At 34.5% G+C, this 207251-nt stretch carries 200 protein-coding genes, 5 pseudogenes and 2 riboswitches; of the genes and pseudogenes, 147 read left to right on the top strand and 58 right to left on the bottom strand.

The window, feature by feature from the left end; genetic code table 11:
• The first annotated feature begins 149 nt into the window (after window positions 1-149).
• The 4 genes from hflX (at window position 150) to glnA (BCI01S_RS12650) (ending at window position 4594) form a co-directional block, all read left to right on the top strand.
• Complete coding sequence (gene hflX, locus BCI01S_RS12665) at window positions 150-1424, top strand: GTPase HflX (RefSeq protein WP_235844496.1); 1275 nt, start codon at window positions 150-152, stop codon at window positions 1422-1424.
• Window positions 1425-2693: a methionine gamma-lyase family protein gene (locus BCI01S_RS12660; protein ID WP_061798993.1), complete on the top strand. Its 1269-nt coding sequence runs from the start codon at window positions 1425-1427 to the stop codon at window positions 2691-2693.
• A gap of 110 nt (window positions 2694-2803) precedes the next feature.
• Entirely contained in the window at window positions 2804-3223 is a 420-nt protein-coding gene (locus BCI01S_RS12655) for a MerR family transcriptional regulator (RefSeq protein WP_016204997.1), read from the top strand.
• A gap of 33 nt (window positions 3224-3256) precedes the next feature.
• On the top strand, window positions 3257-4594 hold the full coding sequence (glnA, locus tag BCI01S_RS12650) for a type I glutamate--ammonia ligase (RefSeq protein ID WP_047944753.1): 1338 nt from the start codon (window positions 3257-3259) through the stop codon (window positions 4592-4594).
• Window positions 4595-4698: 104 nt separating this feature from the next.
• Here the strand turns inward: glnA (BCI01S_RS12650) and BCI01S_RS12645 are convergent, their stop codons facing one another.
• Window positions 4699-4923 carry a tyrosine-type recombinase/integrase gene (locus tag BCI01S_RS12645; RefSeq protein WP_061798991.1) on the bottom strand — a complete coding sequence of 75 codons (225 nt, stop codon included), beginning with the start codon at window positions 4921-4923 and terminating at the stop codon, window positions 4699-4701.
• A gap of 531 nt (window positions 4924-5454) precedes the next feature.
• Here BCI01S_RS12645 and BCI01S_RS12635 point away from each other — a divergent pair.
• Entirely contained in the window at window positions 5455-6426 is a 972-nt protein-coding gene (locus tag BCI01S_RS12635) for a coiled-coil domain-containing protein (protein ID WP_061798987.1), read from the top strand.
• A 433-nt stretch (window positions 6427-6859) separates the two neighbouring features.
• Here BCI01S_RS12635 and BCI01S_RS12630 read toward each other — a convergent pair whose 3' ends face one another.
• Window positions 6860-7402 carry a ferritin family protein gene (locus BCI01S_RS12630; protein WP_156485425.1) on the bottom strand — a complete coding sequence of 181 codons (543 nt, stop codon included), beginning with the start codon at window positions 7400-7402 and terminating at the stop codon, window positions 6860-6862.
• Window positions 7403-8620: 1218 nt separating this feature from the next.
• Between BCI01S_RS12630 and BCI01S_RS25265 the strand changes: the two genes are divergently transcribed.
• Together BCI01S_RS25265 and BCI01S_RS12625 are read left to right on the top strand one after the other, a co-directional pair.
• Window positions 8621-8776 (top strand): hypothetical protein, encoded by a 156-nt coding sequence (locus tag BCI01S_RS25265; RefSeq protein WP_156485424.1) that lies wholly within the window; start codon window positions 8621-8623, stop codon window positions 8774-8776.
• 473 nt (window positions 8777-9249) lie between these two features.
• Window positions 9250-9861: an undecaprenyl-diphosphatase gene (locus BCI01S_RS12625; RefSeq protein ID WP_061799002.1), complete on the top strand. Its 612-nt coding sequence runs from the start codon at window positions 9250-9252 to the stop codon at window positions 9859-9861.
• A 154-nt stretch (window positions 9862-10015) separates the two neighbouring features.
• Here the strand turns inward: BCI01S_RS12625 and BCI01S_RS12620 are convergent, their stop codons facing one another.
• Window positions 10016-10546 carry a GNAT family N-acetyltransferase gene (locus BCI01S_RS12620; protein WP_061798986.1) on the bottom strand — a complete coding sequence of 177 codons (531 nt, stop codon included), beginning with the start codon at window positions 10544-10546 and terminating at the stop codon, window positions 10016-10018.
• Between the two features lie 572 nt (window positions 10547-11118).
• A pseudogene (gene sda, locus BCI01S_RS26355) lies at window positions 11119-11220 on the bottom strand (sporulation histidine kinase inhibitor Sda); the annotation flags it as partial.
• A gap of 302 nt (window positions 11221-11522) precedes the next feature.
• Here sda and BCI01S_RS25260 point away from each other — a divergent pair.
• Window positions 11523-11660 carry a hypothetical protein gene (locus tag BCI01S_RS25260; RefSeq protein ID WP_156485423.1) on the top strand — a complete coding sequence of 46 codons (138 nt, stop codon included), beginning with the start codon at window positions 11523-11525 and terminating at the stop codon, window positions 11658-11660.
• Window positions 11661-11749: 89 nt separating this feature from the next.
• Here the strand turns inward: BCI01S_RS25260 and BCI01S_RS12615 are convergent, their stop codons facing one another.
• On the bottom strand, window positions 11750-12340 hold the full coding sequence (locus BCI01S_RS12615; RefSeq protein ID WP_047944834.1) for a hypothetical protein: 591 nt from the start codon (window positions 12338-12340) through the stop codon (window positions 11750-11752).
• Window positions 12341-12680: 340 nt separating this feature from the next.
• Here BCI01S_RS12615 and BCI01S_RS12610 point away from each other — a divergent pair, with 340 nt between their 5' ends.
• The 3 genes from BCI01S_RS12610 to BCI01S_RS12600 all read left to right on the top strand — a co-directional run bounded on the left by BCI01S_RS12610 (window position 12681) and on the right by BCI01S_RS12600 (window position 14188).
• A complete protein-coding gene (locus BCI01S_RS12610; protein ID WP_061798983.1) occupies window positions 12681-12938 on the top strand; it encodes a hypothetical protein in 258 nt (85 codons plus the stop codon).
• Window positions 12939-13252: 314 nt separating this feature from the next.
• Complete coding sequence (locus tag BCI01S_RS12605) at window positions 13253-13474, top strand: WYL domain-containing protein (RefSeq protein ID WP_047944832.1); 222 nt, start codon at window positions 13253-13255, stop codon at window positions 13472-13474.
• Window positions 13475-13876: 402 nt separating this feature from the next.
• Window positions 13877-14188: a CotD family spore coat protein gene (locus BCI01S_RS12600; protein ID WP_047944831.1), complete on the top strand. Its 312-nt coding sequence runs from the start codon at window positions 13877-13879 to the stop codon at window positions 14186-14188.
• A 118-nt stretch (window positions 14189-14306) separates the two neighbouring features.
• On the opposite strand, the gene BCI01S_RS12595 is transcribed toward BCI01S_RS12600, so the two are convergent.
• The 3 genes from BCI01S_RS12595 to BCI01S_RS25630 form a co-directional block, all read right to left on the bottom strand.
• A complete protein-coding gene (locus BCI01S_RS12595) occupies window positions 14307-14417 on the bottom strand; it encodes a YjcZ family sporulation protein (protein WP_061798981.1) in 111 nt (36 codons plus the stop codon).
• A 279-nt stretch (window positions 14418-14696) separates the two neighbouring features.
• Window positions 14697-14798, bottom strand: a complete 102-nt coding sequence (locus tag BCI01S_RS24770; RefSeq protein ID WP_141231624.1) for a YjcZ family sporulation protein — start codon at window positions 14796-14798, stop codon at window positions 14697-14699.
• A 199-nt stretch (window positions 14799-14997) separates the two neighbouring features.
• Window positions 14998-15156, bottom strand: a complete 159-nt coding sequence (locus BCI01S_RS25630; RefSeq protein ID WP_167555731.1) for a hypothetical protein — start codon at window positions 15154-15156, stop codon at window positions 14998-15000.
• A 311-nt stretch (window positions 15157-15467) separates the two neighbouring features.
• On the opposite strand from BCI01S_RS25630, the gene BCI01S_RS12590 reads away from it, so the two are divergent.
• The 6 genes from BCI01S_RS12590 (at window position 15468) to BCI01S_RS12565 (ending at window position 21697) form a co-directional block, all read left to right on the top strand.
• On the top strand, window positions 15468-16049 hold the full coding sequence (locus tag BCI01S_RS12590; RefSeq protein ID WP_061798980.1) for an LOG family protein: 582 nt from the start codon (window positions 15468-15470) through the stop codon (window positions 16047-16049).
• 42 nt (window positions 16050-16091) lie between these two features.
• A complete protein-coding gene (locus tag BCI01S_RS12585; RefSeq protein ID WP_061798978.1) occupies window positions 16092-16934 on the top strand; it encodes a GNAT family N-acetyltransferase in 843 nt (280 codons plus the stop codon).
• A 40-nt stretch (window positions 16935-16974) separates the two neighbouring features.
• Entirely contained in the window at window positions 16975-17499 is a 525-nt protein-coding gene (locus BCI01S_RS12580) for a YfiT family bacillithiol transferase (protein ID WP_061798976.1), read from the top strand.
• 580 nt (window positions 17500-18079) lie between these two features.
• Window positions 18080-20407, top strand: a complete 2328-nt coding sequence (locus BCI01S_RS12575; protein WP_061798974.1) for a xanthine dehydrogenase family protein molybdopterin-binding subunit — start codon at window positions 18080-18082, stop codon at window positions 20405-20407.
• Window positions 20397-21221 carry an FAD binding domain-containing protein gene (locus BCI01S_RS12570; protein WP_061798972.1) on the top strand — a complete coding sequence of 275 codons (825 nt, stop codon included), beginning with the start codon at window positions 20397-20399 and terminating at the stop codon, window positions 21219-21221. The genes BCI01S_RS12575 and BCI01S_RS12570 overlap by 11 nt, the downstream gene beginning before the upstream one ends.
• Window positions 21221-21697 carry a (2Fe-2S)-binding protein gene (locus tag BCI01S_RS12565; protein WP_047944824.1) on the top strand — a complete coding sequence of 159 codons (477 nt, stop codon included), beginning with the start codon at window positions 21221-21223 and terminating at the stop codon, window positions 21695-21697. The genes BCI01S_RS12570 and BCI01S_RS12565 overlap by 1 nt, the downstream gene beginning before the upstream one ends.
• A 50-nt stretch (window positions 21698-21747) precedes the next feature.
• On the opposite strand, the gene BCI01S_RS24765 is transcribed toward BCI01S_RS12565, so the two are convergent.
• Window positions 21748-21897, bottom strand: a complete 150-nt coding sequence (locus BCI01S_RS24765; RefSeq protein ID WP_082138457.1) for a DUF4021 domain-containing protein — start codon at window positions 21895-21897, stop codon at window positions 21748-21750.
• 76 nt (window positions 21898-21973) lie between these two features.
• Window positions 21974-22537, bottom strand: coding sequence for a CBO0543 family protein (locus BCI01S_RS12560; protein WP_047944823.1), 564 nt, complete (start codon window positions 22535-22537; stop codon window positions 21974-21976).
• Window positions 22538-22682: 145 nt separating this feature from the next.
• On the opposite strand from BCI01S_RS12560, the gene BCI01S_RS26215 reads away from it, so the two are divergent.
• Both BCI01S_RS26215 and BCI01S_RS12555 read left to right on the top strand, forming a co-directional pair.
• The gene (locus BCI01S_RS26215) at window positions 22683-22811 is read left to right on the top strand and encodes a hypothetical protein (RefSeq protein ID WP_268874835.1); all 129 of its coding nucleotides are present in this window, start codon (window positions 22683-22685) and stop codon (window positions 22809-22811) included.
• Between the two features lie 153 nt (window positions 22812-22964).
• Complete coding sequence (locus BCI01S_RS12555; RefSeq protein ID WP_047944822.1) at window positions 22965-23435, top strand: YbaK/EbsC family protein; 471 nt, start codon at window positions 22965-22967, stop codon at window positions 23433-23435.
• A gap of 225 nt (window positions 23436-23660) precedes the next feature.
• Here BCI01S_RS12555 and lexA read toward each other — a convergent pair whose 3' ends face one another.
• Window positions 23661-24281: a transcriptional repressor LexA gene (lexA, locus tag BCI01S_RS12550; protein WP_047944821.1), complete on the bottom strand. Its 621-nt coding sequence runs from the start codon at window positions 24279-24281 to the stop codon at window positions 23661-23663.
• Between the two features lie 156 nt (window positions 24282-24437).
• On the opposite strand from lexA, the gene yneA reads away from it, so the two are divergent.
• The 7 genes from yneA (at window position 24438) to BCI01S_RS12510 (ending at window position 30423) form a co-directional block, all read left to right on the top strand.
• Window positions 24438-24749 carry a cell division suppressor protein YneA gene (gene yneA / locus BCI01S_RS12545; RefSeq protein WP_047944820.1) on the top strand — a complete coding sequence of 104 codons (312 nt, stop codon included), beginning with the start codon at window positions 24438-24440 and terminating at the stop codon, window positions 24747-24749.
• Between the two features lie 22 nt (window positions 24750-24771).
• Complete coding sequence (locus BCI01S_RS12540) at window positions 24772-25434, top strand: YneB family resolvase-like protein (RefSeq protein ID WP_047944819.1); 663 nt, start codon at window positions 24772-24774, stop codon at window positions 25432-25434.
• A 205-nt stretch (window positions 25435-25639) separates the two neighbouring features.
• The gene (locus BCI01S_RS12535) at window positions 25640-25873 is read left to right on the top strand and encodes a DUF896 domain-containing protein (RefSeq protein ID WP_047944818.1); all 234 of its coding nucleotides are present in this window, start codon (window positions 25640-25642) and stop codon (window positions 25871-25873) included.
• A gap of 185 nt (window positions 25874-26058) precedes the next feature.
• Window positions 26059-28065, top strand: a complete 2007-nt coding sequence (tkt, locus tag BCI01S_RS12530; protein WP_047944817.1) for a transketolase — start codon at window positions 26059-26061, stop codon at window positions 28063-28065.
• Between the two features lie 184 nt (window positions 28066-28249).
• A complete protein-coding gene (gene sirA / locus BCI01S_RS12525; RefSeq protein WP_047944816.1) occupies window positions 28250-28690 on the top strand; it encodes a sporulation inhibitor of replication protein SirA in 441 nt (146 codons plus the stop codon).
• Between the two features lie 86 nt (window positions 28691-28776).
• The gene (locus BCI01S_RS12520; protein WP_016205025.1) at window positions 28777-28995 is read left to right on the top strand and encodes a YneF family protein; all 219 of its coding nucleotides are present in this window, start codon (window positions 28777-28779) and stop codon (window positions 28993-28995) included.
• Window positions 28996-29302: 307 nt separating this feature from the next.
• A protein-coding gene (locus BCI01S_RS12510) for an IS3 family transposase (RefSeq protein WP_235844494.1) occupies window positions 29303-30423 on the top strand; the annotation gives its coding sequence in 2 pieces (ribosomal slippage) (window positions 29303-29564 and window positions 29564-30423; 1122 coding nt in all).
• Window positions 30424-30571: 148 nt separating this feature from the next.
• Here the strand turns inward: BCI01S_RS12510 and BCI01S_RS12505 are convergent.
• A complete protein-coding gene (locus BCI01S_RS12505) occupies window positions 30572-31558 on the bottom strand; it encodes a hypothetical protein (protein WP_047943475.1) in 987 nt (328 codons plus the stop codon).
• A 112-nt stretch (window positions 31559-31670) separates the two neighbouring features.
• Between BCI01S_RS12505 and BCI01S_RS12500 the strand changes: the two genes are divergently transcribed.
• Entirely contained in the window at window positions 31671-31982 is a 312-nt protein-coding gene (locus BCI01S_RS12500) for a hypothetical protein (protein ID WP_047943476.1), read from the top strand.
• 429 nt (window positions 31983-32411) lie between these two features.
• Window positions 32412-32633, top strand: coding sequence for a hypothetical protein (locus tag BCI01S_RS12495; protein WP_053215739.1), 222 nt, complete (start codon window positions 32412-32414; stop codon window positions 32631-32633).
• A gap of 696 nt (window positions 32634-33329) precedes the next feature.
• Here the strand turns inward: BCI01S_RS12495 and BCI01S_RS12490 are convergent.
• A pseudogene (locus BCI01S_RS12490) lies at window positions 33330-33787 on the bottom strand (GNAT family N-acetyltransferase).
• Between the two features lie 521 nt (window positions 33788-34308).
• On the opposite strand from BCI01S_RS12490, the gene BCI01S_RS12485 reads away from it, so the two are divergent.
• Entirely contained in the window at window positions 34309-36063 is a 1755-nt protein-coding gene (locus BCI01S_RS12485) for an ABC transporter ATP-binding protein (protein WP_047943477.1), read from the top strand.
• Entirely contained in the window at window positions 36056-37867 is a 1812-nt protein-coding gene (locus tag BCI01S_RS12480) for an ABC transporter ATP-binding protein (RefSeq protein ID WP_061798967.1), read from the top strand. The genes BCI01S_RS12485 and BCI01S_RS12480 overlap by 8 nt, the downstream gene beginning before the upstream one ends.
• A gap of 86 nt (window positions 37868-37953) precedes the next feature.
• Here BCI01S_RS12480 and BCI01S_RS12475 read toward each other — a convergent pair whose 3' ends face one another.
• Window positions 37954-38154: an aspartyl-phosphate phosphatase Spo0E family protein gene (locus tag BCI01S_RS12475; RefSeq protein ID WP_047943479.1), complete on the bottom strand. Its 201-nt coding sequence runs from the start codon at window positions 38152-38154 to the stop codon at window positions 37954-37956.
• Window positions 38155-38324: 170 nt separating this feature from the next.
• On the opposite strand from BCI01S_RS12475, the gene BCI01S_RS12470 reads away from it, so the two are divergent.
• The 3 genes from BCI01S_RS12470 (at window position 38325) to BCI01S_RS12460 (ending at window position 40215) form a co-directional block, all read left to right on the top strand.
• Window positions 38325-39029, top strand: coding sequence for a cytochrome c biogenesis CcdA family protein (locus BCI01S_RS12470; RefSeq protein ID WP_047943480.1), 705 nt, complete (start codon window positions 38325-38327; stop codon window positions 39027-39029).
• A gap of 203 nt (window positions 39030-39232) precedes the next feature.
• On the top strand, window positions 39233-39592 hold the full coding sequence (locus BCI01S_RS12465) for a response regulator (RefSeq protein WP_047943481.1): 360 nt from the start codon (window positions 39233-39235) through the stop codon (window positions 39590-39592).
• A gap of 149 nt (window positions 39593-39741) precedes the next feature.
• Window positions 39742-40215, top strand: coding sequence for a CcdC family protein (locus BCI01S_RS12460; RefSeq protein ID WP_047943482.1), 474 nt, complete (start codon window positions 39742-39744; stop codon window positions 40213-40215).
• Window positions 40216-40426: 211 nt separating this feature from the next.
• Here BCI01S_RS12460 and BCI01S_RS12455 read toward each other — a convergent pair whose 3' ends face one another.
• Window positions 40427-40966 (bottom strand): histidine phosphatase family protein, encoded by a 540-nt coding sequence (locus tag BCI01S_RS12455; RefSeq protein WP_061798965.1) that lies wholly within the window; start codon window positions 40964-40966, stop codon window positions 40427-40429.
• A gap of 182 nt (window positions 40967-41148) precedes the next feature.
• On the bottom strand, window positions 41149-41412 hold the full coding sequence (locus BCI01S_RS12450; protein ID WP_047943484.1) for a phage holin family protein: 264 nt from the start codon (window positions 41410-41412) through the stop codon (window positions 41149-41151).
• Window positions 41413-41582: 170 nt separating this feature from the next.
• Between BCI01S_RS12450 and BCI01S_RS12445 the strand changes: the two genes are divergently transcribed.
• The 7 genes from BCI01S_RS12445 (at window position 41583) to BCI01S_RS12415 (ending at window position 47840) form a co-directional block, all read left to right on the top strand.
• Window positions 41583-41810 (top strand): DUF1659 domain-containing protein, encoded by a 228-nt coding sequence (locus BCI01S_RS12445; protein ID WP_047943485.1) that lies wholly within the window; start codon window positions 41583-41585, stop codon window positions 41808-41810.
• 42 nt (window positions 41811-41852) lie between these two features.
• Complete coding sequence (locus BCI01S_RS12440) at window positions 41853-42068, top strand: DUF2922 domain-containing protein (protein ID WP_047943486.1); 216 nt, start codon at window positions 41853-41855, stop codon at window positions 42066-42068.
• Between the two features lie 93 nt (window positions 42069-42161).
• Complete coding sequence (locus BCI01S_RS12435; RefSeq protein WP_047943487.1) at window positions 42162-42299, top strand: YvrJ family protein; 138 nt, start codon at window positions 42162-42164, stop codon at window positions 42297-42299.
• A 230-nt stretch (window positions 42300-42529) separates the two neighbouring features.
• Window positions 42530-42730, top strand: coding sequence for a cold-shock protein (locus BCI01S_RS12430; protein WP_031537602.1), 201 nt, complete (start codon window positions 42530-42532; stop codon window positions 42728-42730).
• Window positions 42731-42961: 231 nt separating this feature from the next.
• Window positions 42962-44107: an exonuclease SbcCD subunit D gene (locus BCI01S_RS12425; protein ID WP_047943488.1), complete on the top strand. Its 1146-nt coding sequence runs from the start codon at window positions 42962-42964 to the stop codon at window positions 44105-44107.
• The gene (locus BCI01S_RS12420; protein ID WP_061798963.1) at window positions 44104-47244 is read left to right on the top strand and encodes an AAA family ATPase; all 3141 of its coding nucleotides are present in this window, start codon (window positions 44104-44106) and stop codon (window positions 47242-47244) included. Before BCI01S_RS12425 ends, BCI01S_RS12420 begins: the two co-directional genes overlap by 4 nt.
• Before the next feature lie 56 nt (window positions 47245-47300).
• Entirely contained in the window at window positions 47301-47840 is a 540-nt protein-coding gene (locus tag BCI01S_RS12415; RefSeq protein ID WP_061798962.1) for a M15 family metallopeptidase, read from the top strand.
• Between the two features lie 154 nt (window positions 47841-47994).
• On the opposite strand, the gene BCI01S_RS12410 is transcribed toward BCI01S_RS12415, so the two are convergent.
• The gene (locus BCI01S_RS12410) at window positions 47995-49041 is read right to left on the bottom strand and encodes a M42 family metallopeptidase (protein WP_061798960.1); all 1047 of its coding nucleotides are present in this window, start codon (window positions 49039-49041) and stop codon (window positions 47995-47997) included.
• 480 nt (window positions 49042-49521) lie between these two features.
• Between BCI01S_RS12410 and ltaS the strand changes: the two genes are divergently transcribed.
• Window positions 49522-51483: a lipoteichoic acid synthase gene (ltaS, locus tag BCI01S_RS12405; protein WP_047943492.1), complete on the top strand. Its 1962-nt coding sequence runs from the start codon at window positions 49522-49524 to the stop codon at window positions 51481-51483.
• Between the two features lie 463 nt (window positions 51484-51946).
• Window positions 51947-54265, top strand: coding sequence for an RNA polymerase recycling motor HelD (gene helD, locus BCI01S_RS12400; RefSeq protein ID WP_061798958.1), 2319 nt, complete (start codon window positions 51947-51949; stop codon window positions 54263-54265).
• Between the two features lie 114 nt (window positions 54266-54379).
• Here the strand turns inward: helD and BCI01S_RS12395 are convergent, their stop codons facing one another.
• Window positions 54380-55759: a dipeptidase gene (locus BCI01S_RS12395; RefSeq protein WP_061798955.1), complete on the bottom strand. Its 1380-nt coding sequence runs from the start codon at window positions 55757-55759 to the stop codon at window positions 54380-54382.
• A 162-nt stretch (window positions 55760-55921) separates the two neighbouring features.
• On the opposite strand from BCI01S_RS12395, the gene BCI01S_RS12390 reads away from it, so the two are divergent.
• On the top strand, window positions 55922-59275 hold the full coding sequence (locus BCI01S_RS12390; RefSeq protein WP_061798950.1) for an SCO7613 C-terminal domain-containing membrane protein: 3354 nt from the start codon (window positions 55922-55924) through the stop codon (window positions 59273-59275).
• 116 nt (window positions 59276-59391) lie between these two features.
• Here the strand turns inward: BCI01S_RS12390 and srtD are convergent, their stop codons facing one another.
• Both srtD and BCI01S_RS12380 read right to left on the bottom strand, forming a co-directional pair.
• Window positions 59392-59976 (bottom strand): class D sortase, LPxTATN-specific, encoded by a 585-nt coding sequence (gene srtD / locus BCI01S_RS12385; RefSeq protein WP_061798946.1) that lies wholly within the window; start codon window positions 59974-59976, stop codon window positions 59392-59394.
• Complete coding sequence (locus BCI01S_RS12380; protein ID WP_061798942.1) at window positions 59966-60907, bottom strand: processed acidic surface protein; 942 nt, start codon at window positions 60905-60907, stop codon at window positions 59966-59968. Before BCI01S_RS12380 ends, srtD begins: the two co-directional genes overlap by 11 nt.
• A gap of 166 nt (window positions 60908-61073) precedes the next feature.
• On the opposite strand from BCI01S_RS12380, the gene BCI01S_RS26210 reads away from it, so the two are divergent.
• Window positions 61074-61208, top strand: coding sequence for a hypothetical protein (locus BCI01S_RS26210; protein WP_268874833.1), 135 nt, complete (start codon window positions 61074-61076; stop codon window positions 61206-61208).
• Between the two features lie 49 nt (window positions 61209-61257).
• Here BCI01S_RS26210 and BCI01S_RS12375 read toward each other — a convergent pair whose 3' ends face one another.
• Window positions 61258-61704 (bottom strand): GNAT family N-acetyltransferase, encoded by a 447-nt coding sequence (locus tag BCI01S_RS12375; protein WP_061798937.1) that lies wholly within the window; start codon window positions 61702-61704, stop codon window positions 61258-61260.
• 156 nt (window positions 61705-61860) lie between these two features.
• Here BCI01S_RS12375 and pdxR point away from each other — a divergent pair, with 156 nt between their 5' ends.
• Window positions 61861-63255: a MocR-like pyridoxine biosynthesis transcription factor PdxR gene (gene pdxR / locus BCI01S_RS12370; protein WP_061798936.1), complete on the top strand. Its 1395-nt coding sequence runs from the start codon at window positions 61861-61863 to the stop codon at window positions 63253-63255.
• Between the two features lie 13 nt (window positions 63256-63268).
• Window positions 63269-63901, top strand: a complete 633-nt coding sequence (locus tag BCI01S_RS12365) for a hypothetical protein (RefSeq protein ID WP_061798933.1) — start codon at window positions 63269-63271, stop codon at window positions 63899-63901.
• Here the strand turns inward: BCI01S_RS12365 and BCI01S_RS12360 are convergent.
• The gene (locus BCI01S_RS12360) at window positions 63896-64279 is read right to left on the bottom strand and encodes an Hsp20 family protein (protein WP_047943500.1); all 384 of its coding nucleotides are present in this window, start codon (window positions 64277-64279) and stop codon (window positions 63896-63898) included. The genes BCI01S_RS12365 and BCI01S_RS12360 overlap by 6 nt on opposite strands.
• 107 nt (window positions 64280-64386) lie before the next feature.
• Window positions 64387-65145, bottom strand: a complete 759-nt coding sequence (locus BCI01S_RS12355) for a TraR/DksA C4-type zinc finger protein (RefSeq protein ID WP_061798931.1) — start codon at window positions 65143-65145, stop codon at window positions 64387-64389.
• Between the two features lie 209 nt (window positions 65146-65354).
• Here BCI01S_RS12355 and BCI01S_RS12350 point away from each other — a divergent pair, with 209 nt between their 5' ends.
• The 11 genes from BCI01S_RS12350 (at window position 65355) to BCI01S_RS12300 (ending at window position 74798) form a co-directional block, all read left to right on the top strand.
• Complete coding sequence (locus tag BCI01S_RS12350; RefSeq protein WP_047943502.1) at window positions 65355-65621, top strand: hypothetical protein; 267 nt, start codon at window positions 65355-65357, stop codon at window positions 65619-65621.
• On the top strand, window positions 65618-65986 hold the full coding sequence (locus BCI01S_RS12345; protein WP_047943503.1) for a spore coat protein: 369 nt from the start codon (window positions 65618-65620) through the stop codon (window positions 65984-65986). The genes BCI01S_RS12350 and BCI01S_RS12345 overlap by 4 nt, the downstream gene beginning before the upstream one ends.
• An 18-nt stretch (window positions 65987-66004) precedes the next feature.
• Window positions 66005-67141 carry a zinc-dependent alcohol dehydrogenase gene (locus tag BCI01S_RS12340; protein WP_047943504.1) on the top strand — a complete coding sequence of 379 codons (1137 nt, stop codon included), beginning with the start codon at window positions 66005-66007 and terminating at the stop codon, window positions 67139-67141.
• Between the two features lie 18 nt (window positions 67142-67159).
• The gene (locus BCI01S_RS12335; protein ID WP_047943505.1) at window positions 67160-67381 is read left to right on the top strand and encodes a hypothetical protein; all 222 of its coding nucleotides are present in this window, start codon (window positions 67160-67162) and stop codon (window positions 67379-67381) included.
• Window positions 67378-67677, top strand: coding sequence for a spore coat protein (locus BCI01S_RS12330; protein ID WP_047943506.1), 300 nt, complete (start codon window positions 67378-67380; stop codon window positions 67675-67677). Before BCI01S_RS12335 ends, BCI01S_RS12330 begins: the two co-directional genes overlap by 4 nt.
• 339 nt (window positions 67678-68016) lie before the next feature.
• A complete protein-coding gene (locus BCI01S_RS12325) occupies window positions 68017-69042 on the top strand; it encodes a LacI family DNA-binding transcriptional regulator (RefSeq protein WP_061798929.1) in 1026 nt (341 codons plus the stop codon).
• 247 nt (window positions 69043-69289) lie between these two features.
• Window positions 69290-70555 (top strand): ABC transporter substrate-binding protein, encoded by a 1266-nt coding sequence (locus BCI01S_RS12320; protein ID WP_061798927.1) that lies wholly within the window; start codon window positions 69290-69292, stop codon window positions 70553-70555.
• A gap of 164 nt (window positions 70556-70719) precedes the next feature.
• Window positions 70720-71559 carry a carbohydrate ABC transporter permease gene (locus BCI01S_RS12315; protein WP_235844497.1) on the top strand — a complete coding sequence of 280 codons (840 nt, stop codon included), beginning with the start codon at window positions 70720-70722 and terminating at the stop codon, window positions 71557-71559.
• On the top strand, window positions 71559-72389 hold the full coding sequence (locus BCI01S_RS12310; protein WP_061798926.1) for a carbohydrate ABC transporter permease: 831 nt from the start codon (window positions 71559-71561) through the stop codon (window positions 72387-72389). Before BCI01S_RS12315 ends, BCI01S_RS12310 begins: the two co-directional genes overlap by 1 nt.
• A gap of 30 nt (window positions 72390-72419) precedes the next feature.
• Window positions 72420-73748: an alpha-glucosidase/alpha-galactosidase gene (locus tag BCI01S_RS12305; protein WP_061798924.1), complete on the top strand. Its 1329-nt coding sequence runs from the start codon at window positions 72420-72422 to the stop codon at window positions 73746-73748.
• Between the two features lie 519 nt (window positions 73749-74267).
• Window positions 74268-74798 carry a hypothetical protein gene (locus tag BCI01S_RS12300; protein WP_061798921.1) on the top strand — a complete coding sequence of 177 codons (531 nt, stop codon included), beginning with the start codon at window positions 74268-74270 and terminating at the stop codon, window positions 74796-74798.
• A 430-nt stretch (window positions 74799-75228) separates the two neighbouring features.
• Here BCI01S_RS12300 and BCI01S_RS12295 read toward each other — a convergent pair whose 3' ends face one another.
• On the bottom strand, window positions 75229-75372 hold the full coding sequence (locus tag BCI01S_RS12295) for a small acid-soluble spore protein P (protein ID WP_082138385.1): 144 nt from the start codon (window positions 75370-75372) through the stop codon (window positions 75229-75231).
• Between the two features lie 155 nt (window positions 75373-75527).
• Between BCI01S_RS12295 and BCI01S_RS12290 the strand changes: the two genes are divergently transcribed.
• From BCI01S_RS12290 to BCI01S_RS12275, 4 genes are all read left to right on the top strand, one after another.
• Window positions 75528-75785, top strand: a complete 258-nt coding sequence (locus BCI01S_RS12290) for a hypothetical protein (protein WP_061798919.1) — start codon at window positions 75528-75530, stop codon at window positions 75783-75785.
• A 220-nt stretch (window positions 75786-76005) separates the two neighbouring features.
• The gene (gene acnA / locus BCI01S_RS12285) at window positions 76006-78711 is read left to right on the top strand and encodes an aconitate hydratase AcnA (protein ID WP_061798917.1); all 2706 of its coding nucleotides are present in this window, start codon (window positions 76006-76008) and stop codon (window positions 78709-78711) included.
• 176 nt (window positions 78712-78887) lie between these two features.
• Complete coding sequence (locus BCI01S_RS12280; protein ID WP_061798914.1) at window positions 78888-79436, top strand: GNAT family N-acetyltransferase; 549 nt, start codon at window positions 78888-78890, stop codon at window positions 79434-79436.
• Between the two features lie 82 nt (window positions 79437-79518).
• Entirely contained in the window at window positions 79519-79908 is a 390-nt protein-coding gene (locus BCI01S_RS12275; protein ID WP_061798913.1) for a rhodanese-like domain-containing protein, read from the top strand.
• Between the two features lie 68 nt (window positions 79909-79976).
• On the opposite strand, the gene BCI01S_RS12270 is transcribed toward BCI01S_RS12275, so the two are convergent.
• Together BCI01S_RS12270 and BCI01S_RS12265 are read right to left on the bottom strand one after the other, a co-directional pair.
• Entirely contained in the window at window positions 79977-80960 is a 984-nt protein-coding gene (locus BCI01S_RS12270; RefSeq protein WP_061798912.1) for a D-2-hydroxyacid dehydrogenase, read from the bottom strand.
• Window positions 80960-82180 (bottom strand): aminotransferase-like domain-containing protein, encoded by a 1221-nt coding sequence (locus BCI01S_RS12265; RefSeq protein WP_061798911.1) that lies wholly within the window; start codon window positions 82178-82180, stop codon window positions 80960-80962. Before BCI01S_RS12265 ends, BCI01S_RS12270 begins: the two co-directional genes overlap by 1 nt.
• A gap of 422 nt (window positions 82181-82602) precedes the next feature.
• Between BCI01S_RS12265 and glnA (BCI01S_RS12260) the strand changes: the two genes are divergently transcribed.
• Window positions 82603-83937 (top strand): type I glutamate--ammonia ligase, encoded by a 1335-nt coding sequence (gene glnA / locus BCI01S_RS12260; protein WP_061798910.1) that lies wholly within the window; start codon window positions 82603-82605, stop codon window positions 83935-83937.
• A 237-nt stretch (window positions 83938-84174) separates the two neighbouring features.
• Window positions 84175-85107, top strand: a complete 933-nt coding sequence (locus BCI01S_RS12255) for a manganese-dependent inorganic pyrophosphatase (protein ID WP_061798909.1) — start codon at window positions 84175-84177, stop codon at window positions 85105-85107.
• Window positions 85108-85593: 486 nt separating this feature from the next.
• On the opposite strand, the gene BCI01S_RS25940 is transcribed toward BCI01S_RS12255, so the two are convergent.
• The gene (locus BCI01S_RS25940) at window positions 85594-85833 is read right to left on the bottom strand and encodes a hypothetical protein (protein ID WP_235844493.1); all 240 of its coding nucleotides are present in this window, start codon (window positions 85831-85833) and stop codon (window positions 85594-85596) included.
• A gap of 15 nt (window positions 85834-85848) precedes the next feature.
• Complete coding sequence (locus tag BCI01S_RS25935) at window positions 85849-85986, bottom strand: hypothetical protein (protein ID WP_235844492.1); 138 nt, start codon at window positions 85984-85986, stop codon at window positions 85849-85851.
• A gap of 467 nt (window positions 85987-86453) precedes the next feature.
• On the opposite strand from BCI01S_RS25935, the gene BCI01S_RS12245 reads away from it, so the two are divergent.
• The 7 genes from BCI01S_RS12245 (at window position 86454) to BCI01S_RS12215 (ending at window position 94359) form a co-directional block, all read left to right on the top strand.
• Window positions 86454-86951, top strand: coding sequence for a redoxin domain-containing protein (locus BCI01S_RS12245; protein WP_053215744.1), 498 nt, complete (start codon window positions 86454-86456; stop codon window positions 86949-86951).
• 217 nt (window positions 86952-87168) lie between these two features.
• On the top strand, window positions 87169-87300 hold the full coding sequence (locus BCI01S_RS12240; RefSeq protein WP_031540139.1) for an FbpB family small basic protein: 132 nt from the start codon (window positions 87169-87171) through the stop codon (window positions 87298-87300).
• A gap of 64 nt (window positions 87301-87364) precedes the next feature.
• Window positions 87365-87508 carry an acid-soluble spore protein N gene (locus BCI01S_RS12235; protein WP_016205356.1) on the top strand — a complete coding sequence of 48 codons (144 nt, stop codon included), beginning with the start codon at window positions 87365-87367 and terminating at the stop codon, window positions 87506-87508.
• A 238-nt stretch (window positions 87509-87746) separates the two neighbouring features.
• A complete protein-coding gene (locus BCI01S_RS12230) occupies window positions 87747-90086 on the top strand; it encodes an AAA family ATPase (protein WP_061798908.1) in 2340 nt (779 codons plus the stop codon).
• A gap of 812 nt (window positions 90087-90898) precedes the next feature.
• On the top strand, window positions 90899-92980 hold the full coding sequence (locus BCI01S_RS12225; RefSeq protein WP_061798907.1) for a TerD family protein: 2082 nt from the start codon (window positions 90899-90901) through the stop codon (window positions 92978-92980).
• 629 nt (window positions 92981-93609) lie between these two features.
• Complete coding sequence (locus BCI01S_RS12220) at window positions 93610-94044, top strand: acyl-CoA thioesterase (protein WP_268874837.1); 435 nt, start codon at window positions 93610-93612, stop codon at window positions 94042-94044.
• A gap of 24 nt (window positions 94045-94068) precedes the next feature.
• Entirely contained in the window at window positions 94069-94359 is a 291-nt protein-coding gene (locus BCI01S_RS12215; protein ID WP_047943517.1) for a hypothetical protein, read from the top strand.
• Between the two features lie 123 nt (window positions 94360-94482).
• On the opposite strand, the gene BCI01S_RS12210 is transcribed toward BCI01S_RS12215, so the two are convergent.
• From BCI01S_RS12210 to plsY, 4 genes are all read right to left on the bottom strand, one after another.
• Window positions 94483-94773: a HesB/YadR/YfhF family protein gene (locus BCI01S_RS12210; protein WP_047943542.1), complete on the bottom strand. Its 291-nt coding sequence runs from the start codon at window positions 94771-94773 to the stop codon at window positions 94483-94485.
• Between the two features lie 153 nt (window positions 94774-94926).
• On the bottom strand, window positions 94927-96075 hold the full coding sequence (locus tag BCI01S_RS12205) for a CapA family protein (protein WP_047943518.1): 1149 nt from the start codon (window positions 96073-96075) through the stop codon (window positions 94927-94929).
• Between the two features lie 138 nt (window positions 96076-96213).
• Entirely contained in the window at window positions 96214-97038 is an 825-nt protein-coding gene (locus tag BCI01S_RS12200; RefSeq protein WP_061798905.1) for a sensor histidine kinase, read from the bottom strand.
• Window positions 97039-97147: 109 nt separating this feature from the next.
• Complete coding sequence (gene plsY / locus BCI01S_RS12195) at window positions 97148-97750, bottom strand: glycerol-3-phosphate 1-O-acyltransferase PlsY (RefSeq protein ID WP_047943520.1); 603 nt, start codon at window positions 97748-97750, stop codon at window positions 97148-97150.
• A gap of 164 nt (window positions 97751-97914) precedes the next feature.
• On the opposite strand from plsY, the gene BCI01S_RS12190 reads away from it, so the two are divergent.
• The 3 genes from BCI01S_RS12190 (at window position 97915) to BCI01S_RS12180 (ending at window position 101661) form a co-directional block, all read left to right on the top strand.
• Window positions 97915-99342, top strand: coding sequence for a phospholipase D-like domain-containing protein (locus BCI01S_RS12190; RefSeq protein ID WP_061798904.1), 1428 nt, complete (start codon window positions 97915-97917; stop codon window positions 99340-99342).
• A 61-nt stretch (window positions 99343-99403) separates the two neighbouring features.
• The gene (locus BCI01S_RS12185) at window positions 99404-100411 is read left to right on the top strand and encodes a DUF3231 family protein (RefSeq protein WP_061798902.1); all 1008 of its coding nucleotides are present in this window, start codon (window positions 99404-99406) and stop codon (window positions 100409-100411) included.
• 155 nt (window positions 100412-100566) lie between these two features.
• The gene (locus BCI01S_RS12180; protein WP_061798997.1) at window positions 100567-101661 is read left to right on the top strand and encodes an acyl-CoA dehydrogenase family protein; all 1095 of its coding nucleotides are present in this window, start codon (window positions 100567-100569) and stop codon (window positions 101659-101661) included.
• Between the two features lie 235 nt (window positions 101662-101896).
• Here the strand turns inward: BCI01S_RS12180 and BCI01S_RS25255 are convergent, their stop codons facing one another.
• Window positions 101897-102058 (bottom strand): hypothetical protein, encoded by a 162-nt coding sequence (locus tag BCI01S_RS25255; RefSeq protein WP_156485421.1) that lies wholly within the window; start codon window positions 102056-102058, stop codon window positions 101897-101899.
• A gap of 285 nt (window positions 102059-102343) precedes the next feature.
• Between BCI01S_RS25255 and BCI01S_RS12175 the strand changes: the two genes are divergently transcribed.
• From BCI01S_RS12175 to BCI01S_RS12145, 7 genes are all read left to right on the top strand, one after another.
• On the top strand, window positions 102344-103213 hold the full coding sequence (locus BCI01S_RS12175) for a carbon-nitrogen hydrolase family protein (RefSeq protein WP_047943523.1): 870 nt from the start codon (window positions 102344-102346) through the stop codon (window positions 103211-103213).
• A gap of 7 nt (window positions 103214-103220) precedes the next feature.
• Complete coding sequence (locus tag BCI01S_RS12170) at window positions 103221-103889, top strand: GNAT family N-acetyltransferase (protein ID WP_061798900.1); 669 nt, start codon at window positions 103221-103223, stop codon at window positions 103887-103889.
• Window positions 103890-104466: 577 nt separating this feature from the next.
• Window positions 104467-105360, top strand: a complete 894-nt coding sequence (locus tag BCI01S_RS12165) for a DUF2268 domain-containing putative Zn-dependent protease (RefSeq protein ID WP_061798898.1) — start codon at window positions 104467-104469, stop codon at window positions 105358-105360.
• A 907-nt stretch (window positions 105361-106267) separates the two neighbouring features.
• Complete coding sequence (locus tag BCI01S_RS12160; RefSeq protein ID WP_061798896.1) at window positions 106268-106687, top strand: MarR family winged helix-turn-helix transcriptional regulator; 420 nt, start codon at window positions 106268-106270, stop codon at window positions 106685-106687.
• 27 nt (window positions 106688-106714) lie between these two features.
• Window positions 106715-108334, top strand: coding sequence for an MDR family MFS transporter (locus BCI01S_RS12155; protein ID WP_047943526.1), 1620 nt, complete (start codon window positions 106715-106717; stop codon window positions 108332-108334).
• Between the two features lie 177 nt (window positions 108335-108511).
• Complete coding sequence (locus tag BCI01S_RS12150) at window positions 108512-109219, top strand: SGNH/GDSL hydrolase family protein (RefSeq protein ID WP_061798894.1); 708 nt, start codon at window positions 108512-108514, stop codon at window positions 109217-109219.
• 132 nt (window positions 109220-109351) lie between these two features.
• Window positions 109352-109915: a hypothetical protein gene (locus BCI01S_RS12145; protein WP_047943528.1), complete on the top strand. Its 564-nt coding sequence runs from the start codon at window positions 109352-109354 to the stop codon at window positions 109913-109915.
• A gap of 231 nt (window positions 109916-110146) precedes the next feature.
• Here BCI01S_RS12145 and BCI01S_RS12140 read toward each other — a convergent pair whose 3' ends face one another.
• The 6 genes from BCI01S_RS12140 to BCI01S_RS12115 all read right to left on the bottom strand — a co-directional run bounded on the left by BCI01S_RS12140 (window position 110147) and on the right by BCI01S_RS12115 (window position 119284).
• Entirely contained in the window at window positions 110147-110932 is a 786-nt protein-coding gene (locus tag BCI01S_RS12140; RefSeq protein WP_061798892.1) for a GNAT family N-acetyltransferase, read from the bottom strand.
• A 212-nt stretch (window positions 110933-111144) separates the two neighbouring features.
• On the bottom strand, window positions 111145-114603 hold the full coding sequence (gene metH / locus BCI01S_RS12135) for a methionine synthase (protein ID WP_061798890.1): 3459 nt from the start codon (window positions 114601-114603) through the stop codon (window positions 111145-111147).
• Window positions 114581-116452 carry a bifunctional homocysteine S-methyltransferase/methylenetetrahydrofolate reductase gene (locus BCI01S_RS12130; protein WP_047943531.1) on the bottom strand — a complete coding sequence of 624 codons (1872 nt, stop codon included), beginning with the start codon at window positions 116450-116452 and terminating at the stop codon, window positions 114581-114583. Before BCI01S_RS12130 ends, metH begins: the two co-directional genes overlap by 23 nt.
• A 13-nt stretch (window positions 116453-116465) precedes the next feature.
• Window positions 116466-117635, bottom strand: coding sequence for a cystathionine beta-lyase (metC, locus tag BCI01S_RS12125; RefSeq protein WP_061798888.1), 1170 nt, complete (start codon window positions 117633-117635; stop codon window positions 116466-116468).
• On the bottom strand, window positions 117632-118753 hold the full coding sequence (locus BCI01S_RS12120; RefSeq protein WP_061798886.1) for a methionine biosynthesis PLP-dependent protein: 1122 nt from the start codon (window positions 118751-118753) through the stop codon (window positions 117632-117634). Before BCI01S_RS12120 ends, metC begins: the two co-directional genes overlap by 4 nt.
• 132 nt (window positions 118754-118885) lie before the next feature.
• A riboswitch (SAM riboswitch) is annotated at window positions 118886-118996 on the bottom strand.
• A 105-nt stretch (window positions 118997-119101) separates the two neighbouring features.
• Window positions 119102-119284, bottom strand: coding sequence for an H-type small acid-soluble spore protein (locus tag BCI01S_RS12115; protein WP_061798884.1), 183 nt, complete (start codon window positions 119282-119284; stop codon window positions 119102-119104).
• A 367-nt stretch (window positions 119285-119651) separates the two neighbouring features.
• On the opposite strand from BCI01S_RS12115, the gene BCI01S_RS26205 reads away from it, so the two are divergent.
• The 9 genes from BCI01S_RS26205 to crcB all read left to right on the top strand — a co-directional run bounded on the left by BCI01S_RS26205 (window position 119652) and on the right by crcB (window position 128497).
• Window positions 119652-119774, top strand: coding sequence for a hypothetical protein (locus BCI01S_RS26205; protein WP_268874830.1), 123 nt, complete (start codon window positions 119652-119654; stop codon window positions 119772-119774).
• A 160-nt stretch (window positions 119775-119934) separates the two neighbouring features.
• Window positions 119935-120618, top strand: coding sequence for a response regulator transcription factor (locus BCI01S_RS12110; protein ID WP_061798882.1), 684 nt, complete (start codon window positions 119935-119937; stop codon window positions 120616-120618).
• A complete protein-coding gene (locus BCI01S_RS12105; RefSeq protein ID WP_061798880.1) occupies window positions 120615-122006 on the top strand; it encodes a HAMP domain-containing sensor histidine kinase in 1392 nt (463 codons plus the stop codon). Before BCI01S_RS12110 ends, BCI01S_RS12105 begins: the two co-directional genes overlap by 4 nt.
• Before the next feature lie 415 nt (window positions 122007-122421).
• A complete protein-coding gene (locus BCI01S_RS12100; protein WP_061798878.1) occupies window positions 122422-125244 on the top strand; it encodes a 2-oxoglutarate dehydrogenase E1 component in 2823 nt (940 codons plus the stop codon).
• A 19-nt stretch (window positions 125245-125263) separates the two neighbouring features.
• On the top strand, window positions 125264-126514 hold the full coding sequence (gene odhB, locus BCI01S_RS12095; RefSeq protein WP_061798876.1) for a 2-oxoglutarate dehydrogenase complex dihydrolipoyllysine-residue succinyltransferase: 1251 nt from the start codon (window positions 125264-125266) through the stop codon (window positions 126512-126514).
• 615 nt (window positions 126515-127129) lie between these two features.
• A complete protein-coding gene (locus BCI01S_RS12090) occupies window positions 127130-127330 on the top strand; it encodes a hypothetical protein (protein WP_047943397.1) in 201 nt (66 codons plus the stop codon).
• 69 nt (window positions 127331-127399) lie between these two features.
• Window positions 127400-127603 carry a DUF6501 family protein gene (locus BCI01S_RS12085; protein WP_047943398.1) on the top strand — a complete coding sequence of 68 codons (204 nt, stop codon included), beginning with the start codon at window positions 127400-127402 and terminating at the stop codon, window positions 127601-127603.
• Between the two features lie 158 nt (window positions 127604-127761).
• Window positions 127762-128142 carry a fluoride efflux transporter FluC gene (locus BCI01S_RS12080; RefSeq protein WP_061798874.1) on the top strand — a complete coding sequence of 127 codons (381 nt, stop codon included), beginning with the start codon at window positions 127762-127764 and terminating at the stop codon, window positions 128140-128142.
• Entirely contained in the window at window positions 128135-128497 is a 363-nt protein-coding gene (gene crcB, locus BCI01S_RS12075; RefSeq protein ID WP_061798872.1) for a fluoride efflux transporter CrcB, read from the top strand. The genes BCI01S_RS12080 and crcB overlap by 8 nt, the downstream gene beginning before the upstream one ends.
• Before the next feature lie 80 nt (window positions 128498-128577).
• Here crcB and yidC read toward each other — a convergent pair whose 3' ends face one another.
• Complete coding sequence (gene yidC / locus BCI01S_RS12070) at window positions 128578-129366, bottom strand: membrane protein insertase YidC (protein WP_061798870.1); 789 nt, start codon at window positions 129364-129366, stop codon at window positions 128578-128580.
• Between the two features lie 29 nt (window positions 129367-129395).
• Window positions 129396-129692, bottom strand: coding sequence for a hypothetical protein (locus tag BCI01S_RS12065; protein ID WP_061798868.1), 297 nt, complete (start codon window positions 129690-129692; stop codon window positions 129396-129398).
• A gap of 305 nt (window positions 129693-129997) precedes the next feature.
• On the opposite strand from BCI01S_RS12065, the gene BCI01S_RS12060 reads away from it, so the two are divergent.
• The 4 genes from BCI01S_RS12060 (at window position 129998) to BCI01S_RS12045 (ending at window position 133229) form a co-directional block, all read left to right on the top strand.
• Window positions 129998-130537, top strand: a complete 540-nt coding sequence (locus tag BCI01S_RS12060; protein ID WP_047943402.1) for a cysteine hydrolase family protein — start codon at window positions 129998-130000, stop codon at window positions 130535-130537.
• A 27-nt stretch (window positions 130538-130564) separates the two neighbouring features.
• Window positions 130565-132025: a nicotinate phosphoribosyltransferase gene (locus BCI01S_RS12055; protein WP_061798866.1), complete on the top strand. Its 1461-nt coding sequence runs from the start codon at window positions 130565-130567 to the stop codon at window positions 132023-132025.
• Window positions 132026-132037: 12 nt separating this feature from the next.
• Window positions 132038-132862, top strand: coding sequence for an NAD(+) synthase (gene nadE, locus BCI01S_RS12050; protein WP_061798864.1), 825 nt, complete (start codon window positions 132038-132040; stop codon window positions 132860-132862).
• A gap of 184 nt (window positions 132863-133046) precedes the next feature.
• Entirely contained in the window at window positions 133047-133229 is a 183-nt protein-coding gene (locus BCI01S_RS12045) for a hypothetical protein (protein ID WP_061798863.1), read from the top strand.
• 74 nt (window positions 133230-133303) lie between these two features.
• Here BCI01S_RS12045 and pflA read toward each other — a convergent pair whose 3' ends face one another.
• Together pflA and pflB are read right to left on the bottom strand one after the other, a co-directional pair.
• Entirely contained in the window at window positions 133304-134035 is a 732-nt protein-coding gene (gene pflA, locus BCI01S_RS12040; protein ID WP_047943406.1) for a pyruvate formate-lyase-activating protein, read from the bottom strand.
• Window positions 134036-134135: 100 nt separating this feature from the next.
• Window positions 134136-136379 (bottom strand): formate C-acetyltransferase, encoded by a 2244-nt coding sequence (gene pflB / locus BCI01S_RS12035; protein ID WP_047943407.1) that lies wholly within the window; start codon window positions 136377-136379, stop codon window positions 134136-134138.
• 483 nt (window positions 136380-136862) lie between these two features.
• Here pflB and BCI01S_RS12030 point away from each other — a divergent pair, with 483 nt between their 5' ends.
• Together BCI01S_RS12030 and BCI01S_RS12025 are read left to right on the top strand one after the other, a co-directional pair.
• Complete coding sequence (locus tag BCI01S_RS12030; RefSeq protein WP_053215737.1) at window positions 136863-137816, top strand: lysylphosphatidylglycerol synthase domain-containing protein; 954 nt, start codon at window positions 136863-136865, stop codon at window positions 137814-137816.
• Window positions 137817-137974: 158 nt separating this feature from the next.
• Entirely contained in the window at window positions 137975-139126 is a 1152-nt protein-coding gene (locus tag BCI01S_RS12025; protein WP_047943408.1) for a D-alanyl-D-alanine carboxypeptidase family protein, read from the top strand.
• Between the two features lie 24 nt (window positions 139127-139150).
• On the opposite strand, the gene BCI01S_RS12020 is transcribed toward BCI01S_RS12025, so the two are convergent.
• On the bottom strand, window positions 139151-140770 hold the full coding sequence (locus BCI01S_RS12020; protein ID WP_061798861.1) for an ABC-F family ATP-binding cassette domain-containing protein: 1620 nt from the start codon (window positions 140768-140770) through the stop codon (window positions 139151-139153).
• Window positions 140771-141205: 435 nt separating this feature from the next.
• Between BCI01S_RS12020 and BCI01S_RS26200 the strand changes: the two genes are divergently transcribed.
• Together BCI01S_RS26200 and BCI01S_RS12015 are read left to right on the top strand one after the other, a co-directional pair.
• A complete protein-coding gene (locus BCI01S_RS26200) occupies window positions 141206-141340 on the top strand; it encodes a hypothetical protein (protein ID WP_268874828.1) in 135 nt (44 codons plus the stop codon).
• Between the two features lie 168 nt (window positions 141341-141508).
• Entirely contained in the window at window positions 141509-142336 is an 828-nt protein-coding gene (locus tag BCI01S_RS12015; RefSeq protein ID WP_047943410.1) for a formate/nitrite transporter family protein, read from the top strand.
• A 56-nt stretch (window positions 142337-142392) separates the two neighbouring features.
• Here BCI01S_RS12015 and BCI01S_RS12010 read toward each other — a convergent pair whose 3' ends face one another.
• A complete protein-coding gene (locus tag BCI01S_RS12010) occupies window positions 142393-143121 on the bottom strand; it encodes a ZIP family metal transporter (protein ID WP_061798858.1) in 729 nt (242 codons plus the stop codon).
• Between the two features lie 271 nt (window positions 143122-143392).
• Here BCI01S_RS12010 and BCI01S_RS12005 point away from each other — a divergent pair, with 271 nt between their 5' ends.
• The 4 genes from BCI01S_RS12005 to recQ all read left to right on the top strand — a co-directional run bounded on the left by BCI01S_RS12005 (window position 143393) and on the right by recQ (window position 146526).
• On the top strand, window positions 143393-143683 hold the full coding sequence (locus BCI01S_RS12005) for a hypothetical protein (RefSeq protein WP_047943412.1): 291 nt from the start codon (window positions 143393-143395) through the stop codon (window positions 143681-143683).
• Between the two features lie 139 nt (window positions 143684-143822).
• A complete protein-coding gene (locus tag BCI01S_RS24760) occupies window positions 143823-143924 on the top strand; it encodes a YjcZ family sporulation protein (RefSeq protein ID WP_082138378.1) in 102 nt (33 codons plus the stop codon).
• A gap of 37 nt (window positions 143925-143961) precedes the next feature.
• Window positions 143962-144123, top strand: coding sequence for a YjcZ family sporulation protein (locus tag BCI01S_RS26450; protein WP_082138379.1), 162 nt, complete (start codon window positions 143962-143964; stop codon window positions 144121-144123).
• A gap of 246 nt (window positions 144124-144369) precedes the next feature.
• Complete coding sequence (gene recQ / locus BCI01S_RS12000) at window positions 144370-146526, top strand: DNA helicase RecQ (RefSeq protein WP_061798856.1); 2157 nt, start codon at window positions 144370-144372, stop codon at window positions 146524-146526.
• A 57-nt stretch (window positions 146527-146583) separates the two neighbouring features.
• On the opposite strand, the gene BCI01S_RS11995 is transcribed toward recQ, so the two are convergent.
• On the bottom strand, window positions 146584-147762 hold the full coding sequence (locus BCI01S_RS11995) for an alanyl-tRNA editing protein (RefSeq protein WP_047943414.1): 1179 nt from the start codon (window positions 147760-147762) through the stop codon (window positions 146584-146586).
• A gap of 169 nt (window positions 147763-147931) precedes the next feature.
• Between BCI01S_RS11995 and BCI01S_RS11990 the strand changes: the two genes are divergently transcribed.
• From BCI01S_RS11990 to BCI01S_RS11980, 3 genes are all read left to right on the top strand, one after another.
• Window positions 147932-148186: a cold-inducible protein YdjO-related protein gene (locus BCI01S_RS11990; RefSeq protein WP_235844491.1), complete on the top strand. Its 255-nt coding sequence runs from the start codon at window positions 147932-147934 to the stop codon at window positions 148184-148186.
• 267 nt (window positions 148187-148453) lie between these two features.
• Complete coding sequence (locus BCI01S_RS11985; RefSeq protein ID WP_235844490.1) at window positions 148454-150586, top strand: PAS domain S-box protein; 2133 nt, start codon at window positions 148454-148456, stop codon at window positions 150584-150586.
• A 182-nt stretch (window positions 150587-150768) separates the two neighbouring features.
• A complete protein-coding gene (locus tag BCI01S_RS11980; RefSeq protein WP_061798853.1) occupies window positions 150769-151500 on the top strand; it encodes a 3D domain-containing protein in 732 nt (243 codons plus the stop codon).
• A 120-nt stretch (window positions 151501-151620) separates the two neighbouring features.
• On the opposite strand, the gene BCI01S_RS11975 is transcribed toward BCI01S_RS11980, so the two are convergent.
• Both BCI01S_RS11975 and BCI01S_RS11970 read right to left on the bottom strand, forming a co-directional pair.
• The gene (locus BCI01S_RS11975) at window positions 151621-152364 is read right to left on the bottom strand and encodes a hypothetical protein (RefSeq protein ID WP_061798852.1); all 744 of its coding nucleotides are present in this window, start codon (window positions 152362-152364) and stop codon (window positions 151621-151623) included.
• Window positions 152365-152508: 144 nt separating this feature from the next.
• Complete coding sequence (locus tag BCI01S_RS11970) at window positions 152509-152745, bottom strand: helix-turn-helix domain-containing protein (RefSeq protein ID WP_047943419.1); 237 nt, start codon at window positions 152743-152745, stop codon at window positions 152509-152511.
• Window positions 152746-153080: 335 nt separating this feature from the next.
• On the opposite strand from BCI01S_RS11970, the gene BCI01S_RS11965 reads away from it, so the two are divergent.
• The 11 genes from BCI01S_RS11965 (at window position 153081) to BCI01S_RS11915 (ending at window position 164657) form a co-directional block, all read left to right on the top strand.
• Window positions 153081-154061, top strand: coding sequence for an XdhC family protein (locus tag BCI01S_RS11965; RefSeq protein ID WP_047943420.1), 981 nt, complete (start codon window positions 153081-153083; stop codon window positions 154059-154061).
• Window positions 154058-154669: a nucleotidyltransferase family protein gene (locus BCI01S_RS11960; protein ID WP_047943421.1), complete on the top strand. Its 612-nt coding sequence runs from the start codon at window positions 154058-154060 to the stop codon at window positions 154667-154669. The genes BCI01S_RS11965 and BCI01S_RS11960 overlap by 4 nt, the downstream gene beginning before the upstream one ends.
• A gap of 1 nt (window position 154670) precedes the next feature.
• Window positions 154671-155528 (top strand): FAD binding domain-containing protein, encoded by an 858-nt coding sequence (locus BCI01S_RS11955; RefSeq protein WP_047943422.1) that lies wholly within the window; start codon window positions 154671-154673, stop codon window positions 155526-155528.
• Window positions 155529-155552: 24 nt separating this feature from the next.
• Entirely contained in the window at window positions 155553-157838 is a 2286-nt protein-coding gene (pucD, locus tag BCI01S_RS11950; protein ID WP_047943423.1) for a xanthine dehydrogenase subunit D, read from the top strand.
• 10 nt (window positions 157839-157848) lie between these two features.
• Window positions 157849-158364: a (2Fe-2S)-binding protein gene (locus BCI01S_RS11945; RefSeq protein WP_047943424.1), complete on the top strand. Its 516-nt coding sequence runs from the start codon at window positions 157849-157851 to the stop codon at window positions 158362-158364.
• Complete coding sequence (uraD, locus tag BCI01S_RS11940) at window positions 158342-158860, top strand: 2-oxo-4-hydroxy-4-carboxy-5-ureidoimidazoline decarboxylase (RefSeq protein WP_047943425.1); 519 nt, start codon at window positions 158342-158344, stop codon at window positions 158858-158860. The genes BCI01S_RS11945 and uraD overlap by 23 nt, the downstream gene beginning before the upstream one ends.
• A gap of 3 nt (window positions 158861-158863) precedes the next feature.
• Window positions 158864-159205 (top strand): hydroxyisourate hydrolase, encoded by a 342-nt coding sequence (gene uraH, locus BCI01S_RS11935; protein WP_061798850.1) that lies wholly within the window; start codon window positions 158864-158866, stop codon window positions 159203-159205.
• A gap of 4 nt (window positions 159206-159209) precedes the next feature.
• Entirely contained in the window at window positions 159210-160526 is a 1317-nt protein-coding gene (locus BCI01S_RS11930) for an allantoinase (RefSeq protein ID WP_047943427.1), read from the top strand.
• A gap of 568 nt (window positions 160527-161094) precedes the next feature.
• Entirely contained in the window at window positions 161095-162276 is a 1182-nt protein-coding gene (gene purT / locus BCI01S_RS11925; protein WP_061798848.1) for a formate-dependent phosphoribosylglycinamide formyltransferase, read from the top strand.
• Between the two features lie 53 nt (window positions 162277-162329).
• Complete coding sequence (locus tag BCI01S_RS11920) at window positions 162330-163592, top strand: L-lactate MFS transporter (protein ID WP_047943429.1); 1263 nt, start codon at window positions 162330-162332, stop codon at window positions 163590-163592.
• Between the two features lie 153 nt (window positions 163593-163745).
• On the top strand, window positions 163746-164657 hold the full coding sequence (locus BCI01S_RS11915; RefSeq protein WP_047943430.1) for an AEC family transporter: 912 nt from the start codon (window positions 163746-163748) through the stop codon (window positions 164655-164657).
• Between the two features lie 57 nt (window positions 164658-164714).
• On the opposite strand, the gene BCI01S_RS11910 is transcribed toward BCI01S_RS11915, so the two are convergent.
• Complete coding sequence (locus BCI01S_RS11910; RefSeq protein ID WP_061798844.1) at window positions 164715-165866, bottom strand: CAP domain-containing protein; 1152 nt, start codon at window positions 165864-165866, stop codon at window positions 164715-164717.
• A gap of 287 nt (window positions 165867-166153) precedes the next feature.
• Here BCI01S_RS11910 and BCI01S_RS26195 point away from each other — a divergent pair, with 287 nt between their 5' ends.
• The 3 genes from BCI01S_RS26195 (at window position 166154) to BCI01S_RS11900 (ending at window position 167799) form a co-directional block, all read left to right on the top strand.
• Window positions 166154-166285 (top strand): hypothetical protein, encoded by a 132-nt coding sequence (locus BCI01S_RS26195; protein ID WP_268874827.1) that lies wholly within the window; start codon window positions 166154-166156, stop codon window positions 166283-166285.
• Window positions 166286-166452: 167 nt separating this feature from the next.
• Window positions 166453-167526: a branched-chain amino acid aminotransferase gene (locus BCI01S_RS11905; protein ID WP_061798841.1), complete on the top strand. Its 1074-nt coding sequence runs from the start codon at window positions 166453-166455 to the stop codon at window positions 167524-167526.
• Window positions 167527-167559: 33 nt separating this feature from the next.
• Window positions 167560-167799, top strand: a complete 240-nt coding sequence (locus BCI01S_RS11900; RefSeq protein WP_047943433.1) for a hypothetical protein — start codon at window positions 167560-167562, stop codon at window positions 167797-167799.
• 107 nt (window positions 167800-167906) lie between these two features.
• Here the strand turns inward: BCI01S_RS11900 and BCI01S_RS11895 are convergent, their stop codons facing one another.
• Window positions 167907-168734: a Cof-type HAD-IIB family hydrolase gene (locus tag BCI01S_RS11895; protein WP_061798839.1), complete on the bottom strand. Its 828-nt coding sequence runs from the start codon at window positions 168732-168734 to the stop codon at window positions 167907-167909.
• A gap of 266 nt (window positions 168735-169000) precedes the next feature.
• On the opposite strand from BCI01S_RS11895, the gene BCI01S_RS11890 reads away from it, so the two are divergent.
• Both BCI01S_RS11890 and pepF read left to right on the top strand, forming a co-directional pair.
• The gene (locus tag BCI01S_RS11890) at window positions 169001-169204 is read left to right on the top strand and encodes an IDEAL domain-containing protein (protein ID WP_047943435.1); all 204 of its coding nucleotides are present in this window, start codon (window positions 169001-169003) and stop codon (window positions 169202-169204) included.
• 599 nt (window positions 169205-169803) lie between these two features.
• Complete coding sequence (pepF, locus tag BCI01S_RS11885; protein WP_061798836.1) at window positions 169804-171594, top strand: oligoendopeptidase F; 1791 nt, start codon at window positions 169804-169806, stop codon at window positions 171592-171594.
• A gap of 64 nt (window positions 171595-171658) precedes the next feature.
• Here the strand turns inward: pepF and gltC are convergent, their stop codons facing one another.
• Window positions 171659-172561, bottom strand: a complete 903-nt coding sequence (gene gltC / locus BCI01S_RS11880; protein WP_047943437.1) for a glutamate biosynthesis transcriptional regulator GltC — start codon at window positions 172559-172561, stop codon at window positions 171659-171661.
• A 139-nt stretch (window positions 172562-172700) separates the two neighbouring features.
• Here gltC and gltB point away from each other — a divergent pair, with 139 nt between their 5' ends.
• The 8 genes from gltB to BCI01S_RS11840 all read left to right on the top strand — a co-directional run bounded on the left by gltB (window position 172701) and on the right by BCI01S_RS11840 (window position 184911).
• Complete coding sequence (gene gltB / locus BCI01S_RS11875; protein ID WP_061798834.1) at window positions 172701-177254, top strand: glutamate synthase large subunit; 4554 nt, start codon at window positions 172701-172703, stop codon at window positions 177252-177254.
• A 15-nt stretch (window positions 177255-177269) separates the two neighbouring features.
• Entirely contained in the window at window positions 177270-178763 is a 1494-nt protein-coding gene (gene gltD, locus BCI01S_RS11870) for a glutamate synthase small subunit (protein ID WP_061798832.1), read from the top strand.
• Between the two features lie 340 nt (window positions 178764-179103).
• A complete protein-coding gene (locus BCI01S_RS11865; RefSeq protein WP_047943440.1) occupies window positions 179104-179649 on the top strand; it encodes an HD domain-containing protein in 546 nt (181 codons plus the stop codon).
• An 88-nt stretch (window positions 179650-179737) separates the two neighbouring features.
• Complete coding sequence (locus tag BCI01S_RS11860) at window positions 179738-181924, top strand: AAA domain-containing protein (RefSeq protein ID WP_061798828.1); 2187 nt, start codon at window positions 179738-179740, stop codon at window positions 181922-181924.
• Window positions 181925-182049: 125 nt separating this feature from the next.
• Window positions 182050-182709 carry a peptidylprolyl isomerase gene (locus tag BCI01S_RS11855; RefSeq protein WP_061798825.1) on the top strand — a complete coding sequence of 220 codons (660 nt, stop codon included), beginning with the start codon at window positions 182050-182052 and terminating at the stop codon, window positions 182707-182709.
• Window positions 182710-182792: 83 nt separating this feature from the next.
• Window positions 182793-183230, top strand: a complete 438-nt coding sequence (locus BCI01S_RS11850) for a peptidylprolyl isomerase (protein ID WP_047943443.1) — start codon at window positions 182793-182795, stop codon at window positions 183228-183230.
• Between the two features lie 60 nt (window positions 183231-183290).
• The gene (locus BCI01S_RS11845; RefSeq protein ID WP_061798823.1) at window positions 183291-184034 is read left to right on the top strand and encodes an SDR family NAD(P)-dependent oxidoreductase; all 744 of its coding nucleotides are present in this window, start codon (window positions 183291-183293) and stop codon (window positions 184032-184034) included.
• A 103-nt stretch (window positions 184035-184137) separates the two neighbouring features.
• Window positions 184138-184911, top strand: a complete 774-nt coding sequence (locus BCI01S_RS11840) for a TerC family protein (protein WP_047943445.1) — start codon at window positions 184138-184140, stop codon at window positions 184909-184911.
• Window positions 184912-184957: 46 nt separating this feature from the next.
• Here BCI01S_RS11840 and BCI01S_RS11835 read toward each other — a convergent pair whose 3' ends face one another.
• On the bottom strand, window positions 184958-185476 hold the full coding sequence (locus tag BCI01S_RS11835) for a ribonuclease H-like YkuK family protein (protein ID WP_047943471.1): 519 nt from the start codon (window positions 185474-185476) through the stop codon (window positions 184958-184960).
• 258 nt (window positions 185477-185734) lie between these two features.
• On the opposite strand from BCI01S_RS11835, the gene BCI01S_RS11830 reads away from it, so the two are divergent.
• From BCI01S_RS11830 to lepB, 3 genes are all read left to right on the top strand, one after another.
• Window positions 185735-186634: a DUF4349 domain-containing protein gene (locus BCI01S_RS11830; RefSeq protein WP_047943446.1), complete on the top strand. Its 900-nt coding sequence runs from the start codon at window positions 185735-185737 to the stop codon at window positions 186632-186634.
• Between the two features lie 100 nt (window positions 186635-186734).
• A complete protein-coding gene (locus tag BCI01S_RS11825; protein WP_047943447.1) occupies window positions 186735-187259 on the top strand; it encodes a GNAT family N-acetyltransferase in 525 nt (174 codons plus the stop codon).
• Between the two features lie 41 nt (window positions 187260-187300).
• Window positions 187301-187825, top strand: a complete 525-nt coding sequence (lepB, locus tag BCI01S_RS11820; protein WP_047943448.1) for a signal peptidase I — start codon at window positions 187301-187303, stop codon at window positions 187823-187825.
• A 60-nt stretch (window positions 187826-187885) separates the two neighbouring features.
• On the opposite strand, the gene BCI01S_RS11815 is transcribed toward lepB, so the two are convergent.
• Entirely contained in the window at window positions 187886-188113 is a 228-nt protein-coding gene (locus BCI01S_RS11815; RefSeq protein ID WP_235844489.1) for a DUF2533 family protein, read from the bottom strand.
• A gap of 167 nt (window positions 188114-188280) precedes the next feature.
• On the opposite strand from BCI01S_RS11815, the gene BCI01S_RS11810 reads away from it, so the two are divergent.
• From BCI01S_RS11810 to chrA, 6 genes are all read left to right on the top strand, one after another.
• A complete protein-coding gene (locus tag BCI01S_RS11810; protein WP_047943449.1) occupies window positions 188281-188652 on the top strand; it encodes a GntR family transcriptional regulator in 372 nt (123 codons plus the stop codon).
• Between the two features lie 5 nt (window positions 188653-188657).
• Window positions 188658-189533 carry an ABC transporter ATP-binding protein gene (locus BCI01S_RS11805; protein WP_047943450.1) on the top strand — a complete coding sequence of 292 codons (876 nt, stop codon included), beginning with the start codon at window positions 188658-188660 and terminating at the stop codon, window positions 189531-189533.
• Window positions 189517-190170 (top strand): ABC-2 transporter permease, encoded by a 654-nt coding sequence (locus BCI01S_RS11800; RefSeq protein ID WP_047943451.1) that lies wholly within the window; start codon window positions 189517-189519, stop codon window positions 190168-190170. Before BCI01S_RS11805 ends, BCI01S_RS11800 begins: the two co-directional genes overlap by 17 nt.
• Before the next feature lie 208 nt (window positions 190171-190378).
• Entirely contained in the window at window positions 190379-191332 is a 954-nt protein-coding gene (locus BCI01S_RS11795) for a tyrosine-type recombinase/integrase (protein WP_047943452.1), read from the top strand.
• Window positions 191333-191513: 181 nt separating this feature from the next.
• Window positions 191514-191957: an SRPBCC family protein gene (locus tag BCI01S_RS11790; protein ID WP_061798821.1), complete on the top strand. Its 444-nt coding sequence runs from the start codon at window positions 191514-191516 to the stop codon at window positions 191955-191957.
• 156 nt (window positions 191958-192113) lie between these two features.
• Complete coding sequence (gene chrA, locus BCI01S_RS11785) at window positions 192114-193316, top strand: chromate efflux transporter (RefSeq protein WP_061798819.1); 1203 nt, start codon at window positions 192114-192116, stop codon at window positions 193314-193316.
• Window positions 193317-193373: 57 nt separating this feature from the next.
• On the opposite strand, the gene ribH is transcribed toward chrA, so the two are convergent.
• The 3 genes and pseudogenes from ribH to ribE form a co-directional block, all read right to left on the bottom strand.
• Window positions 193374-193847, bottom strand: a complete 474-nt coding sequence (gene ribH, locus BCI01S_RS11780; RefSeq protein WP_061798816.1) for a 6,7-dimethyl-8-ribityllumazine synthase — start codon at window positions 193845-193847, stop codon at window positions 193374-193376.
• A 30-nt stretch (window positions 193848-193877) separates the two neighbouring features.
• Window positions 193878-194468, bottom strand: a pseudogene (gene ribB, locus BCI01S_RS11775) (3,4-dihydroxy-2-butanone-4-phosphate synthase); the annotation flags it as partial.
• A gap of 31 nt (window positions 194469-194499) precedes the next feature.
• Window positions 194500-195153: a riboflavin synthase gene (ribE, locus tag BCI01S_RS11770; RefSeq protein ID WP_061798814.1), complete on the bottom strand. Its 654-nt coding sequence runs from the start codon at window positions 195151-195153 to the stop codon at window positions 194500-194502.
• A 412-nt stretch (window positions 195154-195565) separates the two neighbouring features.
• Window positions 195566-195722, bottom strand: a riboswitch (FMN riboswitch).
• A gap of 178 nt (window positions 195723-195900) precedes the next feature.
• Here ribE and BCI01S_RS11765 point away from each other — a divergent pair.
• The 8 genes from BCI01S_RS11765 (at window position 195901) to BCI01S_RS11730 (ending at window position 204152) form a co-directional block, all read left to right on the top strand.
• Window positions 195901-196665, top strand: a complete 765-nt coding sequence (locus BCI01S_RS11765) for an MBL fold metallo-hydrolase (RefSeq protein WP_061798812.1) — start codon at window positions 195901-195903, stop codon at window positions 196663-196665.
• 220 nt (window positions 196666-196885) lie between these two features.
• Window positions 196886-197641 (top strand): exodeoxyribonuclease III, encoded by a 756-nt coding sequence (locus tag BCI01S_RS11760; protein WP_061798807.1) that lies wholly within the window; start codon window positions 196886-196888, stop codon window positions 197639-197641.
• 146 nt (window positions 197642-197787) lie between these two features.
• Entirely contained in the window at window positions 197788-198768 is a 981-nt protein-coding gene (locus BCI01S_RS11755) for a ring-cleaving dioxygenase (protein WP_061798805.1), read from the top strand.
• A 102-nt stretch (window positions 198769-198870) separates the two neighbouring features.
• Window positions 198871-199671 (top strand): Cof-type HAD-IIB family hydrolase, encoded by an 801-nt coding sequence (locus BCI01S_RS11750; protein WP_047943460.1) that lies wholly within the window; start codon window positions 198871-198873, stop codon window positions 199669-199671.
• A gap of 97 nt (window positions 199672-199768) precedes the next feature.
• Window positions 199769-200827 carry an undecaprenyldiphospho-muramoylpentapeptide beta-N-acetylglucosaminyltransferase gene (gene murG / locus BCI01S_RS11745; protein ID WP_061798803.1) on the top strand — a complete coding sequence of 353 codons (1059 nt, stop codon included), beginning with the start codon at window positions 199769-199771 and terminating at the stop codon, window positions 200825-200827.
• Between the two features lie 156 nt (window positions 200828-200983).
• Window positions 200984-202321: a DEAD/DEAH box helicase gene (locus BCI01S_RS11740; protein ID WP_061798801.1), complete on the top strand. Its 1338-nt coding sequence runs from the start codon at window positions 200984-200986 to the stop codon at window positions 202319-202321.
• Between the two features lie 150 nt (window positions 202322-202471).
• Window positions 202472-203062, top strand: coding sequence for a hypothetical protein (locus BCI01S_RS11735; protein WP_061798799.1), 591 nt, complete (start codon window positions 202472-202474; stop codon window positions 203060-203062).
• 67 nt (window positions 203063-203129) lie between these two features.
• On the top strand, window positions 203130-204152 hold the full coding sequence (locus BCI01S_RS11730) for an STAS domain-containing protein (RefSeq protein WP_053215738.1): 1023 nt from the start codon (window positions 203130-203132) through the stop codon (window positions 204150-204152).
• Window positions 204153-204524: 372 nt separating this feature from the next.
• Here the strand turns inward: BCI01S_RS11730 and BCI01S_RS11725 are convergent, their stop codons facing one another.
• Both BCI01S_RS11725 and BCI01S_RS26350 read right to left on the bottom strand, forming a co-directional pair.
• Complete coding sequence (locus BCI01S_RS11725; RefSeq protein WP_309325199.1) at window positions 204525-205658, bottom strand: serine hydrolase; 1134 nt, start codon at window positions 205656-205658, stop codon at window positions 204525-204527.
• 113 nt (window positions 205659-205771) lie between these two features.
• Window positions 205772-206007: pseudogene (locus tag BCI01S_RS26350) on the bottom strand (DUF4158 domain-containing protein); the annotation flags it as partial.
• Between the two features lie 157 nt (window positions 206008-206164).
• Here BCI01S_RS26350 and BCI01S_RS25925 point away from each other — a divergent pair.
• Both BCI01S_RS25925 and BCI01S_RS11715 read left to right on the top strand, forming a co-directional pair.
• Window positions 206165-206721, top strand: a pseudogene (locus tag BCI01S_RS25925) (recombinase family protein); the annotation flags it as partial.
• 140 nt (window positions 206722-206861) lie between these two features.
• Window positions 206862-207251: response regulator (locus BCI01S_RS11715; protein WP_156485420.1), on the top strand; the 390-nt coding region annotated here is incomplete at its 3' end.

Raw genomic sequence — 207251 nt, 5'->3', positions numbered from 1 at the left:
TTCTCGTAGAATAGCCTTTTTTCTGTGTTTTTTCAAAAAGGCATTTTTACTAAGACATCTTTTGGGTAACCTTATAAGGAGCAAATAGAAGAAACGCAGTTTGTTTGCTATAATAGATAAAGTTCGACATGGAAAGAAGGTTTACATACTTGAAAGAAACTAAAATAGAAAAAGAAAAAGTAATCCTGGTCGGCTGCGAGACACAAAATGACGCTGCCAGATTTGCATATTCGATGGAAGAACTTGCGAATTTAACGAAAACAGCAAACGGAGAAGTTGTCGCAACGCTGACGCAAATGCGAGAACGAATTCATCCTTCTACATATATTGGCAAAGGAAAAGTAGAAGAGCTAGAAATGCTTGCAGAGGAGTTAGAAGCAGACTTAATCATTTTTAATGATGAATTATCGCCAAGTCAGGTGCGCAATGTATCTAAAAATTTGGACGCTAGAATTATTGATCGCACACAACTAATTTTAGATATTTTCGCATCCCGAGCAAGATCGAAAGAAGGAAAGCTTCAAGTAGAGCTTGCTCAATTACAATACTTATTGCCGCGTTTGGGCGGACAAGGTCTGCAATTATCGAGACTAGGAGCGGGGATTGGGACAAGAGGTCCTGGTGAAACAAAGCTTGAGTCAGATAGAAGGCACATTAGACGGAGAATTGACGATATTAAAACGCAATTAAGCGTGATTGTCGAGCATCGCGATCGCTATCGGGAGAGAAGAAAGAAAAACCGAGCATTCCAAATTGCTTTAGTTGGATATACAAATGCCGGGAAATCGACACTATTTAATCGCCTTTCGGAAGCAGATTCATTTGAAGAAGATATTTTGTTTGCAACTTTAGATCCAATGACACGCAAAATTATACTGCCAAGCGGATTTTCAGCACTGATTACGGATACAGTAGGATTTATTCAAGATTTGCCAACAACATTAGTTGCTGCTTTCCGTTCTACTTTAGAAGAGGTACGAGAAGCAGATTTATTGCTTCACGTTGTGGATAGCTCTAATGAGGAATATTATCAGCATGAGGAAACCGTACATAAATTACTTGAAGATTTGGAAATACCCGCAATTCCGCATTTAACGGTCTATAATAAAAAAGATTTAGTGCATCCAAAATTTGTCCCTACATCCAAAACAGAAAGTATTTTAATCAGTGCTTTTAATAAAGAAGATCGGGAACAGCTGAAGCAGACAATTGAACAAATGATGATGGAAAACATGGAATATTATGAAACAACGGTTGAAAGTAATAATGGGAAATTATTGTCGCAGCTAAAAAATGAAACAGTCCTGCGCAGCTTAATTTTTGATGAAGAAACGCAAAACTATTTGTGTAAAGGGTATGCGTTTAAAGAACATGCTATTTTAAACTATAAAAGGTCGATAGAAAAAGAGGAATGGGAGAAATAAATGTATACGCAGTTAACATATGGAACACAGCTAGAATCATTAGTAATGGAAGTGGAACAACAAATAAAGGAAGTACATCAATCAATCGATAAAAGAATTGATTCCAATCAATTTCGTGTCTTAGCAAGCTTTCAAAATCACAAGGTAAGTGAATCACATTTTATTCCGTCCACTGGGTATGGATATGATGATATTGGCCGCGATACATTGGAAAGTATTTATGCAGAAGTGTTTGGCGGGGAAGCTGGTTTAGTGAGACCGCAAATTATTTCAGGAACACATGCTATCAGTACAGCGCTATTTGGAATCCTTCGACCAGGCGATGAGCTTCTATATATTACAGGGAAACCGTATGACACATTAGAAGAAATTGTTGGGTTAAGAGGGGAAGGGACAGGGTCACTGCGTGAGTTTAATATCGACTACAACAGTGTTGATTTACTTCCAGATGGACAGCCAGATTATGAAAAAATCGCTGCGTCTATTCATGCAAATACGAAAATGATTGGTATACAGCGTTCAAAGGGCTATGCAACGAGACCTTCCTTTGCCATTGAAGAAATTGAAAAGATGATTGCTTTTGTTAAAGAAATAAAAAGTGATGTGGTTGTATTTGTTGATAATTGCTACGGGGAATTTGTGGAAGATATGGAGCCGTGCCATGTCGGCGCTGATTTAATGGCAGGTTCTTTAATCAAAAACCCTGGTGGGGGAATTGCTAAAACAGGTGGTTACATTGTCGGAAAAGAGGAATTCGTAAAAGCTTGTTCTTATCGCATGACATCTCCAGGTATTGGTGCAGAGGCAGGAGCTTCTCTTTACAGTTTACAAGAAATGTATCAAGGTTTCTTTCTTGCCCCACATGTTGTTGGGCAAAGCTTAAAAGGAGCAATTTTCACAGCAGCTATGCTGGAGAAATTGGGGATGAATTCTTCGCCCAGCTGGAATGCCAAAAGAACAGACCTTATTCAATCTGTTCAATTTGATGATAAAGACAAAATGATTGCTTTTTGCCAAGCGATTCAATATGCTTCGCCGATAAACTCCCACGTAACGGCATATCCTAATTACATGCCAGGATATGAAGATGATGTCATCATGGCAGCTGGGACTTTTATTCAAGGTGCAAGTATTGAATTAACGGCAGATGGACCTATCCGGCCTCCATATGTTGCTTACGTTCAAGGGGGATTAACATACTCGCATGTTAAAATTGCTATATGTATTGCCATTAATCGATTATTAGAACAAAAACTGATTACTATTTGAGTATAACAATCCGTTACATCGGTTGGGAAGAAATTGTAACATTAGTTGACATCTTTTTTCCCCAATCATATAATGAAGGGGATTAAATCATTTTAAAGGAGCCGAATGCCATGTCTGGTAGTCAAATTCGTCGATCGATGCCTCTTTTTCCAATAAGTATTGTCATGCAATTAACAGAGCTATCCGCTCGACAAATTCGTTACTATGAAGAACACGAATTAGTGGCTCCAGCAAGATCGGATGGCAATAGAAGACTTTTTTCATTATCGGATATTGATAAGTTATTGGAGATTAAAGATCTAATTGATCAAGGAGTAAACCTTGCTGGAATTAAACAAATATTCTCTGTTCAAGAAAAACAAGTGCTGACAGATGAAGTAAAGAAAGAAGCAGAAAAAGCACGCAGAGAATTATCGGATGAGGATTTGCGTAAATTATTGCGCAAAGAATTATTAAATGCAGGTCGCTTTAATGATACTCATCGTCCCTCTATGAGACAAGGAGACATGTCTCGTTATTTTCAAAAATAGATAAGAAGAAAAGTAGGGAGTGGAGGAATAGTCGTGGCTAAAAATTACACTAAAGAAGATATCAAAAGGTTTGCAAGTGAAAGTAATGTGAAATTTATCCGTTTACAGTTCACGGATATCCTAGGAACAATCAAAAACGTGGAAATTCCAATTAGTCAGTTAGATAAGGCTTTGGATAATAAAATGATGTTTGATGGTTCTTCTATCGAAGGTTTTGTACGTATTGAAGAATCCGATATGTACCTATATCCTGATCTAAACACTTGGGTTGTATTCCCATGGACTGCAGAAAAAGGAAAAGTGGCACGTTTGATTTGTGATATTTATAATCCAGATGGAACACCATTTGAAGGAGATCCTCGTAATAATCTTAGAAGAGTCTTGAAAGAGATGGAAGAGCTGGGATTCACTGATTTCAATCTTGGGCCTGAGCCGGAATTTTTCTTATTCAAATTGGATGAAAAAGGCGCACCTTCTTTAGAACTTAATGATAATGGTGGTTACTTCGATTTAGCACCAACAGACTTAGGCGAAAACTGTCGTCGTGATATCGTGTTAGAATTGGAAGAGATGGGCTTTGAAATTGAAGCATCTCACCATGAAGTAGCACCAGGACAGCATGAAATTGACTTTAAATACGCGGATGCAATTACAGCTTGTGATCAAATTCAAACATTTAAATTAGTTGTTAAAACCATTGCTCGTAAGCATGGTCTTCATGCGACATTTATGCCAAAACCATTATTTGGTGTGAATGGTTCAGGTATGCACTGCAACCTTTCACTATTCAAAAATGGCGAAAATGTTTTCTATGATCCAAAAGGTGAATTAGAATTAAGCGAAACAGCATTGCAATTTATCGCTGGTATTGGTAAACATGCTACTAGCTTTACCGCCATTACTAACCCGACTGTAAACTCATATAAGCGTCTAGTGCCTGGTTACGAAGCACCTTGCTATGTTGCATGGTCTGCTAGAAACCGTTCTCCACTAATGCGTATTCCAGCTTCACGTGGCTTAAGCACTCGTGTAGAAGTACGTAGTGTAGATCCAGCTGCTAACCCATACTTAGCAATGGCAGCTTTATTAAAAGCAGGTTTAGACGGAATCGAAAACCAAATGACTCCTCCTGCTCCAGTAGATCGAAATATCTACATTATGAGCAAAGAAGAAAGAATTGCGGAAGGCATTGTTGATTTACCATCAACATTAGCGCAAGCATTAGATGAGCTAAAGCAAAATGAAACAATGATTGACGCTCTAGGAGAGCATATCTTTGATCATTTTGTAGAAGCAAAAGAGATTGAATGGGATATGTTCCGTGTCCAAGTGCACCCATGGGAGCGCGACCAGTATATGGAAATGTATTAATTAGTAAAAGTCATTTATCTTAAAGGTTTAAGCTAAATTATTTCATGGGTGGAAATGGTTAGTTATTGGTCAGAATAACGAACATCCATAAAACGCCCATGAAATTAAATTTTTCCGAGTACATTATTTATATGATTTTCAAACTTGGATAAAGAATTTTCTTCAATATTTTTAGTTATATGTGAATAGGTATCTACAGTGACTTGGTAGTTTTTATGACCAAGTCTTTTTTGTACATATTCTATAGTTGCCCCAGCTTCTAATAATAAAACTGCATGAGGATCCCTAAGGGCATGAATCGCTATTTGAGGTAACTCGGCTCTTCTCAATATGCTTTCAAGATAATATCACCAAGCTGCATTGTGATGGAAAATGAATCATTACCCAAAAAATAGCGTAGCGTAAATTCATAATTTTTCTGATACTTATAAATTATGTAAAGATGTTTTGCTTTAGGTGAAAAATAATTAGTTTCTATCACGAAGTCCTTTGAGACAAAGAAGTCTGCATTCAATTGCTCTCGAATATTTTTTATAAAAACCTCACTAAATTGTAAATATGACATAAGTATTCTTAACCATCCTTTTATGTAAGATAGTGATAAATACGAAAGATGAAAAAATGTTTCAATAAAATTAAAAAAATACAAACAATTATTTTCTATTAAGTTTAAATTGTTTGCATTTATACATATTAAATTTATATCATTAAGAAAATATTCAAAGAGAAGCGTTCCTCATTAGGGGGTTTTTTTAGCTTGCTAGGATATGTATTTTTATAGAAAAATATGGTTGATTTTATAGAATGGATATAATATAATACTTTAGTCATAGGTATATATACATAAAGGGGGAGAATTAGTGAAAAACAGAAAAGTATTAATGTTTCTAATGGCATTTGTACTCACATTGGGTACATTTGTTACATTTAGTAGCACTGTAGATGCAGCTTCAAAGTCATCATTAGAAAAGCAAGTTAAAGATTTAAAAGCGGAAAATAGCAAGTTGAAAAAACAAGTCTCTTCAAAAGACAAAGAAATAAAGGATTTAAAATCAAAAGTTTCCAGCAGGGATAAAGAAATAAAAAAACAAAAGGGTAATGTAGCTTCTAAGGATAAAGAAATAAAAAGGTTAAAATCAACTATATCAAGTAAAGATAAAGAAATAAAAAGCCAAAAAGATAAGGTAGCATCTCGTGATAAAGAAATTAAAAGCCTAAAGGCTAAAGTAATTCAACCTCTTGACGCTAAGTTAAGTTATCTTGGTAATACCAAAAGCGGTAATACAACAATATCAAGTAAATCGGTTCCTGTCTTAGTTAACTACAATGGTGTACCTTACGCTCCTGTTCAACTATTAGGTTCAATGTATAATGTTGGTACTTCTTATAATAGTAAAGTGAAAACTTGGTACTTAGGTGAAGGTACAAATGGAGTTTATATGTCTGATGTTTTTGAGGAACCATATCATCAAACTGGTAGCTCATATACCAATGAAGATTGGGCTTTAAAAACAGGAGGGAATAAATATTCCAAAGGTTATGCATTCTATGTTGCAAACGATAACGAGAGCAACGTATATGACTTTAACCTTCAAGGGAAGTACTCATCTATCTCTGGTATGCTAGGTTTACAAGATGGTGGTCAAATTCCTGGCCATATTGCATTTTATGGTGATGGTAAATTAATCAAAGAGTATAACTTTAATGCGGGTGACTTACCAATTAATATGTCTATATCCGTTAAAGGTGTTAAAAAGCTTGAAATTAAAACAGATAGTAAGGCAGTTTGGTATGACAATTATTTTGTTTTGGCTAATATGAAACTAAAATAAAAATATAAAAGCGTTCCTAATTGAACTGTCCCCATTTTATAGACAGTTTAAAAAAGTGCTAAGCAGCAATTAGATGGTCCCGGTATTGTACTGGGGTCATTTTATTTAATCCCCATGGATAACGATAATGGTTATATTCCACGATTATTCTATCTACTTCACTTTTAACATCTTTTATATTATCTATTATGAGATAAAAAGGAAAGCGTAAAACTTCTGTATTTATATGAACTTTTACCCACTATTATGAGATAGTATATGTTCCGTGTCCAAGTGCCCCCATGGGAGCGCGACCAGTATCTGGAAATGTATTAATGATAAAAGCCTTGGTATTTTTATACCAAGGCTTTTTAGATGGAATAGACGAAATTTTATTAAGACGGAAAATTAAAAGGATAGTTTGCCAATCCAATAAAAAAGCTAGGTGATTATCCTAGCTTACGCGTTTATTTAAAAAATAAAGAAACCAAACTGCATGATTTTGTTCATCATGGGCTGCTCTGATAAATGCTTCTTTAATTTTTAGATTATCAGTTTTGGAGGCAGTCTCTAAGTAAAAATCAACGGTCTCTTGTTCATCTTTAAATGCAAAGTCTATTCCAGCGTTAAACTGTTTTGGGCAATTTCCTATCATTTTGGGTTGATGGTTCTTCCCCGTCAATTGTGTATATAAATTCGAAAAAGTTCTGAAGTGTCGCATTTCATCATTTCTAATTTCCGTGATTCTTTCCTTGATTTCTTTTGATGGTGCTAGGTTAATCAGATGCTGGTAACAAGAAATGGCAGAATACTCACCATCAATTGCCTTCTCAATGAATGAATAAGAATTATTTCTAGAATGAGCGTGAAAAGGCGTAGTAAAACCTGGTACACCTGGAACATAAGATCCTAGAAATTGTGGATAAGGATAAGTAGTTGAATGATAAGGGGGATATTTCAAATTGATAACTCCGTGGGAATAGTGAACATGACACATATTATTCTGGCAATGCAAAGGCTGATTCCAAGGACCAGCTTGAAAAAATGTAGTGCCGTGATATATTGGACCGTCAAGCCCTGTAATAACTTCAGAAGACATAGTTTACCTCCTTTTACTTTTAGATATCTTATGTTAATTTGTTCCAGAAAATGTTTGTCTAAAATGAAAATGGGTTTTGTCAGACAGAAGCAGAACAAAAAGAGGCTATTTATGAGATTAATAAGCATCAATGTATTAATTTATTAGAAAATAAAGAATTAGCAAGCAACCTTTCGTTAGGGCTTTTGCTTGTTAGTTTACTACCTTAACTTGTCTTACTGTCCATTTATAAGTATTATTAGTAAGGTCGGAGAAAGGTAGAATTTGTTTAGGAACACATCCTTCTTTGTGAGATAAAGAAGAAGTGAAATAGATTCAGTTAGGAAATTCAGTATCCTCTTATCCATATAATATTTCTTTATTTTTCCTATATCTAATAATTTGAATGATGATGCTGATTTGTAAAGGAAGTAGCAGCAAATACTACAAGCCAAGATTCTACTTTCAGCAAAAACATTAATATTAGAAAAAAGGCAAGGGAAACAGTGCAGTTGAAAAATGTTCGCAAGGAAAAGGAAGTGTAAGAGCATGAAAAAACAATCAAGTTAAATGGATAGCTTATTTTACCCTATATATAAGACATTCAAGTTGTGTTAAGAAAATTGATTTCGTTTTTGGATCAATTATTTCTATGAGCCCATTTTCATCAAAATCTGAAAAGCAAAAGTGAATTCTACCATTGTATATTACCTTTTGGCGGAACGTTATTATTTTATTCAACAAATCATCCTTTGTTTTTTATTTCAAAAAAAATAAATTCATGTCCTTAATTAAATAATTGATATATGAAATTTAGTTTTAATGATAGCTTTACCCTAACATAAAAAAAGATTAGAGTATACAAAGACAGCTACTTTCCCAGTATTACATAAGATAACCAAATGTGGTGGCAAAGAAAAATGTGAAATGCATATATAATTGTTTTATACAAGAAATCGTATCAATTCCCCACTACCTTGTTAATCGTAACATACTGCAGCTTCCCCATTAATTGCGAGCACCTTTTAGAATCAACCTTAAAAAATAGGTAAGAAGATTTATGTCGAAAAATGACGAAATATATAGATTGTCCATTAATTTCTTTTCTTTAATAATGAAAGGGAGGGAGGTGCAAAGATGGAGTTAAAAACTACTGGAAGAAATAAGTACGATATGATTATGGAGTTACTAGCCTTACATGTGAAACAGGCAGATTTTTTTGGAGATGATATAAGGCCAGAAGAAATTGAAGAATTATTTAAAAAATATTCAGAAATAGTAAATAGGATTTAAAGTATAAAAAGCATCCAGTGGATGCTTTTTACATGCAAAGAAACTCCAAAGAGGATTTTATACCACTTTCTACATTATTGCAGTTCCTCCATGTGGATTTAGGTACAATTTCAGTCATCAATAAAAATATGTAGCTTTTCTGTTTGTCTTCTCATGAGACAGATCACCTTGGTGTCCATATGCTTATATTCGATCCTTTATGACTTGATATTTTTATAATCAAGTCTTTTTTATTATATGTAATACTTGCTGTGTTTCATTCAAAGGAGGAAAAAGATCAAGCTGCAGCTGAAAAATAACGTCCTTTGTTTACTCTCTTTTGAATAATTCAGTATAAATCAAACATAATTGTCACACTTAAATTACAGTACTGTTCGTTTATAAGGCACAATGTTATCTAATTTGAAGGAGAAAATTTATATATTACCTTAAATTAAAGTCATAGTATATCAAAAGAGAGGATTATGGTAGATATGATTTTTTCAGAGGTTAATATTCATTTATTTAGGTACATTAATGATTTAGGAAAGCAATACACTTTTTTGAATATACCAATGATATTCATTGCCGAGTATATGGTGTATTGCTTAGCTATTGTAACTTTGATGCTTTGGTTCAATAGCAAGAAGAAAAATAGGATGATGGTATTTTGCGCCATGGTTAGTTTCATATTTGCAGAAATTGGAGGGAAAATAGCTGGAATACTACATTCAAATTATCAACCTTTTGAAGAGTTATTACATGTAAATAAATTGATTGAAAAGGCTGTGGATAATTCTTTTCCAAGCGATCATACAATTTTATTTTTTTCCATTTGTCTATCCTTTTATTTATTTAAAAGAGGGCTTTGGTTGATATGGGTTATGCTTGCTTTTATTGTCGGGGTATCGCGTATATGGGTAGGCGTTCATTATCCAATGGATGTTTTGGTAGGGGCAATCATTGCGGCAATGTCATCCATTTTAGTTTATGTGACTTTACCGAAATTAAAGTTGACTAATCAATTTTTAGCCTATTATGAGGATTTGGAACAATGGCTTAATAGGAAATTTTCTTCAAAAAATAAAAGTTCAAGGGATATATAACGGTTGTTACAGTAATAATATGGGAAGAAAATAAAGTAAGCCTCTTTTTAGGGGCCATTGCTTATTGGCTAAAAGAAGTTTGAAAGCAGAAGAAACATAAATGATCCTTCAAAAGCTGAGCATGATATATCACTCTGCTTTTGAAGGAATTTGATTAATCTGTAGCTAAAAGTGAATACAACCTAAGATCAATAAAACGATTCTTAGCCTTTTCCGCTTTTCTTAAAGTTCCTTCGTAAGTGAAAGATAATTTTTCTATAAGTTTGATTGAATTAATATTATCAGGTTCAATTTTAGCTTCTATTCTATTTAGGTGTAAATCAGTAAAAGCAGATTGAATTAAACATGAAATTGCTTCTTTGGCATATCCTTGTCCCCAATAGAGTTTGCTTAATTCGTATCCTATTTCCGCTTTCTCATTCTCAAAATCAATAAAATTAAAGCCGCAAGAGCCGATAATTTGGTTTGATTCCAGCTCAATGGTGGCGTAGCGAATGGCTTTATCTTCCTTTGATAGCTCATCTAAGAAAAAAATCATTTCTTTAGCTTGACTTTCCTCTGTGAAACTGTCGATATTCATAAATTTTGTCACTTCAGGATCCGACCAAATCGGAAATAAACTAGTTGAATCTGAGGCTCTCATTTTTCTTAATAATAGTCTTGTAGTGTGTAATTCTGTAATCAATATTTTTCCCTCCATTTTATAAAGTTTAGTTTGGGGTTATATATTGATATCTGTGCATAATTCAGTCCCTTCATATGAATCTTTTTTTATTATAACAAGACTGTTATGAGAAAGAAATAAAAGTATAAAAACTATATTTATTGAAAAAAGTACATTGGTATTTGGAAAAGGATAAGAGGTTAATGAGGGTGGAGGCTGATAGGATTAACAGCTGAATATGTTAACATTTGATGAATGGTAATACTGCTAATGAAAGAGAAAAAAGAGCTTGGACAAAAGCGGAAGAGGGCTACGGTTCCAAAGTATTTTCATGGTAGCGTTGTGTATTAAGCCAGCGGATGATTTCAACGCACTTTCTCTTTTGTATGGTTGGAATCCTTGTGCCAGTCTCAAGGGATAGCCCCTTATTTGCCGTTATATCCCTCCTTTTTATTATTATCACATTATTCTGTTATTTTATCCGATATTTGCTTCATTTTATTAAATACACAAATCTTTACAAATTAAGATTGGAGAGAAAGGAAGATAATAAAAAATGATACTTCTTATTAAAGTAAGTACCATTCATCTTTTTAAAGTTTAGTGAGGTCTTTTTTTGTGATTTCATTTTTTAATATTTTTACAAATTCATTTGATAATTTAAGTTTTACAGCAGAATAGTATGCGGTAAATAAGTTATCCTTACTTCATTTTCTTAACGATTCCATCCTTGCAATCTCCTTTAATTGGTAATTTTCGTATATTCATCCGAATTAGAGCAATATAAACTAATTATAAGGGAAATCAAGAAACTACATTTAAGTAAAGGCGGTTCTGCTGATTTCTTTATAAAGTTGTCTTTTTTATGGTTTACTTTATAGAAAAATTATTAATAGCACAATCATTTGTCTCACCGTTTCATACTATATAGGGAAAGGACAAGCAATTAAAATAATTGATTGCTTGGAGGTATTTTTTTAATAAAGGGGTGAAATTTATGCCATTTACAATTTTCGGTGTTGATTTAACTGTTACTATTTTAAATATTCCTTTTAATGCAGAATATAGTATCACTATTGGTAAACACCACAAAGAAAAACATCACCATCATCATCATGATGCTGTAAAAGCATAATAGTTTAAGGAGACTATTAATATGGTCTGTGTATAGTCTCTTTGTCTACCAAGAAGAGTACAAAGGGAAGTAATCACAAGAGCAGCGGATTAGTCCGCTGCTTCATTTGGTACTAAATTTAAAAAACGGGCAAATGCAAGGAGCGTATATTGTCGTTTACTATACATATCATCTATTAGTTTGCAGAAGTTTTTATAAGCGAATTCTTCTTTTGCTTTTTTCTGTTTTTCTCCAAGACTTTGCAATGATTTACTAAGCTTTTCCGCTTCTATACGGTATGCCTTTTCCTTCTGTTCATATTCCTCGATTTTTGCTTTGATATTTTCTGGGATATAGCCTTCTGGAATAAGGAGTGAAACCAGTGCTTTTATTTTTGGTATTTCCAGTTGATTGGCTAAATAGGTACGGTGATTCCCGTCTGAAGCAACTGTATATTTCCCATTCGGAAGCCTATATAAATGTAAATCGGCAGGACATTCATCATGCCAGCCCTTTTGTTCCAGTGAATTTCGAAGATCTTTAATTTTATCGCTGTTCTTTACTTGGTTAACGGGTGTAGAAAGTCCGATAATGTCATTTGGAGATACAGATATGACACCATAATCAACCGTAACATAAGGTTTATAAGGTTTCACTACTTGATCAAAGAGCATCCATCGTTTTCTAAATAATTTAATCAATGGAAACACCTCCTAATTAAAGCTATTTTAACTAGAGGTAGTCTCATGACAATAAAATCATAATAATTATTTCCGGATCTAGACAAACCTCTAAATATTAGAAATAGGCGTTTATTATTCCATTATAAAAGGGAGTAAGTATCAAAAATTTGTTTAGTACAATGGTATAATAAATTAGATAGATAATAAGTAAATAAGAGGAAATTAGAAATTATATAATTAGTTTTGTAAACGGTATCACAGGAAAGAGAAACGGCTATTCTTTTCTTTGTTAGAAAACCTTGTTCTCATGAAAACAAGTAATAAATCGTATTATCTATCATATAGTACGAGTGTAATCATGGAAAAAGAGGAGGTGCTTTTTACATATATGAGTGGATTAGTGTTTTTTCAATTAGCTGCTGCATTATTAGCAGCAGTAATATTTTCATTTTTACCTATCTTAATCTTTTTAATAGTTGTCCTATTTTCAAAACTGAAAGGGGTTACTTTGTCTGGGAAGTTTGCAAATAGCTATTTGTTAATCAGCACACTTTTTTGTTTAATTATTTTGTTCTCATTTAGTATTCCGACAGTCTTACATTATATTGGAAAATAAGCTATATTTTATGGAATAAGCGTTCGATGTAAATTAACTTCTTAAGAAAGAAGGGTAAATTCTTTGGGAGTTTATTAATAAATATTAAGCGCCTTCATTTTGAAAAATATAAAAAACATACAACATGATTTTGCTTTATCTTATTCTTTGTTATGTGGAAAGTTGGTTGTCTTCATTAAAATGAGTTTCTAACAGTAAAGATAATACAATGTTCGCTGGAAGAGTAAAAAGTTTTTTAATAAGAACATTCGTTCGTGAATAACTTGATTAAGAACAAATGTTCTTGTATAATAAGAAAGAAGGAGGAGTTAACGATGGTAAAGCAATTAGAAAAAGCGCGGAAAGAAAAAAGACCAATTGAGATTATCTATGTGAAAAAGGATAATGCTGTCTCCCAGCGTACGATTCTGGTGTATGGAGTCACAGACACATACATAAAGGCCTATTGTCTAAAAAAGAAGCAGCCACGCATTTTCAAGTTGGATTCCATCTTAGCAGCCTCCTTTGTTAAAAAGACATATCCATTGTATGCTTAGAAGCTTTCTCTTGAGGAGATTGCTTTTTATTTTATGAACTAGATAAAAATGAATTTTGGGCATGGATGTAGGAGCCAGTAAAGATATTTCAGCTTTGTATCGTTCTGTCTATAAAAATGGGTATCTATTATATTAGATTGTGAAACTATAAGCTTTTGCTCTAATTAGTGAATCAGTAGCTTTGTTTGCTAATATTATAAAATGCTCCGATTTCTATGTGTTTGGCTTTATTAAAAATATTCATATTTACTATACATATTATCCGCGTTTCTAGTAATAGACTTTATTCTTAGTAGTTCTGCATATTTTGACAAAGAATAGTATAAAAGCTCGAACAAGCATTGTTTCCTTCCATAGTATATATTGTAAGTGAAATTCAATAATTGAAAGGAGTGATAGAGAATGGGTCGTCATAATAATAATGTTGGTGGTTCAGCTCATAACAAACATTGCAATAAATGTTCTAATCGTGTTTCCCCAGTAGAAGATATCATCCATCCAACTAAAACGGTTGTACGTACAACAACAAATAAACGCAGAATCCGTAATATTCATCCAACAGAAATCATCAATGTAAATAGAACGGTAGTCCGTAATGAAAACTTTTTCCCTGTAACAGAAAGACAAGTAAACGAAACAGTAGTACAAGATTTTGATTGTGGATCTGATATCAATAACTCAAATAATTGCAGACCAAGAAGAAGATTCTTCTAATGGTAAGGAGAAAAGGGCACCTGTTGAAAATAGGTGCTCTTTTTGTATATAGAGGGTTTGTATTTCAAAAAGAAGGACATAGAAAAAGAAAGCACAAAGCGTGCTTTCTTTTTACGGATTAATAACTTCCTAAAAAGGAAGCTCCAACGATAATTAACAAGATGAACAAGACAACTATTAAAGCGAAGTTACTTCCGTAACCGCTGCCACCGCCGTAATATTCTGACATTTATGCCACCTCCTTCTACTAGTTACAATATATATTATGTAAGCATGTATAAGAGTGAATGGACAAGAATCACATAGGAAAAACAAAAGGCATTTTCATTAAAGAACTTGCACTGATAAATAATAGAATAGATATTCTCCATAAAAGCAAAAAAGCCTCAAGAAGAGGCTAACATTATGTGGTTATGGAAGGCTGTGTTAGTCATATATTGCTTAATTGAAGAAAAAGGCCATATCCATGCACACATATACCAATTCTTGAGCCTTTTCGCAATCTTTATTAATAACCGCCTACATAAGATGCACCGATGATAATTAATAAAATAAATAATACGACGATTAAAGCAAAGTTTCTTCCAGATCCGCCTCCATATTCAGACATATCAGTCACCTCCATCTATAGATTTACTATATGATATGAAAGTAACCGACTATGGTGTGGACAAGTTCATTAAGAAACGTTAAATATGTAAAATGATCAATAACCCTAAAAAGGGATTTATCTAGGGGGAGATAACTAGATAGCGCTTACTATTATATCTAAATATAAAACTGTTCTAATTTCATCAAAAAAAATTAAACTATTGTGTGCAGACATCTTCTAACTTTGTAAGCTGTGAATTATGTACAAGTTCAACTTTAAAAACATTATAAATATCCCTAATTTCCCAATAACCTGTATCATAGCAAAATAAAACTTTGAACACTCTGCCTTTATACAAAACCTTCCCTTCTGCCATTATAAACCTCCTTGATATTAGGTATACTTATATATGGTTTCTTTTCCACTTACCCAATTTTGAAAGCAAATAAACTTATTTTTTCATTTTTTTTTTTAAAAAACTAGGTTTCTGTTTATTCTGTGCTATGAATCTAAGTAAAATCATAAAAATATATTAGGAAATTAGTAAAAATAAGACTTCTTTTAAGCCGATAATCCAGTTAGAATAATAGGAAGGAGAAAAATTTTCCATTTTCAACATTCTTATCAATTAGTTGAACTAAGGTAGTGAATAGAAAATTGCACGATTCTCAAAATGGAGGGATCATGATGAAAAGAATTGCTGTGTTCTGTGGTTCAAGTACAGGTGCTTCTCCAATATATATGGAAGAAGCAATTGCGTTAGGGAAGGAATTAGCAAGAAGAAAATTAGAACTTGTATATGGTGGATCATGCGTAGGTTTAATGGGAGCCATTGCAGACAGTGTGGTGGAATCAGGAGGAAAAGTAATTGGTGTGCTTCCAGACTTTTTGCAAGAAAAAGAGATAGCACATCCAGCTTTAAGTGAGTTGATTATTGTTAAGTCCATGCATGAACGAAAAGCGAAAATGACAGAGCTTGCAGATGGCTTTATTACTCTTCCAGGCGGGGCAGGAACAATGGAAGAATTTTTTGAGATATTTACTTGGGCTCAGCTTGGATTACATAAAAAACCTTTAGGGATTTTGAATATTAATCATTATTACGATCCACTTGTGGGATTAATTAATCATATGGCGGATGCGGAATTTTTGCAAGAGCAATACCGTTCTATAGCGATAGTTGATGTTAATCCAAAACAATTACTTGATCAATTCACTACATACACCCCGCCAGCCATTAAAACGTTCATTGAAGTAAGTCAGTCGTAATTTTTTATCCCTTAAAATATTCATGATAGGAGTAGAACAGCTATGTATCTAGTACAGAAGTTTTATGATTTAGAAGATTTCAAGAAAGTGATGATTCCACATTTAGAAAAAGACGAAGCAGTAAATGGGTTGCCTCTTGGAATTTTAATGAATGCTAATCAGGATATGAAGCCAACTGTAATGGCCGGCTTATATGATAATGAACAACCTATTCTTATGTTATTGCAGACACATCCAAAACAAATCATAGTCGCTGTGTTTGAAAGGATTTCGCCTAATGATTTACCACTTATCAGCAAGTTGATTCATGAAAGCATCACCGAAATTCCAGGGTTAATTGGAGATAAAGCAATTGTAGAAGAAATAGCGATGCATATTGCCTCTTTGCGCAGCTTAAAAGTTGTCCTTGGGATGGATCAACGTATTTATCAATTGAAGGAATTAAAGAAAAAGGCAGATCAAACTGGTATTTTTAGATGGGCGGATAAAAGTGATCAGGCCATCATCCAGCAATGGGTTTACGATTTCGCAGTTTCGGTCAATCAGCCGCTGGAAATCGACCAAGCTGCTAAACGGGCAGAAGAACTAATTGAAAGCAACCGGCTTGCTTTCTGGGAAGTAGATAATCAGGTGGTCAGCATGGCTAATGCAAGCAGACCGACGAAAAATAATATAACGATAAATTTTGTTTATACACCAAAGGAATTCCGAAAAAGAGGGTATGCATCAAATTGTGTTGCAGAGCTTACACAACGATTATTATCCTCTGGGTTTTCCTCTACGAGTCTCTATACGGATATAACAAATCCTACGTCCAATAAGATTTACATGGAAATTGGATATGAGCCAAAGATAGATTCTATCTTACTATTTTTGGAGAAATAAGCTGTTCCAAAATTAAAACGTCGATGAGGAGGAATAAAATATGGATGAAAAATATCCAATTGGCTTATTTGAATGGCAAGATGAAATTACCGAAGAAGTCTTACAACAGTGGCTTGCAGAATTGGAGGAGTATCCTGATAAACTTGCAAAAGCAGTTGTGTCTTTAAAGGAGGAGCAGTTAGATACTCCATATCGAGATGGCGGCTGGACAATTCGTCAAGTGGTGCACCATGTAGCAGATAGCCATATGAATGCATATATCAGAACAAAGTTAACTATAACAGAAAAAGAGCCAACGATTAAACCGTATGAAGAAGCACAATGGGCAGAGCTCTCCGATTCTGCACTACCTATTTCTATCTCGCTCCAATTACTTTCTTCCCTTCATGAAAGATGGACATATTTACTCCGAGCCATTCTTTCTACAGAAGACAGGAAAAAAGAATTTTTTCATCCTGAAAATGGAAAGCAGTCGATTGAATTATTAGTGGGAACGTACGCCTGGCATGGTCGTCACCATCTTGCTCACATTATCAATTTATGTAAAAAGATGGGGTGGGATTAAGAAGATAGTAGGAAAGCTTACACTCTGTAAACAAGGGATTCTTTGAATCTGAATAGTTTTCCGAAAAGGACGAATTTAATTTCATTTATCTGCTTAAATAGATTTTGCAAAGATAATGGCGATGTGAATCGCAGCCGGAATACAGAAGGATCGTGTCAGCCACGATTGGTTTATGCTTGCAGGCTCTTACGTCTTGTTGGGCAATTTTTTTATGTGTATTCCGGTTACTTTGTTTATTCTTACATTTATGGTGAAATTTTCTTACAGAATAAAAAAGTACTCAATTATATTGTTTGAACCACTTAACTATTATATAGTAGCCATCTCCTCATTAACCATTACTAAATTTATAGACTGTTCTCTATTTGTTTATTTTCTTCAGTAGACAAGAGGGATGGTTAACGGATTTTCCTCAACCCTTCATAAAAATTTCCTGTTTTTTGCTTACACCATCTATATTTTGAAAATAAAATCATATACATATAGAGATTTGTATATAATTGACCGTGTTTTTTATGTTTGAATGATCTCATAAAATCTATTCTAGAATAATATCGGGGAAAAGAAGAGGAGGGGCACTGTGACGTATATTGGAAAAAGTGTTTTTCGAAAAGAATCCCTCGAAAAAGTAACAGGGAGAGCAAGGTATACCGCTGATTACCTAGCGAGTGATGCTTTACATGTGAAAATGGTGAAAAGCTCGTATGCTCATGCAAATATTCGCTCTATTGAAATAGAGAAAGCACAAAGGCTAGATGGCGTACGAGCGATTATTCTCGGAGATAATCTTCCTTTAATTGGGGAGGAAGTAATTGATCGACCTGCCCTTGCATTCAATAAAGTACGTTATTACGGGGAAGTCATTGCGCTAGTTGTAGCGGAAAATATTTCTATTGCCAAAAAAGCAGCACAGCTTATCCACATTGAATACGACCCTCTTCCAGTGGTAAATTCTCCGTTACAGGGTTTAGAAGAAAACGCGCCACTTGTTCATGAAAATTTGCTTGATTATACAAAAGACGAAGGAATATACCCGGTAGAAGGAACGAATATTATCAATCATACTAAAATCAGAAAAGGGGATATTCAGGCTGGTCTGCAGGAAGGGGAAGTCAAAATAGAATCTCATTTTTCCATTCCTTTATCAGATCATGCCGCAATGGAGACAAGGGCCGCTCTCTGTGAAATTTTGGAAAGCGGGATTGTCCGAATTGTAACCAGCTCTCAAGCCCCTTATATGGTGAAAAAGATTATCAGCAGGGATTTCAAGGTGGAAACAGGAAAGGTCGTTGTAGAAACTCCCTTTGTTGGTGGTGGCTATGGTGGCAAAGCATCTGTACAGCTTGAAATATTTGCTTTTATTGCATCAAGAGCAGTCGGCGGGCGAAAAGTACGTCTATTTAATACAAGAGAAGAAGATTTTGCAGTTTCACCAGTACATATCGGTCTAGAAGCAACCATACAACTCGCTTGTACAGAGGACGGAAAACTAACCGCTGCAAAACTGAAATATGTATTTGATGGGGGAGCGTATGCTGATAAATCACCACACCTTAGTACAGCTGGGGCAGTTGATTGTACAGGACCTTATAACATAGAGAATGTTTGGTGTGATGCTTTATGTGTATATACCAATCATCCTTATCCTGCTCCTTATAGAGGCTTCAGTCATGGAGAGGTACATTTTGCTTTTGAAAGAGCAATGGATATGCTGGCAAAAAAAGTGAGGATGGATCCTCTTCGGTTTCGCAGAATAAATGCAATCCGCCCTGGTGATACCACACCAACACAAGTGTTATTAACAAGCAGTAAAGTTGGAAATATTGAAAAATGCATTGATCGATTACATGAATTAATGGATTGGGAAAAAGGACAATTAGAAGAAATTTCCCCTAATAAAGTACGTGCAAAAGGAATCGCATGCACCTGGAAAAATTCAACTATTGGTCCTAGCGTCAGTTCAGGTGTTATTCTTACCTTTAATTCCGATGGGAGCATCAATCTTATGTCCGGATTAGTGGAAATAGGTACGGGAACAAAAACGGTCTTGGCACAAATTTTAGCAGAGAAGATGAAAATGAAGGTGGAGAGAATTCATGTAAGAATGACCGTAGATACACAAACAGAACCAGAACATTGGAAGACAGTAGCAAGCAGAGGTACGTTAATGGCCGGCAGAGCAGTAATGGCTGCAGCAGATGATGCTATTCGCCAACTGAAAAAAATGGGCGCAATTGTATTAAGGGCTTCAGAAGATGACATAGAGGTTGCTAATGAAACAGTATATCTACGAGATAATCCCCAAAAATTAGTGCCGTTTAAAGATATAGTATATGGATACACCTATCCAGATGGCAATTCTATAGGTGGGCAAATTATTGCAAATGGAAGCTATTCACTTACTGGATTAACGAATTTAGACCCTGAAACTGGTGCAGGGAATCCTGGTCCTGAATGGGCGGTCGCAGCACAAGGTGTCGTAATAGAGATAGACACAAAAACATTTCGCTACAAAATTCTTAAAGCGATAACCGTTATGGATATAGGCGAAGTATTGAACTACAAAGGAGCGCTGGGACAAATAAAAGGAGCAATGAGTATGGGGATTGCATGGGCAGGAAGGGAGGCATTTTACTTTGATAAGAATGGCAGGCTTCTTAATCTGCAATTACGAACCTATCGACCACTAAGGTTTGGCGAACATCCCAATTATGAGGTAGCAATCATTAAAACTCCTCATTTAGAAGGGCCCTTTGGAGCAAGAGGGGCAGGAGAACATGGTTTGATTGGTATTCCTGCAGCAATAGCAAATGCGCTTTCCAAAGCAGTTAATCATGAATTGACCCGGTTGCCTTTGACTCCAGAATCCATCTGGCGACAGACAAAGGAGGGAGCACATGGGTTTTGAATTTTGGAAGACTTCAACTATCGATCAAGCATTAGCGCAATTTGCCAAAACCAAGATGGAAAATCGACAACCTGCTTATTACGCTGGTGGTACAGAAATCCTTACATTACAAAGAATTCAACAGTTAAGTATTGATGTAGCCATTGATATTAAAGATATTCCAGCTTGCCTTGTTCATCAGCTGAAAGAAGACTATCTTGTTTATGGTTCCTGTCTCACTCTAACTGAAATAGAGGATCAAAATCATTTTCCATTATTAACAGATATCTGCAAAGAAATTGCCGATCATACAGCGAGAAATAAGATAACAGTCGGGGGGAATATTTGCGGTGCTATTTTTTATCGAGAGGCTGTTTTACCGTTCCTTTTGACAGACAGCATTCTAGTGCTTGCTGGCAAAAATGGATTGAGAACAGAATATATTCATGATGTTTTTCATGAGCAATTACAGCTTAAAAATGGAGAATTATTTGTGCAGGCATTTATTGAAAAAAGGTACATATCTCGTGAGTATATTGCCATTAAAGTGAGACAGCAATGGGAAACCGGTTATCCGTTAATTACAATTGCTGCTTTAGAAATAGATGGTGAAATTCGAATGGCCTTTAGTGGCTTATGCCCATATCCGTTCCGTTCCATTACATTAGAAAACATAATGAATAATCGAATGCTTAGTCGGCAAGAACGTATCGATCAAATCGTAAATCATCTGCCTGCTCCCATTTTAAATGATGTGGAAGGATCAGAGGAGTACCGTATATTTGTTCTTACAGATCTTTTAGAAAAAGTAATAGCACGACTGGAGGTAGATTGATGGGAGAGAAAGAACCTAATTTGCAGACGATGAAGCTGCGTGTCAACAGGCAAAATCATTTAGTAGTCATTCCTCCAAATAAAACTTTGCTAGCTGTATTAAGGGAAGATCTATTTTTAACTGGATCTAAGCCTGGCTGTTTCAATGGAGATTGTGGAGCTTGTACTATTATGGTCGATCAAATGGCGATGAAATCGTGTTTAATGCTTGCAATGGAAGCAGTCGGAAAGGAAGTAGTAACAATCGAAGGGTTAGAGAATAGTCCTCTTCAGCAAACATTTATCGAGGAATTTGCTTTCCAATGCGGGTATTGTACATCAGGTTTTATTATGAACGGCCATGCACTGCTACTAAATGAAAAAAATCCTAATAAAGAAAAAATAAAAGAATGGCTAGAATCGAATATATGTCGCTGTACAAGTTATGAAGAAATTGAAACTGCAATGTTAAAAGCGATAGAAAGAAAGAAAACATAAGTTTAAATACCCCTGTAGTCCTAATATGTATGCTGCAGGGGCATTTTTACTTATTGTTTTAATTGAGTATTCGAGTTATGACGCACGTCTTCTTCTTTTGTTTCCGCCATACCATATAAACCATTCATTTCTTGTTCATCTTCATCTAGACCTAATCGATCTTGCAGGTTTGTATCTTTTCCATTAGGATCTTTCATCATTGTTCACTCCTTTTTCGGTTATTACTTTTGTTAGTTTGCGAAAAAATGAAAATTATATGTGATGAAAAAGAAAAGGCTAATTAGGAAGTGTCTTCTTTATTTTTTCAAAAATACTTTTCAAGATAAATCCAAGTATGATAAAACCAATAAAGGATCTTGTATGGGACCAATGTTCTCCTAATTCAAACATTTTTCGCAGTATAAATAATGGTTCAATAATATAAGAAAATAGAATCGACCAACCTAAAGTTGCTAACATAAAGTGTTTCCAATTACTAAAATATTGATAGACAATCATAGCTGATATCGGAATGATGACCAAATTAGCAGGAATTAGAGGGGTGATAATGGGGATAATTTTGTCTGGATAGCTCCATAGCATAAACTCAGTACCAATAACATCAAGGAGCATGCAAAAAGTGGCACACACCATTCCATAAGAAAAAATTTCAAAAAAACGATTTTTATCCACGAGTTTCCACCAAATAAAATAAGGAATAATGGTTGCGAGAAATAGAATCCACCAGTTCGGCGATAAAAAGTCATGCTGCAACCAATGATCGATGGAAAGGTGGGTTAATTTTTCTTTTTCTTGTTCGATTTCAATATTGCTGGGATAGTGTAAGATAAAACTAAACATGTATGTCACCACTTTTTATCCTTGATTTAAAGTAGAATTTTATAAAATTAGTATGAGTATAGGAAAAATTTTTATTAGTATTATTTTTGTATACATAAATTTACCAATAAAGAGGATATTAATAGCTATAAAGGTGGGGTAAGACGTGAAAAAAAAGTGGAAAAAATACAAAGTCTATATTATTGGGTTATTTTATATCCTCTTTATTAATGCGCTAATTGCAGCAAGCTATATTATTGGGTTTAAGGAATTAAAAAAACTAATTACTTTCTAATCCATTTATATTATATTGTGGCCACACAATATAAAAAGTGTCCTTTGTTAGTTAGAGGACTCTTTTTTATTTTATAAGGGTGACAGTATTTGAGCTGAGAACAGTTAAGTGATATATTTATAATATTAAGAAAATTTTAAGGGGTGGCCATCATTGTCGTTAGAAAATGTACAAGCATATTTAAGTAAATGGAATAGAGAGAAAGATATACGAATATTTACAACATCTAGTGCAACTGTTTTAGAGGCTGCTGAAACATTAGGGGTAGAACCACAAAGAATTGCAAAAACATTGTCATTTCGTAAGGACAATAATGCGATATTAATTGTTGCAGCAGGTGATGCCAAAATTGATAATAAAAAATTTAAACAAGCTTTTTCGGAAAAACCAAGGATGCTCTCACCAGAAGAAGTTTTAGAAAAAACTGGTCATGCTGTAGGCGGTGTTTGTCCTTTTGGTTTAACGGAAGATTTACCTGTCTATTTGGATGAATCATTGAAGCGATTTAGTACGGTCTTTCCAGCTTGCGGCAGCAGCAATTCAGCTATTGAATTAACCAATGAAGAACTTTATATCTACGGAAATGCAGTGGAGTGGGTGGATGTATGTAAAGATTGGGAGTGATAGAACAAAAATAAATTATTTGAACATAAAGTAGGGATAATAGATGCAAATTTCTTTTATTTATTAGCTAAAAGGATAATCGCGCAATATAATCACAATAACATGTTTTAGAATTTTAATATGAGAAGGATTTAGTAGCTTTTAAGGGAATTACATAGTTAAAGAAGGCTTACCACATAGTGATAAACCTTCTCTATTTCCAGTCTTCCATTCTACTTTTAAATATTATTGAATATGACGATATACACCAATTACTTTTCCAAGAATGCTTACATTTCGCAGGATAATCGGTTCCATTGTGCTATTCTCTGGCTGAAGGCGAATAAAATCGCGTTCTTTAAAGAATCTTTTAACAGTAGCTTCATCTTCCTCTGTCATTGCCACTACTATATCTCCGTTATTAGCTGAATGCTGCTGCCTTACAATTACATAATCACCATCTAAGATTCCAGCCTCAATCATACTTTCTCCCATAACTTCGAGCATGAATATTTGTTCGTCACTAGGTGCTAATCTTTCAGGCAGTGGAAAATATTCTTCTACATTTTCAATTGCTGTAATAGGCATACCCGCTGTTACTTTTCCGACCACAGGCACATTAATAATATTATATTTTGGTATATTGCTTTCTTCAAGATCCAAAATCTCAATCGCTCTAGGTTTCGTTGGATCTCGACGAATTAATCCTTTACTTTCTAATCTTGCCAAGTGGCCATGAACCGTAGAGCTCGATGCAAGACCAACAGCTTCTGCAATCTCACGTACAGAAGGGGGATATCCTTTTAGCTTTACTTCTTCTTTTATGTATTCTAGTATGTCTAATTGCCTCTTTGAAAGCTTCTGCATTATATGCACCTCGTTATTTTATTCTTGTCATAATTATAGCATGTTTAAGAATAGGATACAAACATAAGTTCTATTTTATTGTTGACAGGAAACGTTTGTTCGTATTAAACTAGATTCATAAACGAACATACATTCTAAAAAAAGGTGGAATTATAGATGTCTAAATTGTGGGAAAAATATTCATATACTATTATTCTTTTAATTTGTGGTTTTATAGCGTGTATTATAATTGTAATTAATACGGGTGAAGCAGATTCTAGCAAATATGTATCCGTTACTGTGAAAAATGGGGAAACTCTCTGGGAAATATCTAATGAATATGCAGGCTCTTATAATATGTCAAAAAAACAATTTATTAAATGGGTAGAACAACAAAACAATATCTCTGCAAATAGTATTTCGGCAGGAAAAGAAATACTCATCCCAGTACGTGAAGAGGATCATCAACTAATGTTGGCATCAGAATAATAGAAAAGGACTAATAATAGTAATGAATAAGGAAAAGAATGCGATTATCTATTGTCGAGTAAGTACAGATAAAGAAGAACAGACTACTTCTCTTGAGCGACAGGAAGAGGAATTATTACAATTGGCAAGTAAAATGGGCTTTGAAGTGAAAGAAATAATCTCCGAAAGAGCAAGTGGATACGATTTAGATAGAGAAGGATTATTGGACCTTTTATCGCGGATAAAGGAAAAGGATATTTCGTCTATTCTTATACAAGATGAGACAAGATTAGGCAGGGGAAATGCTAGAATAGCGATTTTACATTGTATATTAAAGGAAAATATTAAAGTTTATAGTGTTTCCTCTTCTGGAGAACTTACACTTTCTGAAGCAGATGAAATGGTATTAAAAATTGTAAGTATTGTAGAAGAATATCAGCGAAAGATACATAATTTAAAAATAAAAAGAGGAATGAAAAGAGCTGTAGAAAATGGATATCGCCCAGATAGAAACTTAAAAAACTTAGGAGATCATTCAGGAAGGCAGAAGATAGATGTTCCTATTGAAGAAGTGGTGAAATTAAAGCAAAATGGGTTAACTTTTGCAGAAATAACTTCTACATTAAAAGGATTAGGCTATAGCTTTTCTAAAGCTACTATTCATAGGAGATATCAAGACTATATAGAGCAAAGAAAAGAAAAGTAATGCAGAAATCTTCATGTCAGTCTTTTCAATAGGAAACTGCTTTTATTTATGTTATAATGGATTTCATCAAGCCAGTTACAAGTAAACTGGGCTTTTTTATTTTATTACAGCTTAAATTAAAACACACAGTTAGTGCGTTATTGACTATGGTAAGACAAGTTATCTTATCACACAATCATGAAAAATTTAATAAAAGGAGTATAATATGTATCCTAAAAATAAACTTGATCGTATAAATGAACTTGCAAAAAAGAAAAAGGAAACAGGCTTAACGCTTGAAGAAGCAAAAGAACAAACAAAATTACGCGCAGATTATTTAAAAAATTTTCGTTCAACTATGGTAAATACAATTGAAAATGTAAAAATTCTTGATCCAAATGGAACGGATGTAACACCTCAAAAGATTAAAGATATTCAAAATAAAAAGAAATTACACTAATTTTTCCCTTTAACTCTAGCCTTAACATTTATATGTTAAGGTTTTTTTATGTTTTCTAAAGGAATTTATGGGTAAAATACAAAATAAATGTCGAAATTATATAGTGGTGCTTCTTTCTAGTGTACATATATAGAAAAAGAATCATATTGGCTACTAAAATCAAGAAAATGAGAGGATGTTGAACATTGAATACAAAATTAGATCATTTATCTATTGCTTCAATTAGAACACTTTCTATTGACACAATCGAAAAAGCTAAATCAGGCCATCCAGGAATGCCGATGGGTGCAGCACCGATGGCTTATACTTTATGGACATCTTTTATGAATCATAACCCTAAAAATCCAGAGTGGTTTAATCGAGACCGCTTTGTTTTATCTGCAGGACATGGCTCTGCTTTACTATATAGCTTATTACATTTATCAGGCTATGATTTATCCCTTGATGATTTAAAGGGGTTTAGACAGTGGGGAAGCAAAACACCAGGACATCCAGAGTATGGACATACCGCAGGAGTGGATGCTACAACTGGACCCTTAGGACAAGGAATTGCGATGGCCGTTGGTATGGCACTTGCAGAAAAACATTTGGCAGGTGTATATAATAAAAATAATTATCCAATTGTCGATCACTTTACATACAGTATTTGTGGTGATGGGGACTTAATGGAAGGAGTATCTGCAGAAGCGGCTTCTCTAGCTGGACATTTACAGTTAGGGAAATTAGTTGTGCTATATGATTCCAACGATATTTCTTTAGATGGTGATTTGGACAAATCGTTTTCCGAAAGTGTAGAACAGCGATTTAAAGCGTATGGATGGCAATATATTCGTGTCGATGATGGTAATGATACTGACCAAATTGCAAAAGCAATAGAAGAAGCAAAGAAAGATCAATCAAAACCTACATTAATTGAAGTGAAAACGATTATTGGTTTTGGTGCACCAAATAAAGCTGGAAAATCATTAGTTCATGGAGCTCCACTTGGTGCTGAGGAGTTAAAATTAACGAAGGAAGCCTATAATTGGACGTTTGATGAAGACTTTTATGTACCAGAGGAAGTTTATAATCATTTTAAAGAAAAAGTCTTAATGAATGGTGAGAAAAAAGAACAGGAATGGAAAGAACTTTTTGCAAATTATGAAAAGGAATTTCCGGAACTAGCTGAACAATTAAAAACTGCTCTAGCAGATACTTTACCACAAGGTTGGGATCGTCAAATACCTGTATATGAGGAAGGCAGCAGTCTAGCAAGTCGTGCCTCTTCCGGAGAAGTAATCAATAGCATTTCAAAAGAGCTGCCATTTTTACTTGGAGGATCTGCCGATTTAGCTGGAAGTAATAATACAATGATTAAGGGAGGAAAGGATTTTACTCCTGAAACGCCTGAAGGAAGAAACATATGGTTTGGCGTTAGAGAATTTGCGATGGGCGCAGCTTTGAATGGAATTGCCCTTCATGGGGGATTAAAAATATTTGGTGGTACTTTCTTTGTATTCTCTGATTATTTAAGACCTGCGATCCGTCTCGCTGCTTTGATGGGACTACCAGTAACGTATGTTTTCACACATGATAGTATTGCGGTAGGTGAAGATGGACCAACTCATGAACCTGTTGAGCAATTAGCTTCTTTAAGAGCAATGCCTAATCTTTCTGTCATTCGTCCAGCGGATGGAAACGAAACAGCTGCTGCTTGGAAAATTGCACTTGAGTCTACAAATAAGCCAACTGCTTTAGTCTTAACTAGACAAAATTTACCGACTATTAAAGGGACAAAAGATAATGCATACGAAGGTGTATCGAAAGGTGGATATATTATTTCTCCTTCTAAAACGGAAACCCCTGATGCATTATTAATAGCAGCAGGTTCAGAAGTTGGCTTAGCAGTTGAAGCACAAAAAGAATTAGAAAAAGACGGAATCAATATTTCTGTTGTCAGTTTACCAGCATGGGACCGCTTTGAACAGCAATCTAAAGAATATAAAGAGGCCGTTATTCCAAAAAACGTAAAGAAAAGATTAGCAATCGAAATGGGAAGTTCTCTCGGCTGGCATAAATATGTTGGAGAGGAAGGAGATGTTCTTTCAATCGAAACATTTGGAGCATCTGCGCCAGGAAATAAAGTACTAGAGGAATATGGATTTACAGTGTCCAATGTGGTCAAACGGTTAAAATCATTACTAGAAAGTTAACTCGTCAAGGATGGCTGGAAAAGGATTCTTCACCAACCAATGGGGGGAATCGCATTTTCCATTCCATCCTATTTTCTTCGTTCGACAAAATAAGTCTGTTTTTTTAACACCTTGAGACACATCTTGGAGATATCCTTCTTTATAATAGAAGGAAAAGAAGTGGACAGGTTGGTGAAGATTCAGTATGAGAAGATATCAATTGTATTTAATTAAAGAAAAAATCGCTATTCACTATAATGGTAGAGAACGTTTGTTTTACAATTTATTTTCGGACCATACTAAAACAAACGATGGACCATTAAAGGAGATACTGCAAAAACAAGTGGATTTTATTACGCTTCCTATTTCTAGATGGATGATCGAAAATCAACTATACTCCGCTTTACAGAGAAACAAGAGCTTCCAATATAAAGATGGTACTTTTTATATTGAAAACGGAAATTTAAGCAGTGCAACATTAACGATAAAAGATAATTCTTTATTTATAGAAGCAAAGGGTTACTATGATGCGGAATCCATTTTCTTTGAAATTATTCGGAAATACGAACCTTCTTTCTTAGCAATTGATGTGGAAAATGGCCGATTTGGCTGGTTAAAACCAATTAAGGAAAGAAATTTTGTCTAAAATGGAGAAATTCTGTAACAGATATTGTATAATATTATCTGGTCTAGTACACTAAAGTATAGACAACATGAAGGAGGAAAAAAGATATGCCTTGGTACGCTTGGTTAAGTATTGTCGTAGCACTAATCGCCGGTATCGTTATCGGATTTTTTATTGCGCGTAAATACATGATGAACTACTTAAAGAAAAACCCACCAATTAATGAACAAATGTTAAAAATGATGATGATGCAAATGGGAATGAAACCTTCTCAAAAGAAAATCAATCAAATGATGACAGCAATGAACAAACAACAAGGGAAATAATAGGACAAGCTTTAAAGAAAGCCTATTTTTCTGTTTTGATAAGAGAGGATTCTGTTATTATTTAACTTGATTATTAGCGATAGATGAAACAATCATAGAAGTTTTTAAGTGACTTTGGTTAATCTGTCATGAAACTATTTAAAAACCGCCTATTCTGTTGGAAACTAAACCAATAGGAAGGTGGTTTTTTGTGTTATTAGAGGATGTAATAAAAGAGTATATGTATCACTGGATAGGCTACACTTAGTTGGACAGATATTTTAAGGTCAAGTAGAATACCAATAAGACAATAAGGGGAGAATCTACCATGACCAAAAGAGCACGTAGAACATTTACTGCAGAATTCAAACAACAAATGGTGCAACTATATCTGAACGGAAAACCAAGAAAGGATATCATTCGGGAATATGAGTTAACCCCATCTTCCTTAGATAAGTGGATTAATCAGCATCAAACTACCGGTTCCTTTCAAGAAAAGGATAATTTAACACCCGAACAAAAGGAAATTCAGGAACTTCGGAAAAGAAACAAGCAACTTGAAATGGAGAATGATATTTTAAAGCAGGCAGCGCCGATACTAGGACGAAAGTAAATGTAATTAAGAATAACCAACACAAATACTCGATATCAGCAATGTGTAAAGTCCTACAGCTTTCAAGAAACACCTATTATTATGAAGCCAAAGAAAGAGCGTCAGAGGATGATATAACCTCAAAAATCATCGAAATCTTTTACTTAAGCCGGCAGAACTACGGCACACGTAAGATAAAAGTGGAATTAAAAAAACAAGGATTTATCGTTTCTAGACGCCGAATCGGTCGCATTATGCGGGAACAAGGGCTTGTTTCCTCTTATACTGTGGCTCAATTCAAACCACATTCAAAGAAGTGCAATGAATCCCAGCAACAAAATGAATTAAATCGTGCTTTTCATCAAGAAGAAGAAATGACAGTGGTCGTTAGTGATTGGACATACGTAAGGGTCGATAAAAAGTGGCAATACGTATGTGTATTTGTTGATCTCTTTAATCGAGAAATCATTGGACAAAGTACCGGTCCAAACAAAGATGCAGCACTCGTATATCGCGCCTTTTCTTCCATTAAGAAGGATTTAAGAAAGATTCGATATTTCCACACGGATCAAGGAAATGAATTTAAAAATAAGCTAATAGATGAAGCTTTAGAGACTTTCGATATAAAGCGATCATTAAGCATGAAAGGCTGTCCTTATGATAATGCAGTGGCAGAAGCAACATTTAAAATTATCAAAACAGAGTTTATTAAGGAAAGGCATTTTACTAGTTTAGAAGAATTATCAAGGGAATTATACGACTATGTGAATTGGTTTAATTACATTCGAATTCATGGAACGTTAGGTTATTTAAGCCCTATTGAATATAAACAGAAACACCTTAAAAAAGTTGTCTAATTTTGTGTTGACATACCATGATTTTAATACACTTTTTAAGACAATTGAATTTCAGTGTCTTTTATTAATCGTCAATAGACTTTTATCTTATATTGAAATGGCTGACTTTAGTATTTTATTCACTACTAAAGTCAGCTAAAAATATTAATTAATCATATTGCTTAGTTTTAGCAAATTTATATAAAAACTCCCAATATTCGTCTGCGAAACCACTCTCTGCCCACAGTTCACCATAAGCATCGATATGAGCTTGCATAATTTGATTTTTAGTTCGAGATTTTTCTAATTGGTAGGGTATTTTCTTTCTCATCTTTTGAGTGATTTGATAATGATAGTGATAGTGATATTTTGAAATAAAAATAGACAACATTCTTCCACTTGTTGTATTTAGATTACTAGCAAATCTTTTTTCAATTATATGATGTCTTTCCCAGCCTTTAGCTCTGTAATTCTTCGGTGGGGAAATTTTTTGTAGACTACTGTATCTTCTAACACCTTTTGAAAGTGCAGGCTTAAGAACAGTAGTACTTCCTTCTATCATTCGCTTTACGCCACTTACGGCAGGGATTCCTGGAAAAACAACAGCCGCTGCATCGGTAACTACCCAAAATCCATTCCAAAAAGTCTTGTTTTTCTTATACTCATTTAGAGATATAGAAAATGCAGCAATGTCAAAAATTGTATCTACAGCATAAGTTTGAAATTTCTCTGAGAAATCGACATATTCGCCAATTTCAGATTTTATATAGTACTTTATTTGCTGGATGCTTCCATCTTCTGCAGTATAATTTAATAAAAAAGTATACTCTGGTAGGAAGTTAGCAGTTATATTTGGTATATTTTCTAATTCAGAAGGATCAAAGGGTAGTAATTCATATGAAGCATTTTTGTCGTTACCACTTTTAATCCATGAATCTAAAGCTTCCTTTAATGAAAGCGTTGTTATTTCTTCGGTGATTATAAAAGAAGAATTTTCTTCATCAGCATATCCGTAAGTGATTTTGGTTTGTAAATTTTCAGAGTTCTGAATTTCTTTTGTATAGGTTTCAGCTGATATACTTGGTGTTAAAATTGAAAAGGTTAAAAATACAATGGATATTGTTATTAATAATAGTTTGTTGATATTATTCTTCATATCCCCCCCAAAAATGGTATTATATAACAAGAGCTCTCTATCAAATAATAACATAAATTGGTAGATTCTAATATGTTTTTTTTATTATATAATAATGGAGGGGAAATTAATAATGAGGTTTATATACAGCATTTTAAGAGAAATTAATGAAAAATCATTACCCACTGCTAAAGATTATGGTTATAAACAAAGAGAGTTTGAAAATCTCATTTTTACTTTGGAAAAGGAAGGGTATGTAGAACGAGTGTTAAGAATCGATACTTTTTTCTCTCTTAAGCCAGCTAGATTAACCCAAAAGGGTCATGAGCTATTAGAAAGTCTTAGATATTTTGATGAGTCTTACCCAGGTAAAAAGGGTCTTATTAATTGGTTGAAAGTAGAAAAAGAAGAGAGCTCATATGCAGAGGATATAGAAGATTATTAATTCTCTTTATTTAAAACAGGGATTTTAACTCTTTAGCCCATTCAGGGCTTTTTGTTTTGAAAATAACATAAAAACAATGGATAAAGTATGTTTTAAATGTTAATATGGACACTTAATAAAAAAAGATGTCAACTTATAATTATAAAAGTAACTATTAGAAATCAGCCGGATTCAATTTTGAATCGGGGTTACTTAAAGGGAAAGATTATAATGGAGAATATCGCTTTTAACGACTATAAGAGTAGAAATTACAAAAAAGATAAATACTACGCATCCAAAAAAAAGTAGTGAAAATAGTGATTTAGGAAGGTAGTTAGGCGAGTATGCACTTCCATCTCAATCCTTTTATTATTAGCTAAATCTGCCTTTGCTGCTAGACCTGCATCTGTTCCAGTTAATGCAGCTACTGAGTTTGCTGGTCATACTACAATGGAAGCACTAGCACATGCTTTAGATCCGTTAGTTGATGTCCTAGTTGCGCTATCTATTTCAGTTGCTTCAGTAATTATTGTAGGTGGATGTTTCTTTTTTATGCTTGGAAAGAGTGAGAAGGGATGGAGTTTGATAATGAATGTTGGATTAGGTTATGTATTGATTCAAATCAGTCCGTTAATATTGAATATGTTAAAAGATATAGGGAATGCTTTTTAAGGACACGAGAATAAAATTCTGAAGGTGTTATCAAAATCACAATACCGTCTATTTCTTGTTAAAAAGAAAAATAAATAAAAGTTAGTCAGTTTTTTAAGGTCTCTATGGGCAAGCTATATTAATCGTGGTATATTTTTCATAATAGATTAGTAGAATTGAATAGATAATAAAACCTTGGTATATCAACATTTTTATAGATTATAATTGATTTTTTATGAAACCTTCTCAAAAGAAAATCAATCAAATGATGACAGCAATGAACAAACAACAAGGGAAATAATAGGACAAGCTTTAAAGAAAGCCTATTTTTCTGTTTTGATAAGAGAGGATTCTGTCATTATTTATAAATAAATGGTAATTCTCATCAAAATTTCTAAACCACTTTTTTCTGATTAAATATGAAGAAAGTGGTTTATTTGTATTTTGATAAAAATTCAATAAAAAGAAGACAAAATTTCAAGGCTGAGGACGACAAGACATGATGGAATCAACTTATCATTTCCCCGGAAACCGCAAAATATGACAAAAAGTTCAGTAGATTCATCAATCATGTGAAAGATACCTAATGAAGACAGCCTTGCTCTATTGCAGCTGGAAATTGCGCTTTTTAAGTGATTAAATAAGCCGAACAATCACAAAAAACTTGTAATTGTTCGGCTTTAATTCTGTGGGATTACATATATATCAGCTATGCCTTCATTTAATCACAATATTTTTGATAACAGCCATTTCTTTGCCGAATCTGTTCCCTAAATCTTGAAAACCTAAACGGGAATATAAGTGATGTGCAGATTTATTTTCAGGATGGTAGCCAACGGCAATTTTTTCTACAGTGGCTAGTTTCTTCATTTCATCTATCATTAATAGAGTAGCTGCTTGGCCAATGCCTTTTCCTTGATTATTCTCTGTCAACCATTATTCTGTATATCCTTACCATCTAGTTCCTCTTTTACAGTGTTAAACATTAAGAAACCTACTATTTTCTCCGCAAAATAGATGGCATATGGTTGTAAAGTAGGTTCAAACTTGAACTGGGCGATGGAAATAGCATTTGGTTCGATATATTTTTCTTGTTCCTCGGAAACTTTCAATTCACAACATCTATACCAATTATTTTCATTTAAGCTAACAAGCTTTACATCTACAGGATTCAATTCTTTTCCCCTCTCAAAATCGGGAATCCATCCTATTATTAATTAGGCGTTTCCCCTTGGATTTTGTTAACTATCATCAATTTTCTATTCATCATAATGAACGCCCCCTTTTATACAATTTGAAAAATCAATCTAAAACAATATCCTTTAAATTATATCATAAATTCTGAAATTTCCGTCAGGGAAATAAAAAATTCAGTAGATCAGTTTCGAAATATTCGAACGAAAGTTCTGTTATAGTTGACAGATAACTTATGACGATATTAAACTTAAGATGTATACGAACGTATATTCGCAAAGGGGGAAGGAGGCGAATAATTTAGAAGAAAGCCATTCAAGCAAAATAAGAGGTGTTATGTCAGCAACACCAATAAATGCTGGGAAGATGAACTAATATTTTCACTCCATTAAATATTTTGAAAATATAATAAAATTTCTTTCCAGTTCCTAAATATTTTGCTAAACTAGTGAAGGGTATTTTTACATATTTAGTTGCCAATAGATAAGAGGGTGTGTATGGTTTGAAAGTTTTTTTAAATTTAAAATGGTATTTTATACAGGAGAAGAAATCCTATCTTGGTGGGGTCTTTCTGTTGATTTTAGTTGCTATCCTTCAGTTGATACCTCCGAAAATAGTTGGGATAGTCGTTGATCATATTCAAGGCAGAACGTTAAATTGGAGCAATTTATTACAGTGGATAGGCGTTTTAATTGTTTCGGCATTAGCAATGTATGTACTTCGTTATTATTGGCGGGTAATGATATTCGGGTCCGCTGTAAAGCTAGGAAGATTATTGAGAAATCAGCTGTATAGTCATTTTACAAAAATGTCTCAGTCTTTCTATCAGCGAAATCGTACTGGAGATTTAATGGCACATGCAACAAATGATATACAGGCGATTCAACAGACAGCAGGGCAAGGGGTGCTTACTTTAGTAGATTCATTGGCAACAGGTGGCTTTGTTATTATTGCAATGGCTACAACGATCAGCTGGAAGCTTACCCTTATATGTTTATTGCCAATGCCGTTAATGGCTGTATTAACAAGCTATTATGGTTCTTTAATACATAAGTACTTTCATCAAGCCCAGGCTGCTTTTTCATCGTTAAATGATAAAACGCAAGAAAGCATTTCTGGAATAAAAGTCCTAAAAACCTTTGGGCAAGACAAAGAAGATGTCGAAGACTTTCGCAGGTCCTCACTTGAGGTAGTTGATAAAAATATTAAAGTAGCTAGGGTCGATGCCCTATACGATCCTACAATATCTATTATTGTCAGTATTTCTTTCTTTTTGGCAATTGTATTTGGATCCCGGTATGTTATTACTGGAGAACTTAGTTTAGGACAGCTCGTTTCTTTTACTACTTATCTTGGTCTGTTAATATGGCCAATGCTTGCGTTTGGATGGCTTTTTAATATTATGGAGAGAGGGAGAGCTTCATATGACCGAGTTACGGCATTATTGGAAACCAAGGTCGATATTATCAATAAGCCTACAGCTATCACAACGGCGCCAGCTGGGGATATTGTGTATGATTTAAAATCTTTCTCTTATAACCATAAAATCGATGTTCTGAAAAATATTCACTTTTGTTTAAAAAGAGGGCAGACATTAGGGATTGTCGGCAAAACAGGAGCTGGAAAAACGACGCTTTTAAAATTGTTATTTCGAGAATATGATCATTATGACGGAAGAATTATGATTAATGGAACAGAAATAAAAGAAATAGATTTGGATGCATTGCGAGTGTCCATTGGATATGTACCACAGGAACACTTTCTATTTTCTGCCAGTATCCGCGAGAATATTGCCTTTACTAATCCCAATATTTCAGAGGAAGAAATCCATCAGGCCGCTGTATTAGCAAATATTCATGATGATATTCTTGGATTCACAGACGGTTATAATACGGTAGTTGGTGAAAGAGGAGTATCTTTATCTGGGGGGCAGAAACAACGTATTTCGATTGCGAGAGCACTCCTTATGAATCCGGAAATACTTATTTTGGATGATTCTTTATCAGCAGTGGATGCAAAAACGGAAGAAAATATTTTGACAGCCCTAAAGGAAAATAGGGAAGGCAAAACAACGATTATCACTTCCCATCGACTAAGCGCTATTGAACATGCCGACCTTATTATCGTATTAGATGAAGGGGAAATTATTCAAAGCGGGAACCATCAACAGCTTGTAAAGGAAAGCGGCTGGTATAAAGAAATGTACCATCGCCAGGCTTTAGAAGTAATGGTAAGCATGGGGGATACAAATGGATAAAACAATTAAACTCACAAGTGAACAGCAAAGAAAAGTATTATTTCGATTACTAGGTTATATAAAACCACATAAAAAAGCGGTTATGATTGCATTCGGCCTCTTAATTTTATCGACATTGGGCGAATTAGCAGGACCCTACTTAATTAAAGTCTTTATAGATGATTACTTAACACCAAGAAATTTAGTGGTTCAGCCATTAACTGTTTTGGGAATTACCTATATTTTTATCCAAATAATGAATGTAGTCATTATGTATTTTCAATTATATAAGTTTCAAGAAATTGCTTTATATATTATTCAACAGCTTAGAGTTGATATATTTTCGAAGATTCATACACTTGGACTCCGCTATTTTGACAAAATACCCGCTGGAAGTATCGTCTCCAGAGTAACAAATGATACAGAAGCAATTAAAGATATGTTTGTCAGTGTCCTTGCGACTTTTATTCAAAGCGGATTTATGATTTTCGGTATTATTATTGCTATGTTTGTTTTGAATGTTAAGCTTGGGGCAATCTGTTTAATTTTACTGCCAATCTTAGGATTTATTATTTATACGTATCGGAAATATAGCTCAAGCTTCTACCAAGATATAAGAGAACGATTAAGCCAATTAAATGCAAAACTTAGTGAATCTTTACAAGGAATGAATATAATCCAAGTATTTAGACAAGAAAGAAGATTGAAAAATGAGTTCGATGATATTAATACTAAGCACTATCAAGCAGGAATGCGTAATATCAAGTTAGAAGGGTTACTCCTCAGACCTGCCATTGACCTTGTTTACGTACTTGGGCTTATTCTTGTTTTAAGCTATTTTGGAATATCTTCTTTTAACAATCCGATTGAAATTGGGGTATTATATGCCTTTGTAAGTTATTTAGATCGTTTTTTTGAACCAGTCAATAATATGATGATGCGCCTATCACTTTATCAACAAGCAATTGTATCTGCCTTTCGCGTATTTACCGTATTAGATGAAGAAGATATGGAGCCAACTCTCGTTTCTGATAGCAAAAATAAAATTGAAAATGGTGTGATAGAATTTAAGGATGTCACCTTTTCTTATGATGGGAAACAAGATGTGTTGAAAAACATTTCATTTACGGCTAAAGAAGGGGAAACTGTTGCATTAGTAGGACATACAGGAAGTGGAAAGAGTTCTATTGTCAATCTACTTATGCGGTTTTACGATTTTGGAAAAGGGGAAATTCTGATTGACGGCAAATCATTAAAGTCTTTCAGTAAAAGAGAACTTAGGGAAAAAATGGGGTTAGTACTTCAAGATCCATTCCTATTTTATGGAACAGTAACAGATAATATTCGTTTATATAATAAGGAAGTAACGGAGAAAGAAGTTATCGAAGCAGCTAAGTTTGTGCAAGCTAATCAATTCATTGAAAAGCTAGAAGATCAATATAATCATAAAGTGGTAGAAAGAGGTTCTGCTTTTTCAAGTGGACAGCGCCAGCTTATTGCATTTGCGAGAACCATTTTGACAAATCCGAAAGTACTAATATTGGATGAAGCAACAGCCAATATTGATACAGAAACGGAAGAAGCTATTCAACTTGCATTATCGAAAATGCGTAAAGGCAGAACAACCATCGCCATCGCTCATCGCCTTTCTACCATTCAAGATGCAGATTTAATCTTAGTGCTTCACAAAGGAAACATTGTGGAAAAGGGTAACCATCAACAACTTCTGCAACAAAAAGGATTGTATTATAAAATGTATCTACTACAAAATGGAGCTGCCGATTCTATTGAAGAGACAGTAGAAGATAAAGTGGAACTAACATAGATATTTGGTTTCGCTTTAGCAGTACAAAATTAAACCGAAGTTCGCTAATTTAGCAATGAACTTCGGTTTTTTTGTTTCTTTCTCTTTTACATATTCCATTGTTTTTTTGATTCTCGGAAAGCAGGAAACTCATTTTTGAGATTTATTTCATTATATTTATTTAGTAATACATCTAATTCTTGACTGCATATAATGGCTGAGGAAGATGAAAAACCATGTTTCATAGCAATCTCAATAAGCTCTGTACGCTTTAATTCAATTTGAGTAAGCAATTGCTTTTTTAGCATGGTTAATTTTCCTTTCCGTCTAAATTCTGTTATTTAATAAATGTTAATAGTGGAAATTAATTTACTTAATTATATCTATTTTTGGAAGTAAATGCAAAAATATCGCAAAGATACATAAATAGACTGTACAAGCATATAGTTATAGGAATTGGAGAGAGGAGAGATAAATAGTGGTAGATATAAATTTTTTTATTGCATTAGGCGCAGGTTTTTTGAGTTTTATTTCTCCATGCTGTTTACCATTATATCCTGCCTATTTATCCTATATTACCGGAATGTCTAGCGGGGAGTTAAAAGAGGGGAAAATACTTAATAATGCTAGTTTTCTACATACAATTCTATTTCTTTTAGGGTTTTCGATTATTTTTATCGCCCTTGGTTTTGGTTCCTCCTTGATCGGAGAATATTTTAAAGTATATCAAGAAGAGATAAGAAAAATTGGTTCACTTATCATCATATTCTTTGGTCTTACTATCATTGGATTAATAAAGCCTAAATGGTTAATGAAAGAATATCGGTTTTCTTTTAAGACAAGACCAACTGGTTATCTAGGATCTATTTTGATTGGATTAAGTTTTGCGGCAGGGTGGACTCCCTGCAACGGACCGATTCTAGCAGCAGTTCTATCTTTAGCAAGCCTGCATCCAGAAACAAGCTTACTTTATTTAGGTGCATATATTATCGGATTTGCACTCCCATTTATTTTTTTATCCTTTTTTATTTCTCATTGGAATATGCTTAAAAAGTATAGTGTGCAGTGGACGAAAATTGGCGGATTTTTTATGATTGTGATGGGAATATTATTGTTTGTAGACGGAATGAAATGGTTAACACGTGTTATCTCACCAATTTTTGGTGATTTTCAAGGTTTTTAATCATTTTTCCACGCTATAATACTCTATAAGCACAATAGTATGATATTTATAATAGGATGAATTACATAATTTTATCCCATGATTTGTAAAGAATAATGCCGAAATACATTGAAATTATGATAAAGATTCGCTATATTGGATAGGTATTATTAATTTATTTACCTATTAGATATGGTGTTTTCGGTTGTTGAGGAGGAAGTAAGATGGCTCGAATATTGATTGTGGATGATGCAAAGTTTATGAGATTAACACTCTCAAACATTTTAACTAGAGCGAATCATGAAGTTGTTGGAGAAGGGGAAAACGGGAAGGAAGCAATAAGATTATACCGTGAATTGGATCCAGATTTGGTCACAATGGATATTACAATGCCAGAGATGAACGGATTAGACGCAGTTAAAGAAATTAAGAAAGAATTTCCCCAGGCAAAAATTATTATGTGTTCAGCAATGGGCCAGCAAAAAATGGTGGTAGAAGCAATTGAAGCTGGTGCGAAGGATTTTATTGTGAAGCCTTTTGATGATACCCGAGTATTAGATGCAATAAATCGAGTTTTAAAATAACAAATATAGTAAATGCTTTTAGAGGATATGATATAATCGTATCCGTTTTTCTTTGTGTCTATTTATATAAATAGACAGCGTACTTATCTTAATGGTAAGATTAAAAGTATTCTAAAGCATTGATAAAAGGTTAGTAAAGGGGTTTTTCTATGACTTCTGTCATAATTTCAACATGTATCGCAGTGTTTATGGGCGTCTTTTTTATGGTTATGAGAATGAAAGCGGCTAAAAAGCCAGTTTCACCAAAGAAAATTATATTGCCGCCTTTTTTTATGAGTACTGGAGCTTTAATGTTTATTTTTCCATACTTTCGTATTAGTGGACAAGAAATTTTAGAAGCAGCCATTGCTGGAATCTTGTTTTCTTTTTTATTAATTAAAACAACAAAATTTGAAATAAAAGATAATGATATATATTTAATTAATTCAAAAGCATTTATCTATATATTATTTGGACTTTTAGCAATTAGAATTGTGGCCAAGTTTATTCTAAGTAGTTCCATCGATGTTGGCCCATTAGGAGGCATGTTTTGGATGCTTGCTTTTTGTATGATTGTTCCATGGAGAATTGCCATGTTTATTAACTATAAAAAATTAACAAAGAATTTAAGTACAACTAATTAACATACACACAAAAACTAGCTGGATGATTACATATCCAGCTAGTTTTTTAGCTAAAAGAGATGGAGAAAGAGGTCAATACATATACAAAGATTAGAAATAATAAAGGTGATTGAATTAATAGACAGCAGCAAGTTTCTTACATTTGTCGCGGTTTTGGGCTAATCAAAAGCAGATGATAAGATTCATAATCTACCTGAACTTATGCTATTTTTTATTTCCATAAACGTTCATAAATTACTTTATTACCGACATTTTTTAAAAGGTATATGTCAGGATTACTAAGATTTTGCCAATCCTCAAACCCGAAATTTTTATTATAAAAATTTAAAAGTAATGACATTAGATTCCCATGTGTAACAATAAGTGTATTTTCAGATTCACTGTTAAAAACGTCTTCTACAATATTTACTATTCGTTTCATTGCTTCCTGACTGGACTCTCCACCTTTAAATGTTAACTCAATATCTTCAAATGTTGCTTTTAATTTATCTAACCAGTCAGAAAGACTTTCAGTGCTTAATACACGCTCTGTTAATTTTCTATTAATCTCTATCTCCAGATTTAATCGCGTTGCAAGTGGCTGTATCGATTGAATAGCACGCTTATAAGGACTCGAAATAATACGGTCGATATTAATTTTAGCAAAAAAATTAGATATTTCTATTGCTTGTTTAAATCCTTTATCCGTAAGGTGTGCTTCTGACAGCTGGCCTTCAGCCTCACAATGTCTTATAATATAAACTTTCTTCAACTAGACCACTCCAATTATAATATGTAAATTTATATTAATTTTTTATAACACAATAAGTGGATTCAACGATTCAAAAATTTAAATGATAGAGTCGATTATTCTTTTGCAGTAGCCAAAAGGAAATCGACTCTTATCGTGATAGATCCTTCATCGAGCAGTCCTACTTTAATTTGTCATCATTACTATTTGGATTTATCCTTAAAAATCGTCTGTTTTACAAGCTGGTGTCCAAATACAGATACGCCTGTTGCGATAATTCCATTTGTTATAGCTTCAAATGTCATTCCATAAGCAAAAGCAGCTAAGGAAATGGAGGTTAGAAGAAGAATCCAAATGATCAACCAATCAGAGATAATGGGGGTTTGTTTAAGCGCATAGCCAATAATCCATAGGACAGGTACTAATATATAATAATGTTCTAGTAGAAAACCCTGTAACCATTCCAAAGTATCTTCCCTCCTTTATTTTACATGATTATCATATGCAATGATGAGAAAATCTGATTGTTTACATAACCATTCTCATTTCAGAAAGTACTATTAGCATGCTTGTAAAAAAACAACTGTCCTTTTTGTCTTTTTCTCTCTATGTAATAGTTGAAAGGAGGTGAGAGGCAATGGCACAGGCACTTTGGAATGAAGCAAGTTTAAAGTTGGCTTTTCTAAATGGGATGAAAGAAAATGGGGATCCGAATCTTGTAATAAAGACGTTTAGAAATTTAAATGAAACAGCTACTCCAGAACAAATTTACGCAGCTGCACAAGGACTGGCATCATTAGTGACCTATTCTTTATATTCAGTTGAACGAAATGATATTTCAGAAATTGTAGAAGTAGAAGCTTAGTGATTTACACATTAGAGAAAAAAATAGAAAGGAGAAATCATAATGGCAAAAACACTAGAGATAACATTTGAAACGAATAATGGTAAAAGTTCAAAATTATCCCTTGAAAGTCCGATTGAACCAGTTAAGTCTGAAGAAATATTATCTGTCATGCAAAGTATTATTGCATCCAAAGTTTTTACTTCAAATAACGGTGATTTAACGGCGGTAAAAGGAATTCGACTAGTGGAAAGAAAGATTACAGATTATGAAATTTAACGTATAAATAGCAAGTTAACAGTTTACCTATTACGCTGGGAATAATTGATACACCTAAAACGTAATAGGTAACTTTATTGGGAGGCGTTCAGAGTGGATGAGGTTATATCATTTATAAGCCAAGTAGGGTTTCCGATAGTTATCAGCTTTTATCTGCTGAATCGTATCGAAACAAAGCTAGATATAATGATAAAATCTATTCAGAGTTTACCAGAATTAATCAAAAAGTAGTAAATCGCTTAAAAAATGACCAGAAATTATAATTATCCGAAAAATGAAAGGGTTTTCTATTGACAATAATAGTTAAAAATGTTAAATTTACATTAACCGTTATTGACGTATTTAGTATGTTATTTATTCAATCAACAACTTAAAATGAGAGATTAATAGCCAAATGCTTATGCGTGAAAATGGTAATTTAAAGATGAAGCTAGCAAGCTTTTTTAGGAGGATTTTTTTACATGAAAAACGGTAAAGTAAAATGGTTTAATGCAGAAAAAGGGTTTGGATTCATTGAAGCTGAAGATGGTAATGACGTATTTGTACACTACTCAGCGATTCAAGTAGAAGGCTTTAAATCTCTAGAAGAAGGCCAAGACGTATCATTTGAAGTTGTTGAAGGTGCTCGTGGACCTCAAGCAGCTAACGTTACTAAAATATAAGGATAGCTATTCTTCATATATAAAAGGTCAGACCAAAAAATTGGTTTGGCCTTTTTCTTTTGATAATCTGTCAAACGAATAATGACTCCTTTTATAGAAATAATTGATTTACTCCTTCTCCCACATCCTCATCTTTTCATAGTTTGTTATAATAAAAGAATATATTCTTTTATTTATAATGAATATACAAAAAAAGTGTAAGTAGTTTTTTCAAACATAGAGGTGAATGTAATGAAATTTATTCATACAGCCGATTGGCATTTAGGAAAATTAGTGCATGGTTTATACATGACAGAGGACCAAAGATTTATGCTAGCACAATTTATGGAACTAGTGGAGAAAGAAAAACCAGATGCAGTTATTATTGCTGGTGATTTATATGATCGCTCGATTCCTCCGACTGATGCAGTGAATCTATTGGATGAAGTATTATATTTTATTAATGTCGAGTTAAATACTCCGATTCTTGCTATTTCCGGTAATCATGATAGTGCAGAAAGATTATCTTTTGGTAGCTCTTGGTATCAGAAGAATCGTTTTTATTTAAACGGTAAAATAGAAAATAGCTTTATTCCGATTTCATTTTCAGGAGTGAATTTTTATTTAGTGCCATACTGTGAGCCAGTAGTGGTAAGAAAATTATTAGCGGACGATACTATCCTTAATCATCATGATGCTATGAAAGCAATCATCGGCAAGATTGAAAGTAATTTAAATGTAAATGAGCCAAATGTATTCATAGGGCATAGTTTTGTACTTGGCGGAAAAACAACAGATTCTGAGAGAATATTATCTGTAGGCGGATCTGGATGTGTCGGTGCGGAATTATTTGCGCCCTTCTCTTATACAGCATTGGGACATTTACATAGTCCAGATGCTATTCATCATCCAACTGTAAAGTACTCAGGATCACTAATGAAATACTCTTTTTCCGAGGCAAACCAAAAGAAGTCAGTATCTATTATTGAAATAGATGAAAAAGGGAATTTCACGCAAAATTATCAAACGCTTATGCCGAAAAGAGATATGCGAGAATTAGAAGGCCACTTAGAAGAATTGCTAGACGTTTCCTATTATCAGCAGCAAAAAGTAGATGATTATCTAAAAATTACATTACTTGATGAAGGGGCAATACTTGATCCGATACAAAAATTACGACAAGTCTATCCGAATGTCCTTCATTTAGAAAGAAAAATAGAAAACAAAGACCGGAAAGAAAAGAGTATTTTACAAGTTCAAAAAGAAGTTCAAAAAAACGAACTAGAGTTATTTGCTTCTTTTTATGAAGAAATGACAACAGCTGATTTTACGCAAGAAAAACAGGAATGGATGACTTCGGTTATTAATCAGGTTCTAAGAGAGGAGGGTGCTAAATGAGACCGTTAAAGCTAACGATGCAAGCATTTGGACCATATGCACGAAAAGAAGTCATTGATTTTACTGTTTTAGGAAATCGTACTATGTTTGTTATTTCTGGAAAAACTGGATCTGGGAAAACAACGATTTTTGACGGAATTAGTTATGCGATATACGGGAAAGCAAGTGGAGAAGACCGCAATGGTCCAGAATTAAGAAGCCAGTTTGCTGAAGACTCCTTGTTAACAGAAGTCAGTTTTGAATTTAAGTTAAAAGAAAAGCGATATTTAATTACAAGATCACCTCAGCAAGAGAAGAAAAAGGAAAGAGGAGATGGATATACAACTATCGGTGCTAAGGCAGAATTATATACGTTTGATGCAGAGGGAAATGAACAACTTGTTGCCTCCTCTATCCGTGATGTCGATGAAAAAGTTAGGGAGATTATGCAAATTGACAGCAATCAGTTTCGGCAAATTCTCATGATCCCGCAAGGAGAATTTCGTAGATTACTTACTTCCGATAGCAAAGAAAAAGAAAATATATTACAGAGATTATTCCATACGGAAATGTATAAGCGGATTGAAGAGAAATTAAGGGAACAAGCACAAGCACTAAAAAAAGAAGTGGAACAAAAAGTCCTGTTACGTACTAATGCTTTATCGAAAATAACGGCAGTTTATCATCAGGATCTCATCACTCAATTGGAATCAGATCGAGAAAATGATGTGGCGATTCTTCCCCTGTTAGAACAGGAAATTGTATTAATGGGAGCAGAGATAGAAAAAATACAGAAAAAATTGGACCGAAAAAACAAAGAACGAGATAGTTTGAAGCAACATTTATATGAAGCGGAATCTATATTAAAACAAATAAAGCTTAAAGAAGAGCTTGCTGCTCGTTTAAATGAACTAAATAGTCAACAGAAGGAATATACAGAAAAAGAAAATAAAATTAATAAGGCGCAAAAAGCAGCACTTCTTGCCCAGCAGGAAGAAATTTGCCACCATTTAAAAAAACAAATCGATGACAGAAATTTGGAAGAGAAAACAATTCAATTCAACTTGGAAAAGCTTAATATTCAATTAACGGAGGCAGAAAAACAACTTAAACAAGAGGTTGACAAAGAAGTAGAACGTAAACAGTTAGCTGACTATCTTGTCGATTTAAAAAATATGGAGAAGGATGTCTTTCGTTTCGCGGAAGTAGAAGGAAAACTAAGAACGATAAAAAAAGATTTAGATAGTATAGGTGACAAGGAAAAATTACTTCAAACTCAACGAAAAGAGAAAGAAGTAAGGATACAAAATATGAAAGAACGTTTAAAGCAGTTAGACGGGATAAAGGAAATGCTGCTAGAAAACAAAGACAAGCTTCGGAATTTACAATCTATTTTAGAGAAAATGAATGATTATTTAGAAGTACTTAATCGCGGGATGAGACAAAAGGAAGATGCAGAAGCAAAGAAAAAATTGCTAGATAATACATTAAGAAGAGTAGAAGATGCAAAAGGATTAGTAGAAGAGCTAGAAAAAAAATGGCTTATTAATCAATCATCTATTTTAGCGAGCAGCTTAAAGCAAGATGAGGCTTGTCCGGTATGTGGAAGTGTTCATCATCCTGATCCGGCAATAAATAGGAATCACGATGATAATGCGACGGAGGAAGACCGTAAGAATGCGAAAAAGGATTTTGAAGCAATAGAAAAGGAAAAAGCAAAAGCAGAAGCGGCTTGGCTTGAAGCAAATACGCAATGGAAATTATTAGCGGAAGATGCCCAAAATAAGCTAATGAAAGTGAAAGATGTTTACCCAGCTTTTACTAATGAAGAGAGTACGATAGCAGTAAATACGATTAAAAGCGAACTTCACAGAATTGAGACCGAACAGAAGAGACTTGAGGAACAATTGACAGAAAGAGATAAGATGGAACAATCTCTTGTTAGTGCTGAGCGCGAGTATCAGGAATTGCAATCTGAGCTTGAAAAAATTGCAGTAGCGATGCGAGATACTACTATCCAATATACGGAACATAATACGACATGGAAAAATATGAAAGATGTCATTCCAGCTGAACTGCGTGTTCTATCACAGTATAAAACAGTATGGAAGGAAAGTTCGCTTCAGTTAGAGAAGTTAGAAGCTCAATTTAAGTTAGCGCAAGAAAAAGTACAGATGACGAAAGAAAATTGGCAAAAAGAATCCGTTCGGTTTGAAAGCGTACAAAAACAAATCAAACAGCTAACTGATAGCTTGCAGACAGAAAGAGAGATTTTTTTAGAAAGCATGACAAAGCAAGGATTTCCAACCTATCGCTCTTATTCAGATAGTAAATTGTTGGAAAAGGAAGTGGAAAAGTTAAAAGCATCAGTCCAAGCTTACCGAGAAGAATGTCGGTCTGTTTCCGATCGATTAAGGGATTTAGAAGAGACGCTTAAAGATATTACCATTCCGAACACGGAAGATCTTCAAAACAAACTTAAGACAATTATTGAAGAAGCAGATAAATTGCAGGAAGAACATACAAATATGTTAATAAAGCAGAAAGAAAATAAAGAAATATATAATCAGGTGATTGAAATAAATCGACAAGTAAAGGATCTAGAAAATCAGTATAAACTTGTCGGCCACTTATATGATATTTCCCGAGGACAAAATGCTCAGCGAATTACTTTTGAACGCTATGTACTAGCTTCTTTCCTGGATGAAATATTGCTTCAAGCAAATAGCAGGTTAAATAAAATGACGAGCGGTCGATATCAGCTTGTCCGCAAGAGTGACCGATCAAAAGGAAATGTCCAAAGTGGTTTAGAGTTACTCGTATTTGACCAATATACTGGTCAAGAAAGACATGTAAAAACACTGTCAGGCGGAGAAAGTTTTAAAGCTTCACTAGCCCTAGCATTAGGATTGTGTGATGTTGTGCAAAACTTTGCTGGCGGTATTTCCCTTGAAACAATGTTTATTGACGAAGGTTTCGGTACATTAGACCCAGAATCCTTGGATCAAGCAATTGAAACATTGATGGACATTCAAAATTCAGGTCGATTAGTTGGGGTGATTTCCCATGTTCCAGAATTGAAAGATCGAATGGAAATCAGGCTCGAGGTAATCGCTGGGCAAACGGGAAGTACTACGCGATTTGAATATTTACGATAAAGAAATACATTTTGGTGTAAAACCTAATAATAACTTTTGAAGCTGGGAGCGGTATTTTGAGAAAAAAAAGAAAGAAGCATGGAAGAAGCTTATTTATTATATTGATTTTTTTCTCTATTCTTCTATTATATTGGAAATTAAACCAGCCTGATTATAGGGATGTTCCAATGCCTGTTGAATTAAACCCGGTTGTAAATGAGAAGAAGGATATTCTTGTTAAAAAAGCTGGTGATATTGGAATTCGGGTAGTTATCACAGAGGACTTCAGAAGTGTAGAGGAACAGGATCGCTTATATGAGCAAGGTAGAACGAGCGAAGGTTCTATTGTCACAAATGCAAAGGGGGGACAGTCATATCATAATTATGGACTAGCTATTGATTTTGCCCTTATGGATATTAATGGAGTTGTTATTTGGGATATGAAATATGATGGAAACGGTAATGGCAAAAGTGATTGGTCAGAAGTGGTAGAAATAGCAAAATCTCTAGGTTTTCAATGGGGTGGCGATTGGGCAAACTTTAAAGATTATCCTCATTTACAAATGGATTTTGGTTTAACAATAGAGGAATTGCAAAAAGGGAAAAGGCCTGAATAACAAAAAAGAGGGTGACTCATAATAAAAGATGTCATCCTCTTTTTTCTATTAAGAAACCACTATGTATGGATAGTTGCACTACTGCTATCTATCTGGACGCCTTACAATCTCATAACGTAAACGTCTTACAGCCCATTGATAGTTGGATAGAAAATTAGACTAAATCACTTAACAGATAATGATAAATCAATTGACCTGTTGCCTTAATAGACGAAAAGTGAGTACGTTCGTATGCATGAGAGGAATCGATACCTGGTCCGATTAATGCATGTTTAATATCATGACCAGATCGTATTGCTGCAGATGCATCTGATCCATAATATGGATAAATATCTAGTTGATAGGGAACCTCGTGTTTTTCAGCTAATTGAACAAGACGTTTTCGTAAGGCATAATGATATGGTCCGCTACCATCTTTCACACAGATGGAGACAGTATATTCGTCTGTAGATTGTCCGTCTCCCATTGCTCCCATATCAACAGCCATATATTCGATTGTTTCGGTTGGAATATTGGAATTGCCTCCATAGCCAATTTCCTCATTATTGGAAAGAAGGAAATTAGTTGTATACGGAAGTTCGATATTATTCTCTGTCATTTTTTTCATTAGTAATAACAGAATTGCCACACTAGCTTTATCATCTAAATGCCTTGATTTAATGAATCCAGATGGGGTAATCTCCACACGTGGATAAAAAGAAACAAAATCGCCAACAGAAATGCCTAGTTTTTTTACGTCTTCTTGGTTTTTTACGATTTCATCAATTCTAACTTCCATATTGGCTTGATTACGCTCAGCAGTTCTTGCTTCCTTATATACATGAACAGATGCTTGATGAAGGAGAATAGTGCCTGTATATGTCTTGCCAGAAGAAGTTTCAATTACACAATTTTCTCCTTCAATGCTGTTATACGTAAATCCGCCAATTAAATCTAAGCGAAGTCGACCATTTGCTTTAATTTCTTTTACCATAGCACCAAGTGTATCAACATGGGCAGTCAGCATCCGCTGCTTTTCTGAGATTTTGCCTGGAATAGTTGCAATTAATCCCCCTTTATTATTTCGATAAGTTGAAATATTTGCGCTATGTAAGTATTTTTCCATTAATTGAATAATGGTTTCTGTGTTACCTGAAGGACTTGTAACATTCAATATTTGCTCTAATAAATCGAAATACTCTTTTTGATTAATTTGTACCAAGTAGAATTCCTCCTTTTAATATCCTAATCATTATACTATTAATAATAGAAAGATTAAATATGCTTATCCGCTGTTTAACTGACTTAATCTTAGGGTAGTAAGAAAGAGTTGTGAGTATTTACCATTTTCTTTTTATAAAAGAAATGTTAATATACATTCTTGTCGAAAAAACACAAAACATGTGCTTTTCTTTCTTTTTTTCGTATAAATATAGATATCGCTGGCAATATTCATTCATTTAATGTAAGATGGGGTTGATTTGAAATCCAATTAATGAAAATTTACATTAATAGGAAGAAAAAGAAATGACCATTATAAAAATGATGTGTTATAATGGATTACGTCATTTCATCATCTGCTACTTCATAAAGAGATGAACAAAAGGAAGAGCAGTATCATATGTAGATAAGGTAGCACTTATTAAGGGAAAATAAACATTATATTAAAAATTGTTAATTATTTGAATTGAGGTGAACGGGATTGAAAGGTACAGTAGAATTATTTCGCAAATTTTTAACAAAACATTCTTCTTTCTTTTTAATCGCCATAATTTTATTTTGGTTGAAAACGTATATTGGTTATAAGGTAGAGTTTAGCATTGGTGTCCAAGGGCCTATGCAGGAATTTCTACTATTTATTAATCCATTGAGCTCTGCGTTGCTCTTTATTGGACTTGCTTTATTTGTTAAAGGGAAAGCACAGCCTATTTATATTACGATAAATACGGCATTAATGTCAGCTTTATTATATGCAAACATAGTCTATTATCGCTTCTTTACTGACTTTATAACAGTTCCAGTAGTAATGCAGGTGAAAGTAAATGGTGGTCAATTAAGTGACAGTATTTTATCGTTACTTAAACCTTATGATATACTTTATTTCCTTGATGTTATTATTTTAATCGTATTACTTGCAACAAAAGCATATAAACCTACGATACAAAAAAATAGAAAAGCAGCAAAATCAGTTTTTGCACTAGCTATTTTGACATTTGTTATTAATTTAGGTTTAGCGGAGGCAGACCGCCCGCAATTATTAAGTCGTTCATTTGATAGAAACTATTTAGTGAAATATTTAGGTGCATATAACTTCACTATATATGATATCGTCCAAAATGCTCGTTCGGAAAGTCAAAGAGCATTGGCAGACAGCAGCGACATTACGGAAGTACAAAACTTTATTAGTGCTAATTATGCAGAACCAAATGACAAATACTTCGGAGTTGCAAAGGGCAAAAACGTTATTTACGTTTCATTAGAGTCCCTACAAAGCTTTATTATTAATTACAAATTAAATGGAGAAGAAGTAACACCATTTTTAAATTCACTCATTAAAGATGACAATACATTTTATTTTGATAATTTCTTCCACCAAACAGGACAAGGAAAAACATCTGATGCGGAATTTATGATGGAAAATTCTCTATACGGAATGTCCCAAGGAGCTGTTTTTGTAAACAAAGCGCAAAATACATTACAATCAGCACCAGCTATTCTAAAAGGGGAAGGTTATACATCCGCTGCATTTCATGGGAATTATAAAACATTCTGGAATCGTAATGAAATGTATAAAACGATTGGATATGATAAATTCTTTGACGCAGAGTATTATGATATGTCAGAAGAAAATACAAAAAACTATGGTATGAAGGATATACCGTTCTTTGAACAGAGTATGCCTCTGCTTGAAGGGTTAAAGCAACCATTCTATACAAAGTTCATTACGCTATCTAATCACCATCCATTTGAAATGGATGAGGGAGATACGGACTTCCCAGCAGGTGACTTTGGTGACAATGCTGTTAACCATTACTTCCAATCTGCTCATTATTTAGATGAATCAATCCGTTTATTCTTTAAAGAACTTAAAGAATCAGGATTATATGATAATTCAGTAATTGTTATGTATGGTGACCATTATGGAATTTCTGAAAATCATAATAAAGCAATGGCCCAAGTACTTGGTGAAGAGGAAATCACACCATTTATGAACACGCAGTTACAACGTGTACCATTATTTATTCATGTACCAGGTGTTGAAGGGAATGTCGTAAGCAAATACGGCGGCGAAGTAGATGTAATGCCAACGTTAATGCATCTTCTTGGTATTGATACAAAGGACTATTTACAAGTTGGTTCTGATTTACTTTCTGAGCAGCATCGTGAAACAGTTCCATTTAGAAACGGTGACTTTGTTTCTCCTACACTAACAAAAATAGGTGATAACTATTATGATGCTAACGGCGAGTTAGTGGATGCAGAAAAAGGAAAAGAACAAGCGGAAGCAGCTGCTGCTGAACTACAAGCATCTGATAGCATTGTGATGAAGGATTTATTGCGATTCCATAAACCAGATGGATTTACCCCAATAAACCGTGAGGATTATAATTATATAAAAGGTAATACTAGTAAGACTGATTCAGAAGAATCACCGGAAGAATAAGCATTTAAAAAGTCTCTTTCCAGTATGTGGGAAGGGACTTTTTTATTGTTAATAAAATAGCGACATTTTATATTATTTTAGCTATATCTTGTTATCTGGCATTAGAGGAAGAAATATTTTCTTTATGCTGGAGAGGCTATTTATCATCATTCGGATTATGGCCTATCTAGATTTTGTGACCATGCAGGAGGTCATTTTCTCTCACTGTTTAAAAATGAGAGAAGGGATTAGGTTTCAATCAAAAAGAACATGGCAAAAATATAACTAAACACATAATAAATCCCATATCCGTAAAGGATATGGGATGTCTATTCTTATAATAATGGTAATTTGTTGATAGATATGTTAAAATAAATGAATCTGTTAGTGAATTCATTTTTAGAAAAGATTATATTATTTCTATATTAATGATATCACAAAATGATTCTGCTTGTCAAGATAATTGATTAGGGGTGGAGACACTATGAACAATAAAGAAGAACTAGAAAAAGACCAGGAACAAAAGCGAATAGATTTTGTTCGTCAACAAATTGAAGAGAAGCTAACAGTATTAGAAACTGATATTAACCATATTGGCGGTGATGTAAGCCAGCTGCGTTCTAGTTTCTGGGAAGATGTTACTGTAAACTTAGATGAACCAGATGATGTCATTGAAACATTTACAAGTATTAAGCAGCAAGCAGAGCTACTTGGTGAGCGTGAGCGAACATATGGACAGATCCATAAACAGCAAAAGGTTCTTCATAAATTAAAGGATTCTCCTTACTTTGGTAGGATAGATTTTAAGGAAGAGGGGGAGGAAACTGAACCGGTATATATTGGCATACGTTCGTTCATGGATAAAAAGAATGAAGAGTTTTACATATATGATTGGAGGGCGCCAATTTCTAGTGTTTATTATGATTATTCACCAGGACCAGCGTCTTATCAAACACCAGGTGGTAAAGTTGATGGGGAATTATTATTAAAAAGACAATTTATTATCCGTGATGGAAAGCTATTTAGCTTATTTGATACTGGTGTTACTATTGGAGATGAGTTATTACTAGAGGTGCTTGGTAATAATGCCAGCTCCATGATGAAATCAATTGTTGCTACTATCCAAAAGGAACAAAATCAAATTATTCGAAATGATAAAAGTAAATACTTGCTTGTCCAAGGAGTTGCTGGAAGTGGGAAAACTTCCGCTGCTTTGCAACGAGTTGCCTATTTATTATATAAACACCGAGATACATTAAAATCGGATAATATTATGCTATTTTCGCCCAACCCATTATTTAATAGTTATGTTTCCACTGTACTGCCAGAGCTGGGAGAAGAGAATATGCGTCAGTCCACCTTTTATGAGTATTTGCAATCAAGGATTGGCAAACCTTATCAAGTGGAAGACTCCTTTTCTCAATTAGAGTATTTGTTAACAGAAACAGACAAGGCAAAAAAAGCGCAAAGATTAATAAGTATTCAATATAAAAGTAGTGTTGCATTTAAAGAGCTAATCGATGAATATCTTCAACATCTTCAGAATGATGGGATTGTATTTAAGGATATTATGTTTCGGAAAAAAGTATTTATCTCTAGTGAAGAACTGACGAGGAAATTTTACGAAATGGATAGCACTATCACGATTCCCAATCGAATGCAATTATTAATTGAATGGGCACAAAAAGAAATGAAAAAACATGCTAAAGTAGAAAGAAAGCAGCCTTGGGTGGAGGAAGAAATTCAGCTGCTAGATAAAGAGGAATATTTAGAAGCATACCATGCATCTGAAATGAAAAATGGGAAAGAGCAAGAGTTTGCTTATTTCGAGGAAGAGGAAAAGTTTTTACGTAAGTTTATTGTAAATCGATATTTTAAATCAATTTATGCTTCCATAAAAAAAATGCGATTTATTGATATTGCATCAATCTACAAAAACATTTTTCATTTACCTTGTCCTAAAGAGTTAACAGAGAAAGAGTGGCAAACGATAGGAACACAAACGATTGCTAATCTCAATCGAAGCTTTCTGGCGTATGAAGATGGAACTCCTTTTGCCTACCTAAAAGATAAACTAGAAGGGAAAAAATCTACGTCTGGTATTCGCCAAGTATTTATTGATGAAGCACAAGACTATTCTGATTTCCAAATTAACTATTTGAAGGAACTATTTCCATATAGTAAAATGACTCTTTTAGGGGATATTAACCAAGCTATTTATGCGCATCATCACAATGAAATTGTTAGGAATGAAGAGAGCGGAGAAGTAGAACGAATAGAGTTAATGAAAAGTTATCGTTCAACAAAGGAAATAATAGAGTTTACAAGAGGCTTGACTGTAAATGGAGATTTAATTGAACCATTTAATCGCCATGGTGAAAAACCTACAGTCGTAAATGTGGCAAATGGGGATAAGAAAATAAAGGACATCCAAAAGCGAATGGAAGAGTGGAAGGAAAAAGGCCATAAAACAATTGCGATCATTTGCAAAACAATTGAAGAAAGTAAGGAAGTATATAAACGACTTAAAGCAAAAGTGGATGTTCGTTTTATTCAAAAAGGAACAACTTCTTATGAAAAAGGTGTATCTGTCATACCGGCCTATTTAGCAAAAGGAATTGAGTTTGATGGAGTTATCCTTTATAATGCTTCTAGTTATGAAGGCGAATTAGAGAAAGAATTATTTTACACAGCTTGTACAAGAGCAATGCATGAACTGACTATGTATATCGAATACGGAAAACAAAATGAGTATTTTGAGAAAATAGACCATACAACCTACGAAGGGTTGGAAATTAATTAGCTAAATTGGTAGTTTAAATAAAGCAGCTCCCATTATCCATGCTAGTGGAGGATTATCCTTTAAAAAAGCAAGGGGATGGGAGCTGTTTTGATATTTAGTGTTAGTTCGCTATTTTCACCACACCTCTGCCAGATCGAACCAGTAATGACAGATTGTTTCTAATCCTTTGTCATAGTTTTTGAGATGAAAATGTTCATTTGGAGCATGGAAGTTTTCATCTGGTAAGCCGAATCCCATTAAGACAACTGGTAAATGTAAAATTTGATCAAAAGCTGCTACGATAGGAATAGATCCTCCGCCTCGTGTATAGGAAGTAGGTACTTTATATACTTTTTCATACGCTCTTCCAGCGGCCTGAATAGCTTTGTGATCAAAGGGAGTAACATAGGGATTGCCTTTGTCAAATAATTGAACTGTTACATCCACTCCTTTTGGCTTATGCTTTTCAATATGTTTCTTTAATAAAGCAACGATTTCATCTGGATCTTGCGCTGGAACTAGTCTACATGTTATTTTTGCACTCGCTTCAGAAGGGATAACTGTTTTGACGCCAGTTCCTTGAAATCCACCTTTAATTCCATTTATCTCAAGGGTTGGGCGTACCCAAAGTCTTTCTAAAGTAGTGAACTCTGTTTCTCCAAATAGGGAAGGAGAGCCGGTTTGTTCGATAATTGATTCATCTGTGATTTCCAATGCTGCAAAAGCATCTTTTTCCTCCTTTGTTAAAGAAATTACCCGATCATAAAAGCCTTCCACAGAAATGACTCCATTTTCGTCATGAAAACTTGCTAAGAGGTGGCTTAAAGCAGTAATAGGATTGTGAATTGCTCCTCCAAATAACCCAGAATGCAGATCGCTTTTCGGGCCTTTCACATGGATTTCCATCCCACATAATCCTCTTAAACCATAGCAAATGGTTGGTTTTCCTTCTTCCATCATCCCTGTATCTGAAATAACGATGACATCGGCACTTAATAACTTCTTATTTGCTTCTACAAAAGACGGCAAAGCTGGACTGCCAATTTCCTCTTCTCCTTCGATGCAGAATTTAATATTTACTGGTAATGAACCTGTCGTTTTAAGAATTGCTTCGATTGCTTTAATATGCATAAAAACTTGGCCTTTATCATCACTGGCTCCTCTAGCATAAAGCTTTTCGTTGCGAATTTCAGGTGCGAAAGGAGGAGATTCCCATAATTCAAGGGGATCAACTGGCTGAACATCATAATGTCCATACACCAATACGGTCGGCTTCCCTTCCTCATGCAGCCAATCTGCATAAACGACAGGATTGCCGCTTGTTTGATGAATGGCAGCATTCTCTAATCCAGCTTTTGTTAAAGCGTTCACTAACCATTCTGCGGTTCTTTCAATATCTTTTTTATGTTCTGGAAGGGCACTAATACTTTCTAATGATAAAAAGGAAAATAATTCCTCTAAGTGGTCTTTTCTTTTTTCTTTTAAATAATGTTGAATAACATCCATTCTATCCATTCCTCCAATTATTTCGATATGGAAAATAAATTCGCTTATATAAGAAGAATATCCTCTTTTTTTGAAAATAAAATATATTGAAAAATAAATAACTTCGTTGTAAAATTACACTATTAGTTTAAAAGGTATGAAACGCATGTGTTTATAGAAAGGATGCATACAATGCAAAAAAATATGATTATTTTTTTTAATCGGATGGTAGAATCATTGTATTCGAAGGAATATATAACAGAAACGAGTTATACCGATATTAAGTCTGGTTTCCAAAAGTATTTAGAGGACGAGGCGATAAAAGAAAATGGAGAAAAAGAAGAAAAAGTAAAAGTAAAAGTAATGGAGAAAAAAGAAAAGAAAAAGCAGCCTTCCATACAAAAGAAACAACATACTCCAGAACAGCTGCGCGAACGAAATATAGGGGTGTTACTTTATTTAGGAGTTTTTCTATTATTAATAGGTGGATTAGTGGTTGCAACTAGTAATTGGGACTCTATGCCCGGTTGGTTGAAGGCAGTATCTATTTTTTTTGTTTCGATCTTATTTTTTGGTTTTGCCATGTTATCGAAAAAAATAATAAAGATCGACCATACAGCCTTTGCTTTCTTTCTCCTGGGGAGTCTTTTTCTTCCAATAGGATTTTTGTCAATAAGCTTTTTTCAGCTAGCAGGGGACTATCTTTCTATGTATGGCGAGGGACGTTTCTTATTAGGAGTAATAGCTGGTTTCGTATTATTCCCTATATATGCAGCTCTAGCGATTTATTTAAAGTCCCGTCTTTATAAAATACTAACGATTGGGACCATCACTGGAACGATTGCCTTTCTGCTTGCTTTTTTACCATTAGCACTAGATGGATTCTTCTTCTTTATGATCATCTATCAATTTATAACCATCTATGTTTTATTAAAGTATCAGCACATGAAATGGATTCAATATTTTCAGAAGGAACTCACACCCATTGTTCAAGTTCAATTAATCTTAACTGCTTTATTTATGACTTTTTTGTTTGAGAGCAGTGTGATAAATGGCTTTTACTATTTGATAATCAGCAGTCTATTTATGATGACCGTAGCATTAACGAAACGAAAGCATGATCATTTTTACATAACTATCGCTATAGCCTTTGGGCTTTATCGAATTTTTACCTATCCAATTTTAGAAGACTTATTGCCAATAGCCTTTGCTTGCTTTAGTATTTTCCTTCTTTCTTTTGTTTTTATCTTAAAAGGAAAGATAGAGTGGGGGAAAGTTTGGGAGTTTACAAGCTTTGTCATTGCTTTAGCTACATTTTTCGTAACCATTCTTTTTTATTGGGAACTGTTTCTCGCTGGAAGTTTGTATTTAGTGTTTGCGTATCTCTTACTGGCTGTAGAATTCATCCTTTTAGCAAAAAGGCTGACATATGTAATTATTCGTTATTTGCCAGTTCTCTTTATCAACCTGGCGTTATGGAATGCTGCTCTGTTAGTTCCATTAATAAAAGATCCCGACAGTTTTTTCCTTGTTAGCTACGGGATTAATATAGGGCTTTTATTTTTGTTAGGTATTTTTAATAAATGGCATCCATTACAGGATATTAGAAAGCCATCTGCCATTTATAATATTGCCTGGATGGTACTAATAGCCTTTTTATCAACAGCAATCTTTTTAGGGAAATGGTATATACCTTTTATGATAGCAGGAATTGCCCTAAGTCTATATAGCGGCAGTCGTTTCATAAAAAATAAAACGCAGCAGCAACTTCTTTCCTATATAATTCCGTTTACTGTTTTTGGTGTTTATTTTACAACAGCAGAATCCTTCCGTTTTATCCAAGAGCAAGGCCATCCATTGTCGATTGCATTAGGAAGTGTCTTTACCATCTTAACAGGTAATTTATATGAAAAAGCGGATAAGAATATGGGAAGAAACGGCTATTTCATTGGGCAAATCATGTACGGATTTGGGTTGCTATTAATTTTGGAATATTTCACACTAAATAAATGGGTGACTACTGGTATATATTTAGCATCAATTATTATTTTTTATGATTTGTATCGAAAAATAAAAAATATCCTTATTGCCTGGTTAATTGGGATCGTTAGTTTGATTAGCTATTTCAGTCTTGTAGGTTCTATTTGGAACACAGATACACTTTCTTTTGAACTACTTATGAAGTATGGCTGGATGGGTATGTTTATGATGGGTTTAGGATTAAAAAACACATCTTTCAAGCTTCCATTTCTCACGATTTCCCATATTTATATTCTTGGAAGTATTATCATTGATCGGTTAATGATAGAAAATGATTACTTCCTTCCGTTTATCTATTTATTTATTGCTTATAGTATAAGTGTCTATTTAGTTGCTAATAAATATGTGAAAATGGTATTTCGATATGGGAGCTATCTATCTAGTTATTTCTTTTTAGCGGCCGCTCTTCCTTTTGGCTTTGCAGGAGGGAACGCTTATAGTATCGCATTTATGGTAACGTCGATGGCGTTATTCGGGATATATTTTCTGAAAAAAGAAAAGAAAGAACTTGTTTTCTTTTTCTTACCATTTAGTTCAGTTGGGATAATATATTGGATGTTTGCCTCACCTTTTACCATTATTACTTACATCGTCATCCTTCTATATATTGTACTCCTGCTACTTGTTATCCATCTAGAAAAACTATATCTTGTCTCGTTTATTGGAATAGTTTTCCTATTTATGAATAATGAAGTATTTATGCATGACTTTCTGCCAATCGACCGGTATCTTTTTACGCTGGTTTGGGGTCTTATATTTATGCTTATTAGCACTATTGTATATCCAGTCATTACAAAGTGGCAGGAAGAAGGAGAAAAGTGGATTGATTTTTATTTCCTAGCAAGTTTTCTTACCATTTTCTCTTTATACGCAATAGAAACAAATTTAAAGTGGGATATTGTTATTCCGGGAGTGTTACTCGCATTGCTAGTTTTTATCCAGAAAAATAGGGTGGGGAAAGAAATTCAATGGGTACCTCAACTTATCGGCTTGGTTACACTCATGTTGCCATATTATTCTATGCTATCAATTATTTCTATCCAGAAATATATCGAGACAGAGCTAAAGGTGTTACCAGTACTTGTCGTTATGGTTGCCGCAAAGAAAATCGTCAAGCATGCGTCGGGACTATTAAGGAAGATTGAATGGGGTGTCGTAACCATTTCGGCCTTGCTTTTAGCGATGGATGGCTATCTTTCTCATACTATCTATGATGCCATCATTTTGGGTGTGCTTGCAGTAATATCCATTTTATCAGGATTTTATTTCCGCTATAAATCTTATTTCTTTGTTGGCATTGGTGTATTAATATTAAATGTATTATTGCAAACTAGACCATATTGGGGTAATTTTCCTTGGTGGGTATATTTATTAATTGCTGGAACAATTCTAATTACCATTGCAAGTATGTATGAAATGCAAAAGCAAGGAAAACAACCAAAAATATTTATAAAAATCCTTTTATGGAAAAATAGAATAAGGGTGTTTTTAAAGACTTGGAAATAGCCTGGAATTTCCGCATGATCACACGAAGGTTCACTTTAACCTTCGTGTGATTTGTTTGGGATATAATAAGCTTGTGGCACATTCATATGTAAAAATCGCTCTAACCAGTTTGAGAATTATTCTGATCGATTATTTTTTCCGAATTCTTCTGAATGTATTAACGCAGCAGTTACTACATATCTTTTTGGTGCATGTCCTATAAAGGAGAAGGGATAACAGGTAGTTAGTGTAAGGACAGCTCTTGATTTAGGAGTAAGAATGGTTCGGTCATTAGGTGAGACAATGGAGAATTTCGTAATTTTATATTCATATTCTTTTTCCATTGTTTGGATTATAAGGGAATCATTCTTTTTTAAATCTCTCAGGAAACGGAAAAAGGTGTCGCGATGTCCTGACAATACAACATTGTTGTTTTCACCGGGTAAGGCACTCTTTGGATAATGACCTGCTCCCTTAGTTAAAACCTCAGCACTTACCCCTTCATAAATGGGAATCGTTTTCTCTAATTTCGGCATGAGGATGACTCCCATTTTTTCTCCTTCTTTTAAAAATTGAGTTGGAGAGAAAACTACATGACTATCTTTAGCAAGGAACGGTTGTTTTGTAATAGTTTCCACTTTTAAATAACAAGACAAAGTATAGAGAATCATTCCCAATCCTATCAAGATAGAGAGAATCCCCATTTTTTTTCTAATTTTCATAGGGAGCTTTCCTAAATGTTATCAACAACCCTAGTAATACTAGCATATAACCGATGCAAAGGATAATAGGAAGAGAAGATGCTGTATTAGGAAGCTGAGCAGCATATAAATTGGCTAAACCTTCTGTCACTTCCGTCAATTCAACCACTTTGTCGATAACATCTACAGAAGCAACCAAATCAGATGTCACAACTGCATCCCCAATTAAAAATTGCTCATGATCGTATAATTCAATCGCCACCGTCGCATCCATCTGTTTATGATTTAGATCATTCAAGGAAAGTTCGTTTCTTTTTCCGTTATCGTCTATGCTAATAATGACTGGCTTTAAAGAGGTTGCTGTAAAAAAATCTTTCCAAAAATCCGTTAATGCCTGGTTTCTTTCTGCGCTTATTTCACTTTCTTGGTCCATAGCTTGAAAAGTTGATAATTGCTGTTTCCAATCCTCCACTTTTGCAGCTAAAAAAGCAGGGTCCAATTTATTTAGATGCCCATAAAATTGTTGTTTTTCCTTATCATCAAAGCCAATATTCTCGAGAAATTTTTCTAATTGCAGCATCTTATCTTCATGGTTTTTATAAAAATCAATCGCTACTTCTAAGTCTTCTAAAAACCAGAAATCTTCTATACTTTCATGAAATCCCGCCAATAAAATATCTAATTCTTCCTGTGTCATCGAATTTTGTACAAGTAATTTATTGAGATTAGACGGCGTGATTGGGGTTCCAAGTTGTTTTTTTAAAACACGTATATTATCAAAATCACTTATTTTTAATCCTTTAAATGATAAATATTCTTCTAAGTCTTCCGTTGTCCATCCCAAATTATCGGCTAAGCTCTTAACTTCCTTTTCACTTGGAGATGCGTCAACTGGCGATGCTTGAAGAGATAAACCACAAAAAAGAAAAAAAGTAAAAAGTACTTTTTTCATTAGACAAACCTCCACCATCATTATATTGGTATTGTTTGTTAATTTATGAAAAAAATACGTGAATATTAAAAGAGATTTTGGAAATTAGGACGATTTTTTTTAGTGGTGCAAGATTATTGGACAAAAGGGGGAGGATTCTGGACAAAACCGGAAAATATCAGCCAAAGTGGGTAGGGAAGCAGCCAAAGTAAAAAAATATCAGCCAAAGTGGGTAGGAAATCAGCCAAAGCAGAAAAATATCAGCCAAAGAGGGGAGGAATCAGCCAAACTACAACTAATAGAAATGCAGAAACCTGGTTAGACAGCTTCTGCATAAAATAATTATTAGACTAAAGTAAACGGAAGAACGATTAACTATTCAAATTTAACTCGTAATGAAAAAATTTCGTATCTTTTTTATAGCCATTCTTCTCATATAATCTTTGCGCAGATAAATTATCTATAGCTGTACTAAGACATAGACTCTTGGCTCCGCTATTCTTTGCGTATTCTTTTACTTGTTGTAATAACATTTCTCCAATTCCTTTTTTTCTTGCTCTTTTTTCAACATATAAATCATTTAATATCCACGTTCTTTTCATCGATAAAGAGGAATAGCTAGGATAAAGTTGAGTAAAACCTATGTAATCATCACCGTCTTGAACAACGAAGATTACAGATTCGTTGTTTTCGATTCGTTCCTTTATATAACTTGCTGCACTCACGATATCATCTTCTCGTTTATAAAACATGCGATATTCATTAAATAAGCGAGCTACTTCTCCGATGTCTTTCTTTGTTGCTTGGAATATGTTCATTTTGCTCCTACCTCCACCAAAAATAATTGTCGCACTACAAAATCATTCCCTTCCATTTCTTGTTCCTTCATTTTAAAATGAAATGAGTATATTACATAGGCACAGTTTACAGAAATTTTAAGGGTACAAAACAGAGAGAAAAAGGAGAATTAGGGTATGAATATGGCTATTCATTTGCATAAAGAAAGTACAGAGCCAGTATATATGCAATTATATAATTATTTTAAAGCGGAAATTTTAACAGGGAAGATAGAAGCGGGCACAAAATTGCCATCCATTCGATATTTAGCAAGTTATTTGTACATAAGTAAAAATACTGTTATTGATGCATACCAGCAATTATGGCTGGAAGGGTATGTGGAAAGTAAAGAGAAAAGTGGGTATACGGTTGTTTCCTTACCTAGTTATGAATATAAAAATGAACAAAACCAATGGAACCATAAAAATAGTTTAAAGCAAACAGGACAGTATTCCGTTGATTTTCATTATGGGGATATTGATCAGACTAATTTTCCAACAAATGCTTGGAAAAAGACCCTGAAAGAAATAATGGAGGACAAGCAAAATGGGTGGATGAATTATGGAGATAAGCAGGGAGAATTAGAATTAAGAGAAGAAGTGGCTGGATACTTATACAGGTCACGTGGAATTCAGACGACAGCAGATCAGCTTGTTATTACAGCGGGCACGGAGCAGCTAATCCAAGTTGTATTATCACTTTTAAATGATTGCCCATTACATATAGGGATGGAGGAGCCAGGTTATAATGATGTGCGCAATGTATTCCAGGAAAAAGGGCTTTCTATATCTTCTATTCCAGTATCAGAAACAGATGGACATGACTTATCTTCTTTATTAAATAGTTCTTGTAATTTGGTCTATATTACCCCTTCCCATCAGTTTCCAACCGGGAAAATTATGCCTATTTCAAAGCGGATTGAGCTATTAGAGTGGGCAGAAAGGGAGAACGGGTATATAGTAGAAGATGATTATGACAGCGAATTTCGTTTTCAAGGTTCGCCAATTCCAAGTATGAAAGCAATTGACCAGCATGATCGAGTAATATATATGGGGACTTTTTCTAAATCATTCTTACCATCATTAAGAATAAGCTATATGGTATTACCTAATGTTTTACTAGAAAAATGGAAAAAGAAAAGGTATAACGAGACTCAACCGTGCTCTCCGCTATTACAGCAAGCTTTAGGGAAATTTATCCAAAAGGGAGAATTTGAACGGCATATTAAGCGTATGAGAAAAGTATATGAAAGAAAATATACCTTTTTGATTCAATGTATCAAGCGGTATATGGGAAATAAGGTGGAAATAATTGGTGAAAAAGCAGGTTTACATTTGCTTATTCGTATAGCTTTGAAAAATGAAGCTATCCTGCTATCAGAAGCAGAAAAAATAGGGATTAACGTTTATTCCACAAAACCATATTTTGCCGAGGAAAGGGCGAGTTACCCTCTGTTATTAGGGTTTGGAGGATTGAAAGAAAAGGAAATAGAAGAAGGAATCATAAACCTAGCAGACGCATGGTTTATGTAGAGGAGGAATATTTTTGGTATCTTTTGGAACATTTATAATCGGAGTAGCTGTAGCTATTATTACTTTCTTTGTACTCGACAATTTTACATCTCCTCTATTTCTAAACATCTTTATTTGTTATGTACTTGTATTTGTAACGATGTTAATAACAACATGGTATCGTATTCATGCAACTAGAAATATTGAGAAATTGGAAAAACTTTTTAGTAAGAATAACAAGCATCCCTATTATAGCTTTGTTCATGCTTTAAGTGTGAAAGAGGATAAAAGGGTAATTGTAAGCTACCGGAAACTAATGAAACGAAAAAAATATCAAGCTCATTATCCAATATTCACGATATTATTTTCTCTTTATTTTGGAAAAACGCTTGGACTTAGAGAAGAAGCTGAGAAAATAAAACATTCGGAAATGAAGTCCTATTATTTAGCCTTAATCAATATAGAAGAGCAACAATTTCCTGATGCCCAGCAATGGATAACAAGGGTAAATAAGAAATGGATGAAAGAAGCACTATTAGCGGAAATCGCTATAAAAAAAGAGGAAAAGGATGTAGCGAAAAAGCATGCCAAAAGTGCTTTAAAGCATACGAAAGGAATCCAATATTATGTTTTAAAAAAGACATATGAAAGAGAATTCAACTTATAAAAACTGAATGTCAATCGTAGATGTTAGTTTCTTGTCTTGCTGTTTTTTCTTCTGAATAAAAATTTCCAGAATTTCATTTGTGCATACAGCATAAACTGGATTTTGATCAATTGAAACCGGAAATTCAATTAATCTTTGTTTTTCTTTGAGGAGATTAGAATCTTGCATTATTGCCTTAATAGTAAGCAAATTTTTAGTTACAGAAAGATGGATGCTGTTATCGTGACAATTCGCTAATAATGCTTCCACGATAAATTCTTTCTCCGTTTCGTACACATCAATTCGAAACTCAGTTTCATCTAATACGGAAGTCAACGGATCAAGAAAATGGTTTTTCAGCCATTCATCCATTAAACTTAACCAGTTATCATCATTCATAAAAATCCTCCTTAGTATATTTAATATATTCTTATAAGGAGGAAAGCGTGACGAAAATATAAAAAGGTTGTCTAAAGGCATTACACCTTCTTAAGACAACCCATTTTTTACTCATCATTTTCCACATAAGGCTCATGCTCGTAAGCAGGCAAGTCACCAAACGTAGTCATAATTCCTTCTTCATCCAAGCTTTGTTCATAGCGTTTATGCTGTTCATTAGGGTAAACCGTTATATTTCTTCCATCTATATCCACACCGACAAAGTTCTCGTAATCTTCCACATAGCCAATATTCTCATCACTTTCTGTGTAGACGTCATTATAATGGTCATAAACAGGATGAGCAAAATCAGACGGCGTTTCCGATGTTCCCCAGCTAGATACTTCCTGCCAAGAATCCTCGGCATCATATACGACAGATTCATCTTTATTATCCATATCGAATTTTCCGAAAGGAGGCATTAATATTTCTTCTTCCACTGGCCGTTTCTCAGAGATTTTCTGATCAGGAGAATGCTCCTTACAATAAAGCGTTGTAGGAATAACTTCCAATCTTTCTATCGGGATATCTTGAGAGCATTCCGCACATTTTCCGTATGTTCCTTCATCAATTGCCTTTAAAGCATTTAACACCCCCATATATTCATGATGGTAATGTTCTGCAAGGGCAATATCCTTTTCGCGTTCATAAAGCTCCGTTCCTTCATCTCCTGGATGATTATCATAACTGGATAGCTCTCCAAGAGACTCATGGTAATGTCCATCTTTCAAATCTAAGTTATCATTATGTTCAAATCTAATTTCCACATCACGTTTTTGTTCATTTAATACTTTTTGAAAATGGGACATTTGTTGTTTATTTAGCATAATAACCTAATCCTTTCAAGAAGTCGTTTGCTTTATTAGTATGAGCAAAAGAAACGATAACATTAAAGGAAATATGTACATAATTCAAATTTTATGTAAATAAAGATGTTTTTTTCCAAAAAATAAATCGTTAAAAATTGCTAGTAAATTAAGAAAAGAAGTTGGGGAAAATAGCGAAGTAATTAAATTAGGACAGGAGGTAATTGGTCATGGAAAGGAACAGCTTAGCTCCGCATGAATCATTAGATTTACATGAAGTGATAAATTTTAAAACACTCTGTGTAGCAAAATCAAAGTTAATGCAAGGTCTTGTTTTTGATGAAGAGCTTAAGAATTTAATGCAGAAAGATGTAAATCAGTCTATTCAGGCGCTTAGGGAACTACAAGAAGTATATAAGAATGTGCCATTCGCAACAGAAATCCCTCAAATGCGTCCAACGCCAATTATAGGTGGAGAGGAAGGTGTTATCCATTGAATAATGACTACTTAGATCCCATTAATGCGTTAAATATGCCAGAGCTTGCTGATATGACATTTGCGGTTGATTTTCTTATTCGCGCAAAAGAAGGGGTGAGAAATATAGCAACAGCTTTAACTGAAACAGCTTCACCAGACTTAAGAGTACTGTTACGAAAACAACTTAATCAGGCAATCCAGATGCACCAAGAAATAACAGATTTAATGATAGAAAAAAAATGGTTCCATCCTCATGATATGAGTGAACAATATAAGTTAGATCAACTTTCGGCAAAGAATACTATTATGATTGGAAATATGCATTTGTTTACTGGTGAAACGAATCGAAAAGGAATGTTTGATCGGACGCCTGATCAGCATTAAATATGGAGGTTAGATAGAATGAAAGCAGTAACTTACCAAGGGATTAAAAATGTGGAAGTAAAAGAAGTGGAAGATCCAAAGATTTTAAAACCTGATGATATGATTATTAAAGTGACAAGTACTGCGATATGCGGATCTGATTTACATTTAATCCATGGAATGATGCCAAACTTACAAGAAAATTATGTGATTGGCCATGAACCGATGGGGATAGTTGAAGAGGTTGGACCAGAAGTGACGAAAGTCAAAAAAGGTGACCGGGTTATTATTCCTTTCAATATTGCCTGTGGAGAATGCCAGTACTGCAAAAGTAATTTAGAAAGTCAATGTGACAATTCCAACGATAATGGAGATGTTGGTGCCTATTTTGGTTATTCAGGGAATGCGGGAGGTTATCCAGGCGGGCAAGCAGAGTATTTAAGAGTTCCTTTTGCAAATTTCACTCACTTTAAGATTCCAGAAACTTGTGAAGAACCTGATGAAAAATTGACGGTTATTGCCGATGCAATGACAACTGGATTTTGGAGTGTAGATAATGCGGGTGTAAAAGCTGGAGATACAGTCATAGTATTTGGGTGTGGACCAATTGGATTATTTGCACAAAAATTCGCATGGCTGAAAGGGGCAAAACGCGTCATTGCTGTCGATTATGTTGATTATCGTCTGCAGCATGCCAAACGTACAAATAAGGTAGAAATTGTTAATTTTGAACAGGTTGAAAATGTGGGAGCTTACTTAAAAGAACTCACAAAAGGCGGTGCCGATGTGGTGATTGATGCTGTTGGCATGGATGGAAAAATGAGCGATATGGAATTCCTAGCGAGCGGCATGAAGCTGCAAGGCGGCACAATGAGCGCTCTTGTGATGGCTGCCCAAGCGGTTCGTAAATGTGGTACCATCCAAATTACTGGCGTTTATGGCGGCAGATATAATGCTTTTCCTTTAGGAGATATCATGCAGCGCAATGTCAATATTCGTTCTGGACAAGCTCCTGTTATTCATTACATGCCATATATGTTTGAATTAGTTTCTACTGGAAAAATTGATCCGAGTGATGTCGTAAGTCATGTATTACCATTGAGTGAAGCAAAACGAGGGTATGAAATTTTTGATACGAAAATGGATAATTGTATAAAAGTTGTCTTAAAACCATAAGAAAGGCAGGATTATGTAATGGATTATGTATTACATGAAGTATTAGAAGTTCAAGAACTGGCTACGTTTAAAACGATTTGCATAACAAAAGCTAAAACGATGCGCGCACTTGTTTCCGATCCACAATTAAAAGAATTAATGCTGCAAGATGTGGATATATCAACAAGGCAGCTACAGGAATTTTCAACTATTTTATCGAAAGCGCAAGAAATGCCGAGAATGGGGGGAGAGAACGGATGAATTCCATTATAGAATATTTTACAGGCATGGATGCTTTAACTGATCAAATGATTGCAACAGATCTATTGATTTCTGCCAAAAGCGGAATTAGAAATTATTCCATGGCCATCACAGAAACGGGACATCCAGAGATAAAAGAAATCCTTGTCCGCCATCTAAATGAAGCACTTGACTTACATGAACAACTATCCCAATACATGACTGAAAAAGGGTGGTACCATGCATGGGATCCAAAGGAACAAGTGAACCTTAATTTGCAAAACATTCATACTGCTTTAAACTTACCGATACTTTAAGATAAAAAAGGAACTCGTTTGTGTGAACAGTTCCTTTTTTGTTGTTTTTAGGAGAAGTTGCAAATATAAAACAAAGAAATAGAAAGGATAGCAAGAGCATCTCTATGCAAAGGATATTTTACTAAAATATTTACTGAAAAAAATAATAAATAACGTAATGGTGTATTTAAAATATAAATAATTCTATAGGCTGATTAGTAAAATAATTTTTAGAAAAGTTAATTTTCTTATTGAAAGCCTTTACATATGGTGTTATTATTCGTATATAGCAGGTAATTTTATTAGTGATTTTATAAGAAAATTTTACTGACCTAATAAGAACAAAAAGAGGGTTTTAAAATGGCAACTATTAAGGAAATTGCAGATAAGTCAAATGTATCCGCATCAACCGTTTCACGAGTATTAAATAATGATCGAACGCTTACTGTTCAAGCGGAAACAAGAGAACGAATTATTCGGGTTGCCAAAGAGCTTGGTTATGAAACAATCTTAGAAAGAAGATTGAAGCAAAGAAAATCTACTTTCAAACGCGTCGGAATAATCTTAACCCAATCATTAGATGAAGAAATTAGTGATCCATATTTCCTATCTATCCGTCAAGGGATTGAAATGGAACTTGCATCTAATAGAATCAATACAGTTACTTTTCGCTTACATGAAACAGAAAGCAACCAGATGATAGAAGAGTTAGATGGACTTATTGTTGTCGGAAGAGTAAAAGAGACAGCGCTAAAGGCTATTAGTCAGGTCGAAAATATCGTTTATATAAATCATTCGCCTAATGAAGATCTCTATGATTCGGTTGGTATTAATTTTGAACGAGCAACAGAAAAGGCGTTAAAGCATCTAGTGAATATTGGTTACAAACGGATTGGTTATATTGGGGGAAAGGAAAGAGAACATTTAAAAAATCAGAAGCTTATTATTGAAGATAAACGACTTACCACCTTTGAACGCTTTATGAAGGAACAAAACTTATTTGAAGAAGATTCAGTCTTTATCGGTGAGTATACTATGGCGCAGGGATATGAATTAATGCAAAAGGCTATTCAAACATCTGAGCTGCCAGAAGCCTTTTTTATCGGCAGTGATCCAATGGCGATTGGAGCTTTAAGAGCCTTGCAAGAAGTTAATCTTAACGTTCCTTCTGATGTAGCAATTATTAGTTTTGACGATATTGAAGCTGCTAAATTTGCGAGTACCCCATTGACTACAATTAGAGTACATACAATGGAAATGGGAAGAACGGGGGTAAGGCTTTTACTTGATCGTTTAAAGGGTAGAGAACTCCCAATAACCATTACTCTTCCCACTGAATTAGTAATTAGGGAAAGTTGTGGCGGAAAAAAGAATTATCCTTTATAGGAGGTGGTGTGTGATGTGAAAATGAACTTATTTTGATGATTTGCCCTCCTGGCGCCAAAGGCTTGATGCCAGGTTTAAAAGTGATGGCAGTCACTTTTTTTACGGGCAAATAACAGTTAACTCCAATTAGGAAAGGGAGCATAATTCTATTATATCGATGCTCCTATAAACCAGCAAGAGAACAAACTCGAAACTTAGGTGAATATACCTGGAGCTATCGAGATGAATTTTTTAGGGGGCGTTTTTATTGAATAAGCTTTTGAAAACGATGGTCATTGCGGTTGCTTTAACCATGATTGTTGCAGGATGCAGCAAAGCTTCAGGTGGAAACGAAGAAAATGGGGATAGGACAGTCGTTACGCTGTATTCAACAGTGACTAATGAAGCTGATAAAATTACCCTTCAAAATGTTGTAGAAAAATTCGAAAAGGAAAATCCAGATATAGATATTAAAGAAAATTATCCTGCGGATGGTTATGAGGGCATGCTTAGGGTTAAGATGGCTGCTAATGACATGCCAGACCTATTCGACACTCATGGATGGGCGCTCCATCGTTATGGGGAGTATGTAGAAGATTTGAAAGATATGGACTGGGTGAAAGATCTTGATCCAGCGCTTAATCAAATTTTGCTAGATGAAACCGGCAAAGTATATGCTTATCCTCTTAATCAAGCAAAGGATGGACTTACATACAATGCCACTCTTTTAGAAAAGTATGGAATCACTCCTCCAAGTACTTTTGATGAATTTATGTCAGCACTTGAAACAATCAAGGAAAAAGGAAAAGGAGAAGTTACTCCACTATGGTTTGCTGGAGCGGATAAATCTGCATTCGGTCAGTTTTTTGATCAATTTGCTACACCTTTATTAATTACAGGTGAGAAAAACTATAAGGAAGAGCTGCTGGACGGCACCTTTGATTGGTCAAACTATACTTTTTTACCCGAAAAACTAAAGGAAATGCAGGATAAAGGTCTCCTAAATGAAGATGTCTTAACGGCTCAAAATCATCAAATGGTAGACTTAATGGCTCAAAATAAAATTGCTTTTATTGTTGGTGGTGGGATGCTTGGACCTTCGGTGGAAGAATTAAATCCAGATGTTAAGCTTGGTATTATTCCAATGCCAGTAATGGAGGAAGGAGACAAGCCAAGTTGGATTGGCGGCGAGCGTCATACATTAGCTGTATGGAAAGATTCTAAAGTGAAAGAGGAAGCGAAGCAATTCTTAGATTTCATTTCCCAGCCAGAGATTGTCAAAGAGATTGCAGAAGGTACTTCGCTTCCGGCAGGGCTGACAAATACGGAATCAAAAAACTATTACTCTGATGATTACGAGAAGTATAAGGATAATAAAGTGGAGCCTTACTTTGATCGAGTGTATTTACCAAGTGGCATGTGGGATCCAATGGGGGCAGCTGGTCAAGAATTACTATCTGGGACAATGACACCTGAGGAAGTTTCAAAAAAGATGGCTGTAGAATATAAGAGACTGTTAGAACAAAAGAAATAGTTTATACGGTAGGAGGGAATGCAGTTATCCGTCTCGCCTCTCAATTTAAAATTTAGGAGATGGTTACTTTGATAAAAGTAGAGACTAAAGGGCAGTCGAATACCAACTCTTCAATTGAAGTGAAAAGGAACCGTAGAAAGAAGCGGGAATCTTCCATTTGGTGGATGTATCTTCCAGCACTTGCTGCCATCTGTTTTTTTATCTTTTATCCTTTTTTAAACGGAATCAAGATTTCTTTTACAAATTGGAACGGATTTTCTCAACACTATGACTATGTTGGCTTCAGCCAGTATATACGTATGCTGAAGGATCCGGATACGTGGCTTGTTGTAAAAAATACTCTTCTTTATGGTGTCGGGAGTACTGTATTTCAGAATATCATTGGCCTAGGTTACGCACTTATGCTGAATCGAAGTATTCACTTTAAGAATTTTACTAGGACAGTCGTTTACTTGCCGGTCATAATCAGCCCGCTAGTTATGGGATATATCTTTTATTTCTTCTTTGCTTTTCAAGGCGGTGCGCTAAATGATCTTCTTGTTTTTCTCGGTTTTGATAAAATTAATGCATTAGCAGATCCGAAAATTAATATTTGGTTGATAGTTTTCGTTAATACATTTCAGTTTGTTGGAATTGTGATGATTATTTATCTTGCTGGATTACAAAGTATATCAAAAGACTATTACGAAGCAGCTCAAATGGATGGGGCATCTAGCTTTCAACAATTTAAAAGTATAACCTTGCCGATGTTAATGCCTTCTATAACTATTAATATAGTTATTAACATCATCGGTGGATTGAAGCTGTTTGATGTAATAATCTCATTAACTGGTGGCGGACCAGGATATGCTTCACAATCGATGTCTACTTTTATGTACGATCTCTATTTCAATCGTCAAGATGCAGGTTATGCAGCAACACAAGGAGTGTTTATGGCGATCATCATTTTAATCTTAAGCTTGACAGCGCTTATATACTTCAAGCGGAAGGAGATTGAGGCGTAATGGACTATATAAATAAAAAGCAAAAATGGCTTTTCTCTATAGTAGCACTTCTAGTCGCAGCCTTTCACCTAATCCCTTTCTATATTTTAATTACAACAGCGCTCAAGGCGAAGGGGGATTTTAGCTCAAAATGGGTTTTCCCAAAGGAGTGGAGCTTTGAGAACTTTTCAGAGGCTTGGGAAATGGCAAGTCTCGGAAATGCCCTTTGGAATACTACGGTTATTACTTCTGTAAGTGCTTTATTGTTGATTATATTTGGATCTTTAGCAGCTTATCCATTAGCCAGAAGGCGAACTAAGCTAAATCAGTTTGTATTTATGTTTTTTATCGCTGTAATGGTAATTCCGCCATTAACCGCTTTAGTACCACTTTATAAGCTGGTGGTAGACATTGGAATGATGAATACACTTGAAATTGCCATCTTGAATAATGTTGCATCCTTTCTGCCATTAACTATTTTCTTGTATTCCGGCTTTATTCGCTCCACTATTCCGAAAGAATTAGAAGAAGCTGCAAGAATAGATGGAGCAAGTACATCTGGCATATTTTTTCGAATTGTCTTTCCGTTGTTAAAGCCAGTTACTGCATCTATTTTAATTATTGCCTGTGTTTTTATATGGAATGATTATCAATTCGCCATCTTCTTCCTGCAAGCAGAGGAAGTAAAGACAATTACTGTTGCGTTAGCTGGATTCTTTGGGGAAAATGCCAATCGAATGAATCTCGTAGCGGCAGCAGCGATAATGGCTGTTCTGCCAATGGTAGTCTTGTTCCTATTATTACAAAAGCATTTTGTGAAAGGGTTAGCATCTGGTTCAGTAAAAGGATAAATCAAAGAAAGCTGGGAGGAGAGGATTACTATGACTAAAATTACATTTCTAGGTGCAGGAAGTACCGTGTTTGCTAAAAATGTTCTTGGAGATTGTATGTTCGTTGATGCTTTAGATGGGTATGAATTTGCATTATATGATATTGATAAACAGCGTTTGCGGGATTCGGAACAAATGCTTACTAATTTGAAGGAAAGTCTAGGAAAAAACATTATAGTAAAAGCCTATACGGATCGAAAGGAGTCTTTGAAAGGATCTAAATATGTAATCAATGCGATTCAGGTAGGCGGCTATAAGCCAAGTACGGTAATTGACTTTGAAATTCCCAAAAAATATGGCTTACGACAAACGATTGCAGATACAGTCGGCATCGGGGGAATATTCAGGAATTTAAGAACTATTCCCGTTATGCTCGATTTTGCAAAAGACATGGAAGAAGTTTGTCCTGATGCGTTATTCTTAAATTACACAAACCCAATGGCTGTGTTAACTGGGGTTATGAATCGTTTCACACCAATTAAAACAATTGGTCTGTGTCACAGTGTGCAAATTTGTACAAAAGAATTATTTGAAGCATTGGGGATGGACCGAACAGGAGTGAAAGAAAAGATTGCGGGTATAAATCATATGGCCTGGCTTCTTGAAGTAAGCAAGGATGGAATTGATTTATATCCAGAAATTAAGCGGAGAGCTCGTGAATTGCAAAAAACTAAGCATGGTGATATGGTTCGGTTTGAGTTGATGGATAAGTTTGGTTATTATGTAACAGAGTCATCAGAACACAATGCTGAATATCATCCGTACTTTATTAAATCGCGTTATCCTGAGTTAATTGACCGTTTCAATATTCCATTAGATGAATATCCTCGTCGTTGTGAAAAGCAAATTAATGATTGGGTTGCAATGAGAGAGGATCTAGTTAACAATAAAGCCTTGGAACATGTTCGTTCCCGGGAATATGGATCACGTATTATAGAAGCAATTGAAACAGATATCCCCTTTAAATTTGGTGGCAATGTGCTTAATACAGGAAGATTGATCAGCAATCTGCCGGAAAAAGCATGTGTAGAGGTTCCTTGTATTGCTGATCGAAGCGGGATTACTCCAACCTATGTAGGAGATCTCCCTGAACAGCTTGCAGCTTTAAACAGGACAAATATTAACACGCAATTGCTGACAATTGAAGCAGCAATGACATTGAAAAAGGAATATATTTACCAGGCGGCAATGCTTGATCCACATACAGCTTCTGAGTTATCGATGGACGATATCATCTCCTTATGTGACGAGTTAATAGAAGCGCATGGTGACTGGCTGCCGAATTTTACAACGGAAACTAGTGTTGGGTTAGCTAAATAGTACTCTCAAATATAGAGTGATCGTTTCCTCAAGGATTCGGTCTCTTTTTTCTTAAGATGCTCATTCATCATACATAAAAGGATTGTAAATTTGTATATGTATTCTTATTACTAGTATAAAACTATTTCATGGATTAATTACTGAAAATCAGTCAATTTAAATAGATGGAGAGGAAGGATGTGCAGTTCAGGAATATTGGAGGGAAATAAATCATGCAAGTGCGAAAGTATCTTCTTAAATAAGTTCTTATTGGTATGACTACTCTAGTTGGCATAACTGGCAGTTTTGCATTATTCTATTATTTTTAATTCGCCCACTTATTGTGCTTTTAGGAAGGCTTATAAAGAAAATCCCCTTAGCACCAACTATCGCAAAACAAAATAGAACTACATGGGAAAAAAGGGGGCTAACACAATGTTTCAAGTCGAGGGTAAAGTTAATGGAGTAAAATATACCAAGGGAATTACAAAAGGTCATATCAAACAACTTTATCCCAAAAGAATAAAAGGATGAAAAAACATGGAAAAATTATTAATAATCTCACTTATTTTAAAAAAAGTTGTTACGGACCTTCAAGATTTAGTTAGTAATGAAGAAAAATACATTGTAAAATTAGACGATCAGAAAAATTTTATAAATAATATCAAAAGTCAAATGAAAGTAGAGGATGGAATACTTACATTAGATGGCGGCATAATTATTACTTATAATTACAGAATAATTTCTGAGGTTAGTAACTGGGATGACTTACCTACTTTATGGGCATATTTGTTAAACTCTATAGAAGAGTTAGTAGAGGAAGGAAAATCTGAATTTTATTTTCCTAGCCAACCTATCAACGTCACCTTGGACATTTACAAGAATGATAAAAGCAAGTTAGATTTTAAAATTGAAAATAAAGGTTTTATTGTTGGTTATAAAACTTTTATTCAAGAGGTCTTAAAAAGAGCTGAAGAATTTTTTAATATCTTAGTTTATGAATTAAACCTTGTAAAGTATGACTATGAACTTAAGCAAATAGAAAAAATTCGCATGATATACAATCTTTAAATAACTAATATAAATAAAATCTTGCCAATGGCAGGGTTTTATTTTTTTTGGATGTTTTTTGTCTATTTCATGAACTATCAGGAATATCTGCTTAAATAAAAAAAAGGAGGGATAAAAAACGGACTTTGAAATATTGCTTCTGCTGAAAGAACAGTATACATTAATGATTATGATCGACCAAAAAGAAATAGGTTAGAGACTAATGATGTATTGTAGTTTAGGATAGTTCTTGTAAATTTATTACCATTATTTTTATCCTTATTGACTGATGTTGGTTAGGCTATTTAATTAAAAAGGCCAAATGAGTGGCCGCATATTGACCACACATTTGACCACACATATACATCAATTAGGGTAAATACTTGAAAAACCTTTTAAAATAACCTACTTTGTTAACTAGAATGTAATAGAGTGAATTAGTATGCTTTTCTTACATATCGTGATGATTATTATGTTTTTGTCTAGAATGGTTACGGTTCTTCACCTTTTTGCTCCCGCTAAGTGGCTCTGGCTGGCCAGATTGATTTCCTTTAGGAGCATTTCTGTGCATATCTTTGCTGTCATTTTTGTTCACTTTTTTTCTCTCCTTTCTATTATCATGAAGAGGTAATGCATCACTATCCTTTATAGAATGGTTTTTTATACACATATTTATACCGCATATTTTCACGATTCACTGCACAACTTATTGGTAAGCACCACGAATATAACTAGCAGGAGGATAGGAATATGCCATATCATAGTAATAAACAAGAAGCTTTTCAAGATGCTCAACGGAATTTACTTGAAAAACAAAATCTTTATCAAGATATCGTAAAAGATTCTGCAAACTATGGACATCAGCTAAAGCATCTAAAACAAGAAATTAATGAGACCTATCAACAAATAGAGAATGCTCTAGAAGTAGCATCTGAGCATCAAAGACAGCAATTAGAAAGCTTTCAAAGAGACTTAAAAAGCATTGTGGATGAAGTAAATGAAATTTAAAAAGGTAGACCATCAGAAAGTTTGCAGCTTTTTCGATGGTCTACTTTTTTGCTATGAAAAAAATACCATAAGATAAACTTATCGTATTTGATAACTTTCTTATTATTTACTTATGACAATCCTTGTATTAAAATTATAAATGGTAAATAGATAATAGAGATCAAATTGTTCGACTATTTTTCTATTTTTGGTATATGATTACAATGAGGGGGTAATACATATGGCAAAAGATTTTTATAATGCCCGCCAAACGTTTGAAGTGGGTGGGAAGCGTTATCACTACTATCAATTAGCAGCATTAGAAAAAGCTGGGATCGGTAAAGTATCGAAATTACCGTACTCTATCAAGGTATTACTAGAATCTGTTTTGCGACAAATGGATGATTTTGTTATTAAACAAGAGCATGTAGAAAACCTCGCAAAATGGGGAACAGATGAGGTAAAGGAAATTGATGTTCCATTCAAACCTTCGAGGGTAATCCTCCAGGATTTCACAGGAGTTCCTGCGGTGGTTGACCTTGCATCTTTACGTAAAGCAATGGCTGACCTAGGGGGAGATCCTAGTAAGATTAATCCAGAGAAACCAGTTGATTTAGTTATCGACCATAGTGTTCAGGTTGATAAATATGGAACTCCGGATGCATTAAAAGCAAATATGGAATTAGAATTTGAAAGAAATGCAGAAAGATATCAATTTTTAAGCTGGGCGCAAAAGGCATTTGATAACTATCGTGCTGTTCCGCCTGCAACTGGTATTGTTCACCAAGTGAATTTAGAATATTTAGCAAATGTAGTACATGTAAATGAAACAGCTGAAGGCGAGTATGAAACATTCCCTGATACATTAGTAGGTACTGATTCTCATACAACGATGATTAATGGTATCGGTGTTCTTGGCTGGGGTGTTGGTGGTATCGAAGCGGAAGCAGGTATGTTAGGACAACCTTCTTATTTTCCAGTTCCAGAAGTTGTAGGGGTAAAACTTGTTGGCGAAATGCCAAATGGCTCTACTGCAACAGACTTAGCCTTAAAGGTAACGCAAGTACTTCGTGCAAAAGGAGTAGTTGGAAAGTTTGTTGAATTCTACGGACCTGGTGTGCCGCAATTACCACTTGCTGATCGGGCAACTATTGCGAATATGGCACCAGAATATGGAGCAACATGCGGTTTCTTCCCAGTTGATAATGAATCTTTAGCTTATATGAGACTAACTGGGCGTTCTGAAGAGCAAATTAATGTGGTTGAAGCTTACTGTAAGGAAAACGGTTTATTCTTTGATCCAAACTTAGAACCGGTTTATACGGATGTTGTAGAAATTGACTTAGCAGAAATTGAGCCAAATCTTTCTGGTCCAAAGCGTCCTCAAGATTTAATTCCACTTTCTAAATTGAAAGAGGTATTCAATGCGTCTGTAACAGCTCCAGAAGGAAACCAAGGGTTTGGCTTAAAAGCAGACGAATTTGATAAAGAAGTAGTAGTGAACTTTGCAAATGGGGATTCTACTACAATGAAAACAGGTTCTGTTGCTATCGCCGCAATTACAAGCTGTACAAATACATCGAATCCATATGTATTAGTTGGTGCAGGCTTAGTTGCGAAAAAAGCAGTCGAAAAAGGAATGGAAGTACCGAAGTTTGTGAAAACATCTCTAGCACCAGGTTCAAAGGTAGTTACTGGCTATTTAAGAGATTCTGGTCTTCTTCCTTATTTAGAACAAATTGGTTTCAACCTTGTAGGATATGGATGTACTACATGTATTGGTAACTCTGGTCCGCTTCGCGAGGAAATCGAGAAGGCTATTGCTGATTCTGATTTACTTGTAACAAGTGTGCTATCTGGTAATCGTAACTTTGAAGGACGTATCCACCCACTAGTAAAAGCAAACTATTTAGCTTCACCGCCATTAGTTGTTGCATATGCTCTTGCTGGTACTGTTGATATTGACTTGCAAAAAGAACCAATTGGAAAAGATAAGGATGGTAATGATGTATTCTTCAAGGATATTTGGCCATCTACAGAAGAAGTAAATGAAGTAGTTCATCGTACAGTTACACCTGAACTATTTAATAAAGAATATGAAAGAGTATTTGATGATAACGAACGCTGGAATGAAATTCAAACAAGCAGCGATTCTTTATATAGCTTTGATGATACTTCTACTTATATTCAAAACCCGCCATTCTTCGAGGGCTTAAAACCTGATCCAGAGCAAGTATTACCATTAAAAGGCTTAAGAGTTGTAGGGAAATTCGGTGATTCTGTAACGACTGACCATATTTCTCCAGCTGGTGCCATTGGTGTAAATACTCCTGCAGGTAAGTACCTAAAAGATAATGGTGTACAGCCACGTGATTTCAACTCATATGGCTCTCGTCGTGGTAACCACGAAGTAATGATGAGAGGGACATTTGCGAATATCCGTATTCGTAACCAAATTGCTCCAGGTACAGAGGGTGGTTTCACTACGCACTGGCCAACTGGGGAAGTTACCTCCATTTATGATGCATGTATGAAGTATAAAGACGAAGGAACTGGCTTAATGGTTATTGCAGGAAAAGATTACGGAATGGGATCATCTCGTGACTGGGCTGCAAAAGGAACAAATCTGTTAGGCATTAAGACGGTTATCGCAGAAAGCTTCGAAAGAATTCATCGTTCTAACTTAGTGTTAATGGGAGTACTTCCATTACAGTTTAAAGAAGGCGAGAATGCGGAAAGCTTAGGATTAACTGGAAAAGAAACATTCAATGTTTATGTAGATGAAACAGTTAAACCACGTGATTTCCTAGAAGTTACAGCTACTACGGAAGATGGTAAGAAAATCACATTTGAAGCATTAGTACGTTTCGATTCAGAAGTAGAGATTGATTATTATCGTCATGGTGGTATTTTACCAATGGTATTACGTGATAAATTAAAAAACTAATAGATTAAGAGAAAAACTCTCACTATTTAAAGTTGACATTATTTTTCTAATATTTGGGTAAATTTCTTTGCTCACAAGTTAGTAAAAAAGTCTCTTTATAGAGAGAGTTTTTGTCATTCTCTCTAATAGTCCATTTTACTTAATCAAAAACTATAACTTAAGGAGAAAGCTATTTTATGAAAATAATTCCTGTACGCTATGATGTGAATAAGCTTCCTTATATAATAAGAAGTGCGGAGGAAAGTGATGCAGAACAGCTTGCTAGTGTTAGGTTACAGATAGATGGAGAAACAACTTTTCTAGATCGCGAACCTGGAGAGGGAGTACTTACTGAAAAAGAATTTATACACTTAATCCGCTCAGATTGCGAAGAGCCAAATCATTTGTTTTTAATTGCAGAGAGAGAAGATGGGCAAATTATTGGCTTTTCTCGCTGTGAGGGTTCTAACTTGCGGCGTCTTAAGCATAAAGTGGAATTCGGTATTGCTGTCTTAAAGGAATATTGGGGATATCAAATAGGTAGCCATTTATTAGAAGCTTCCATAAATTGGGGAGCGGAAAATGATATTACAAAAATGACATTATCGGTTATAGAATTAAATGAAAAAGCGATTAAACTATATAAACGATTTGGCTTTGAAATAGAAGGAGTCTTAAAAAAAGATAAACGATTAACTAACGGAGAATATTATTCTACCATTATAATGTCTCGATTTTTCTCCTAAAGGTATGGAAAACGATTCATTAGTAATTTAGAATAAACTTTGTTACTATGTATATGTTAGATAATAAAGGAGTGATGAAGATATGGCATTAACTTTTGGAAAAATGGTAGAAGAGGCTAGAAAAAATGTTCAAGGTATTTCTTCCGTTGAGGCGAAAAAGAAAATCGAAGAAAATCCTAATACTTACATAATTGATGTTCAAGATGCTACAGATGCCGGTGCTTGTGGTTTAATTCCTAGTTCCGTTAACATCTCTTTAGGAATGCTGCCAATTCGCGCAGATTTGGAATTACCAGAAGAATTGAGAGATCCAGAATTAGCGGATCGCAACCGTCCAGTTATTGTTACATGTGGTCTTGGAGGACAAGCGTCACTTGGTGCCTACCTATTAAAGCAAATGGGCTTCACAGATGTAGTCTTCATTGAGGGTGGAACTACCGCTTGGAAAAAAGAGGGCTTTGAAACAGTATAATATAAGATATTTGGTTAAATCTGCCGGTAAACAAATGTTTATCGGCAGTAATTGTATTTCCTTATTTTTTAATAACCTAATTGTTTATCGACGACGTTCAAAAGTTCTTTGCCTTCTTTGAAGCGCTCGATATTTTCCAAAAATAAATCCATGTAGCGCTCAAGAGTATTGGGAGAAAAATATGCATTATGTGGTGATATAATCAGATTCTCCAGTTGCCAAATAGGATGTTGCGGTGGTAAAGGTTCTGTTTCGAAGACATCAAGAGCTGCACCTGCAATTTTCTTTTCTTTTAAGTGATTAATGAGCTCTTCTTCCACAATTGTATTTCCTCTTCCGATATTAATTAAAAAACTAGTTTTTTTCATGCTTTCTAATTTTTCTTTATTAATAAGATGGTACGTTTCTGGCGTTGAAGGTAAAGCTAGAATTAAAAAATCAGCTTCTGCCATCACTGATTCTAGCTGATCAAGCCCAACAATTTTATCGGCAGGATCGTCAGTTGCACGTATGGACGGTCTTTTTTTGCAGCCGATCACAAACATATCAAGTGCTTTAGCACGTTTTGCGATTTGCTTGCCAATCTCCCCATAACCAATAATCGCAACGGTTGCCCCTGAAAGATCAGTTATAGGGGTAGATGTCCACCTTCGATTTAACTGATTCCGAATCATATAAGAAATTCCCCTCGCTAAACCAGTCATCATTGCAATTGTATGCTCTGCTATAGGAACAGAAGTACATCCCTTTGTATTCGTAATGACGATATCATTCTTTTTGATTTCCTCTGTTAAAAGTGCATCTAAGCCAACACTTAAAGACTGCACCCATTTAAGATAGGGCGCTTGTTTAGTGATGGCTAATGAATCTGTTAATCCCAAAGTCAAGACAATATTGCAACCACTAATATCTTGGCTTATTGGCGGTTCGGGCTCCCCATATTGCCATGGATCTACTATATATTCTCCTCCAGTGGATTTTATTTTATCTAAATACTTTTGTGGAATAGTTCGCCGGATATAAATTTTCGGAATTAATTTCCTTTTAATCATTAATTTACTCCCTCAATTATTTGTTTGCTATTTACATACTCATAATAAATGTTTGCGAGTCGTTTAATGGCTTCTTCAATGATGTCCTCCTGACAGAATGTAAAGCTTAATCGCATATGATTATATCCTTCATCTTTTAAGAAGAAATGCTTACCAGCGATATAGGAAACTCCGGCTGATGCTGCAGCATCAATAAATTCACTTGTATCAATATGGCAAGGGAAGGTAATCCAAAGGAAAAATCCGCCATTTGCTTCATGAAAGGTAACATCATTACCAAAATATTGTTTTATCGCTGAAACCATAGCATTTTTACGCGATAAATAAAGGGAATTTAAATAGCTAATATGTTCATCCATATCGATTTGATCAAGTAAATTTTTTGTTACCTCTTGAACATAAACGCTTGTTAACCCATCGATTTTTAAAATCCGCATCTTTTCGATGATTTCCGTTAAGCCAATAGCCCAGCCGAGTCGTAAACCTGGGGCGATTATTTTGGAAAAAGTACTTAAGTAAACGACTCTTTCTGGCCCGTACGAATAAATAGCTGGAGAAAATGTTCCATCAAAAGAAAGCTCAACATAGGCATCATCTTCGATAATAAAGAAATTATACTCGTATGCTAATTCGGCAAGGCGTTTTCTTCTGTCTACTGATAGATTAACTCCTCCGGGATTTTGAAAATTCGGTATAACATACATTAATTTAGGGAGTGGTAAATTATTTTTAACTCTTTCGCTTAATTCCTGTTGCACTAAATCGACTCTTAAGCCATTTTCATCAATAGGGAAAGAAGTTAATTTCGTTTCTGCCAACTGAAATGTTTTCAGTGCGCCGAAGAATGTAGGTGCTTCTACCCATATTTCATCACCAGGGTCGGTTAAGGTTCTTGTGACTAAATCTATTGCCTGTGAACTGCCTGCAGTTACAAGTATTTCATTCTCCTTGGCTTTTATCTCGCGTAACTTTGATCTTTCTTTAATCCAGTTAATTACATCATTCACTCCTGCTCCACCACTATAAGCTAATGCATATCTTCCTTGTGTTTGCATGGCAGCTTCTGTAGCAGCGGTCATTTTATCAACCGGAAGTGATTCAGGTGCCGGAAATCCAAATGATAAGGGGATCAGATTATCCTGATTACCCGCAAAGGCGGAACCAATTACCTCGATGTTAGGAAATCTTCTACTATAGGAAAAAGGTTTTAATAATTGCATGCATATCACCGTCCAAAAATTAATTAAAAGCTTTATTTATGAATATAAGCTATTTATTTCGTGATGGGAAATATTAAAAATGCCTAAAAATGAGAGAAAACAAGAGAAAGCTCGATAAAAACATAGTTAAATAACGAATATTCGGAATTTTGTTATTTTTATAATAAGTTTCTCTTATCGCTATCCATATTGGCAAATATCTGTTTCGGTCAATAATCTTACATTTGACCATCATTCGACAAAAATTACAGCAACTATCTAACATGATATATGTGAAAAAAGGAAAATTCACAAAGAAATAAATGTAAACGCTACCTAATAAAATTTTTAAAAAATTTAAAAAAAACATTGTTTTAACAGATTTTTTTTCTTATAATGAAATCAAGTTAGATAATAGAACATGAATTGTGAGGTAAGTTAACATGAGTGAAATTACATTAGAGAAAATTGAAAGTATTGTAAAAGAAAAAAATGTAGAATTATTACATCTACAATTTGTGGATATTGAAGGAATTTTAAAAAATATTACAATTACTGCTCAACAATTAGATGATGCTGTTGAAGGAAAAATCATGATTGACGGTTCATCCATTAAAGGATTTTCTCCTATTAACAAATCAGATTCTTATTTATTACCAGACTTAAACACATTCGCAGTTTTGCCTTGGACTGAAACAGAAGGATATTCAGAAGCGCGGTTCCTTTGTTCTGTAACAAATCCTGATGGATCTTTATTTGAAGGTGATACTCGTAATGTTCTGAAGAAAACAGTGGATCGTGCTGCTGAAAATGGATATAGTATTTCTGTCGGCCCAGAGTTAGAATTCTTCCTATTTGCAACCGACGAAAATGGATATCCAACTACAGAATTAGGGGATAGAGGCGGCTATTTTGAACCATCACCAAAGGATTTAGGAGAAAAAGTCCGTGTTGAAATTTTCAAAACATTAAGAGCAATGGGCTTCACTATCGAAGCACTTCACCATGAAGTAGCAGAAGGTCAACATGAGATTAACTTCAAATATGCAGATGCATTAACTGCAGCTGACTTGGCGACAACATATAAATGGGTTGTGAAAACAATCGCTTCTCAATATGGTTTACACGCAACGTTTATGCCAAAACCAGTATTCGGAATTAATGGTTCAGGAATGCATGTTAATATGTCATTCTTTAAAGATGGAGAAAATTGCTTCTATGATGCGAACGATGATTTAGAATTATCTGAAACAGCTTATTCATTTATTGCAGGTGTTTTAGAAAATGTTAAGAGTTTCGTAGCTGTTACCAATCCACTAGTAAACTCTTATAAGCGTTTAGTACCAGGATATGAAGCACCTTGCTACTTAGCATGGTCAGCATCCAATCGTTCTGCATTAATCCGTATTCCTGCAAAACGTGGAATGGCTACTCGTGTGGAGCTTCGTTGTCCAGACCCATCATCTAATCCATATTTAACATTTGCTGTTATTGCTGCAGCAGGTTTAGATGGAGTGGAAAGAGGTTTAAGAGCACCAGCACCAATTAACGAAGATATCTTCCATATGACAGATGAGCGTCGTGAAGAACTTGGAATTGACAGTTTACCTGGTGGATTAGAAGCTGCAATTGCTGAACTCGAAGCAGGAGAAATTGGTCTTAAAACACTTGGAGAGCATGTATTCACTGAGTATGTTGCTGCTAAGAAAGAAGAGTGGGATAGCTACCGAACAACAATCCATACTTGGGAAATTGAAAACTATCAATATAAATTCTAATTTACAAGTTAAATAGAAGATTCCAAAACTGCAAATAACCTCCTTTTCGGGTTGTTGATTTGCAGTTTTTCTTTTTATTCAAGCATTAAGGGTAATATTCATAATGTCTATAGGGGAATTGCCTATTCTTTTTTATGTTCTTTTCTTTAAATTCCGGTAAGTTATGATAAAATAAAGAAGGATGTATGAAACAGAATGGATACGTCATCAGATTATTGTAATAAGGAGATTTGCTAAATGGAAAAAGTATTGATATTTGGTCATAAAAATCCGGATACGGATACTATTTGTTCTGCGATTGCGTATGCAGAATTAAAAAAGGCACTTGGAGTAGAAGCAGAAGCTGTTCGTCTTGGTGACGTTAGTGGAGAAACAAAGTTTGCATTAGATTATTTTAAAACAGAAGCTCCTCGTTTTATTGAAAAGGCAGCTTCAGAAGCTAATTCAGTTATCTTGGTAGACCATAATGAATTCCAGCAAAGTGTGGAAGACATTAAAGATGTAACGATTTTAGAGGTAATTGATCACCATCGTATCGCTAATTTCGAGACAAGTGATCCTTTATACTACCGAGCGGAACCAGTAGGCTGTACGGCAACTATATTAAATAAAATGTATAAAGAAAATAATGTAGAAATCAAGAAAGAAGTTGCTGGATTAATGCTTTCAGCTATTATTTCTGATTCCTTATTATTTAAATCACCAACTTGCACAGACCAAGATGTACAAGCTGCCAAGGAATTAGCAGAAATTGCTGGTGTAAATGCAGAACAGTACGGATTAGACATGCTGAAAGCTGGTGCTGATTTAAGTGATAAAACGGTTGATCAATTATTAAGCATCGATGCAAAAGAATTTACAATGGGTACATATAAAGTAGAAATTGCACAAGTGAATGCAGTTGATACAAATGATGTCATTTCCAAACAAGCTGAATTAGAAACGTCTATTCAAGCAATCATCGACAAAAAAGGATTAGATTTATTCTTGCTTGTCGTAACGGATATTTTAAATAACGATTCTGTTGGTGTTGCTTTAGGCAATAAAGCAGAAACAGTAGAGAAGGCATTTAATGTATCATTAGAAAATAATAGCGCATTATTAAAAGGTGTCGTATCTCGTAAAAAACAAATCGTACCAGTTTTAACAGAGACTTTTGAAGCGCTATAATTACTTGTTTAAATAATCTTTTTAACACATGGTACTGATTTGGAAAGCAAACAATTGAAATAGAGGATAAGAGGCAGGTCTGTTCGCATGGTGAATGGATCTGTCTTTTTTATTGGTCTACATATGATTGTTCGGGTTTATATTTGGTTGGGTTTCTTGTGTCTCAGCTACTAAGATAAAATCTGCTTATTGTGATACTTAATGCTTTTATATTACAAGTAGTAGTGTGAAGATTATAAACTAGGTGTGTCCCCACAGTATATATAAATTTTGATATTTTATCCTTTCCATCAAAAGAAGCAAATTAGTTGGAAGACAGTGAGTGAAGATGAATAAAAAAGGTAAAGATATGGAGAAAAATTTTTAGGGCAAAAGATGTATATAAATTCTTGCTGTTTTCCACTAACATTGTTATTTAATAAAAATAAAAGGGCTTCATCGCCCATCCCTCTATCTACCAACTTTAGGGATTATATTCTAAGTGTATTAATCAACAAGACCATTGCCAATGTAGTCAAATGTAATTAAATCAGCATAGATAATTATATTATTTGGAATCGATTTATTTTTGGTAGGAAAATCAATTAAATAGACTTCTTTCCCAACGTATGACTTTGCTTCCACTTGTGTCATCATATTATCATTTAAAGTAATTTTAGAGACCTTTCCATTTTTCCAAGTACAATCAATTAATTCTTTTTGTTCTAATGATAATTGCTCCCACACAACTTGTCTAACATCTTATTTGTTTTTTTCCTCATTGACTTGCTCATTTATACTAACGATTTTTTGATCATCTGCTTGCTTATTCTGGTTAGAACATGCAAATAAACCGAATAAATGACAAGTGGAAATGATAAACAGAACAGTTTTTTTCATAAACCTCACCTCCTCATTTAATTGGACGTCATTTCTCATTTATTGTTTCAACATAAAACAGGTTTTTTAATTAAGTACTTTTCAATATTTCAACTGTTGTACAATTAAATTTTTGACACGCTGGAATAAGTTTTACTTTCCTCGTTTATCGAAAATTAAAACCTTTTTTAATTTCAAAAGACTGTAACCACTAGAGATAGTTAGGTAAATATTGCGTTCCAGCACTTTGCAAGTCGCTCAACAACGCTTTATAGAAATGGTGGAAATAATGAATGTATTGCTCCAAAAGAGAAAACACCTATTCAAAAAACTGCCACTATAACTAGAGTGCAAATCATATTTCTGTTATAAACTCAACTAATTTTACGCACTCAAACTAATAAATATAAATAAATTGGTTAATCTATAAGTAAGTTTACAATAGAATTTAGAAAAAATACTTTATCAAATAAGAGGAGGAGGGCATAGTGTCACTAAAAACAACTATTATTATATTCATGGTTTTTTCTAGCTTTTTCTTTATTATGTCCACTAATGTAGAAGCAAACACTGGTTTAAATATTGGGGAGGAAGCACCAGATTTTAAACTGAAAGATTTAAATGGAAAGACAGTGCGCTTATCTGATTATAGAGGAAAATCAGTCATGATAAATTTTTGGGCAACTTGGTGTCCACCTTGTAAAAAAGAAATGCTTGATATAGAAACTTTTTCTAAAAAAAAGCAAGATCACTGGATTGTTCTAGCGGTGAATGTGGATGGTGGAAATGAAAAGGGAGTTAGACAGTTTGTGAAGGAAAGAAATTTAACATTCCCGATCTTAATAGATAATAACGATATGGTTTCAAATCAGTATGACATTCTAAGTATTCCCACAACGTTTTTTCTTAATGAAGATGGAATTATTATTAAAAAGGGCTTCACTATGTTAACACTTCAACAAATGATGGAAATGACAAAAGACTAACAGAGTAAAGTTCACAAAAAATTAACATTGTAAGCGCTTTACAACGGGTATAACATATACTATAATTACAAATGTAACAAAGGAGTGCACGCCTTGTTTATTTTCTGAAAAAATAAACTTTTCAAATAGATTTAAAGATTATTTCTTTTTATTGTAATAATTATCTAATTTTTTGGGAAATATGGAAATACAAAATACTTATTAAAGGAGAATAAAGATGAGAAAACCTCGTAAACGTTCATTTCAGGAACTTGTATTAGAAAATAAAATGCAATTACTAAAGGATAGAGAAGCGATTGAAAAAATTGAGGAACGGTTAGAAAGAAAGCATTTGAAAAAAGCTCGTTAATGTAGAAATTACCATCAATTCTACTTGTTCTTTTGAACAAACTATGGTAGAAGGAGATGATATGATGAGTAATCCTAAAAAAGACAGCAAACACTTTGTACCGAGTCATATTGGAACTAAATCTAGAAGCTTCGGCGGGAACAAAGGAAAGCAAATGCAGGATAAATCAGGACAACATGCTCAAGTAATACAAACAAAGGGCGAATAAATCCTTCCAATGGAATAAAGGAAGAAGAATAAAAAGCAATGGCTTCTTTTTTAATTGAGGCTATTGCTTTTTTGTTTTTTATAATTGAGTTACACATTTTCAGGGATAGTATATTGCATCCTGCATATATTAATGGTTATTAGATTAACACAGTGTGAAAAGTACATAATCATTAACGAAAAAGAAGGAATATGTTAGTATTAATAAGGAATTAAATTTATTAAGAGATGTGAATGTATTGAATAACGAGAAAATAATTACAAATAGAAAATATCCAGAAATTTTCCTGATAGAAAAGGAATTTGAAGAACATGGATTTGTACAGGATGAAAAGAAAATTTTAAATGAAATACAAAAATTAACTGAGGCTGAGAATGGAAAAGAAATCTCTCAGTTATTAACGATTGCTGCCTTATCAAGAATGCACATCAATCAAGAAGATACGATCGCAGTTGCCTGGCTAAATAAAGCGATTGAGCTGGATGAAGAGAATAAAACAGCTCAAAAATACCTTTCCCAATTCGATTGGAAAAATTTCAGCGGCTTACTGGATTCACTGGTCTTTCCTAATATTCGCGAAACGGATAATCGGACCGCCAAACGAAAAATCGCTGAGCAATATATTAATAATTGCCGCTCGTTTTTAGAACAGATGGATGAGGAAGCTGCCCATCTGCAAAATCAGAAAAAAAATGCCTCCTTATATGAAAATGTGGAAGCTCTTGCAAAATATGAAGCAATTGAAGAGTTATTACAAAAGGTAATGGAGAAAACTTCTCAGTTATTAAAATCAGCTGAAGAGTATGAAGAGTCTATTAGTGGTGTTTTTCACACATCGATTTATTATGAGAGTGTAAAAAAATTAATTGAAGAACTGACTGAATTAAAAGATGAATGGACAAGTCTATTTGTAGAAGAGGATGAGGAAGACAACAAGACTCTTTCCTCTTTAGAAGAACTGCAGCAAATGATTGGGTTAGATGCTGTAAAAAAAAGAGTTCATGATTTTTATCAATTTTTGCATTATCAAAAATCTCGGAAAAAGCTAGGTTATAATATTCAAGATGAATTAAGCTTGAATATGATCTTTACTGGAAATCCAGGTACTGGGAAAACTACTTTGGCAAGGTTGATGGCAAAAATTTATCATGAATTAGGCGTACTGCCAAGCGCTGAAGTAGTGGAAACTGACCGTTCTCAATTAATCGGCGGCTTTATGGGCCAAACAGAGGAAAATGTCCGTTCTGTTGTAAAACAAGCGGTTGGCGGTGTCTTATTTATCGATGAAGCCTATAGTCTAAAAAGAGAGGGTCAGTCTGGAAATGATTATGGCCAAACAGCAATAGATACTCTTGTATCTTTAATGACAGGTTCAGAATTTGGTGGTAAATTTGCTGTCATTTTAGCGGGATATCCTGAAGAAATGCGCCAATTTTTGGACGGGAATCATGGTTTAAGAAGTCGGTTTCCTGCTTCTAATATGATTCATTTGCCTGATTATACACCATCGGAATTATTGGTGATTGGAGAAAGAATTGCTTCTGCGAATGACTATGTCATGACAGAGGACGGAAAAAAGGCATTGCTAAAAAGGCTTGAGAGAGAACAAGTTGATGAGAGCTTTGGAAATGCTCGAGCTGTTCGTAATATTGTGCTGGATGCAATATTCAGCAAAGGCTCTCGCAAAGCAAACGAACAAGAAATATTTAAATATACACTATTGCAAGAAGCTGATTTTGTTTGTGAAGAAGAGGACAAACAAATTGATCCTGCAAAAGAGCTTAATGAATTGATTGGTTTGTCAAAAGTAAAAGAGGAAATAAAAAAAATTATTGCGCTTGTTAAAGTGCAGCAATTAAGACAGGCTAAAGCCAAAAAGAATCTGCCTATTCAATTGCACGCTGTCTTCACGGGAAATCCAGGTACCGGTAAAACTACTGTTGCTAAATTATACGCCCAGTTTCTTAAGGATTGCGGAATATTAAAAAGAGGTCACTTAGTTGTTACAAGTAGAGCTGACTTTGTTGCCGGCTATGTTGGTCAATCAGCTATCAAGACAAGAAAAAAAATAAGAGAAGCGCTTGGCGGGGTGCTATTTATCGATGAAGCATATTCCTTAGTAGGAAATAGCGGTCAGGATTTTGGTAAAGAGGTCGTTGATACATTAGTCATGGAAATGACAAAGCACAATGAGAATTTAGTTGTTATTCTCGCAGGATATCCGAATGAAACAAATACTCTATTACAAAGCAATCCAGGATTAACGTCAAGGTTTAAAAAGTTTATCCATTTTGAAGATTATTCTGCAGCAGAATTAGTTGAAATCATGCAGTTATATGCGGGTAAATACGATTATTTATTATCAACTGATGCAATCCAATTACTGCAAAATATGCTGCCGACTGTTTCTACAGACGGAAATGGACGATTTGCAACTAATTTAATCGATGAAGCAGTTCAATTACAGGCTTTACGATTATCTGAACAATTGGAACAAGGAATAGATGCAGATGTTTCTACAATAACTGCTGAGGATATCGAAAGTGTGCTAAAAGAGAAAAAGAAAATCGATGAATAGGCTGGGGACGAATATGGATGGACAATTAATTACTTTATCTCCAGAAGGGATATAGAATTGTATTATGCTGATATCGATATGATCGGGGTCTCGTTAACCAATGAAAAAAAGGATAAGTGTCAAACAATTACAGCATAAACCTTGGTATATAGGGATTTACAGGCGTTTCTTATGTGGTTTTTACCTTACTGTTTTTTCCTAACTTATCCTGAATTATTCAAATAATTAACAAATTGCTGTGATTAAGGACCATCCATGATAATCACGGTGACAACAAGTAGTAAAAAATATGCGTCGATTTGTTTATCTATTCAATGTTAGTCGCTAGAAGGGACATAGTTGTAGGTGTGGGGAGAGCTTAGAAGGGTGGCATTTCTTTGTTTTCTGAGAGTGAATGGAGAAAAATAAACGTAATATTAAGAAATGGAAATCGTGAGGAAGAATTTGTGGCCTATATGTATAAGAAAAAACTGAGGCTGAAAGAGAAAAAATAAATAACTTATATTAGGTACACTTTCATTATTGGGCAAATGAAATACTCACTCGTAGAACTCCTTAGCCACAGACTTAAAAGAAACAGATTTTAAATCGATCTTGATGCGTTTGAAGGTATATATTTGCTCTTGGTACGTCTTAGTATTAAAAATTTAGACAAAAAAAAGTAAAATAAATACAAATCTAAAGAGCCTGCAAGAATATTATGGAGAAAGTCAGATAGAAACAGGGTGAAAAGTGAAGATGAAATGTAAAATTAAAATAAGTATGGTGTGTGGATGGAAGTGTTAGAGTTATTTTACAATTGGAGTGATTAAATGGTTATAAATGATATTTACCTAAGAAGAAAAAACAAATTACTATTGAATATAGGTAATGAAAAAACTCCACAGAAAAACTACATTGCGACAATATTATTAAACATTGATAATTTGGGATTTACATTATCGAAAAATATTATTGAAATCCTATATACATATTCCACAAGTCAATTAAACAGTTTCTACATTGCTTTAATTAAAAATTTAAAAGAGTTAGTAGGAGCTAACAAACAATACAATCCAATGTATCCTAACTTTCCTCACCAAGTAATGGATGCAGATAACTCCGAGTTATTCATTAATGCTATTTTTCATTACTGGTCATTTGGATCATTACTTCCTAATTATAAAAAAGAAGAGAGATTACCATTATATGATATAACAACCAAGAAAGTAATAGAGATAGGTACCGAGGAAGAATTTGAAAGTATTTTTATAAATCTATTATCTTCTAAAACTTCTATTTCTGAAACTGATAAAGAGGATTTAAGATGGTTTTTCAATGAATATCCTGACAAAGTTAACAATATCTTACCTAAAGAAATACCTTCAAAAGAAAATTTAGCTTTGTTATCTAAATTGTTACTGCATAATAACATAAATACTTCTGTATTATTTGATTATGTAAAGATAGCTACTGATGTATTAAGAATTGCAGTTGCTATGTCAGAAGGAGATATTAGTTTAGCAACTAATACAAAGTTTAAAAGTTTCAAACGTAAGGAAAGACGTTTATTAATGTCCTTATTAGAAAATTGTTCTAATATTGAAGAGGATATGAAACGATATAAGAATAGATGGATTAGATTAGGTGAAAGATTACATCCTACAGAATTCAAAAGATATGAAAAAGTAAAAGAGGCTTTTACTAAGCTGAGAAATAATCAACCAATTCAAACATTTAATGGTGTGTTAACTGATGCGTTAGAAAATAATAGAATGGATCAAGCATTATCTTTATTAGTGAAAAGACCAGGGGAATTCGCACGTAAATTAGATCATTTAATAAGGTTGCATACTAACCCAAATGTAATACTAAATGAATTTAAAAATGTGGCGGATAGTGTTGAAACTACAGTGCTATTGCAAGTTAGAGAGCACTTTAAAAATAGAAATAATCAAAAAGAGAAAAGAACATTTTTCCCTAAAGGTAATGTTGCTAAATTATTTGTCATAGATAATAACCTTCCTGAGATTGAGGAGAATATATGCAATAGCATAGTACAAATCTGCGAAAATAGTTTAGTAAATGAGTATAAGAAAAGGGACTATCTTGGTAAGGTTTATCTAGATGAATCATTAAAAAATTATCTTGTGCCTTTTTCGCAACGGTCAGCAAGTAAATCACTTAAATCAGTAGTAAGAGGTTCAAAATTAGATATAAGCGATTCAACCAGTACTATTCGCTCCTTTATTTATTGGAAAGAAAATAATTTGGATAGGGCAGATATAGATTTGTCTGCAGTAATGTATGATGATAATTGGAATTATTTAGAGCATGTGTCCTATACAAATCTGAGATCATCAAAGTATAAAGCTTTTCATAGTGGGGATATTACTTCAGCTCCTCATGGAGCAAGTGAATTTATCGATTTAGAAATTGATTCTGTTAGAAAATTTGGAGGAAGATATATAGTACTTTCAATTCAATCCTTTACTGGTCAAACTTTTAGTGAGTTACCCGAATGTTTTATGGGATGGATGGATAGGGAAAATCCTAATTCTGGAGAAATTTACGAACCTAAGACAGTCGAGAACAGAATGGATGTAACTTCTGAAGCTAGAGTAAGTATACCTATGATAATCGATCTTCATGAAAACAAAGTGATATGGACAGATATAGCACTTAGAAACAATCCTGATTATTACAATAATGTGGAAGGTAATAAAATAGGTATGGTATTAATGGGTAAAGCAATGACTACTTTAATTAAACCTAATCTTTATGAGTTAATAGAATTGAATATTAAGGCAAGAGGGGAAAAATGTGATAATATAGAAGAGGCAGATATTGTATTTTCTATAAATCAAGGTGTTACTCCTTTTGACCAGGATGTAATTGTGTCACAATATTTATAAGTTAAAATTGGGCTATTGCTCGTCTTCCTTCTATATCCATCTTCCTGAATTAGATGAGCAAATTCCCCGATTGTATAATTAAGGCTATGTTATATCTTCCTTCAAACTACAATCTGTGTGAATGAATTAGATATGACAATTTCCTTTATAAAGGTTAGGGTGATAATAGCCCTGACCTTTTATTGAATTGGATTTATTTAAAAGATGTAGTATTATGGATAATATTCGGTGGTACTCCTTTCTTTGTTTTGAAGCAGTAAAAACCAAGGAATCGGACTACTTAAAATGCTTTCTAATGAAAAATTAAATTCTAGTTGATACCATTTACATACATAAAATGAGTAATATTATGACTGTATTAAAAGAATTTGTTGAATAAATAAAAAAGAGAAAGTGTAAGTCGCTATTATAAGTAATTTAGTTGATGAATTTATGAGACTAGGTGAAAGAGTTATTTAATAAAACAGCTTATATATAATTGCTGGACAATAAAAATCTTTTTAAGAACCTATGGTCATATATTACATCAATTGGCATATCTGATGCAGTTGCGAAATTTAACGTTATCACAGAGTGATAAAAATGGTGATTATTTTATAAAAAGTTGAGTAAAGGAAGTGCTAGAAACCGTGGTATATGTGAGTTCTAGGAATATTGAATTATATTATGCTGATACCGATATGATGGGTGTTATTTATCATGCGAATTATCTTAAATTTTTTGAACGAGGAAGAACAGGTTTAATTGAAGATCTTGGGTATAGTTATTTAGAAATGGAGAATAAGGGGTATTTCGCCCCTGTATATGATGTGTATGCTCAATATAAAAAGCCATTACGCTATGGAGATCAGGCAAAGGTGAAAACCTGGGTAGAAACAAATGATGGCATAAAAACTGTATACGGATATCAGATTATTAATCAGGACGATGAAGTTTGTGTAGAGGGTACTACTACGCATATTATAGTCTCAAAAGAAACATTTAGACCTAAATCGTTTAAAAAGATGTTTCCAGAATGGTTTAATAAATATGAAGAAATTAAAAAGCAACCATCTGACAAGTAAGAATAGCAAAAGGGGGTTGCGATTATGGCCTTTGGTTTGAAGAAAAAGGAACTGATAGAATGGAAAAGAAAAATCGATAATGGAGAAATTGCTTTTTTAACTCATTATTGGCTGGATGATCGTTTTCCAGGCTGTAAGACTGTTACGAAAGTTGGCTGTGCGGATCTGGAGAAATTAAAAAACTGGGGAAAGAAATATGGCTTAAAAGAGGAATGGATACATTATCGGCATGACGGCTATTCTCATTTTGACCTATTAGGCGACACACAAAAGAAGATTTTAAAAGAAGAAGGAATTGACCATCCTTTACAATAGAGAAATAGTTTTTTTACACTTGATTAAGATAAGGCTGGAAAAAATATGTTGTTAAAAAAAACAGTGAGACACTTGATGTATCTCACTGTTTTTTTAAATTTTGCCCCTAAACAACAATTGAACTTATTGAGCATGACGATATTCTGGTTCATTTGCAACTTCATTGAAATCTGCAAATAGATCATGATCATCAAAATACCACAAATCTTTTTCTTCGATATAGTAATGGATACCGTCTTTTTCTGTTTCTACCCCAATGTTAACTGGCTGCTCATTAGAAATTCCTAATGAAAATCCTTGCTGAACAGTACTGCATCCACCATAACGTGCAAAGAAGCGTACATAGTCACCGTCTTTTAACATCATTTCATCTTTATACCACTCAGCTGCTTTGTCACTAATTACAATTTTCATATTAACACCTCTTATGAATTTTGCTTCGACTACTTGAAGCATTTTAATTCTATTCCTAATTATAAGTTCATTATAAAGGAATGGATGAGAATTATCGAATATTTGAATTTAAGATAATTTCAAAAACATTCCTAAAGAGCTGTAAATTTTACTTTACTCTGCTTGTCCCTCTTTTTGCATATGCTCCATGATTTCTTTATAAATAGAAGGACTATATTTATTAATTGCATGCTCTGAAACTTGTAATGGATACATCTTATAATCTTTTTCATCCTTACTAGAAACAAAAGTGGGATAGAAAGAAGGTGCGTCCATTGTAATAGATGTCTGCTTTCCTAATTGCTTTTTCTTGACTGTAACAGTTACCATTCCACCAATATCCCGATACTCTTCGTCCTGACCAGATAAAAAGTTTCCTAATGAATAGACTACTAATCCTTTATGTCCATTTTTACCTTTTACCCACTCGATTGGCTGCAAAACATGTGGATGACTGCCGAATATAATATGCACACCTTCATCTACTAGAAATTGTGCCAATTCTTTTTGCTCATTAGATGGGAACCGTTGGTATTCATTTCCCCAATGAATCATCATCACGACAACATCTGCTTCTTTTTTTGCTTTTTGGATTTCACTGCTCATTCTTTTTTTATCCAATATATTTACAATATATTCTTTTCCTTCGGGAATAGGGATTCCATTTAAGCCATAAGTATAGGCTAGATAAGCAACTTTGATGCCCTTTTTCTTCAAGACAACGACTTTATCTTGATCATCCTGAGACAAGTAAGTTCCAACATGAGGGAGACCAATTTGATTTAAATAATCAAGGGAGAGCTTTTGTGCATCAACTCCACGATCTAGGGCATGATTATTAGCCGTTGTGACAATATCGATGCCTGCTTTTTTTAAACTATCAGCAATTTCATGTGGACTATTGAAAGCAGGATATCCGGATAAACCAATCGATTCTCCGGCAACAATTGTTTCTTGATTTGCTATTAGCAAATCAGGTTTCTTTAATTCGCTTGTTATATTATCTAGCATTTTATCAAAATTAAACCGATTTCCTTCTCGTGCATCATTGTAGACACGATCATGGATTAAAATGTCGCCGATTGCAGCTAATGTAATTTCGCTGGATTCTTCTTTTGCTAAATTTCCTTTGTCGCTTCCTGAATTAGGACGCACTTCTTTATAGGCAGAAGATGAATGGTCTATTGTATATGTAAGTATTATGCCGATTATACCAAAAAGAAGAAGGAGGAAAACGAATAATAGATGTGTTTTTTTCTGCATAGCTAGCCTCTTTACAATTCTAAATTTTATTTATTTCTTTACATTTAATAGCATACCAAAAAAATACTAGTTTGTAAGGAAAATAGGAGATTTTTACATAAAATAGGCATTCAGTAACTTTTTTGTGTCGTACATACTTTAAGAATTATACAACGGAAAAAAGATACTCATAGTTGTACCTTTCTCTCGTGAACTAATGATATTCATCTTTCCATCATACTTCTCAACTAGTTGTTTACACACATATAGACCCATGCCTGTTCCGTTTTTTTTAGTTGTTTGCAGTGGTATAAATAAGTTTTTTAATTGTGCTTCCGGTATTCCGCATCCATTGTCTTTAATCTCAATAACTAATTGATTTCTTTGTTTTCTTGTGGCTATTGTTACTTCTTTTGGAATAGATGAAAGATTTTCTTCTGTAGCTTCGAAAGCATTTTTCACTATATTAACTAACACCTGTGTTAAATGTTGTTTATGGCCCTTGCATAAAAGTTCGTCAGTGGAAAATCTTGTTATTAGATTTATGTCTTTTAAATGAGCCTCACTTTTAAAAATAGGTATTAAATTTAGGAGTAATTCGTTTATAGATAATGGAGTGATATCGTCTGCTTGTTGTTTGGAAAGCGTTAAAAAGTCTGTGATTAACTCATTTGCACGTGTTAATTCTCCAAGAGCGATATCGGTGTACTGATGAATAAGTTCGACATTATTTGTTTGTTTGATTAATTGAAGGAAGCCACTTACAGAAGTTAATGGATTACGCACTTCATGTGTAATACTTGTAACCATTTTGGCAATATTTTCACTGTAAGTGGTGGAAAGAGAGAGTGATTGCAAACTATCTGTTAGTGCTTCCATGGTTGCTGATTGTTCTTGCAGCTTTTCCTCCACATGCTTCCATTTATTGATAAAACATTTAAAAGTTGCGTCAGATACATGAAAAGATGTAGCGGGTAAGTTCATTTTGTATTCGCTCCTTTAACAATTATAGTAAAAGGTATGACGAAATAAATCATTTTATGTCAAATAAATATTCGACCAAGAAAAAAAGACCATAATCGGTCTTTTTTTCTTATAACCAGTTTACTTTTGGCTCTGTTTTATTAATAATTCGTTTAATATTCGCTCGATGTCTATAGACAACAAAAATTGTAAGAATCGCCAGGATGATAATGAGTAATTTATCTTCCCATAGAATAAAGGAATATATTAATCCCGCCAAACCAGCAATCATTGAGGACAGCGACACATATTTTGATAAATAGAGCGAAATAAAAAAGACCGCAACAATAATCAAGAATAAGATAGGTTCGTGTCCAAGAAGAATTCCTGCTGAAGTAGCAACTGCTTTTCCTCCCTTGAAACCTGCAAAAATGGGATACATATGGCCAATAACAGCAAATACTCCGATTATAAGCGGATTAATATCTATTTCCACATCCCAAATAAGTGTGACCAACAGTGGGAGAACTGTTGCAATTGTTCCTTTCAGTATATCGGAGATTGTAACAGCAAAGCCTGCTTTTTTTCCAAGAACTCGAAATGTATTTGTACCACCTAAGTTGCCACTGCCATGTTCTCGTATATCTATATTGTAAAAGGATTTGCCTATTATTAGTCCAGAAGGAATAGATCCAATTAAATAAGCGAGTATAATTAAAAGTCCAATAATCAATTTCGTATTCTCCTTCACGTATGTATACTATTTGCCTTTATATTGTACCATGTAATTGCGAAAACTCATCATTTTTTCAAAAAAAATTATCTATATATCTTGCCACTAATGGTAAAAATTAAAGGGAAATAAGTTGGATTTTGTTGAGAAGAGGGGGGGAAAAGATGAAACAATTATTCTTTTTTCTATTCATTATTTTTATCATTTTTTATAGTAGTACCATTTATCACCATTTGAAAAAACCACTGCCAAGGGGATTGTCAATGGAAGGCGTTATTCATCAGGTGAAGGATGTTGAACTATTAACAGATTTAACCTACAAAAATAACCAAAAGAAAAGAATGGTTCAGCATGAAATAATTAATTCCATGATAAAGGAAGTAGAGAAAGCAAATGAATTTATCATAATTGATATGTTTTTATTTAATAAAGATACAAATGAAGACCAGCAATATCCAAAGTTAGTAGAAAAGTTTACAGAAGTGTTAATTAAGAAAAAGCAAGAAAAACCAATGATAAATATTATTTTTATAACGGATAAAATTAATACTGTGTACGATTCTTATCCGTCAGAAGAATTTAAGCAATTAAAAGAAAACGGAGTGAAAGTGATAGAAACAGAGCTGAATGACTTGCGAGATTCTAATCCACTTTATTCTGGCTTTTGGCGTATGTTTGGACAGTGGCTAAAAACAAGAGGAGATGGTCATCTACCTAATTTGCTTGCAAAAAGCGCTCCAAAAGTAACAGCTATATCCTATTTAGAATTACTTAACATAAAAGCAAATCATCGGAAAGTCATAATTACCGAAACAACAGCGATTATCTCGAGTGGTAATATTAATAATGCAAGCGGTTATCACTCTAATGCTGCCTTTAAAGTGCATGGGAATATCCTTAACGAATTGCTAAAAAGTGAGGAGAGTGCAGCAAGATTAAGTGAACCGATTGATTTGCCGAGAATAAAAGAACAAGCTGAATCGAAAAGTGCTAATGTGAAAATTCAATTATTAACTGAAGGGAAAATTGGTAAGCATATACTACAGGAAATTAAAAATACCAAAAAAAGCGAAACGATTTGGATAGGCATGCTCTATTTAGCAGATCAAAAAGTAATCAAGGAAATAAAGGCAGCTGCTAAAAGAGATGTAAGGATATATATAATATTAGACCCAAATCAAAATGCATTTGGCAATAAAAAAATTGGCTTACCCAATATCCCAGTTGTTGCTGACCTAAGAAAAGCAAAAGCCGCAAAAAACATTCACATTAAATGGTATAACACAGGAAAAGAGCAATTTCATCCGAAACTCTTATATATAGAAAGATTGAAAGATAGAGAAAGTATCATTATAAGCGGTTCAGCCAATCTTACGCAAAGAAATCTTTATGATTTTAATTTGGAAACAGATATAAAAATAATTGCCAACCATAAAGAAAAAATTATGAGAGAAACAAAGACCTATTTCCAAAAATTATGGGGAAATGAACAGGCTCTTTTTACAAAAGGGGTAGATAAGCAAAAAAACTTCCCCATGTTTCGCTATATTATTTATCGTTTGCAAAGGATACTAGGTTTTACGACTTATTAATTTAATTAATAATTTCTGACCCTTTTCAAATAATAATATTACGGAAATGGAGGGAAAGATAATGAATAAAAAAGAAATTTTAACTTCATCAGAGCTTGCAACATTATGGATGACATATCAAGAAAAAACAATGTTTCTTCGAGTCGTTGAATATTTCCATGCTGTTAATGAAGAGAAGAAAGAGAAAAACTTCTATGAAAGTCATTTAACCAAGTTAGCAAAAGAAATAAAGAAAATAGAAGCGATATTGATAGCGGAAGGTGCAGTTATTCCACATGGATTTTCTGACCAAGATGTAAATAAACAAGCTCCACCTTTATTTCAACCAACCTTTGCCTTGCAAATCGTAAGAATGCTCGCAGAAATAGGCATGGGACTACATGCTTTACATTTAGCAAGATCCTATCGAAAGGATATAATTCGTTTATACCAAGAATTATCAGTTACAACCCAGCATTGTTATGAAGAATGTACAGAACTGCTAATAGAAAAAGGAGCATTAAGCCGCCCACCTCAAGTCGCAATGCCTGAGCAAGTAGAAGTGGTTGTTAGTACGGAGTATTTGAAAGGCACAAAGATATTAGGAGATAAAAGGGTTTTAAATACGGTAGAGGTTTCTTTTCTCTATCAATCGATTGAAAGCAATAGTATTGGTCAACAATTAATAACTGGTTTTGCTCAAGTAACAAAAGATCCTGAGTTAAAAAAATTTTTTACGGAAGGAAAAGAACTATCCAAAAAAATCATTGCGAAACTTTCCAAGAAATTAACGGATGATGATATACAAGTTCCCTTAGGGTGGGTTGGTAGTCCAACACTTTCCACGACTGCCCCATTTTCCGATAAATTAATGCTATATTGTATAAGTTTATTTTGTAGTTTTGGACTTGGCAGCAATGCTATTGGTACGACCTTCAGCTTACGCAAAGACTTGTCAGCAACCTTTATTCCACTTATTGCAAAGATTTATGATTATGGAGTACAAGGTGCAGAGTTAATGGCAAAAAAAGGATACACAGAAGAGCCGCCAGCAATGGAGAATCGTCAAAATTTAATAAACAGAAAATAATTCATTCCTATTTAAAGGGAATTGCATTTTACTTATCAGTATATAGAAATAGTGCTATGATTACCATATAGATGATCTTGTTAAAGGGAGATGGCACTATAGTGACTGGATTTTTCAGTTTGGAAAAAGATTTAGCACAAAAAATAAATAAACTTATGGAAATGAGCAGGAGATTTTCAGAAAGGGCAAAGGAAATAGATGAAACTGCATCATTTCCCTTTGATAATGTAAAAGAATTACAGGAATCAGGTTACACAAGTTTAACCATACCAAAGGAGTTTGGCGGACAAGAAATCTCATTATATGAATTGGTAAGATTACAAGAAGTGATTGCCCAAGGCGATGGATCTACTGCTTTATCCATCGGTTGGCATATGGGAATCGTAAGAAATATCCAAGAAGCAAATTGGAATAAAGATACATTAACAGAGGTATATGAGAACCTATTATCTGGTTCCTTAATTAATGGAGCTGCGACAGAACCGCAAACTGGCAGTCCCACTAGAGGTGGAAAACCACAAACTACCGCAGAAAAAAAGGGCCAGAGTTGGGTTATAAATGGACATAAATCCTTTACAACGATGTCTCCTGTTTTAGATTATTTTCTTGTAACGGCATCCATAAATGATACAGACGATGTAGGGAATTTCTTAATTCCTAAAGAGTGTAGAGGCATTCGTATAGAAAACACATGGGATAGCATTGCTTTAAGAGGAACAGGAAGTAACGATGTTTATTTTGAAAATGTGGAAATTCCAGCTCGTTATTTTGTCGAAAAATTAGATAGTCGAAAAAAAATTAATCCCTGGCTTCTGCATATTCCGGCATGTTATATAGGAATCGCTGGTGCTGCACAAAAAGAAGCAGTTACTTTTGCGAAAAACTATTCTCCAAATAGTATTAAAGGAACAATCAGCGATATTCCGAGCGTAAGATCCAAAATAGGGGAAATAGAGTTAAAAATGCAAACGGCTAAACACTTTCTATATTCCGTAAGTAAAAAATGGGATGAAGCAGATAAAGAGCAGCAATCCCATATGCTGCCAGAATTAAGTGCTGTTAAATTAGTGGTCACGAATACTGCCATTGAAGTGGTAGATATAGCAATGCGTATCGTCGGCGCACGCAGCCTTTCTGCAAAAAGTCCGCTTCAGCGCTACTACCGAGATGTACGCGCAGGCTTACATAACCCACCAATGGATGATATGACGATTGAGCAGCTGGCACGAAAGTCGATAAATGAATATTAAATAATATTTCAAAGAAATCTGGGAAAAAACCTATCTATCGCAAAAGTCGAGCGTCCTTCTCTGCATGTCGCTATTTTTTAAGGTTGTTCAGTGTGCGAATAATTACCGCCAATTTCTTTGTGGAAAGAATAAAAATCCCGAACAATTATACAGAATTTTAATTGAAAACGACGGATAATTAACTGGTTATAAATGACGGCTGGAATACTAATGTCCAGCCGCCATAAACAGATGTTTAGCTAACTTTTTCCCTATCAACTTTTATTTTATTTGTCCGATAATGGCGTAGAAAATGATTTTCTATTTTAAATGAACCATTTATGTATCTTTTTAATCCAATCACTGCCAATTCCTCTATCAAAATTAAACCAAGAAAAGCATAAATGAAAATACTCAATAAAAATCCCTCCTTCAGCAGGTTTATAACTTCTATTTCAATTCCTTTTTTTCCGAAAATCAAAACAATGGACTATCATAAAATAATATGAACATCTATATTTTTAAGAACATAAATATAAATAGTAAATTCCAATAAAAAAATAGTGCAAAACGATTGAAAAATATAGAAGAATAACGCATAATCAAATCTTGAATAATCATTTTTATGAACATTAAACACATTTATGTAAAAAGTGTTTTATCTATATAAGATATAAAATAAACATATAAAGGGAGATGGAAGATGAAAATAAGAGTTTCTGCCGTACAATACAAATTAGAAAACATTAAGTCATTTGAAGAATTTGCTAAACAATGTGAGCATTATGTTCGAACAGCGCTTGAATTTGGTGCAGAATTTGTTTTATTTCCTGAATTTTTTACAACACAGCTGTTATCTATGGGAGATGAAAATAACGCCTTAACAATCAATGAGCTCCCTGGATTTACGGAGCAATATCAGGAATTATTCAGATCATTTGCTGTGGAAACGGGAATGCATATTATCGGTGGAACTCATGTTATTCGCAGAGAAGATAAATTATTTAATGTAGCTCATTTGTTTTATCCAGATGGAAGAATAGAAGAACAAGCAAAACTTCATATCACACCTACAGAAGAATATGAATGGAATATGGAAAAAGGGGACTCCTTCCGTATTTTTGATACAGATAAAGGAAAAATTGCCATTCTAACTTGTTATGATATTGAATTTCCAGAAATTGTCCGTATGGCAAAAGCAGCAGGAGCAGATGTGATTTTTTGTCCATCTTGTACAGATGATCGTCATGGTTTTCATCGTGTTCGCTATACTTGTCATGCAAGGGCCATTGAAAATCAAGTATATGTAGTTGTAACAGGAACAGTTGGAAGCTTAACGAATGTGGACTTTATGCGAGCCAACTTTGGGCAGGCAGCAGTCATTACTCCTAATGATATCCCATTCCCCCCACAAGGAATTCTCGTTGAAGGGGAATTAAATAATGATATGATTGTAACAGCAGATTTAGATCTTTCCTTATTATATGAAGTAAGAGAAAAAGGTTCTGTCACAACATGGAGAGATAGAAGAACAGATCTTTATCCAGACTGGAATTCGACTGTGGAAGGATGATTACTGCATGATCTTTAGTGAGTTTTTTCTTTATGATGAGGAAAAACCGATTCGATGTACGGTCCGAAATTATCAAGAAAGAGATTTTAACGAACTAAGTGCTATTCAAGCAGAATGTTTTCCTGCCCCGTTTCCAGAAGATCTCTGGTGGAACGATGAACAATTAGCAAGTCATCTTGCTTATTTCCCACAAGGGGCAATCTGTGTGGAAGTGGAGGGAGAACTTGCTGGATCATTAACAAGTTTCCGTACAATTTATGATCCTGAACATTCCCAGCACACATGGGGGAAAATAACCGATAATGGCTATATTACCACACATGATGAGAATGGAAATGCATTATATGTAGTCGATATTAGTATCCGGCCAAAATATCGTAAGCTCGGTTTAGGTAAAGTGCTAATACAAAGTGCCTATTATTTAGTTATACACTTAGGCATAGAGCGATTGCTGGGCGGTGGAAGAATGCCAGGTTACAGAAAAGTGGCCGACAAACTTTCTCCCGCAAAATATTTAGACTATGTGATGGCAGGCAAATTGCAAGACCCTGTTCTAACGTTTTTACTGCGATGCGGAAGAACGCCAGTAACGATATTGTCTAACTACTTGGACGATGAAGATTCTTTAAATTATGCAGTATTAATGGAATGGAAAAATCCCTTTCAAAACATATAAAAATAGCGAATGTCTTATTTGATCTTTGAGGAGTGAATAGATTACTCCTCTTAAGATCGAGTGAGACATTTTTTATATACGGCTTATGGTGGAGAAATTCCCTGCTAATAAGAAAACACCTACCAATAATCGGATAATAGTCTAGAATTCCATATTAAAAACTCCTCATTCAAAATTTGTCTTAAGTTAATCAATTTCCCCATTCCTATAAAAATCTCATAACAAAATATCCTCTAACTATTGACACTTACGTTGCGTAATTCTTTACAGTAGCAGTTGAAGGAGGTACAAAAAGATGAATAGGAGAGTAAAAAGAGTAGCTGAAAAGCGGGATATAATTTTCCATAAACTTGCAGCCTTTGTGATCTATCTCCCGAATCTAAAAAAGTATAAGTAAAATTAATGAATGGTATGGCATTTTTAATGAAAAACTTGCCAAATACTATCCTGCTCCCTTTATGGATAGGTCCAATCCATATTAAAACGATTTATCAAAAACATTAATCAATATGGTAATGGATTAGCAAAATTTACGACTGAAGCGATAAGTATTCAGATAATAAAAAAGGTGGTAACAATGAAAATAGTAATCGAAAATACAACCGAGCAATATGAAAAGTTGTTCTCTATGGAGGATGAAAAAGAAAACTACTTTCGGTATTCCATGATGAAACCTTTTGAAAAAATGTGGAATACGATTAATGTTCCTTTAAAGGCTAATCAATCTAATGGATATGACGTAATAATGGCTGCAAAAATGCTTGGATATCTTGATGTTACGAAAACCGAAATCGGAAAGATAGCGTTAGAGAATCTAAAGAAGATTCATGCACTTCAAACGGCATATGATACCTTGAATCACTGTACTGATTTTATACAAGAGAAGAACTTAGAAATAAATAATGATGAATTGAAATTTGGAATGTATATTGCTGATCCTAAAAAGCTAGAATTACAAAAAGGTTATTGTGGCTTTGGGGGAATTCCAGGGTTTATTCAAGTGGCAATTTTCCCTAACTCCTATAATATACCTAAAATCCCTGCTGTCATTGCACATGAATTTCATCATAATCTCCGTTTTTCTTATTTTGATTGGGATCATGGTAATGTTACAGTTGGAGATTACCTAATTATAGAAGGTTTAGCAGAGTCATTTGCAAAAGAGTTATACGGAGAAAGCAATTTAGGTCCTTGGGTTACTTCTTTTCATAAAGAAGATTTAGAATACTCAATCGGAATAATAAAAGATGCAGTAAATGTTAAAGGCTTTGCTGAGGTTAGCAGTTATATGTTTGGTGACACCATTGCAATAGAACAGGGATATCAACCTGTTGGGCTATCACCGTTTGCGGGATATGCAGTTGGATACCAAGCAGTACAGTCCTTCATGAAAGCTAATAATGTGGGGATAAGAGAAGCAACCTTACTTAGTGCAGAGGAAATACTAAACAATTGTAAACTGTTTTCCTGATATCGTTTTTATCTATGAAGGGTGGGACATAAGTATTTCAATCAAATATACCCCGATCAATTATACGTACACACTAAAAAATATTCGTATAATTGTTCGTGGTTTTATTAATTTTAGAAAGAAGGTTTGTGGTAATCATCCGCAGCGTGAATACACTTCGCTTTCCATGGGGCGTGTGCCAAGCCTCCCAGCCACTTTTCTTGTTTAAGCAATTCATAAATGATTCTATTTGAAAAATAACCAATACGTTAAAGGAAAAGAAATAATAACCAATATGCTCAATCTACTATACTTTAAGATTCTTGATTGGAAGGAGAGTAAACCTGATTATAGATTCTTAGTAGAGACTACTTTTCTATCCTCTCCTCATTGCCAAAAATATCCGTACAGTTGCTAATTACAAAATTTTTTATAAAGTCCCTGAATCATTTTATTTAGACGTTGGTTGAGATTACACTTTTGAAGCCTTTAGAGAAAGAGTGTATTTACTTAGGTTAACGTAAAGTTAAAAAGAAATCAAAAACGTTGTAGTTACTTTCGGAAAAATATAACGAATCACTTCCCAGGAGGGTTAAAAACTGTTTACGAATGGATCTATAAAGAAATTTATGGTGCTGACTTTTCCATCTTGGCTAATGCTATGGAAAAGTGTATATTTTAACCCTCTTTCCACATTATTTTCCGATTACCATATAGATTGTAATTTCTTTTATTTAAAAAGCTTCTTATATAGAAAGAAGCAGCATAAAGGGGGAAAAAATCTTTTAGCATTAAAACGGGGTAAAAAAACGTAAAACAAAAAATAATATTTGACATGTAATTAATTAAGTTATATATTATTAAATGGTTAATAATTAAGAAGTTAAACATTTATTTGTAAAGTAATTTAAGAAAGGATGGGGGATAGGTGCATAATGGCGAAGAGCTTTTTGAAGTCGCTGCGATGTTTGGCAATTTTATTAAAAATATAACTAGTGACTTTAATAAAAATAGCAGTGATTTAAATATTACTCAATATAAATTGCTTTTTCATTTAGATAAGGTAGGATCCCTTAATGTTTCAGATCTCGCCAAAAGCGTACACATTACTAACGCTGCTGTAACAACCATAACTGATCAGCTATTGGCGGATGACTATATTACAAAAGATCGATCAAAGACAGATCGAAGGGTAGTCAATATTACCATTACCGATAAAGGAAGAACTATCGTTAATAATATGAAAATAGAGCAGCAGAATAAAATGAAGGAACACTTTCACAAGCTAACAGAGGAAGATATTCAACATTTAAAACGTATCTTTAAATTATTAAACGAGAATTTCTAATATTTTATAAAGAAAAGAGAGAATGCAATGGAACATTTAACACAAAAGAAAAAGCTGTCGATTATGATTGCAATCATGGCAGCGATGTTTTTTGCAGCGATTAACCAAACAATCGTTAGTACTGCAATGCCGAAAATCATTTCGATCCTTGATGGGATGGACTATTATACATGGACCATTAATATTTATATGCTCACATCCACAATTGCCACAGTGCTTGTTGGAAAGCTATCCGATATGTATGGACGTAAGCCGTTCTTATTAATTGGGATATTATTATTTATGGTTGGTGCTTTCTTAACAGGTACTTCCAATGACGTATTTCAATTTATTGCATACCGCGGTATCCAAGGGATAGGTGCTGGTATTATTCAATCTTCCGCTTTTACAGCAGTTGGTGACTTATTCCCGCCTCGTGAACGTGGAAAATGGATGGGATTATTAACGGCTGTATTTGGTTTCTCCAGTGTACTTGGCCCTCTATTAGGAGGATACTTAGTTGATCATTTAGATTGGCACTGGTTATTCTGGATTTTCCTACCAATTGGAATTATTGCATTTGGTATGATTATGGCACTATTCCCTAAAGTAGAAGGAAACGGAAAACAAAGTATTGATTACATTGGATCCTTATTTATGACTGTCGCAATTGTTCCATTATTATTGGCCTTTTCATGGGCAGGAACAGAGTATGCATGGGGATCCGTACAAATTCTCGGATTGATTGCAGCAAGTATTGTTTTTGCTATTGTGTTTGTATTGGTGGAAAAGAAAGCAAAAAATCCAATTTTACCATTACATCTATTCAAAAATAATATTGTTACTGTTTCTAATATAATTGGTTTTATTATGAACTTTGGAATGATGGGTGCCATGATTTATCTATCTTTCTTCGTTCAAGGTGTATTAGGGATATCTCCTACTTATGCTGGTTATGTAACAATGCCAATGTCTATTGTTATGGTTATCTCAAGTACCATTATAGGTCAGTTAATTTCAAAAACAGGGAAATACAAACGTTTTGCCTTAATCGGGGTTCCAACAATGATCGCTGGTATGGCCATTATGATTTTTATGAATAGTGTACCAATGGCGATTTTAAGTATGATTGTATTTGGTTTGGGACTAGGTATTGGTATGCCGGTATTTTCAATTGCTACTCAAAATGCCGTTTCCCATAAAGAATTGGGGGTAGTAACTGCTTCCACTCAATTATTCCGTAATCTAGGTGGTACAATTGGTATTGCGGTCATGGGTACAGTTATGGCAAATAATCTTAAGACAAACTTGCAAGATACGATGCAAAACTCGCCAGTAGTAAAAGATTTAGCAACGTTAGATCCGAAAGTAACAGAGCAAATGGTTGGTTTCGCCAATCCACAAGCATTGATGAATAAACCATTACTCGAACAGACAGAAGCAAATTTACCTGCAGATGTACAACCAATATTTGCGCAAATGATTCAAGGAATCAGAGATGCATTAGGAGATACATTATCAACGGTATTCTTAACTGGAACCATCGTCCTAGTTGTTGCGTTTTTATTAGTTTTCTTCTTAAAAGAAATTCCTTTACGAACATCTAATCAAGCAGCTCCTGAAGAAAAGAAGGAAGAAGATATCGTTTTAAATAGACAAAAATCTTAATACAAATGTGATTTTAGGCTGTCTCCAATAATTATTGGAGACAGCTTTTTATTTGCTTATTTTAGGACAAAAATACAATTCATACCCTATTTTTGGAAAAACCAGAAGTTTTCTCGCACAACCTTTTTTCTGTTATAATAAGTTATAGTATTAGAATGAAAAAAGTAGGGATGTTAAATGAAAATTATCTGTTTTGGAGATAGCTTAACAAGAGGTGTCTCATTTGTAAAAGGTAGGATAAGAATAATTAAAGACAATTATCCCGCTTTACTTGGAAAATTATTTGCCTTAAATAATTCAGAAGATACAATTGTCTTAAATAAGGGTGTATTTAATGATAATTCTGATTTATTACTAAAGCGATTGGAAAAGGATGTGCTTTCTGAGGAGCCGAATTATGTTTTATTAAACGTAGGCGGGAATGATTGCAATTTTCAATGGCAAGAAGTAGCCGAGGATCCTGATAGTAATCATGAGCCGATTGTTCCGATTAATCAATATATCGAAAACATTGCTCAAATGGTCACAAAAATGAAGCAATCTAATATCACGCCAATATTGTTAACTTTGCCACCACTGGATCCAGTCAGATATTATAAATCAATTGCAGATAGATATGGTACAGCAATTAGTCATTGGATTAGCTGCTGTGGCGGGATAGAGCATTGGCATGGTTTATATAATTTTCATTTAAACAAATTAATCGAGCAATTAAATCTTCCAAGTATAGATGTTCGCTCAGCTCTTAAAAAGGCTGGGAATATTGCTGATTTCATTAGTGATGATGGAATTCATTTAAATGCTGAAGGCTACAAGAAAATGAGTTATTTTATTTTTGAGGAGATGAACCGATTAACCGGCAGTCATCAAGAACAATTATCGTAACTTGTCTTTTTTGCAAGAAAATAGTGGAATTAGTTTTCATATACACTGGCTATGGAAAATTTTGGAATTTGCGATAAGATAATGGGACAAGCAGTCATTAATAGGTAGATTTAAATAGTGGAGGAAATACAGATGAGCACATTGTACGAAAAAATAATTGAAGTTTTGCAACAAAAAGGCCCGACAACCCTTTCCGCTATTTTTAATGAATTAAATAGTTATTTAGGAGAGGAAGATACACCTATTTCTATGTCCTCCATAAAGTCTGTACTTTCTCGAAAAAAAGACTTGTTTGAGGTTTATGATGATATAGTATCGATTCATCCAGCAAAAGAAATTACAAAATTAATTGTTGAATATAAAGTAAATCAAGAACATTCTTTCAGTATTCATATTGATTTCGATCTTCGCAACTACTTAATTCAAGAATGGAGTCAGTTTCCGATTGTGATCCCACCGGTTTTTAATAAAATTGAGCCGGAAGAGTTTGATGCTTTAAGGATGGAATTATATCGCTTAAAAATGTGGGATTGGGAAGAAGAGCTGCTAGGAATTGAAACGGTTAAATGTACTGCTCGATTGGTTACTGTGACCACGACTTATACGGTTGATTTAGTGAATATGCAATCGAAGGAATGGAGACAGCTGCAGAAAATGATTTCTCTTTTTACCGATTTAGAATTATTGCTTAAATAAGTTAAATCGATTTGGAAGGATGATTGATAAATAAACGCAGTTTATTGTCCTTTGAAAAATGCGGTTATCTAAAGAGGATAGCCGCAAACATTCATTTATAATAGGAATAAAAAAGCCAACAATTATATGCATCTCTGTATAATTGTTGGCTTTATTTTGTTTAATATTTAGAAATGGTTTGTTTTCTAGATTGTTTTATACGAGCCATTAGGTGCAAAATATAGGGAGTGTTTAGCGATACATAGTCCATAATCCAATATCTTCAAAGCCAATTTTTTTATAAATTTTACCAGCATCAGGATTATCGTAAAATAAGCAGACAAACTGTTTTTCATCTAATACATCATTAACTAGGGCCGTCATTAGCTTGCTTGCCAATCCTTTATTTCTGTAGTCTTTATGTGTACAGACGCCGACAATCATTGCTGAATGGGAATTTTCTGCTGTAGTGGAGACAGTTGATATAATTTCTCCTTTATCGTTTTCAAGAAAATATGTCCGCCCGGTTTTAGTCTCGATCGCTTTCTTGAGCATATCTCTTGAATCATCTGTTGTAATAAATTCATCAATAGAATTGCGCAATGCGACAATGCGATCAATATCATTAAGACTAGCCTGTTTGATCATTTTCGTTTTTTCAATTTTTCGTTTTTTGCCGCATTGAGCAAAATAAGTTACTCTTTTCCTTCCTAATTTTAAAGAAGGATGGTTTTCAAATTTTTCTACTAAATCCGCTCTTCCTGATAGTGTTACTGGATTTGAATTGGTTTCCATTAGAGCCGCAAAAGCTTGGACGTCAAAATGATCTTTATCGACAGAGTAAAATATATAGCTTTTATAATATTTGAGAAGCACTGCTTTTATCTCTCCGCTCTGGAATTCTCCCCAAAGTCTTTGAAATTCTGAATGATACCCAAACGCTTCAATATCGCCAATAATAAAAAGATTCATCGAAGGGTCTTGAAGTAAAAATTTCATCACCTCAGCATGATCTTGTTCTGTAAGTTCTCGAATCATTGTATGACCTTCTTTCTGCTTTCTGAAAATAGTTAATTGTAAGTTTATCATAATATTAAGAATATATATAGATGTGAAAGGGTAAAAATGGATAATTATTATATGTATTTTACAGTGTGAAAGAGATAGACGAAGTAAAAATCCAATCCAGCTTTGCTGACAGCAGGATTGGATTTTTTTGTAGCTAGCAAATACTTCACTAGACAATAATATTATAAGGAATTGCTAGATAAGACGTTAAAGTAACGTGCATCCGGATGGGCAAATACCATTGCTGAAACAGATGCCTCAGGCTCCATCATACATTCTTCGGACAAGGTAATTCCAATATCTTCTGGTGATAATAAGCTGAACAATTTTTTCTGATCTTCCAATTCCGGGCAAGCTGGATATCCAAATGAAAATCTTTGTCCTTGATATTTTGCTGTAAAGCGATCCTTCATTGTAAAAGTTGCCGGGTCAGGAAATCCCCATCTATCTCTAATCTGTCGATGAATTAATTCTGCTAACCCCTCAGCTGTTTCTAGCGCAAGGGATTGAAGGGCATGGGATTCAAGAAATCTTCCATTTCGTTTAAGCTGTTCTGCTGCTTCCCGTATACCAGTACCAGCTGTCACAGCAAAAAATGCAACATAGTCCATCACTCCACTATCGACTGGTTTTAGATAGTCCGCTAGGCATAAAAATGGTTCTCTTTCTTGTCTTGGAAAATCAAAGGTTTCGATTTTTTTCGTATTGTCTTTTGGATCATAGATATAGATCTTGTTGCCATCTGATTGAGCAGGGAAAAAGCGATAAACCGCTTTTGGCAGAATCCAATTATTTTGTTCAGCTTCTATTAACAATTGTTCAATCATATTATTTAATTGGACGGCTTTATCATCTTTATTTTCTAGTAAAACATCAATTTTTCCTTTAACTCCTAAATGGTGACCTAGGAGCATTTGTTTATTAATATATGGTTTAATATGACCGGTCGTATAATTCGTTAATAAATGTCTTTTTGTATCCTGCGGCACAAAGACGGGAGCATCTAGGTTAACAGTTTTTCTTTTAATCCCTGTGATAACAGGTTTTGTGTATTCTTTTACTGGACTAGCTGAAAGTAATTGTTTTTTCTTTTCGTGTTCCTGTTTAAGCAAATCGAATTCGTCTTTATTAGTCAGCTGATTTGCAAGAGATAGGCCATTCATTGCATCTTTTGCATATAATACTAATCCATCATATTCACGCGAAATTTTTGTGTCGGTAAATTTTCTTGATAATGCTGCTCCCCCTACTAAGATAGGAACTTCTATGCCAGCTTGTTTCATATCTGCAGCTGTCAGTACCATCTGTTGTGCCGATTTTACAAGTAAACCAGACAAGCCAACAATATTTGGTTGTTCCTTTTTAATAGCAGCAACTAAATCTGCTGGGGGAACTTTGATGCCGAGATCGATGACTTCATAGCCGTTATTAGAGAGAATGATATCAACGAGATTTTTGCCGATATCATGAACATCTCCTTTAACAGTTGCTAAAATAACTTTGCCTTTAGTAGATGCGGAAACATTTTTGTCCATATATCCTTCTAAAAAAGAAACGGCCGTTTTCATCACTTCTGCACTTTGCAGCACTTCTGCGACAATTAGCTGATTATCATTAAATAAGCGGCCAACTTCCTTCATTCCATCCATAAGAGGACCATTTATAATATCTAGTGGGGCACTATATGTAGTAAGTGCAATAGCTAAATCAGCTATTAATCCTTCTTTTGTTCCTTCCACAACATAGTAAGCTAACCGTTCATCTAACGTTAAATTTTCAAGTGAATTGATCTTTTCTTTTTTCTTATCTCGATAGAAGTCTGTGAAAATAGCCAGCGTTTCATCTGTTGTTTCAAATAAAAGTTTTTCAGCCAATTCAATTTCTTCTTTACTTATGGACGCAAATCTTTCCAATTTTTCTGTATTAACGATTGCGTAGTCAAGGCCAGCTTGTGTGCAGTGATAAAGAAAGACACTATTTAATATTTCTCGACCGACAGGAGGGAGACCAAAGGAAACATTGCTTATTCCAAGAATAGTTTGGACGTCTGGGCATGCTTGCTTTATTTGTTTAATTCCTTCTACCGTCGCTAATGCTGAGCCGATGTACTGTTCATCTCCCGTTCCTACAGGAAAGACAAGGGGATCAAATATTATATCTTGACCATTAATGTTATATTTTTTTGTTAACAGATCATAGGATCGCTTGGCTATTTGTAGTTTTTTCTCTACAGTAACTCCCATGCCATCTTCATCAATAGTTCCGACAACAACAGCTGCTCCATACTTATGGATGAGAGGAGCGATAGCTTGAAATCTTTCTTCGCCATCCTCCAGGTTAATACTATTGATGATTGCTTTTCCTTGTGAGTAGGAGAGTGCCTTTTCAATTACTTGTTCATCAGTAGAATCAATTACAAGGGGAACCTTGACTTTTTTTACAACTTCTTCCATGAAAAGCTCCATGTCTTGTAATTCATCTCTATCAGGATCTGCTAAGCAAATATCGATAACATGGGCTCCGCCTTTGACTTGAGCTCTAGCAATTTCTGCTGCTTCTTCATATTTCCCTTCTTTTATCAGCCTTTTAAATTTCCTTGAACCAATAACATTCGTTCGTTCCCCAACCATAATTGGTCTTAATGTAGGATCATCATAAATAAAGGGCTCAATTCCAGAAACCATGTGAAAATTAGTTTCTGCAACATTTCGCGGGGAGATGTCTTTCATTTTTTCGGCGATTGCTCGAATATGCTCAGGTGTAGTACCACAGCAGCCCCCAACAATATTAAGCCAGCCCTCTTCTGCGAATCCACCAAGTTTATTGGCAAGAGAGGAGGCTGTTTCGTGGTAGTTTCCTTCTTCATCAGGCAAGCCAGCATTTGGATAACAGCTAACAGCAAACTTAGACAGACTTGAAAGTGAGCGAATATGATCCTGCATAAACTCAGGACCTGTTGCACAATTTAGGCCAATGGCAATAGGACGCATATGTTCTATAGAAATGTAAAATGCTTCGATCGACTGTCCGGCAAGAGTAGTCCCCATTGGTTCAATCGTTCCAGAAATCATTAGTGGTAGTTCTTTTCCTGTTTTTGCAAATGCTTGTTTAATGCCTAAAAATCCAGCTTTAACATTCAGCATATCCTGACTTGTTTCCAGAAGGAGGAGATCAACACCTCCGTCGATTAATCCTAATGCTTGCTCTTCGTATGAAGAAATGAGTTCTTCAAATGTAGTGCCGCCAGTAACACTTAATGTTTTCGTTGTTGGGCCCATTGCACCTGCAATAAATCTTGGCCAATCAGCTGTAGAATATTTGTTTGCTGCTTCTCTAGCAAGTTTCGCTGCTTTAACATTTAATTGGTAAGCAATATGCCCTAGATGATATTCATCCAGGACAATTTTAGTTGCACCAAATGTATTGGTTTCAATAATATCTGCTCCGGCATGGAGGTAAGATTCATGAATTTTCGTAATAATATCTGGTCTTGTTAGATTAAGATTTTCATTGCATCCTTCTAATTCTTCTCCACCAAAATCGGCTGCCGTTAAGTTCTCTCGCTGGAGCATTGTTCCCATTGCACCATCCATAATGATAATTTTTCGTTTAAGTTGTTCAGCTAATGAAGTTTGTTGCATCAGTTGTCCTCCTAAGTGCCGCAGTTCGTAATTTCGTATAGCGAGCTAATTCCACAGAAAGCTCATAACGTAAAAAGGGTGTTATTAAGTAAATACCGTTAAAATAATTAGCTGCAGTGTCGATTAAAGATTTGGTGATTTTGAGACCTTCCTGTGCTGCTTGTTCTGGATTGTCTTTAAATTGTGCCATGGTGCGCCGTATGGAGTCATCTATTTTTATGCCAGGAACCTCGTTGTGTAAAAACTCCGCATTGTTACTGCTTGTTAAGGGCATTAAACCGATATAGATAGGAATATCAATGTGTTTTGTTGCTTCATAAAGTTCAATTATTTTTTGTTCGGAATAAATAGGCTGGGTTATAATGTAATCAGCACCGCATGCTACTTTTTTCTCTAACCGCTTTACTGCTTTTTCCACTTGACGAACATTTGGATTAAATGCAGCTGAAACCGAAAATGTCGTTTTTTGTCCGAGATTTTTGCCAGAGAAGGAGAGACCTTCATTTAATTGCTTAATCATCGAAATTAAGTCAAAGGAAGTCATATCATAAACAGAAGAAGCACCTGGAAAATCCCCAACACGAGCTGGATCTCCTGTAATGGCTAGGACATCATGAATTCCTAATGTATGTAATCCCATTAAATGAGACTGTAAACCAATTATATTGCGATCCCGGCAAGCAATATGAACAAGGGGACGAAGCCCAATGTTTTGCTTTACTAATGTACCAATTGCTGTATTGGAAATACGGGCAGATGCTAAACTGTTATCCGCAAGTGTTAAAGCATCAATTCCTTCTTCTTTTAGTTTTTTAGCACCTTCAAAGAATCGAGTCGTATCTAGTTTTCTTGGAGGATCTAATTCTACAATAACAGAAGCTCTTGTTTTTACAATCTCCTCCAAAGGGGTGTAATCCCTAGGGGGAGAGGAATGATGAAATATAGCATCCACAGCAGTCTTATTAGTTGCAACTGTTTTTTCTGTGATAGGGGAGGCTTCCTTTAACACCTTTGCGAAATTTCTGATATGTTCAGGTGTTGTTCCACAGCAGCCGCCTAAAAGACGAACGCCTTGCTTTCTAAATTCTTCGGCTGATTTTTGGAAATATTCCGCATTATCTTTATATTCGAATTTTCCGTCAATATAACTCGGCAAACTAGCATTGGGATAGGCAGATAAGTAGGCATTTTTAGGTAATGGTATTTGTTCAAGTGAAGCAATCATATGGTGTGGTCCTAATCTGCAATTCAACCCAATAACATCAGCACCTAAATTTTCTAATCTATCGAAAGCAGAAGCAAGGGATATTTGGTTTTGTAAAATCCCTATTTCGTGTATGGAAAGCTGGGCAATGACTGGAATATCTGTTTCTTTTTTAGTAATTTGCAGTACTGTTTCGAGTTCTTCCAAATCATAAAATGTTTCTAAAAGAATCCCGTCGACATCTTCTAATAACAAACAGTATAGCTGTTCACGAAAACTACGCTTCAGTTCTTCTAAACTAATTGCTTGGGGCTTCACGCCTCTATTTCCACCAATCGTTCCTAATATATTTACATTTTTATTTTCCACAGCTTTTTTGGCAATTTTCACGGCTGCGCTATTTATTTCCTTTACGTTATCTTCTAAACCATATCTTTGTAATTTTAAATAGTTGGCAGCATATGTATTAGTTTGAATTATATCTGCGCCGGCATGGATATATGCTTGATGTACCTGTTCAATCTGTTCATGGTGAGAAAGATTTAAAGATTCAAAGCAAGTATCTTTTCCATAAGAATAGAGGAGGGTGCCCATAGCACCATCACCAATTAAAATTTCATTTTTTAGTCTATCAAGAAAATTCATTGTAATCCTCCAGTTAAATATAATGTAACTCTGCGGTCTTTTTTAGAGCTGTATCAACATCATTGATTAAATCTAATGGATTCTCTAATCCAACAGATAAGCGTAGAAGGGAATCTGTAATTCCACGTTCAGATCTAGCTAAAGGATCCATTGCAGCATGAGACATTTTTGCTGGATAAGAAAGAATCGATTCAACCGCACCAAGACTAACGGCGAATACAGGAAGTTTGACATTCTCTACAAAAGTACGCATTGCCTCTTCTGAATATAACTCAAAGGAGAAAACTGCTCCTGGATTTAGCGCTTGTTTTCTTTGGATCGCATATTGTGGATGATCTTCAAAACCTGGATAATGCACTTTTTTTATTAATGGGTGGTTTTGCAAATGCTCAGCGATCATTCTTGCACCTTCACTTGAATGCTTCATCCGAACATGTAATGTCTTTATTCCTCTAAGGAGCAGCCAGCAATCCTGTACGCCGAGAACTGCGCCAAACGAATTTTGTAAATAACCAATTTGCTTTGCCAGCTCTGCATCTTTAACTACTGCTACTCCAGCAATTACATCGCTATGGCCAGATAAGAACTTAGTAGCGCTATGAAGCACAACATCTGCACCTAGTGTTAATGGTTTTTGTAAGGCTGGTGTTAAAAAGGTATTATCCACGAAAGTAAGTGCATTGTATTTTTTGGCAAGTAAGCTAATTGCTTCAATATCGGTTACTTTTAATAAAGGATTGGAAGGAGTTTCTACATAAAAGACTTTTGTGTTTGGCAATACAGCTGCTGCAACTTCTTCTAGATTGGTCATATCTACAAAGGTATGATCGATTCCAAATCGATTTAATACGGTCGTCACCATACGATATGTTCCACCATAAACATCTTCCGAAATAACGACATGATCTCCTTGCGATAATAATAGAAATGCTGTTGAAATAGCAGCCATTCCTGAAGAGAAGGCAAAGCCGTGTGTTCCTTCTTCTAATTCTGCCACAACTTCTTCTAATGCTTCTCTTGTTGGATTTAAGCTTCGGCTATAGTCGTATTTTCCGAATTCATCAATATCTTTTTGGTGAAAGGTGGAAGCGTGCTGAATTGGCACGCTGACAGCTCCTGTTTCTGGATCGAATTTATGTTTATTATGAAGTAATTTTGTTTCAAATGTATATGATGTACTCATATTGTTACCTCCTGTGCAATTCCCTTTGCAATAGAAAAGGCTTTATCTAGATCTTTGATTAAATCATTTGCGTTTTCAATACCAACTGAAAAACGTAATAGTCGATTATCGACACCAGTTTCTAATCTGACTTCAAGTGGAATATCTGCATGAGTTTGAGTGGCAGGATATGTAATAAAACTTTCCACCCCTCCAAGACTTTCGGCAAATGAGATTAACGTTAAGTTTTGCAAAAATGGATTAACCCAAGATTCGCTTTGGATTCTAAACGAGATCATTCCGCCACGACCAGGATAGAGGACATCTACAACAGCGTCATGTTCTTGCAGAAAAGTAGAGAGTATTTTCGCGTTCTCTTCATGTTTTTCCATTCTTAACGCCAGTGTCTTCATTCCTCTCATCAATAGCCACGAATCAAAGGGACTTAAAACAGCTCCAGCTGAATTATGGTGTAAGGCAAGCTCATTACAAAGCTCTTCTCCCTTTGCAACAATAAGACCAGCGAGAACGTCATTATGTCCACCTAAATATTTTGTTGCACTGTGGATAACGATATCAGCACCTAAACGAATCGGCTGTTGGATAATAGGAGTATAAAAAGTATTGTCAACAATAAGCAGAATATTGTGTTCTTTTGCGATGGAAGCAATCACAGAAATATCCGTCTGTTCCATTAAAGGATTCGTAGGAGTTTCAAGGAAGATTGCTTTTGTTTTTGGGGAAATCGCCGCACGCACAGCATCAGTATCTGAGGTATTAACGTACGTACATCGAAGACCCCATTTTTTATACCCTTGTTCTAATAGACGGTATGTACCGCCATATAAATCTTTAGAAATAATCCATTCATCTCCGCTTTGGAAAAGGGAAAGAATTGTTTGAATTGCTGCCATTCCGGAACTACATGCAAAGCCGCGGTCTCCTTCTTCTAATTCAGCAATTGCATTTTCTAAAATTTGACGAGTAGGATTTCCTGTTCGTGTATAATCATAGCCAGTTGATTCTCCAATTCCTGTATGACGATAAGCTGTTGAAAAATAAACAGGCGGATTAACTGACCCAGTAGTTGTTTCACTTCTATTACCAATTTGCGCTAACTTCGTTTCTAAACTATACATTCTATAACTCTCCTATTCTCATATTGTGGATTTTTTATGTAATTAAAACAAACCAAGAAAAGATAAAGAAAAATGACATGAAAAAAGCCTTCTTCGTTATAAGAAGAAGACTTTGGATACTAATGGTCATTCTTCTTATCTTTCAAGCATTTGCTTGATGGAATTAGCACCTTTTCAGTATATAGGATACTGAAGGTTGCTGAGGTTTCGTCGGGCCATTCCCTCTACCTCTCTTGATAAGAATTACGTATGTAATTGACTATTAATTTACTATATATTTCGCTTATTGGCAAGAATTATTTTGTTATTTCTGAAAAGAAACTATATTCTTTCTATTGTAATATATCATCATATTTCTTCAATAAGCTGGTATACATCTACATCTAACTCGTGTTCTGGATTTGTTTTTGTATAGATAGTTGCTTTCTTTGTTTTTTCATTTACATTCTGGATAATAATCTTTTCTCCTTGATAACTAACATCCACAATATCTGCAGCATTCATAATTTCAATCGCACGCCCAATATTCATCGATCTACCTCCTAAACTTACAAACCATTGTTCATGGAAATGGCTATCTACATGAACGCTTCCTTTCGTATGAATGAACCATATCTGTTGTCAGGACTTACAATAATTAGAAAGGTTTCTAATTTTATAATGGCTAATTCCATCAATTATATTCTTTATTTTTTCTTCTCATCAAATTTTAATGTTTCTTTCATGCTTTTTTACAAAAAGAGGTATACCATAAGTTTTATTCACATTAGCACATTAGAAAAGTTTTTTAATTTATTAAATTAACTAGAAATGTGCTTTCAATATAGTTATTAATGGGTAATAGAGGAATGACCTCGATACTTTTAAGCGAAAGTTTAATTCAAAGGAGAGATGAAACATGCAATTTCTTCGCATTGCAATGATTGTATTTAGTTCTTTAACAGCAGCATCATTATTCGGATTTCAATTTGTAGAAATGGCACATGCTATTATGGATTCAATGTTTTCGAAGCAAAATTAAAGATTACGGGGTATTTTTTGTATATCAAGCTTCTAACATGATAAAATAATCATATATTTAGGCAAGTTAAAGCAGTTTTGTTGAAATTTCCTTTCATAATAAATCAAATTTCAACATGCCGCTTGTAACATTGCCTATGTTAAATAGAGAGCGTGGTATAATGAAAAAAATTTTGATTATAGAAGACGAAAAAAATTTATCGAGATTTATCGAGTTGGAATTAACATATGAAGGGTATAAAACAGAAGTCTGCTCAGATGGTAGGAGCGGTCTTCATAAAGCATTAGAGGAAGAGTGGGATATTATCTTATTAGATTTAATGCTGCCTGAATTAAATGGCATTGAGGTATGCAGAAGACTCCGTCAAACAAAAAACACCCCAATATTAATGATAACTGCACGGGATAGCGTTTTAGATCGAGTTTCTGGATTAGATAGTGGCGCAGACGATTATTTGGTTAAGCCATTTGCGATTGAAGAACTTCTTGCTAGATTACGTGCATTATTTCGCCGAGTAGAGCCACAAACAAATACTTCCAATCAAATTATGACAAAGTTGACTTATAAAGATATTACTCTGGAGGTGGAATCACATATCGCCAAAAAAGGAGATGAGATTCTGTCCTTAACCAAACGAGAGTATGATTTGCTTTATATGTTCATGACCAATATTAATATTGTCTTATCAAGAGATATATTATTAGAAAAAATCTGGGGTTATGAATCAGAAGTAGAAACAAACGTAATCGATGTATATGTTAGGTATTTAAGGAATAAGCTTGATCCATCTGGACAAGAAGTATATATCGAAACGGTCAGAGGAATAGGATATGTGATGAGATGAAATGGATAAAAAAAATATCTCTTTTACCTTGGAAATGGAAATTAACACTTGGGTTATCCTTTAGTATTTTTTTAACTTATTCTATTTTTTCCTTTTTTGAATTTCATACTGTTTCTTCTTGGTTATTAAATCAGGAAGAAACAGATGTAAAACAAGCGATGAACCAAGTTGTTAAACAATTGAGTTTGCAAGAAAAGAATCCTACAGACGAAGAAATCGCCGCAAATGTCGCTTTATTAGAAAAACTTAATAATAATAACCAACTAATTCGTATTTTAGATGAAAATGGACAAGCCATCCTTGCAGATATGAATGGAGATTTCCCGATTATTGAGCCCAATCAAATATATAATGATGAACAGTTTCATTATATTTCAATTGGAGATCAGAATTCACTAGTTTATAGTAAGGAAATTAAGACAAAAGCATTTAATGGCAGAGTAGAAATTATTCGTTCTCTGGAATCCTTAGATAAAGTACGAGAACACTTATGGTTTGCAATGACAATGTTTGCAATTGCTGCACTCATTATCAGCGCCCTTATTGGTTATTTTATTTCCTATTTATTATTACGACCAGTTAATTCGATGACAAAAACAATGAAAAAAATAAAAAACAGTGGATTCAAGGAAAGGATGCCAGTCTATCCTCAAAAGGACGAAATTGCTGATTTATCTCTTATTTTCAATGAGATGATGGATGTGATTGAACAATCCTTTCAGCAGCAAAAACAATTTATTGAAGACGCTTCCCATGAATTGAGGACCCCGGTTTCTGTCTTAGAGGGTCATCTTTCCATGCTAAATAGATGGGGGAAGAATAATGAAGATATATTAGAAGAGTCACTGCAAACATCAACTGAAGAAGTTGCTCGTCTAAAAAAACTAATTATCAGTTTATTAGACTTATCCAAATTAGAGCAAAATAGAATGGATGCAGAATTAACTCCTGAGAGGGTAAAGTGGATTTTTGAGCATACTATTCGTGATTTTGTGATGCTCCATGACGATTTTACATTCGAGATAAAACTTGACTCTCTCCATCTTTATGAGGTATCTGAGCAACATTTGCAGCAAATAACGACTATATTACTTGATAATGCGGTCAAATATTCTGTACATGAAAAAAATATTTTTCTGCATACGTATGAAAAAGACAACCATTTTATCCTTGAAATTATCGATCATGGAATTGGAATACCTAAAGAAGATCTTGAAAAAGTATTTGACCGGTTTTATCGAGTGGATAAAGCTAGGAGTAGAGAACAGGGTGGAACAGGACTTGGATTAGCCATTGCAAAGCAAATTGTTAGTTTATATAATGGGACAATTGAAATTAAAAGTAAGGTTGGTCAAGGAACAAAAGTAATTGTTCGCTTTAAAATATAGTTATCATCAAAGAAAAAGAGGAAGAAGGGCAGGGAGCAGAATATTAGCATCCTGTAATTTCTTTCGAATTATTCCTATTATGAGCAACTAATAAAGCCAGACAAACAGAGGAAACCATGTTTGTCTGGCTTTTTTTTCGGGTTAACTATGTTTCACTCTTTTTTGCTTTGTCATGTAAAACTTTATGCTGCATATGATTACTACTAAGATTGTTTTTTTTTCTGAAGATAGGGCCGATAAAAAATATTTTTAATTTTTTTACCATAAAAATGTGTAAAACTTTTGAAGCTGTTATTAAACCATGATAGAATAGAAATGTAAACGTTTTAAAAAATGTTTTTTCACTAGAAAGTGTAAAGCGCAATAACAAAGGGAAGATAAAAAATGATAATAAAAGTGGTGGAGGGAAATTTTCATGGAGAAGCCATCTGATGGTACAGTCTCATACCAACCAAGATTTTATGGGCCGAACTTAGGGCTCGTAATGGAGCTTTATGAGAAATACGTTCAAGATCCAAATTCAGTTGATGAAGAAATGAAAAGGCATTTTGATCAATGGGGTCCCCCAATTGATAATCAAACAAAAACTAGCACGAATCATTTATCTCTACAGTCCGAAGTTCAAGTTGAAAAAATTATTGCAGCAGTAACATTAGTGAATAAGATAAGAGCATATGGACATTTAGCGGCTGATATTTATCCTTTAAAGGATCATAAGAGAGAGTATGAGTTATTTGATTTAGCTCGTTTTGATTTAACGAAAGAAGATTTAGAAAAAATTCCAGCTCGTTTAATTTGTCCAGATGCTCCTAATCATATAATAAATGGCTATGAAGCGGTTCAATATTTAAAAGAGATTTATACAAAGACCATTGCATTTGAATACTATCATGTTAATGATATTAAAGAAAAAAACTGGCTACAGTCTAAAGTAGAGTCAGGAAGCTTAAAACCCGCCTGTCATAAAGAGTTAAAAAGAAAGCTTTTAAAAAGGGTAATAGAAGTTGAAGAATTCGAAAATTTTTTACATAGAACATATGTCGGTCAAAAGAGATTTTCGATTGAAGGTCTCGATACAATGGTACCAATGATAGATAAGATTATATCTGAATCAGTATTAAATGGTGCTCAAAATATTAATATAGGAATGGCGCATAGAGGTCGATTAAATGTGTTAGCCCATGTATTAGAGAAGCCTTATGAAATGATATTTGCAGAATTTCAGCATGCTCCTAATAAACAGTTAGTACCATCAGAAGGATCAATCGGTATTAGCTTTGGCTGGACTGGGGATGTAAAATACCATTTAGGCTTGGATCGACAAATTAAATCAAATAATGTTTCAAATGTCCGGCTCACTCTTGCAAACAATCCAAGTCATCTGGAGTTTGTAGGTGCAGTAGTAGAAGGATTTACAAGAGCTTCACAGGATGATAGAACAAAACCTGGCTTTCCAGCGGAAGATTCTAATAAATCACTAGCTATTTTAATCCACGGAGATGCAGCTTTTCCTGGGCAAGGAATTGTTTCTGAGACTTTAAATTTAACAGGGTTAAAGGGTTATCGAACAGGTGGAACAATTCATATTATCGCTAATAACACAATTGGATTTACAACAGAATCTAGTGATTCGAGATCTACTAGATATGCTAGTGATCTTGCAAAGGGATTTGAGATTCCTATTATTCACGTGAATGCAGATGACCCAGAAGCTTGTATAAAAGCTGCAAAACTAGCTATCGAATATAGAGAGAAGTTTAAGAAGGACTTTTTAATCGATTTAATTGGTTATAGAAGATATGGTCACAATGAAATGGATGAACCAATGACGACAAATCCATTAATGTACAAGTTAATTCACGAACATCCAACCATTACAAAGCTGTACGGTGAAAAGCTAGTTGCCGAAAATGTGATAAATGAAGAAGATATTCAAGCGTTGAAAGAAGAGGTTACAAGAAAACTTAAAGAAGCACATGATAGAGTACCAAAGAAAAATGAAGATCCGGATATTACCAACCCACCTAATTCGGTGGAGCGTCAATTGCCGAAAGTTAAAACATCTGTTCCAATTGAGCAATTAAAACAAATAAATAGTGAGTTACTTTCCTATCCTTCTCAATTTCAAGTTTTTGATAAATTAGGAAAAGTTTTAAAGCGGAGAAATGATGCTCTAGAAGGGGAAGGGAAAATTGATTGGTCTTTAGCGGAAACATTGGCTTTTTCAACGATTTTAGAAGACGGTACACCAATCAGACTTTCAGGGCAGGATTCTGAACGTGGTACATTTGCTCATCGTAATATTATTTTACATGACTATGTAACAGGGAAGCAGTATTCACCTTTGCATACCTTATCTAAAGCGAAAGCGTCATTTGCTGTTCATAACAGTCCGTTATCGGAAGGTTCTGTACTAGGATTTGAGTACGGTTACAATGTTCATGCTCCTGAAACACTTGTATTATGGGAAGCGCAATTTGGTGATTTTGCTAATGCAGCACAAGTAATGTTTGATCAATTCATTGCAGCTGGCAGAGCTAAATGGGGACAGAAATCTGGTTTAGTAATGCTTTTACCACATGGATATGAAGGTCAGGGACCAGAACATTCCAGTGCAAGATTGGAGCGATTCTTAATCTTAGCAGCTGAAAATAACTGGACGGTTGCAAATTTATCATCATCTGCACAATACTTTCATATTTTAAGAAGACAGGCAGCAATTCTAAATAAAGAAGAAGTACGACCTTTAGTTATTATGACACCAAAGAGCTTGCTGCGTAATGCTGATGTTGCTTCTAACGGACTAGAATTTAGTGAAGGTGCGTTTCATTCTGTTTTAGAAGTAGATAACACAGGACAAAATGACAATGCTGTTACGCGATTAGTTCTTTCTACCGGTAAAATTTCCATTGACTTATATCAAGCACATAAAAAGCTTGAAAATGCAGAAGCAATCCACCTTGCAAGAGTTGAAGAAATTTACCCTTTCCCAGAAGAGAGGCTAACTGAAATTATTCAACGCTACCCAAATTTAAAAGAGGTAGTATGGGTTCAAGAGGAGCCAAAGAATATGGGAGCATGGAGCTTTATGGAGCCAAGAATTAGAAAACTAATTTCCGATTCTATTTCCTTACAATATGTCGGTAGAAGAAGAAGATCTAGTCCTGCTGAAGGGGATCCAATTGTTCATCGAAAAGATCAAGCAAGAATCGTAAATGAAGCATTGACTATGGAATGAATTGAGGGGGAAAATTAAAATGGCAGAGATTAAGGTACCAGAATTAGCTGAATCAATTACCGAAGGAACTGTAGCCCAATGGTTAAAGAAAACAGGGGAATATGTGGAAAAGGGCGACTATATTGTTGAATTGGAAACAGATAAAGTAAATGTGGAAATTATTTCTGAGGAAAGTGGAATCATTAAAGAATTAAAAGCAAATGAAGGAGATACGGTTCAAGTCGGAGAAACAATTGCTATAGTCAGCGCAGAAGGAGCTCCTGAAGAACCACAGGCAGTAGAAGAAAAAAAAGCTGAAAAGATTGAAACAGAAGCTCAAACTACAGAGGAGCCAAAGGAACAAAAAGAAGAACAAGTTAATAAACAACATCCTATTGCTTCACCAGCTGCTCGCAAGCTGGCAAGAGAGAGAGGAATCGATTTAACAGCAGTCCAAACGAATGATCCATTAGGAAGAGTAAGAGCGCAAGATGTTGCAGCACATGATCAAAAGGCGGCTGCATCAGTTTCAGCACAATCAGTACAAACACCGAAAGTTGAAAAGGCAGCACCTGCTGTAGAATCAGATAATCGAGTGGAAAGAGTGAGAATGACAAGAAGAAGACAAACAATCGCTAATCGATTATTAGAGGTTAAACAAAATACTGCAATGCTAACTACTTTTAATGAAGTTGATATGACTAATATTATGGCCTTAAGAAATCGTAGAAAAGATGCATTTCAAAAAGAGAATGATGTGAAGCTTGGCTTTATGTCTTTCTTTACTAAAGCTGTCGTAGCAGCTCTAAAGAAAGCGCCATTATTAAATGCAGAAATCCAAGGTGACCAAATTGTCTTAAAAAAATACTATGATATCGGTATTGCTGTATCAACAGATGAAGGGCTTGTTGTACCAGTCTTAAGAGACGCTGACCGGAAAAACTTCGCTGAAATAGAAAGTGAAATTTTAGACTTTGCAAGTAAAGCAAGAAGTAATAAACTATCATTAAGCGATTTACAGGGTGGGACATTTACTATTACAAACGGCGGTGTTTTTGGATCTTTGTTATCTACTCCAATTCTTAACGGACCACAGGTCGGTATACTTGGAATGCATAAAATCCAGCTGCGTCCTGTGGCAATCGATGCTGAGAGAATGGAAAATAGACCAATGATGTATTTGGCTCTGTCTTATGATCACCGCATCATTGATGGAAAAGAAGCAGTTACATTCCTAGCAAGAATAAAAGATCTACTAGAAGATCCTGAGTCGCTATTGTTTGAGGCTTAATTACTTCGCTAAATATAGATACAGGGAGTTTCTATTATCGGGAACTCCCTGTATCTTTTTATAATAGAATAGTATTTGAAATCGTACAAAAAGTGTTGATTTGAACCAATTTCAAAGGAATTTTTCTGGATGCAAAGCACAGTACAAATCCTTTATCTACGGGTCTTTGCTAAAAGAATAATATATCATTACATGGTAGGAATCTATCAATATCTGACAGATGATGCTCGGGTACATAAAAAATTATTTGATGGAAACATCAATTATCGATTTTCAATATTGATGATCAAAAACAAGTGTATTGAGAATTATACGTGTACCACGTATAGATTTACTGATTTTAGAAGAATTTGAAGACTATTACCCAAGTGGTAATAATAATTTATGTAAACGAAAGATCGTTACTGTTCATCAAGAAGAAAAAACTCGGAAGTATTTACCTGTATTTTCCATAAATCGATAAGGCTCAAAAAGGAAATCACAGGAGGAAGAAGGAAAGTATACCAAGATAGAAATTAAATAAAATGTTACATTAATATAATAATTATTTTGGTTTAAGAGGTAGTTTTCCTGTGGTATAGAATACTAACTACATCATAGAAGGAAGGTCATAATATGTATATTCAAGAACATAAAAACATTTATGTCATCAAATATAATCATACATTCTATTATGCAATGGATTTCAAACGCATGGATTGGATTAATGGCATATGCTACATGACTTTTTTACAAGTAGACACAGGAAAATGGTTTACATTTGAAAGAAATAGGATTAAGTGGATGGAAAAGGAACAACAGAATTTAGTTTCATAACAGAACCTGTTGCACTATGTATCGGTTTCCCTTTATACTAGGATAGTACTAGATGAAAGGAGCAATAAAATGATACATGAAAACTGGGAAAAGAAACCATCTGTTAAAAAAGTAAAATGTATACATACAGATGCAAACAAATACATTGTTAATAGAGTGTTAACAGTAGGAAAAGAGTATGAAGTAAAGAATGAGACAGAGGAATTTTACTTTGTTGTAGATAACTCTGGTAAAGTTGGCGGTTTTTACAAAGATTATTTTCAAACAATATAAGAAAGATAAGATGTCTTTTATGATAGAAAAGCTATGAGGTTTATAGGAATGAAATGATAGAAAGAATTCCTTTGAAAATCATACCTATTCTTTTCATTAGACATCTTTTTTGTATCATAATCCTGAATTGATTTTATTAAATAAAGGAATGAATAATTATGAGTTATATATTTGTTGGTATTGGCGGGGTGATAGGGAGCATTTTGCGATTTATTGTAGGTCAAATTCCTTTTGACTATGATTTTCCCCTGCAAACATTGGGAATTAATATTGCTGGTTCCTTTATATTAGGCTGGTTTACCAGCGCCATTATAAAAAAACAAAAGTTAAAATCAGAATATACTGCAGCCATTGGAACAGGCATGATTGGTTCTTTTACTACTTTATCAACACTCAGTCTGGATACTGTTCAATTGCTAATTGCAGGTAGTCCTGTGCCCGCTATTAGTTATGTTGTTGGTAGTGCCGTATTTGGAATTAGTTTTGCGTATTTAGGAATGAAAATTGGAGAAAGAAAATGGAGTAAATCAAATGGTTAGTAATCTTTTGTTAATTGGAGTTGGCGGTTTTATTGGCGCTATTTCTCGTTATTTTTTTATAAATGAACTAAAAAAAATAATGGCATCGTCTATCCCTATTCCGACCATGATTGTCAATATAATCGGATCGTTTCTACTAGGATTAATTGTAGGAATGGGTGTGAATGTCAATGCCTATTTTATTTTAGCAATTGGTTTTTTAGGAGCATTTACAACATTCTCTACTTTTGCTGTTGAGGCAGTAACATTATGTCGAGAAAAGAGAAGAATGGGGTTATATATATATATATTAGGGACATTCTTAGGGGGAATTTTATTCTGTTTTGCAGGGTGGAACGTTGGTCTCCATTTATAAAAGAAACATTTATTATCTAAAAAAAGGACAAATTTCACGCGTGGCTTAATGCTTTATCACGTAAAATTTGTCCTTTATTCTTATTTATCTGCCGCTATCTTTTTATTATTAGGTTGGGGCGGATATAGCTTTCTGCCGATTAAAGATTGGAAGATAAGGAAAGTTCCACCGACTGTCCAATATAGTGGTAGAGCTGCTGGAGCATTTAAAGACACTATTACAATCATAATAGGAGAAATCAATCCTATTTTACTCATTTGCTTTTGTTGTTCTTGTGTCATGGTACTTTGCGATACTCTAAATTGTAAATAATAAACAATACCTGCTAACGCGGTTAGAATTAAATCTGACTGTCCTAAATTAAACCATAAAAAGGAGTGGCTAGCTATTTCTTGAGAACCACGTATTGCATAATAGAATCCCATTAAAATCGGCATTTGAATCAGCATTGGTAAACATCCAATATTAAGTGGGTTAATATTATTTTTTTTGTAAAGATCCATCATTTCCATTTGCAGTTTTTGCTGTTCTTTTTGATCTTTAGTGGCCTTAATCTTTTTCTGAATTGCTTCCATTTCAGGTTTAATTGTATCCATTTTTGATTTCATTAATTGTTGTTTTTTATATTGCTTCAGCATTAAAGGCATTAAGACAAGTCGAATTACTAAAGTGATCAGAATAATCGCAAGGCCGTAGCTTCCAGCAAATACATCTGCTGTTCCGTGAATAATTGCCGTAAAAGGCTCAACAAATATTTTATGGAAAAACCCATCATTATTTCCACTTGCTGATGAGGAACAAGCACTCAGTAGAATAGTTGATAAACCTAATAGCATGATTAGTAATGTATTTTTTGATAATATTTTCATTGTAATTCCTCCAAATTGTTAATTAAATACTAGCTAACAAAGGAGGTAATTGGTTTCTCAGGATCATCATGGGAACTCTCTATTCTTTTACGGATATTTTTAACAATCCAGTGCAAAATAGGAGTATTATATTTTTGAACATTCATATTTATTGTTGTGATAGAAACATCTAATGACAACTTTTCATCCGTTGCAAAGAATTCTTGCTGAACCGTTGTCTTAATGTTCCAATCCCATAAATATTTCAGTACTAGACCTACTAAAAATGTATAGTAAACCGTTTGATAACTGGGAAAAAACGTTAAGTCTAATAATAAATCAATCATTTATACACCTCATTATTAGTGAACAAATAAAATTATATCTAAACTAGTGTGGAAAAGCAATTAACAACTAGGGATAAAGGTCAATATTACAGATAATAAGGATATTTTATGACATTTTTAAATGTTGAATGATAAAACATAGTTCCCTTCTAGAGAAACAATTTGAATAAAATCAGGAAGAATTAAGTATTTACAATAGGAAAAAATAAAATGAATGGTATAATAAAGGATAGTTTAAATATAAATCAAGGTGTTTTCTTATAGGATGTTTTTAATAAGTTCTGTAGAAATTAAGGGGGGATTTAATGAAAGCTCTAATTAATATTGATTACACTTTTGACTTCGTGGAGGGCAATTTACCATGTGGTGAACCAGGCATTGCCATTGAGAATGAAATAGTCAACATTACGAAGAATTTTATCGATAATGATGATTTAACCGTGTTTGCAATTGATTTGCATACATTAAATGATCCATATCATCCAGAGTCAAAGCTTTTTCCACCTCATAATATTGCTGGCACAAGAGGAAGAGATTTATATGGAACACTTCAAAAAACTTATGAAGATCACAAAGATTTAACCAATGTGTATTGGATGGATAAAACTAGATACAGTGCTTTTGCAGGCACTGATTTACATATAAAATTGCAAGAGAGATCCATTAAAGATATTTATCTAGTTGGCGTTTGTACAGATATATGTGTGCTGCATACTGCTGTAGATGCTTATAATCTTGGTTATAATATTCATATATATGAAAATGCCGTTGCTTCATTTAATGAAATCGGCCATCAGTGGGCATTGGAACATTTTAAAAATGTACTAGGGGCTACTATCCTTTAGTCGTTTAGGGGTTGCAGGAGGACTATAATGAGTTTTAATTTTAAAGATGACAGTTTAATGTTACATACGGACTTATATCAAATTAATATGGCTGAAACATACTGGGAGGATGGCATTGCTGAAAAGAATGCTGTTTTTGAAGTATATTTTAGAAAATTGCCTTTTAATAATGGCTACGCTGTTTTCGCTGGTTTAGAACGAGTGATTCAATACCTAGAGAATCTGCAATTTTCTGAAGGGGATATTGAATACTTAAGACAAGAAGGGTTTAAGGAAGATTTCCTAGCTTATTTGAAAGATCTCCGTTTTACTGGAAGTCTAAGGTCAGCAGCAGAAGGAGAAGTGGTTTTTGCAAATGAACCTTTAATGAGAATTGAAGCACCACTTGCCCAAGCACAAATTGTTGAAACAGCTATCTTAAATATTGTGAATTACCAAACATTAATTGCAACAAAAGCTTCTAGAATTAAAAATGTAATTGGTGATGGAATCGTAATGGAGTTTGGAAGCAGACGTGCACATGAACTTGATGCAGCATTATGGGGGACAAGAGCTGCTTTTATCGGTGGCTTTAATTCCACCTCAAATGTCAGAGCAGGTAAATTATTCGGTATTCCGATTTCTGGAACGCATGCCCATTCCATGATTCAAGCCTATCATGATGAGTATATAGCTTTTCATAAATACGCACGAAGACATAAGGATTGCGTATTTTTAGTAGACACATATGATACTTTGCGTTCTGGAGTTCCTAATGCTATTCGCGTTGCAAAGGAATTAGGCGATAGCATAAATTTCCGAGGGATTCGACTGGATAGCGGTGATTTAGCTTATTTATCAAAAGAAGCAAGAAAAATGCTAGATGAAGCCGGCTTCTATGATACTAAAATTGTTGCAAGCAATGATCTAGATGAATACACGATTATTAACTTAAAAGCACAAGGCGCAAAAATAGATATTTGGGGAATTGGAACCAAATTAATTACAGCATATGATCAGCCAGCACTTGGCGGCGTATATAAGCTCGTTTCTATTGAAGATAAAGAAGGCAATATGCAAGATACGATTAAAATTAGCGGAAATCCAGAAAAAGTGACTACTCCTGGATTAAAAAGGGTATATCGAATTATAAATGATATAAATGGCAAATCTGAAGGGGATTATATCTGTTTAGAATCCGAACATCCTGAAAACGAAGAACGCTTAAAAATGTTTCATCCAACCCACACGTATATCAGCAAATTCGTGACTAATTTTACTGCAGTAGATATCCATCAAGATATTTTTAAGGATGGTAAGTTAATATATGCAACCCCAGATATCGTCAGCATTCAAAAGTATTCAGAGCAAAGTTTAGAAATACTTTGGGATGAATATAAGCGTTCCTTAAATCCTGAGGAATATCCTGTAGATTTAAGCCCTTTATGCTGGGAAAATAAAATGAGTCATATAGAAAAGGTAAAAGTAACAATTCAAAAACGCAAATGAGGAGGAAAAAGCATGCGTCAGCTACAAGAAAAAATTATGAGGGATTTAAACGTACAACCTGAAATTAATCCAAAACAAGAAATTGAAAAAAGAGTCCAATTTTTAAAGGATTACGCTAAGAAAGCGAAAGCAAAAGGATTTGTTTTAGGGATTAGTGGTGGACAAGATTCATCATTAGCAGGAAGACTGGCACAATTAGCAGTAGAAGAATTACGAGCGGAAGGCTATAACGCAACTTTTGTAGCGGTAAGATTGCCATATGGAGTTCAAGCAGATGAAGTAGATGCAAAACGTGCAATGGAATTTATAAAAGCGGATAAGGAATATGTATTTAATATTAAAACTCCTGTAGATGACGTGAAGACTGTTTATGATAACATGAGTGAAACTCCATTAGCTGATTACCATAAAGGGAATGTAAAAGCTAGAATGCGGATGATTGCGCAATATGCAATTGGCGGACAAGAAAATTTACTAGTGATAGGTACTGATCATGCTGCAGAAGCTGTTACAGGATTCTTTACAAAGTATGGAGATGGCGGTGCAGATGTTCTACCGTTAACAGGATTATCAAAAAGACAAGGAAAGCAATTATTAAAAGAGCTGAATGCAGAAGAGGCTCTATATCTGAAGGTGCCAACTGCCGATTTATTAGATAATAAACCAGGACAAGCTGATGAAACCGAACTTGGTATCACTTATGATGAATTAGATGATTATTTAGAAGGAAAAGAAGTTACACAAGCTGTTGCAGAAAAGATTGAAGCTCGTTATTTATTGACAGAGCATAAGAGACAAGTACCTGCATCAATGTTTGATGAATGGTGGAAAGAATAGTAGAAAAGAAGAAGAGACCGATAATCGTTTATTCGGTCTCTTTTTATTGGCAATATTCTCTCTTAAATTAATGACACAGCACAAACATGTACCAGGAATGAACATACTCTATAATGTAAGTACAAAATATGTAAATGTTGTTTAACAAAATTTTGTACGAAAAAAAATATAGGAGGGAGATAAAATGCTTAAAATTCTAGGTTTAGACGTAGAAGTTACACTATTAAATATCCCTATATCCTTTGAATCCGAATTATCTGTCGGCTGCAAAAAGAAGTCATGTTGTCCACATTATCCGCCAAGTCCACCAGAACCACCAGGACCTCCATTTCCGCCATATCCCCCATTCGCTAATCGTGATGCTTAAATAGGATAATAGCTAGTAAGAGGCATAGATATCACATAGTAAATTTATGCCTCTTATCTTTGTTTTTAAAACTTTTACATTGTTCTATTTAAAATAGCAGCCGCAAAATCAACTGATTCTTGTGTAGGTGGTTCGATGCCTTTTAAAGGATATTCTAATCCAAGATTCTCCCATTTATATACACCTAATTTATGATAAGGGAGTATATCAATTTTTTCTACATTTTCAAGTGTAGCAATGAAATCACTTAATCTCGTTAAATCTTCTTCTGTATCATTAATTGTGGGTACTAATACATGTCTAACCCATATAGGGACTTTCTTATTAGATAAATAGGCAGCAAAATCTAAAATATGATCATTTCCCATGCCAGTCAATTTAATATGCTTTTTACGGTCAATATGTTTTAAATCAAGCAAAACTAAATCAGTATATTGCATCAACTCATCTAATTGTGTTTGGAAAGAAGGGGCTTTTGAATAACAACCACCAGAAGAGTCAATTGTGGTATGAATACCAAGTTTCTTACACTCTTTAAATAGTTCTATTAAAAATGGTATTTGTAATAATGGTTCCCCGCCACTTACAGTAATACCTCCACCGGATGGTTCGATAAAAGGAAGGTATGTTTTTAAATCATTGATAATGTCCATAACAGACATTTGCTTTCCAGTACCAATTTCCCAAGTGTCAGCATTATGACAAAATTGGCAGCGGAGTAAGCAGCCTTGTGTAAATACTACATAGCGAATACCTGGGCCATCTACTGTTCCAAATGTTTCTATTGAATGTATATTGCCGTTCATGATTATTTCCTCCTTATAATAAACCCGCAATCCAGTATAGTAGCACTGTAAGAAGAAGGGGAGAGGGAACAAGAAAATCCCTCAGCCCAGTCTTTAAGAATTACATTGACTCATGGAAGGTACGACTAATAACGTCTTGTTGTTGTTCACGAGTTAATTTGATAAAGTTAACTGCATATCCAGATACACGAATGGTTAATTGTGGATATAATTCTGGATGTTCCATTGCATCTAACAATGTTTCTCTATTAAATACGTTAACATTTAAGTGGTGCCCAGCTTTTGTTGCATACCCATCTAAAATAGATACTAAGTTATTTGCCCGAATATCATCTTCCTTGCCTAAAGCTTTTGGAACAATAGAGAATGTATTGGAAATACCATCTAATGAATAATCGTAAGGTAACTTAGCAACAGAAGATAGGGATGCTAAAGTTCCTTTTGTGTCACGACCATGCATAGGGTTGGCTCCTGGAGCAAAAGGTTCTCCTGCACGACGTCCGTCTGGAGTATTACCTGTTTTCTTACCATATACAACATTAGAAGTGATGGTTAAGATAGACATAGTATGCATAGAATTACGATATGTTTGATGCTTACGTAATTTTTTCATAAAGCTTTCAACTATCTCAACTGCAATACTATCAACTGCATCGTCGTTGTTACCATATTTCGGGAAATCTCCTTCCGTTTCAAAATCTACAGCAAGACCGTTTTCGTCTCTAATAACTTTAACTTTTCCATGTTTAATTGCACTTAATGAGTCAGTAACTACGCTTAATCCGGCAATACCTGTAGCCATTGTACGAAGAATCTCTGTATCATGAAGAGCCATTTCAATTCTTTCGTAGCTATATTTGTCATGCATATAATGGATAACGTTTAATGTGTTGATATAAAGGCCCGCTAACCATTCCATCATATTATCAAATTTTTCGGTAACTTCTTTATAGTCTAGGTATTCAGAAGTGATTGGTTCAAATTTAGGTCCAACCTGAATTTTTAACTTCTCATCTTTACCACCATTAATCGCGTATAATAAACATTTTGCAAGGTTAGCACGAGCTCCAAAGAACTGCATCTGCTTACCAATTTCCATTGCTGAAACACAACATGCAATTCCGTAATCATCGCCCCATTGAGGTTTCATAATATCATCATTTTCATATTGGATCGCACTTGTTTGAATCGACATTTGCGCACAGAATTTCTTAAAGTTATCTGGTAACTGTGTAGACCATAGCACAGTTAAATTAGGCTCTGGTGCAGGTCCTAAGTTATCTAAAGTATGAAGGAAACGGAATGAGTTCTTTGTTACTAAAGGTCTTCCGTCATTAGCCATACCACCAATTGATTCTGTTACCCAAGTAGGGTCACCGCTGAATAATTCATTATAGTCAGGTGTACGAGCAAATTTTACAAGGCGTAGCTTCATGATAAAGTGATCCACAATTTCTTGTACTTCTTTTTCTGTTAATGTACCATTTTCTAAGTCTCTTTCTACATAAATATCTAAGAAGGTAGATACACGGCCTAAGCTCATTGCAGCTCCATTTTGTTCTTTTATTGCTGCAAGGTAGGCAAGATAAACCCATTGGAATGCTTCTTGGGCATTTGCTGCTGGTCTTGATAAATCAAATCCATAGCTTGCACCTAATTCTTTTAATTCATGTAGAGCACGAATTTGTTCAGAAAGCTCTTCTCTTAAACGAATTGTTTCTTCTGTCATAACAGAACTAGTTGCTTTTTTATCTTTTTGTTTTTCATTAATTAAGAAATCAACACCATAAAGTGCAACGCGACGATAGTCTCCAATAATTCTTCCGCGACCATAAGCATCAGGAAGACCTGTAATGATGGCAGCTTTTCTAGCTAATCTCATTTCGTCTGTATATGCATCAAAAACTCCTGCGTTATGGGTTTTACGATGTTCAGTAAAGAATTTTACTAATTCTTCATCCGCTTTATAGCCGTATGATTCACAAGCTTGAACAGCCATTCTAATACCACCGTTAGGTTGGAAAGAACGTTTGAAAGGCTCATCTGTTTGTACTCCGACAATTTTTTCTTTTGATTTATCTAAGTACCCAGGACCGTGAGAAGTAATGGTAGATACGATGTCAGTATCTAAATCGTAAACGCCGCCTCGTTCTCTTTCTAATTTACTTAATTCCATTACTTGTTCCCATAATTGTGTTGTTTCTAATGTAGGACCTGCTAAGAAAGCAGAATCTCCATAATATGGTTTAAAGTTTTTCAGGATGAAATCACGAACATTTACTTCTTTCTGCCATGATCCATTTTTAAAGCCTTCCCAATAAGTAGTTGTTTCAACTTTTTCCATTATAATCACCTCATGATTTAATAAAAATATATAACAGAAAGCTTTTTTCTTTCTGTTTTAACTATAACAGATAATATGTGAGAACAATCACAATAAATGTGTACATCTTGCGAATATTCTGTGTCTTATATGTGAACTTCAATAATATCAATGGTTCCTAGAAGTTACTTTAAAGAGATAGAAGAAAAAGGCTAAGAAAAAAACTTTACATCTGTTATATATATTTATGTTGTTTTTATTATACTGTTATACAATAGGGGTAGTTTTCATCATGGAGCATAGAGAAAGGAAGTGGAGAAGTTTTCCATGCAATAGAATATTGATATTCATTTTGACCATACTATTGGATAGTAAAAAAGCTATTTAAATAAAAATTTTTTGAAGAAAGTTCCGTTTCTTTTCTTCCATATATAAGGTAAGATTAATTTTAGGTCTCTATTACTAGAATTAACATAAGCAAAAGAAATGTATGAGGTGGTAAATATGTCAATCAGAAAAAAAGAAATCTTAATTAATATAGTGAAGATATTACTGCCGATTGTTATATTTATCATCGTTTTAAGAGAAATTAAAAACATGATTGTATCAGCAGATATAAACCAATTATATGAATATTTACAGACTATACCCTTTCATAGTTTGTTTTACATTGCAATAGGGGGATTCGTTGCGATTCTTCCCATGTTTTTTTATGATTTTTTTCTTGTAAGACATTTAAAGAAGCCTGTTCCTATTGTAAAAGTAAGTAAATACTCGTTTATTAGTAATTCTTTTTCAAATTTAATTGGTTTTGGTGGTTTAATAGGTATTGCCTTACGAAATTTCTTTTATAAACGATATGAAACAGACCGAAAAAAACTGTTTAAAGGGATTGCTATTGTAACAATATTTTATTTATCTGGGATTAGCTTATTGTCTTGGATTGCTATTCTTTATAGTAAAAGACTGAATTTAATGGAAGATCATATTTGGATATTTGCAGCTATTATAGTAGTGGGATTAATCTTTCCAGTGCTGCTAGTAAGTTATCAGAAAGCAAAACAGCATAACTTTGTTTTTAACAAAAATCAGATAGTTGGTTTAATCATTGTTTCTCTATTAGAATGGATATTTTTATTTGCATATTTATATTTTATTGCCAAAATAATAGCATTGCCAGTATCTATTGGGGATTTTTTCTTGCTTTTCTTAGTTGCTGCGTGTACTGGAATAATCAGTATGATACCTGGAGGGATGGGTTCTTTTGAATTAGTATTCTTATGGGGAATAGAATCTTTAGGGATTGAATCAGAACAAATGTTAATAGTCCTTTTTTTATATAGGGTTGGATATTATCTTTTACCATTTTTATTGGCAGCTTTTCTATTCTTATTAGAAATTGTAAAAAATATAAAGAAAAATGCGGCAGCCTATCTAAAGGGCTTATCAAGTGAATAATCTATATGTTTAGCAATAAAGGTATACTTGTATAATGATAAAAAAAATACAAAAGCGTTTCATTTTTGTGACAAAATCCCGATTGACCTTTATTATTCTCAATTATTTGGTACAATAGTCATGGTATTTAAAACATAGAAAATAATAGGTGAGGGAAAATGAAAGAAACGAGCATTGTATTTTGTTTCGTATTACTATTATTTTGCTTTCCTGCTATAAGTAATGCTGAAGATAATAGGGAACCTGAATTAATAAGTGAGGCAGCTTTCTTATTAGATAGTGATACTGGAGCAGTATTATATGAAAAGAATGGGTATAAAAAAATGTATCCGGCCAGTTTAACAAAAATAGCGACTGCTATTTATGCGATTGAAAATGGAAAATTAGATGATATTGTGACGGTAAGTGAGAATGCGTATTCAACGGAAGGGACAAAAGTTTATTTAGAAAAAGGTGAGCAAGTAACACTGAGACATTTACTTGATGGAATGTTAATTAACTCTGGAAATGATGCCGCAATAGCTATCGCTGAATATCTAGATGGTACGGTTAGTGATTTTGAAACAAGTATAAATAAGTATTTAAAGGAAAAAGTAAATGTTCATTCCACCCATTTCAAAAATCCAAATGGTTTATTTGATAAAGATCATTACACAACTGCAAACGATTTAGCATTAATCACCCAGTACGCCATGAAAAATGAAACATTTAGAGAAATATTTGGTACAGATGAATTAAAGTGGGATGGTTTGTCTTGGGATACTACATTAGTAAGCCATCATCAAATGGTAAACGGGAGTCGGCCATATGACAAAGTGACTGGCGGAAAAACTGGCTATGTAGACGAATCGAAACAAACTTTGGCTACTACCGCAGAGAATGGGGAGTTAGGTTTAATTGCTATCGTTTTAAAAGGAACATATAAGCAGGATGTATATAATGATACGGAAGCACTAATGGATTATGGCTTTAACCAATATACGCATAAGATACTTCCAGCAGGAAAATCATTTTTTGCTAATGGGAACACTTATGAAACATCAGAGGAAGTTAACATAACAGTTCCACGCACAAAAGGGAAGGAAGAGGTTAGCTCAACCGGTATTTTCATGATAGAAAATGATAACGGCGATATTGTTCAATCAGTACAATTAGCAAAAACTAAGCCCGCAGAGGAAACATTTAAAAAAAATATTCCGAATGAAGCTGGAAGAGATGAGAAAAAATCTTCTTTTCCAGGAATAGTCTTCATTATTCCGTTCGCCATTTATTTGATCTATGTGATGAGAAAAAAGGCAATTAAACGTTAAAAAAACCGGGGAATCCCGGTTTTTTTATTTGTACATATTTGCAATATTTTTTTGTAATGCTTCATCTTCTAAATATTCATCGTAATTCATTTGCTTATCAACAAGTCCTTGCGGTGTAATCTCAAGAATACGATTAGCAATTGTTGATACAAACTGATGGTCATGAGAAGTGAAAATTAATGAACCTTTAAAGTTGATTAATCCATTATTTAAAGCTGTGATGGATTCTAAATCTAAATGGTTAGTAGGTTCATCTAAAAGTAGAACATTTGCGCCACTCAGCATCATTTTAGATAACATACAACGAACTTTTTCTCCACCTGATAAAACGCTAGGTTTTTTCAATACTTCTTCTCCAGAAAATAACATGCGACCTAAAAATCCTCTTAAGAAGCTTTCTGTTTGATCATTTGGAGAATATTGACGAAGCCAGTCTACTAGAGTTTCGTCATCGTTTTTAAAATACTCCGAGTTTTCGGCTGGGAAATAACTTTGAGAAGTAGTAACTCCCCATTTGTAAGCGCCGCTATCTGGCTCCATTTCGCCCGCTAAAATACGAAATAGGGTAGTCTTAGCAATTTCATTTGGACCAACAAGGGCAATTTTATCATCTTTATTCATAATAAAGCTTACATTATCAAGAATTTTAACTCCATCAATGGTTTTTGTTAGGTTTTCGACTCTTAATAAGTCATTACCAATTTCACGTTCAGGAGTAAATGCAACATATGGATATTTTCGTGATGAAGGTTTAATGTCATCTAACGAAATTTTATCAAGTAATTTCTTTCGGGAAGTAGCCTGTTTCGACTTAGAAGCATTTGCGCTAAAGCGAGCAATAAAGTTTTGAAGCTCCTTTATTTTTTCTTCTTTCTTTTTGTTTGCATCATTTGCCATTCTAGAAGCTAATTGACTGGATTCATACCAAAAATCATAGTTACCCACATAGATTTGGATTCTGCTATAGTCTAAGTCTGCGATATGTGTACAAACCTTGTTTAAGAAATGTCTGTCATGGGACACAACGATGACAGTATTGTCAAAGTTAATTAAAAATTCCTCCAGCCACTTAATTGCGTTAATATCCAGATGGTTAGTAGGCTCATCTAGTAAAAGAACATCAGGTTCACCGAAAAGTGCTTGCGCTAATAACACTTTCACTTTATCGGAACCGTTTAATTCCGCCATTGTTTTATAATGAAGCTCCTCACCAATGCCTAATCCTTTTAAAAGAATCGCTGCTTCAGATTCTGCTTCCCATCCGTTTAATTCGGCGAATTCTCCTTCAAGCTCTGCGGCTTTCATGCCATCTTCATCTGTGAAATTTTCTTTCATGTAAATAGCATCTTTCTCTTGCATTACTTCATATAATCTTGCATGACCCATTATTACCACTTTTAATACTTCATGTTCCTCATATTCAAAGTGATTCTGCTTTAAAACAGCAAGTCTTTCTCCAGGTCCTAAAGAAACATTGCCTGATTGAGCTTCTATTTCTCCGGATAGTATTTTTAGGAAAGTAGATTTTCCTGCACCGTTTGCTCCGATTAGACCGTAGCAATTACCTGGTGTAAATTTAATATTAACATCTTCAAATAATTTGCGATCACCATATCGAAGACCTACATTCGTTACTGTTATCATTTAAAAATCCTCCAAACTCCAATATCCTTAAAATTATATCATTTTTACTATCAGAGCGCGAATTATTTTAAATAAATCTTTCTTTGGAAGACTTTTTTTGATGAAAGTTTCCCTATTCCAAAATAAATAATTATCTATAGAAAGATAAGCTAGTTTTAATTGATACATTTATGCTTAAAAGAATCAAAAATATGAAAAATGCCCGATAGAAAAATGAAAAAATGTTTACGATAATAGAAACAAAGGGTAAAAAAATATCATAAATTAAAGGGTTTTCTACTAATAAAGAGAATTTATTAAGAAGTAGAGATGAAAGTGTTTTAATATGTTTCTAAATTAATAATCGATTGTCTAAAATTATTTATGATTTGTTCATATTTTTTTCATAAATTTCTAGTACACTAAAATTATTAAGAAATAAAGGAGTCGTATAGGATGGCTAAAAAACAGCTAGTTGATTTAGTTAATAAAATGAAAAAATCTGGTATAAAAATTAGCTTTACAAAGCCAAGATCGCAGTTTTCAGTAGCAATTCAACAGAATAGTAAATTATCGACTACGACACAGTGAGTTTATAAGCTTATTTCTATTTGAATAGTACATATTATAAATTTATTTTTGTAAATGAGGAGACGATATTTTCTCATTTACCTAATTGTTAAAAATTGTTCATTTTTTCACAAAGTAATTAACTTTTCCTTTTGTATAATAATGTTATACAGAAAGGAAGGTATTGCAATGGAAATTCACCCAGTTGATAAGGCAATTAATTATGCATTGAAGAAGAAAGAAACACTCGACGATTCTTTCTTTCGCTATTTTGTAAAAGCCATTTTAGCAGGAATATATATTGGTTTTGCTTTAATGCTGTGTTATCGTTTAGCACAACCATTTTTCGATATTCATTCTCCTGCTACGTACATGATGACTAGTTTATTTTTCGGGTTGGCGCTAGTCCTTATTTCGTATGGCGGCGGGGAATTATTTACAGGAAATACAATGGCTTTTGCAATGAGTACTTTGTCAGGAGCAACTAGTTGGAAAGATACTATTTATAATTGGGTTAGTACGTATTTTGGCAACTTAGTTGGAGCATTATTTTTTGCTTTGCTAATCTATTACTCAGGCTTGTTTAGCTTAGTTCCTAAAACAACTTGGCTTATGGATGTTGCTAATTCAAAAATGAGTGCAACAACAGTTGAATTGTTTGTTCGAGGCATCCTTTGTAACTGGTTGGTTTGTTTGGCAATTTGGATACCTATGAATGTGAAGGGGGATGTCGGAAAAATAATTGCAACATTATTAATTGTCTTCGCCTTTATGATTTCTGGTTATGAGCATAGTGTTGCTAATATGGCGCTTTTCTCCATTGCACTCATCGTACCACATCCAGAGACAATCACATTGGCTAATGCTTTACATAACTTAATACCTGTTACAATCGGTAATATCGTTGGCGGAGCATTCTTTGTTGGCGCATTAAACCTCTATATTTTTCCTAAGAAAAAAAGAAAAACGAATGAATCCTCTTTACGTGTTACTACACCTAAGTCATTAGCAAAGTAACAACCATTTTTAGTGACCAGATAACTGTCGAAATCTTATTTCGACAGTTTCAGTTTCTATCCTAGATGACTCATGCTTAGAGAGAAGATTAATCCCATACATGTAACAAAACCAACTGTTGGTCCTCCTTGCTCAAAAGCTTCGGGGAGCATAGTGGAGCAAACCATTGCAATTAATCCACCAGCACCAAATGACTGAATCCCAGAAAGCATTACTGCTGATGCATTTTCTAAAAATAAATATCCCACTGAGCTGCTTATCGCGGAAATAAGGATGACACTGCTCCATAAAAATAAAATTTTCTTGTTTGAATAGTTGTCTTTTTTTAGACCCACCGTTGAAGATAGGGACTCAGGAAAATTACTGATGAAAATGGCAATTAAGAAGAGCATGTCCACCTTCTGTGTTATTAATAGACTTAATCCTATAATCATTGATTCTGGTATTGCATCCATCAGAGTGCCAATATAAATAGCTAGTCCCGAATGTCCTTCTGGATTTTTATGTGATCGTTTTCGATTGGACCCGCCTTTTTTATAGAGAAATATTTCAATTAAGGTAAATAAACCCGCTCCAGTTAAAAAAGTAATAGCAGTTGCTGCGATTCCACTTGTATGTACGGATTTGATTAAAAGCTCGAAAGAAGAGGCCCCTATTAATATACCAGTACCCAAAGCCATAAAATAAGCAATAATCCTTTTAGGTATCGATAAAAACAAAGCGGCGATAGATCCCGCGAGTAAGGAAAGACTTGCTACTGCCCCCCACATTGCTGCAACTAACATATGAAATCTCCTTTTTTTTCTTATTCCTACCCAATTATTTTAAAATCTACACATTTAGAAGTTATTTTAAATTATTGGTATTTCTATTTTGGAATATGCAATTTCTCGATCTGTTCTAGCTCAGGTAAATCGTAAAGGAAGGATTTTTTTTCTGATTTAATCTTAATGAAATAATCAGTCAAAATATCCGCTCTTCTCTTATGATAGTTGTCCATTCTTTTTTTAGACTTGTACATAGGATAATAGGGATGAATGGTTGGAGGTGTGATAAATGTCTGCTAAGAATTTTTATAATCAGTGTTCAAAAGGTGTTGGAAGATGTGTAAGAATCCGTACCCATAGTGGTGAGGTTCATACTGGAATCATCGAAAGAGTCACTCCTAATAAAGTGTATATTCGACCAATAGGGGGAAATCGGAGAAACCATGGTGGATTCGGATATGGTTATAGACGTGGTAATAGACCCGGCTGGGGCTGGGGTTGGGGCTGGGGATTTGGTGCAGCCGCAATAGGAGTATCTTTAGGGTTAATCGCAGCATTGGCCTTTATTCCTTTCTTTTAAACAATTATTAAAGGCAGATTTCTTTCTGAAAGGAATCTGTCTACATACTTTAATAAATTTTCAGCTTTTTCTTCAAACGCCCAAACAGGACAAACTCTAGACTCATATGATGCTTATGTGTATGAGGGAGGTGGAATAAATGAGTGGTGGCCATACAGCTGGTTTTGGTGGAGGTTTTGCTCTACTAGTAGTGCTATTCATTTTATTAATAATTGTAGGTTCTTGTTACGTCGGCTTCTGATAGGAATAAAGATAGAAAAAAAGGAGTGTTTTATAAAATGGGTTACGGAGGATTTGGATACGATAATTGTGGATGCGGTTATGCGGCCCCGGTTGCTGCACCAGTAGCTCCTTGCGGAGGATTTGGATTTGGCAGTGGGTTTGTCTTAATCGTAGTACTTTTCATTTTATTAATCATCGTAGGAGCAGCTTGGCTATAAATTTAATTAAAGGCTGATCCTCTGCTTTCGGTTCATGTTGTTAGCAGAGTGTAGCTTAGCATAATTGATAACTTGCTAATACCTCTATATGAGAATTAGCAAGTTACTTATTGCTGTGCTAATAAAGTGTTATTACGCATCTAATTGGACAGGCACTTGTAATGACAATGCTACGTTCAAAATTCATCCGATTAGTGTTACAATATTTTAAGGATATGTTCGGATAAAAGTGGGGAGATTTAGGTAATGATGGATAAAGCACGTAGTATTTTAAAAGAGTACTTTGGATATGACCATTTTAGAAAAGGACAAGAAGATATTATTCGTCTATTATTAAATGGGGAAAATGTTGCAGGAATTATGCCGACTGGCGGCGGAAAATCAATTTGCTATCAGGTGCCCGCGATGATTTTTCCAGGACTGACGATAGTTATATCCCCATTAATTTCTTTAATGAAAGATCAAGTAGATGCACTAACAGAAGTTGGAATTCCAGCGACTTACATTAATAGTACGTTACATAATGAAGAAGTACAGGAAAGGATCTATGAAATAAAAAACGGTCATTATAAATTACTTTATATTGCACCAGAACGTCTTGAAGCAGATTATTTTACGGAATTATTAAAAGAAGTTTCTATTTCTTTTATTGCAGTAGATGAAGCTCATTGTATTTCACAATGGGGTCACGATTTTCGTCCAAGCTATGCAAAGATTGGCTTTCTCATTAATAAATTAGCGGAAAGACCTCTTGTCGCTGCGTTAACAGCAACGGCTACACCTAAAGTGCATGAAGATATTTGTCTTTTATTAAATATTCCAAGGGAAAATACAATTAAGACAGGATTTGCTCGTGATAATTTATCTTTTTCCATTATTAAAGGGCAAGATAAAGGGAAGTTTCTTGAATCCTTTTTAAAGAAAAATAAAGAGGAATCTGGGATTATTTATGCAGCGACTAGACAAGAGGTGGAAAAACTGCATGAAAGATTAGCAAAAAAAGGCTATTCAGTTGCGAAATATCATGGCGGTATGAACGATGGGCAAAGAGAGACTGAACAGCAAGCATTTATAAAAGATGATGTTTCCATTATGATTGCCACAAATGCATTTGGTATGGGGATTGATAAAAGTAATATTAGGTATGTCATTCATTATCAGCTTCCGAAAAACATGGAAGGTTATTACCAAGAAGCGGGAAGAGCAGGACGTGATGGTCTACAGAGTAAGTGCATATTGTTATATTCAGCACAAGATATTCGGATTCAGCGTTTTCTCATTGATCAGACAATAAACGATCCAGATAAACAGAAGCAAGATCTCGATAAATTACAATCCATGATAAATTTTTGTCATACTGAAGATTGTCTTCAAGAATATATTTTGCATTATTTTGGTGAAGAACATACGGAGAAATGTGGACAATGTTCGAACTGTACAGATGAAAGGACGGTAATCGATGTTACCGTGGAAGCACAAAAAGTACTGTCGTGCATGATAAGAATGGGGGAAAGATTCGGGAAAACAATGGTTGCCCAAGTATTAACAGGTTCAAAAAACAAAAAATTAATGGAGTTTCAATTAAATAAAATCAAAACATATGGCCTTATGAAAGAGCAATCAGCTAAAGAAATCAGTGATTTTATTGAGTTTCTTATTTCTGAACAATATATAGATGTTAGTACAGGAACGATGCCAATATTAAAGGTTTCCAACAAAGGAAAAGAAGTTCTTTTAGGAAAAATTAGAGTGGTCCGGAAAGAACAAATAGAGACAATAAAAGTTAGTGAAAATAACGCACTATTTGATTATTTAAGGGGGATTCGCAAACAATTGGCAGAGGAAGAAAATGTGCCTCCATTTGTGGTATTTTCCGACCAAACACTGCGAAATATCTCGATGGTTATGCCTACATCGCATGAAGATTTCCGAGAGATAAAAGGAATAGGAGACCATAAGCTGCAAAAATATGGAGATGTAATCATTGAACATATTTTAGCATTTCAAAAAGAAGAGGCATATTCAGCTGACAGGAAAGAGATTCATTCTTCCGAAATAAATACGGAAATAGACAAAAAAGCGAAAAAATATGTGGAGAACTCTCATCTCCATACATTGGAGTTATGGGAAAGCGGATTATCCATTAAGGAAATCGCAAAAGAAAGACAATTAAATGTTCAAACGGTAGAAAACCATCTGCTTCGCTGTGGAGAAGAAGAAATAGAGATTGATTGGACAAAATTTCTAAAGCCAGAAGACAAAACGAAAATAGGGGAAGCAATTCAAAAAGTGGGCAAGGATAAATTAAAGCCCATTAAAGAAGAACTTCCAGACGAGATTAGTTATTTTATGATTAAAGTGGCGATCATGCTAGAAAAAAGAAACCAACAAATACGGAATTAACAAAAACCGTCCTCGATTTATTGGCAGAGCCATTATCTTAGGGACGGTTTTTGTTTTTTACATACTCTCTACTAATCTTTCTCTTATTTCCTTTAGGCAGGCATTTAATTGTGGAACGGTAGGGAACGTCCCTTGTGCCTGAAGTTCATTTCCCCCGCCTTTCCCTTCATATCCTTGGATTGTTTCCTTAAGAAACTTGCCACAATGAAAAGGATAATCACCATTATGCTGTAATAGTATTTTTTTATCTATTTCCGAACTAAGGAGAATAATGCAGCTAGATTTTTGCAAGAGGTATTTGGCAAGAATAGATAAATCTTTGATTGTTTTGTCTGCAAATGAAAGGAAGATTACTTTTTCCATTTGTGTCGAAAGCATTTGTTCTGCTAAAAACGCTATATTTTCTCTCTTTAGTGTTTCTAATTCTTTAGTTAATCCCTTTTTCTCTAATTCCAGTTTATTTACACGATCTTCAAGCTGCAGTTTGTTTGTTTTAAAAAACGTTCCTAAGTTATCTAATATAGATTGTGCTGTTTGATAGTCACGAATGGCTCTCCACCCACTTAAAAAGAAAACCCTAGTTTGACCACGATGTTTTTCAGTTTTAAATATTTTAAAGACGCCTAGTTCTCCGGTTCTGCCTACATGTGTTCCAGCACATGCAGAAAAATCCCAATCATCGATTTCTACGATTCTTATATCGCCAGTTACTTTCGGCCGCTTTCTTAAAGGAAATTTGCTCACTTGTTCATGAGTGATAATATGTGTTTTGATTTCTAAGTTTTTCATGATATAGGAATTACAGGAGTTTTCTAGTTGAGTTATTTGTTCTTTTGTTAGATCAGCTGTATCTATATCAATTGTTGTGTACTCTTTTCCTAAATGAAAGCTAACTGTAGTAATTTGAAATAATTCTTCCAAAACAGCTGATAACATGTGCTGAGCAGTGTGCTGCTGCATATGATCATACCGTCTATCCCAATCTAATTCACATGATACCAGTTTATTTTCTGGTTTTCTTTCCATAAGATGATAAATTTGATTATCTTTCATCTGTACATCTAGGACACGAATCCCATCAATGAATCCAGTATCTGCTGGCTGCCCTCCGCCTTCTGGATAAAAAGCTGTTTCTTTTAAAAGTACATAAATTTGATCATTCGTTTCGATAACTTTCTTTATTGCGGTTGTCCATTTTGTTTCATATGGAGTTGAATAAAACAATTTTGTAGACATTTTTTGCTCCTTCGCGTTCATTTTTCATCATAATACCATAACAATTACACTTAGTTACAGATTTGAAAAAAATATTTGCTCAGTTTCTTTAGCATTATAGATTATTAATGGTCAATGCGCTAATTCCCATTATGGCTTGGAAAAAGTAATAGGTGTTTAATTTCTTTAAATGTTTTGGTTTACACACATAATTACTGGCGGTGCTGGCCATAATAATTTAAAAAGGGGGCTTGTTCATATGTTTTTTAATCGAAAAGGCGCGGAAGAAAAACCAGAAGAAGTGTTAATGAGTATGGAAGTATATGCATGTAATTCGTGTAACGGGTGGATGAGAAAGGATTATGCTACAGATGATCTACTTTGTCCTCTATGTGGAGATCAGACAACTGCAGAAATGAGAGAGCTTCCTCAAATCAGTAATTAACTCGTAAAACACGACAGCTTTATAAATTTACTTAATATTGTTGGGCTTAGTCGTGGAGATTTCCTATCCCATCTCCTTATTTGGAAAACTCTTCGACTTTCTTCAGAGAATATTCATGTCCCTCCATATCCCGCTATTCAATCTCTCCAAAGAACGAATGATTATGTGGCCGTTTAGTGTATGATTTATACAAAAATGCTTTCTTATCTGTTTTATTTGATTTACAATCAAATAGAATGCAAAAAATAGATTAGGAGGATTTTTTGTTTGTATAACTCCATATTAATTTTTATTAGTATCCTAATCGTATATATGGCATGCTATTCTTCGTTTGATTTATTTCAATTAGTGAAAAATGGAGAGAAAAATAGTAGATTTTTGTTTTTAGCAAGCACATTTACGATAGGCTTTGGTTTTTGGATTTTAAGTTTTATTGATATGATGATTAAAAATGTGTATGCAACTGCTAATTATAATATCCCTATCACTATCTTATCAATGGTAGTTGGCATATGTTTTAGTGGTATGGCATTTTATGCGCTATTAGATAAGGAAAAAAAGAAAAGAAGAATCTATGTATCTGCTTTCTTTTTTAGTCTTTCTTTATTATCAATATCCATCATTGGTTTTTATTCAATCGGCAGTACAGTATATTATCAAATTCCGCAATTATTTATCAGTTTTTTATTGTTATTTATAGTATTTTTTATTTCAATATGGTTATCATTTTATCCTGTTACAATTTCTGCCACTTTAAAAAAATGGGTACGGCCTGTATGTAGTTTATTAATGACGGGAGTATGTATGATTAGTCATTTTATTCTCTTAAGTGATGTAAGCGCACCAGAAGTGTCCGTTGTGAGAGATTCCTATCAAAGCAGCTTCATTATTTACATTGCGTTATTTGTCTCTGTATTAGTGTTAGGCGGATTAATTGGAACTAGTACCTTAATTCGAGAACGAATGGATGTAGGAGCAATCAATGTAAGAGATATGCAGCTTGCACTTGATGAGTCTGCAATCGTGGCTTTTACTGATGATAATGGAATGATTACATATGTAAACGATAAATTCGTGGAAGTCTCGAAGTATAGTCGTGAGGAACTGTTAGGACAAAATCATCGTATTTTGAATTCGGGTCATCATTCGCCTGAGTTTTTTCGAAAATTATGGAACACGATTAAAAGAGGGGAGATATGGAAAGGGGAGATACTCAATAAAGCAAAGGATGGTACGCTATATTGGGTTGATACCGTAATAGTCCCTTTTTTAAATAAGGAGGGGGCACCTTATCAGTATGTTGCAATCAGACGGGACATTACAGAGCAAAAAATGGTTCAGCATCAACTGGAAGAGTCTGTACGTGAAGTAAGTGACATTACCTATGCATTAGAACAATCAAGTATTATTGCTTTTACAGATAAAAGAGGGATTATTACAAATGTTAATTCTAAATTTTGTGAGATATCCGGATATAGTAGGCAGGAATTAATCGGAAAAACGCATCGTATTGTAAATTCTGGCTATCACTCAAAAGATTTTTTCCGAAATGTTTGGCAAACAATTGAAAAAGGGGAAATCTGGAAGGGGGAAATCCGAAATAAAAGGAAAGATGGCTCTTATTATTGGGTCGATACAACTATTGTCCCTTTTTTAGATAAAAATAATAAGCCTTATCAGTATTTAGCTATAAGAAATGATATTACGGAAAAGAAACGCACAGAAGAAGTTCTTCATCGACAAGATAAATTAGCAGCGATTGGTCAATTAGCAGCTGGTGTTGCTCATGAGATCCGTAACCCATTAACTTCTATAAAAGGATATGCGGAATTTTTGAGTATGGATGAAACCGAGAAAGATCGACAGGAATACTTTGAGATTATTTTAGATGAGATTGAAAGAGTAAACTCTATTGTAGAGGAATTCATGCTTCTTTCTAAGCCGACTGTTTCTGTCTTAGAGAAAAAACCGCTACTACCTATTATCGATAATGTTCTTTCTATTTTAGATTATCAGCTGCGAAAAAATAAAATTCAATTGAATCGATTTTACGAAGAGCCGAATCCTTTTGTAGAATGTGACGAGAATAAATTAAAACAGGTTTTCTTGAATTTTATAAAAAACGCTGTCGAAGCTATGCCTGACGGGGGCTCTATTGATATAAGCGTAAAAAAAGGAAAGGAAGATATTTCGATTATAATCAAAGACAGCGGAATCGGTATGTCAAAAGAGCAATTAAAAAAAATAGGTGAACCATTCTTTACAACAAAAAAAGAAGGCAATGGACTTGGATTAATGGTCAGTTTCAAAATAATTGAGAATTTAAATGGGAAAGTATATGTAGACAGTGAAATAAATAAAGGTACAAGCTTCCACATAACCTTGCCTTCCGTTCATTAAAAACTATGTTTGAAAAGAAAACAGGTATTAGTTTATAGATTATTCTGACGATTCGTATTGTGTTTGTTATTGGATTGTCATATACGTAATCGAATTAACAACTGCCTGTTCTTTTTTTTGGCGTTTTTCATGTTAAGATTATACCTGTTAGCTCAACTGGAGCTATTCTAGGAGGTATAAAAATGAAAAAAATCTTTTCTATTCTAACTTGTGCATCAATACTAACTACAGCTGCTCCGTTTGTAGGTGCAGAAGAAATGAAAGTAGAAAAAGGAGATACTCTTTGGTCTATTTCACAAGAAAAAAAGGTAAGTGTTGATGATATAAAAAGATGGAATGATTTAGATAGTGATATCATTAAGGCGGGTGATACACTTACTATTGAAGATGTAAAGAAATACACAGTAAAAGCGGGAGATAATCTATGGAAGATATCTCAAAAATATAATACAACTGTAGATCAGCTAAAGGAATGGAATAAGCTGAATAGTGATACAATACATAAGGATGACGTATTGATTGTTTCCAAAGAAGGTTCTGAACAAAACGCACCAGAATCAAAGCCACTAAACAAAGCAGTTAAAGCAGATAATACAGTAAAGGCTGAAAGTACAAATTCAGCAGCAAAAGAAATCACAGTAACCGCGACAGCATATACAGCAAATTGTGAAGGATGCTCTGGTGTTACAGCAACCGGAATTAATTTAAAGGATAATCCAGATAAAAAGGTTATTTCAGTTGATCCTAACGTAATTCCTCTAGGCTCTAAGGTCTATGTGGAAGGATATGGTACTGCAATTGCCGGAGACACAGGCGGAGCGATTAAAGGGAAGAAAATTGATGTATTTGTTCCATCTCAAGCGAAAGCATTAGAGTGGGGAAGAAAACAAGTTTCTGTAAAAATCCTTGATTAAGTTAAACGCTTGAAAGTATTCCAGCAAAAAAAATAAACCTAGACGATTATACGAATGTTTTTACTAGCAACTTCGTATAATTGTTTAGGTTTTTTATTTGTGTATAAAAAAATTACCATTTTATTTTTTTATCGTCTCATCTTTTTTAGAAGAAACGAAGAATCGCTGAATTGGCTGCGAGATGCTTTTTATATTGTTTTCTATTTTTTCCGCTAAATAATGTACTCTTTCAAAGATAACTTCTTTAAGATGGTCGAGCTGCCGACTGATTTTATTGACGCTCCCAGTTGTTTCTTTCATGCTTTCTAATAAGGTTTGCTGAAATATTTCGTGTAAATCCAACTTTTCTGCAATATGTTGATAGTTGGTTTCAGTTTCCGTGATTTTTGTTTTCACGTCTGCAGCAAGCTGATTAAATTCTTCCATTTTATTAGAAATCATCGAAATATCTTTCTCTTGAAAGGTTAACTGGTCAAATAGAGCTGTTTGCCGCAGAGATTCTTCCCTTGTTAATTCTTTTTGCTCTTCTGCTAGCAAGATAAGAGTGTCAAGTTGTGCTTCTATTGTGGATGTTTCATTATCTAAATCAGTAATTTTAGTTAAAAGATCCTTTGTAGCTGAATCATTAAGTTCTAATTTTGAATCGATTTCGTTAAAATGCTGAAGATGCTTCTTCTGTTTCTCAATCAAATCTTCCTGAAATTTATACCATAATGTCATTAATTGCTCATTTTGTTTGTGCTGTTTAAATAGATATTCCTGTAAATAATTGTGTTGGAAATGGGATTGATTATTTAAACTTTCAGCAGAAAGTTTGGGAAGATAAACTTTTGAAGAGTTGCTGTGGTGTTCCTTTGTAGGCATTTTCCCCCTCCTTTCTCCTTCTTTATTCTATTGGGAAAGAGAAAAAAGGGTGCAGAGGATAATTTTAAATAGAAGAAAATAGAAAGTATCTACATAAAGCATAACACAAGGGATCTGTATGTTCTTGCTATTTTCTTCTAGAAACTACATAAACGGAGGAATTCCTTTACTTATTTCTGATATTATGGATGTAATGGAGGCGATATCTTGATCGTCAATGTTAAACGTTTGTCTAATCTTATTTTCTAAATCTTTACTAACTCTTCGCTTTCCGACTTCCACTAAAGCAATTAATGCAAAGCTGCAATTTAAAACACGGGCAAAATCTCTCTGTGTCATTTCATAATTTTTCCTAATAAATTTAATAATTTCTTTATTCATAGTCCACCTCATTTAATTAAATAAAAGAATAAATAAGAAAGACGAAAAGAAGAATTTTTTAATCCAAGATATGAGAATTATAGTTGATAATCAAGAAAATGTAAATATATTATGCTAGTAAAAAACGAATACAAATATTTTGAAATATAATAATAATTTTTGTAATTTTTAGATAATTTGTTCAATCTATCTAATTACCACTTAGATTATTATTTAATTAGTCCAATGACATATAAAAAGGAAGGAATTAATATGATGTAATAACATCTAATGTTATAAAAAGTAACAATGATTTTCGATTCGACTAAAAATTTGATTGGAATGGGGGAGTTAGCGTGTCTTCCGATCATTATGCTGTTATTGATGCGGTTATTGCAACAGAAAAAAACAGTTATTTAGCGACAATTGTGAAGGTGGAAGGAACAGCCTACCGGAAAGAAGGAACTATGATGTTCATCACGGATGCCGGAAAAGAAAAGGGATTATTAACAGGCGGATGTGTAGAGCAGGATTTACTCGCAAGAATCGAAATGCAGCAAAAAGCTAAAGCTTTTTTAATGGAATACGATCTGCGTTCAGAAGATGATTTGACATGGGGGCAAGGCATTGGATGTGATGGGAAAATTTATATTATGGTTGAGCCGGTCACGCCGGCAACAAGCAAAGTTTTTCAGCAATTAAAATCACATATGCAAAAAGGAGAAAGTGTCAAACTTATTAAGAGTTTTCATAAATTAGATAATTTCCTTGTTAATACGGTCAGCCCACAAACAAAAACAGAAACAAATGTTGCATCTACTTCTTTTTTGGATACTGACAATAAGTATATATTTACCCAAGCTCTCTCTCCTCAACCAAGATTAATTATCTATGGAGCAGGACCAGATGTCAAACCAGTTGTCTCTTTTGCTAGCAAAGCCGGGTTTTATGTCATCTTATCTGATTGGCGAGAAGCTATTTGTTCAGCAGATAATTTCCCAGACGCAAAAGAATATCAAATAGGTTCTCCGACTCAGGTGCTGGCTGCAATAAAACCCTCAGAAGATGATTATGTACTATTGATGACACACAGCTTTAGTAAAGATCAAGAATTTGTACATTTACTTTTGGAACGAAGGGTAAAATTCTTTGGGTTATTAGGCTCCAAAAAGAGGTCGGAAAAATTATTGGCAGAAAAAATAAAGCCAGATTGGATCCACTATCCAGTCGGAATATCTATTCATTCAGAAAGCCCAGAAGAAATCGCCATTAGTATAACAGCACAATTAATTAAAATTAAAAATGAAAAGAATTCTCTTGTAGGTAAAATAGGATGATTACAGCCTTATATTTAGCTGCGGGGAATAGCAAGAGGATGGGAGAACATAAACTGTCCCTTCCTCTTCGGAATGAAACAGTTGGTAATCATGGATTATCTGTGTTGCTTACCTCGCCATTTGTTGATTATGTTTTTGTTATCGTTCAACCAGGCGATCACTTAAACTGGATAACACCTGCTAATAAACTCTTTTTGAATGGAAAAAAAGGGAAAGTAATTACTTGTGACGAAGCGTCTCTAGGGCAATCATATTCTTTAAAAAAAGGTTTTAAAGCAGCTATCGAGCAACAGGCAGAAAAGATTCTTGTATGTTTAGCAGATCAGCCTTTTATTACCCATGAAATGATTGATAAAATCGTGACTACTCCATTACTTCCTCCATATAAATATGTAGCAAGCATGCATAAGGGGGTTTACAATCCGCCGATTTTATTCCATCCGAGCGCGATATCAGATATAAACTACTTAGAAGGAGATATAGGAGCTAGAAAATTATTGCAAGATGGCATTATGCATGGGGAAAAGATTGAATTTTCTGAAGAAGAATATTTTATTGATATTGATACAAAAAATGATTATGAAAAAGTGCTGAAAAGGAGGGAATAACATGCATGTTTCAACTCTCAATTATCCGACTACTGTGGAAATACCTACCACCTTATCTGCTATTAATAAATGGAATGAATCAAATTATGCCTTTATCTCCGGTGGAACAATCCTTCAAGTAAATTGGGAAGCAGGTCAGGACAAACCAAACCACCTTATTAGTACAGAAAAATTAATGGAGTTAAAAGGAATCTCAGAAGTAGAACTAGATGGCCAATTCTTTTTGCAGATTGGTGCAGGCATGTCTATTTCTGAATGTTTAACCAGCGTATTAATGCAAGAAAAGGCTCCGCTTATAGTAGAGGCCTGTGAGAAAATAGCGGCTCCTGCAATTCGTAACAGAGGAACAATTGGCGGAAATATATGCAGCAAAATTGGTGATAGCATTCCTGCTTTATTAGTTTTGGAGGCACTATTAACTTTTTTTAATGGCAAGGAGACCTACTTAATCACATTAAAGGATTGGCTGGCATCAAAAAAGCGGCCATCATCCGAATTGTTAACAAAAGTACTCATACCAATAGCAGCACGAAAGCTAGAAACATATTCTTTTTTTAGAAAGATTGGTAGACGGGCCAGTTTTACAGCTGCAATTATATCGATTGCAGGGTATCTAGAATTTGAAGAAAAAAATATAAAGACCATAAAAATTGCGATTGGCGGAGGCAGTCACATTCCGACTCGTCTTACAAGCACAGAAAGGGAGATTACCCGCTCGCAGAGTCCTATTGATTGGTCCCGAATCTCTAAAGTCATTCAGGAAGACTTCCTATCTTATACAGATCCCTTTATAACAGAAGCGTATCGCAAAAAAGTCGCAGCAAACGTAATAATTGCTAATATGAAAGAATTACTTTAATAGAAAAAGAAGGGAGTTGTTTAGATGATCCTTGATAACGAAAGCGCTGGTAGTCGTTGGAAAATAAGAAGAGACGGTGTGCCTAAGGTGACTGGAAAACTTAAGTATTTAACTGACTTAACGTTTCCTAATATGCTTTATGGAACCGTTCTTAGAAGTGAATATCCTCATGCAGAAATTGAATCAATCGATACTAAAGAAGCAGAAGAGCTTGCTGGGGTTTTTGCTGTTATCACTTATAAGGATGTACCAGGCTTAAATGGCTTTGGGATTGTTATACAGGATCAGCCGGTCTTTTGTGAAGAGAAAGTCAGATATGTAGGCGACGCAATTGCCGCTGTTGCGGCTAGAACAAAGGAAATTGCACAACAAGCCATTTCTTTAATTAAAGTAAAATATCAGCCATTGCAGATAATCACAGATCCAGATGAAGCCTTAAAAGACACTGCAATCAGGCTGCATAAAGAAGGAAATCTCCTTCATCAGGCTGCTTTTAAGAAGGGAGAAAGTAATATAGAAGAAGCCTTTAATAAGTGCGAATGGATCATAGAAGGAACGTATCAGACACCAAGACAAATGCATGCTTATATGGAAACGGAAGGGGGTGTAGCTGTACCAGATGAAGCAGGAGGCATTACCATTTATGCACCAACCCAGCATGGTTTTAAAGATCAGCTGCAGCTTTCTCGAATTTTAGCACTCCCACTGGAAAAAATCCGGATTATTTCTAGCCCGATTGGAGGCTCCTTTGGAGGGAAGGACGAATTAAATGTTCAACCATATATCAGCTTGCTGGCATTAAAAACACAGCGGCCAGTGAAAATACATCAATCAAGAAGAATATCGATTAAGGCCGGTTTAAAAAGACATCCAATGAAAATCTATATGAAGACAGGTGCTGACGTATCTGGAAAAATAATCGCCCACCAAGTAAAGATTACTGCAGATACTGGTGCATATGCTACTTTAGGACCTGCAGTACTTGACTTTGCTGTAGAGCATAGTGCTGGACCATATATAATCGAAAATATAGATGTTAAAGGCTACTCTGTTTATACAAATAACGGTGTTGCCGGTGAATTCAGAGGATTTGGCGGCAATCAAATCACCTTTGCATTAGAAACGCAAATTGAAAGATTAGCAGAAAAAGCCAGAATAGATTCAACCAAATTACGCTTCACTAATTTACGTAAGACAGAAGATTTTGGTCCGGTGGACCAGCCTATTGTTCCAACAAATGGCGCTTATGCTGTCCTTACTGAAATTACCAAGTCAGCAATTCTTCAAAAGGACTTGGTCACAAATCCTATGAATGGAGATAAGAAAATAAAAGGAAGGGGATATAGTATTACCATGCATGGAGGGGGATTGGGATATGGAAGAGCAGATGCTTCTGGTGCCCGACTGGCTTTAAACAGTGCTGGGAAAATAGAGGTATCTTTTGGATTTGAAGAATGTGGGCAAGGATTAATTCCAACCATTGATATGATTATGGCAGATACCTTTCTTTGCGAACCTAGTGATATCGAAATTACTATTGGCGATACGGCTAAAGTTCCCCACTCTGGCTCTTCTACTGCCTCACGAGCAACAAATATGGTGTGGCTTGGTATCAATAAATTAAAAGGTCCATTTAGCGAAAAACTACTTACATTGGCAGAAAAACAAACTAAATGTCCGAAAGAAAGCTTATTTCTTGGTAAAAATGGCATTTGGAAAAACGCAGAAGAGAACGAGGAACCAGCGCTTATTCTTCCATATAAACAGTTAGCAGAATCATGTGAAGAGCTGCCAACTGTTTCAGTAAGCTACCACTTTCCTACTACCCCAAACTCTATTGATGGTGGTCATTTTTTATATACTTTTGCCGGTGTAGCAGCCGAGGTCGAAATAGATTTGTTATCTGGAAGCGTAGCAGTAACTAGGATGGATCATGTTATTTCAGCTGGACCTGTAGTGAACCCAATGGGATATTTAGGGCAAATTGAAGGGGGAGCTAATATGGGGTTAGGATTTACGATTATGGAGGATGCAGTTATGGAAAATGGCCGCTATATGAATGAAAATTTTGATACGTATCTTATCCCAACGATATTAGACATCCCGATAGAGACAACTGTTACTGCAATAGAAGAATTAGTCCCTGGAGATGACTATGGGCCAAGAGGGGTTGGCGAAATTGGCACAGTTGCTGTTGCTCCAGCTATCATTTCCGCCATTCATGACGCTGCAGGAATATGGCTTAATCAACTCCCAGTGAAAGCGGATATACTATTGCAAGCACTGGAACGACAAGGTTTACGAGAATAGGAGGGGGCATATGGATACAAAAAAAATTATGGAAAAAACCACTTTTAAGGTAAATGGAGAATCTTTAACGCTAAGTCTTCCTCCAACATTTCGCCTTGTTGATATCCTTCGGGATGTTTTATCTCTTACTGGGACGAAAATAGCTTGTGAGGCTGGCAGGTGTGGTGCCTGCTCAGTCATTATGAACGGAAAGCTGGTGAATTCCTGTTTAGTAATGGCATATCAATTGGAAAATGCTGAAATCTTAACGATCGAAAGCTTAGCAGAGAAAAACCTTCATCCTATTCAAGAAGCATTTTTAGAGGCAGGCGCACTACAGTGTGGTTACTGTACTCCTGGAATGGTAATGGCATTAAAAAGTTTACTAGATGAAAACGAACAGCCCTCTAGAGAGGAAGTACTGGCTGCATTATCTGGAAACCTTTGTCGCTGTACAGGATATGAAGGAATTTTAAGAGCTGTTGCGTTGTTAACTAATAAAAGGGAAGGGCAGGGATCAATAAATGTATACGATAGCAGAAATTAATCAAATGAATCGACAGGAATTCATTGAAAAGATCGGCTGGGTGTTTGAGCATAGTCCGTGGATTGCCAATAAAACATGGAAATATCACCCTTTTCCAAGCTTAAATACCCTCTATCAACTAATGGTACAGGCAGTAACAGAAGCACCAATTGAAGATCAGCTTGATTTAATCCGAGCACATCCAGATTTAGGCGCGAAGTTACAAATGACTTCCTCTTCGAGTAAGGAACAAAAGGGTGCTGGCTTGAATCAATTATCGCAGCAAGAATTCATGCAATTTGCAGCCTTAAATAAAGCCTATTCTGAAAAATTCGGCTTTCCGTTTATCTTAGCTGTCAAAGGTCATACAAAGGATTCCATTTATCAGTCCATGAAAGAACGCATCAACCACACAAAGGAAGAGGAATTTCAAACTGCATTAATCGAGATATTTGCCATATCGAAATACCGATTAGAGGAAATAGTCGAATTAGAAACAGAAGGACAAGGTGCATAGACTATGAAAACGGGCATAACAACTCATGTATTAGATTTATCCAATGGGAAACCAGGAAAAGGGATCAAAGTTGAGCTTTGGAGATTGCAAGATTCAGAAAGAATTTTTTTAGCAAGCGGAATAACCAATCAAGACGGCAGAGTCGACACTATCCTATTAGAAAAAATAGAGACAGGAGAATTTGAATTAGTATTTTATATACAAGAGTATTTTGGTCATTCAAAAGAACAACACCCATTTTTTACGACGATTCCTATTCGTTTTTATACAGATGAAACCCAACTGCATTATCATATCCCTTTATTATTATCTGGCTGGGGATATCAAACCTATCGGGGGAGCTGATGACTTGGAGGATTTAGATTTAATCATTCAAAATGGATTCCTTGTAAATGAGGAAACAGTCTATAAAGCAGATGTTGGAGTGAAGAATGGAAAAATAGCGATAGTTGGTTCAGGCATTAATGGAAATAATGCTACAAAAACTTACAATGCGGATGGTCTATATCTATTTCCAGGGGTTATCGATTCACATGTCCATTTTAACGAGCCGGGAAGAAGTGACTGGGAAGGGCTTGAATCAGGCAGCAAAAGCTTAGCTGCTGGTGGAGGAACGTTATTTTTTGATATGCCTCTTAATAGTCATCCACCTACAATAACAGAATATGGTTTCCAGCAAAAAGAAAGGCTAGCTAAGAAAAAATCAGTTATTGATTACCGTTTATGGGGAGGAATTGTTCCTGGTAATTATAATGAGATTGAAAAATTAGTAAAATGTGGTGTCATTGGTTTTAAAGCATTTATGTCGAATAGCGGGATAGAAGATTTTCAAAGCGCTGATGACCGCACTTTATATCAAGCGATGAAAAAAATCGCAGCTTTACATAGTATCTTAGCCGTTCATGCAGAAAGTGATACGATTACAGAGTTTTTAAGCAAGGAAATCATCCATCAACAGACTAATATAGGCCTTGCTTTTTCCAATGCAAGACCTATCTTTTCGGAAGTGGAGGCTGTTCAGCGGATCATTGCATATGCCGAAGCCACTAGATGTAAGGTGCACATCGTTCACATCACAAGTTCTAAAGTATTGGAACCAATAATTGTCGCAAAGCGGCGGGGGCTGGACATAAGCGTTGAAACATGTCCTCATTATTTATCATTAACAATCGATGACTTAGAAGAATTAGGAGCCGTCGCAAAATGCGCTCCACCGCTACGCTCTGATAACGAAGTAGATGACTTGTGGGAAGCAATCAAACGAGAGGAAATTGATATGATTGGATCAGATCATTCACCATCGCTTCCATCCATGAAAAATGGCAATTTATTAGAAGCATGGGGTGGGATTGCCGGCTGTCAAACGACACTGTCTGTTTTATTAGAAGAAGGCTATTGGAAACGAGGAATTTCTCTTCCGATTATCGCAAAAATAACAAGTACAAACCCAGCTAAACGTTTCGGGCTCTATCCACAAAAAGGAAGTATCACAAATGGAAGTGATGCAGATATAGCTATTGTTGATTTAAATGAAACCTATACACTCCAAAAGGAAGATCTGTATTATAAGCATAAAATAAGCCCTTATATAGGCAAAACGTTTAGGGGGAAAGTGAAAGCAACTATTTGCAAAGGAGAAATAGTTTATTCAACTCTTAATAGATAGCAAGACTTTCACAATTTATTTATGAGAATACAGGAGAATTCAGTGTCTGTAATTAACCATGATTGAGGAGGAAAAACCTCTAATCATGGATTGTTTTGTTTCCTTTTGTATAGAAAGTATTTATTTGGCCGATGAAAACCACTTATATCATCTTTTCCGCAAAAAGTGGCGTTCATTTGTTGAATGAAAACCACTTATGCCATCTTTTCCATAAAAAGTGACGTTCATTTGTTGAATGAAAACCACTTATGCCATCTTTTCCATAAAAAGTGGCGTTCATTTGTTGAATGAAAACCACTTATGCCATCTTTTCCATAAAAAGTGACGTTCATCTGGAGAATGAAAACCACTTATATCATCTCTTTCACAAAAAGCAGCGTTCATCTTCCTTAAATGCACCTTCCCTTATCGACAATTAATTTTTCCGTAACCACAACAAAATACGAATTATTAATAATCTAACTTAATAAACGTTCGGAAATAGAGAAAAAAAGACTTGAATAGAAGAGCTTTTTACGATATTATGCAGAATAAAGGAATAATTAATTGTTTAGGGGGATTGGCAATCGTGTTAGGAGCACCAAATACTTCACAAGCAAGAAAGATTATGTTATTAGGTTCAGGAGAATTGGGTAAAGAGGTGATTATCGGAGCGCAGCGGCTGGGACTAGAAACAATCGCAGTCGATCGTTATGATCATGCACCAGCTAGTCATGCTGCCCACCGCTCATATACAATAGATATGATTGACGGTAATCAATTAAAAGCAATAATTGAAAAAGAAAAACCGGATCTTATTGTTCCTGAAATTGAGGCGATTGCTACTAGTGCGCTAGTGGAGCTGGAAGAAGAGGGGTATTCGGTAGTTCCAACTGCTAAGGCCACCTATTTAACGATGGATCGCGAAGGTATTAGAAGATTAGCAAGTGAAACGTTGAACATACCGACAGCAAAATATGCCTTTGCCAATAACATTTCGGAATTGAAAGATGCTGTACAGAATATAGGCTTTCCGTGTGTAATAAAGCCAGTCATGAGCTCTTCTGGGAAAGGTCAAAGTATTTGCCGAAGCATAGATGGAATAGAATCTTGCTGGAAAGAAGCTGTTGATGGAGGAAGAGGGAAGAAAACAAGAGTCATAGTAGAAGAGTTTATTGCATTTGAATCAGAGATTACACTTTTAACCGTTCGTTCAGTTAATGGCACAATCTTTTGTCCCCCAATTGGACATACCCAAAAAGACGGAGATTATATAGAATCATGGCAGCCGCATTTCATGTCTGCTGAGCAATTAAATGAGGCAGAAATGATTGCTAAGAAAATTACAGATAGTCTGGGTGGTTATGGAATTTTTGGTGTGGAGTTATTTTTAACAGAAAATGGAGTTTATTTTAGTGAAGTCTCACCTCGCCCTCATGATACTGGAATGGTAACAATGATTACTCAAGACTTATCTGAATTTGCTTTACATGTTAGAGCCATTCTAGGATATCCAGTTACAGGAGTGAAGCTGCATAGCCCAGGTGCTAGTAAAACATTAAAAGCAACTGAAGAAAGTAACGACTACTTAATTCAGGGGATAGAAGAAACGTTATCATTTGAAAATACTCAAATACGCATTTTTGGAAAACCAAAGACGACAGAGGGGCGAAGAATGGCAGTAATATTGCATACAAATGAAACGGTTGAATTAGCGTTAGAAGGGGTAAGAAAAGCTGTTGCGCCACTTTCCATCACCTATTCTAGCTAATTAGAAAATGCAATTAGTGATAATTTATAAATAAACACAATAGGGGTCTTACAATGAAAACAAAAAATCGTTGGCTTATTGCTTTATCTGCAGTCGGTATTCATATTTCAATCGGATCTGTATACGCATGGAGTGTGTTTACAAAGCCGCTTGAGTCACAGTTTAATTGGACATTAACGAGCATTTCCTGGACTTTTAGTATTGCTATTTTATTTTTAGGATTATCTGCTGCCTTTTTAGGGCATTTTGTTGAAAAATACGGACCGCGAACTTCTGGTATGTTGTCCGCTTGTATGTTCGGTTTGGGGATGGCTGGTGCTGGTTTTGCAATAAGCATCGAATCTTTACCGCTTCTTTACATTACCTATGGAATATTTGGGGGGATTGGATTAGGAGTCGGTTATATTACTCCTGTTTCAACATTGGTTAAGTGGTTCCCGGATCGCAGAGGCTTGGCAACTGGATTAGCGATTATGGGATTCGGTTTTGCTGCGATGATCAGCAGTCCAGTTATGAATTATTTAATTAATACAGCTGGTATAGCTAATACATTTTATATTCTTGCAGCTGTTTATTTTGTTATCATATTTGTTTCAGCACAATATTTAGAAGCACCGCCAAAAGGATTTATGCCAAAAGGTTTTCAGCAATCAGTTGAAGCTGGAAATGGAAAAGGGAAGAAAGATTTATCACAATTAACAGCTAATGAAGCCGTAAAAACGAAACGATTTTGGGCGTTGTGGATTATGTTATTTATTAACATTACTTGTGGGATTGCTATTCTTGCTGTTGCTTCGCCCATGGGGCAGGAATTGGCCGGCATGTCAGTTGCAGGTGCAGCAACACTAGTTGGGATTATGGGTGTATTTAATGGAATTGGAAGAATTGCCTGGGCTGCAATTTCTGACTATATTGGCAGACCCAATGTATATACTTTATTTTTTGCTATCCAAGTAGTAGCATTCTTTGCATTACCACATTTACATCATTATATTGCCTTTTCCATTATTGTATTTATTATTATGTCTTGCTATGGCGGTGGATTCGCGTCAATCCCAGCTTATATTGGAGATATATTCGGTACAAAACAGTTAGGGGCAATTCATGGTTATATTCTTACAGCTTGGTCTGCTGCAGGTGTTGCTGGACCTAGCATTGTATCATGGATTCGCGATACAACAGGAAGCTATCAAGGAACATTGCTTGTTTTCTCTTGTATGTTTATTATATCTCTGGCAGTTTCCTTGCTTATTCGTATAGATATTCGTAGATTAGAAGAAATGAATAGATCGGCGACAGAAAGTAATAGCTTCTAATAGTATTTAAATAGGACTTATCACGTTTGTTACATCTTAAATCTTCTCAAACGTAATAAGTCTTTTTTCTATATCTTAGTCTTTCCAAGTATACGGATAAGTAGTATAGTAGGTTCATTGGAAATTTGTAGCTTAGGTAGGGGAATTTAGAGAATGGAAAATTTTAATACGCAGTTTTTGTATTCCGTGATTATTATTGGCATTGGATATTTCTTTAAACAAAGAAATATTATTAAAGAAAAAGATGGCGAAGGTCTTGCAAGGATCATTTTCAATATTACTTTACCTTGTTTAATCATCACCACCTTACATAATGTTATAATTGAAAAATCTTTGTTAATATTGGTATTTCTTGGTTTATTCTATGGTGTTCTTATTTCCATAATTGGACTATTTCTTTTCCGAAATGAAGCGAATAAGCAAAAAGGCATGTTAGGCATGCTGATTCCTGGATTTAACATTGGTATCTTTGCATATCCTTTGGTGCAAGGTATATGGGGGGCTGAAGGGATAAAATATTTTGGTATGTTCGATATCGGAAATGCCATTGTTACTTTCGGAATTAGTTATTTAATTGGTAGCTATTATTCACAAGAAGGGTCCGTACTTTCAGCGAAGCAAGTGGTAGGGAAGCTGGGACGGTCTATCCCGCTGATGACCTATGTATTTATTTTCTTCATTAGTATTGTAGGTTTCGAGATACCCCATCAGATAATTGATGTGACATCTACAATATCGAAGGCGAATATGCCACTCTCTTTATTGCTTCTCGGTATTTATTTGAACTTTTCTTTTGAAAAGAATCACTGGAAAGGGATTGGAAGGGTACTCGGAATACGGTACGGGACAGGTCTTTTTTTAGGCGTGCTAGCATATTTTTTATGGCCAGCAGAAGATATGTTTCGTTATACCATTTTAATCTGCTTAATCTTGCCAATGGCATCAAGCGTTTTACCGTATAGTGTGGAGTTTAAATATAACCAACGTTTTGTTGGAACTGCTGCTAATTTATCGATAGTTATTAGTTTTTTCTTAATTTGGATGATTGGTAATTTAATTGTGTAATTATAAAGTTTACTAATCATAAAAACGAGGCTGGAATCAATTTTCCAGCCTCATTTTTTATTCTGTCACGAAGTTTTCGGTATAATATGGTTGGGATTTATTGTTAAAGGCAACCCCAACGCCGAGTGAGGCGAAATCTTTTTGCAGGATATTTTCCCGATGGCCGATTGAATTCATTAAGCCTTCGTGAGCAAATATACTGCTGTTTTGGCCATAAGCCAAATTCTCCCCGGCTATAGTGTAACGGATGCCATCGTTCAGCATGCGATCAAATGGAGATTCACCCTCCAGATTAGTGTGGCTGAAATAATTATTTTCTGCCATATCCAAACTATGTTTTCGAGCTGTATCACGAACTGCCTCATCCCAAGTCAGCGGTTTTAAATGGTTATTGACACGACTGGCATTGGTTAAATCAAATAATTGATATTCAAAGCCTTCTTTTAAGTTCTCGTTTCCTTCCACATAAAAATCCTTGCGATTTTCTTCCAGAGAAGAGCTGACAATTTGTAGAGCAGTAACGCTGTTATTTTCATGTTTATCAAAGAATACTGTTACATATGAGTCATCAAGTCTGAATACTTCGTAATCTCTGTCCTCTGCCATTTTATAAAAAACAAGTCCTTTTCTTATCTCTGTTAACGGTTTTCCTAATGTTTTTAAGACAACTTCTTTCTTTGTTCCTTTTTTAATCCCATTTGTTGAAGCAATTAAATCTTGATTGGTATATAAGGCTTCTACTTGATTATGTTCATCATAGCCTACCATAACAAAATTGTGATAATTTTGATGATAGGCATACCAAGAGATGCCGTATTCATTGATTGTTTCCCGTTTTGGTGATCCCAGTGACTTTTCAACCGACTTTTTATCATCGCCGAGAGATATATTATGAATCGAAAAAGGATGGTCTTGCGGTGTAACTAATTCTGGTTTATCAATTTCTTCAGTATCTTCAGTATCTTCAGTATCTCCTTCAATATTCCAGTCAGGTAATATATCCTCTGCATTTTTAAAAAAGGATTTTATGTTTTCAAACTCATCAGTAAAGGATTGGAAAAAGGAAGTGATCGAATCTTGATTTATGCGATTTTCCATGGAACTAGAAGGTTTGCTTTCTTCAGCATTATGTCCATTGTCTTTAAAATAAAAATTATATGCTCCATATATAAGGAGAATGGTAATAACCCATTTTAATAGTCTAATCATTGATAGTAACCTCCAATAGTCTTCTAATTATAACCAAAAAAATTAGGTTTAAAACTATTTTATCTGGGTATATTGAGATAGATTGTTTTTCACTTTTTATCCTATTTAATTATTATACCATGCCATTACGTCCTAATTGGTTTGTCTAGACTGTGTAATCAATTTGTAAAGCATCTTTATTATATGTTAACGCTATAAACTGTTATAATGAATATAGCCGTTTCTATTTGGAAAATTTTACTTATAAGCACTCTAGACAGATTTAAGACGGTTTTAAAGGAGGCACTATGCATTTAATTAGAACCGACATTGATGAGATTTTAACAAACACAGCCGATTTAGAGCAGGAAATATCTACATGGAATTTAATCGACATAGAAATTGATGAACTTTTAGAAGACACAAAACATTGGAATTAAACATTGCAATCAAATTTACAAATAATTTTGTAGATATTGGTTGTTTTTTTGTGCTGTAAATAATTATTAGGAAAAAATTTCACATCTTTTTATCAAAATTACTTTCACTATAGTAAGTTTGCGTTATAATAAATAGAAATAATATTTAAGATGAGGAGAATGGAAACGTGACAGATCAAACAATCACTGTGACTTTAGCAAAAGAAAAAAAGCCGAAACCAGATCCTTCTACATTAGTATTTGGTAAAGTATTTACAGATCATATGTTTATGATGGATTATACAGTAGACAAAGGATGGCATGATGCTCAAATTTTGCCCTATCAACCAATTACTTTAGATCCTGCTTCTGTTGTTTTCCACTATGGCCAAGCAGTTTTCGAAGGCATGAAGGCATACTTAACAGAAGAAGGTAAAGTGCTTTTATTCAGACCGAAGAAAAATATGGAGCGTTTAAATAAATCAAATGACAGACTTTGTATTCCAGAAATAGATGAAGAGTTTGCCCTAAATGCTTTAACACAATTAATTAATATTGATAGAGAGTGGATTCCAAAAGGGGAAGGTACTTCTTTATACATAAGACCATTTATCATTTCAACACAGCCCTTCTTAGGAGTTGCTGCATCAATTAGCTATAAATTTATGATCATTTTATCTCCTGTTGGTTCGTATTATAAAGAGGGAGTTAAACCGGTTAAAATCTTTGTGGAAAATGAATATGTTCGTGCAGTTGCAGGTGGTACAGGATCTGCTAAAACAGCTGGAAACTATGCAGCAAGCTTAAAAGCACAACAAATTGCAAATGAAAGAGGATATTCCCAAGTTCTTTGGTTAGATGGCGTAGAAAAGAAATATATTGAAGAAGTTGGAGCTATGAATGTTTTCTTTAAAATTAATGGTCAGGTATATACCCCTGAATTAAATGGAAGCATACTAGAAGGGGTAACCAGAAGCAGTGTGATGGAGTTGCTGCAATATTGGAATATTCCTGTAACAGAAAGAAAAATAACTATTGCTGAAATCTTTGAAGCACATAAAAATGGGCAATTAGAAGAAGCATTTGGTACAGGAACAGCTGCTGTTATCTCTCCGATTGGTGAGTTCTTCTGGAACGAGGAAAAAATCGTTTTAAATAATGGAGAAACAGGGGAGTTAGCATCCAAATTATATAATACAATTACAGATATTCAAAATGGAAGACAAGAAGATCCATTTGGATGGGCTGTCGAAGTGAAATAATTCCTTTTGCGAGGAAAATAAAGGAGTATCTTAATGGTGAATAAAAGCCACACGCTAAATTTTGGATGGAATTTAATAGCACATAAAGATTATAAACTTTTCTCTAATCAAAATGAATATGTTTTAATGGATTGGGATGGGGACGTTGTCTTATGTGTTTCTGTTCAAGACCATGAGATTGAAATCCTTCGTAGTAATTGGAATCTTCATTTTAAAGTGAATTTAGCTTTTAAAACAATCAAGGTGTTTAATGAGCCGGATGAAGAAGAATGAACCAGTAAATTTTTAAAGGAAGAATAACGGAAAACTTAAAAGAGATAAAGCTTCGATTTATAATCGAAGCTTTATCTTTATTATTATAATGCGAATAAAATAAATTATTAAACAGATTTCGTAATCAAGGGCTCTAAAATAAACGTATCAATCACCTTTGCTATACCATCGTTGTTATTTGTATCAGTTACGTAATCTGCAAGCTGCTTCACATCATCTGGCGCATTTCCCATAGCAACTCCAAGGCCAGCAAATTCAATCATGGCAACATCGTTATAACTATCACCTATTGCAATCACTTCTTCTCTAGAGATACCAAGTTTTTCAATAAGTATCGCTAAGCTTGTCCCTTTAGTAACACCTAATTCAGTAAATTCAAGGAAGTATGGCTTAGAGCGCATGACACTTAAATCATTAGCTAATTCTTTTTGCAGCCTTGCTTCTACCTCTTTAAGATAATTTTCTTCTTTCACCATTAATACTTTTACAACAGGAGTCGAAACGGTCTGCTTGAAATCCGCAACTGTTTTTATCGGCAAGCCTGTAAGTTTTCCTTCGATTTCAGTAAAAGGATTATTTTCTTGCGTAATAATTTCGTCATTCATATAAGTATGAATCCAAATGTTTTCTCTCTGGCTCAAATCAAATAGCTGATGAACTGTTTCGGGAGAAAGTGTACTGCTGAATAATTCTTCGTTTGTTTGACAGTTAGTTATTTTTGCTCCGTTGAATGAAAGAATAAAACTGCCATATTCCGCAAGTCTTAATTCTTTTGCCGCGTCCAGCATTGCATATGTTGGTCTTCCAGAAGCGAGAACTACTTTTACACCTTTTTCTTGTGCAAGCATTAAAGCAGTTTTGGTTGCTTCTGAAATAATATGGTCATCTGTTAATAAAGTATCATCCATATCTAATACGATCATTTTATAGCTCATCTGTATTTCCCCTTTCATAACCTCTTTACAGAATACATGAAAATAGAGAAATAGCCAATATCAAATTGATGATAAGATAGCGAAACAAAACCTTGAATTATTCCTTTTTATGTTTATAAATTTCTTTAGTGGGAAGTAAATAAATAAAGTTAATAGTTAAGGGGTTAAACAAAAACATCTTAAATGGGTTAAATTACCTTGAAAAAGTATTTGAATTATCAGAATATTACTGCTATACTATAAAAAAGAACAAGGGGTTGATTCAAATGGAAAAATATTTATTAAATGCACCAAAACAGTCTGTAGGAAATGTTGTGGATTCTTTATTTGCAGAAATGGTATTGGAAAAGGCCCTTTATGACTTTCGAAAAGCTACACTAAAAAGACAAATCGATGAAACATTAATTGCTGGTGACAAAGAATTATTTTATCGTTTAACAGAAGAATTAAATCAATTAACTGCAAAATAACTACTATAAAATAAACAATATAATCATAACCGCTATCCTAGAGGAGAAAACCTCGCTATATTTCTGAGAAGAGATGCAGCGAGGTCTTTTCCTGAAAAAGGATAGCTATTTTCGTTCTATCAACTTATTGTTTAACCAAATAAAAACTGCTGATAAACATAGGTTTATCAGCAGTGTAAGGGACACTTAAAATGTGTCCTACGTATTGAGGCAATAAACTACGCTCCACATAGCGCAATAACGTTTATTGACTTATTCAATATAGCTCATCGCTTGATAAATATAACACATATAGATGATACTGACAAGCTTTTTTAAAGAATAGTAGTTTTATTGTCTAATATTAGCATACGGAATCTTTGTGTGCTGAAATTAGCATTGCTGTTGAAACTGTAAAAAAAGCCAATAGTGCTTATTAATTAGCGCAAAGCTAAATTAGAGATTGATCAAAGGGGCGTATTAGTCTTTTCTGCTTTACATAAAAGCCTTCTGCTATGTATCATTATTGCATATACATAAAATCTCTTCTATTTTAAAAGAAATGATAAGACTTTTATAAATAAGGGTAAAATAGAAACAGAAAGAATGGGAGGAAGTTTATGCAAACATATAAAACAAGAGAAGAAGTTGCTGATTGTGAAAAATGGAATTTACTTGATATATACAAAACAGAGGCTGAGTGGGAAAAGGATTTAGATGCGGTAAAAGAAAAAATAGCGGCTCTTTCAGAATTCAATGGAAAAATTACGAATGGAACAACATTATTAGCGTATCTAACATTATCAGAGGAAGTTAGTTATATATATAGAAAAGTCTACGCATACGCCATGCTTCTTTTAGACTTAGACACGCGGAATACACATGCTCAAAGTCTTATTGAAAAAGCTCGTATAGTCGGCCAAAAATATAGTAGTGCCACTGCCTTTTTTATGCCATATTTATTATCCTTAGATGAAAAGGAATTGAAAACTTACATACAAGAAGAAGATGGCTTAGCATATTTTGAAAAAGATCTCTTGGAATCTTTCCGCTATAAAAAACATGTATTAAGCAAGGAGAAAGAAGAGGTACTATCTGAACTGGGAGAATCGCTATCTGTTCCTAGTAATGTGTTCGGTATGATAAATAATGCAGATATAGCCTTCGGGGAAGTAACAACAGATAATGGAGAAAAGATTGAATTAACAAGAGGAATGTACGCAAAAAGAATAGAAGATGAGGACCGAGATGTTAGAAAAGAAGCTTATTTGGCGTATTATAAGCCATATATCGGTCTTAAAAACACAATAGCAGCGACCTTTAGCGCCGCCGTTAAAAACAATGTAAAAACAGCAAAACTTCGAAATTATCCTTCTGCCTTAGAAAAAAGCTTATTTGGTGACCAAGTACCTGTTGAGGTTTACCATAATTTAATTAGTACGACGAGAAAAAATTTACCTTATATGGATGATTATATGAATTTTCGTAAGAAACGACTGCGGCTTAATGAGCTTCATGCTTATGATTTAAGCGTTCCATTAGTTGGAGAGGCAGCTAAAGAAGAGATCAGCTATGATGATGCTTTTCAGATTATGCTGGAGGCGCTGAAGCCTCTTGGTGAAGAATATTTAAGTGTGCTAAAAACCTTTAAAGAAAAACGATACATTGATGTACGTGAAACGCCTGGTAAACGTTCAGGTGCTTATAATTTAGGCTTATATAGCGTTCATCCGTATATTTTACTGAACCATAGAGATGATTTAGATAGTTTATTCACCTTAGCTCATGAATGCGGACATGGCATGCACTCTTATTTTAGTAGTAAGCATCAGCCGCAAATAAGTGCAGGATATAGTATTTTTGTTGCAGAAGTAGCATCTACTGTTAATGAGGTCTTATTAATTCGCCATTTGTTAAAAATAGAAGATGATGAAACAAAACGCGAGCATTTATTACATCATTTTATTGATAGTTTTAAAGGAACCTTCTTTACACAAGTTATGTTTAGTGAGTTTGAAAAAGCGGTTCATGAACAAGCGGAAAAAGGATTGCCACTGTCTTTGGACTTTTTCAATCAAACCTATGAAGAACTATTTAAAGCATACAATGGCAGTTCTTTAGTAATAGACGAACAAGTGAAATATGGATGGGCAAGAATTCCGCATTTCTACCGTCCATTTTATGTATATAAATATGCGACTGGCTTTGCTTCTGCAATTAATATTGCCGATAAACTTTTAGAAGGAAAGAAAGAAGATGCAGAGAACTACTTAGACTTTTTAAAAAGTGGAAGTTCTGATTATCCTCTTGAACTTCTGAAGAAAACCGGTGTCGATTTGACCAGTCCTGAACCAATTAATCATGCATTAACGATTTTTCATTCCTTAGTGAAGGAAGTATTAAAAAAATAAAGTTTTCACAAAACAATAAGAAGCCATTACCTTTTGCAAAGGTGTGGCCCTTATTGCTTCTTAGTTACTGATATTTTTCTAGAATCGTGAAAAAGTCGATGATAAATCGGCGAAATGTTTGTACAGAGGGTGGCAATTCCCGATTACTTGGTACGATGATACCAACTGTCCGGCTAATAATTGGATCCTCAATAGGAACCTTCACTGTAAATTTAGGAACAGTATCATAAAATGTACTCTCTGGAAGAAGAGTTACACCCATTCCTGCGGAAACTAACCCTTTGATTGCATCTAAGTCTTCACCCTCAGCATTTATATTAGGTAAAAAACCTTCTTGTTTACATGCATCAATCGCAATTTTTTGCAATATATATCCTTCTGGAAATAAAACAAATTCGTCATTTCGCAGATCTCGTAATCGAAGTGATTTTCTTTCACTCAAAATATGATTACTTGGTAATAATGCGAAGATTCTCTCTGTAAATAAAATATTGCCTGTTAATAAGAAGTCATCTGTTGGTACAGGTCCTAAGAATGCTAAATCTATATCTCTATTTTTTACGCCTTCGGTTAAAAAGTAATAAGATCCTTGCCGTAATTGAAACCTCACATTTGGATGCTTTTCTTTAAATGCTGATATAACAGTCGGCAATAAGTGGCTTGCAAGACTAGTTGGAAAGCCGATTTTAATCGACCCTCTTTCAGGATCCAAATAGGCATTAACTTGCTCTACAGCTCGATCGACTGATTTCAAGATTGATTGGGAGTGAGTTAAAAAAATCTTTCCAATCGGAGTTAGTTTGACATTCCTTCCTTCTCGTTCAAATAATTGAACACCTAATTCATCCTCTAAATTTGCAATTTGACGACTAACAGCAGATTGGGCAACATGAAGATGTTCAGCAGCCTCTGAGACATGCTCTCTTTCTGCTACTTCAATAAAGTATTTTAGTTGTCTAAGTTCCATTTTTACCGACCTTCTTTATAATAATCTCTTTTTTAGATTAGTTCTATCTAAATGATATATTGTACATATGAATTTGTATAGTATAATTAAATTATCTGAATAAAAAAATTTGTTAGAAAATCTGACAGGGGTGGTTGAAATGACGTACAACCAAATGGAAAAGGCACAGGGCTTATATAGACCGGAATTTGAACATGATGCATGTGGAATCGGACTGTACGCTCATATAAAAGGGGAAGCGACGCATGACATTGTGAAAAAAGGTTTAAGTATGCTTTGTAAATTGGATCATCGCGGCGGACAAGGAAGCGATCCTTTAACAGGAGACGGAGCTGGATTAATGGTTCAAATACCTGATACCTTTTTTCGAAAAGAACTTAAGGAATTCAATCTTCCCGAAAGCGGTAAATACGCGGTAGGAATGATCTTTTTTTCCAAAGATGATCCTCACAGAGAAATAATCGAAGCAAAAATTAACGAATATATTAAAGAAATGGGTCAAGAACTTATTGGCTGGAGAACTGTACCGACAGATTTCAGAAAAATCGGAAAAGTCGCACAACAAAGTTGTCCGATTGTCCGTCAAGTATTCATTCAATCAAGCATAGAAAACAAAGATAAATTAGTTTTTGAGCGAAAATTATATATTATCCGTAAACTTGCTGAAAATTGGGGAAGAGCAGAAGAAAAAGAATTTTATTTCGCAAGTTTGTCATCTAGCACCATTGTTTATAAAGGACTTCTCACATCAGACCAAGTCGAAAGCTTTTATTTAGATGTGCAGGATCCGGCTTTTGTATCCGCATTTGCTATTGTTCATTCCCGCTTTAGCACAAATACTTTTCCTAGCTGGGAAAGAGCACATCCAAACCGTTACTTAATTCATAACGGAGAAATTAATACATTACGAGGAAATTTCAACTGGATGAAAGCAAGAGAGCAGCAATTTGTATCAGAAGTTTTTGGAGAGGATTTGCAAAAGGTACTGCCGATATTAGATGCAAATGGTAGTGATTCTTCTGTATTCGATAATGCACTTGAATTCTTTATCTTATCTGGACGCACACCTGCTCATGCAGCTATGATGATGATCCCAGAGCCTTGGACTGAGAATCCCCATATTTCAAAGGCGAAAAGAGATTTTTATGAATATCATAGTAGCTTAATGGAGCCATGGGATGGCCCAATGGCAATCACCTTTACGGACGGTAAACAAATTGGTGCTATATTGGATCGTAATGGTTTGCGTCCAGCAAGATATTATGTAACGAAAGATAATTATATTGTTTTTTCTTCAGAAGTGGGAGTTGTTCCAGTCGAAGAAGAGAATATTCTCTATAAAGAGCGTTTAAGTCCTGGGAAAATGCTATTAATTGATCTTGAAGAAGGCCGTATTGTTTCAGACGAAGAATTAAAAAATACTATTGCTTCGGCACATCCTTATGATGAGTGGTTAGATGAAGTTATTCGACTAGAGGAGAATGCAGAAGAAAAAGCAGAAGACTTTCCCGATTTACTTGCAAGGCAGAAAGCATTTGGCTATACGTATGAAGATGTCCAAAAAAATCTGCTTCCAGTTGTGTTGGAGGGCAAAGACCCGATTGGATCGATGGGAAATGATACGCCGCTTGCTGTCTTGTCTAATAAGCCGCAATCTTTATTTAATTATTTTAAACAACTATTTGCACAAGTAACTAACCCTCCAATTGATGCTATTCGGGAACATTTGGTTACATCAACTTTAACTTGGTTAGGTGCTGAAGGTGATTTGTTACATCCTGATGCAAGTAATTGTCATAGAATCCAATTGAAAACACCAATATTATCAAATAGTGATGTAGAACAATTACGATCTCATACATTTACTGAATTTACAGCACGAACACTAGATAGTTTGTTTACAGATGATTTAGAAAGCAGTTTAAATCAGCTCGTGCAAAAGGCAGAAGAAGCAATTGCACAAGGTGTGTCCTTACTTATTCTTTCTGACCGTGCAATGAAACGAGAAGATAAAGCGATTCCCGTTTTATTAGCTGTCAGTGCTTTACATCAGGATTTAATTAAGAAAGGTCTGCGGACGAAAGCAAGTATTATCGTAGAGTCTGGTGAAGTAAGGGAAGTTCATCATTTTGCAAGTTTAATAGGTTTTGGAGCTGATGCAATTAATCCCTATTTAGTATACGCAACCTACAATCAAGCAATCAAAGATGGGGTGCTGACCCTTTCCTATGAAGAAGCAGTAGCAAGATATAATACAGTCATTACAGAAGGTGTTGTAAAAGTAATGTCTAAAATGGGTATTTCTACTGTCCAAAGCTACCGAGGCGCACAAATTTTTGAAGCTGTCGGTATCGGCGAAGAAGTTATCGACCGTTATTTTACTGGAACTGTTTCACAGCTTGGCGGTATTGGTTTAGAGATTATTGCTGAAGAAGCAACGAAAAGACATGAATTAGGTTATCAAGATGGGATGGACGACACATTAGATTCTGGAAGTGAGTTTCAATGGAGAAAAGGCGGAGAACATCATGCTTTTAATCCGAAAACAATCCACACCTTACAATGGGCATGCCGTAAAGGCGATTATTCCTTATTTAAACAGTTTTCTGAGGCTGCAAATGAAGAAAGCATGAGTTTTTTACGAAATTTATTTGCATTTGATTCAGCACGACAGCCTATCGATATTAAGGAAGTGGAATCAGTAGAATCTATCGTAAAACGATTTAAGACAGGTGCAATGTCCTTCGGTTCTTTAAGTAAAGAAGCACATGAAACATTAGCGATTGCCATGAACAGATTAGGTGCCAGCAGTAATAGTGGTGAAGGCGGAGAAGATCCTTCTCGATATATGATAGATGAAAATGGCGATAACAGAAGAAGTAATATTAAGCAGATAGCTTCTGGACGTTTTGGAGTTAAGAGCCATTATTTAATAAACGCGAAAGAATTACAAATTAAAATGGCTCAAGGAGCAAAGCCGGGTGAAGGAGGTCAATTGCCAGGGAATAAAGTATATCCATGGGTTGCCGAAGTTCGCGGTTCTACACCAGGCGTTGGATTAATTTCCCCACCGCCGCATCATGATATTTATTCTATTGAGGATTTAGCACAACTCATTCACGACCTGAAAAACGCCAATAGAGATGCGCGAATTTCAGTAAAATTAGTTTCAAAAGGCGGAATTGGTACCATCGCTGCTGGTGTTGCAAAGGGGGCTGCTGATGTAATAGTTGTAAGTGGATATGATGGAGGTACAGGTGCTTCTCCAAAAACAAGTATTAAACACACAGGTCTGCCATGGGAATTAGGCTTAGCAGAGGCACATCAGACCCTGATGCTAAATGGTTTACGAAATCGTGTCGTTTTAGAAACAGATGGTAAGCTGATGACAGGAAAAGATGTTGTACTTGCAGCTCTTATGGGAGCCGAGGAATTTGGCTTTGCTACAGCTCCTCTTATTGTAATGGGATGTGTGATGATGCGAGCTTGTCATTTGGATACATGTCCAGTGGGTATCGCCACCCAAAATCCAGAATTGCGCTATAAATTTGCTGGAGATCCAGATCATATTGTCAATTTCATGCGTTTTGTTGCAGAGGAAGTACGTGAACTAATGGCACAATTAGGATTCCGCACAGTAGAAGAAATGGTTGGAAGAACAGATGTGCTAAAAGTAAGTAAACAGGCGCAATCGCATTGGAAAGCAAAAGATTTAAACTTATCGAAACTATTATATCAAGTCGATGGACCAAGAACGTTTGAAACACCACAAAATCATAAAATTGATGAAAGTTTAGATATTCAAAAAATACTTCCAGCAGTTCAAAAAGCTATTATTAATAAAGAAGCGCTGCATTTGCATTTTAGTATCCAAAATACTAATCGTGTAACTGGTACAATTGTTGGTAGCGAAATATCGAAACTATATGGCGAAGAAGGACTTCCTGACAATACAATCAATTTACATTTCACAGGTTCAGCAGGTCAAAGCTTCGGTGCTTTTATTCCCAAAGGCATGAGCCTGTATTTAACAGGTGATGCAAATGATTATATTGGCAAGGGACTCTCTGGAGGTAGAATTGTGGCAAAGGTACCCGCAGACAATTCAATTGTTGCGAATGAGAATGTTATCATCGGAAACGTAGCATTTTACGGTGCGACAAGCGGCGAAGCGTTTATTAACGGAAAAGCGGGAGAAAGATTTGCAGTTCGTAACAGTGGTGCAAGTGTTGTAGTTGAAGGTATTGGTGATCATGGCTTAGAATACATGACTGGAGGAGAAGTTGTTATTTTAGGGGAAGTAGGGAAGAACTTTGCTGCAGGTATGTCAGGTGGAGTTGCCTATGTTTTACCGAAAGATGCAGAGCAATTTAAAGCAATGTGTAATAAGGAAATGATAATCTTTGAACAATTAGAAGAACGAGCAGAAATAGAGAGAATAAAAGGACTTATTGAAAAGCATATTGAATTAACAGGTAGTTTAGCAGGTCAACAGGTACTTGTTAATTGGGATAAATTCGTTCAACGGTTTGTCAAAGTTATACCGAAAGATTATAAGCGAATGATTGCCAATATTCAAAAGGGACTTGAAAATGGCTTATCAGAAGAAGATGCCGCAATGGAAGCTTTTGCGAATAATTCCAATCAAGACAAAAAAAAACAAGCAAATAAAATTACCGTATTAGTGCAGTAGAAAGGAGAGAACAGAATGGGAAAAGCAACTGGATTTATCGAATATAATCGGGAGGAAGCGGAAGAAAGAAATCCGCTTTCCCGTCTAAAAGATTTCAAAAAGTATTCTGCTCCTTTCTCTGATGAAGTACTACAAAGACAAGGGGCGAGATGTATGGACTGTGCAACACCATTCTGTCATATCGGGATGGAAATTGCGGGAAGTACATCCGGCTGTCCAATCCATAACTTAATCCCTGAATGGAACGATTTAGTTTATAGAGGAAGATGGAAAGAGGCATTAGATCGTTTATTGAAAACAAATAATTTCCCAGAATTCACTGGAAGTGCTTGTCCAGCTCCTTGCGAAGGTTCCTGTACTGTAGCGATTTCAGATCCAGCTGTTGCGATTAAAAATATTGAACGCACTATTATTGATAAGGGATTTGAACAGGGTTGGATCCAACCGCGGATACCTGCGAAGAGAACAGGAAAAAAAGTAGCCATTATTGGTTCAGGACCAGCAGGGCTAGCTAGTGCAGATCAGTTAAATCAAGCAGGCCATTCTGTAACTGTGTATGAACGTGCAGATAGACCAGGCGGATTATTAATGTATGGGATACCCAATATGAAAATTGACAAAAAAGATGTGGAAAGAAGAGTGAAACTACTTACACAAGAAGGGATTGATTTTATTACCAATACCGAAGTAGGGAAAGATATAACAGCTTCAGAATTAAGAGAACAGTATGATGCTGTTATTCTATGTACTGGTGCCCAGAAACAAAGAGATTTAGTTATGGAAGGCAGAGATGCAGAGGGTGTTCATTTTGCAATGGACTATCTAACAGGTGTTACCAAAAGTCTACTAGATTCCAATTTTCAAGATAAAAACTTCATCGATGCAGCAGGAAAAGATGTCATCGTTATCGGCGGCGGCGATACAGGAGCAGATTGTGTAGCAACTGCATTACGTCAGAACTGTAAAAGTGTAGTTCAATTTGGGAAGCATCCAAAGCTTGGGATAATGCGCTCAAGTGAAAATATGTGGCCGGCAGCGCCTAATGTATTCACATTAGAATATGCTTACGAAGAAGCTGAACAAAAGTTTGGTGAAGATCCAAGACAATATGGAATTCAAACAAAAAGAATGGTAAAAGATAGCGACGGAAAGCTAAAAGAGCTTCATACTGTTTCCATGGAAAAAATAAAGCAAGCAGATGGAACGTTTATTTTCAAAGAAATTCCTGGTACGGAAAAAGTTTGGCCAGCACAGTTAGTATTTATTGCGATCGGCTTTGAAGGTCCTGAACAACCAGTACTGAAACATTTCGGACTGGAAACTACAAGTCGTAAAGTTGCGGCGGTATATGGCGATTTTACAACGAATTTGGAAGGTGTATTTGCGGCTGGTGATGCACGCAGAGGGCAAAGCTTGATCGTATGGGCAATTAACGAAGGCAGAGAAGTTGCTAGAAAAGTTGACGAATACTTAATGGGCGCCTCCATTTTACCTACTGTAAATGCATAAACGAGAAAAAAGATGTGATTAGCGAGTATCACATCTTTTTTTCTATATACGCTAATATCTAACCTATAAAATCTCTTTTACAAAAGAAGAAAATTTTACGCATTCAAAATATTATAAAAATTCAAAACAAAAATTTCAATAAAATAATTCATAACCGACTTATAATCTAAGCCATTTAGCTATTACAAGTGTTTTTTATTATCATTTTACAAAAAATATAATATAATAGGAAAAATACTTTTTTAAAAGGCTTAATAAGGGTAGGATAAAGCAAATAAAGTTTATCAAATGCTCTCTCAATATAGAGTGTGATTGTTTATAAAGAAAGGGAGTGTCGGAGATGAGAGACGTTAAACTTCTCGATATATATAATCATCATATTGCACAAAAATATATTACACGCTCAGGTTTAGCTCATGCTCTGGCAGTTGCTTATCATGCTTTTGAAATGGCAAAAGAATCAAGTGTCGATGTCGATAATGCAGCTAAAGCCGGATTTTTACATGACATGGGACACTATACGTGGTATAAAGATGGAAAATGGGATTATAAATTATATAGACAAAATGACATTCATCCAATAAAAGGGGCGGAAAGAGCACATAAATTATTAATCCGCTTAGGAGAAAATCCAATTAAAGCAAAAGAAATAGCTTTAGCCGTTCTTTTCCATACAGATAGTTTCATTCCTGGTGGTTCCGTGATTTTAACCCCCTTACAAAAAATTGTTAAACTAGCTGATGAAAAGGACGAGGAGCCTGGGGGACATCATCACTATCGTACGATAACGAAGGAAAGGGCAATAAAGAGTTTAGAACGATTAGATGCAAAAATTGATGAATATATAGAACAGCAAACGAAGAATAGCAAAGAACTAGAAGGATAGAACTGGATTTCCCTGTTTCTATTCTTCTTTTCTTTTAAATGCTATAATAGAAAAATCGACTTTTTTAGAAAAGGAATTAAAGGAGAAAATGACAAACATTATCACTACCATTAAACAATGGCAGCAAGCACTACAAATCGAGATCAATCATTTAAAAAAATACGGGCAATCGAAAGTTGCTTTATATAATGGAATTCGCCTAAACACAGAAAATGACTTTACGTATTATTTTGAAAGCATCAGCAATCTAAAGGTTCCAATTGGATCAAATGTAATGATTCACTGGGGGAGTCAGGCTGTAAGGGGGAGAGTATTATCGGCAGATGGCAAGAGCCTTCTTATTATTTTGGAAAAGGCGATTGGTGAGGATGTCTCAGAAGCATATTTATCCCATGATCCTTGGGAGCTATTAGAACAGCTGCAAATCCGTTTTGATACTATTAAAAAAAATAAACGTAAGCTTAGTAGAATCGTTAAATTAATGCAACCTAGTGAAGAAACAAAGCACCCAAGTGAGCAACTGAAAAATCATGTTCATGAGCTCTCTTTAAGATGCAAATATAACCCCGTCTCCTTTGTGTGGGGGCCGCCTGGAACAGGAAAAACATACACATTAGCTAGAGTTGCTCTACAACGTTATTGGAAAGGTAAGAGGATTTTACTCTTAGCACAAAGTAACCAGGCTGTAGATGTTCTACTCACGGAAATAACGACAACGATTAAAGAAAAGGACCGATTTAAAATAGGGGATATCCTTCGCTATGGGGGAAATAGCAATAATGCATCACTTGAACAAGAAAAAATTACAACAAGTTCCTTATTAGATAAAAAGGATATGGATCTTGCCAAGCAAAAACAGTATTTTTTTGAAGAAAAACTAAAACTTAAACAAGACCTTTCTTATTCGTTTACAACAAGAGATTCTGCTCAGTTATTAGAGATGGAAGAGAAATTAGCAAATGTGATGGAAAAAATCAGAAAAAGGGAACTGCAATTTGTACAAAAAGCAAAAATTGTTGGCACGACAATAGTAAAAGCTGCCACAGATCCAGCCATTTATGAAGATGAATACGATTTAGTAATAGTAGATGAGGCGAGCATGGCATATATTCCACAAGTCGCTTTTTCTGCATCACTAGCAAAAAGAATCATTATTTGTGGAGATTTTAAACAGTTACCTCCTATCGCAACTAGCCGTCATGCTTTAGTAGATAAATGGTTAAAAGAAGACGTATTCCACGCGACAGGCGTTGCCGAAACGGTTCATAGTTCATCGCTTCATCCTCAGCTTTTGTTATTAAACGAACAAAGAAGGATGCATCCAAGCATCTCTCAATTTACCAATAAATATATATATCATTCTCTGGTAGGCGATCATAAGAAGGTGGAAAGAAACAGAAAAGCAATCGCAGAAAAACTACCTTTCCAAGGAGAGGCGAATATTTTATTAGATTCGAGTCAATTTGGCGCATATGCCACATTTGAGAGAGCTTCGAAATCACGTATGAATTATATCCATCTATTATTAGCTCTGCAAGTTATAAATGAAGCTTTAAATGAAAAAGGAACAACGAGTATCGGCTACGTTACTCCATATCGAGCACAGGCGGAAATAATGGAAGCAATGGCATCAGAATTTTTCCCAGAAGCCATCATAGAAAAACGGCTTATTATCGCTACAGTCCATCGTTTTCAAGGAAGCGAAAGAGATATAATCATCTTTGATAGTGTAGAAGGAGAGGCATTTTTGAAGCCTGGAATCCTTTTAACCGGCAAAGAAAGCGAACGGTTAATAAATGTGGCGATCAGCAGGGCAAAAGGGAAATTTATTCATATAGCAAACAGAAATTATATAAAAACAAAAATAGATAGGAAGAAAACGATTCGACAGCTTGTCAACCATCAAGAAGCATTCAATAAAGTGGTAACCAACCAACAAATTGGCGAGTGGATTCAAAAGAAGAATCCAAAACTATACTGGACGCACGCACAAAGAGTAGAATTACTAGAAAAAGATATCAAGCGTTCCAACCATACAATATTAGCCTCTTTTCCAAAACAGAAGGAGATATTAAAACAACAATGGAAACAACTTCTCAATAGAAGGAGTATTGGTTCAGCTCCTGATATACCGTTTCCTTTCATTATTATTGATGAAAAAGTTATTTGGTTTGGCTTACCGTCCGAATTAGTGAATGGGAGTACTCCTCCTTCACTAGCAGTGCGTATACATTCTCCTTCTTTAGCTAGTTATCTATTAAAATATATATCATGAATAAAAAGCATTATCCGGAGATTTGGGATAATGCTCTTTCTTTAGCTATTATCAGTTATTCATTGTACAAACAAAAACGTTTTCGTTAAAATAGGAAAGAATCCATACAGAGGAGATGATGTTATTTGAGTAGAAAACAAACAGGTGGTATAGTATTTTTCTTGAGTTTAGTCCTTCTTTTACTACTGTCAGGCTGTGGCACAACGAAAAGTGAGCCATCAAAAGAAGAAAATACAACACAAGCAAAAGTGATTTCACCAGACGACTATCCTATTGTAACGATTACGATGGAAGATAATTCGACTATTACATTAGAACTTTATCCCGATAAAGCCCCTAATACAGTCAATAATTTCGTATCATTAGTAAATAAAGGCTTTTACGATGGATTAATTTTCCATCGAATTATTCCTGATTTTATGATCCAAGGCGGTGACCCCAATGGAAATGGAACAGGCGGTCCTGGCTATTCGATCAAAGGGGAATTTTCAGAGAATGGGTTTGAAAATGACTTAAAGCACGAAAGAGGCGTAATTAGCATGGCAAGATCTCAACTGCCTGATTCTGCTGGGTCACAATTCTTCATTATGGTTGCAGACGCCCCTCATTTGGATGGAGAATACGCCCCGTTCGGGAAAGTGATAGAAGGCATGGATGTCGTCGATAAAATAGTCTCTTCAAAAAGAGATAAGAATGATAAACCAGTAGAAGAGATAAAAATGAAACAAATTACTGTAGATACAAAAGGTATCGATTATGAAGAACCAAAGAAATTAAAAGAATAATGGATAAAAGGAACGTAATATTTTCTTTCTTTCCGAAAAGATGATATGATAAAAGCTGATTTTGAAATAAGGAGATGTTGATCATGGCAACTAAAGGATACATATTAATGCAAAATGGTGAAAAAATTGAATTCGAATTATATCCAAACGAAGCTCCTGGAACAGTAGCTAACTTTGTGGAACTAATTAAAAAAGGTTTCTATAACGGTTTAACATTCCACCGTGTAATTCCTGGTTTCGTCAGCCAAGGCGGCGATCCAAATGGAAATGGAACAGGAGGACCTGGATACACAATCAAATGTGAAACAGAAGGAAACCCTCACAAACATGTGGAAGGAGCTCTTTCTATGGCACACGCTGGCCGTGATACAGGCGGAAGCCAATTCTTTATCGTACATGAGCCACAACCGCATTTAGATGGTGTTCATACAGTATTTGGACAAGTTACGTCCGGTATTGCTGCTGTAAAAGCAATGAAAAATGGCGATGTTATGGAAAAAGTGGAAATCACTGAAGAATAAATACAACAAGGCAGGCTGAGAAATTGGCTTGCTTTTTTATATGAATGGTTGGTGATTAGAATGTACAAAGATAAAGTTGTCATTGTAACTGGCGCTAGTAATGGTATTGGCAAAGCAATTGCAAAAGCTTATTTGCAAGAAGATGCCTATGTTATCCTAGCTGATATAGATGAAGAGCAAGGAAAACATGTACTTGATTCTATAGAGCAAAAAGAGAGAGCAATTTTTATAAAAACCGATGTTCGAAACGAAGCAGATATCATTCAAATGGTTGAGACAACACAAGCGAAATTTGGAAAGATTGATATCTTAATTAATAACGCCGGTAAAGGCATTTTTAAATCATTTTACGATTTAACGATAGAAGAATGGGATGATGTGATAAATACGAATCTCCGCAGCGTGTTTCTTTGTTCAAGAGAAGTCGCAAAAATCATGCGAACTCAAGGCGCAAAAGGGTCGATTATTAACATGTCATCTAGCAGAGCCTATATGTCGGAACCTAATTCAGAAAGCTATAGTGCTAGCAAAGGTGGAATTATGGCTATTACTCATGCTTTGGCAAATAGTTTAGCTGATGCACATATAACAGTTAACAGCATATCACCAGGCTGGATCGAAACGAAAGATTATGAAAATCTGCGAGAAAGCGATCATGAACAGCATCTATCAAAAAGAGTAGGTAAACCTGAGGATATTGCGAGAGCATGCCTTTTCCTCACAAATCCGCAAAATGATTTTATTACAGGAACGAATCTTATGGTAGACGGTGGTATGACAGTAAAAATGATTTATGAAGAATAATAGAAGGTATTTTTTCTTCTTTGCTTTATTACAGTTGCTATCTGAAAATGATAGGAGTATAATAGCTTCCATATGATTACATATAATAATGGAGGCTCATTAAGTGGACGTTTTACATCAGATATTATCAACCTATGCTTCATTTTTTGATTGGAAGATGTGGGCAGAAGTATTAACAGATCCAGTATCATGGGGATTAATCGGATCGTTAGTCATTTTAGAAGGCTTATTATCAGCAGATAATGCGCTCGTATTAGCAGTAATGGTAAAACATTTACCGCCAGATAAACAAAAAAAAGCATTGACATATGGTTTATTCGGAGCCTATTTTTTCCGTTTCTTCTTTATTGGAATTGGTGTTTACTTAATCCATTTTACCTGGATAAAAGTAGTTGGAGCAGCATACTTAGCATGGATTGTAATTAAGCATTTCTGGCTTGGTGAGGAAGATGAAGATTCCTCAGCGATGAAGAAAGACAGTTGGACAATAAGATTGTTCGGAGTATTCTGGGCAACTGTTATCTCCGTAGAATTAATGGATTTAGCCTTTTCGGTTGACAGCATATTAGCATCTTTGGCTGTTTCAAATGAAATCTGGATTCTACTGATTGGTGGAATGCTCGGTATTTTAATGATGAGAACTGTTGCCAAATTATTCTTAGTTCTCATTGAAAAAGTTCCAGAATTAGAGAATACCGCCTTTGTATTAATTGGGATAATCGCGGTAAAGATGTTTGCTAGCATTTTTGGATATGAATTAGATCACTATGTATTTTTTGGGATTCTAATTGCTGCGTTTATTATCACATTTATCATTCATTTTATTAACAAAAATAAAAAGGTTTCTGAAGAAGTTGCTTCTTCAAAAGAAAAATAAATGTATTTTACCTGTTCCGTTTGTGGACAGGTTTTTTTTTATTTAATTATTTCGTATACTTATTAGCATAGGATGAAGCAACAAATGAATCAGGCTTAATTTTTGGTTCGATACCTATTGACTCCATTCTTGCTACCATTTCATTGACAAATTCACTTGTTTTATTTCTTCTGCCTGCTCCAATATCTATATGTCCCTCTATCGAGAAAGTTGCTCCTTGATAAACAAAAGGGAGGACAACATCAATTAATTGGTTTTTCCTATCCTCTGTGAACAGACTAACTACCTCTTCTGTTAGTGTTGTCTCATAGGAGATTTTCTCATGAAGTCTTAAAATCTTCCTTGGTATGATCACTTTTCTAATACAGGCCCAAGCACCTTTTCCTTTATTCATAATGACTATTCCAGTAATAAACTTCGTATGTTTGGTATGCACTTGTGAATCTGTACCAATCATTAATTGATAATTTCCCGAAGGACTTCTAGACATAAAAGCAAGGATACGCTGAAAAACGATATCAAAGGTCATATTTTTCTCTTGTAAGTTTTGAAAAGTCATTTCCATATGCCTGTCTAACTCCACAAAGAATCCCTCCGTATAAACGTTATTTCCACCACTTTTATAACATTGTATGATAATCAAATGGATTTATCCCTGTAACTAAATTTGTATTATCGTATACAAAAAATACTGAATTGGTGTAAAAAATGGTCTTTTTTTAGATGAACTTAATAATGAGTTTTATAATAAAAAAATGGAACTAAACTGAAACTTAATTTCTTCTTATCCGTCTAATCATTAACAAAACGCAGGAGGAAAAAAATGAAAAAATTTCTAATTATATTAAATTGGTCGTTATTATTTCTATTATTATTAACTGGCTGCTCACAAAATTCCGAAGATAAAGCAGCGGATAGCAGAGATTATGAAAAGGCTGATTCCAATGTCATCGATGCCCAGAATGAAATAGGAGAAATACCCGCAACAGATAGTAAAACGGTAAAAGAAAATAGCGGTCAAGCAATTAGTAATAATGACCGATTAGTTATTTATAATGGGAATCTATCCTTAAAGGTGAAAGACTATCACAACGTAGAGAAGCATATCCAGTCAAAAGCAGCCGAGCTAGGCGGGTATGTAGTGGAATCGTCCATTTATGATAGTGGCACAGATTATATAAATGGGACTATTATCGTAAAAATTCCTCAAAAACATTTCCAAACCTACTTAAACGATATCGAAAAGAAAAGCATTAAAGTTACAGAGAAGAGTATCACTGGTAACGATGTGACTGAAGAATATGTTGATTTGGAATCCCGGCTAAAAGCTAAGGAAGCAGTGGAAAAAAGGCTATTAGCTTTAATGGAACAAGCAGAAAAAACGGAAGACCTTCTTAAAATATCAAATGATCTTGCAACTGTGCAGGCAGAAAAAGAACAAATATTAGGGAGAATGAAATACTTAAAAAATAACGTAGACTATTCGACTGTCACGATTCAACTGGAAGAAGAGTTAGTAAAAGTGGGTTCTATTCAAGATAAAGAGTCTTTAAATACATGGGAAAAAGCAAAAAGTCAATTCGTGAGCACGATTAACGGGTTAATTTCCTTCCTTTCAAGTGTCATCGTGATGATTGTTGGATTATCACCAATTTTAATTCCAGTTGTAGTTATTGTAATAGCTTGGATTATATATAGAAAAAAGAAAAACAGGTCAGAGTAATTTTATCGTGGCTATGCTATAATGGAATTAAATTCCTTCAGTGGGAGTTTAATCTATTAATATCATCACATTCATATTTATTAAGGAGTGGCTAAAGAAATTGAAATCAGCAGATCAATATCTTATCCGCCATGCGAAACTGGAAGATGCAGAAGCAATTTTTGCTATTCAGCAATCTGTGATTGCCGAAGAAGATTATCTGATAACTACTATCGAAGAGTATAATCAAACACTGGAAGAGCAGCAGGCATGGGTCGCTAAAATATTGCATAATGAGAGAGAAACTATCCTAATTGCGGAAGAAACCAATAAAGTAATTGGCTTTATTGTCTTTCAAACAAAAAATAGACAAAGACTTAATCACACAGGGTCATTTGGGATGATGATAAGTAAAAAGTATAGAAGTAAAGGAATAGGAAAATTACTTATGAAAGCACTACTAGCTTGGGCAAAAGAAAATCCGCTGATTGAAAAAGTTAGCTTAGGTGTTTTCTCAACAAATACTAGGGCTATTTCTTTATATACTTGTATGGGATTTATAGAAGAAGGTCGCAAAATAAAAGAAATCAAACTGTCAGAAAATGAATATATAGATGATATTTTAATGTATAAAATGGTGACCTAAATAGAACCAACTATTTTTTAAAGAGAAAAGAGGGAAGCAATATTAATAAGAAATCAGCTTTTCAAAGAGAGCTAAAGTCGTGGATTATTGCACTTATTAGCGCATTAATATTTGTGTTTATTTGCCGTAACTTTATTTTTGCCCCTGTTAAGGTAATAGGACAATCCATGCAGCCAACATATGAAAATCAAGATAGAGTGATTGTCTCTAAAGTTGGCCAAATCAAGCATTTTGATACCATCGTCTTTCATTCACCAATAGAAAAAGAAGATTATATAAAAAGAGTAATCGGCTTACCTGATGATACGATTGAAATTTATGATGATACACTTTATATTAATGGCGAAAAATATGACGAACCATATCTTCAAGAGAAAAAGAAGCATTTACTTCCTAATCAGAGATTGACGGAAAATCTTAAAGTTACAGTACCTAAAGGGCATCTATTTGTATTAGGGGATAATAGGCAAAATAGTATGGATAGTAGACAGCTTGGTTGTATATCAGAGGATGCTGTTGTCGGGAAAGCTGTTTTTCGATTTTATCCTGTTATGGAAAATTATTAATTAATAAAAAAAACAGTCTTGGATATGAGCTCACGTCCAGAACTGTTTTTTTATTACGATTTACAAATTCACATACCATTGCTTATGTAACATTTTCGCTAATTGAATGACACCATGTCTTGCTAATTCGTTTATTCGCTCTGTAACTTCATTTATTTGTTTAACTGAAAAAGACTCTCCAGTTTTGCAAAGTATAATTGCCTCTTCAATAAAAGACTCGCGACGTTGGTCTAATTGTTTAAATTGATTCACGCGTGAATTTACTTTTTCCCCATGTAGTTCCTGCATGTTTTGTATATTATCTTAGATACTAAATGCTAAAAATAGAAGAAATAATTTGTTTACATAATATTATTATGATAGACTAAAAACTTGTCTAATTATGAGGGTTGACACTACTGTTATATCTGTATATACTGACTATATACAGATATAACAGTTGAAAGGTGTTTCTAATGAATATTTTTATCTCCAATTCCTCTGAGGAACCTATTTATTTGCAAATAGTAAAGCAAATAAAAGAGCAAATAGTAGCAGGTGAACTAAAAGAAACACAATCTCTTCCTTCTATTAGAAGTCTTGCAAAAGAACTGAAAATTAGCGTTATTACAACCAAAAGAGCCTATGATGAACTTGAAAAAGACGGTTTTATTGTTACAGTCGCTGGAAAAGGGTCATATGTTGCAGCAATAAACAAAGAAATACTTCGTGAAAACAAGTTGAAAACAATCGAAGAACATTTAACAGAAGCCAGCAGCACAGCTAAACTAATTGGGTTAACATTAGAAGAATTACAAGAAATATTAAAAATTATTTATAAAGGATGAGCACAGTGGAAAACACATTAGAACTTATCAATGTATCCAAGAACCGACAAGGTTTTTCTTTAGATACGATTAATATTACCTTAAAAAAAGGATTTATAATGGGGTTTATTGGTCCAAATGGGGCTGGAAAAAGCACAACAATCAAACTAATCATGAATTTAATCAAAAAAGATAGCGGCATGATAAAAGTCTTTGGTTTAGACAATGAAAAACATAGTATGAAAATTAAAGAGAGAATTGGCTTTGTTTATGATGACAATCACTTTTATGAAGAGTTAACAATAAAAGAAATGAAGAATATCATCCGCCCATTTTATTCTCAATGGGAAGAAAGTACATTCAATAAATATGTAAAAGATTTTTCACTACCTATGGATAAAAAAATCAACGAGCTGTCAAAAGGGATGAAAATGAAATTCTCATTAGCCATCGCTCTTTCTCATCAAGCTGAACTCTTAATTATGGATGAACCAACTTCTGGTTTAGATCCACTAGTTCGGACTGAATTGTTAGATGTACTGCAAACATTAATACAAGACGAAAACAAGGCAATCTTTTTTTCAACTCACATAACATCCGACTTAGATAAAATTGCCGATTATATTACATTAATTAATAATGGACAAATCATTTTAAGTAAAACGAAGGATGAGCTTTTAGAAGAATATACCATGGTTAAAGGAAAAGATAGCACACAGATTATCCATAATAAAAATTTAATCAGTTTAAAGAGTAATGATTTTGGTTTTGAAGCATTATGTAAAAACAAAGAAGAAGTAAGAAAGCAATTTGGAACTTCTTATTTCTATGAAAAGCCAACTTTAGAAGATATTATGGTGTTTTACACAAGAAGGAGCGGTGGGCATGTATCATCTAATTAAAAAAGACATTCTTATCCAAAAAAGATCAATAGCATTATCACTATTATTAATCTGTTTCTTTTCTGTTTCTCTTTCCAGTCTTGGAGAAGTTGGATTAATGGTTGGAATACTAGCAATTACTTATCAACTCCTTCTAGGAGCTAGTGCATTAGAAGATAAAAATAACAGCGATAAAGTTCTTATTAGTCTTCCGATAAAACTATCTACCATTGTATTATCAAAATATGTGTCCATCTATGTTTATGCAGCTTTTGCAGCAATTGGCTTTTATCTCATCCATGTTCTTGTGAAACTATTTCACATTCCATTGGATGTTCCTTTTAGTTATATCATTCTCATAGGGGGAGCAATAATGGTAACTATATGTTTTTCCATTTCTTTGCCTATGATTTTTAAATTTGGCTATTTAAAAGCCAAAATGGCTAACTTTATTCTTCTTTTCGTAATAGTATTTGGAACAACTGGTATAATGAAGTATTTTGCAAAACTAGATAATCAATTTATCCAAGAAACGATGATTCGTTTATCAACATTATCAAAAGCAGAACTGGGATTAATCCTGCTAATTCCACTTATCATTCTTCTTGTGATATCATATTTTATTTCTCTGAGCTTTTATAGTAAGCGAGAATTTTAATTATAATGAAAAGGAAGAACAAGTACACTTAGAGGTACTGTTCTTTTTTTATTTAGCATTTTGCATCTAAACAAATACCTGTAATTCATGTTTTAAATGTCTTCTAACTAAGTTCTCAACATTACCGCGCATAATATCTCTTATGTGCGGTTTTTTAAGAAATATTGTATACTAGAATTATTACTATATAGATTAGGTGGCAATACATATGATCGCAAAAGAGACATTACTTTCTTGGTATGAAGAAGAGTTAACGCTTTTTCGAACAGAAATGGATAATAAGGATTACAGTATATTTACGATCGAAAATTATTTACGGGACATCTATTTATTCCTTGAATTTATTACACGGAAAAAAGAAGCATATATGGACTTAACTTCAGTAAAAAAATTGCAGATTACCCTTTTTATGAACGAACTAAAAACTAAGCGCGCAAATTCTGCTAGTTCGAGAAATAGAAGATTAACTGCCATTCGTTCTTTTTATAAATGTTTAGTAGATTATGAGCTTGTCCAAAAAAATCCCGCCCTTGATTTGGAGAGCGCAAAAGAACAAAAAGGAAAACTACCCAGTTACTTGGAAAAAGACGAATTAAAATCATTTTTTGAGATGATTGGCAAGGTATCCCAAAAGCAGCATCAAAGACGGAACAAAGTCATCCTTGGGCTCATGGCGTTTGCAGGATTACGGGTAATGGAAATACACTCTCTTAATCTGTCGTCCATTAATCAAAACAGGGGAATTCACGTACTGGGAAAGGGAAATAAAACACGCTATATTCCGTTACCGAAAAAGTTAATGGAAGAATTACAATTATATATAGAAGAAAACAGGATTTTCCCCATGAAAGGACAGGAAGATGCACTCTTTATTTCAAGGAGAGGGAAGCGAATTTCCAGAAGACGTATTCAAGAAATAACGGAGCGGATCATTGATCAAATGGGAAAAGAATATCCTGAATTAAAATGGAAAGAAAAAGGGATTTCTAGTCATAAATTACGACATAGTTTTGCGACACATTTAGTTAGAGATGGACGAGATATCCGAACAGTACAAGAGCTGCTTGGTCATACTAATTTAAATACAACGCAGAAATATACGCATGTATCTGATTCGCAAAAAGAAAAAGCAATGGACTTAGAAATTTCAGAATACATTTGAGTTTATCATAATTTTATTATGTTAACTGATTGGCATTCTGATTCATAATCGGTCAATTGACAGCATATATATATCCATGATGTTATAGTAAAAAACAACCTCTTATATTTGCTAGAACGGAAAAGGAAGACGATAAAAGCAAGAATAAGTCTGTCAATGAAAGATAAGGGAAGTGTTTTTGATGCCAAGTAAAAAGCATTCAATTATCGTCCATGCAAATGCAAAAAAAGTTTGGGATTTTGTTCGCTCCATGAACAACTGGGCACCATTAGTACCAGGATATGTGAACCATGAAATCATCAACGATACAGTATCAACTTGGGAATTTAAAATTGATATGGGGCTTTTTAAGAAAAAAGTAGAAATGAAAGTAACGATATTAGAGTGGAAAGAACCTACAAAGGTTACCTTTGACTTAGAAGGAATTAATGATCATTTTACAGGAAATGGCTATTTTATGGTAGAGGTAAAGGATGCCAATTATACGAAAATGACAGGCTATTTAGAAATTAATTCAACAGGTACTTTTCCTACTATAACAAATAATCTTATGGAGCCAAAGCTAGAAGAAATCGCAGAAGAATTGACAATTGCAGTTAGTAAAGCCATTGAGGATTTACAATAATTTCATTATGTTAACTAAAGCGTTAAGTGATAAAGGAGCATTCTTTTAATCATTTAATGCTTTTCTAAATTTTATGTAAATTTTTCTTTTCCATCCTTGGTTAAATAAGCTTCGTCCTTTATGATAAAGGTTACTAATTAATTGGGAGGTTTATCATTGAAAAAAGGACAACAATCGAAGCATAGGACAAATTTTTTAGAAATTTTCCTTATTTCTATAAAGCTAGGATTGACATCATTTGGTGGACCCATTGCACATTTAGGCTATTTTTACGATGAGTATGTAAGTCGAAGGAAATGGATGGATGAGAAAAGCTATGCTGATTTAGTAGCCCTTAGTCAATTCATGCCTGGTCCGGCAAGCAGTCAGGTGGGGATAGGGATAGGAATTTTACGGGGAGGACTCCTCGGTGGGATTATTTCTTTTTTAGGATTTACATTTCCTTCTGTAATTGCTCTGATGATCTTTGCTAGTATACTAAAGGGATTAGACATAGGGAATGCAGGTTGGATACATGGGCTAAAAATAGTTGCTGCTGCCATTGTGGCCCATGCGATACTAGGTATGGCAAAGAACTTAACTCCAGATCTAAAAAGAAAGACGATTGCACTTTTTGCATTAGTACTTACTCTTTTATGGCAAAGTGTTTTTTCTCAGGTAGGAGTAATTATTTTATCAGCTATCATTAGTTATTTTCTTTATAGGCAGCAAGCAAGACAACAAAATCATAGAGATATTTCTTTTCCGATTTCAAGACAACTAGCATGTGTTTCTTTGATCTTATTTTTTTCCCTTCTGTTTCTTTTACCGATAATTCGCGAGATATTTTCATACCAATGGATTGCTATGTTTGATAGTTTTTATCGATCTGGCTCTTTAGTGTTTGGAGGAGGACATGTAGTATTGCCACTTTTAGAGCGTGAATTTGTCCCAGGTGGATGGTTGAGTGAAGAAGCATTCCTTGCTGGATATGGTGCAACCCAGGCAGTTCCTGGTCCATTGTTTACATTTGCTGCCTATATCGGAACCGTCTTAAATGGGTGGGCAGGGGGACTACTCGCGACATTCGCTATCTTCTTGCCAGCCTTTTTATTAATTGTAGGAACACTGCCATTCTGGAATTTCATCAGAAAAAATCCAAAAATTCAAGGGGCCTTAATGGGGGTAAATGCTGCGGTTGTTGGTATTCTAATCTCAGCTTTTTACCAGCCAATTTGGACAAGCAGTATCTCAGATGCGAGTGATTTTGCTTTTGCAGCCATTTTATTTTCGATGTTAGTTTATTGGAAACTGCCGCCATGGATTGTTGTTATGACGGGTACATTAGGGGGGATCCTGCTTACTTATTTACCGATATAGTATTGCTAAAGAAACCTATAAACGAGAGAGCCTCGTTTATAGGTTTTTTGGTATTTTTTAAGCTTGAGTTAATTGATTATATAAATTTCCCATTTCAATTGCATTAACGGCAGCTTCCCAGCCTTTATTTCCAGCTTTTGTACCTGCTCGTTCAATTGCTTGCTCGATGTTTTCTGTTGTAAGAACTCCAAAGATAACAGGTATTTCTGTACTTAACGAAACGTTTGCTACTCCTTTTGCTACTTCATTGCTTACGTAGTCAAAATGAGGTGTTGCACCTCGAATAACAGTACCTAATGTAATAATAGCATCATAATTACCGGACGCGGCCATTTTTTTGGCTGCTAAGGGAATTTCATATACACCAGGCACCCACATAACAGAGATTTTATCCTCGTTTACGCCATGTCGATTTAATGCATCTTCTGCTCCAGATAAAAGTCTTGTTGTAATAAATTCATTAAAACGGGATACAACAATCCCGATTTTTAAATCAGTTCCAATTAAATTTCCTTCAAATACTTGTTTCATTCTTTATTCCACCTTTTGTAATAAATTTTGTCGGTATTGAATTAAATCTTGAATCGTAATCATTTTCAAAGCAAATTCTTCAGCGATTTGCTTTAAATCATTCACTCTTGCCATTGTTCCGTCTTCCTTTAATACTTCCACAATCACTCCAGCGGGATTAGCACCTGCTAGTATCGCTAAGTCAACAGCAGCTTCCGTATGTCCATTGCGATTTAGCACACCGCCATCCTTTGCAATGAGAGGAAAGATGTGACCAGGTCTTGTAAAGTCATCAGCTTTAGCGTCTGAATCGACCATTTTGCTTATAGTAAAAGCTCGTTCATATGCACTAATTCCTGTTGTTGTCTCTTTATGGTCGATACTGATCGTAAAGGCAGTGCTTCTCGGATCAGTACTATTAGTAACCATAGGAGGGAGGTGTAGTCTATCTGCTAAAGCTTGTTGAATAGGGACACAGATTAGACCGCGACCCTCTTTTGCCATGAAATTGATCATTTCTGGTGTAACATGATCTGCCAATCCGATAAAATCTCCTTCATTTTCACGATCTTCGTCATCGCAAACAATCACCACTTTGCCATTTTTTAAATCGTTTAATGCATCTTCTATGGAATCAAACATCGTTTTCTTCCTTTCGTTAATAAATTTATGATTAAAAACCATTTTCCCTTAAAAATGAAACAGTTAATGGTGAGTCTTTTTTTATACCTGGATCTTTGTCTCTATTCATAAAGGAATAAAAATACTTAGCTAAAAGATCAAATTCGATATTCACTAGTTCACCTTTTCGTTTATTCCCAATCACGCTTACCTTGGAAGTATGCGGGATGAGTGATACAAAAATAGAGGTTGGAGTCGTTTGGAAAATCGTTAAACTCGTTCCATCAATGGTAATAGATCCTTTATCCATTACGAGGTATATTTGATCCTCTGGTATCTGAATTTCAACTAATGTACTATTTTCTATTTTTTTTGTTGATATAATCATGCCCGTACAATCAACATGCCCAGACACAAAGTGCCCGCCAAACCTTCCATTTGCAGCCATTGCTCGTTCTAAATTAACAATTGTGCCACTATTTAGAAGCCTTAAAGTCGTATCGTTAAACGTGTTTGGCATAACATCGACTGTAAACAAACAATCACGGAAGGCAGTAACTGTTAGACAAACCCCATTTACGGCAATGCTGTCACCAATTTTCATATCCTCGAGAATCTGTTCTGCTTGAATCGTTATAGAAATAGTGTGCCCCGTCTTTTTACTATGCTTTACAACGCCTAATTCTTCGACTAATCCAGTAAACAATGGAAATTCCTCCTTTCTGCAGATTGTATTTATAGCTCTTAAATAGCAAGGGGTCAATCATTTTTATGGTGACAAAAAAATACTCTTAAAATCCATAAAAAATACAAAATAAAACCCCGTATAATAAACATATACGGGGTCAAATACATACTTAAATAAACGTGGTGGACGATAGAATAGCTGTTTTTTATAGATTGTTGTTTGTAAATAACGCTGTCAATGGACAATTCACCATTCTTTTCGAAAAAAGATCCATCTAAGATTCAGTATATTTAGAAGAAATTACTTCAGCTGTGAATACCCTTATTACAGCACCTCAAATACAACAAAATATATCTATAGAAAAACAGAAAAAGAAAGGTGAGTCATTCATTCTTTTGATTCTATCAATCATACCATTTTGTTTATTGTTATTTGCCTTCTCCCATCCAGACTTTACTGTCGGCTTTGGTTTCTCACCAAATCCACCGTTTTATAAATTTAACTCTTATAAAACGGGTCACGGGCTTAGAGTTTTACGTCCACTCATCACCGCCGGTTGGGAATTTCACCCGACCCCGAAGGCGATCACACATAATGTGTAATCATAACTATTTAATTAACTGTATCGTACACCTTTTCCTTTTAATTATCAAATATTTTCTTTCAAGTACAATATTTGCACTTCTAGTAAAGGGAAAAATAATCTCAATAAGGTGTTTCTTTTATTGAATTGGTCATACTAAAAGAAAAAGTGGAGGCACAAAAATGAAAATTGCAGAAAATGTTTTTGGCTATCGTACAGCAATTGCAAATATAGCATATATAGCTGGATTAGGAGCTAGGAAGGATGAGTGGGTACTTATCGATACAGGCGTTCCTTATTCTGCGCCATTTATTTTGAAAAATACAAATCAACTTTTCAAGGGAAAGAAACCATTAGCAATCATTCTAACTCATGCTCATTTTGATCATATCGGCGCATTACAAACACTCGTTAAGAAATGGAATGTTCCTGTATATATACATGAAAAAGAAATTCCCTATTTAGAAAGCAAGAAGAAATATCCTCCACCTACACCATTAAGGGAAAAAGGGATGATGTCCTTTCTTTCACCATTTTACCCGCGAGATGGCATTGATTTTCATTCCAGTATCAGGCCTATTTCAAGTACTAGTTCCTTACCATATTTAGATGATTGGAAATGGATTCATACGCCAGGACACACGGAAGGACATATTTCCTTATTTAGAGAAAAAGATCGGCTGCTTCTAGCAGGGGATGCACTGATTACAGTAAAACAAGAGTCATTATTTGCCGTTTTAACTCAGAAAAAAAAGATTCATGGCCCACCAGCATACTTTACACCAGATATAAATACTAGCTTCCAATCAATAGAAAAGCTATTAGCGCTAGAACCGCAGACTTTATATACAGGACATGGTATGCCAATGTATGGGGCTGAAATAAGGCAGGGAATTAGGGAACTTCTTTATCAGTATAGTACAGAGAATTTAGTAAAAGAAATTTAATTTATCATAATAAAGTTATGTAAACTAAAAATAGACAAATCATTATTTTTCCATTCCTATTTATAGATGATTAGGAAAAATCGATTTGTCTTTTTATTTTTCTCTAACATTTTGAGATGGTCTACAGCGTCATTTTCTGCCAAGATATAATCCTTTAATGAATAGCTATTTCATGATACCCTTAATAATTAGAAGATTGATATAGTTAGGAGTAAATTACATGAAATTAGTAACTTGGAATGTTAATGGAATAAGAGCTTGTGTTAAAAAAGGCTTTCTTGATTTTTTCCAGCAAATAGATGCAGATATCTTTTGTCTTCAAGAGACAAAGTTACAAGAAGGACAAATTAAACTTGAATTAGAAGGCTATCATCAGTTTTGGAATTATGCAGAAAGAAAGGGCTATTCAGGAACAGCCGTTTTTACAAAGAAAAAGCCCCTTTCTGTTCAATATGGCATTGGGGAAGACTTTGAGGAAGTGGAAGGAAGAGCCATTACCTTGGAATTTAAAGACTTCTTCCTACTGAATGTATATACCCCTAATTCAAAGCGAGATTTAAGCAGATTATCTTATCGTGTTGAATGGGAAAAACAACTAAAGAACTATATATTATCATTAGAAGGTATTAAACCTGTTATTTATTGTGGGGATTTAAATGTGGCTCACCAAGAGATAGATTTGAAAAATCCGAAGCCGAATATTGGAAACTCGGGATTCACGTCAGAAGAAAGAAACGAAATGACAAGCTTACTTGAATTAGGGTTTGTTGATAGCTTTCGATATCTATACCCAGAGCGAACAGATGTCTACACATGGTGGAGTTATATGGCGAAAGTAAGAGAAAGAAATATTGGCTGGCGTATTGACTATTTTATCGTTTCTAACCTATTAAAGGAGCGAATCCAAGATGTAACTATTCATTGTGATATAATGGGAAGCGATCATTGTCCTGTACAACTTGATTTAGAAATATAATTTAATGAACAGGGCATCTTTATTATACTATCATGTCAGGAAACAAATATGGTACAGATGCCCTTTTTTGGTATGCAGATATCAATCCAGTTAAAATAAAATTAAATCCTTTTCATTATACATAATTTAGAAGGAGCAAACCGCAAATGAATTTAAAAGGAATTCATCACGTTTCTGCGATGACGGCAAAAGCAAAAGAAAATCACTCTTTTTATACAAATATTTTAGGTCTACGGCTCATAAAGAAAACAGTCAATCAAGATAACCCCTCTGTTTATCATTTATTTTATGGGGATGAGCAAGGCAGACCAGGAACAGAACTAACATTTTTTGAAATTCCCCATATGGCTCTTAATAGAGAAGGAGTAAGCAGTATTTCTGCTACTTCTTTACGTGTTCCATGTGATAAAGCATTAGAATTTTGGCTAAAACGGTTCGAAGAATACAATGTTAAACACGGAGAAATCCTAGAGAGAGCAGGCAGATTAACATTAGAATTTAGAGATTTTGAAACACAACGGTTCTTTTTAGTATCTGATGAAAACGATAATGGGGTGAAGGCTGGTATACCTTGGGCAAAGAGTTCTATACCAGCAGAGTTTGCGATTACAGGTCTTGGACCAGTACAATTAACGGTAAGACGTCCAGAAGCAACTATTAGCGTTTTAACTGATTTACTTGGATTCCGCTTAAAAACTTCGTATCCATCCACTATGGAGAATCAACCACCTATTCTGGTATTCGAAACAGGTGAGGGTGGCTCTGGGGCGGAGATTCATCTAGAGGAGCGAAATGATTTGAAAGTGCAGCGTCTTGGCAGAGGTGGCGTTCATCATGTAGCTTTACGAGCGGATAATGAGGAAGAACTTTATTATTGGATTGAAAAGGTGAATAATGCTCGCTTTCAAAACTCAGGATATGTAGATCGTTTTTATTTTAAATCACTGTATTTTAGAGATCCGAATGGAATCTTGTTTGAAATTGCCACAGATGGTCCTGGATTTGCGACAGACGAAGATCTAGAACATTTAGGTGAATCTCTTGCCCTTCCACCATTTTTAGAGTCTAAGCGGTTAGATATTGAGGCAATCCTAGAACCATTAGAAACACGTAGAAAAGAAAAGTAATAGCTAACCGAAACGATAAACGGAAAAGACAAAGCAGTATGCAAATATGCTACAATATTGAAAGAAAACAATTGTTAGAATTACTAGGGGGAAAAACGAATAATGAAATGCGTATCAATAGATTTAGATGGTACCTTACTAGATGACCATCATCAAATATCTGAAGCAAATCGCACGATTATCCAGAAATTAAAGGATGAACATATAGAAGTAATTTTAAATACAGGACGTCAATACGCAGATGTTATTAAAGTAGACGGCGTAAAAGAATTAGAACTTCCCATTTTTTGTTTAAATGGCAGCATGATGTATGACCAAACAGGAAAGCTATTATATGAAACACAAATTTCCATTGATTTATATCAAACTTTGCTTAAAGCATTACAAAACTTGGAAGTAGGAGTTCTAGTTTATACGAATCAAGGTGGATTTCCAGGAACATTGCCAATGCTTCGCGGCAAATCTTGGGATGAGATTCAAGCACTCTTTGATCAACAAGATTATGAAGCGATCCTGCATTTAAAGGATGTAAAAATTTATAAGTTAATCGCCGTTGTCGATGAAACACAACTAGACAAAATCGATCACGTTAAAGAAGTGCTTAGAAAATATGAGACTATTTCGTTTTCCTCTTCTTTTCCTAACAACTGTGAAATCACATCAAGTGAAGCACAAAAAGGGAAAGCGATAAGACGGTATGAAAAACTTCGGAATCTTACTTTTAATGAGATTTACTCCTTTGGTGATGGAGGTAATGATATTACACAATTTGAAGTATCAACAAGATCTTTTGCCATGGAAAATGCTCCTGAAGAAATCAAAAAAAGAGCAAGTGACGTCACTAAAAGTAATAATGAGGATGGGTTTGCATACGCCATTGAAAAGATTCTGAAATTAGTGTAACCATCATATATTAGACTAGTTAAAGCCGGGATCTCTATACTAACTTCTGGCTTTTTCGCTGTGAAAATCGATACGAAGAATAGGAGTCGAATCTACTTTGAAGAAAATTGTGTTTACAGGCGGGGGATCTGCCGGCCACGTTACCCCTAATATCGCTATCATAAATGAATTAAATAAACAGGACTGGGATATTTCGTATATTGGCAGTAAAGCGGGTATTGAAAAGGACTTAATCGAAAAGATTGACATCCCATATTATTCTATTTCGAGTGGCAAATTAAGAAGATATTTATCAAAAGAAAATATAAAAGATATATTCAAAGTAATGAAAGGCTGTTATGACGCAAGAAAAATTTTAAAGAAAATCAAACCAAATGTTGTTTTCTCAAAAGGTGGATTTGTATCTGTACCTGTTGTCATCGCAGCCCGTCAATTGAAAATCCCTGTCATTCTTCATGAGAGTGATCTAACACCCGGTTTAGCTAATAAGTTATCTGTCCGTTTTGCTTCGAAAATTTTTACATCTTTTGATGAAACCTTACATTATCTGCCAAAAGAAAAAAGCAAAGCAATCGGTTCTCCAATTCGAAAAGAAATATTAACTGGATCTGCCTCTAAAGGGAAACTATTCCTTGGTTTTACTAGTCAAAAGCCGATTCTTACGATTATGGGGGGCAGCTTAGGGGCAAAGAAAATAAATGAAATCGTTCGAGATAATTTAGATACATTATTACAATCCTATCAAATTGTGCATCTATGTGGGAAAGGAAATCTTTCAGAAGAGCATGCAGGGATAAATGGATACAAACAATTTGAGTATGTCTATAATGAATTAGCTGATATCCTAGCAGTTACAGAATTCGTTATTACGAGAGGCGGATCTAATTCTATTTTTGAATTTCTTGCCTTAAAAATTCCTATGCTTATTATTCCATTAACCAAACAGCAAAGCAGAGGAGATCAAATATTAAATGGGAAGGTCTTTACGGAAAATGGTTACTCCTATATGATAGAAGAGGAATCATTAACAAAAGAGCATTTTCTTCATACCTTAAAACAAATGCAAGAAAACAAGCAACGTATGACAGAAAAGATGGAAAAGAACAAAAGCAAAAATGCTTTAGAAGAAATTATAAAAGAATTAAATCGCTATTAATATACATGTATCAGGCTATAGGTAGAGTTTGCATCTTCCTCTCTACTTGTAGTCTTTTTCATTATGCAGAAGATGATTTCACTTGATAATTTTGATAGAAAAAGCCAAAATAAGAAAATGGAATTCGTATATTTGAACGGAAAGTAGGTAAAATCCATGCAATCATTTACAGACATTGGATTGTCTTCAACAATCATAGAAAAACTCCATAAACAAGGAATAAAACAGCCAACCCCTATTCAAGCAAAGGTTATTACACCGCTCCTTAAAGGTAGTGATGTAATCGCACAAGCACAAACAGGTACAGGAAAGACTTTTGCTTTTATATTGCCGATTTTAGAAAAAATGAGTATCGATGCAAATCATATTCAAACTCTAATCTTAACACCAACTAGAGAACTTGCTATTCAAATAACAAATGAAATCATGAAAATGAAACAAGAAGCAATAAATGTTCTTGCTGTATATGGGGGACAAGATGTCGAAAAACAATTGAAAGTCTTACAAAAAGACGTTTCCATAGTCGTAGCGACACCAGGTAGATTAATTGACCATATAAAACGAGGAACAATCGACTTAAGCAAAATCTCCTATTTTGTATTAGATGAAGCAGATCAAATGCTTCATATTGGCTTTTTAGAGGAGATTAGCTATATTATACGACGTATCCCTGAATCAAGACAAACAATGCTATTTTCTGCGACTATTTCAAAGGAAGTCGAAAAGCTTGCGAAGAAATATACGAAAAATGCCGACTATTTTACTGTTGAAGCAAAACAAGGACCTGCAAAAACCGTTAAGCAAGTTAGTATACATACAACTGATCGTGCCAAGCAAGGTACATTAATGACCTTAGTGAAGGAAGCGAATCCGTATATGGCAGTCATTTTCTGCCGTACGAAACGTCGTGTAACTAAATTATACGAAGTATTACTTGCAAATAAATTTAGCTGTGGCCAATTACACGGAGATTTATCGCAGACAAAAAGAGAGCAAGTAATGAAAGCATTTCGCGATGGAAAATTTCAATTGTTAATTGCGACAGATGTAGCAGCAAGAGGCTTAGATATTGATGGAATTACACATGTATATAATTATGATATTCCTCAAGATGCGGAGTCTTATGTCCACCGAATCGGCAGAACAGGAAGAGCTGGTACAGAAGGATATGCGGTTACCTTTTATTCATCTGATGATAGACCATTGTTAGATTCAATAGAGAATCAATTAGATATAAAAATTGAAAAAATACAGCAACCCAAAAAGAAAGATTCAACTAAAAAAAGGGAAGAATCACAACCAGCTAAAAAGTCTTACAAAAAACAAAGCCATACAAAAAATAAGGGCGAAGATTTTCGTTCGTCTCCATCAGAAAAAAAGGGGAGTGACAATAAGCGTAAGCCACTTTCAACAAATAATAAACATAGGGGAAATTCAACCCAATCTCCAACAAAAAAATGGGCGAAACCTAAAAAACGAAATGGAAAAAGATAAAGAAGGCATGCGATTTGCTTGAAGGTCCTTTTAAGGATTTAAAGGGAGAATTTTAAGCGTATTACCCTAATTCTTAGTTCCAAAGGTGGTTTTTCCACCAGACAAAAATATAAAAAAGAAACAATTGTATAGAGAAAGGAGTTCATTCCATTGTTAAAAAACGAAATGAATAAGTATATAGAAGAGTGCAAATCACAAAACGGAGGGAAAGTAGTTCTTTTCGAAGAGGAAATGAATTATGTTAGAAAAGTTGGCCTTGTGGACGATCATATGGTGATGGAACAGACAGCTGAGCGCTTTTCTGATTTATATATGGAGCTTGCCAATAAAGAAACAGACGAAGTTGTGCAGGAAAACGCTCAAGAAAGGATTCTTGAGGATACTGTAGACTATTTAGAGAGAAATATAGACATTTATCTCTATGTAGAGACAAAAGCATTTGACATTGTCTCTGTCGATTCAATGTCCTTAGAAGTCGATTCTGTTTTTGGTACCTATGAAGTTTTATGTGGATTAAAGAGTCCTAAAAAAACAGAAAAAGAAATTCGAGCATTTATGGAGAATCAACTAACAGGAGATGATACGTCTTTCCATTTAATGTTCAATGGTAACGATGGAGTTTGGGATGTCAATTTCCCGTTAGAAAAAATCAATGGCTTCCATAAAGAAATGCAAATCGGCGATGCGTTAAAATTAGCTTATTTATTTTTATTTTCTTTAAACGAAAAATTATCCGCATAGTACTTTTTTGTTTTAATACCAGATAGAATTAGAAACATTTACGAATGTATGAAAGCGAGGGAGAGGTTTGACAAAAGAATCAAATCAAAAAATTCAGATCGAATCCAGTGAATTTTCATGGAATAGCGAAAACGGTGTTTTCCATTTTGATGGCGCACCGGCTCTTTTATTTTGGGATAATGCATTTGAAATATTTTTAAGTACTATCATGGAAATTTCTGGTCCTGATGCATCTAACGCCGTTTTTGAGACAACTGGTTTCCGGATGGGGCTATTAGTAAATGATTATTATCAAAATCGCTTTTCCATTGAAGAAATTATCAAGAAATATAGTGAAATATATTCCAGTGCGGGCTGGGGAAATGTAACGATAACAGCGTTTAACAAAGACAAGCAAACGGTAACGGTACGTTTGAAAAATTCATGGGAGCACCGAATCTTCCAATCTTTAAATCCAAACCAATCTGCTGTTTTATTACCGAGTCATTGGGCAGGTGTTTTTAGCGGACTATTTAAAGAGAAGATGTGGTATGAGTTAACTAAAAGTCAAACGAGGGGAGATGAATATGATGAATTAAACATATTCGTTTCTGACCATACTCCCCATCAAAGTGTCCATGAACTAGCAAGAGGGAAAGAAACAAAATACATTACAGAATTAGAAACAATGGTTGAGAATCGGACGAAAGAGCTATCCACTTTGATCAGGCATTTATCTACACCAGTCATGCCTGTTATGAAGGGCATCCTAGCCATTCCTCTAATCGGGAAATTTAATGAAGAGCGTTTTGAAGATTTACTGCAAAAAGGTTTGCAGGAATTTTCCGAACGTCGAGCAAGTTATTTACTTCTTGATTTAACGGGAATAAGCGAATTCGATCAGTTTATTATTTTCCGACTGCAAGAATTGGTTAAGGCAATTGAATTAATTGGCGGAGAATGCGTCCTCGTAGGAATTAATCCAGATTTAAGTGTGCAAATTATCCAATCAGGTGTAGATTTAAAAGATATCCATACCTTTGCAACATTAGAACAAGGTATTGAGTATGCAATTGAAGCACTTGGCTATCGGATTGAGAAACAACCCTGAGTCAACGAAGTATAAGAGTTATCCATCCCCATAGCATAGGAGAATTAACCTTTCTGCTAAGCGATGGGTTTTTGTTTTATCCGATAAAGAGAGTGCCTGCAATAACATCGATGCATCTTATGTATTATTCTCAAAATGTTTTTAGAAATATATATTCAGGTTAAGGATTCTCTTAAACAAATTGGATCTGAGAGAAATTTAACTATGGAATTTCTAAAATTCTTGAAGAATATGTTAAAGAAAACAACTAAACGCGCCTATCTGGATAACGGCAGGGGGAATTAACATCTCAAGAACATAATAGGGTCTGCAACTAAATGAGGATATCATACGCAGTAAGTTACCATCTAGAAAGTCGAATTCCTATCAACATTAAGGAATTCGACTTTCTAGTATAGATAATTCTTTTTGTATTAGTGTGCGAAATTCAGCGTCTTTTAAAAATTTCAGTTTAAAGCCATTCAAATTTCGAGATAGTTTTGTTTGTTCTAATGAAGTCAAATCATTTGCAAAAAAGGCCAATTCTGTCTGGTTACCGTCTTTATCTGTAGCATACATTGCCGTTGTAATAATAAACGCTGTAGATCCGCCCTTTTGCCCGGCATGAACAAGCCATTCTCGATTGTTTGGATTTTCCATTAACTGTTCCATTACTGGATCAAGATATTTATATGTATCTTTATCAAAATATGTTTTGTTATTTAGTTTTTCCATAATATATACATAATCCTCTGAAGTTGATCGTGGTAAACGATTGGACCATATTCTTTGAACATCCATGTCTAAATTCTTCACTATTTGTTTTTTTTCTTCAGCAGTTGGTGGGTGGTTTAGCCATTTATTGTGTATATCCATCGCTCTTTTACGATATTCAGAAATATCCATACTTTTCATTGCTTCTAGCATTTCTTGTTTAGATAATTTTTGCTCATTCATTAGCTGGGTAGGGATAAACAATGCACTTACTATCGGATACAAAGGTTCATGATTTGAAATACCTAAGTTTTCTAGGAAAGTATTGATGTTTTGAAGCCCTAGCACATTAATTAAGTATTCGGTATTTGCATTTGAGCTATAAGCAATCATTCCCTTAGCTACTTCACTTAAATGAACTTTATTTGTCTCTTTACCATCGTTTAGGTTAGCAATCCAAGCATCATGTGCTCCTCCATCGGTTTTAGGAATATAAAAGGTGTTTAGTTCCTCTAAACTTACTTCTTGTAGCGGATCAATTTTCCCCTGTGCTGCTTGTCGTGCATATTCCATGGCGATAATAATTTTTACAGTGCTTGCTAAAGGTAACTGTTTATTTTGATTAACTTCTACCCACTTTTGTTTATTATAATTGATTGAAAGTGAAACTCTTTCACTTTTTGCATTCTCTTTAATAAATTGAAAAATATATTCAGGTTCCTTCTTGGTGATTTCTTTCTTAAACATATAAATTCCAATTCCTATCATGAAACTTAACAAAATAATAATTCCTACTATAATCCAGAGTGTCATTTTCAAGGCAATCTCTCTCCTTTTTTATTTATAATCTATCTACGATTAATGAGATAGAAAAGTTCCATTTTAAAAATGTTATTTTATTCTCTTCTTCATAATCACCAATTAGCCCAAAGTGTCTTTCTTTTTAGAGGATAAAGGCTGAGCGAAGATAGAGTGGCACCTATTTGTTTCCTTGTATAATGTAACACTGAGTCTGGGATGCTTTTGATCAAGAGTGTATGGACATCCGGGATAAGAACCCAAACGGTTTAACTTCTCTTCTTCACATATTAATGATTTCTAAATCTCGTTTGGAAAAAGCGTAGTAGGTTCACAATATCCATTCATCTTCAAGAATTTGCATAAGAGCCTGTCACTGCTCCTGAGTAAGCAATTTTCTGCCTCTCGCTATCATCTCATTTCCGTAATTATTCAGTTAATTAACTCTATTGATACAAGTGTAGTAGACTGATAAAATCATAGTTAACAGTATCTCATAAGACTAACAACGAGGTAATGTATTGCGACTAATCGGTTATATTCGTGTCAGTTCGACTAGCCAATATTCATCAAGGTAATTTGAGCAATGGAACGAAATCGCAATGGATATTTTCTATACGAAGAAAAAGTTTTTGGAGCAGCAAAAAATCGTGAACAATTTCAAAAAGTGTTAGAGGATTTACAGAAAAGTGACATTATTTATTTTACCAACCTAACTCGAATCACTCGAAGTACATAAGGTTTATTTGTAATGATTGATTTAATACGGAGTAAAAGGCAAGCTTAAAATCAATCAAGGAGACATGGCTAGATTTATCAAAGGATAATCCATACAGCCAATTCTTCTTACAGTAACGGCTTGAGTTAACTAATTAGAGTTAGATCTTATCCGTATGCGCCAACGTGAAGAGATTGATCTGGCTAAGAAAGAAAGGTAAGTTTAAAGGCTGGTTAAAGAAAGATCATAAAAATCACTCAGGAATGAATTTTGCAGTAGAGCTATATAAAGAAAGAGGTATGCCGTAAATAAATTTGTAAAATTATAAATGTAACTAGAGCTGCACTGGATAGAACATTGGTAGGTGAAAAAGTAATCATTATGTTATATATTTTAGTGAGCATTAGTAAACTTAGTCTACTAAATAGTGAAATTTTAGGAATAGACATACAGTAGAAAAACAGAGTTAGACCCAGTATTAATAATCTTGGAGGTAAGTGATGAGAATACTTCTAATAGAGGACGATTTGAAGTTGATAAAATATATAAAAAAGTATTTGACTGCTTACGACTACGAAGTATTTACTGTTGAAGATTTTGATCGTATTTTGGATACCGTTGATCAAATTGAACCTAAACTAATTATACTTGATATCAATTTACCGTCATTTGATGGCTTTTATTATTTGAAACGAATTAGAAAAAGTCACACAATGCCTATCATTATCTTATCAGCACGAAGTGAAGAGGGTGAACAAATCAGAGGCATGGAACTAGGTGCGGATGATTATGTGACAAAACCTTTCAGTGTAGGAATTTTATTGGCGAAGATAAATGCCATTTTAAGGCGAACAAAGCATATTTCGGATGATGAAAACAAAATAGAAGAT

It is taken from the genome of Niallia circulans NBRC 13626, assembly GCF_001591585.1.
Lineage (GTDB): Bacteria > Bacillota > Bacilli > Bacillales > Cytobacillaceae > Niallia > Niallia circulans.
This window is presented reverse-complemented; position numbering and strand designations above follow the sequence as displayed.

Excerpts from the sequence above, each read along its gene's own strand:
- pepF (WP_061798836.1), top strand. The coding sequence starts at position 169,804 with ATGCAAACATATAAAACAAGAGAAGAAGTTGCTGATTGTGAAAAATGG.
- BCI01S_RS12590 (WP_061798980.1), top strand. The coding sequence starts at position 15,468 with ATGAAAAGAATTGCTGTGTTCTGTGGTTCAAGTACAGGTGCTTCTCCA.
- BCI01S_RS12060 (WP_047943402.1), top strand. The coding sequence starts at position 129,998 with ATGAAAGCTCTAATTAATATTGATTACACTTTTGACTTCGTGGAGGGC.
- BCI01S_RS12505 (WP_047943475.1), bottom strand. The coding sequence starts at position 31,558 with ATGAAGAATAATATCAACAAACTATTATTAATAACAATATCCATTGTA.
- BCI01S_RS12185 (WP_061798902.1), top strand. The coding sequence starts at position 99,404 with ATGAATAAAAAAGAAATTTTAACTTCATCAGAGCTTGCAACATTATGG.
- BCI01S_RS12600 (WP_047944831.1), top strand. The coding sequence starts at position 13,877 with ATGGGTCGTCATAATAATAATGTTGGTGGTTCAGCTCATAACAAACAT.
- BCI01S_RS11755 (WP_061798805.1), top strand. The coding sequence starts at position 197,788 with ATGAATTTAAAAGGAATTCATCACGTTTCTGCGATGACGGCAAAAGCA.
- BCI01S_RS12270 (WP_061798912.1), bottom strand. The coding sequence starts at position 80,960 with ATGATTAAAAGGAAATTAATTCCGAAAATTTATATCCGGCGAACTATT.
- BCI01S_RS25935 (WP_235844492.1), bottom strand. The coding sequence starts at position 85,986 with ATGAAAAAAACTGTTCTGTTTATCATTTCCACTTGTCATTTATTCGGT.
- BCI01S_RS12330 (WP_047943506.1), top strand. The coding sequence starts at position 67,378 with ATGAATTCCATTATAGAATATTTTACAGGCATGGATGCTTTAACTGAT.
- BCI01S_RS12380 (WP_061798942.1), bottom strand. The coding sequence starts at position 60,907 with ATGAAAAAAGTACTTTTTACTTTTTTTCTTTTTTGTGGTTTATCTCTT.
- ribH (WP_061798816.1), bottom strand. The coding sequence starts at position 193,847 with ATGAAACAAGTATTTGAAGGAAATTTAATTGGAACTGATTTAAAAATC.
- BCI01S_RS11975 (WP_061798852.1), bottom strand. The coding sequence starts at position 152,364 with ATGCCTACAAAGGAACACCACAGCAACTCTTCAAAAGTTTATCTTCCC.
- gltD (WP_061798832.1), top strand. The coding sequence starts at position 177,270 with ATGGGAAAAGCAACTGGATTTATCGAATATAATCGGGAGGAAGCGGAA.
- BCI01S_RS11750 (WP_047943460.1), top strand. The coding sequence starts at position 198,871 with ATGAAATGCGTATCAATAGATTTAGATGGTACCTTACTAGATGACCAT.
- BCI01S_RS12115 (WP_061798884.1), bottom strand. The coding sequence starts at position 119,284 with ATGAATATTGGGCGTGCGATTGAAATTATGAATGCTGCAGATATTGTG.
- BCI01S_RS11990 (WP_235844491.1), top strand. The coding sequence starts at position 147,932 with ATGTTTTGGTTTACACACATAATTACTGGCGGTGCTGGCCATAATAAT.
- BCI01S_RS12305 (WP_061798924.1), top strand. The coding sequence starts at position 72,420 with ATGACTAAAATTACATTTCTAGGTGCAGGAAGTACCGTGTTTGCTAAA.
- BCI01S_RS11895 (WP_061798839.1), bottom strand. The coding sequence starts at position 168,734 with ATGAGCTATAAAATGATCGTATTAGATATGGATGATACTTTATTAACA.
- BCI01S_RS26450 (WP_082138379.1), top strand. The coding sequence starts at position 143,962 with ATGGGTTACGGAGGATTTGGATACGATAATTGTGGATGCGGTTATGCG.
- BCI01S_RS12350 (WP_047943502.1), top strand. The coding sequence starts at position 65,355 with ATGGAAAGGAACAGCTTAGCTCCGCATGAATCATTAGATTTACATGAA.
- BCI01S_RS12300 (WP_061798921.1), top strand. The coding sequence starts at position 74,268 with ATGGAAAAATTATTAATAATCTCACTTATTTTAAAAAAAGTTGTTACG.
- BCI01S_RS12325 (WP_061798929.1), top strand. The coding sequence starts at position 68,017 with ATGGCAACTATTAAGGAAATTGCAGATAAGTCAAATGTATCCGCATCA.
- pflB (WP_047943407.1), bottom strand. The coding sequence starts at position 136,379 with ATGGAAAAAGTTGAAACAACTACTTATTGGGAAGGCTTTAAAAATGGA.
- BCI01S_RS12465 (WP_047943481.1), top strand. The coding sequence starts at position 39,233 with ATGGCTCGAATATTGATTGTGGATGATGCAAAGTTTATGAGATTAACA.
- BCI01S_RS11910 (WP_061798844.1), bottom strand. The coding sequence starts at position 165,866 with ATGATTAGACTATTAAAATGGGTTATTACCATTCTCCTTATATATGGA.
- BCI01S_RS12445 (WP_047943485.1), top strand. The coding sequence starts at position 41,583 with ATGGCACAGGCACTTTGGAATGAAGCAAGTTTAAAGTTGGCTTTTCTA.
- BCI01S_RS11890 (WP_047943435.1), top strand. The coding sequence starts at position 169,001 with ATGGAAAAATATTTATTAAATGCACCAAAACAGTCTGTAGGAAATGTT.
- BCI01S_RS25630 (WP_167555731.1), bottom strand. The coding sequence starts at position 15,156 with ATGGCAGAAGGGAAGGTTTTGTATAAAGGCAGAGTGTTCAAAGTTTTA.
- yneA (WP_047944820.1), top strand. The coding sequence starts at position 24,438 with ATGTCTAAATTGTGGGAAAAATATTCATATACTATTATTCTTTTAATT.
- BCI01S_RS11790 (WP_061798821.1), top strand. The coding sequence starts at position 191,514 with ATGCCAAGTAAAAAGCATTCAATTATCGTCCATGCAAATGCAAAAAAA.
- sirA (WP_047944816.1), top strand. The coding sequence starts at position 28,250 with ATGAGAAGATATCAATTGTATTTAATTAAAGAAAAAATCGCTATTCAC.
- BCI01S_RS12560 (WP_047944823.1), bottom strand. The coding sequence starts at position 22,537 with ATGTTTAGTTTTATCTTACACTATCCCAGCAATATTGAAATCGAACAA.
- BCI01S_RS11830 (WP_047943446.1), top strand. The coding sequence starts at position 185,735 with ATGAAAAAATTTCTAATTATATTAAATTGGTCGTTATTATTTCTATTA.
- lexA (WP_047944821.1), bottom strand. The coding sequence starts at position 24,281 with ATGCAGAAGCTTTCAAAGAGGCAATTAGACATACTAGAATACATAAAA.
- BCI01S_RS12360 (WP_047943500.1), bottom strand. The coding sequence starts at position 64,279 with ATGAATGATGATAACTGGTTAAGTTTAATGGATGAATGGCTGAAAAAC.
- BCI01S_RS12210 (WP_047943542.1), bottom strand. The coding sequence starts at position 94,773 with ATGAAAATTGTAATTAGTGACAAAGCAGCTGAGTGGTATAAAGATGAA.
- BCI01S_RS12595 (WP_061798981.1), bottom strand. The coding sequence starts at position 14,417 with ATGTCAGAATATTACGGCGGTGGCAGCGGTTACGGAAGTAACTTCGCT.
- BCI01S_RS12080 (WP_061798874.1), top strand. The coding sequence starts at position 127,762 with ATGAGTTATATATTTGTTGGTATTGGCGGGGTGATAGGGAGCATTTTG.
- BCI01S_RS25265 (WP_156485424.1), top strand. The coding sequence starts at position 8,621 with ATGGAGTTAAAAACTACTGGAAGAAATAAGTACGATATGATTATGGAG.
- BCI01S_RS12105 (WP_061798880.1), top strand. The coding sequence starts at position 120,615 with ATGAAATGGATAAAAAAAATATCTCTTTTACCTTGGAAATGGAAATTA.
- BCI01S_RS11795 (WP_047943452.1), top strand. The coding sequence starts at position 190,379 with ATGATCGCAAAAGAGACATTACTTTCTTGGTATGAAGAAGAGTTAACG.
- BCI01S_RS12145 (WP_047943528.1), top strand. The coding sequence starts at position 109,352 with ATGAGCACATTGTACGAAAAAATAATTGAAGTTTTGCAACAAAAAGGC.
- BCI01S_RS11740 (WP_061798801.1), top strand. The coding sequence starts at position 200,984 with ATGCAATCATTTACAGACATTGGATTGTCTTCAACAATCATAGAAAAA.
- BCI01S_RS12315 (WP_235844497.1), top strand. The coding sequence starts at position 70,720 with ATGTATCTTCCAGCACTTGCTGCCATCTGTTTTTTTATCTTTTATCCT.
- BCI01S_RS12005 (WP_047943412.1), top strand. The coding sequence starts at position 143,393 with ATGTCTGCTAAGAATTTTTATAATCAGTGTTCAAAAGGTGTTGGAAGA.
- BCI01S_RS12440 (WP_047943486.1), top strand. The coding sequence starts at position 41,853 with ATGGCAAAAACACTAGAGATAACATTTGAAACGAATAATGGTAAAAGT.
- BCI01S_RS12310 (WP_061798926.1), top strand. The coding sequence starts at position 71,559 with ATGGACTATATAAATAAAAAGCAAAAATGGCTTTTCTCTATAGTAGCA.
- BCI01S_RS26205 (WP_268874830.1), top strand. The coding sequence starts at position 119,652 with ATGCAATTTCTTCGCATTGCAATGATTGTATTTAGTTCTTTAACAGCA.
- BCI01S_RS11945 (WP_047943424.1), top strand. The coding sequence starts at position 157,849 with ATGGATACAAAAAAAATTATGGAAAAAACCACTTTTAAGGTAAATGGA.
- BCI01S_RS12225 (WP_061798907.1), top strand. The coding sequence starts at position 90,899 with ATGGTTATAAATGATATTTACCTAAGAAGAAAAAACAAATTACTATTG.
- BCI01S_RS11900 (WP_047943433.1), top strand. The coding sequence starts at position 167,560 with ATGGTGAATAAAAGCCACACGCTAAATTTTGGATGGAATTTAATAGCA.
- metH (WP_061798890.1), bottom strand. The coding sequence starts at position 114,603 with ATGCAACAAACTTCATTAGCTGAACAACTTAAACGAAAAATTATCATT.
- BCI01S_RS12630 (WP_156485425.1), bottom strand. The coding sequence starts at position 7,402 with ATGTGTCATGTTCACTATTCCCACGGAGTTATCAATTTGAAATATCCC.
- BCI01S_RS12660 (WP_061798993.1), top strand. The coding sequence starts at position 1,425 with ATGTATACGCAGTTAACATATGGAACACAGCTAGAATCATTAGTAATG.
- BCI01S_RS11815 (WP_235844489.1), bottom strand. The coding sequence starts at position 188,113 with ATGCAGGAACTACATGGGGAAAAAGTAAATTCACGCGTGAATCAATTT.
- BCI01S_RS12290 (WP_061798919.1), top strand. The coding sequence starts at position 75,528 with ATGCCATATCATAGTAATAAACAAGAAGCTTTTCAAGATGCTCAACGG.
- gltB (WP_061798834.1), top strand. The coding sequence starts at position 172,701 with ATGACGTACAACCAAATGGAAAAGGCACAGGGCTTATATAGACCGGAA.
- acnA (WP_061798917.1), top strand. The coding sequence starts at position 76,006 with ATGGCAAAAGATTTTTATAATGCCCGCCAAACGTTTGAAGTGGGTGGG.
- BCI01S_RS11980 (WP_061798853.1), top strand. The coding sequence starts at position 150,769 with ATGAAAAAAATCTTTTCTATTCTAACTTGTGCATCAATACTAACTACA.
- BCI01S_RS12420 (WP_061798963.1), top strand. The coding sequence starts at position 44,104 with ATGAGACCGTTAAAGCTAACGATGCAAGCATTTGGACCATATGCACGA.
- BCI01S_RS25260 (WP_156485423.1), top strand. The coding sequence starts at position 11,523 with ATGCCATTTACAATTTTCGGTGTTGATTTAACTGTTACTATTTTAAAT.
- BCI01S_RS12335 (WP_047943505.1), top strand. The coding sequence starts at position 67,160 with ATGGATTATGTATTACATGAAGTATTAGAAGTTCAAGAACTGGCTACG.
- BCI01S_RS12425 (WP_047943488.1), top strand. The coding sequence starts at position 42,962 with ATGAAATTTATTCATACAGCCGATTGGCATTTAGGAAAATTAGTGCAT.
- BCI01S_RS12045 (WP_061798863.1), top strand. The coding sequence starts at position 133,047 with ATGCTTAAAATTCTAGGTTTAGACGTAGAAGTTACACTATTAAATATC.
- BCI01S_RS12265 (WP_061798911.1), bottom strand. The coding sequence starts at position 82,180 with ATGCAATTATTAAAACCTTTTTCCTATAGTAGAAGATTTCCTAACATC.
- BCI01S_RS12570 (WP_061798972.1), top strand. The coding sequence starts at position 20,397 with ATGGGTTTTGAATTTTGGAAGACTTCAACTATCGATCAAGCATTAGCG.
- BCI01S_RS11970 (WP_047943419.1), bottom strand. The coding sequence starts at position 152,745 with ATGAATAAAGAAATTATTAAATTTATTAGGAAAAATTATGAAATGACA.
- BCI01S_RS12025 (WP_047943408.1), top strand. The coding sequence starts at position 137,975 with ATGAAAGAAACGAGCATTGTATTTTGTTTCGTATTACTATTATTTTGC.
- BCI01S_RS12625 (WP_061799002.1), top strand. The coding sequence starts at position 9,250 with ATGATTTTTTCAGAGGTTAATATTCATTTATTTAGGTACATTAATGAT.
- BCI01S_RS12495 (WP_053215739.1), top strand. The coding sequence starts at position 32,412 with ATGGAAGCACTAGCACATGCTTTAGATCCGTTAGTTGATGTCCTAGTT.
- BCI01S_RS12170 (WP_061798900.1), top strand. The coding sequence starts at position 103,221 with ATGATCTTTAGTGAGTTTTTTCTTTATGATGAGGAAAAACCGATTCGA.
- BCI01S_RS12140 (WP_061798892.1), bottom strand. The coding sequence starts at position 110,932 with ATGATTCGAGAACTTACAGAACAAGATCATGCTGAGGTGATGAAATTT.
- BCI01S_RS12375 (WP_061798937.1), bottom strand. The coding sequence starts at position 61,704 with ATGAACATATTCCAAGCAACAAAGAAAGACATCGGAGAAGTAGCTCGC.
- BCI01S_RS12120 (WP_061798886.1), bottom strand. The coding sequence starts at position 118,753 with ATGTATAGTTTAGAAACGAAGTTAGCGCAAATTGGTAATAGAAGTGAA.
- BCI01S_RS12180 (WP_061798997.1), top strand. The coding sequence starts at position 100,567 with ATGGAAATGAGCAGGAGATTTTCAGAAAGGGCAAAGGAAATAGATGAA.
- BCI01S_RS11920 (WP_047943429.1), top strand. The coding sequence starts at position 162,330 with ATGAAAACAAAAAATCGTTGGCTTATTGCTTTATCTGCAGTCGGTATT.
- yidC (WP_061798870.1), bottom strand. The coding sequence starts at position 129,366 with ATGAAAATATTATCAAAAAATACATTACTAATCATGCTATTAGGTTTA.
- BCI01S_RS24765 (WP_082138457.1), bottom strand. The coding sequence starts at position 21,897 with ATGATGAAAGATCCTAATGGAAAAGATACAAACCTGCAAGATCGATTA.
- BCI01S_RS12090 (WP_047943397.1), top strand. The coding sequence starts at position 127,130 with ATGTATATTCAAGAACATAAAAACATTTATGTCATCAAATATAATCAT.
- BCI01S_RS12275 (WP_061798913.1), top strand. The coding sequence starts at position 79,519 with ATGGCATTAACTTTTGGAAAAATGGTAGAAGAGGCTAGAAAAAATGTT.
- pucD (WP_047943423.1), top strand. The coding sequence starts at position 155,553 with ATGATCCTTGATAACGAAAGCGCTGGTAGTCGTTGGAAAATAAGAAGA.
- pflA (WP_047943406.1), bottom strand. The coding sequence starts at position 134,035 with ATGAACGGCAATATACATTCAATAGAAACATTTGGAACAGTAGATGGC.
- BCI01S_RS12605 (WP_047944832.1), top strand. The coding sequence starts at position 13,253 with ATGGTAAAGCAATTAGAAAAAGCGCGGAAAGAAAAAAGACCAATTGAG.
- BCI01S_RS12430 (WP_031537602.1), top strand. The coding sequence starts at position 42,530 with ATGAAAAACGGTAAAGTAAAATGGTTTAATGCAGAAAAAGGGTTTGGA.
- BCI01S_RS12240 (WP_031540139.1), top strand. The coding sequence starts at position 87,169 with ATGAGAAAACCTCGTAAACGTTCATTTCAGGAACTTGTATTAGAAAAT.
- BCI01S_RS12395 (WP_061798955.1), bottom strand. The coding sequence starts at position 55,759 with ATGGATAGAATGGATGTTATTCAACATTATTTAAAAGAAAAAAGAAAA.
- BCI01S_RS12155 (WP_047943526.1), top strand. The coding sequence starts at position 106,715 with ATGGAACATTTAACACAAAAGAAAAAGCTGTCGATTATGATTGCAATC.
- BCI01S_RS12355 (WP_061798931.1), bottom strand. The coding sequence starts at position 65,145 with ATGCTAAATAAACAACAAATGTCCCATTTTCAAAAAGTATTAAATGAA.
- BCI01S_RS12055 (WP_061798866.1), top strand. The coding sequence starts at position 130,565 with ATGAGTTTTAATTTTAAAGATGACAGTTTAATGTTACATACGGACTTA.
- BCI01S_RS12565 (WP_047944824.1), top strand. The coding sequence starts at position 21,221 with ATGGGAGAGAAAGAACCTAATTTGCAGACGATGAAGCTGCGTGTCAAC.
- BCI01S_RS11725 (WP_309325199.1), bottom strand. The coding sequence starts at position 205,658 with ATGACACTCTGGATTATAGTAGGAATTATTATTTTGTTAAGTTTCATG.
- BCI01S_RS12535 (WP_047944818.1), top strand. The coding sequence starts at position 25,640 with ATGTATCCTAAAAATAAACTTGATCGTATAAATGAACTTGCAAAAAAG.
- BCI01S_RS12460 (WP_047943482.1), top strand. The coding sequence starts at position 39,742 with ATGACTTCTGTCATAATTTCAACATGTATCGCAGTGTTTATGGGCGTC.
- BCI01S_RS12235 (WP_016205356.1), top strand. The coding sequence starts at position 87,365 with ATGAGTAATCCTAAAAAAGACAGCAAACACTTTGTACCGAGTCATATT.
- BCI01S_RS12015 (WP_047943410.1), top strand. The coding sequence starts at position 141,509 with ATGGAAATTCACCCAGTTGATAAGGCAATTAATTATGCATTGAAGAAG.
- BCI01S_RS12500 (WP_047943476.1), top strand. The coding sequence starts at position 31,671 with ATGAGGTTTATATACAGCATTTTAAGAGAAATTAATGAAAAATCATTA.
- BCI01S_RS12020 (WP_061798861.1), bottom strand. The coding sequence starts at position 140,770 with ATGATAACAGTAACGAATGTAGGTCTTCGATATGGTGATCGCAAATTA.
- metC (WP_061798888.1), bottom strand. The coding sequence starts at position 117,635 with ATGAGTACATCATATACATTTGAAACAAAATTACTTCATAATAAACAT.
- BCI01S_RS12150 (WP_061798894.1), top strand. The coding sequence starts at position 108,512 with ATGAAAATTATCTGTTTTGGAGATAGCTTAACAAGAGGTGTCTCATTT.
- BCI01S_RS12520 (WP_016205025.1), top strand. The coding sequence starts at position 28,777 with ATGCCTTGGTACGCTTGGTTAAGTATTGTCGTAGCACTAATCGCCGGT.
- BCI01S_RS11955 (WP_047943422.1), top strand. The coding sequence starts at position 154,671 with ATGCATGTTTCAACTCTCAATTATCCGACTACTGTGGAAATACCTACC.
- BCI01S_RS11760 (WP_061798807.1), top strand. The coding sequence starts at position 196,886 with ATGAAATTAGTAACTTGGAATGTTAATGGAATAAGAGCTTGTGTTAAA.
- nadE (WP_061798864.1), top strand. The coding sequence starts at position 132,038 with ATGCGTCAGCTACAAGAAAAAATTATGAGGGATTTAAACGTACAACCT.
- BCI01S_RS11810 (WP_047943449.1), top strand. The coding sequence starts at position 188,281 with ATGAATATTTTTATCTCCAATTCCTCTGAGGAACCTATTTATTTGCAA.
- BCI01S_RS12205 (WP_047943518.1), bottom strand. The coding sequence starts at position 96,075 with ATGCAGAAAAAAACACATCTATTATTCGTTTTCCTCCTTCTTCTTTTT.
- BCI01S_RS12280 (WP_061798914.1), top strand. The coding sequence starts at position 78,888 with ATGAAAATAATTCCTGTACGCTATGATGTGAATAAGCTTCCTTATATA.
- BCI01S_RS11995 (WP_047943414.1), bottom strand. The coding sequence starts at position 147,762 with ATGTCTACAAAATTGTTTTATTCAACTCCATATGAAACAAAATGGACA.
- BCI01S_RS12100 (WP_061798878.1), top strand. The coding sequence starts at position 122,422 with ATGGAGAAGCCATCTGATGGTACAGTCTCATACCAACCAAGATTTTAT.
- BCI01S_RS11960 (WP_047943421.1), top strand. The coding sequence starts at position 154,058 with ATGATTACAGCCTTATATTTAGCTGCGGGGAATAGCAAGAGGATGGGA.
- odhB (WP_061798876.1), top strand. The coding sequence starts at position 125,264 with ATGGCAGAGATTAAGGTACCAGAATTAGCTGAATCAATTACCGAAGGA.
- BCI01S_RS12610 (WP_061798983.1), top strand. The coding sequence starts at position 12,681 with ATGGAAAAAGAGGAGGTGCTTTTTACATATATGAGTGGATTAGTGTTT.
- uraD (WP_047943425.1), top strand. The coding sequence starts at position 158,342 with ATGTATACGATAGCAGAAATTAATCAAATGAATCGACAGGAATTCATT.
- BCI01S_RS11850 (WP_047943443.1), top strand. The coding sequence starts at position 182,793 with ATGGCAACTAAAGGATACATATTAATGCAAAATGGTGAAAAAATTGAA.
- BCI01S_RS12200 (WP_061798905.1), bottom strand. The coding sequence starts at position 97,038 with ATGAACTTACCCGCTACATCTTTTCATGTATCTGACGCAACTTTTAAA.
- BCI01S_RS12110 (WP_061798882.1), top strand. The coding sequence starts at position 119,935 with ATGAAAAAAATTTTGATTATAGAAGACGAAAAAAATTTATCGAGATTT.
- glnA (WP_061798910.1), top strand. The coding sequence starts at position 82,603 with ATGAGTGAAATTACATTAGAGAAAATTGAAAGTATTGTAAAAGAAAAA.
- BCI01S_RS26195 (WP_268874827.1), top strand. The coding sequence starts at position 166,154 with ATGCATTTAATTAGAACCGACATTGATGAGATTTTAACAAACACAGCC.
- BCI01S_RS12480 (WP_061798967.1), top strand. The coding sequence starts at position 36,056 with ATGGATAAAACAATTAAACTCACAAGTGAACAGCAAAGAAAAGTATTA.
- BCI01S_RS11765 (WP_061798812.1), top strand. The coding sequence starts at position 195,901 with ATGAAAATTGCAGAAAATGTTTTTGGCTATCGTACAGCAATTGCAAAT.
- BCI01S_RS12585 (WP_061798978.1), top strand. The coding sequence starts at position 16,092 with ATGTATCTAGTACAGAAGTTTTATGATTTAGAAGATTTCAAGAAAGTG.
- BCI01S_RS11800 (WP_047943451.1), top strand. The coding sequence starts at position 189,517 with ATGTATCATCTAATTAAAAAAGACATTCTTATCCAAAAAAGATCAATA.
- BCI01S_RS12255 (WP_061798909.1), top strand. The coding sequence starts at position 84,175 with ATGGAAAAAGTATTGATATTTGGTCATAAAAATCCGGATACGGATACT.
- BCI01S_RS11915 (WP_047943430.1), top strand. The coding sequence starts at position 163,746 with ATGGAAAATTTTAATACGCAGTTTTTGTATTCCGTGATTATTATTGGC.
- BCI01S_RS12065 (WP_061798868.1), bottom strand. The coding sequence starts at position 129,692 with ATGATTGATTTATTATTAGACTTAACGTTTTTTCCCAGTTATCAAACG.
- pdxR (WP_061798936.1), top strand. The coding sequence starts at position 61,861 with ATGAATATGGCTATTCATTTGCATAAAGAAAGTACAGAGCCAGTATAT.
- BCI01S_RS11865 (WP_047943440.1), top strand. The coding sequence starts at position 179,104 with ATGAGAGACGTTAAACTTCTCGATATATATAATCATCATATTGCACAA.
- BCI01S_RS12175 (WP_047943523.1), top strand. The coding sequence starts at position 102,344 with ATGAAAATAAGAGTTTCTGCCGTACAATACAAATTAGAAAACATTAAG.
- recQ (WP_061798856.1), top strand. The coding sequence starts at position 144,370 with ATGATGGATAAAGCACGTAGTATTTTAAAAGAGTACTTTGGATATGAC.
- BCI01S_RS12130 (WP_047943531.1), bottom strand. The coding sequence starts at position 116,452 with ATGAATTTTCTTGATAGACTAAAAAATGAAATTTTAATTGGTGATGGT.
- BCI01S_RS24770 (WP_141231624.1), bottom strand. The coding sequence starts at position 14,798 with ATGTCTGAATATGGAGGCGGATCTGGAAGAAACTTTGCTTTAATCGTC.
- gltC (WP_047943437.1), bottom strand. The coding sequence starts at position 172,561 with ATGGAACTTAGACAACTAAAATACTTTATTGAAGTAGCAGAAAGAGAG.
- BCI01S_RS11860 (WP_061798828.1), top strand. The coding sequence starts at position 179,738 with ATGACAAACATTATCACTACCATTAAACAATGGCAGCAAGCACTACAA.
- BCI01S_RS12190 (WP_061798904.1), top strand. The coding sequence starts at position 97,915 with ATGAAACAATTATTCTTTTTTCTATTCATTATTTTTATCATTTTTTAT.
- crcB (WP_061798872.1), top strand. The coding sequence starts at position 128,135 with ATGGTTAGTAATCTTTTGTTAATTGGAGTTGGCGGTTTTATTGGCGCT.
- BCI01S_RS11845 (WP_061798823.1), top strand. The coding sequence starts at position 183,291 with ATGTACAAAGATAAAGTTGTCATTGTAACTGGCGCTAGTAATGGTATT.
- BCI01S_RS12475 (WP_047943479.1), bottom strand. The coding sequence starts at position 38,154 with ATGCTAAAAAAGCAATTGCTTACTCAAATTGAATTAAAGCGTACAGAG.
- BCI01S_RS12165 (WP_061798898.1), top strand. The coding sequence starts at position 104,467 with ATGAAAATAGTAATCGAAAATACAACCGAGCAATATGAAAAGTTGTTC.
- BCI01S_RS12215 (WP_047943517.1), top strand. The coding sequence starts at position 94,069 with ATGGCCTTTGGTTTGAAGAAAAAGGAACTGATAGAATGGAAAAGAAAA.
- BCI01S_RS12655 (WP_016204997.1), top strand. The coding sequence starts at position 2,804 with ATGTCTGGTAGTCAAATTCGTCGATCGATGCCTCTTTTTCCAATAAGT.
- BCI01S_RS12580 (WP_061798976.1), top strand. The coding sequence starts at position 16,975 with ATGGATGAAAAATATCCAATTGGCTTATTTGAATGGCAAGATGAAATT.
- BCI01S_RS11835 (WP_047943471.1), bottom strand. The coding sequence starts at position 185,476 with ATGGAAATGACTTTTCAAAACTTACAAGAGAAAAATATGACCTTTGAT.
- helD (WP_061798958.1), top strand. The coding sequence starts at position 51,947 with ATGAACAATAAAGAAGAACTAGAAAAAGACCAGGAACAAAAGCGAATA.
- BCI01S_RS12010 (WP_061798858.1), bottom strand. The coding sequence starts at position 143,121 with ATGTTAGTTGCAGCAATGTGGGGGGCAGTAGCAAGTCTTTCCTTACTC.
- uraH (WP_061798850.1), top strand. The coding sequence starts at position 158,864 with ATGAAAACGGGCATAACAACTCATGTATTAGATTTATCCAATGGGAAA.
- BCI01S_RS12340 (WP_047943504.1), top strand. The coding sequence starts at position 66,005 with ATGAAAGCAGTAACTTACCAAGGGATTAAAAATGTGGAAGTAAAAGAA.
- BCI01S_RS26200 (WP_268874828.1), top strand. The coding sequence starts at position 141,206 with ATGGCTAAAAAACAGCTAGTTGATTTAGTTAATAAAATGAAAAAATCT.
- srtD (WP_061798946.1), bottom strand. The coding sequence starts at position 59,976 with ATGAAAATTAGAAAAAAAATGGGGATTCTCTCTATCTTGATAGGATTG.
- BCI01S_RS12085 (WP_047943398.1), top strand. The coding sequence starts at position 127,400 with ATGATACATGAAAACTGGGAAAAGAAACCATCTGTTAAAAAAGTAAAA.
- BCI01S_RS24760 (WP_082138378.1), top strand. The coding sequence starts at position 143,823 with ATGAGTGGTGGCCATACAGCTGGTTTTGGTGGAGGTTTTGCTCTACTA.
- BCI01S_RS12030 (WP_053215737.1), top strand. The coding sequence starts at position 136,863 with ATGTCAATCAGAAAAAAAGAAATCTTAATTAATATAGTGAAGATATTA.
- BCI01S_RS12540 (WP_047944819.1), top strand. The coding sequence starts at position 24,772 with ATGAATAAGGAAAAGAATGCGATTATCTATTGTCGAGTAAGTACAGAT.
- BCI01S_RS12390 (WP_061798950.1), top strand. The coding sequence starts at position 55,922 with ATGCAAAAAAATATGATTATTTTTTTTAATCGGATGGTAGAATCATTG.